The sequence below is a fragment of the Bradyrhizobium sp. Kon10 genome (genome assembly GCF_055807395.1).
Genome location: NZ_JBVVOZ010000003.1, coordinates 225586 through 455476 on the forward strand (window position 1 = coordinate 225586; position 229891 = coordinate 455476).

198 protein-coding genes and 2 pseudogenes (1 of these 200 cut by a window edge) are annotated in these 229891 nt (G+C 63.0%); 100 read left to right on the forward strand and 100 right to left on the reverse strand.

Features of this window, described 5'->3' with window-relative positions:
• Positions 1-561 carry the start of a peptide ABC transporter substrate-binding protein gene (locus tag AC0L2O_RS06430; RefSeq protein WP_473369104.1) on the reverse strand. The gene continues 1131 nt to the left of window position 1, outside the view, so the window shows 561 of its 1692 coding nt (coding positions 1-561); the start codon lies at positions 559-561; the stop codon falls past the left edge of the window.
• A gap of 214 nt (positions 562-775) precedes the next feature.
• On the opposite strand from AC0L2O_RS06430, the gene AC0L2O_RS06435 reads away from it, so the two are divergent.
• From AC0L2O_RS06435 to AC0L2O_RS06450, 4 genes are all read left to right on the forward strand, one after another.
• A complete protein-coding gene (locus tag AC0L2O_RS06435; protein ID WP_473369105.1) occupies positions 776-1408 on the forward strand; it encodes a helix-turn-helix domain-containing protein in 633 nt (210 codons plus the stop codon).
• A gap of 36 nt (positions 1409-1444) precedes the next feature.
• On the forward strand, positions 1445-1642 hold the full coding sequence (locus AC0L2O_RS06440; RefSeq protein WP_473369106.1) for a hypothetical protein: 198 nt from the start codon (positions 1445-1447) through the stop codon (positions 1640-1642).
• Between the two features lie 142 nt (positions 1643-1784).
• Positions 1785-2234: a cupin domain-containing protein gene (locus AC0L2O_RS06445; RefSeq protein WP_369721637.1), complete on the forward strand. Its 450-nt coding sequence runs from the start codon at positions 1785-1787 to the stop codon at positions 2232-2234.
• A 41-nt stretch (positions 2235-2275) separates the two neighbouring features.
• Positions 2276-3340 carry a hypothetical protein gene (locus AC0L2O_RS06450; RefSeq protein ID WP_369721636.1) on the forward strand — a complete coding sequence of 355 codons (1065 nt, stop codon included), beginning with the start codon at positions 2276-2278 and terminating at the stop codon, positions 3338-3340.
• 23 nt (positions 3341-3363) lie between these two features.
• Here the strand turns inward: AC0L2O_RS06450 and AC0L2O_RS06455 are convergent, their stop codons facing one another.
• From AC0L2O_RS06455 to AC0L2O_RS06465, 3 genes are all read right to left on the reverse strand, one after another.
• Positions 3364-4710, reverse strand: coding sequence for a cytochrome-c peroxidase (locus AC0L2O_RS06455; protein WP_473369107.1), 1347 nt, complete (start codon positions 4708-4710; stop codon positions 3364-3366).
• A gap of 16 nt (positions 4711-4726) precedes the next feature.
• The gene (locus AC0L2O_RS06460) at positions 4727-6436 is read right to left on the reverse strand and encodes a phospholipase C (protein ID WP_473369108.1); all 1710 of its coding nucleotides are present in this window, start codon (positions 6434-6436) and stop codon (positions 4727-4729) included.
• A 170-nt stretch (positions 6437-6606) separates the two neighbouring features.
• Positions 6607-7125, reverse strand: a complete 519-nt coding sequence (locus AC0L2O_RS06465) for a GNAT family N-acetyltransferase (protein WP_473369109.1) — start codon at positions 7123-7125, stop codon at positions 6607-6609.
• A 198-nt stretch (positions 7126-7323) separates the two neighbouring features.
• Between AC0L2O_RS06465 and AC0L2O_RS06470 the strand changes: the two genes are divergently transcribed.
• Both AC0L2O_RS06470 and AC0L2O_RS06475 read left to right on the forward strand, forming a co-directional pair.
• Positions 7324-8514 (forward strand): efflux RND transporter periplasmic adaptor subunit, encoded by a 1191-nt coding sequence (locus AC0L2O_RS06470; RefSeq protein WP_473369110.1) that lies wholly within the window; start codon positions 7324-7326, stop codon positions 8512-8514.
• A 37-nt stretch (positions 8515-8551) separates the two neighbouring features.
• A complete protein-coding gene (locus AC0L2O_RS06475; RefSeq protein WP_473369111.1) occupies positions 8552-11710 on the forward strand; it encodes an efflux RND transporter permease subunit in 3159 nt (1052 codons plus the stop codon).
• Between the two features lie 314 nt (positions 11711-12024).
• Here AC0L2O_RS06475 and AC0L2O_RS06480 read toward each other — a convergent pair whose 3' ends face one another.
• Complete coding sequence (locus AC0L2O_RS06480; RefSeq protein ID WP_473369112.1) at positions 12025-13197, reverse strand: MFS transporter; 1173 nt, start codon at positions 13195-13197, stop codon at positions 12025-12027.
• Positions 13198-13248: 51 nt separating this feature from the next.
• On the opposite strand from AC0L2O_RS06480, the gene AC0L2O_RS06485 reads away from it, so the two are divergent.
• A complete protein-coding gene (locus AC0L2O_RS06485; protein WP_473369113.1) occupies positions 13249-14058 on the forward strand; it encodes an AraC family transcriptional regulator in 810 nt (269 codons plus the stop codon).
• Positions 14059-14341: 283 nt separating this feature from the next.
• Positions 14342-15691: a malonyl-CoA decarboxylase gene (locus AC0L2O_RS06490; RefSeq protein ID WP_369721627.1), complete on the forward strand. Its 1350-nt coding sequence runs from the start codon at positions 14342-14344 to the stop codon at positions 15689-15691.
• A gap of 181 nt (positions 15692-15872) precedes the next feature.
• Here the strand turns inward: AC0L2O_RS06490 and tarD are convergent, their stop codons facing one another.
• From tarD to AC0L2O_RS06515, 5 genes are all read right to left on the reverse strand, one after another.
• Positions 15873-17042 carry a D(-)-tartrate dehydratase gene (gene tarD, locus AC0L2O_RS06495; RefSeq protein WP_409192233.1) on the reverse strand — a complete coding sequence of 390 codons (1170 nt, stop codon included), beginning with the start codon at positions 17040-17042 and terminating at the stop codon, positions 15873-15875.
• Positions 17043-17191: 149 nt separating this feature from the next.
• Entirely contained in the window at positions 17192-17449 is a 258-nt protein-coding gene (locus tag AC0L2O_RS06500; RefSeq protein WP_018318553.1) for a DUF3297 family protein, read from the reverse strand.
• Complete coding sequence (locus AC0L2O_RS06505; RefSeq protein ID WP_409192232.1) at positions 17446-17922, reverse strand: glutathione peroxidase; 477 nt, start codon at positions 17920-17922, stop codon at positions 17446-17448. The genes AC0L2O_RS06500 and AC0L2O_RS06505 overlap by 4 nt, the downstream gene beginning before the upstream one ends.
• Before the next feature lie 2 nt (positions 17923-17924).
• On the reverse strand, positions 17925-19325 hold the full coding sequence (locus AC0L2O_RS06510; RefSeq protein ID WP_369721625.1) for an amidase family protein: 1401 nt from the start codon (positions 19323-19325) through the stop codon (positions 17925-17927).
• Between the two features lie 186 nt (positions 19326-19511).
• Positions 19512-19769, reverse strand: a complete 258-nt coding sequence (locus tag AC0L2O_RS06515; protein WP_369721624.1) for a DUF6894 family protein — start codon at positions 19767-19769, stop codon at positions 19512-19514.
• 269 nt (positions 19770-20038) lie between these two features.
• On the opposite strand from AC0L2O_RS06515, the gene pqqA reads away from it, so the two are divergent.
• From pqqA to AC0L2O_RS06560, 9 genes are all read left to right on the forward strand, one after another.
• Positions 20039-20119, forward strand: a complete 81-nt coding sequence (gene pqqA / locus AC0L2O_RS06520; protein WP_129268256.1) for a pyrroloquinoline quinone precursor peptide PqqA — start codon at positions 20039-20041, stop codon at positions 20117-20119.
• Positions 20120-20255: 136 nt separating this feature from the next.
• Positions 20256-21185, forward strand: a complete 930-nt coding sequence (pqqB, locus tag AC0L2O_RS06525; RefSeq protein ID WP_473369114.1) for a pyrroloquinoline quinone biosynthesis protein PqqB — start codon at positions 20256-20258, stop codon at positions 21183-21185.
• Positions 21186-21205: 20 nt separating this feature from the next.
• Positions 21206-21961 (forward strand): pyrroloquinoline-quinone synthase PqqC, encoded by a 756-nt coding sequence (gene pqqC, locus AC0L2O_RS06530; RefSeq protein ID WP_409192797.1) that lies wholly within the window; start codon positions 21206-21208, stop codon positions 21959-21961.
• Positions 21962-21973: 12 nt separating this feature from the next.
• A complete protein-coding gene (gene pqqD, locus AC0L2O_RS06535) occupies positions 21974-22285 on the forward strand; it encodes a pyrroloquinoline quinone biosynthesis peptide chaperone PqqD (RefSeq protein ID WP_369721621.1) in 312 nt (103 codons plus the stop codon).
• Positions 22282-23481: a pyrroloquinoline quinone biosynthesis protein PqqE gene (gene pqqE, locus AC0L2O_RS06540; protein WP_473369115.1), complete on the forward strand. Its 1200-nt coding sequence runs from the start codon at positions 22282-22284 to the stop codon at positions 23479-23481. Before pqqD ends, pqqE begins: the two co-directional genes overlap by 4 nt.
• Positions 23471-24457 carry a prolyl aminopeptidase gene (gene pip / locus AC0L2O_RS06545; protein ID WP_473369116.1) on the forward strand — a complete coding sequence of 329 codons (987 nt, stop codon included), beginning with the start codon at positions 23471-23473 and terminating at the stop codon, positions 24455-24457. The genes pqqE and pip overlap by 11 nt, the downstream gene beginning before the upstream one ends.
• 238 nt (positions 24458-24695) lie before the next feature.
• A complete protein-coding gene (locus AC0L2O_RS06550) occupies positions 24696-26495 on the forward strand; it encodes an FAD-dependent oxidoreductase (RefSeq protein WP_473369117.1) in 1800 nt (599 codons plus the stop codon).
• On the forward strand, positions 26465-28312 hold the full coding sequence (locus AC0L2O_RS06555; protein WP_473369118.1) for a 2-oxoacid:acceptor oxidoreductase subunit alpha: 1848 nt from the start codon (positions 26465-26467) through the stop codon (positions 28310-28312). The genes AC0L2O_RS06550 and AC0L2O_RS06555 overlap by 31 nt, the downstream gene beginning before the upstream one ends.
• Positions 28309-29364 (forward strand): 2-oxoacid:ferredoxin oxidoreductase subunit beta, encoded by a 1056-nt coding sequence (locus AC0L2O_RS06560; protein WP_473369119.1) that lies wholly within the window; start codon positions 28309-28311, stop codon positions 29362-29364. Before AC0L2O_RS06555 ends, AC0L2O_RS06560 begins: the two co-directional genes overlap by 4 nt.
• Here AC0L2O_RS06560 and AC0L2O_RS06565 read toward each other — a convergent pair whose 3' ends face one another.
• Both AC0L2O_RS06565 and AC0L2O_RS06570 read right to left on the reverse strand, forming a co-directional pair.
• On the reverse strand, positions 29365-29805 hold the full coding sequence (locus AC0L2O_RS06565; protein WP_473369120.1) for a DUF4399 domain-containing protein: 441 nt from the start codon (positions 29803-29805) through the stop codon (positions 29365-29367). It abuts the gene before it with no gap.
• Between the two features lie 16 nt (positions 29806-29821).
• A complete protein-coding gene (locus tag AC0L2O_RS06570; RefSeq protein ID WP_473369121.1) occupies positions 29822-31375 on the reverse strand; it encodes an SUMF1/EgtB/PvdO family nonheme iron enzyme in 1554 nt (517 codons plus the stop codon).
• 393 nt (positions 31376-31768) lie between these two features.
• Between AC0L2O_RS06570 and AC0L2O_RS06575 the strand changes: the two genes are divergently transcribed.
• From AC0L2O_RS06575 to AC0L2O_RS06610, 8 genes are all read left to right on the forward strand, one after another.
• Positions 31769-32572, forward strand: a complete 804-nt coding sequence (locus tag AC0L2O_RS06575) for an alpha/beta fold hydrolase (protein ID WP_473369122.1) — start codon at positions 31769-31771, stop codon at positions 32570-32572.
• Between the two features lie 32 nt (positions 32573-32604).
• Positions 32605-33087 (forward strand): adenylate/guanylate cyclase domain-containing protein, encoded by a 483-nt coding sequence (locus tag AC0L2O_RS06580; protein ID WP_473369123.1) that lies wholly within the window; start codon positions 32605-32607, stop codon positions 33085-33087.
• Positions 33088-33191: 104 nt separating this feature from the next.
• Positions 33192-33812, forward strand: coding sequence for a hypothetical protein (locus AC0L2O_RS06585; protein WP_473369124.1), 621 nt, complete (start codon positions 33192-33194; stop codon positions 33810-33812).
• A 94-nt stretch (positions 33813-33906) separates the two neighbouring features.
• Positions 33907-34356, forward strand: coding sequence for a DsrE family protein (locus AC0L2O_RS06590; protein WP_369721613.1), 450 nt, complete (start codon positions 33907-33909; stop codon positions 34354-34356).
• Between the two features lie 272 nt (positions 34357-34628).
• Complete coding sequence (locus AC0L2O_RS06595; protein WP_369721612.1) at positions 34629-34952, forward strand: ArsR/SmtB family transcription factor; 324 nt, start codon at positions 34629-34631, stop codon at positions 34950-34952.
• Positions 34949-35380, forward strand: coding sequence for an SRPBCC family protein (locus AC0L2O_RS06600; RefSeq protein WP_473369125.1), 432 nt, complete (start codon positions 34949-34951; stop codon positions 35378-35380). The genes AC0L2O_RS06595 and AC0L2O_RS06600 overlap by 4 nt, the downstream gene beginning before the upstream one ends.
• 44 nt (positions 35381-35424) lie before the next feature.
• A complete protein-coding gene (locus AC0L2O_RS06605) occupies positions 35425-35643 on the forward strand; it encodes a hypothetical protein (protein ID WP_027570573.1) in 219 nt (72 codons plus the stop codon).
• Between the two features lie 2 nt (positions 35644-35645).
• The gene (locus tag AC0L2O_RS06610) at positions 35646-36089 is read left to right on the forward strand and encodes a DUF1801 domain-containing protein (protein WP_473369126.1); all 444 of its coding nucleotides are present in this window, start codon (positions 35646-35648) and stop codon (positions 36087-36089) included.
• Between the two features lie 218 nt (positions 36090-36307).
• Here AC0L2O_RS06610 and AC0L2O_RS06615 read toward each other — a convergent pair whose 3' ends face one another.
• The 4 genes from AC0L2O_RS06615 to AC0L2O_RS06630 all read right to left on the reverse strand — a co-directional run bounded on the left by AC0L2O_RS06615 (position 36308) and on the right by AC0L2O_RS06630 (position 42046).
• Positions 36308-37843 (reverse strand): SpoVR family protein, encoded by a 1536-nt coding sequence (locus tag AC0L2O_RS06615; RefSeq protein WP_473369127.1) that lies wholly within the window; start codon positions 37841-37843, stop codon positions 36308-36310.
• Positions 37840-39114 carry a YeaH/YhbH family protein gene (locus tag AC0L2O_RS06620; RefSeq protein ID WP_473369262.1) on the reverse strand — a complete coding sequence of 425 codons (1275 nt, stop codon included), beginning with the start codon at positions 39112-39114 and terminating at the stop codon, positions 37840-37842. The genes AC0L2O_RS06615 and AC0L2O_RS06620 overlap by 4 nt, the downstream gene beginning before the upstream one ends.
• 19 nt (positions 39115-39133) lie before the next feature.
• Entirely contained in the window at positions 39134-41077 is a 1944-nt protein-coding gene (locus AC0L2O_RS06625) for a PrkA family serine protein kinase (RefSeq protein WP_369721608.1), read from the reverse strand.
• A gap of 300 nt (positions 41078-41377) precedes the next feature.
• Positions 41378-42046 carry an STM3941 family protein gene (locus AC0L2O_RS06630; RefSeq protein ID WP_473369263.1) on the reverse strand — a complete coding sequence of 223 codons (669 nt, stop codon included), beginning with the start codon at positions 42044-42046 and terminating at the stop codon, positions 41378-41380.
• A 303-nt stretch (positions 42047-42349) separates the two neighbouring features.
• On the opposite strand from AC0L2O_RS06630, the gene AC0L2O_RS06635 reads away from it, so the two are divergent.
• Genes AC0L2O_RS06635 through AC0L2O_RS06660 form a run of 6 tightly spaced genes read left to right on the forward strand, consistent with a single transcriptional unit; the run spans position 42350 to position 49852 of the window.
• A complete protein-coding gene (locus AC0L2O_RS06635) occupies positions 42350-45199 on the forward strand; it encodes a bifunctional transaldolase/phosoglucose isomerase (protein ID WP_473369128.1) in 2850 nt (949 codons plus the stop codon).
• 13 nt (positions 45200-45212) lie between these two features.
• Complete coding sequence (gnd, locus tag AC0L2O_RS06640) at positions 45213-46211, forward strand: phosphogluconate dehydrogenase (NAD(+)-dependent, decarboxylating) (RefSeq protein ID WP_473369129.1); 999 nt, start codon at positions 45213-45215, stop codon at positions 46209-46211.
• A 27-nt stretch (positions 46212-46238) separates the two neighbouring features.
• Positions 46239-47750 carry a glucose-6-phosphate dehydrogenase gene (gene zwf, locus AC0L2O_RS06645; RefSeq protein ID WP_473369130.1) on the forward strand — a complete coding sequence of 504 codons (1512 nt, stop codon included), beginning with the start codon at positions 46239-46241 and terminating at the stop codon, positions 47748-47750.
• Complete coding sequence (gene pgl, locus AC0L2O_RS06650) at positions 47750-48499, forward strand: 6-phosphogluconolactonase (protein ID WP_473369264.1); 750 nt, start codon at positions 47750-47752, stop codon at positions 48497-48499. The genes zwf and pgl overlap by 1 nt, the downstream gene beginning before the upstream one ends.
• Positions 48486-49043: a gluconokinase gene (locus AC0L2O_RS06655; protein ID WP_473369131.1), complete on the forward strand. Its 558-nt coding sequence runs from the start codon at positions 48486-48488 to the stop codon at positions 49041-49043. Before pgl ends, AC0L2O_RS06655 begins: the two co-directional genes overlap by 14 nt.
• Entirely contained in the window at positions 49040-49852 is an 813-nt protein-coding gene (locus tag AC0L2O_RS06660; protein WP_473369132.1) for an HAD family hydrolase, read from the forward strand. Before AC0L2O_RS06655 ends, AC0L2O_RS06660 begins: the two co-directional genes overlap by 4 nt.
• A 99-nt stretch (positions 49853-49951) precedes the next feature.
• On the opposite strand, the gene AC0L2O_RS06665 is transcribed toward AC0L2O_RS06660, so the two are convergent.
• Positions 49952-51754: a glycoside hydrolase family 15 protein gene (locus tag AC0L2O_RS06665; protein WP_473369133.1), complete on the reverse strand. Its 1803-nt coding sequence runs from the start codon at positions 51752-51754 to the stop codon at positions 49952-49954.
• A 30-nt stretch (positions 51755-51784) separates the two neighbouring features.
• Positions 51785-53746: a 4-alpha-glucanotransferase gene (gene malQ / locus AC0L2O_RS06670; RefSeq protein WP_473369134.1), complete on the reverse strand. Its 1962-nt coding sequence runs from the start codon at positions 53744-53746 to the stop codon at positions 51785-51787.
• 205 nt (positions 53747-53951) lie between these two features.
• Here malQ and AC0L2O_RS06675 point away from each other — a divergent pair, with 205 nt between their 5' ends.
• The 6 genes from AC0L2O_RS06675 to treY are packed head-to-tail and all read left to right on the forward strand — an operon-like array spanning position 53952 to position 67961.
• Entirely contained in the window at positions 53952-55898 is a 1947-nt protein-coding gene (locus AC0L2O_RS06675) for a maltotransferase domain-containing protein (RefSeq protein ID WP_473369135.1), read from the forward strand.
• An 11-nt stretch (positions 55899-55909) separates the two neighbouring features.
• On the forward strand, positions 55910-59203 hold the full coding sequence (gene treS / locus AC0L2O_RS06680) for a maltose alpha-D-glucosyltransferase (protein WP_473369136.1): 3294 nt from the start codon (positions 55910-55912) through the stop codon (positions 59201-59203).
• Positions 59196-61343, forward strand: coding sequence for a 1,4-alpha-glucan branching protein GlgB (gene glgB, locus AC0L2O_RS06685; RefSeq protein ID WP_473369137.1), 2148 nt, complete (start codon positions 59196-59198; stop codon positions 61341-61343). The genes treS and glgB overlap by 8 nt, the downstream gene beginning before the upstream one ends.
• Positions 61344-61346: 3 nt before the next feature.
• Positions 61347-63425 (forward strand): glycogen debranching protein GlgX, encoded by a 2079-nt coding sequence (gene glgX, locus AC0L2O_RS06690; protein WP_473369138.1) that lies wholly within the window; start codon positions 61347-61349, stop codon positions 63423-63425.
• On the forward strand, positions 63422-65176 hold the full coding sequence (gene treZ, locus AC0L2O_RS06695) for a malto-oligosyltrehalose trehalohydrolase (RefSeq protein ID WP_473369139.1): 1755 nt from the start codon (positions 63422-63424) through the stop codon (positions 65174-65176). Before glgX ends, treZ begins: the two co-directional genes overlap by 4 nt.
• Position 65177: 1 nt before the next feature.
• The gene (gene treY, locus AC0L2O_RS06700; RefSeq protein WP_473369140.1) at positions 65178-67961 is read left to right on the forward strand and encodes a malto-oligosyltrehalose synthase; all 2784 of its coding nucleotides are present in this window, start codon (positions 65178-65180) and stop codon (positions 67959-67961) included.
• 3 nt (positions 67962-67964) lie between these two features.
• Here the strand turns inward: treY and AC0L2O_RS06705 are convergent, their stop codons facing one another.
• Positions 67965-68282, reverse strand: coding sequence for a polyhydroxyalkanoic acid system family protein (locus AC0L2O_RS06705; protein ID WP_369721595.1), 318 nt, complete (start codon positions 68280-68282; stop codon positions 67965-67967).
• 175 nt (positions 68283-68457) lie between these two features.
• Here AC0L2O_RS06705 and AC0L2O_RS06710 point away from each other — a divergent pair, with 175 nt between their 5' ends.
• The gene (locus tag AC0L2O_RS06710; protein WP_084298933.1) at positions 68458-68622 is read left to right on the forward strand and encodes a DUF3309 family protein; all 165 of its coding nucleotides are present in this window, start codon (positions 68458-68460) and stop codon (positions 68620-68622) included.
• Between the two features lie 110 nt (positions 68623-68732).
• Here the strand turns inward: AC0L2O_RS06710 and ligD (AC0L2O_RS06715) are convergent, their stop codons facing one another.
• A complete protein-coding gene (gene ligD, locus AC0L2O_RS06715) occupies positions 68733-71429 on the reverse strand; it encodes a DNA ligase D (protein ID WP_473369141.1) in 2697 nt (898 codons plus the stop codon).
• Positions 71430-71549: 120 nt separating this feature from the next.
• Here ligD (AC0L2O_RS06715) and ku point away from each other — a divergent pair, with 120 nt between their 5' ends.
• Positions 71550-72428, forward strand: a complete 879-nt coding sequence (ku, locus tag AC0L2O_RS06720) for a non-homologous end joining protein Ku (RefSeq protein WP_473369142.1) — start codon at positions 71550-71552, stop codon at positions 72426-72428.
• Positions 72429-72484: 56 nt separating this feature from the next.
• On the opposite strand, the gene AC0L2O_RS06725 is transcribed toward ku, so the two are convergent.
• From AC0L2O_RS06725 to AC0L2O_RS06750, 6 genes are all read right to left on the reverse strand, one after another.
• The gene (locus tag AC0L2O_RS06725) at positions 72485-73174 is read right to left on the reverse strand and encodes a response regulator (protein WP_473369143.1); all 690 of its coding nucleotides are present in this window, start codon (positions 73172-73174) and stop codon (positions 72485-72487) included.
• On the reverse strand, positions 73171-75894 hold the full coding sequence (locus AC0L2O_RS06730) for a DUF4118 domain-containing protein (RefSeq protein WP_473369144.1): 2724 nt from the start codon (positions 75892-75894) through the stop codon (positions 73171-73173). The genes AC0L2O_RS06725 and AC0L2O_RS06730 overlap by 4 nt, the downstream gene beginning before the upstream one ends.
• A gap of 40 nt (positions 75895-75934) precedes the next feature.
• Complete coding sequence (locus AC0L2O_RS06735; protein ID WP_473369145.1) at positions 75935-76540, reverse strand: K(+)-transporting ATPase subunit C; 606 nt, start codon at positions 76538-76540, stop codon at positions 75935-75937.
• 154 nt (positions 76541-76694) lie between these two features.
• Positions 76695-78809 (reverse strand): potassium-transporting ATPase subunit KdpB, encoded by a 2115-nt coding sequence (gene kdpB, locus AC0L2O_RS06740; protein WP_473369146.1) that lies wholly within the window; start codon positions 78807-78809, stop codon positions 76695-76697.
• A gap of 18 nt (positions 78810-78827) precedes the next feature.
• Positions 78828-80531: a potassium-transporting ATPase subunit KdpA gene (gene kdpA, locus AC0L2O_RS06745; protein ID WP_473369147.1), complete on the reverse strand. Its 1704-nt coding sequence runs from the start codon at positions 80529-80531 to the stop codon at positions 78828-78830.
• Between the two features lie 103 nt (positions 80532-80634).
• Entirely contained in the window at positions 80635-80724 is a 90-nt protein-coding gene (locus AC0L2O_RS06750; protein ID WP_038965694.1) for a K(+)-transporting ATPase subunit F, read from the reverse strand.
• A 630-nt stretch (positions 80725-81354) separates the two neighbouring features.
• Between AC0L2O_RS06750 and AC0L2O_RS06755 the strand changes: the two genes are divergently transcribed.
• The 6 genes from AC0L2O_RS06755 to AC0L2O_RS06780 all read left to right on the forward strand — a co-directional run bounded on the left by AC0L2O_RS06755 (position 81355) and on the right by AC0L2O_RS06780 (position 84966).
• Positions 81355-81822 (forward strand): hypothetical protein, encoded by a 468-nt coding sequence (locus AC0L2O_RS06755; protein ID WP_473369148.1) that lies wholly within the window; start codon positions 81355-81357, stop codon positions 81820-81822.
• Positions 81823-81958: 136 nt separating this feature from the next.
• Entirely contained in the window at positions 81959-82150 is a 192-nt protein-coding gene (locus AC0L2O_RS06760) for a hypothetical protein (RefSeq protein WP_473369149.1), read from the forward strand.
• 46 nt (positions 82151-82196) lie between these two features.
• Positions 82197-82448, forward strand: coding sequence for a hypothetical protein (locus tag AC0L2O_RS06765; protein WP_473369150.1), 252 nt, complete (start codon positions 82197-82199; stop codon positions 82446-82448).
• On the forward strand, positions 82436-82564 hold the full coding sequence (locus AC0L2O_RS06770; RefSeq protein ID WP_369721584.1) for a hypothetical protein: 129 nt from the start codon (positions 82436-82438) through the stop codon (positions 82562-82564). The genes AC0L2O_RS06765 and AC0L2O_RS06770 overlap by 13 nt, the downstream gene beginning before the upstream one ends.
• 146 nt (positions 82565-82710) lie before the next feature.
• Entirely contained in the window at positions 82711-83346 is a 636-nt protein-coding gene (gene upp, locus AC0L2O_RS06775) for a uracil phosphoribosyltransferase (RefSeq protein ID WP_473369151.1), read from the forward strand.
• A gap of 33 nt (positions 83347-83379) precedes the next feature.
• Positions 83380-84966, forward strand: coding sequence for an AMP-binding protein (locus tag AC0L2O_RS06780; RefSeq protein ID WP_473369152.1), 1587 nt, complete (start codon positions 83380-83382; stop codon positions 84964-84966).
• Between the two features lie 59 nt (positions 84967-85025).
• Here AC0L2O_RS06780 and AC0L2O_RS06785 read toward each other — a convergent pair whose 3' ends face one another.
• A complete protein-coding gene (locus tag AC0L2O_RS06785) occupies positions 85026-86192 on the reverse strand; it encodes an acyl-CoA dehydrogenase family protein (protein ID WP_473369153.1) in 1167 nt (388 codons plus the stop codon).
• Between the two features lie 235 nt (positions 86193-86427).
• On the opposite strand from AC0L2O_RS06785, the gene AC0L2O_RS06790 reads away from it, so the two are divergent.
• Positions 86428-87327 carry a LysR substrate-binding domain-containing protein gene (locus AC0L2O_RS06790; protein ID WP_409192203.1) on the forward strand — a complete coding sequence of 300 codons (900 nt, stop codon included), beginning with the start codon at positions 86428-86430 and terminating at the stop codon, positions 87325-87327.
• Positions 87328-87490: 163 nt separating this feature from the next.
• Here AC0L2O_RS06790 and AC0L2O_RS06795 read toward each other — a convergent pair whose 3' ends face one another.
• The 12 genes from AC0L2O_RS06795 to AC0L2O_RS06850 all read right to left on the reverse strand — a co-directional run bounded on the left by AC0L2O_RS06795 (position 87491) and on the right by AC0L2O_RS06850 (position 100034).
• Complete coding sequence (locus AC0L2O_RS06795; RefSeq protein ID WP_473369154.1) at positions 87491-88603, reverse strand: trypsin-like peptidase domain-containing protein; 1113 nt, start codon at positions 88601-88603, stop codon at positions 87491-87493.
• 153 nt (positions 88604-88756) lie between these two features.
• Positions 88757-89089 (reverse strand): hypothetical protein, encoded by a 333-nt coding sequence (locus tag AC0L2O_RS06800; protein WP_473369155.1) that lies wholly within the window; start codon positions 89087-89089, stop codon positions 88757-88759.
• 83 nt (positions 89090-89172) lie between these two features.
• A complete protein-coding gene (locus AC0L2O_RS06805; protein WP_473369156.1) occupies positions 89173-89664 on the reverse strand; it encodes an Hsp20/alpha crystallin family protein in 492 nt (163 codons plus the stop codon).
• A 78-nt stretch (positions 89665-89742) separates the two neighbouring features.
• Complete coding sequence (locus AC0L2O_RS06810) at positions 89743-90204, reverse strand: Hsp20 family protein (RefSeq protein ID WP_369721575.1); 462 nt, start codon at positions 90202-90204, stop codon at positions 89743-89745.
• Between the two features lie 242 nt (positions 90205-90446).
• Entirely contained in the window at positions 90447-91937 is a 1491-nt protein-coding gene (locus AC0L2O_RS06815) for an amidase (protein WP_473369157.1), read from the reverse strand.
• A 16-nt stretch (positions 91938-91953) separates the two neighbouring features.
• A complete protein-coding gene (locus AC0L2O_RS06820; RefSeq protein ID WP_473369158.1) occupies positions 91954-92751 on the reverse strand; it encodes an FAD binding domain-containing protein in 798 nt (265 codons plus the stop codon).
• A gap of 12 nt (positions 92752-92763) precedes the next feature.
• Complete coding sequence (locus AC0L2O_RS06825) at positions 92764-95151, reverse strand: xanthine dehydrogenase family protein molybdopterin-binding subunit (RefSeq protein ID WP_473369159.1); 2388 nt, start codon at positions 95149-95151, stop codon at positions 92764-92766.
• A gap of 2 nt (positions 95152-95153) precedes the next feature.
• Positions 95154-95645, reverse strand: coding sequence for a (2Fe-2S)-binding protein (locus tag AC0L2O_RS06830; RefSeq protein WP_369721571.1), 492 nt, complete (start codon positions 95643-95645; stop codon positions 95154-95156).
• 21 nt (positions 95646-95666) lie between these two features.
• Positions 95667-96773 (reverse strand): ABC transporter ATP-binding protein, encoded by a 1107-nt coding sequence (locus AC0L2O_RS06835; RefSeq protein WP_473369160.1) that lies wholly within the window; start codon positions 96771-96773, stop codon positions 95667-95669.
• A gap of 7 nt (positions 96774-96780) precedes the next feature.
• Positions 96781-97716 (reverse strand): ABC transporter permease, encoded by a 936-nt coding sequence (locus AC0L2O_RS06840; protein WP_369721569.1) that lies wholly within the window; start codon positions 97714-97716, stop codon positions 96781-96783.
• Positions 97713-98591 (reverse strand): ABC transporter permease, encoded by an 879-nt coding sequence (locus tag AC0L2O_RS06845; RefSeq protein WP_473369161.1) that lies wholly within the window; start codon positions 98589-98591, stop codon positions 97713-97715. The genes AC0L2O_RS06840 and AC0L2O_RS06845 overlap by 4 nt, the downstream gene beginning before the upstream one ends.
• Before the next feature lie 81 nt (positions 98592-98672).
• The gene (locus tag AC0L2O_RS06850; protein ID WP_473369162.1) at positions 98673-100034 is read right to left on the reverse strand and encodes an ABC transporter substrate-binding protein; all 1362 of its coding nucleotides are present in this window, start codon (positions 100032-100034) and stop codon (positions 98673-98675) included.
• A 248-nt stretch (positions 100035-100282) separates the two neighbouring features.
• Between AC0L2O_RS06850 and AC0L2O_RS06855 the strand changes: the two genes are divergently transcribed.
• Complete coding sequence (locus AC0L2O_RS06855) at positions 100283-101773, forward strand: glycosyl hydrolase family 79 N-terminal domain-containing protein (RefSeq protein ID WP_473369163.1); 1491 nt, start codon at positions 100283-100285, stop codon at positions 101771-101773.
• 6 nt (positions 101774-101779) lie between these two features.
• Here the strand turns inward: AC0L2O_RS06855 and AC0L2O_RS06860 are convergent, their stop codons facing one another.
• The 9 genes from AC0L2O_RS06860 to AC0L2O_RS06900 all read right to left on the reverse strand — a co-directional run bounded on the left by AC0L2O_RS06860 (position 101780) and on the right by AC0L2O_RS06900 (position 113512).
• Positions 101780-103081 (reverse strand): MFS transporter, encoded by a 1302-nt coding sequence (locus AC0L2O_RS06860; RefSeq protein ID WP_473369164.1) that lies wholly within the window; start codon positions 103079-103081, stop codon positions 101780-101782.
• Positions 103082-103339: 258 nt separating this feature from the next.
• Positions 103340-104113, reverse strand: coding sequence for an SDR family NAD(P)-dependent oxidoreductase (locus AC0L2O_RS06865; RefSeq protein WP_409192188.1), 774 nt, complete (start codon positions 104111-104113; stop codon positions 103340-103342).
• 42 nt (positions 104114-104155) lie between these two features.
• A complete protein-coding gene (locus AC0L2O_RS06870; RefSeq protein ID WP_473369165.1) occupies positions 104156-104857 on the reverse strand; it encodes a GntR family transcriptional regulator in 702 nt (233 codons plus the stop codon).
• Between the two features lie 16 nt (positions 104858-104873).
• Entirely contained in the window at positions 104874-105617 is a 744-nt protein-coding gene (locus AC0L2O_RS06875; RefSeq protein WP_473369166.1) for an aspartate/glutamate racemase family protein, read from the reverse strand.
• Between the two features lie 9 nt (positions 105618-105626).
• A complete protein-coding gene (locus tag AC0L2O_RS06880) occupies positions 105627-106892 on the reverse strand; it encodes an NAD(P)/FAD-dependent oxidoreductase (protein ID WP_473369167.1) in 1266 nt (421 codons plus the stop codon).
• The gene (locus AC0L2O_RS06885; protein WP_473369168.1) at positions 106892-108556 is read right to left on the reverse strand and encodes a thiamine pyrophosphate-binding protein; all 1665 of its coding nucleotides are present in this window, start codon (positions 108554-108556) and stop codon (positions 106892-106894) included. Before AC0L2O_RS06885 ends, AC0L2O_RS06880 begins: the two co-directional genes overlap by 1 nt.
• A gap of 436 nt (positions 108557-108992) precedes the next feature.
• Positions 108993-110654, reverse strand: a complete 1662-nt coding sequence (locus tag AC0L2O_RS06890) for a carboxylesterase/lipase family protein (protein ID WP_473369169.1) — start codon at positions 110652-110654, stop codon at positions 108993-108995.
• On the reverse strand, positions 110651-112150 hold the full coding sequence (locus AC0L2O_RS06895) for a carboxylesterase family protein (protein ID WP_473369170.1): 1500 nt from the start codon (positions 112148-112150) through the stop codon (positions 110651-110653). The genes AC0L2O_RS06890 and AC0L2O_RS06895 overlap by 4 nt, the downstream gene beginning before the upstream one ends.
• 21 nt (positions 112151-112171) lie before the next feature.
• Positions 112172-113512: an MFS transporter gene (locus AC0L2O_RS06900; protein ID WP_473369171.1), complete on the reverse strand. Its 1341-nt coding sequence runs from the start codon at positions 113510-113512 to the stop codon at positions 112172-112174.
• A gap of 212 nt (positions 113513-113724) precedes the next feature.
• Between AC0L2O_RS06900 and AC0L2O_RS06905 the strand changes: the two genes are divergently transcribed.
• Positions 113725-114372, forward strand: a complete 648-nt coding sequence (locus AC0L2O_RS06905) for a TetR family transcriptional regulator (RefSeq protein WP_473369172.1) — start codon at positions 113725-113727, stop codon at positions 114370-114372.
• 208 nt (positions 114373-114580) lie between these two features.
• On the opposite strand, the gene AC0L2O_RS06910 is transcribed toward AC0L2O_RS06905, so the two are convergent.
• Complete coding sequence (locus AC0L2O_RS06910) at positions 114581-115297, reverse strand: HAD family hydrolase (protein WP_369721555.1); 717 nt, start codon at positions 115295-115297, stop codon at positions 114581-114583.
• 249 nt (positions 115298-115546) lie between these two features.
• On the opposite strand from AC0L2O_RS06910, the gene AC0L2O_RS06915 reads away from it, so the two are divergent.
• Entirely contained in the window at positions 115547-116485 is a 939-nt protein-coding gene (locus tag AC0L2O_RS06915; RefSeq protein ID WP_473369173.1) for a LysR family transcriptional regulator, read from the forward strand.
• On the opposite strand, the gene uxuA is transcribed toward AC0L2O_RS06915, so the two are convergent.
• From uxuA to AC0L2O_RS06945, 6 genes are all read right to left on the reverse strand, one after another.
• Positions 116479-117666: a mannonate dehydratase gene (uxuA, locus tag AC0L2O_RS06920; RefSeq protein WP_473369174.1), complete on the reverse strand. Its 1188-nt coding sequence runs from the start codon at positions 117664-117666 to the stop codon at positions 116479-116481. The genes AC0L2O_RS06915 and uxuA overlap by 7 nt on opposite strands.
• A gap of 115 nt (positions 117667-117781) precedes the next feature.
• Positions 117782-118831 (reverse strand): L-idonate 5-dehydrogenase, encoded by a 1050-nt coding sequence (locus AC0L2O_RS06925; protein WP_473369175.1) that lies wholly within the window; start codon positions 118829-118831, stop codon positions 117782-117784.
• Positions 118828-120234 (reverse strand): TRAP transporter large permease, encoded by a 1407-nt coding sequence (locus tag AC0L2O_RS06930; RefSeq protein WP_473369176.1) that lies wholly within the window; start codon positions 120232-120234, stop codon positions 118828-118830. Before AC0L2O_RS06930 ends, AC0L2O_RS06925 begins: the two co-directional genes overlap by 4 nt.
• Before the next feature lie 4 nt (positions 120235-120238).
• Entirely contained in the window at positions 120239-120817 is a 579-nt protein-coding gene (locus AC0L2O_RS06935; RefSeq protein ID WP_473369177.1) for a TRAP transporter small permease, read from the reverse strand.
• Between the two features lie 109 nt (positions 120818-120926).
• Positions 120927-121892: a sialic acid TRAP transporter substrate-binding protein SiaP gene (locus AC0L2O_RS06940; protein ID WP_473369265.1), complete on the reverse strand. Its 966-nt coding sequence runs from the start codon at positions 121890-121892 to the stop codon at positions 120927-120929.
• Positions 121893-121971: 79 nt separating this feature from the next.
• Positions 121972-122784, reverse strand: coding sequence for a FadR/GntR family transcriptional regulator (locus tag AC0L2O_RS06945; protein WP_473369178.1), 813 nt, complete (start codon positions 122782-122784; stop codon positions 121972-121974).
• Positions 122785-122922: 138 nt separating this feature from the next.
• Here AC0L2O_RS06945 and AC0L2O_RS06950 point away from each other — a divergent pair, with 138 nt between their 5' ends.
• The 5 genes from AC0L2O_RS06950 (at position 122923) to AC0L2O_RS06970 (ending at position 128717) form a co-directional block, all read left to right on the forward strand.
• Entirely contained in the window at positions 122923-124392 is a 1470-nt protein-coding gene (locus AC0L2O_RS06950) for a mannitol dehydrogenase family protein (protein ID WP_473369179.1), read from the forward strand.
• Positions 124393-124482: 90 nt separating this feature from the next.
• Positions 124483-124896: a nuclear transport factor 2 family protein gene (locus tag AC0L2O_RS06955; protein ID WP_473369180.1), complete on the forward strand. Its 414-nt coding sequence runs from the start codon at positions 124483-124485 to the stop codon at positions 124894-124896.
• A 38-nt stretch (positions 124897-124934) separates the two neighbouring features.
• On the forward strand, positions 124935-125792 hold the full coding sequence (locus tag AC0L2O_RS06960) for an SDR family oxidoreductase (RefSeq protein ID WP_473369181.1): 858 nt from the start codon (positions 124935-124937) through the stop codon (positions 125790-125792).
• A 161-nt stretch (positions 125793-125953) separates the two neighbouring features.
• A complete protein-coding gene (locus AC0L2O_RS06965) occupies positions 125954-127018 on the forward strand; it encodes a ketopantoate reductase family protein (protein ID WP_473369182.1) in 1065 nt (354 codons plus the stop codon).
• Between the two features lie 187 nt (positions 127019-127205).
• Positions 127206-128717, forward strand: coding sequence for a helicase HerA domain-containing protein (locus AC0L2O_RS06970; RefSeq protein WP_473369183.1), 1512 nt, complete (start codon positions 127206-127208; stop codon positions 128715-128717).
• A gap of 24 nt (positions 128718-128741) precedes the next feature.
• On the opposite strand, the gene AC0L2O_RS06975 is transcribed toward AC0L2O_RS06970, so the two are convergent.
• The 10 genes from AC0L2O_RS06975 to AC0L2O_RS07020 all read right to left on the reverse strand — a co-directional run bounded on the left by AC0L2O_RS06975 (position 128742) and on the right by AC0L2O_RS07020 (position 139639).
• Positions 128742-129809 (reverse strand): HoxN/HupN/NixA family nickel/cobalt transporter, encoded by a 1068-nt coding sequence (locus AC0L2O_RS06975; RefSeq protein ID WP_473369184.1) that lies wholly within the window; start codon positions 129807-129809, stop codon positions 128742-128744.
• A gap of 105 nt (positions 129810-129914) precedes the next feature.
• On the reverse strand, positions 129915-130655 hold the full coding sequence (locus AC0L2O_RS06980; RefSeq protein ID WP_473369185.1) for an ABC transporter ATP-binding protein: 741 nt from the start codon (positions 130653-130655) through the stop codon (positions 129915-129917).
• Positions 130652-131503, reverse strand: coding sequence for an ABC transporter ATP-binding protein (locus tag AC0L2O_RS06985; protein WP_369721543.1), 852 nt, complete (start codon positions 131501-131503; stop codon positions 130652-130654). The genes AC0L2O_RS06980 and AC0L2O_RS06985 overlap by 4 nt, the downstream gene beginning before the upstream one ends.
• Positions 131503-133326: an ABC transporter permease gene (locus AC0L2O_RS06990; RefSeq protein WP_473369186.1), complete on the reverse strand. Its 1824-nt coding sequence runs from the start codon at positions 133324-133326 to the stop codon at positions 131503-131505. Before AC0L2O_RS06990 ends, AC0L2O_RS06985 begins: the two co-directional genes overlap by 1 nt.
• 51 nt (positions 133327-133377) lie before the next feature.
• The gene (locus AC0L2O_RS06995) at positions 133378-134535 is read right to left on the reverse strand and encodes an ABC transporter substrate-binding protein (protein WP_369721541.1); all 1158 of its coding nucleotides are present in this window, start codon (positions 134533-134535) and stop codon (positions 133378-133380) included.
• A 61-nt stretch (positions 134536-134596) separates the two neighbouring features.
• Positions 134597-135172 carry an alkylhydroperoxidase domain protein gene (locus AC0L2O_RS07000; protein WP_369721540.1) on the reverse strand — a complete coding sequence of 192 codons (576 nt, stop codon included), beginning with the start codon at positions 135170-135172 and terminating at the stop codon, positions 134597-134599.
• Complete coding sequence (locus AC0L2O_RS07005) at positions 135169-135786, reverse strand: CMD domain protein (RefSeq protein ID WP_369721539.1); 618 nt, start codon at positions 135784-135786, stop codon at positions 135169-135171. The genes AC0L2O_RS07000 and AC0L2O_RS07005 overlap by 4 nt, the downstream gene beginning before the upstream one ends.
• A 33-nt stretch (positions 135787-135819) precedes the next feature.
• Positions 135820-136854 carry a putative FMN-dependent luciferase-like monooxygenase gene (locus AC0L2O_RS07010; protein ID WP_473369187.1) on the reverse strand — a complete coding sequence of 345 codons (1035 nt, stop codon included), beginning with the start codon at positions 136852-136854 and terminating at the stop codon, positions 135820-135822.
• Positions 136855-137246: 392 nt separating this feature from the next.
• Complete coding sequence (locus AC0L2O_RS07015) at positions 137247-138029, reverse strand: MetQ/NlpA family ABC transporter substrate-binding protein (RefSeq protein ID WP_369721537.1); 783 nt, start codon at positions 138027-138029, stop codon at positions 137247-137249.
• Positions 138030-138172: 143 nt separating this feature from the next.
• Positions 138173-139639, reverse strand: a complete 1467-nt coding sequence (locus AC0L2O_RS07020; RefSeq protein ID WP_473369188.1) for an MATE family efflux transporter — start codon at positions 139637-139639, stop codon at positions 138173-138175.
• Positions 139640-139794: 155 nt separating this feature from the next.
• Here AC0L2O_RS07020 and AC0L2O_RS07025 point away from each other — a divergent pair, with 155 nt between their 5' ends.
• Complete coding sequence (locus tag AC0L2O_RS07025; RefSeq protein WP_369721535.1) at positions 139795-140373, forward strand: TetR family transcriptional regulator; 579 nt, start codon at positions 139795-139797, stop codon at positions 140371-140373.
• 91 nt (positions 140374-140464) lie between these two features.
• Here the strand turns inward: AC0L2O_RS07025 and AC0L2O_RS07030 are convergent, their stop codons facing one another.
• On the reverse strand, positions 140465-142786 hold the full coding sequence (locus AC0L2O_RS07030) for a molybdopterin guanine dinucleotide-containing S/N-oxide reductase (protein ID WP_473369189.1): 2322 nt from the start codon (positions 142784-142786) through the stop codon (positions 140465-140467).
• Between the two features lie 307 nt (positions 142787-143093).
• Here AC0L2O_RS07030 and AC0L2O_RS07035 point away from each other — a divergent pair.
• A pseudogene (locus tag AC0L2O_RS07035) lies at positions 143094-143853 on the forward strand (ABC transporter substrate-binding protein); the annotation flags it as partial.
• 152 nt (positions 143854-144005) lie between these two features.
• A complete protein-coding gene (locus tag AC0L2O_RS07040) occupies positions 144006-144314 on the forward strand; it encodes a hypothetical protein (RefSeq protein ID WP_473369190.1) in 309 nt (102 codons plus the stop codon).
• Positions 144315-144942: 628 nt separating this feature from the next.
• On the opposite strand, the gene AC0L2O_RS07045 is transcribed toward AC0L2O_RS07040, so the two are convergent.
• The 3 genes from AC0L2O_RS07045 to AC0L2O_RS07055 form a co-directional block, all read right to left on the reverse strand.
• Positions 144943-145104 (reverse strand): DUF2934 domain-containing protein, encoded by a 162-nt coding sequence (locus AC0L2O_RS07045; RefSeq protein ID WP_473369191.1) that lies wholly within the window; start codon positions 145102-145104, stop codon positions 144943-144945.
• A 393-nt stretch (positions 145105-145497) separates the two neighbouring features.
• Complete coding sequence (locus tag AC0L2O_RS07050) at positions 145498-146388, reverse strand: sigma-70 family RNA polymerase sigma factor (protein ID WP_473369192.1); 891 nt, start codon at positions 146386-146388, stop codon at positions 145498-145500.
• Between the two features lie 19 nt (positions 146389-146407).
• Positions 146408-146716, reverse strand: coding sequence for a hypothetical protein (locus AC0L2O_RS07055; RefSeq protein ID WP_473369193.1), 309 nt, complete (start codon positions 146714-146716; stop codon positions 146408-146410).
• A gap of 197 nt (positions 146717-146913) precedes the next feature.
• Here AC0L2O_RS07055 and AC0L2O_RS07060 point away from each other — a divergent pair, with 197 nt between their 5' ends.
• Together AC0L2O_RS07060 and AC0L2O_RS07065 are read left to right on the forward strand one after the other, a co-directional pair.
• Positions 146914-148320: a DHA2 family efflux MFS transporter permease subunit gene (locus AC0L2O_RS07060; RefSeq protein ID WP_473369194.1), complete on the forward strand. Its 1407-nt coding sequence runs from the start codon at positions 146914-146916 to the stop codon at positions 148318-148320.
• A gap of 1347 nt (positions 148321-149667) precedes the next feature.
• Positions 149668-151164 carry a hypothetical protein gene (locus AC0L2O_RS07065; protein WP_473369195.1) on the forward strand — a complete coding sequence of 499 codons (1497 nt, stop codon included), beginning with the start codon at positions 149668-149670 and terminating at the stop codon, positions 151162-151164.
• 205 nt (positions 151165-151369) lie between these two features.
• Here the strand turns inward: AC0L2O_RS07065 and AC0L2O_RS07070 are convergent, their stop codons facing one another.
• Both AC0L2O_RS07070 and AC0L2O_RS07075 read right to left on the reverse strand, forming a co-directional pair.
• On the reverse strand, positions 151370-152245 hold the full coding sequence (locus AC0L2O_RS07070; RefSeq protein ID WP_473369196.1) for an RpnC/YadD family protein: 876 nt from the start codon (positions 152243-152245) through the stop codon (positions 151370-151372).
• 14 nt (positions 152246-152259) lie between these two features.
• Positions 152260-153132 carry a hypothetical protein gene (locus AC0L2O_RS07075; protein WP_473369197.1) on the reverse strand — a complete coding sequence of 291 codons (873 nt, stop codon included), beginning with the start codon at positions 153130-153132 and terminating at the stop codon, positions 152260-152262.
• A 561-nt stretch (positions 153133-153693) separates the two neighbouring features.
• Here AC0L2O_RS07075 and AC0L2O_RS07080 point away from each other — a divergent pair.
• The 4 genes from AC0L2O_RS07080 (at position 153694) to AC0L2O_RS07095 (ending at position 156785) form a co-directional block, all read left to right on the forward strand.
• Entirely contained in the window at positions 153694-154029 is a 336-nt protein-coding gene (locus AC0L2O_RS07080) for a hypothetical protein (protein WP_473369198.1), read from the forward strand.
• A 766-nt stretch (positions 154030-154795) separates the two neighbouring features.
• Positions 154796-155188, forward strand: a complete 393-nt coding sequence (locus AC0L2O_RS07085) for a hypothetical protein (RefSeq protein ID WP_473369266.1) — start codon at positions 154796-154798, stop codon at positions 155186-155188.
• Between the two features lie 269 nt (positions 155189-155457).
• Positions 155458-156012 (forward strand): lysozyme family protein, encoded by a 555-nt coding sequence (locus tag AC0L2O_RS07090; RefSeq protein ID WP_473369199.1) that lies wholly within the window; start codon positions 155458-155460, stop codon positions 156010-156012.
• 650 nt (positions 156013-156662) lie between these two features.
• Complete coding sequence (locus AC0L2O_RS07095; protein WP_473369200.1) at positions 156663-156785, forward strand: hypothetical protein; 123 nt, start codon at positions 156663-156665, stop codon at positions 156783-156785.
• Between the two features lie 39 nt (positions 156786-156824).
• On the opposite strand, the gene AC0L2O_RS07100 is transcribed toward AC0L2O_RS07095, so the two are convergent.
• Both AC0L2O_RS07100 and AC0L2O_RS07105 read right to left on the reverse strand, forming a co-directional pair.
• Positions 156825-157073 carry a PilZ domain-containing protein gene (locus tag AC0L2O_RS07100; RefSeq protein WP_473369201.1) on the reverse strand — a complete coding sequence of 83 codons (249 nt, stop codon included), beginning with the start codon at positions 157071-157073 and terminating at the stop codon, positions 156825-156827.
• A 10-nt stretch (positions 157074-157083) separates the two neighbouring features.
• Positions 157084-157302: a hypothetical protein gene (locus AC0L2O_RS07105; RefSeq protein WP_473369202.1), complete on the reverse strand. Its 219-nt coding sequence runs from the start codon at positions 157300-157302 to the stop codon at positions 157084-157086.
• Positions 157303-157680: 378 nt separating this feature from the next.
• Here AC0L2O_RS07105 and AC0L2O_RS07110 point away from each other — a divergent pair, with 378 nt between their 5' ends.
• The gene (locus AC0L2O_RS07110; protein WP_473369203.1) at positions 157681-157857 is read left to right on the forward strand and encodes a hypothetical protein; all 177 of its coding nucleotides are present in this window, start codon (positions 157681-157683) and stop codon (positions 157855-157857) included.
• A 619-nt stretch (positions 157858-158476) separates the two neighbouring features.
• Positions 158477-158668: a hypothetical protein gene (locus AC0L2O_RS07115; protein WP_473369204.1), complete on the forward strand. Its 192-nt coding sequence runs from the start codon at positions 158477-158479 to the stop codon at positions 158666-158668.
• A gap of 2 nt (positions 158669-158670) precedes the next feature.
• On the opposite strand, the gene AC0L2O_RS07120 is transcribed toward AC0L2O_RS07115, so the two are convergent.
• The 3 genes from AC0L2O_RS07120 to ligD (AC0L2O_RS07130) form a co-directional block, all read right to left on the reverse strand.
• Positions 158671-158856, reverse strand: coding sequence for a hypothetical protein (locus AC0L2O_RS07120; protein ID WP_473369205.1), 186 nt, complete (start codon positions 158854-158856; stop codon positions 158671-158673).
• A gap of 999 nt (positions 158857-159855) precedes the next feature.
• Positions 159856-160143: a hypothetical protein gene (locus AC0L2O_RS07125; RefSeq protein WP_473369206.1), complete on the reverse strand. Its 288-nt coding sequence runs from the start codon at positions 160141-160143 to the stop codon at positions 159856-159858.
• A gap of 5 nt (positions 160144-160148) precedes the next feature.
• On the reverse strand, positions 160149-161966 hold the full coding sequence (gene ligD / locus AC0L2O_RS07130; RefSeq protein ID WP_473369207.1) for a DNA ligase D: 1818 nt from the start codon (positions 161964-161966) through the stop codon (positions 160149-160151).
• A 152-nt stretch (positions 161967-162118) separates the two neighbouring features.
• Here ligD (AC0L2O_RS07130) and AC0L2O_RS07135 point away from each other — a divergent pair, with 152 nt between their 5' ends.
• Positions 162119-162304, forward strand: a complete 186-nt coding sequence (locus AC0L2O_RS07135; RefSeq protein ID WP_473369267.1) for a DUF3606 domain-containing protein — start codon at positions 162119-162121, stop codon at positions 162302-162304.
• Positions 162305-162713: 409 nt separating this feature from the next.
• Here the strand turns inward: AC0L2O_RS07135 and AC0L2O_RS07140 are convergent, their stop codons facing one another.
• Together AC0L2O_RS07140 and AC0L2O_RS07145 are read right to left on the reverse strand one after the other, a co-directional pair.
• Positions 162714-163487 (reverse strand): SDR family NAD(P)-dependent oxidoreductase, encoded by a 774-nt coding sequence (locus AC0L2O_RS07140; protein ID WP_473369208.1) that lies wholly within the window; start codon positions 163485-163487, stop codon positions 162714-162716.
• A gap of 157 nt (positions 163488-163644) precedes the next feature.
• Positions 163645-164754 (reverse strand): SMP-30/gluconolactonase/LRE family protein, encoded by a 1110-nt coding sequence (locus tag AC0L2O_RS07145; RefSeq protein ID WP_473369209.1) that lies wholly within the window; start codon positions 164752-164754, stop codon positions 163645-163647.
• A gap of 1333 nt (positions 164755-166087) precedes the next feature.
• On the opposite strand from AC0L2O_RS07145, the gene AC0L2O_RS07150 reads away from it, so the two are divergent.
• Positions 166088-166420, forward strand: a complete 333-nt coding sequence (locus AC0L2O_RS07150) for a hypothetical protein (protein WP_473369210.1) — start codon at positions 166088-166090, stop codon at positions 166418-166420.
• A 68-nt stretch (positions 166421-166488) separates the two neighbouring features.
• On the opposite strand, the gene AC0L2O_RS07155 is transcribed toward AC0L2O_RS07150, so the two are convergent.
• Positions 166489-166932, reverse strand: coding sequence for a peptidoglycan-binding domain-containing protein (locus AC0L2O_RS07155; protein ID WP_473369211.1), 444 nt, complete (start codon positions 166930-166932; stop codon positions 166489-166491).
• Positions 166933-167134: 202 nt separating this feature from the next.
• Entirely contained in the window at positions 167135-168400 is a 1266-nt protein-coding gene (locus tag AC0L2O_RS07160) for an ABC transporter substrate-binding protein (RefSeq protein WP_473369268.1), read from the reverse strand.
• A gap of 1027 nt (positions 168401-169427) precedes the next feature.
• On the opposite strand from AC0L2O_RS07160, the gene AC0L2O_RS07165 reads away from it, so the two are divergent.
• The 9 genes from AC0L2O_RS07165 (at position 169428) to hpnN (ending at position 180784) form a co-directional block, all read left to right on the forward strand.
• Entirely contained in the window at positions 169428-171167 is a 1740-nt protein-coding gene (locus tag AC0L2O_RS07165; protein ID WP_473369212.1) for a molybdopterin-dependent oxidoreductase, read from the forward strand.
• 102 nt (positions 171168-171269) lie between these two features.
• The gene (locus AC0L2O_RS07170) at positions 171270-171623 is read left to right on the forward strand and encodes a hypothetical protein (RefSeq protein WP_085355045.1); all 354 of its coding nucleotides are present in this window, start codon (positions 171270-171272) and stop codon (positions 171621-171623) included.
• Between the two features lie 242 nt (positions 171624-171865).
• Positions 171866-173698, forward strand: coding sequence for a pyrroloquinoline quinone-dependent dehydrogenase (locus AC0L2O_RS07175; RefSeq protein ID WP_473369213.1), 1833 nt, complete (start codon positions 171866-171868; stop codon positions 173696-173698).
• 312 nt (positions 173699-174010) lie between these two features.
• Positions 174011-174232, forward strand: a complete 222-nt coding sequence (locus tag AC0L2O_RS07180) for a hypothetical protein (RefSeq protein ID WP_085350427.1) — start codon at positions 174011-174013, stop codon at positions 174230-174232.
• 12 nt (positions 174233-174244) lie between these two features.
• Positions 174245-174667, forward strand: a complete 423-nt coding sequence (locus AC0L2O_RS07185) for a hypothetical protein (protein WP_473282678.1) — start codon at positions 174245-174247, stop codon at positions 174665-174667.
• 337 nt (positions 174668-175004) lie between these two features.
• On the forward strand, positions 175005-175475 hold the full coding sequence (locus AC0L2O_RS07190; RefSeq protein WP_085350425.1) for a low affinity iron permease family protein: 471 nt from the start codon (positions 175005-175007) through the stop codon (positions 175473-175475).
• A 255-nt stretch (positions 175476-175730) separates the two neighbouring features.
• Positions 175731-176144, forward strand: a complete 414-nt coding sequence (locus AC0L2O_RS07195) for a hypothetical protein (protein WP_473369214.1) — start codon at positions 175731-175733, stop codon at positions 176142-176144.
• A gap of 215 nt (positions 176145-176359) precedes the next feature.
• Entirely contained in the window at positions 176360-177691 is a 1332-nt protein-coding gene (locus AC0L2O_RS07200) for a S41 family peptidase (RefSeq protein WP_473369215.1), read from the forward strand.
• A 474-nt stretch (positions 177692-178165) separates the two neighbouring features.
• On the forward strand, positions 178166-180784 hold the full coding sequence (gene hpnN, locus AC0L2O_RS07205) for a hopanoid transporter HpnN (RefSeq protein WP_473369216.1): 2619 nt from the start codon (positions 178166-178168) through the stop codon (positions 180782-180784).
• Between the two features lie 663 nt (positions 180785-181447).
• Here hpnN and AC0L2O_RS07210 read toward each other — a convergent pair.
• On the reverse strand, positions 181448-184531 hold the full coding sequence (locus tag AC0L2O_RS07210) for an efflux RND transporter permease subunit (RefSeq protein WP_473369217.1): 3084 nt from the start codon (positions 184529-184531) through the stop codon (positions 181448-181450).
• Between the two features lie 7 nt (positions 184532-184538).
• Positions 184539-185648 (reverse strand): efflux RND transporter periplasmic adaptor subunit, encoded by a 1110-nt coding sequence (locus tag AC0L2O_RS07215; protein ID WP_473282687.1) that lies wholly within the window; start codon positions 185646-185648, stop codon positions 184539-184541.
• A 390-nt stretch (positions 185649-186038) separates the two neighbouring features.
• On the opposite strand from AC0L2O_RS07215, the gene AC0L2O_RS07220 reads away from it, so the two are divergent.
• The gene (locus AC0L2O_RS07220; RefSeq protein ID WP_473369269.1) at positions 186039-187238 is read left to right on the forward strand and encodes an ABC transporter substrate-binding protein; all 1200 of its coding nucleotides are present in this window, start codon (positions 186039-186041) and stop codon (positions 187236-187238) included.
• A 96-nt stretch (positions 187239-187334) separates the two neighbouring features.
• Here the strand turns inward: AC0L2O_RS07220 and AC0L2O_RS07225 are convergent, their stop codons facing one another.
• Complete coding sequence (locus AC0L2O_RS07225; protein WP_085350419.1) at positions 187335-187637, reverse strand: hypothetical protein; 303 nt, start codon at positions 187635-187637, stop codon at positions 187335-187337.
• Positions 187638-188130: 493 nt separating this feature from the next.
• On the opposite strand from AC0L2O_RS07225, the gene AC0L2O_RS07230 reads away from it, so the two are divergent.
• From AC0L2O_RS07230 to AC0L2O_RS07245, 4 genes are all read left to right on the forward strand, one after another.
• The gene (locus tag AC0L2O_RS07230) at positions 188131-189465 is read left to right on the forward strand and encodes an extracellular solute-binding protein (protein WP_473369218.1); all 1335 of its coding nucleotides are present in this window, start codon (positions 188131-188133) and stop codon (positions 189463-189465) included.
• A gap of 110 nt (positions 189466-189575) precedes the next feature.
• The gene (locus tag AC0L2O_RS07235) at positions 189576-190607 is read left to right on the forward strand and encodes an ABC transporter ATP-binding protein (RefSeq protein ID WP_473282689.1); all 1032 of its coding nucleotides are present in this window, start codon (positions 189576-189578) and stop codon (positions 190605-190607) included.
• Between the two features lie 14 nt (positions 190608-190621).
• Entirely contained in the window at positions 190622-191551 is a 930-nt protein-coding gene (locus AC0L2O_RS07240) for a carbohydrate ABC transporter permease (protein ID WP_473282691.1), read from the forward strand.
• Position 191552: 1 nt separating this feature from the next.
• Positions 191553-192398 carry a carbohydrate ABC transporter permease gene (locus AC0L2O_RS07245; protein WP_085350414.1) on the forward strand — a complete coding sequence of 282 codons (846 nt, stop codon included), beginning with the start codon at positions 191553-191555 and terminating at the stop codon, positions 192396-192398.
• Between the two features lie 64 nt (positions 192399-192462).
• On the opposite strand, the pseudogene AC0L2O_RS07250 reads toward AC0L2O_RS07245, so the two are convergent.
• The 11 genes and pseudogenes from AC0L2O_RS07250 to AC0L2O_RS07300 all read right to left on the reverse strand — a co-directional run.
• Positions 192463-192674: pseudogene (locus tag AC0L2O_RS07250) on the reverse strand (low affinity iron permease family protein); the annotation flags it as partial.
• A 93-nt stretch (positions 192675-192767) separates the two neighbouring features.
• Positions 192768-193637 carry an SDR family oxidoreductase gene (locus AC0L2O_RS07255; protein ID WP_085350412.1) on the reverse strand — a complete coding sequence of 290 codons (870 nt, stop codon included), beginning with the start codon at positions 193635-193637 and terminating at the stop codon, positions 192768-192770.
• On the reverse strand, positions 193630-195471 hold the full coding sequence (locus AC0L2O_RS07260; RefSeq protein WP_473369219.1) for a glycoside hydrolase family 15 protein: 1842 nt from the start codon (positions 195469-195471) through the stop codon (positions 193630-193632). Before AC0L2O_RS07260 ends, AC0L2O_RS07255 begins: the two co-directional genes overlap by 8 nt.
• Before the next feature lie 336 nt (positions 195472-195807).
• The gene (locus AC0L2O_RS07265) at positions 195808-196818 is read right to left on the reverse strand and encodes an SDR family oxidoreductase (RefSeq protein WP_085350483.1); all 1011 of its coding nucleotides are present in this window, start codon (positions 196816-196818) and stop codon (positions 195808-195810) included.
• Between the two features lie 54 nt (positions 196819-196872).
• Positions 196873-197247 carry a sensory rhodopsin transducer gene (locus AC0L2O_RS07270; protein ID WP_369725696.1) on the reverse strand — a complete coding sequence of 125 codons (375 nt, stop codon included), beginning with the start codon at positions 197245-197247 and terminating at the stop codon, positions 196873-196875.
• A gap of 1 nt (position 197248) precedes the next feature.
• Entirely contained in the window at positions 197249-197692 is a 444-nt protein-coding gene (locus AC0L2O_RS07275; protein WP_473369220.1) for a PPC domain-containing DNA-binding protein, read from the reverse strand.
• Positions 197693-197711: 19 nt separating this feature from the next.
• Complete coding sequence (locus AC0L2O_RS07280; RefSeq protein ID WP_473369221.1) at positions 197712-199382, reverse strand: GMC family oxidoreductase; 1671 nt, start codon at positions 199380-199382, stop codon at positions 197712-197714.
• The gene (locus tag AC0L2O_RS07285) at positions 199372-200040 is read right to left on the reverse strand and encodes a gluconate 2-dehydrogenase subunit 3 family protein (RefSeq protein WP_473282702.1); all 669 of its coding nucleotides are present in this window, start codon (positions 200038-200040) and stop codon (positions 199372-199374) included. Before AC0L2O_RS07285 ends, AC0L2O_RS07280 begins: the two co-directional genes overlap by 11 nt.
• Positions 200033-200737 carry a hypothetical protein gene (locus AC0L2O_RS07290; RefSeq protein WP_473369222.1) on the reverse strand — a complete coding sequence of 235 codons (705 nt, stop codon included), beginning with the start codon at positions 200735-200737 and terminating at the stop codon, positions 200033-200035. Before AC0L2O_RS07290 ends, AC0L2O_RS07285 begins: the two co-directional genes overlap by 8 nt.
• 243 nt (positions 200738-200980) lie before the next feature.
• On the reverse strand, positions 200981-202078 hold the full coding sequence (locus tag AC0L2O_RS07295; RefSeq protein WP_473369223.1) for an enolase C-terminal domain-like protein: 1098 nt from the start codon (positions 202076-202078) through the stop codon (positions 200981-200983).
• Positions 202079-203854: a thiamine pyrophosphate-requiring protein gene (locus AC0L2O_RS07300; protein WP_473369224.1), complete on the reverse strand. Its 1776-nt coding sequence runs from the start codon at positions 203852-203854 to the stop codon at positions 202079-202081. It abuts the gene before it with no gap.
• Here AC0L2O_RS07300 and AC0L2O_RS07305 point away from each other — a divergent pair.
• The 6 genes from AC0L2O_RS07305 (at position 203828) to cax (ending at position 210814) form a co-directional block, all read left to right on the forward strand.
• Entirely contained in the window at positions 203828-204232 is a 405-nt protein-coding gene (locus AC0L2O_RS07305; protein ID WP_473369225.1) for an SIR2 family protein, read from the forward strand. The genes AC0L2O_RS07300 and AC0L2O_RS07305 overlap by 27 nt on opposite strands.
• A gap of 224 nt (positions 204233-204456) precedes the next feature.
• Complete coding sequence (locus AC0L2O_RS07310; RefSeq protein WP_473369226.1) at positions 204457-205764, forward strand: MFS transporter; 1308 nt, start codon at positions 204457-204459, stop codon at positions 205762-205764.
• Entirely contained in the window at positions 205764-207923 is a 2160-nt protein-coding gene (locus AC0L2O_RS07315) for an amylo-alpha-1,6-glucosidase (RefSeq protein ID WP_473369227.1), read from the forward strand. The genes AC0L2O_RS07310 and AC0L2O_RS07315 overlap by 1 nt, the downstream gene beginning before the upstream one ends.
• 293 nt (positions 207924-208216) lie before the next feature.
• Positions 208217-208582, forward strand: coding sequence for a BA14K family protein (locus AC0L2O_RS07320; protein WP_473282716.1), 366 nt, complete (start codon positions 208217-208219; stop codon positions 208580-208582).
• A gap of 80 nt (positions 208583-208662) precedes the next feature.
• Positions 208663-209712 carry an AI-2E family transporter gene (locus tag AC0L2O_RS07325; RefSeq protein WP_473369228.1) on the forward strand — a complete coding sequence of 350 codons (1050 nt, stop codon included), beginning with the start codon at positions 208663-208665 and terminating at the stop codon, positions 209710-209712.
• A 7-nt stretch (positions 209713-209719) separates the two neighbouring features.
• Complete coding sequence (gene cax / locus AC0L2O_RS07330) at positions 209720-210814, forward strand: calcium/proton exchanger (protein WP_473369229.1); 1095 nt, start codon at positions 209720-209722, stop codon at positions 210812-210814.
• 103 nt (positions 210815-210917) lie between these two features.
• Here the strand turns inward: cax and AC0L2O_RS07335 are convergent, their stop codons facing one another.
• From AC0L2O_RS07335 to AC0L2O_RS07355, 5 genes are all read right to left on the reverse strand, one after another.
• A complete protein-coding gene (locus tag AC0L2O_RS07335; protein ID WP_473369230.1) occupies positions 210918-211166 on the reverse strand; it encodes a hypothetical protein in 249 nt (82 codons plus the stop codon).
• A complete protein-coding gene (locus AC0L2O_RS07340; RefSeq protein ID WP_473369231.1) occupies positions 211163-212416 on the reverse strand; it encodes a c-type cytochrome in 1254 nt (417 codons plus the stop codon). Before AC0L2O_RS07340 ends, AC0L2O_RS07335 begins: the two co-directional genes overlap by 4 nt.
• Before the next feature lie 12 nt (positions 212417-212428).
• Positions 212429-214195, reverse strand: a complete 1767-nt coding sequence (locus AC0L2O_RS07345) for a GMC family oxidoreductase (RefSeq protein WP_473369232.1) — start codon at positions 214193-214195, stop codon at positions 212429-212431.
• Between the two features lie 10 nt (positions 214196-214205).
• Positions 214206-214973: a gluconate 2-dehydrogenase subunit 3 family protein gene (locus AC0L2O_RS07350; RefSeq protein ID WP_473369233.1), complete on the reverse strand. Its 768-nt coding sequence runs from the start codon at positions 214971-214973 to the stop codon at positions 214206-214208.
• A 413-nt stretch (positions 214974-215386) separates the two neighbouring features.
• Positions 215387-215788, reverse strand: coding sequence for a hypothetical protein (locus AC0L2O_RS07355; RefSeq protein ID WP_085409199.1), 402 nt, complete (start codon positions 215786-215788; stop codon positions 215387-215389).
• Between the two features lie 440 nt (positions 215789-216228).
• Here AC0L2O_RS07355 and AC0L2O_RS07360 point away from each other — a divergent pair, with 440 nt between their 5' ends.
• The 13 genes from AC0L2O_RS07360 (at position 216229) to AC0L2O_RS07420 (ending at position 228288) form a co-directional block, all read left to right on the forward strand.
• Complete coding sequence (locus AC0L2O_RS07360; protein ID WP_473369234.1) at positions 216229-216882, forward strand: cytochrome c3 family protein; 654 nt, start codon at positions 216229-216231, stop codon at positions 216880-216882.
• On the forward strand, positions 216870-219728 hold the full coding sequence (locus AC0L2O_RS07365; RefSeq protein ID WP_473369235.1) for a 4Fe-4S dicluster domain-containing protein: 2859 nt from the start codon (positions 216870-216872) through the stop codon (positions 219726-219728). Before AC0L2O_RS07360 ends, AC0L2O_RS07365 begins: the two co-directional genes overlap by 13 nt.
• On the forward strand, positions 219725-221092 hold the full coding sequence (nrfD, locus tag AC0L2O_RS07370; protein WP_473369236.1) for an NrfD/PsrC family molybdoenzyme membrane anchor subunit: 1368 nt from the start codon (positions 219725-219727) through the stop codon (positions 221090-221092). The genes AC0L2O_RS07365 and nrfD overlap by 4 nt, the downstream gene beginning before the upstream one ends.
• On the forward strand, positions 221089-221616 hold the full coding sequence (locus tag AC0L2O_RS07375) for a DUF3341 domain-containing protein (protein ID WP_473369237.1): 528 nt from the start codon (positions 221089-221091) through the stop codon (positions 221614-221616). The genes nrfD and AC0L2O_RS07375 overlap by 4 nt, the downstream gene beginning before the upstream one ends.
• Entirely contained in the window at positions 221613-222140 is a 528-nt protein-coding gene (locus AC0L2O_RS07380) for a c-type cytochrome (protein WP_473369238.1), read from the forward strand. The genes AC0L2O_RS07375 and AC0L2O_RS07380 overlap by 4 nt, the downstream gene beginning before the upstream one ends.
• Positions 222137-223198 carry a hypothetical protein gene (locus AC0L2O_RS07385; RefSeq protein ID WP_473369239.1) on the forward strand — a complete coding sequence of 354 codons (1062 nt, stop codon included), beginning with the start codon at positions 222137-222139 and terminating at the stop codon, positions 223196-223198. Before AC0L2O_RS07380 ends, AC0L2O_RS07385 begins: the two co-directional genes overlap by 4 nt.
• Positions 223188-223595: a hypothetical protein gene (locus AC0L2O_RS07390; protein WP_473369240.1), complete on the forward strand. Its 408-nt coding sequence runs from the start codon at positions 223188-223190 to the stop codon at positions 223593-223595. Before AC0L2O_RS07385 ends, AC0L2O_RS07390 begins: the two co-directional genes overlap by 11 nt.
• Positions 223592-224365 carry an SCO family protein gene (locus AC0L2O_RS07395; protein WP_473282743.1) on the forward strand — a complete coding sequence of 258 codons (774 nt, stop codon included), beginning with the start codon at positions 223592-223594 and terminating at the stop codon, positions 224363-224365. The genes AC0L2O_RS07390 and AC0L2O_RS07395 overlap by 4 nt, the downstream gene beginning before the upstream one ends.
• Positions 224362-225303 carry a cytochrome c oxidase subunit II gene (gene coxB, locus AC0L2O_RS07400; RefSeq protein ID WP_473282745.1) on the forward strand — a complete coding sequence of 314 codons (942 nt, stop codon included), beginning with the start codon at positions 224362-224364 and terminating at the stop codon, positions 225301-225303. Before AC0L2O_RS07395 ends, coxB begins: the two co-directional genes overlap by 4 nt.
• Positions 225296-226969, forward strand: coding sequence for a cytochrome c oxidase subunit I (locus AC0L2O_RS07405; protein ID WP_473282747.1), 1674 nt, complete (start codon positions 225296-225298; stop codon positions 226967-226969). Before coxB ends, AC0L2O_RS07405 begins: the two co-directional genes overlap by 8 nt.
• Positions 226966-227610, forward strand: a complete 645-nt coding sequence (locus tag AC0L2O_RS07410) for a cytochrome c oxidase subunit 3 family protein (protein ID WP_473369241.1) — start codon at positions 226966-226968, stop codon at positions 227608-227610. The genes AC0L2O_RS07405 and AC0L2O_RS07410 overlap by 4 nt, the downstream gene beginning before the upstream one ends.
• A complete protein-coding gene (locus AC0L2O_RS07415; RefSeq protein WP_473369242.1) occupies positions 227607-227915 on the forward strand; it encodes a cytochrome C oxidase subunit IV family protein in 309 nt (102 codons plus the stop codon). Before AC0L2O_RS07410 ends, AC0L2O_RS07415 begins: the two co-directional genes overlap by 4 nt.
• Before the next feature lie 103 nt (positions 227916-228018).
• Complete coding sequence (locus AC0L2O_RS07420) at positions 228019-228288, forward strand: DUF6894 family protein (RefSeq protein WP_473369243.1); 270 nt, start codon at positions 228019-228021, stop codon at positions 228286-228288.
• A 452-nt stretch (positions 228289-228740) separates the two neighbouring features.
• Here the strand turns inward: AC0L2O_RS07420 and AC0L2O_RS07425 are convergent, their stop codons facing one another.
• Positions 228741-229490, reverse strand: a complete 750-nt coding sequence (locus AC0L2O_RS07425) for a Crp/Fnr family transcriptional regulator (RefSeq protein WP_473369244.1) — start codon at positions 229488-229490, stop codon at positions 228741-228743.
• Between the last annotated feature and the right edge of the window lie 401 nt (positions 229491-229891).

The window sequence follows — 229891 nt, forward strand, 5'->3', positions numbered from 1 at the left end:
GGGCGAATAAGCCGTCTCCATCCGCCAATGGATCTCGTCCGGCGCGACGATGTCGACGTCCTTCACCAGATGATGCCCGACGCGGCTGCGCGCGCGGAAATCCGGACTGTTGATCAAGTTGAGCGAGAACTTCACGTCGTCCGCCGTGAACGGTGTGCCGTCGTGCCATTTTACGTCGCTGCGCAGCTTGATCTTCCAGGTCAGGCCGTCGGCCGACAGCCCGCCGTTCTCGATTGTAGGGACTTCGCGGGCGAGATCGGGAATGAAGTTGCCGTCGGGGTCGATGAACCAGAGCGGCGAGAACACCTGCCACCAGATGCCCTGATCGACTTCGATGCCGGGCATCAGCGGATGAAACACCGTCGGCTCCTGCGACAGTGCCGCGATCACCTGCCCGCGCGGCTTGTCCGGTGGATTGGTGGGGCGCTCGGTCTGGGCAAAGGCATTGCCTGCAAATGTCCATCCCGCCGCCGCGCCTGCACCGAGCTGGACAAACTGACGCCGATTCGGAATGCCCAGATGCAGTGCCCCAACGCCGAACCTACCGGTGTCGTCTGCCATGACCACTCTCCGTTGTCGCACACGGCACCGTCTCCCGCGCCCCCAACCCCGGCAAAGGGACAGGAGTGGGCTTTAGTGCTTCTAAATTTTTCTCCCAAAAGTTCATCATGACTAAATACAGCTGTCAATCGCATTGCTAGGATGCGCGACGTTTTCACCTCGACTGAACGCCGCCGGCGCATTCCGGCGGCGAGGCGATGCATGGGAGAGCGACATGGATGGTCGCGGCGACACGAGCGGTCCGAAGGACGCTCCAGCGATGGACGGCGATGAGGCCAGCGACCAGCGCCTCGGCGAAACCGTGCGGCTGCTGCGTCAGCGCGCCGGCCTCTCGATCCAGGACGTTGCCAACAAGACCGGTCTGTCCAACGGCATGATCAGCCAGCTCGAACGCGCGCGCGCCATGCCGTCCATCCGCACGCTGCGGCTGCTCAGCATCGCGCTCGACGTTCCGATCTCGTATTTCTTCGAGACGCCCGATGCCGCCGACGTGCAGCGCTACATCGTGCGCAAGAGCAGCCGGCGCCTGCTGCGGCTCACTGCGAGCGGCGTCGTCAAGGAGGCGCTGACACCGTCAGACAAGGGCCAGCTCGAGCTGTACGAACTCACGCTCAATCCCGGCGCGTCCTCCGGCACCGACTTCCTGCAGCACACCGGTGAGAAGGCCGGCTATATCATCTCCGGCAGCCTGCGGCTGTGGCTCGACAACCAGGCGCATTTGCTGGAGGCCGGCGACAGTTTCCGCTTTCCGAGCACCGTGCCGCACATGTTCGACAACCCAACGCAGCAGGCGGCGCGTGTGATCTGGGTCACGACACTGCACCAGACCGATTCGCCGGCAGGTTGAAGCGCGGCAAAACTTCAAGACGAGTTCAGTAGGCAGATGGATCGACAGACCAGGGCAACGCTGTGGATCGCCTTTATCGTCATCGTCTCCTATTTCGTGTGGTTCTATGTCGACTGCGCCATGGACGATGCGTGCCGGATCATCTGCGCCGGTGACGGCCGCCGCGGCTGCCATACGCAATGGACCACGGGGCCGAGGCAGCCTGATGATAGCCGCCTCGGCCCCGGAAGATGAGGCATGTCGCGGTGCCGTGAGCGAGCGGCCGACCTCCGAGCGTGCGGCAAGCCGCTGGTCGGCTCGGGATGCGTTTCGCGATAGACAAGCACCCGCCCACAGCCGATGCTGCCGCCCATCGGGATCCATTTGGAGGCGAGCCATGACCGCACTTGAAAAAGGCATTACTGCAAACGGCACTGGCTATGGCGGCAAGAGCTGGAACATCCTGGGCCAGGTCTATTTCCCCAAGGCCGTCACCGAGTCCACCTTCGCATTCGAGACCAACAGCGAGCCGGGTCAATTCGTGCCGGTGCACATCCATCCGACCCAGGACGAATTCATCCTGGTGCAGGAAGGCACGCTTGACCTCAAGCTGGACGGCCAGTGGGTCAAGGCCCATGCCGGCGACCTCGTGCGCCTGCCGCGCGGTATCCCGCACGGCTATTTCAACAAGTCCGACAAGCCGGCCCGCGCGCTGTTCTGGGTCTCGCCGATGCAGAAGCTCGAGGCGCTGTTCAACCAGCTTCACAATCTGACCGACCCCGCCGAGGTCGTCCGCATCTCGGCCCTGCACGAGGTCGACTTCCTGCCGCCGGAAGCCAACGACTAGGCTATGATGCCCTGACGGACGAATCGTTGGGGAAACCGGCCATGCGTGCAGGAGGTCGCGCCATCGCGGCGCTCGCGCTGCTCTTCGCGACATTTGCCGCGAGCCAGGCGCAAGCGCTGACGCCAACGCAATCGGAGGCGCAAGCCGCCTACGATCGCGCGCTGGCCGATTTCAAATCGGTCCTTGCCGAGCGGCGCCGCCAGATCGAGACGAAGCAAGTGCTGCCGAACCTGCCGGGCCAGGCACTTTATCTCGCGCGCGTCGCGGTGATCAGCACGTACAAGGATCTCACCGACGCCATGCCGTCGCGGATCGGAAGGCCGAACAAGTTCGAGATTCCCCCGGCCTATTTCGATGCCGAGATCGAACCGCTGGTCGACGAATATGCCGATCTGTTCGAGATCATGGAGGCGCCGCCCGCAAACGCACAAAACTCGGCGACGCCGTTCAGGGACGTGGTCGATCTCGCCACAGCGATCGCGCGCGCCAAGGGGCTTGCGCCGGCCCACGCTGAAGCTGCAGGCCGCATCAGTCTGGGCCTGTTCTTTGCCGAGACCAACGGCAAGCAGAACGTCCGCAACGGGCGCTCGAACACCTATATGGGCAGCCTCCAGACCGGCCCGTCCGAGGACCGCAACGGCCAGCGCAAATGGGAAGCCATCAAGGGCGCGATCGCGGCCGCCGATCCCGCGTTGAACGCGCGCGACGACAAGGAAGAGGCGCGGTCCCGCGGCACCGATCGCCGTTTCAATCACTGGACCAATGTGCGCGACGGCCTCATGAACGCGCATGCGGAGCTGTTTGCCGAGATCCCCGCGATCGTCAAGACGTTACCCGATCCGATCGAGCAGATGAAGCTGTTCGAGCTGATCCAGATCATCCCGACGCCGACGCGCTCCGCACTGAAGTCGGGCGACTTCTTGAACTACAGGGTGTCAGATCCCACCATCATGAAGCACCTGCGCAACAACAGCATCTTCGCCTTCGGCAAGGCAGACCGCGCGCGAAGCTCGGCCAGCTTCCGCGAGATTCTCGGCGCGATGTGGCTGTTCAAGCGGAAGTTCGAGAAGGCGATGGCGAAATACGCGGAGATCAAGCCACGATAGGGCCGTACCCTGCGGGAGACGAGCTAGTTTTCCGCCTTGTAGCCGTCGGTCAGCGTCTTCAGGAACGCGATAATGTCGGCCTCGTCCTGCTCGGTCATTGCCGCCTTCTCGCCGGCATGACGATTGAACGGCGGATCGGTGACGTCGACATTGGCGTGATATTTTCGCGGCAGGTCGTCGTGCTTCTGCACCGTGCCGTCGGCGGCGCGCGGAAAAAATTTTCCCGGGTTGGTGTCACGGAAATTATAGAAATCGAGTACCTGCTCGAGAGTGCTGAAGACGCCATTATGGAAGAAGGCGTGGCGCGTTGCGGCGTTGCGCAATGTCGGGGTCAGGAACATGCCGCAATATTGCGTCTGCTCGGAGATGTCGGTGCGATGCGGCCCGCAGACGCCGAGATCGAAATAGTTCGGATCGCGATTATTCGCGAGCGCTGCGTTGCGCGGCGCGCCGAGCGCCTCGTATTGATGGTCGGTGAACAACGGTGGCAGGCCATCGCGGGTCGGCGCCGAGGGATGGCAGCCGGCGCAGTTGGCCCTGTCGGGATCGTTGAACAATTGCAGGCCGCGCAGTTCGCTCTCGCTGAGCTGCGCCTTGCCCTCGAGCCAGTGATCGTACTTGCTGCTGTAGGAATGGAAGCTCGGCTCTTCGACCTGATAGCGCGCCGCCGCAAACATCGCCTCCGCGATCAGGAGCCGCTGATTGTCGAGCACGCGGGCGCCGAACAGCTCGACGAAACGCTGGGCGTAAGACGCATGGCGCAGCTTGTCCGCGACGATCTCGAGGCTGCCGCCGTCCATCTCGTTGGGATCGAGCAGCGGGAACAGCGCCTGGTCCTGCAGCGTGTCGGCGCGGCCGTCCCAGAACAGCCCGCCTTGCGGCACGATGTTCGCCGCCGACGCGGCATTCCCGCCAGCGGTTTTCGTGGTGCGTGCGGACTGCCGGCCGAGCGCGGCCATCTGCGCGAGGTCCATGACGTGGTCGTCGTCGCCCTTGTCCGGGCCGATGCTGAAATTCGGCTGGCGCTCCAGATAGGTCAGCGACGGAACGGCACGCGCACCCTGCCGCGACAAATCGGCGCCGCCAAGCATGACCGGGGCGTCATTGGGCGGGCCGTAAGCGTGATCCGGACTGTGACAGGATGCGCATGACAGCGCACCGGACGAAGACAACGATGCGTCGAAGAAGATCGCCTTGCCGAGCTGCGCCATCGCCGAGAGCGGTTCGGAGGGCGGGCGGTAGAGATGAACCGGGTTCGGATTGAGGCCCGACGGAATCGCTTCGGCCGGTGCTTGCGTCACGGCCGCAAAAACAGCGCCGGCCAGCGAGAGCAGGCCGGCGCCGAGGAGCCACAAAGTGCGGCTGTGCATATGACGTCCTGTCGGACTAGTGGTGATGGTGCTCGTCCGGCGGGCTGACCATGACCGTGCCGGCGGTCGGATCGAGGAACAGCGCGTCGGTGCGGAAGTCGTGGCGGTGGTCCTGATCGAAGTCGAACAGGTCCATGATCGAGCCGGTCGTGGCATCGAACGAGCCACCGCCCAGACGTTTGCCGTGCAGCCAATTGTCCTCGATGAACCGCACCACCGACGCCTGCGAGATATAGCTGTGGCTGACGAAGTTCGCCCTCGCGTAGGGCGAGACCACGATGAAGGGCACGCGGGTGCCGGGCCCGCAGCGGCCGTTCACCGGTTTGCCGTTGAGGCCGTTCGGCGCCGGTTGCTTCTGCGGACCGAGGCCGCACAAGCCCGGACCGTTGACCTGATCGGCGGCCGGATCATAGGACGCGCTCTTCGGCGCGACGTACTGGTGGTCGTACCAGCCGTCGGAGTCGTCATAGGTGATGATCACCGCGGTTTCGCGCCACTCCGGCTGCTTCTGGAGGAAGTTGATCAGCTCGACACTCCCGATCTGCTCATCGAGCGGATCAGAATAGCCGGCATGACCGTCCTGGTAAGCCGGCAACTTGATGTAGGAAACCGCCGGAAAATTGCCGGCCTTCACCGCAGCGTAGAAGTCTTCGAGATCATAGCCGTGATTGGCTGGGTCGATCTTGCCATTGAGGTCGTGGGTATGGCCGATCGCGTGCACCGAGCTCGGCCGCGCATGGGTCGGGTTGGCCGTCGACTTGTAGTACTGGAACCAGGCGTGGTGCGGAATGTAGTCCGCAGTGGCGGCGCCCACGACGGTCGAGAAGGTGCTGCGTGCGCACCCGGTCGTGCCGTTGGCATTCTTGAGCGTGAGATCAAAGCCGCCCATGAAGCTGCCCCAGCTGATGTGCTCGTCGTTGAGAAGATCACCGATATTCTTGCCGTCCATCAGGACCGTGCTGGTCGTGCTCGAGCAGGGGTCAATGCCCGGATCAGTGTCGCCGATCAGCGTCAGTCCGCCCTGGCCGTCGGGAACGGTCTGTGTCGACGTGCCGACGATATTCACGGAGCCGTTGGTCTGGCCCGAGATCACCTCGAGCGCGCCCGGCGTCGACGGACCAAAGGTATCGGTCCAAGCATTGTCGCTCATGGCAAAGTGCTGGGCGTAGTTCCAGAACGCTGTGACGGTGTTGCCGTCGAAATAGCCCATCACCTGCCCGTTGGTGCCGAACGCGCCGGCGCCGCCGGCGGTGCCGCGGCCGGTGAATTTCGGGAACAGGTCGTCCTTGCCGTTGTCGACCGCCTGCTGCTCGGGCGTGTAAGCGTGGTTCTGCGAACGCGTGTTGGCCTGGGTACGATCGAGCCGGAACGGATCGGTCGCGCCGGTGCCGTTGGCGGGATTGTTGTTCGGATTGTTCACCAGCAAATTGGCGTTGGCGAGATTGTTGACCTTCGGCGTATGCGGCTTCGGCACGAAGGGAATCGCGCCGGACGGATTGGCCGCGTTGGGATAGGTCGCGAAGTAATGATCGAACGAGCGGTTCTCGTTGAAGATGACCACGAGATGCTTGATCGGCGTCTCGGTGTGGATCTCGTGCGGATGGCGACCATGATCGCGATCGTGATCCCGATCCCGGCCGAAATCGTCTGCGAGAACCGGCATGGCGCACGTAACTGCCGTCGCGGCCGCGAAAATCGCAGCCGTCGTCAAAAATCTGGATTTCATCTTTGTTTGCCCCGAAGAAGTGACGCGGCAAACCCTAGCGATCGCATTTGACAGAGCTGTGTCAGTTTGACGCGAGAGACACTTCGCGCAGCTGTTCGGACAGAATTTCATACCCCGCTTTGCCAGGGATCCGCCGTTCCTGATCTCAAGCCGGCCTATGCCGGCAGGACTCAGAGCCTCTTGCTGAAGTGGTAGCGACGAATGCCACCGCCTACGGTCTTGTTGCTGGCCGCGTCGGCAATCTCTTCGCGTACGCTCTCGTATCCTGCGCTTCGATACAGGGCCAGTGCATCTTTCTGAAGTTCCGACGTGCTCAGCTCAAGTCGCCATCGATTGCGTCGGCGGCACTCATTCTCCGCGAACGCCAGCATCTTTCGCGCAATTCCCCGGCGCCGCGCGTCGGGCGCCACATACATGCGCCGCAACTCCATCGCATGCTCGCCTGCGGCCTCCAGACCGAACATGCCGACGATCTCGTCGCCATCGAGAGCGACCCAGAAGCCGCCGTTCCGGCTGGAGTAATAGTCGGCGAGCCGATCGATCTCCTCGACGAGGGAGCGAGCGATGTAGCTTTCAAACGCCTCCACCAAGTGGGCTGGCGCCAACAGCCGGTTTACCCGGATGAACAGCTCGTGGACGGGGGCTGCATCGGGCGGCGCGAAGGCGCGAATGTCTATCTCATGTGTCATGCAGCCAGGACCCGCCCCAGTCGCGCGGCGTTTGAAACAATTCTGGTCGACCACGTTCGTGATGAAAAGCGAAAACTGCCAAAGGCCACGCCGCTGTTTGCGGTGCAAGGCCTGCGACTGCCATGGCTATGGTGGTTCCACGACCGGTCATTTGTTGCTAACCTGTCGCACCGACAGACAGCCATCGGGGGCCACCGAATGACGCGCTCGAATCTCACTTCTCCTGTTCGACGCGAGAGGCAGTGGCGGCAGATCGGCCGGCTAGCTGCTGTCGCGGCGATAGTCGCGCTCGCGGGCTGCGAGGACAAGAACAGCTTCGTGGCGCCGCCGCCGCCTAAGGTGGACGTCGCCATACCCGTGCAGCGCCCGGTCACGCGCTACGTCGAGGCCACCGGCAATACCGCGCCGATCAAGAGCGTCGATCTGGTGGCACGGGTGCAGGGCTTTCTGCAATCGATCGACTATCAGGACGGCACCTTCGTCAAGCAGGGCACCCAGCTGTTCACGATCGAGCCGGAGACCTACAAGCTCAAGCTCGATCAGGCGCAGGCGGCCGAAGCCGGCGCACAGGCCTCGCTGCGGCAGGCGGAAGCCGACTTCAAGCGACAGAGCGAACTGGTGCAGCGGCAGGCCGTATCGCAGGCCACCCTCGACACCTCGACGTCGACCCGCGACAACGCCCAGGCCAATCTCCAGCAGGCCCAGGCCAATACCAGGCTCGCCGAGGTGAACTACGGCTATACCAAGGTGGTCGCGCCGTTCGACGGCATCGTCAGTGCGCACATGGTCTCGATCGGCGAGCTTGTCGGCGTCGCCTCGCCAACCCAGCTCGCGACCATCGTGGCGATGGAGCCGATCTATGTGAACTTCACCGTCAACGAGCAGGACGTGCTGCGGATTCGTGCCGAGGCGCAGCGCCGCGGGCTGACCCCCGCCGATCTCAAGCAGTTTCCGATCGAGGTCGGCCTCCAGACCGAGACCGGCTATCCCCATGAAGGCCACCTCGATTATGTCGCGCCGACCCTCAACCAGTCGACCGGAACGCTCGCGGTGCGCGGCCTCGTCCCCAACGACAATCGGGTGCTGCTGCCCGGCTATTTCGCCCGCGTCCGCGTGCCCTTCGACCGGGACAAGAACGCTCTGCTCGTTCCCGACACCGCGCTCGGCAGCGACCAGGGCGGCCGCTATCTCCTGGTGGTCAACAAGGACGACCTGGTCGAGCAGCGCAAGGTGCAGATCGGCGCCGTGGACAACGGCCTGCGCGTGATCGAAAGCGGCCTGAAGCCGGACGACCGCATCGTCATCGCGGGGCTGCTCAGGGTGATTCCAGGCCAGAAGATCGATCCGCAGCTGACCAAGATCGAACAACCGCAAGCGTCTGCCAAGTGAACTGCGAAGTGATCAGTCAAGTGAGGGGTCGCCGGCCATGATCTCAAAATTCTTCATCGAGCGGCCGGTCCTCTCGAACGTCATCGCGCTCCTCATGATCCTGATCGGTGGCGTGGCGCTGTTCAATCTCGCGATCTCGCAATACCCGGACGTGGTGCCGCCGACAGTGCAGGTCACCACGCGCTATCCCGGCGCCAGCGCCAAGACCGTGATCGACACCGTTGCGCTCCCGATCGAGCAACAGGTCAACGGCGTCGAGGACATGCTCTATATGCAGTCCTACAGCGCGTCCGACGGCACCTATACCCTGACCGTAACCTTCAAGATCGGCACCGACCTCAACTTCGCGCAAGTGCTGGTGCAGAACCGCGTCTCCAGCGCGCTCTCCCAATTGCCTACGTCCGTGCAGAACCAGGGCGTCACCGTCCAGAAGAAGTCGACCTCGATCCTGCTGTTCGTGACGCTGACCTCGCCCGACTCGACGTTCGACAGCTTGTATCTGAGCAACTACGCGACCATCAATTTGCGCGACGAGCTGTCCCGCCTGCCCGGCGTCGGCAACGTCACGGTGTTCGGCGCCGGCCAGTATTCGATGCGGATCTGGCTCGATCCGAACAAGCTCCAGGCCCGCGGTTTGGTGCCGCAGGACGTCATCCAGGCGATCCAGCAGCAGAGCCAGCAGGTGTCGGCGGGCCAGGTCGGCGCGCCGCCGACACCGCCGGGTCAGGCGTTCCAGTACACGCTCAACGTCAATGGCCGGCTCGACGATACCAGCCAGTTCGAGAACATCATCGTCAAGTCTGGCACCAGCGGCGATGTCACGCGGGTGCGCGATGTCGGCTGGGTCGAGCTCGGCGCGCAGACCTATAGCCAGATCTTCTCGCTGAACAAGCAGCCCGCGGTCGGCATCGGCGTGTTCCAGTCACCCGGTGCCAACGCGCTCCAGGTCGAGCAGGCCGTCGAGAAGAAAATGGCGGAGCTCGCCAAGGCCTTCCCCCAAGGCATGAAGTACGACACCCCGTTCGACACCACGAAATTCGTGCAGGCCTCGGTGCATGAGGTCTACACGACGCTGATCGAAGCCGGCCTGCTCGTGCTGGTGGTGATCCTGGTGTTCCTGCAAGACTGGCGCGCGATGCTGGTGCCGGCGACGACCGTCCCGGTGACCATCATCGGCGCGTTCGCCGCGATGGCGGCGCTCGGCTTCACCATCAACATGTCGACGTTGTTTGCGATCGTGCTGGCGATCGGCATCGTGGTTGACGATGCCATCGTCGTGGTCGAAGGCGCCGCCCACAATATCGAGCAGGGCATGAACGGCCACGACGCCGCGATCAAGGCGATGGACCAGCTGTTCGCGCCGATCGTCGGCATCACCCTGGTGCTGATCTCGGTGTTCCTGCCGGCCTCGTTCCTGGCCGGCCTCACCGGGCGGATCTACTCGCAATTCGCGCTGGTGATCGCCGCAACCGCGCTGCTGTCCGCCATCAACGCGGCGACCCTGAAGCCGACGCAATGCGCGCTCTGGCTGCGGCCGACGGTACCGCCGGAGCAGCGCAACTTCTTTTACCGGGGCTTCAACGCGATCTACAACCGGGTCGAGCGGGGCTACATCCGGCTGATCGGGGTCCTGGTCAGGCACGCCACGGTGTCGGTCGCGGTTGCGCTTGTCCTGATCGCGATCGGCGGCTACGGCCTGTCGCGGGTGCCGACCGGCTTCCTTCCGATCGAGGACCAGGGCTATCTGATCGCCGCGGTGCAGCTGCCCGACGGCGCCTCGCTGGAGCGAACGCAAAAGGTGCTCGACCGGGCCAGCGAACTCATCAAGGACACGGCGGGCGTCCAGCAGGTCATCACCATCGCCGGTATCTCCGCGCTCGACAGCAGCGCGAGCCTTGCCAATGCCGGCGTCGCCTACATCATCCTGAAGGACTGGGGCGCGCGCAAAGGCCCCGGCGAGGACCTGCGCTCACTGGTGTTCGGGCTGAACGACAAGCTCGCGACCATCATGGAGGCGCGCACGCTGGTGCTGCCGCCGCCGCCGATCCAGGGTATCGGCAACGCCGCCGGCTTCTCGATGCAGGTCGAGCTGCGCGACGGCAACAGCGATTTCGCAAAGCTCCAGGCGATCACCGGTGCGATGGTCTCCAACGCGCAGAGCCAGAGCGCGCTGCAGCGCGTGTCGTCCTCGTTCCGCTCTTCGGTGCCGCAGTTCAACGTCGAGATCGACCGCATCAAGACCCAGACCCTGCACGTGACGACGGACCAGGTGTTCTCGGCGCTGTCGACCTATCTCGGCTCGTCCTACGTCAACCAGTTCAACAAGTTCGGCCGCGTATTCCAGGTCTATACCCAGGCTGATCCGGCGTTCCGCGTCACCGAGCGCGACATCGCCAACATGATGGTGCGCAACCAGAACGGCGACATGATCCCGATCGGCACCGTCGCTACGATCACGCCGGTCACCGGCCCGTCGCTGATCAGCCTCTACAATCTCTATCCGTCGTCGACCATCGTCGGCCTGCCGGCGCAAGGCTATTCGTCGGGGCAGTCGCTGCAGCTGATGGAGGAGATCGCGGACAAGACGCTACCGCCGGGCACGGGCTTCGAATGGACCGCGATGTCGTATCAGGAGAAGGCGGTCTCGAGCCAGATCTACTGGGTGTTCGGGCTCGCGATGCTGCTGGTCTATTTCGTGCTCGCCGGCCAGTACGAGAGCTGGTATGCGCCGATCTCGGTGATCCTCGCGGTGCCGCTGTCGCTGATCGGGCCGATGCTGATCCTCAACGGCTTGAAGATCGACAACAATTTGTATTGCCAGATCGGCCTGATCCTGCTGATCGCGCTGTCGGCCAAGAACGCGATCCTGATCGTCGAGGTCGGGCTCGAGCTGCACGGCCGCGACGGCAAGCCGGTCGCGGAATCCGCGATCGAGGCGGCGCGCGCCCGCTTCCGTCCGATCCTGATGACGTCGTTCGCCTTCATCCTCGGCGTGGTGCCGCTGGTGATCGCGACCGGCGCCGGCGCCAGCGCTCGCAAGTCGATCGGCATCACGGTGTTTTCCGGCATGCTGGCCTCGACCTGCCTTGCGGTGCTGTTCGTGCCGGCCTTCTTCGTGGTGGTGCAGCGGTTTGAGAACTGGCGCGCGTCGCGGAAGACACCGGAGGCGCAGCCGATCGCCGAGGTGAAGACCTAAAAGCGCGAAAACAACCCCATGCACAGTAGAGATGGGATTGACAAGGCTGAGCTTTTGATTCAGCCGCGCTGAGGCGTTTGACTCGTCGGGCAAAACACCGGCAGAATGACATCATCGGCAGAGAGTGGGTGAAGCGACATCCCCCTGCGATCACCGGCTTCTTCGTCATTGCGAGCGCAGCGAAGCAATCCAGAGTCCCTCCGCGGAAAGATTCTGGATTGCTTCGCTACGCTCGCAACGACGATCTGGAAGCAGCCCCGCGCCTTCGCAGCGCTCGCCATGACGATGCGGAGGCAGCCACGCGCCTCATGGCATCACGCCGCGTGCGGCGTCCTGACCTCGCGCGGAAGGATGATGGCGGCTGCGATCGCCAGCAGGCACAGGCCGGCGAAGGCGTGCAGCATGGTGACGAAGCCGCCCTGCTCGTACAGCCAGGCGACCAGGCCGACGGACGCGCCGGCGGCGGTGAAGCCGACGAAATAGCGCACCGCGTAGGCGCGCGAGCGCCATTCTTCGCTGGTGTATTTACCGACCATGGCGTCATTGACCGTGACCTGCCCGAATGCGCCCATCACGATGCCGATCGACACCAAGATCAGCGGCAAATTGGACAGGCTCGCAGCGAGATAGAGGAACGGCGCCAGCATGAAGGACAACGGCAGCGCCACCGTCTTCAGCGAATAGCGGTCGAGCAGCCGGCCGATCGTGTACTGCGTCATCGCGCCGAACACGTAGACGCAGGCCGCGATGACGCCGAGCAATGCCGGGCTTTTGGTGAGATCGGCGAGCCGCTCCGCGAACAGCTTTGGCAGCGCGACGGTGACGGCATTGAACGTGGTGGAGATCGCGATCACGACGATCAGCAACGACAGGATCACGCGCCACATATCCTGCTTGGCCACTCGCGCTTGCGCCGCCGCCTGCTTCGAGCCCTTGCGGTCCTCGTGCACGACACTAACCGCAAAGGCGATGCCGATCAGGATGGTGACGATGCCGGGCACGATGAAGGCAAAGCGCCAGCCGAAATATTGCCCGATGACGCCGGTGACCAGCGCGGACGAGGCGACGCCGAGATTGCCCCAGACGCCGTTCAGCCCCATCTCGCGGCCAAGCTTCTCGGCATAGGACACGATCATGGCGGTGCCGACGGGATGGTAGATCGAGGCGAAGATGCCGATCGCGAACAAAGCAATACCGAGCTGCGGCGGCGTCTGCACCAAGCCGACCGAGATCATCGCAAGTCCGATGCCGATGAAGAAGATCAGCATCATGTGGCGGCGGCTCCAGCGATCGCCAAGCCAGCCGGTCAAAAGCGAGCCCGCGCCGAAGGCGACGAAGCCCGGCGTCGCGTAAGGCAGCAGTTCCGAATAGGCCATGCCGAGCGCCGGGCCCATGATGATCACGGCGGCGGCAAAGATCAGCATCGCATAATGGTCGATGAAATGGCCTGCGTTGACGAAGCCGATCACCCGGCCGGGGCTGTTCATTGCGAATCCTCTCCTGCTCCGAAATGAGTTATATGTCGTGCCAATGACGGGATGCTGCCAATGACTGTCGTCGAAACGCCAATCCTCCGCGAGGTCCGGAGCAACCACCGCTCCCCGACGGGCGTGCATTTGGTCGCGCGCGACTATCCCAGGGGGCTGCGGCTCGATCCGCACATGCACCGCGAGGCGCAGCTGGTCTATGCTGCGAAGGGCACCATGCAGGTGACGACGCCGAAGGGGCGCTGGCTGGTACCGCCGGACCGCGCGGTCTGGGTGCCGGCCGGACTCCAGCACGCCATCGACGTGCTCGCCGACATCGAGATGCGCACGCTGTATTTCGACCTGCCCTGGCTGGAGCGCGAGCAGCGCTATGACGGCCTCGCCAAGGAGTTCGTGGTGCGGGTGTCGCCGTTGCTGCACCAGGCGATCCTCGCGCTGTTCGATTCACGTAGCACGGAAGCGCGCACCGAGCTGCTGGTGCGCCTGGTGATGCTGGAATTGCACCAGGCCGAGGATTCCGCGACCTTCGTGCCGCTGCCGCAGGAGTCGCGCTGCCGGCGCGCCGCGATGATCGTGCTCGACGATCCGACCGGGGCGCACGACATCGATGGCTTGGCGCGCGAGATCGGAACGTCGGCGCGCACGCTGTCGCGGCTGTTTTCGACCGAGACGCAATTGAGCTTCAAGAGCTGGTGCCAACGCGCAAGGGTTGCGGCCGCCATCCAACTGATATCGACGGATGCCAATGTCTCGGTGAAGCAGCTCGCTGCCCAGCTCGGCTATGCCAGCGTGCCGGCTTTCTCGGCCGCATTCCGCCAGGTGACCGGGCGGACGCCGAGGGAGTTTGCCGGGAAGGGGTGAGGCAGCCGCCCTTCGGTCCGTTGCCGCCTCACACTCGGTGTCGTCGCCCGGCTTGACCGGGCGATCCAGTACTCCGAGACAGTAGTGATTGAACGGAGACGCCGCGGCGTACTGGATGCCCCGGTCAAGCCGGGGCATGACGGCGCGTTGCTGCGCATGACAGCATTCTCGAAACGCGCGGCCTAACTCAACTTGCCAATTCCCCCAGCTTGAATGTGATCGGCTTCCGCCTAAATCCCGTGTAAGCTTCCGCATCGCACAAACCCGGATTCGAAAAGCCCAGATGGCCAACGCCTTCTTCTCCGATCTGCTTGCCACCATCTCCGAACGTGGCCGCACGCTGCTGCGCCGCGATTCCGCGGACACAAAACAGGACGCCGACGGGCTGATCGAGCTCTGCGGCGCGCTGCTGTCGGGCCGGGGCGAAGCCTCCGGCACGGCCATGGCACGCGAGGTGCTCGACCTCTACCAGGATCTCGATGCGGCCGGACGCCGCGCCTTCTTCGAAGCGCTGGTGCGCGATTTCGGCCCGGACCGGGAGCGTCTGGCCAAGGCGATCGAAACATGGCGCGCCCAGCCCGGCGACGAAGACGCGAGCGCGCTGCATTTCGCCTCGGAGCCGCGGCGGCAGGAACTGATCCGCCGCCTCAATCGCGCGCCCGGCGGCACCGGCGATCTCGTCAAGATGCGCGCCGATCTGCTCGGCATGATGAACGGGCACGCCGATCTCGCCGCGCTCGATCGCGACGTGTCGCATCTGCTCTCTTCGTGGTTCAACAGGGGGTTTCTCGTGCTGCGCAGGATCGACTGGTCGACCCCGGCCAACATCCTCGAAAAGATCATCCGCTACGAGGCCGTGCACGAGATCAGCGACTGGGACGATCTGCGCCGCCGCATCGATCCGGTCGACCGCCGCTGCTACGCCTTCTTTCATCCGGCGATGGTCGACGAACCCTTGATCTTCGTCGAGGTGGCACTGACCGAGACCATCCCCGGCGCGATCGCACCGCTGCTCGCGGTCGACCGCCAGCTGGTCCCGATCGAGCGCGCGCGCACCGCCGTGTTCTATTCGATCTCCAACACCCAGCGCGGCCTTGGCGGCATCTCCTTCGGCAGCTTCCTGATCAAGCAGGTGGTCGAGGAGCTGCGCCGCGAATTGCCAAGACTCGACAATTTCGTGACGCTGTCGCCGGTGCCCGGCTTCATGCCGTGGATCAAGCAGGACAAGGACCTGCCGCTGACGGACGAGGACCGTGAACTGCTGAAGCGCCTGGACGAGCCGAAATGGTTCGAAGATGCGGAGGCCGCCGCGCTGTTGCGCAGCGTCGTCGAACCGCTCGCCGCCTACTATTTCCTGAAGGCGCGCACGCCGAAGGGGCGCCTGATCGACTCGGTCGCGCGCTTCCATCTCGGCAACGGCGCACGGCTGGAGCGCATCAACTGGCTCGGCGATGTCTCGCCCAAGGGCCTCCGGGAGTCGGCGGGCATCATGGTCAACTACCTCTACCGCCTCGAAGACATCGAGAAGAACCACGAAGCCTATGCCAATGACGGCGAGGTCGTGGCCTCGAGCGCGGTGAAGAAGCTGCTGAAGGGCGACGGGCGACGACTGCTGGATATGCGGTTGTCGTAGGCGCCGAGATGTCGCTCCAGTGACGATGTCATCGTCCGCGAAGGCGGACGATCCAGTATTCCAGAGGCCGGCGTTAAAGAGCTCGCCGTAACCACATCCGCCGCAGCGTACTGGATGCCCCGGTCAAGCCGGGGCATGACAGCGGAGTGTTTGGCGGGGCCGTCGTCCCCCAAGCGCCCGGCTACTCCGCCAGCGCCTTCATTTCCCTGTACAGATCCGACTTGCCTTCGAAGCCGATGCCGGGGAGGTCGGGCATGGTGATGTGGCCGTTCTCGACACGGACGCCGTCGGGGAAGCCGCCGTAGGGCTGGAACAGGTCCGGATAGCTCTCGTTGCCGCCGAGGCCTAAGCCGGCCGCGATGTTGAGTGACATCTGGTGGCCGCCATGCGGGATGCAGCGGCTCGGGGACCAGCCGTGGGTTTTCAACACTTGCAGCGTGCGCTGGTATTCACAGAGGCCGTAGGACAGCGCGCAGTCGAATTGCAGCCAATCGCGATCCGGGCGCATGCCGCCGTAACGGATGAGGTTGCGGGCGTCCTGGTGGCTGAACAGGTTTTCGCCGGTGGCCATCGGTCCCGGATAGAACTCGGCGAGCGCGGCCTGCAGCGCGTAGTCGAGGGGATCGCCGACCTCCTCGTACCAGAACAGCGGATAGTCGCGCAGCATCTTGGCGTAGGCGATGCCGGTTTCGAGATCGAAGCGGCCGTTGGCATCGACGGCGAGCTGCGCGTCGTTGCCGATCTCCTTCAGCACCGCCTCGATGCGGGTGCGATCGTCCTCGATGTCAGCGCCGCCGATCTTCATCTTGACCACGTTGTAGCCGCGGTCGAGATAGCCGCGCATCTCGCCGCGTAGCGCCGAGAGGTCCTTGCCGGGATAATAATAGCCGCCGGCGGCGTAGACGAACACGCGCGGATTGGCGCTGCGGCCGTGACGTTCGGCCAGCAGGCGGAACAGCGGCTGGCCCGCAATCTTCGCCACCGCGTCCCACACCGCCATGTCGATGGTGCCGACCGCGACCGAGCGCTCGCCATGGCCGCCCGGCTTCTCATTGGTCATCATCGCGGCCCAGACCTTGTCGGGATCGAGATTGTCGCCGGCCGCATTCAACAGCGAGTTCGGGTCGGCTTCGAGGATGCGCGAGGCAAAGCGCTCGCGGATCAGGCCGCCCTGCCCGTAGCGGCCGTTGGAGTTGAAGCCGTAGCCGACCACGCGCTTGCCGTCGCGGACGACGTCAGTGACCACGGCGACAAGGCTCGTCGTCATCTTGCTGAAGTCGATATAGGCGTTGCGGATCGGCGAGGAGATCGGCTTGGTGATCTCGCGCACGTCGACGATACGGACGGACATGGGGTTTGCCTTTTTGCTTTCGTCATTGCGAGCGAAGCGAAGCAATCCAGAAATGCATCCGCGGAGACAGTCTGGATTGCTTCGTCGCAAGGGCTCCTCGCAATGACGAGGAGAGAGGGTGCGCCACGTCGCAATGACGGCGGTTGGACTTACTTCTTGTCCCTGAAATACGGCTCCACGGGACCATGCACCTTGATGGTCAGCGGATTGCCGTGACGATCCTTGGCGTTGCCGGCGGTGACGCGGACCCAGCCTTCACTGATGCAGTATTCCTCGACATTGGTCTTCTCGACGCCCTTGAAGCGGATGCCGACATCGCGCGCCAGAATGTCCGCGTTGTAATAGGGACTGTTCGGATCGACCGACAGGCGGTCGGGGAATTCGTCGCTCATGATTGTCTCGCTCATAACAGGGTCTCGATTTGCTGCCGCAATCCTTCGGGCCGTGCGGTCGGCGCATAGCGCGCGATGACCTTGCCGGCGCGGTCCACCAGGAATTTCGTGAAATTCCATTTGATGGAGGCCCCTAACAGGCCGGATTGCTGGCGTTTCAGATACTCATACAGCGGATGCGCCTTGGCGCCGTTGACGTCGATCTTCTCGAACAGCGGGAAGGTGACCTCGTAATTGGTCGAGCAGAACGTCTGGATCTCGCCCGCCTGCCCCGGCTCCTGCGCGCCGAACTGGTTGCAGGGAAAGCCGAGCACCGAAAAGCCGCGCGGCGACAGATCGCGATAGAGATCCTCCAGGCCACGATATTGCGGCGTGAAGCCGCATTTGCTCGCGGTGTTGACGATCAACAGCACCTGGCCTTCGAAGCGCCGCAGGGCGATCTCCTCGCCGGCGAGCGAATTGGCCTTGAAGTCGTAAATGGCAGACATCGCTAGCCCACCGGGTCGATCGGCGACGGCGGCACGCCGCCCGCCTCGATCGCTTCGCCGGCAAGAAGACAGAGGTCCTCGCGATAGCGGCCGGACACGATCTGAACGCCGACCGGCGCCTTGCCGACGAGCCCGGTCGAGACCACGAGGCCCGGCAATCCCATGAAGGGAATGGCGATCTGCGGCAGCTGCGCCTCCCAGACCCGCTTGAACGAGTCGTCGTCCTTGCGGTCGAGATGATCCGGGAACGGCAGCTCGCCGGACACCGGCGTCAGCACCACCGCATATTGCTCGAAGAACAGCATCCAGTCGCGGGTCAGCGTGGCGCGGCGGGTCAGCGCCTTGGCATAATTCGCCTGGTCGAGCGGCGTGACCTTGGCGCGGTTGCCGCGCAGGCAGGCCAGCGCTCCGGGATCGCCCTCGCGCTCGGCCATCTCGAGCTGGGCCTCGTAGCCATCGCCAAGCCACAGCTTGACCTGCCACTCGACCGCTTCGCGCATCGGCGGCGTGTTCTCGATGGTATCGACGGTCCACCCGGCACGCTCGAGGCGCTTGCCGGCATCCGTCACGGCCGCCTTCACGTCGGGCGTGGTCGCAAGGCCATCCGGGTTGAGGCAGAGCGCGGCGCGCTTCGGCCGCACTTCACCTTCCAGCGGCACCGGTGCAAACCAGGGATCGCGCATGTCGGGCGCCGACATCGCGGCGAGCGAGATGCGCAAATCGTTGACGGTACGGGCCAGCGGACCCGACACCGCCATGATCTGCGGCCCGATCGGACGCTCCGGCAGCGCCGGATTGAACGCCGGAATGCGGCCCAGCGTCGGGCGCAGGCCGTGCACGCCGCAGGCATAGGCAGGGTAGCGGATCGAGCCGGCAATGTCGGTGCCATGGGCGATGTGGCCGATGCCGGCCGCGACCGCCGAGCCGGCGCCGCCCGACGAGCCGCCCGGGGTCAGCGAGGTGTCGCGCGGGTTCTTGGTGTCGCCATGGACCAGATTGGTGGTGAACCAGCGGTAGGAGAAGGCCGGGCAATTGGTGCGGCCAAGGAGAATGGCGCCGGATTTGCGGAAATTGGCGACCACCGGATTGTCTTCCCGGGCGATCAGGTCGCGCTGGAGCTTCAGGCCGTTGGTGGTGGCAAAGCCTTGCTGGTCGACATTGGCCTTGATGGTGACGGGCACGCCGGCCAGGACACCGGGGTCCTCGCCACGGGCGATGACGGCATCGACCGCGTCGGCCTGCTTGAGCACGTCTTCCGGCCGGTGATCGATCACGGCATTGAGCCTGGGATTGACCGCATCGAGCCGGGCGAGGCCGGCCTGCGCGGCTTCCCTGGCGGACACCTTTTTGGCTTTGACGAGGGTGGCGAGGTCGGCGGCCGACAGGCGCCAGAGGTCTTGCATGGCTTGCTCCGTATAACCGGCGTCTTTTAGCGCCGGAAACGCGGCAAAGCCATGCGGATTTCGCAGGGGTACCGCCGCCATTGCGAGCGAAGCGGCGAAGCGAAGCAATCCAGAATCCCTCCGCGGAAGCCGTCTGGATTGCTTCGTCGCAAGGGCTCCTCGCAATGACGGTGGACGGAGCGAGCCCTAATGCCGCGTGGCGGATTGATCCGGTACGTCCAGCAAGGCCTCGGTGAACGGGAACTCCAGCACGATGTCGCCTTCGCGGTCGGTGACCTCGATCACCGCCTGCATGAGCGCCGGCTGGGTTCCCTCGGATTTCAGCACCTCCAGGATCATCTGGCGCGCGACCTCCCAGGCGCGATCAGGATTGCGCAGATCCTCGCCTTCGGGATCCACGATCAATTCCTGGCCGATCCGGGTGTTGAAGAAATATCTTGGCATCACGAATTCCAATTGGGGCGCATGTCGCCGATTGAAAGCTGTCCCACACTCACAACTGGTTTATCCCGGCAGGCATCACGACACATCGGCAGTTTTGCATGACTTGTCCGCGGTCTTTGCGGCGCCACTACGCTATCGCGGTCTTTGCACCGCAGCAATTCCGCCGGCACTACTACCTAGGTCCCGCAAGATTTAACTGGCGAACTTTTCCCCCCGCATTACTTTAACCGTGGGCGGACACGTCCGAATTCTGAAAATGGAGAGCCAAAATGGCCTGGAAAACCCCGAAGATCATCGAAGTGCCCTGCGGCATGGAAATCAACATGTATGTGAGCGCCACCCGCAAGTAAGCGGTTGGTCAGTTCGCGTTCAGCGCAGGTGGGTCTTTCGATCGCGCTCTTTCTTCCGGTCACGATACGTTTCCGGAAGACAGATTTTGTGTCGACGTGAGATCCACCGCGCGACGTTGCCGCCAGGAGACGGATCATGCTTCGCGTCGTCGTCCTGGGCGCCGCAGCCGGCGGCGGAGTGCCGCAGTGGAATTGCGGCTGCGAGGGGTGCCGGGCGGCCCGCATCAACGGCCATGAACTGCAACGGACCCAAGCCTCGGTCGCCTTCAGCGGCGACGGCGAGCACTGGTTCCTGATCAACGCCTCGCCCGACCTGCGCCAGCAATTGAATGCCACGCCACAGCTGCATCCCAAGGCGGGCGCGCTACGTCACACGCCGATCGCCGGCGTGATCCTGACCAATGGCGAGGTGGATGCGGTGGCTGGACTGTTGTCGATGCGCGAGAGCTCGCCGTTCACGGTCTACGCGCATGAGAAGGTGCTGGCGATCTTGAACGCCAACAGCATCTTCAATGTGCTGAACGACAAGTACGTGCTGCGGCAGCCGATCGCGATCAACGAGCCGTTCGAGCCGCGGCTGCCGGACGGCGCGCGCTCGGGGCTGCAAGTGCTGCCGTTCGCCGTCTCCGGCAAGTCGGCCTGGTATCTCGAAGGCAAAGCACATCCCGGCGGCGAAACCGGCGACGGCGATACGGTGGGCCTGAAGATCACCGACAAGGCGACCGGCAAGTGCTTCTACTTCATTGCCGCCTGCGCCGAGGTGACCGATGCGCTCAAGGCCGAGATCGACGGCGCGGCGCTGGTGTTCTTTGACGGCACGGTCTGGCGCGACGACGAGATGATCAGGGCCGGGCTCGGCCACAAGACCGGCAAGAGCATGGGCCATGTCGCGATGTCGGGCGACGACGGCGCGATCGCGCGGCTTGCGGATCTCGCACTCGACAGGAAGCTATTTCTGCATATCAATAACTCGAACCCGGCGCTGCTGCCCGCTTCACCCGAGCGCAAGGCCGCTGAGCAGGCGGGCTGGCAGATACCCGCCGACGGAACGGAGATCGTGCTGTGAATGCCGCGTCACTGACAGGAATGACCGCGCTCTCGGTCGGCAAGGACATCCGGCTGAACTCGGCCGAGGAGCTGGAGGAGACGCTGCGCCATATCGGTGCGACGCGCTATCACAGCCTGCATCCGTTCCATAAGCTCTTGCACGGCGGCAAGCTCAACAAAGGCCAGGTGCAGGCCTGGGCGCTGAACCGCTATTATTACCAGAGCACGATCCCGATCAAGGACGCGGTGGTGATCTCGCGCTTCCGCGACCGCGCCACGCGCGTGGAATGGCGCCACCGCATCGAGGATCATGATGGCGACGTCGGCAGCGAAGGCGGCATCGAGCGCTGGCTCAAGCTGACCGAAGGGCTCGGGCTCGACACATCTTACGTGGAATCGACTGAGGGGATTTTGCCGGCGACGCGCTTCGCAGTGGAAGCCTATGTGCACTATTGCCGGGAGAAGTCACCGCTGGAGGCGATCGCCTCCTCACTCACGGAACTGTTCGCGCCGAACCTGCATGAAGAGCGCATCTCCGGCATGCTGGAGCACTACGATTTCGTCAATCCGGACATCATGAGCTACTTCAAGCGCCGGCTGACACAGGCCCCGCGCGATGCCAATTTCGCGCTCGACTATGTCAAGGCGCACGCCACGACGCCGGAGCAGCGCGCCGCCGTCTGTAATGCGCTGATCTTCAAGACCAACGTGCTGTGGGTGCAGCTCGACGCGCTCCAGCACGCCTATGTCGAGGGCCACATTCCGCCGGGCGCGTTCGTGCCCAAAGCGAGCTAGGGAACAGGAGCCATGGCCGGGCCGCGTCATATCAGCGTCAGCGAAGCAAGCCGCCCGGTGCTGCCGCGGCACGCCAAGTTGAAATACGACGAAACGCGAAAGGTCTGGGTGATCCTGGCGCCGGAGCGCGTGCTGGCGCCGGACGAGATCGCGGTCGAGGTCTTGCAACTCTGCGATGGCGAGCGCAGCGTGGGCGACGTGTCCGATCAGCTCGCCGCGAAATATGCCGCACCGCGCGAGGCGATCCTGACCGACGTGATCGCGATGCTCCAGGACCTCGCCGACAAGGGCTTTCTCACCGAAGCCCGGGAGAAGACGCCATGAGCGATGTGCTTGGCAATCCGGCTATTCCAGCTGACGCCAGCGACAGCCTCGCGGTGCTGGAGAAAAGCCGCTCGACCGCGGAGACCTTTGGCATTCCGCTCGCCGTCTTGCTCGAGATCACGCATCGTTGCCCGCTGCAATGCCCCTATTGCTCCAATCCGGTCGAGCTCGACCGTTCCGGCAAGGAGCTGACCACCGAGGAATGGAAGAAGGTGTTGAGCGAGCTTGCCGAGATCGGCGTGCTCCAGGTGCACTTCTCCGGCGGCGAGCCGACGGCGCGGAAGGATCTCGTCGAGCTGGTGAAGCATGCCACCGACGTCGGCCTCTACACCAATCTGATCACCTCGGCGGTGCTGCTGACGCGCGAGAAATTGAGCGAGCTTGCCAATGCCGGTCTCTGTCATGTGCAGATCAGCTTCCAGGGTGTCGAAGAAGGTCTCGCCGACCGCGTCGCCGGCTACCGGAACGGTCACCGCAAGAAGCTCGAAGTCGCCAAATGGACTCGCGAACTCGACCTGCCGCTCACCGTGAACGCGGTGATGCACCGGCAGAACCTGCATCAGCTCCCCGACATCATCCAGATGTCTGTTGATCTCGACGCCGACCGGCTAGAGGTCGCCAATGTGCAATATTACGGCTGGGCGCTGAAGAACCGCGCCGCCTTGATGCCGACGGTGGAGCAGCTCGACGAATGCACCCGCATCGTGGAGGACGCGCGCGAGCGGCTCAAGGGTACGCTTGCGATCGACTATGTCGTGCCGGACTATTACGCGCTGCGGCCGAAGAAATGCATGGGCGGCTGGGGCCGGCAGTTCTTCAACATCTCGCCGGCTGGCAAGGTGCTGCCCTGCCACGCCGCCGAGAGCATCACCGGGCTCGAGTTCGAATCGGTGCGCTCCAATCATTCGATCGCCTGGATCTGGCAGAACTCCGAGGCCTTCAACCGCTATCGCGGCACCGGCTGGATGAAGGAGCCGTGCAAGTCTTGCGAATTCCGCGAGATCGATTTTGGCGGCTGCCGCTGCCAGGCCTTTGCGCTGACCGGTGACGCCGCCAATACCGACCCGGCCTGCGCGCTGTCGCCGCTGCACGAGACCATCTTCAAGCAGGCCGAGCGCGAGGCCGAGGGCGAGACCAACCGCTTCGTCTACCGCAACTTCGCCGGCGGCACTTTGGAATCCGGGAATGACGCCTGACGCCGATGCGTCCAACTCGGTCAAACGCGCCGATCCGTTTGCACCGCTGACCTCCGGCATGCTGGACGTCGGCGACGGCCACGAACTCTACGTCGAGAGCGTCGGCCGCGCTGATGGCATTCCTGCGGTCTATTTGCATGGCGGGCCGGGCTCCGGCTGCCAGCCCGATCATCGCCGCCTGTTCGATCCCGAACGATTTTGCGCGGTACTGTTCGACCAGCGCGGCTGCGGCCGCAGCCGTCCCAAGGGCTCGCGCGCGCACAATACGACGGCTCATCTGATCGCGGACCTGGAGAAGATCCGCGAAAAATTCGGCTTCACGCGCTGGATGCTGGTTGGCGGCTCCTGGGGCGCGACGCTGGCGCTGGCCTATGCAGAAGCGCATCCCGATCGCGTGTCCGGCATCGCGCTGCGCGCGACGTTTTTGGGCACGCGGGCGGAAGTCGAGACGGCTTTCACCTCGCGGCTTCAGCAGTTCTATCCGGCGCTGCACGCGGACTTTCTGAGCGTGCTTCCGCCAGACGAGCAGGAGCGGCCGGTGGACGCCTATTGGCGCCGCATCCTCGACGCCGATCCGGCCGTCCATGGGCCGGCCTCGCGGGCCTGGCACGACACCGAGCGCGCCTTGTCGGAACACAAGCCGGCAAAGACGCGACTGGACCTGGCGTCATTGAACGTGTGGCGCACATTGCCCGCGACGCCGTTCATGGAGGCGCATTATTTCCTCAACGACAGCTTCATGACCGAGAACCAGCTGCTGCAGAACGCCGGCCGGGTCGCGGGCATCCCCGGCATCATCGTCCAGGGCCGCTATGATCTGTTGTGCCCGCCTGAAACATCCGAGCGGCTGGCGAAGCTGTGGCCTGGTTCAGAGATTCGGATCGTGGAAGAGGCCGGGCACTCGCTCTATGATACCGGCGTGCGGGACGCGGTCATGAAGTCGATCGCCGATCTTGCGTCGAAGGCGCCGCGCTAACGCAGCCATCTGCACCGCAACATATTGCAGCGCCGCATTTGCCGCGCGCGGCCGTTAATGCTGTCTACGCGCAGCTCCCATGAAAGCGGGTGATCGCGGAAATTTGCCGTTGTACTTCGGAGCGGTTCTAATAAGCTAACCCAATGACGTCATTCATAAACCAGATCGCCGCGCGTTAGCGTTCGACAAGCTCAAGAAAAGGCCGCCGGGTCTTTGAGCCCGTGCGGACAGGGTAGGAATGAAACCGACCGATATCGCGGCCCCCGACTACTTTCACAAAGTGGTCGATTGCCAATGGGCCTGTCCTGCGCACACTCCGGTTCCCGAATACATCCGACTGATCGCGCAAGGCCGCTACAGCGACGCCTATATGGTCAATTGGAAATCGAACGTGTTTCCCGGAATCCTGGGACGCACCTGCGATCGTCCGTGCGAGCCGGCGTGCCGCCGCGGACGCGTCGAGGAGACGCCGGTGGCGATCTGCCGCCTCAAGCGCGTCGCCGCTGACTTCAAGGACGACATCACGCAACGCCTGCCGCGGCCCGCGGCGAAAAACGGCAAGCGCGTCGCCTTCGTCGGCGGCGGCCCCGCTTCGCTGACGGTGGCGCGCGATCTCGCACCGCTCGGCTATCACTGCACGGTTTTCGATGCCGATCCGCAAGCCGGCGGCATGATGCGCTCGCAGATTCCGAAATTCCGCCTGCCCGATTCGGTGATCGACGAGGAGACCGGCTACATCCTCAACCTCGGCGTCGAGTTCAAGGGCGGTCACCGCGTCGAGAGCATGAAGGCGCTGCTCGCGGAGAAATACGACGCGATCTTCGTCGGCTCCGGCGCGCCGCGCGGACGTGAGCTCGACATTCCCGGCCGCAAGGAAGCAGCAAGCCACGTTCATATCGGCATCGACTGGCTGTCCTCGGTGTCGTTCGGCCACACCGACAAGATCGGCAAGCGCGTCATCGTGCTCGGCGGCGGCAACACCGCGATGGATTGCTGCCGCACCGCGCGCCGGCTCGGCGGCGAAGACGTCAAGGTGATCGTGCGCTCCGGCTTCGAGGAGATGAAGGCCTCCCCCTGGGAGAAGGAAGACGCGCTTCACGAGGACATCCCGATCCTCAATTTCCTGGTCCCGGTTGCCTTCATCCATGACAACGGCAAGCTCACCGGCGTCACTTTCCAGAAGGTGAAGGCCGAATACGACGCCAAGGGCCGCCGCAATCTCGTTCCGTCAGGAGAGCCCGACCAGACCTTCGAATGCGACGACGTGCTGGTCGCGGTCGGCCAGGAGAACGCCTTCCCCTGGATCGAGCAGGACTGCGGCATCGAGTTCGACAAATGGCACATGCCGAAGGTCGATCCGAAGACCTTCGTCTCGACCAACCCAAAAGTGTTCTTCGGCGGCGATGCTGCGTTCGGCCCCAAGAACATCATCTGGGCGGTGGCGCAGGGCCACGATGCCGCGCTGTCGATCCACAAGCTGCTCTCGGGCGAGGACATCACCGAGCGGCCGCTGCCGGAGGTGCATGTCTCCTCGCAGAAGATGGGCATTCACGAATGGAGCTATGACAACGACATCTCCATCGACAAGCGCTACAAGGTGCCGCATCGCGACAAGGTGATCGCGCTGAAGGACATCCGCACCGAGGTCGAGCTCGGCTACGACGTCAAGCTCGCGCTCGGCGAAGCGCACCGCTGCCTGAACTGCGACGTCCAGACCGTGTTCTCGACCTCGCTCTGCATCGAATGCGACGCCTGCGTCGACATCTGCCCAATGGATTGCATCACCTTCACGGAGAATGGCGAGGAAACCGATCTGCGCGCCCGCCTCAAGGCGCCCTCGCCGCATCCGGACCAGGACCTCTACGTGTCGTCCGATCTCAAGACCGGGCGCGTGATGGTGAAGGACGAGGATGTCTGCCTGCATTGCGGGCTGTGCGCCGAGCGTTGTCCCACCGGCGCCTGGGACATGCAAAAATATCTTATCGAGATGACTCACGCAGGTTCAGCATGTCCGACAAAAAGCCGATCAGCAGCGTAAACGACTTCGTCGTCCGCTTCGCCAACGTCAACGGCTCGGGCTCGGCGAGCGCCAACGAAATGTTCGCGCGCGCGATCCTGCGCCATGGCGTGCCGGTGTCACCACGCAACATCTTCCCCTCCAATATCCAGGGCCTGCCGACCTGGTACGAGGTGCGGGTGACGGAGGAAGGCCATCTCGGCGCCCGCGGCGGCGTCGACATGATGGTGGCGATGAACCCGCAGACCTGGGACAAGGACGTCGCCGGCATCGAGCCCGGCGGCTATCTGTTCTACGATTCCACCAAGCCGATGCCGTCGACCAAATTCCGCGACGACATCAGCGTGATCGGCGTGCCCTTAACGGCGATCACCAACTCGACCTACACCGATCCGCGCCAGCGCCAGCTGTTCAAGAACATCATCTATCTCGGCGCGCTCTCGGCGCTGCTCGACATGGACCCGAAGCTGATCGAGCAGCTGATCGGCGAGCAGTACAAGGGCAAGGAGAAGCTCCTCTCCTCCAACGTCCACGCGCTGCATCTCGGCCGCGACTGGGCGCTGCAAAACCTGAAATGCCCGATCGGGCTGCGCGTCAAGAAGTCCGACAAGGTCGGTGACCGCATCTTCATCGAGGGCAACAGCGCCGCCGCGCTCGGCGCGGTCTATGGCGGCGCCACCGTGTGCGCCTGGTATCCGATCACGCCGTCCTCGTCGGTGGCCGAGGCTTTCACCGCCCACTGCAAGAAGTACCGGCACGATCCGGAGACCGGCAAGGCGAAATACGCCATCGTGCAGGGCGAAGACGAGCTGGCCTCGATCGGGATCGTCATCGGCGCGTCCTGGAACGGCGCGCGCGCGTTCACCGCGACATCCGGCCCCGGCATCTCCTTGATGACCGAGTTCATCGGCCTTTCGTATTTTGCCGAGATCCCGGCCGTGATCATGAACATCCAGCGCGCCGGCCCCTCGACGGGCATGCCGACCCGCACCCAGCAATGCGACATCATCGCCTGCGCCTACGCTTCGCATGGCGACACCAAGCATGTGTTGCTGTTCCCCGAAGATCCCGCGGAAGCTTTTGAGTTCGCAGCCGCCGCGTTCGACCTCGCCGAGCGGCTCCAGACCACGATCTTCCTGATGCTCGATCTCGACATCGGCATGAACCACCGGCTCTGCCGTCCGCTGAAGTGGGACGACTCCAAGCAGTATGACCGCGGCAAGGTCATGACCGCGGAGATGCTGGAGGAAGGCCGCGACTTCGGCCGTTATCTCGACGTCGATGGCGACGGCATCCCCTATCGCACCTATCCCGGCACCCATCCGACCAAGGGCTCCTTTTTCACCCGCGGCACCTCGCGTGACCGCTATGCGCGCTATTCCGAGGAAGGTTCGGTCTACGCCGACAACATGCAGCGTTTGGTGCGCAAGTTCGAGACCGCGCAGGATCTCGTGCCGCGGCCGTTGCAGGCCAATGCGGAACGGTCGACCAAATACGGCGTGATCTATTTCGGCTCGACCTCGCCGGCGATGGACGAGGCGATCGGATTGCTGGAGGCACGCGGGCACCAGCTCGACCGGCTGCGCATCCGCGCCTTCCCGTTCCACTCCAGCGTGGCGAGCTTCCTCGCCGAGCACGACTTCGTCTACGTGGTCGAGCAGAACCGCGACAGCCAGCTCCGCTCTCTGATTGTCAACGAGAACGGCATCGACCCGGTGCGCCTCATTCCTATCGTGCACTACGACGGCACCCCGATCACCGCCCGTTACATCGCAAAAGCCATTGGCGACCACCAGGATCACCTCAAGGTGACCCCGCTCCGCAAGGCCGTGTCATGACCTACATCGCAAAGCCGAAATTCCATCACCCGGGCCTGAAGAAGAACGAACTCGGCTACACCCATCGCGACTACGAGGGCAAGATCTCGACGCTGTGCGCCGGCTGCGGCCATGACTCGATCACGGCCTCGATCATCGAGGCCTGCTACGAGCTCTCGATCGAGCCGCATCGGGTGGCCAAGATCTCCGGCATCGGCTGCTCGTCGAAGACGCCGGATTATTTCCTCGGCAATTCGCACGGCTTTAACTCCGTGCACGGGCGCATGCCCTCGGTGCTCACCGGCGCCAACCTCGCCAATCGCGATTTGATCTATCTCGGCGTCTCCGGCGACGGCGATTCCGCCTCGATCGGCTTCGGCCAGTTCGCGCATTCGATCCGGCGCGGCGTCAACATGACCTACATCGTCGAGAACAACGGCGTCTACGGCCTGACCAAGGGCCAGTTCTCCGCGACCGCCGACCGCGGCTCGAAATCCAAGAAGGGCGTCACCAACACCGACAACGCCATCGACCTCGTCGCGATCGCGCTTCAGCTGGGCGCAACCTTCGTGGCGCGCAGCTTCTCCGGCGACAAGAGCCAGCTGGTGCCGCTGATCGCGGCCGCGATCGGCCACAAGGGGGCGTCCTTCATCGACGTCATCAGCCCCTGCATCGCCTTCAACAACCATGCCGGCTCGACCAAGAGCTTCGACTATGTCCGCGAGCACAATGACGCGGTGAACAGGCTCGACGTGCTGGTCGGCCGCGACCCGATCGCGGTCGATTACGCGCCGGGCACGGTGCAGGTGGTCGAGCAGCATGACGGCAGCAAGGTCGCGCTGCGCAAGATCGACGCCGATTACGATCCGCATGACCGGCTCGGTGCGCAAACGTTCCTGCAGAAGCACGCCGCCAAGGGCCAGATCGTCACCGGGCTCCTGTACGTCGATCCCGACGCGGAAGACCTGCACGCCCATCTCAACACGGTCGACACGCCGCTGAATACGCTGGAAGCCGACGCGCTGTGCCCGGGATCGGCGGCGCTGGACAAGTTCAACGCCAGCCTGCGCTGACTATTTGCCGCGCTGAGACCTGACGCGCACGGTGATCTTCTCCGACACGACAGGCGGGTCGAACGGGTAGTGCTTCGCATCGCCCAGCACCAGTTGCAAGGTGTGGGTCCCGGGCGGAAGCTCGAGGAATGTTTCAGTCTGCCCTGCCCCGAAATGCAGATGCGACTTGTCCTGCGGGATCGGTTCCTTCGGATCGATGGGCTCGTTGACGTCGATCAGCAAATGATGATGGCCGGCGTTCTGGTAGTCGTCGCCGGCATGCGTCACGCCCATATTGCGCAAGCCGAACCGGACCAGGAATCCGCCGCGTATCTTTTGCCCATCATACGGCGTGATAAAATAAACCTTTGCGTCCTTTGGAGCCGCCTTGCCCTGCGGATAGGCGACGCCCGGAAGCAATGCGAGCATCGCCGACAGCGCCACGCAACGAAGGATTTGCATCAATCTACTCCGGCAGTTAGGGGCTGAGCGCGACGCGGAATCCATGGGTGGGATAGCGAACATTGGTGTCGTAACCGTCGCGGTTGGACGGCCGTACGTATCTCGAGTCGTTCTTCCAGGAGCCCGAGCGCAGGACGTGCGAGTTGCAGTCTCCACCGCTCCATGCCGAACCGTCATTGGGCGCGCCCTGATAGGTCCTGTGCCAGCAGTCTTCGACCCATTGGTCAACGCCGCCGCCCATGTCATAGAGTCCGAATGGATTCGGCTTGAAGCTTCCGACCTTCGCCGGCTGCTCGGCTCCGACGTCACCGCAATCTTTGCACTCGGCCATGCCCGGCTGGAGCTTGTCTCCCCACCAATATTTGCTCTGCGTTCCGCCCCGCGCCGCATATTCCCATTCGGCTTCGCTTGGAAGCCGGTACGACTTCTTCGTCGCCTGCGCGAGCCAGCCCGCATATTGCTGTGCGTCGGCCCAGCTCACATTCGTGATAGGGACATCGTCCTTCCCGGTCGCTGTAAAACCGCATGCCTTCGCTGCCGCGCATTCGTTCCATTCACGAACGGTCACGGGATATTTTCCGATCGCGAACGGCTTGATCGCGACCTGATGGACGGGCCTTTCCGTCGGATCATCGTTGCTGCCCATTGCGAAACTGCCCCCGCGGATCGCAACCATGTCCGGTTCCACGATCGATACCGTGGATTGCGACGGGGCCGGCGAGGGCGCGCTTGCCGCCGCTGCTGTCGGCGAGGGAGAAGCCGCGGGTGCTGTCCGCGGCGCCTGCGTCGACGAACCGGGTTCGGCTTGAACGGATTGCGACGTCGGCGATGCTGCCGGAGCCGGCAACAGGGGAGCCCCCGCCTGTTCGCCGGGGCGACCGTACGGCTGCATGAGCAGATACCACAGCACGTCGGTCGCGATCACAATCAGTGTCAGGGCCAGAAGGAACAGCAGCGTATTCTCGCGCCGGCCGCGCGTTCTTCGCACGGCGTCTGCGTCCGGCAGCACGCGATAGATGCGCACGGGATCGGTGATGTTCTTGACCCTGCGGTCACCAAGCGACTCGTAGCCGCACACCACCTTGTGCTTGATCTGTTCGTAGATCGCGCCTGAGATATAGACTTGGCCGGGCTCGGCAATCCCCTCGATACGCGTGGCGATGTTGACGCCGTCACCGTAGACATCGTCCGGCTCCACGATGACGTCGCCGAGATTGACGCCGATCCGATATTCGATCCGGGAATCCTTTGGAAGCGAGGCGTTGCGGCCTACGAGATTCTGCTGGATCACAATGCTGCACCGGACGGCCTCGACAGGACTATCGAAAATCGCGATGAAGCCATCGCCCGTCGTCTTCACCAGCGATCCATGGTGCTCGACGATGCTGGGCTGAATGAGATCCCGCTCGATCCGCTTGACGCGGACATGCGTGCCCTCCTCGTCCGCCTGCATCAGGCGGCTGTAGGAAGCGATGTCACCGACGATGATAGCCGCGAGGCGACGCGGTATTGGACCGTGTGGAGGCGGACCATCCTGATTTCCGGATCTGAAGTTGCGAATTTCGCCCATGGCGGCGGGACTCCACAAGCTTACCAGACGCCGCCCCAGCCTACGACTTGGAGAAACCTTCGTCTGTGAAGGGTATCACATTGACGAACTCGGACAATATCGAAGCAATCGTCGATATCGAGTTCCAGAAGCTGGGCGCGACATTGGCCTGAACCTTCCCGGTGCAACTGCGACTAAGGCACCGCGCGGAGTATCCAGACAGCTCGGTGGGAGCCGTCGCGCTCTGCCCGGGTTCGGCGGTGCTGGACAAGTTCAAGCCAGGCGGCGATCGCCAATTTGCGCGCGATTTAGAGGCGCTCATCGTACGAGCGCGCCTTCGCCTTTTTGGCGAAGTGGCGGCTATCCGCCCGTAACGCTTGTTTGCTATGGTCTTCCGGCAGGAAAGGACGATGTATGCAGCCCGCTACGCAATACGCGAGGAGTGGAGACGTCCATATCGCCTACCATGCCTTCGGTGACGGTCCGATCAACCTGGTTCTGGTGCCCGGCTTCGTATCCAATGTCGAGAACTATTGGGAGCAACCCGACTTCGCTCGGTTCCTGACGCGCCTCGCGAGCTACGCCCGGGTCGTCACCTTCGACAAACGCGGTACCGGCGGCTCCGATCGTGTCGCAGAGCTTCCGGGACTCGACGTGCGTATGGACGATCTGCGTGCGGTGATGGACGCGGCCGGCATGGAGCAGGCGGCCCTGCTCGGCATCTCGGAAGGAGCGCCGCTTTCGATCATGTATGCGGCCACTTATCCGCATCGATGCCGGGCGATCGTGCTCTACGGAAGCTTTTCACGCTTTTCCTACTGGTTTCCCACCGAGAAGGCGCTAGAGACGTTCTTCGGTTATGTCGAGAAGGCTTGGGGCACGGGCGGCAGTATCCAGAGATTTGCGCCGTCGCGGGCGAATGACGCCGCGTTTCAGCGCTGGTGGGGACGAAACGAGCGGCTGGGTGCGAGTCCCTCCGCAGTGATGGCCCTGATGCGCATGAACAGCCAGATCGAATTGGCGGCGTATTGCCGGCGGTTCGCGTTCCTGCGCTCGTCATCCACCGGACTGACGATCAGGTCGTGCGCGTCGAAGGCGGCCGCGATGTCGCCGCGAAGATTCCCGGAGCGCGCCTGGCCGAGTTTCCCGGCACCGACCACCTGTTCTATGTCGGTGAGAATGCCGACGACATTTCCGACGCGATCGAGGAATTTCTGACGGGGACACGTGGCTCTCCAGCGGTTGATCGCGTGCTTGCCACGGTGCTGTTCACCGACATCGTCGGCTCGACCGAAAAGGCTGCGTCGCTGGGCGATCGCCGCTGGCGCGCATTCCTGGATGAGCATCACGCCGTGATCCGCCGCAACATCGCGCGCTTCAGGGGCCGTGAGGTCAAGACCACGGGCGACGGATTTCTGGCGACATTCGACGGACCAGCGCGTGGCGTCCGCTGCGCTTGCGCGATCTCGGATGAGATCAAGTTGCTCGGCATCGAGATCCGTGCGGGCCTGCACACCGGCGAATGCGAGATGATCGACGACGACGTCGGCGGCATCGCCGTCCACATCGGAGCACGTGTCGCAGCGCTGGCTGGCGCAGGCGAGGTATTGGTTTCTGGGACGGTGAAGGATCTCGTCGCCGGCTCAGGCCTGCGCTTCGCAAGCCGCGGCACGACCGCGCTGAAGGGCATTCCCGGCGAATGGCAAATCTTTGCCGCCGAGGGTTTGGCCTGACCTGCACGCGTGAACTTGAACGCAGCGCACCTCGCCTGCGACTAACGGCAGACCGGCCTGCGCCGTCCAACGTGGCAGGCCCAATTGCTGTTCACGGTGCGAACATGAAGCTTGCGCTCGTCCCTCCGCTTGCCTTTGCCGCGTTCATCGGCGTCGCCCGCGCCGAGGAGGCCGATCATGTCCGCGAGGCCAGCAAGGCCGAGGCCGAGAGCTTCAACGCGCGGATCTATGCAGGCACGCCCGGCGACAAGGCCTATGCGTGCTTCGTGCGCCGCTACGATGCCGAGCATCTGGCGAAACATCCGAAGCAGAAGGCGGCCTCCATGAAGCTGCTGGTCTCGGCGGAAGTCGACGGCGAAGACAAGCAGCTCCACAATTCGTTCCGGCTCGGCTTCAGATATCGCCACCGTTCGGGCGATTTCGACTCCAGCGGTTCCTGTCACCACACGGTGTTCACCATGGAAGGCAACGAGGTACGCCTGGGCTGCGGTGTCGATTGCGAGGGCGGCGGTATCGACGTGGCGCTGTCGAAGGACGACAAGTCGGCCATCGTGCGGCTCGAACGGGTCAGGGTCTGGCAGCACAACAAGCCGGATGAAGATGCCGAACGATCTTTGGTCGCAGGCGCCGACGACGGGATCTTCCGCCTCGACCGCACCGACGCCAGCGAGTGCGCCGCGCTGGTGACCGACCGCAAGGAACTCGCCGCGCTGCGCCACAAATGATATGTGTCCGGCGGAGTCAGGCTCAGTTGTCGTTGAGGCATGAGCTTTCCGGAAAACCGCTTCGCGCTGTTCCGGATCATGCAGGGAGATCGCCATGAATCGCCGGAACATCTTGTGGAGCATCATCTCGGCCCTGGGCACGGCCTTTGCCGCATCGCGTGCGCAGGCCGCGACCGAGGCTGCGCCGTCGGACAAGCTCAAGGTCGTTTATCATCTCAGCGACGCCGAGAAGGTCAATTTCGTGCTCGGCAACATCCAGAACCACATCGACGGCGTCGGCGGTCCCGACCATGTCACCATCGCGCTGGTGATCCACGGGCCGGCGCTGAAGGCGTTTCATTGGGCGCAGGCCAATCCCGACATCAGCAAGCGGATCGGCGATTTCTCCAAGGACGGCGTCGAGCTCGCCGCCTGCGGCAACACGATGAAGGCGCAGAACATCACGCTAACGGATCTGCTGCCCGGCTTCGTCAGCGCGGAAAAAGGCGGCGTGGTCCGCCTGGCCGAGCTTCAGTCGCAGGGCTATCTTTATTTGCGGCCGTAGGGGCGGCGTGAAGTTCGGTGTGCTCCCTCCCCCGCTTGCGGGGCAGGGTCGGGGCGAGGGTGTCTCCGCAATCGAGAACCCCCAAGAGGATAGAACCCTCACCCGACGCGCGGGACGATGCTTCGCATCGCCCGGACGCGTCGACCTCTCCCGCAAGCGGGAGAGGTTCGGGAGTCCGTGGGGCCCACTTCCCGACATATCCGCACCGTGCTTGACACATCTATAACTCCATGGTTATGAATAATCCATAACTAACCGGTTATGGATACCGCATGTCCGCCGCACCCGACCTTCTGTTCAGGACGCTCGCCGACCCGACCCGGCGGGCGATCTTCGAGCGGCTTTGCCGCGAAGGCGAGCAGACGGTCGGGGCACTAACGGCGCGATCCGGCGTCTCCCAGCCCGCGGTCTCGAAACATCTCGGCGCGCTGAAACAGGCTGGCCTCGTGCGCGATCGCCACGAGGGACGGCAAACGCATTACAGCGCACAACCCGGTGCGCTCGATCCGCTGGTCGACTGGACCAGCCAGATGGCCGGGTTCTGGCAGAACCGGCTCGATGCGCTCGACGATCTCCTGAAGAGGATGGACCAATGAGAGATGCTGCGACCGAAACCCGTTCCGTGGTCATCGAGCGCGAATTCGCTTTTCCGGCGGAGCGGCTCTGGCGCGCGCTGACCCAACCGCATCTGATCGAGGAATGGCTGATGAAGAACGACTTTAAGCCCAGCGTCGGCCACCGCTTCAATCTTCGCGGCGAGTGGGGCGGCGTGCTGGACTGCGAGGTCCTGGCCATCGAGCCGCAGCGATCCCTCGCCTACACCTGGAATTTCACGCATGAGGATGCGGCGTACGATCTCAAGAGCGTGGTGACGTTCACGCTGACGCCGACCGACGCAGGCACGCATCTGCGTGTCGAGCAGGCGGGCTTCCGTCCGAGCCAGAAGCAGGCCTATGGCGGCGCGCATGCCGGCTGGAAGCAGTTCTTCGCAAAGCTCGACGAGTTGCTGGCAAGGGCAGAGTAGATCGACCACCTGCCTTCATTCGATCATCTCAAGAGGAGGTTTCATTGACTGGAAATATGTGGATTCGGCAGATCCATCGTTGGCTGTCGATCGCTTTCACGCTTGCCGTCATCGCCAACATCGTCGCCCTGACGCTGCAAGTCCAGGCGACGTGGATCGGCTTGCTCGCCTTCGTCCCATTGATCCCATTGCTTGCGACCGGGCTCTACATGTTCGCGCTGCCATATCTCGGCCGCCGCCGCGGCGCCCGACAAGAGGCGTGAACATGAAGAAGGCCGTGACCGCGAAAAGCAGCAGCACGACGAAGACGGATGGGCCTTCGCCCTCAAAACTGATCGATGGCCGAATCAAGGAGCTCGGCGACTGGCGCGGCGAGATGCTCGCGCGGATCCGCGGCCTGATCAGGGAGGCCGACCCAGATGTGGTCGAGGAATGGAAGTGGCGCGGCGTTCCCGTCTGGGAGCACGACGGCATCATCTGCACCGGCGAGACCTACAAGTCCGTCGTGAAGTTGACGTTTGCCAAGGGCGCGGCGCTGCAAGATCCCGCCGGCCTGTTCAATTCCAGCCTCGAGGGAAATGTGCGGCGCGCGATCGATTTTCAGGAGGGCGCGAAGATCAACGAGAAGGCGCTGAAAGCGCTGATCCATGCGGCCGTGGAGTTGAATACGTCAAAGGCGAAGAAGAAGGCGACCAAACGTTCCGCATAGACCAGCTCTGTGGTGCAGCACGAACGCCTTCCCTTCTCCCCTTGTGGGAGAAGGTGGCGCGAAGCGCCGGATGAGGGGTCTCTATCAACACATGAAAGTGCGGAGAGATACCCCTCACCCCAGTGAGCTTGCGTCTACCGGCGTCGCTGCCCTCTCCCACAAGGGGCGAGGGCACATCGACACGCATCTCGCCGTATCGCTCCGCATGATCAGCGGCGTTACGCCGCCGCGGTGATCGGGCGCGGGCTCACGACGTATTCGCGCAGCACCTTGTCGTTGGCGTCGACCTCGATCAGCGCGACGTCGTAGGTCCAGAGATCGGCGAGATGCTGCAGCACCCGCTTGGCGTCGGTCTCGTTGAGCTGCGAGCCCTTGATGACGCGGTGGTGCAGGATCAGCCGGCGGTCGCCGGAGAGGTCGACATCGACCACCTCGATGTTGGCATCGATGTAGCCGACGTCATGCTGTCGCGCCAATTCGCGCCGGACGCGGCGAAAACCGCGGTCGTCGTGAATGGCATCGACCCGGATGCCGGCGCGCTCCTCGGGATCGTCGTGCAGATGGAACATGCGGAAGTGCCGCATCAGCTTCGGGCTCAGGAACTGCGCGATGAAGCTTTCGTCGCGATAGTTGGCCCAGACGTCGCGCAGCACGCCCATCACGTCGTTCTTCCCGGCGATATCCGGGAACCATTCACGATCCTCATCGGCAGGATTGGTGACGATGCGCTCGATGTCCTGCATCATGGCAAAGCCGAGCGCATAGGGGTTGAAGCCGGAAAAGCGCTGGTCGTCGAATTCGGGCTGGAACACCACATTGGTGTGCGATTGCAGGAATTCGAGGAAGTTGCCGTCGGTGATGCGGCCCTGCTGATGCAGCTTGCTCATGATGCGATAGTGGACGTAGGTCGCCGTCCCCTCATTCATCACCTTGGTCTGGCTCTGCGGATAGAAATATTGCGCGATGTGGCGGACGATGCGCAGCAATTCGCGCTGCCACGGTGCGAGCCTGGGCGCGCTTTTCTCCAGGAAATAGAGCAGGTTTTCCTGCGGCAGGCCGAGCAGCTTGCGGCGGCGCTCAAGGGAGATTGCGGTCCGGGTCTTCGAGGCACCCTTTGGCACGGTGCGCCAGAGATCGTTGAAGACCTCCTCTTCGTGCTGGCGACGGCGGCCGGCCCGCTTCTCTTCCTCGCGTAAATCCAGCTTCTTCTTGCCGGGATAGCGGTCGATGCCGTGCGACATCAGCGCATGCGCGGCATCGAGCGTACGCTCGACCTCGACGCGGCCGTAGCGCTCCTCGCAGCTCATCACGTAGTTCTTGGCGAAGTCGAGATAGTCGAGGATGCCGTCGGCGTCGGTCCACTGCTTGAACAGATAATTGTTCTTGAAGAAATGATTGTGGCCGAAGGCGGCGTGCGCGATCACCAGCGTCTGCATCGTCGCCGTGTTCTCCTCCATCAAATAGGAGATGCAGGGCGAGGAGTTGATCACGATCTCATAGGCGAGGCCCATCAGGCCCTTGCGGTAGGACGCCTCATGATAGGCAAAGTGCTTGCCGAAGGACCAGTGCTTGTAGAACAGCGGCATGCCGACCGACGAATAGGCGTCCAGCATCTGCTCGGCGGTGATGACCTCGATCTGGTTCGGATAGACGTCGAGGCCGAGATCGTTGGTCGCCACCTCCTCGCAGGCATCGGTGATGCGCTGCAAGGTGTGAAAATCCCAATCCGCGCCTTCGAACAAGCGTTCCGTCATGGAGCGGCTTTCTCCTGGGTTTCGCGGCGCTGGAACAGGTCGTGGAACACCGGAAAGATCTCGCTGCGCTCACTGACCTTGCGCATCGAGAGCGGTGCGCCGCTGTTGCGCAGGCGTTCGTAGAGGGTCCAGAGCGAGGAGTCGGAAAGATCGAACGCGCTGCCGCCGGCCTCGCCGACCTCGAGATAGGCAAAGAACTGGCAGACCGGCAGGATCTTGTCGGTCAGCAGCATGCCCGCGAGCTCGCCATCGGAATAGGAATTGTCGCCGTCGGAGGCCTGGGCCGCATAGATGTTCCAGTCCGACGGATTGAAGCGCTCGCGCACGATCTCGTGCATCGCCTGCAGCGCGCTGGAGACCAGCGTGCCGCCCGAGGCCGGACCATAGAAGAAGGTCTGCTCGTCGACCTCCTCGGCGCGATCGGTGTGACGGATGAAGACGATCTCGACGTGCTTGTAGCGCCGCTTCAGGAACACGTAGAGCAGCATGTAGAAGCGCTTTGCCAAATCCTTCATGTGCTCGGACATCGAGCCGGAGACGTCCATCAGGCAGAACATCACGGCCTGCGCGACCGGCTTGGGGACCGTCTCGAAGCGGCGATAGCGGATGTCGAGCGGATCGATGAAGGGAATGCGCTTGGTCTTGGCCTTCAGCTTTTCGAGCTGGGCGAGCAGCTCAATGCGCTCGTCCTCGTCCGTACAGGCCGCGATGGCGGCCTCCAGGTCTTCGATCTCATCCTTGCGGGGACGCTTGAGCGCGATGCGGCGCGCCAGCGCGAGCCGGACCGTCCGGCTGACCGAGATGTTGGCGGGCGAGCCGGAGGTGGTGTAGCCGGCGCGCTGCAGACCCTCGCTCTCGGTCTGCGCGATCTTGCGCTTGGCGAGATCCGGCAACTCGAGATCGTCGAGGAAGAGATCGACGAATTCGTCGCGGCTCAGCACGAAGCGGAAGGCGTCCTCGCTGTCGCCTTCGCCGGGACCGGAATCCTTGGCGCTGCCCTGGCCGGAGCGCTGCAGGTAGTCGCCCTCGATAAACTTCTTGTTGCCGGGCAGCACCATGTCGCGCGTCCCGCCTTCACGGCGGAACCGCGGCTCGTGCATGCCGTCCAGCGGGATCGTGACCTCACCACCCTCCAGGACGTCCTTGATGTCGCGTTCCTGCGAGGTCTTCTTGACGGCGCCCTGCACCAGGGACTTGGCCCGACGCAAGAACCGCTGGCGGTTCTCAAGACTCTTGCCGCCTGGATTCAGGCGCCTGTCAATGATGTGAATGGCCACTTTCTCATCCGCCTCAACCGGCTTGCTTCACGCGCATGTACCATTCGACCAGCCGGCGAACCTGACGCTCGGTGTAGCCGCGCTCCACCATGCGTGCGACAAACTCGCCGTGCTTCTTCTCCGTCTCGCCGTCCTTCTTCGACCCGAACGAGATGACCGGAAGCAGGTCCTCGACCTGGGAGAATATCCGCTTTTCGATCACATCGCGAATCTTCTCGTAGGAGATCCAGGTCGGATTCTTGCCGCCGTTCTGGGCGCGCGACCGTAACGAGAATTTGACCACCTCGTTGCGGAAATCCTTCGGGTTGGCGATGCCCGCCGGCTTCTCGATCTTGGTCAGCTCCTGGTTCAAAAGCTCGCGATCAAGCAGCTGGCCGGTGTCGGCATCCTTGAAGTCCTGGTCCTCGATCCAGGCATCGGCGTAGTCGACGTAACGGTCGAACAGGTTCTGGCCGTAGTCCGAGTAGGATTCGAGATAAGCCTTCTGGATCTCGTTGCCGATGAACTCGGCATAGCGCGGCGCGAGGTCCGCCTTGATGAATTCGAGGTAGCGCTTCTCGACTTCCTCGGGCAGCTGCTCGCGCTTGATCGACTGCTCCAGCGCGTACATCAGGTGCACGGCATCGGCGGCGACTTCCTGCGGATCGTGGTTGAAGGTCGCAGCCAGGATCTTGAAGGCAAAGCGGGTGGACACGCCGTCCATGCCCTCGTCGACGCCGGCGGCGTCGCGGTATTCCTGCACGCTGCGCGCCTTCGGATCGGATTCCTTCAGGCTCTCGCCGTCGTAAACCCGCATCTTGGCGAACACGGTGGAGTTCTCGTGCTTGCGCAGGCGCGACATCACCGAGAACCGCGCCAGCGTCTCCAGCGTCGAGGGCGCGCACGGCGCGGCCGCGAGCTCGGAGCCCTGGATCAGCTTCTCGTAGATCTTCTGCTCCTCCGTGACCCGCAGGCAGTACGGCACCTTGATCACGCAGATGCGGTCGATGAAGGCCTCGTTGTTCTTGTTGGCCTTGAAGCTCGACCACTCCGCCTCGTTGGAGTGGGCGAGGATGACGCCGGTGAACGGGATCGCGCCGATATTCTCGGTGCCGATATAGTTGCCTTCCTGCGTTGCGGTGAGCAGCGGGTGCAGCATCTTGATCGGCGCCTTGAACATCTCGACGAACTCGAGCACGCCCTGGTTGGCGCGATTGAGGCCGCCGGAATAGCTGTAGGCGTCGGGATCGTTCTGGGCGTAGGTCTCGAGCTTGCGGATGTCGACCTTGCCGACCAGCGAGGAGATGTCCTGGTTGTTCTCGTCACCAGGCTCGGTCTTGGCGATGGCGATCTGACGCAGCCGCGACGGCTGGATCTTTGCGACACGAAACTGGGAAATGTCGCCGCCGAAAGCCTCGAGGCGCTTGTAGCACCACGGACTCATCAGGCCGGTGAGACGACGGCGCGGAATGCCGTATTTCTCTTCCAGCATCGGGCCGAGCTGCTCGGGATCGAACAGGCTGAGCGGGCTTTCGAACACCGGGCTGAGTTCGTCACCGGCTTTGAGCACGTAGATCGGATGCACTTCCATCAGCGATTTCAGCCGCTCGGCGAGCGAGGATTTGCCGCCGCCGACCGGGCCGAGCAGATAGAGGATCTGCTTGCGCTCTTCGAGCCCCTGTGCGGCGTGTCGGAAGAAACCGACGATGCGCTCGATGGTTTCTTCCATGCCGTAGAAGCCGGCGAAGGCCGGATAGGTGCGGATGGTGCGATTCAAAAAGATACGGCCAAGGCGTGGGTCCTTGGCCGTGTCAATCGTCTGGGGCTCACCTATCGCCGCTAGTAGTCGTTCGGCCGCGTTCGCGTATTTCATGGGATCGCTTCGACACGATTCCAGGTATTCCGCCATCGACATGTCGTGCTGGCTTCTCGCCTCGAACGACTTTGCGAAAGCGTTGAATAGAGAATCGTTGTACATGATCCCTCTCCGCGTGAGTTCCGCTACACAACTGAAACTAAAGCAGCGACCGGACCGTTCCCTAGCGCCACTCTCGAATCAGCGTGAGCACATGACGATCATTCGACACCCGCAGGCCTTCACCACGCAACGCACAACGTAGGCATCGGGTGAGTTACGAACAGGCACCTGCCTGTTATTTATGCGAATCTATATCCGCAATTGCTAATTTCCAGCAAATGTCGCCTCGCCGCAACATCCGGGCGTTACCGGGTACAGGCCCATCCGGCAGCGCAGCATAGAAGCCGACCGGCGGCAGCTTTATGACGTTTGTGCGGCCAGGCTTTGCACGCCGTGATCGCGGTCTCGCCGCAATGCGGTGCGTGGATCACTGGCAGCATGACAGTCGCGGCAGGCGCGCAGCAAAGTGTCGAAATCCGTCGCCAGCCCCTCTGAGCGAATGACGATGCGGTCTGCCTGCGTCCTGCGCGAGGCGGCGCGGATCCAGCGGAGCTGCCGCTGTAAGGCCGGCGTCGGCGTCAGCACAATCGCCTTGTGGCCGCGGCATTCCTCAGCCGAAACATCCGCAATTGAATCCCACAGCAGAAATTCATTACCGATCCGGAGATCACGGATGCCGTCGGAGGTGACGATCACGACCGGTCCCCGCTCGGCCGGCAGCATCCAGATCAGCCAGCAGGTGATCGGACCCAACACCGCGACGCCGGCATAGCCGATCGCCCTGTCGTAGTCGCCGATGCCTCCCCACCAATCCAGGGCGAGGCTTGAATTCAAGACAAGGCTTGCGCAGAGCAGCGTCATCGCAAAGCTGGCCGCGACCAGCAGCCGCAGGCGCGTGGCGCATTGACCGATTTCGAGATCGTGAAATGCATCGATGCCCATCGCCGCAGCGGCCGAATGCGAATTGTCGGCGACGGCGAGCGCCGCACCATCAGGAATTGCGTGCATGCTTTCCCCCAGCATGGCCATTCGCGACCGAGCCAATGTTGCCTCAAGCGGGACCGGACTCCCCTGGCGACACTCCGCGACGCGACAGCTAAAACGACGCAAGACTATGCAACAGCACCTGGGCCGAACCGTCATGGACAATAAGTTTAATAATGCCAATCCACCGCCGCCGCCTGGATCGTCATGATCGCGACGGAGTTAGACTGAGACTATGACGCCAATGCCCTTGATTGGTTCCCTCCCGGGAGCATGTAAGCTACAGGATAGCGCGTCAGGACCGGCGCGGAAACCCCTCGCCCGCAGGCTTGGAGATAAATAAACCTCATGAATCCCGTCAAAGAACTGGAAAAGCACGGACAAGCCGTCTGGCTGGACTTCCTGGCCCGCGGCTTCATCGCCAAGGGCGATTTGAAGCGGCTGATCGACACCGACGGCGTCAAGGGCGTCACCTCGAACCCGTCGATTTTCGAGAAGGCGATCGGCAACTCGGACGAATACGACGCCCCGATCGGCAAGGCGCTGAAGCGCGGCGACCGCACCGTCGCCGACCTGTTCGAAGCCGTCGCCGTCGAGGACATCCAGCACGCCGCCGACGTGCTCCGCCCGGTCTATGACAGACTCAGGGGAGGCGACGGCTATGTCAGCCTGGAGGTCTCGCCCTATCTGGCGATGGACACCGCCGGCTCGATCGCGGAGGCGCGCCGGCTCTGGAAGGACGTCAACCGCAAGAACCTGATGGTGAAGGTGCCGGCGACGCCGGAGGGCCTGCCGGCGATCGAAACGCTGATCGGCGACGGCATCAGCATCAACATCACGCTGCTGTTCTCGAAGGCGGTCTATCTCGAGGTCGCCGAAGCCTATCTCGCCGGGCTGGAAAAACATGTCGCCGGTGGCGGCGATCCCTCGCATGTCGCGAGCGTGGCGAGCTTCTTCGTCAGCCGCATCGACTCCGTGGTGGACAAGCAGCTCGACGAGAAGATCGCGCGCGCCAACGATCCGAGCGAAAAGGACCGCCTTGCTGCGCTCAAAGGCAAGGTTGCGATCGCCAATGCCAAGGTCGCCTATCAGGACTACAAGCGCCTGTTCTCGGGCCCGCGCTGGGACAAGCTCGCGGCCAAAGGCGCCAAGCCGCAGCGCATGCTGTGGGCCTCGACCGGCACCAAGAACAAGGATTACAGCGACGTCCTCTATGTCGAGGAATTGATCGGCCCCGACACCATCAACACGATGCCACCGGCGACGCTGGACGCGTTCCGCGACCACGGCAAGCCGCGCGACAGTCTGGAGGAGAACGTCGACGACGCCCGCCGCGTGCTGGACGAGCTGGAGCGTTCCGGCGTCTCGCTCGACGCGATCACCGAGGAGCTCGTCAAGGACGGCGTCAAGCAGTTCGCCGATGCCGCCGACAAGCTCTACGGCGCGGTCGCCCACAAGCGCGCCACCGTGCTGGGGCCCGCGATCGACCGCCAGCAGCTCTCGCTCGGCGACGGGCTCGGCAAAGCTGTGGCCAAGAGCACCGAGGAATGGCGCGCGTCGGCGAAAATCCGCCGGCTGTGGCAACGCGACAAGTCGGTCTGGACCGGGACGGACGAGGACAAATGGCTGGGCTGGCTCGACAGCGCGGCCAAGGCCGACCTCGCCGATTACGAAGATTACGCCAACCGCGTGAAGGGCCAGAAATTCTCCGACGCGGTCGTGCTCGGGATGGGCGGATCGAGCCTCGGACCCGAGGTGCTGGCCGAGACCTTCGCGCGCAAGTCCGGCTTCCCGAAGCTGCACGTGCTGGATTCCACCGATCCGGCGCAGGTACGGGCGATGGAGGCCAAGATCGACATCGCCAACACCGTATTTATCGTCTCCAGCAAGTCCGGCGGCACCACCGAGCCGAACGCCATGAAGGATTATTTCCATGAGCGCGTCGCGCAGGCGGTCGGCCCGAAGGTCGAGACCGGCTATCGCTTCATCGCGGTGACCGATCCCGGCTCGTCGCTGGAGAAAGCCGCGAAGAAGCTGAACTATGCCCGCATCTTCCACGGCAAGCCCTCGATCGGCGGACGCTATTCGGTGCTGTCGCCGTTCGGCCTGGTGCCGGCGGCAACGGCCGGCATCGACGTCAAGACCCTGATCAGGCACGCGCTCTCGATGGCCCGCTCCTGCGGGCCGGACGTGCCGCCGTCGGAAAATCCGGGCGTGCAGCTCGGGCTTGCCATGGGGCTCGCCGGCCTTGAGGGCCGCGACAAGGTGACGATCCTGTCGTCGAAGAAGATCGCCGATTTCGGCGCATGGGCCGAGCAGCTCATCGCGGAATCGACCGGCAAGGAGGGCAAGGGCCTGATTCCGATTGCCGGCGAGCCGCTGGGCGCCCCCTCGCTCTACGGCAACGACCGCTTCTTCATCGACATCCGCACCGAGGGCGAGGCGGACGCCGCCCATGACTCGGCGCTCGCCGCCATCGAGGCAGCCGGCCATCCCGTCGTGCGCATCGTGATGAAGTCGATCGACCATCTCGGCCAGGAGTTCTTCCGCTTCGAGATGGCAACGGCTGTCGCAGGCTCGATCCTCGGCATCAACCCGTTCGACCAGCCCGACGTCGAAGCCGCCAAGATCAAGACCCGCGAACTGACGACCGCGTATGAGAAGACCGGCGCGCTCCCGGACGAGCAGCCGGTGGTCAGCACCGCGGAGGCCGATCTCTACACCGACAAGGCCAACGCCGCGGCGTTGCGTGCCGCCGGCGCCAATGGCGATCTCACCTCCTGGCTGAAGGCGCATCTCTCGCGCTCCAGCAGCGGCGATTATGTCGCCCTGCTCGGCTATATCGCGCGCGACAAGGCCACCATCGACGCACTCCAGACCATGCGGCTGGAAGTGCGCGAGAAGCGTCACGTCGCCACCTGCGCCGAGTTCGGCCCGCGATTCCTGCACTCCACCGGCCAGGCCTACAAGGGCGGACCCGACAGCGGCGTGTTCCTCCAGATCACCGCCGATGATGCCAAGGATCTTCCGGTGCCGGGCCAGAAGGCGAGCTTTGGCGTGATCAAGGCGGCGCAGGCGCGCGGCGATTTCGACGTGCTCACCGAGCGCGGCCGGCGCGCGCTTCGGGTGCACCTGAAGGGCGGGCTCAAGAAAGGTCTCGCGGCGCTCAACGCCGCACTCACGAACGCGCTGAACTAAGGGAATATCTCAAATGCAACTCGGCATGATCGGCCTCGGCCGGATGGGCGGCAACATCGTTCGCCGGCTGATGCGCCACGGCCATACGACCGTGGTCTATGACAAGGACGCCAAGGCAGTTGCCGGCCTAGCGGCAGAGGGCGCGCAGGGCTCGGCGACGCTGGAAGAGTTCATCGCCAAACTGGAACGGCCGCGCACGGCCTGGGTGATGCTGCCTGCGGGACGCATCACCGAGACGACGATCGACACCATCGCGGGCGTGATGCAGGACGGCGATGTCATCATCGACGGCGGCAACACCTTCTGGCAGGACGACGTCCGCCGCGGCAAGGCGCTGAAGGAGCGCGGCATCCACTATGTCGACGTCGGCACCTCCGGCGGCGTGTGGGGGCTCGAGCGCGGCTATTGCATGATGATCGGCGGCGAGAAGCCGGTGGTCGACCGGCTCGATCCGATCTTCGCCGCGCTCGCCCCCGGCGCCGGCGACATTCCGCGCACCGAGGGACGCGACGGGCGCGATCCCCGGATCGAGCAGGGCTACATCCATGCAGGTCCCGTGGGCGCCGGGCATTTCGTCAAGATGATCCACAACGGCATCGAATACGGCCTGATGCAGGCCTATGCCGAAGGTTTCGACATCCTCAAGAACGCCAGCATCGAGGCCTTGCCCGCGGATCACCGCTACGATTTCGACCTCGCCGACATCGCCGAAGTCTGGCGGCGCGGCAGCGTGATCCCGTCCTGGCTGCTCGATCTCACCTCGACCGCGCTCGCCGACAGCCCGGCGCTGGCGGAATATTCCGGGTTTGTCGAGGATTCCGGCGAGGGACGCTGGACCGTGAATGCAGCGATTGACGAAGCCGTGCCGGCCGAAGTTCTGACCGCGGCACTCTACGCACGTTTCCGTTCCCGCAAGGAACACACCTTCGCCGAAAAAATTCTCTCCGCGATGCGCGCGGGTTTTGGCGGCCACAAGGAGCCGAAGCAGCCGGACGCCGCGAAGCCAAAGTAGAAACAACAAAGCGAAGGCCGAACATTCGTGACAAAAGACCCGCAGCCCAAGCGCAAGCCGGAAAATTGCGCCTTCGTCATCTTTGGCGTGACCGGAGACCTGACCCATCGGCTGGTGATGCCCTCGCTCTACAATCTGGCGGCCGAGAACATGCTGCCGGAGAAGTTCTGCGTTGTCGGCGTCGCTCGTAAGCGCCAGTCCGATGACGAACTGCGCGACAGCCTGATGCAGGGCCTGCGCGAGTTCGCCACCCGCCCGGTCGACGATGTCGTCGCAAAGCAGCTGCTGCAATGCGTGACCTTCGTCGAGGCGGATGCGAAGGATCCGCCGTCCTTCGACCGCCTGCGCGCACATCTGGATACGCTCGAATGCGCGGAAGGTACCGGCGGCAACCGGCTGTTCTATCTGGCGACGCCGCCGGTCGCGTTCGCGCCGACGGCGCGCGAGCTCGGTCGCACGGGCATGATGAAGGAGAATGGCGCCTGGCGACGGCTGGTGATCGAAAAGCCGTTCGGTACCGATCTTGTCTCGGCGCGCGCGCTGAACGCCGAACTCTTGAAGATCATGGACGAGCACCAGATCTACCGGATCGATCATTATCTCGGCAAGGAGACGGTGCAGAACATCCTGGTGCTGCGCTTTGCCAACGGCATGTTCGAGCCGATCTGGAATCGCAACCATATCGACCACATCCAGATCACGGTCGAGGAGAAGCTCGGCGTCGGCCATCGCGGCGGCTTCTACGATGCCACCGGGGCATTGCGCGACATGGTGCCGAACCATCTGTTCCAGCTGATGTCGCTGGTGGCGATGGAGCCCCCCGCCCGCTTTGACGCCCATTCGGTGCGCTCCGAGAAGGCCGAGGTTCTGACCGCAATCCAACAGCCGAATGCGGAGGAAGCGCTCAAGAGCTCGGTTCGCGCGCAATATCTCGCCGGCCGGATCGGCGACGACGAGATCCCGGACTATCGCAAGACCGAGGACGTGAAACCGGGCAGCACCACCGAGACCTTTGTCGCGCTCAAACTGATGATCGACAATTGGCGCTGGGCCGGCGTGCCGTTCTATCTGCGCACCGGCAAGGCGCTGGCTCACAAGCGCACGGAGGTCGCGATCAAGTTCAAGCAGGCGCCGCTGTCGATGTTCACGGGCACGGCGGTCGATCGCCTCTCGCAGAACTTCCTCACCATCGGCATTGCGCCGACCGAGACCATCGAGCTGCAGTTCAACGCCAAGATCCCGGGGCCGAGCATCACCATCGACGGCGTCGAGATGAAATTCCGCTACGGCGATTATTTCCGCGCCGATCCGTCGACCGGCTACGAGACGCTGATCTACGACTGCATGATCGGCGACAACATCCTGTTCCAGCGCGCCGACGGCATCGAGGCCGGGTGGCAGGCGGTGCAGCCGTTCCTGGACGCCTGGAAGCAGGCCGGCACCAATGGCATCGAGACCTATCCGGCCGGCAGCGAGGGCCCGACCTGCGCCGACGAGTTGCTTCGGCGCGACGGCCGAAGCTGGCGGAAATTCACGTGATGGATACGACCGGCCAGCCCAAGCTGATCGTCGTGGCCGACGCCGAGGCCCTCGCCTGTGCAGCCGCCGCACGGGTGATGGCGCGGACTTCCGGCAATCCCGGCCGCATCGCGATCTGTCTCACCGGTGGCTCCAGCCCCAGGAAGCTCTATCAGTTGCTCGGCAGCGATGAGTATCGCGGCCAGATCCCATGGGATCGGGTGCACTGGTTCATCGGCGACGAGCGCTTCGTGCCTTCGAGCGATCCCCTCAACAACATGGCGATCGCGCGCGCGACCTTTCTCGATCGCAGCGCGCCCTCCAGCCATATCCACCCGATCCCGACCACTGCCGAAAATCCCGATCGCAGCGCCGAGGCCTATGCGCGCGAATTGCAGGCCTTCTACGGCTCGGACCAACTCGATCCGGCGCGGCCGCTGTTCGACATGGTTTTGATGGGCGTAGGTCCCGACGGCCACACCGCTTCACTTTTCCCGGGCTATCCCGCGGTGGAGGAGACCGAGCGCTGGGTCGTCGGCGTGCCCAAGGCCAATGTCGCGCCCTTCGTGCCACGGGTCTCGCTCACCTTGCCCGCGCTGGCGTCCTGCCGCGAAATGCTGTTCGAGATTGCCGGGCATGACAAGCAGCCGATCTTGACGCGCCTCCTCAATGGCGAGACTCTGCCGGCCGTACGCGCGCGCTCGAATGGTGAGACCGTCTGGCTGGTCGACCAGGCCGCGCTTCCGGAGGGAATTCGTGGCGGGCGCTAAAGCACCTTGTGCGTTGATTGTGATGGGCGTGTCGGGCTCGGGCAAGAGCACCATTGCAGAATTGCTCGGCAAACGTCTCGGTTGGCGCTTCGAGGACGGCGACAGCTTTCATCCAGCCAGCAATGTCGAGAAGATGAGGGCCGGCCATCCGCTCACCGACGAGGACCGCTGGCCATGGCTCAATGCCATCGCCGACGAGATCGCGCGGGTGTGCGACAAAGGCGAGCACGTCATCATCGCCTGCTCGGCGCTGAAGCACGCTTATCGCGACGTGCTGCTGCGCGGTCGCAACGACGTCCGCTTCATCTTCCTGAAAGGCACGCAGGAGCTGATCGCCGACCGGCTCGCGCACCGCAAGGGCCATTTCATGCCGCCCGGGCTGCTGACCAGCCAGTTCAACACGCTGGAGCCGCCGGAGGCGAGCGAGCACGTCATCACGGCATCGATCGACGAATCCGTCGAGGCGATCGTGGACGGCATCGTGCGACAGTTGAAATTGGCCGGCACGACCGCTGAGGCCACAAAACCCAAGGTCTTGCCATGACGCAAATCTCACTCGTGGTGTCCGACGTCGACGGCACGCTGTTGACCAAGGACAAGACGCTGACCGACCGCGCAAAAAGCGCGGTCCAGCGGCTGCACAAGGCCGGCATCGGCTTCACCATCACCTCCAGTCGCCCCGCCATCGGCATGCGTTTCCTGATCGAGCCGCTCGCGCTGTGGCTGCCGGTCGGCCCGTTCAACGGGTCCTCGATCATCGATCCCGAGATGAACCCGGTGGAGCAGCACCTGATCCCGCAGGCCTCCGCCGAGCGCTCATTGAAGATCCTCAGGGAATACGGCGCCGATGTCTGGGTATTTACCGCCGATCAATGGCTGATCGACAATCCCAACGGCAGCTACGTCGCCCACGAGCAGCACACGATAAGGGCCGATCCAACCACCGTCACGAATTTTTCGCCCTACCTCGCGACGGCCTGCAAGATCGTCGGCGCGAGTGCGGATGCGCCAGGCCTGGAGCGTTGCGAGAAAGTCATGCAGGAGGCGCTCGGCAGGCAGGCGACCGCGGTCCGGTCGCAGACCTACTATCTCGACATCACACCGCCGGGCTTCGACAAGGGCACCTTCGTCCAAGCAATGGCCAAGCGCCTGGGCATCGCCACCGACGCCGTCGCCACCATCGGGGACATGCAGAATGACCTCGCCATGTTCCGCGTCAGCGGCATGTCGGTCGCGATGGGTAATGCCGCCGACAACGTCAAGGAGCAAGCCACCAACGTCACTGCGACGAATGAACAGGACGGTTTTGCCGAGGCAATCGAGATGATCCTGAAGCGAAACGGGGTGGGTTGAGCTTGATGGTATCAAAGTACGCCGCTGGTACTTCACCTCTCCCCGATGGGGAGAGGTGACAGGCGCACCTCGCTGCATTTGATCGAAATCAATTGCGCTCTACTTCGATCGCTGCATCGCCGGCTTCTCGCTGCCGTGCCGGGCCGCCGAGAGATTATGGGCCGTATTAACCAGCGCGATATGGGTCAGTGCTTGCGGGAAATTGCCGGTCTGGCGACGCGCCACGGAATCGTATTCCTCGGCCAGTAGCCCGACATCGTTCGCGAGCCCCGCGACCCGGTCGAACAACACCTGCGCCTTCTCGAGATCACCTGACAGCACATGGGCATCGGCCAGCCACAGGCTGCAGGCCAGGAATGCGCCCTCGACCGGCTGCGTCTCCCCCGATACCTCGCGTGGATCGTGCCGGAGGACGAAGCCGTTGCGGATCAGGTGCTTTTCGACGGCCGCGATGGTGCCACGAATGCGCGGATCGGATGGGGGCAGAAAGCCGACCGCCGGGAGCAGCAGCAAACTGGCATCGAGCAGCTTCGAGCCGTAGGACTCGACGAAGGCATTCTCTGCCGCGTCAAACCCCTTGTTGCAGACCTCGCGATGGATCGCGTCGCGCAAGGTACGCCAGTGCAGCAACGGCGCCTTGAAGCCAAACGTCTCGGCGCTCTTGATGCCGCGGTCGAAGGCGACCCAGGTCATCACCTTGGAAAAGACATAGTGCCTCGGCTGTCCGCGCCGCTCCCAGATGCCGTGGTCGGGATGGTCCCAGACCTCCGCCAGATGGTTGAGCACGGCGCATTCCAGCGCCCAGCTTTCATGGTCAAGCTTCAGCTTTGCCATCCGCGACTGGTGGAACGCGTCGATCAATTCGCCGTAAACGTCGAGCTGGAGCTGCGCATGCGCGGCATTGCCGACGCGTACCGGCTGCGCACCCTCATAGCCGTCGAGCCAGCCCGCTTCCCATTCCAGCAGCCGGCGCTGTCCCCAGATGCCGTACATGATCTGCATGTTCGCCGGCGCGCCGGCCACCGCGCGCAACAGCCAATTGTGCCAGGCCAAGGCTTCCTCGGTGTAGCCCGAGTTCATCAACGCCAGCAGCGTGAAAGTGGCGTCGCGCAGCCAGCAGAAGCGATAATCCCAGTTTCTGGCGCCCCCGAGCTTTTCCGGCAACGACGTGGTCGGCGCGGCCACGATGCCGCCGGTCGGGGCAAAGGTCAGCGCTTTCAGCGTGATCAGAGAGCGCAGGATGAGATCGCGATAGGCGCCGTCGCGGGTGCAGCGACTGCACCAGTCGTCCCAGAATTTCTCGGTTTCCCGGAGCGCAATCTCCGGATCGATCGGCTCAGGCGGATCGAGGTGCGAAGGGCCATAGGTCAGAACGAACGGTACGGTCTCCCCGGCCGCGACCTCGAATTCGGCGACCGTTGTGAAATCCTCGCCGCGGGTCTTGGCCGGCGTCCGCAGCACCGTCATGTCCTGGCCGGCGATCGCCAGCAGCGCCCCATGCTCGCCGCGGCGCACCCAGGGAATGTCGGCGCCGAAACCGAAGCGGATGATGAGCTGCATCCGCATCTTGACCTTGCCGCTGACGCCCCGGACCAGCCGCACGATATCGGACGCCTTGCCGCGCGGCGGCATGAAGTCGACCAGTGCGACGGTGCCGCTCTTGGTCTCGAAGCGCGTTTCGAGAATGAGGGTGTTGCCGAGATAACGGCGCGAGGTGCCCGTGATGTCCCCGGTCGGCGTAATCCGCCAGCAACCGTTCCTGGACCCGCCGAGGATTGCCGCGAAGCAGGCGTCGGAATCGAAGGCCGGCCAGCACAGCCAGTCGATCGAGCCGTTGCGCCCGACCAGCGCTGCGGTCTCGCAGTCTCCGATCAGCGCATAGTCCTCGATCCTCTGAGACAATGTTCGCGAACCCAAGAAATCCCCGCCCAATCAACTCCCGCCGGGCAAGGAACGTTCCCGCGTCGCGGCCTTCAAAGCCGCGAGATCGATCTTGGCGGCGATCTTGTCGAGCGCAACCGGCAGGCGCTGGCGCCAGTTCGGGTGCTCGTCGATGGTGCCGGGGATGTTGGGCTGGTCGATCACGCCGAGCAGATCCTCCAGCGAGACCGCCAACAGCCGCGACGGCGTGCGCGACAGGAAGGCGAGCACCGAATAGACGTCGTTGGCATGAATGCCGTTCTGGCCCAGGATCTCGTCGAGCATCCCGAGCGCATCCCAGCGTGCCTGCTCGTTCTCGCCGGGGTCGAGCCCGAGCGAGCGCTTCATCTTGAGATCGCTGAACGAGCGCCAGCCGGCATAGGTCGACAAATCGTGCGTGTTCAGCGTCACCAGCGCGTTCGGCCGGTAATAGTCGCTGTTGCGGAAACGGCCGGCATTGTCGCGCTCGAACATCATGACAAGATATGACCAGATGCCGAAGTCCTGCATGGTCTCGCGAAATCCCTCCGGCACGGTGCCGAGATCCTCGCCGATGACGATGCATTTGTGCGCTGCGCTCTCCCGCGCCACCGCGCCAAGCAGCGCCTCGAACGGCATCTCCACATAGGCGCCGTTGTCCGGCTTGAAGCCGCGCGGCACCAGGTAAAGCCGTTTCAGCCCCAGCACGTGATCGAGACGGATCGCGCCGGCGTGCCGCATCGAGGCGGCCAGCATGTCGGCGAACGGCACAAACGACTGGGCTTCGAGGCCACCCGCATTGAAGCCGGCGAGCCCCCAATCCTGGCCGACGGTGTTGAGCACGTCGGGCGGCGCGCCGACGGCGAGATGGCGCGAGATCGCCATCTGCTCGTTCCAGGCGTCGAAGCCGTTGGACTGCACGCCAACGGCGACATCGAGATAGAGCCCGACCCGCATGCCGAGCTCAACGGCGAGCTCCTTTGCCGCTTGCAACTGCGCATCAGCGGTCCATTGCACGAATTCGACGAATTCGACGTCGCGCTTGGCGCGACCGCTACGCAGCTCGGCGCATTTGGTCTCGTCCGGCTGCTGCCATTCCGGCGGCCATTCCCACCACGGAGCATTGAAACGATGCCGCAACACTTCGAAGCAGGCGAAACGCGACAACAGCGGCGCGCGGGCAGCGCGGAAGGCGTCAAACTGATTGCGACGGACACCGCTTGCCTTTGTCACGAAGCTGTCAAAGGCGGCGCGCAGGCCCAGCCATTTCAATGCCGCCATGTCGGCATAGGGGACACGATCGCCCTCACGCAGCCGCGCGGCGGTCGTGGCCGCATCGGGGATGAGATCTGCCGAAAATTCCGGGATCGCCTCGACGTCGATATAGAGCGGATTGAGAAACAGCCGGCTGTTCGGCGAATAGGGGCTGCAATCGCTGGGCTGGTCGTCGAACAGCACATGCAGCGGGTTGAGCCCGACGCCATCCGCGCCGAGCTGCTTTGCGAGCCGGACGAGACCGGCGAGATCAGTGAAATCGCCGATGCCCCAATTGCGATTGGAGCGGACGCTGTAGAGCTGGACCGCGAGCAGCCAGCCACGGTCGAAATCGCCGCCAAAGGCGCGCTCGGGCGCCACGATCATCGGCACCTCTTCGGTCACGCCGGCAGCATCTGTCAGCGTCAACCGGTGGTAACCGAGCGGCAGCGCGGCCGGCCAGGCCAGCACCGGCTCGCGGGTCTCGCCTTGCGCAATCAAATTGCCGTTGCCGGTCACTTTCCATCGCAGCGGCGCAGTGCCGGTGGTGACCAGCTCGGTGCGCGGATTTGCCAGCGCCCGGACCACGACCGGCCCGCTGACGAAGCGGTAGACCCGCTTCTCCGGCAGGGCATCCAGGATGGTTTTGAGGGCCACGGGATCGGTGACCCTCAGCTTTCCGAGGGCATCGACGAATTCAGACTGAACGCCCTTGATCCGGGCTTGAGCTAAAAGATCCATTCGGCACGCGGTTTGCAGGCCATCAATCGGCCGGGGGCATCGATTTTGACGAGGTTGCGGAAGACGTTAGTCAGGGTTAACTCGCAAACCGCACCTGCCGTTCCCAGCGGGAACTAATGACACACAAGCGGCTTTCTATATAGGTACCAAGCGTAGGCTCCCGCCAAGGGAAACGGGCCCCTGCTTTCTTGTCAATGGCATCACCGTGAACAAGACAATTCAAACTGTCGAGAGTGCCGCGTCAGGCAGCGCTTTCCTCATTGAAGACATCTATCCGCTGATTGACGGCGGCCGCTTCGCCGTGAAACGGATCGCGGCCGAACCGGTCGAGGTCTGGGCCGACATCTATCGCGACGGCGATGCCGTGATCGGCGCCGCGCTGATCTGGCGTGCCGAGCAGGACCGTGAATGGCGGAGCGAGCCGATGATCCATCACGGCAATGACCGCTGGTCGGGCGCATTCACGCCGACCGAGCCCGGGCCATATGTTTATGCCATTGAGGCCTGGACCGACGAATTCGCCACCTGGCGGCACCATCTCGCGCGCAAGCAGCGCTCCGGCGCCGATCTCAGCCTCGATGCGATCGAAGGCGCGGGCCTGCTGACCAAAGCGCACGGCGCACGGCAGGACGCCGCTGATCTCATCCTCAGGCAATGCGAGGACTATCTCAGGAACGGCGACGTCGCGCCGCTGCTTGCGGCCGAGCTGAGCGAGGCCATGTCCGAGAGCCAGTCGCGGCCTGACCTGACCCGTTCCCCCCTCTTCCCGCTGATCGTCGACCGCGACAAGACGCGCTTTGGCGCCTGGTATCAGATGATGCCGCGCAGCCAGAGCGAACTAGCCGGCCGGCACGGCACGCTGAGGGATTGCATCGCGCGCGTGCCCGACATTGCCGGGATGGGTTTTGACGTGCTCTATTTCACGCCGATCCACCCGATCGGCCGCACCCGCCGCAAGGGCCGCAACAATGCGCCGGTGGCAACCGAAGCCGAGCCCGGCTCGCCCTATGCGATCGGCGCCGCCGAGGGCGGCCACGATGCGCTGCATCACGAGCTCGGCACCATCGAGGATTTCCGCGCACTGGTGGCAACCTGCCTCGAATACGGGCTGGAGCTCGCGCTCGACTTCGCCGTGCAGTGCTCGCCTGATCATCCGTGGCTGACGCAGCATCCGGAATGGTTCAAATGGCGGCCGGACCGCTCGGTGCGGACGGAGGACGGGCCGTATTCGGATATCGTCATCCCCGATTTCAACTCGGTCGATAGGATCGGATTATGGAACGCGTTCCGCGACGCAATGTTGTTCTGGATCGACCATGGCGTGACCATCTTCGCCATCGACAATCACGACACGGCGCCGTTCCAGTTCTGGGAATGGCTTATCCGCGACATCCGCCGCCGGCATCCCGAGGTGATCCTGTTCTCCAAGACATACGCGCGCCCGAAATTGATGAAGGGCCTGGCCAAGCTCGGCTTCGCGCAATCGTTCAGTTATTTTCCGTGGCGGACCGGGAAATGGGAGCTGGAGCAATATTTCAGCGAGCTCACAAATTATCCGGAACGCGACTTCTACCGTGCGAACCTGTTCGTCAACACGCCTGATCTCCTGCCCTATCATCTCCAGAGCGGCGAAGCCTGGGCGTTCAAGTCGCGCGTTGCGCTGGCGGCGACGCTGGCGGGCAGTTACGGCATTTACAGCGGGTTCGAGCTGCTCGAGCACGAGGCTATCCCCGGCCGCGAGGAATATCTCGATTCCGAGAAATACCAGATCAGGCAGCGCGACTGGGACAAACCGGGCAACATCAAGCCCTACATCACGGAGCTGAACCGCATTCGCGCCGAAAACGCGGCGCTTCAGCAGACGGCGAGCCTCCGCTTCCTCGGCATCGAGGACGGCGAGACGATCGCCTTCGTGAAGGAGGCGGCGGATCCGGCCAATGTCGTCGTCACCGTCATCGCACTCTCGCGGCATGCGCGCGAGTTCTGGTTGCCGCTCGGCGGCCTCACCGTCGACGCCGGCGGCGAGCGTCGCCACGTCACCGCACTCGAAAATCTCCTCACCGGCGAACAGTCCCGCATCGAATGGGGCGGGATCAAATTGCGCATCGATCCCGACCGCGATCCGGCGCTGCTGTTCCGCTGCCTGGCGTAAAGGGGCACGCCATGAACGTATTGTCTTCCGTCGACACCAAGAAGGCCGAGGCTGCCGAGACCGTGGATGAGCTCTGGTACAAGGACGCCATCATCTACCAGCTCCACGTCAAGGCGTTTGCCGACAGCAACAATGACGGCATCGGCGATTTCGCCGGCCTGACCGAGAAGCTGCCCTATCTCCAGGATCTCGGCGTCACCGCGCTGTGGCTGCTGCCGTTCTATCCCTCGCCCGGCCGCGACGACGGCTACGACATTGCCGACTACGGCTCGGTCAATCCCGATTTCGGGACGATGAAGGATTTCAAGCGCTTCATCCAGGAGGCGAAACGGCGCGGTCTGCGGGTCATCACCGAACTCGTGGTCAACCACACCTCCGACCAGCACAATTGGTTCAAGCGCGCGCGCCGCAGCCCGGCAGGCTCGAGCGCCCGCAACTGGTACGTCTGGAGCGACACCGACCAGAAATACCAGGGCACGCGCATCATCTTCACGGACACGGAAAAATCAAACTGGACCTGGGATTCGGAAGCCGGCGCGTTTTACTGGCACCGCTTCTTCTCGCACCAGCCCGATCTCAATTTCGACAATCCGCGCGTCGTCAGCGCGCTGATCCAGGTGATGAAGCGCTGGCTCGATGCCGGCGTGGATGGTTTCCGGCTGGACGCGATTCCCTATCTCTGCGAGCGCGAGGGCACATCGAACGAGAACCTCCCCGAGACGCATGCGATCATCAAACGCCTGCGACAGGAGCTCGACGCCTACGCCAAGGGCAAGCTGCTGCTGGCCGAGGCCAATCAATGGCCCGAGGACGTGCAGGAATATTTCGGCCGCGGCGACGAGTGCCACATGGCCTATCATTTCCCGCTGATGCCGCGCATCTACATGGCGATCGCGCAGGAGGACCGCTTCCCGATCACCGACATCCTGCGCCAGACGCCGGACATTCCGGCGAGCTGCCAATGGGCGCTGTTCCTGCGCAACCACGACGAGCTGACGCTGGAAATGGTCACCGACGTCGAGCGCGACTATCTCTGGACCACCTACGCCAACGATCCGCGCGCGCGCATCAATGTCGGCATCCGGCGGCGGCTTGCGCCGTTGATGGACAACGACCGGCGCAAGATCGAGCTGATGAACTCGCTGCTGCTGTCGTTCCCCGGCACGCCGATCATCTATTACGGCGACGAGATCGGGATGGGCGACAACATCTATCTCGGCGACCGCAACGGCGTGCGCACGCCGATGCAATGGAGCCCGGACCGCAACGGCGGTTTCTCGCGCGCCGATCCAGCCCGCCTCTACGCGCCGCCGATCATGGACCCCGTCTACGGCTACGAATCGGTCAACGTCGAGGCGCAGTCGCGCAGCCTGTCCTCGCAGCTCAGCGCGACCAAGCGGCTGATCTCGGTGCGCAAGTCGACGCTTGCCTTCGGCCGCGGCAGCATGACGTTCATCCGCCCGACCAACCGCGCCGTGCTCGCCTATGTCCGGCAGTATCGCGACGAGGTGATCCTCTGCGTCGCCAACCTTTCGCGCGCAGCACAGGCGACCGAGCTCGACCTGTCGCCGTGGAAGGACCGCATCCCGCAGGAAATGCTCGGCCGCACCCGCTTTCCCGCCATCGGCGAACTGCCCTACATGATCACGCTGGGACCGTACGGCTTCTACTGGTTCCAGCTGTTGGAGCGCGACAAGTCCGAACCGGTGAAGCCGAGCGCAGTGCCCGAGTTCGAGACGCTGGTGGTGCCGGTCAATTCGACCTGGGTGTCACTCGCCCGCGAGCGCGGCGTGTTCGAGCGTGACGTGCTGCCGGGATTTTTGTCGCGCACGCGGTGGTATCCCGAGCACAACCCCAAGCACATCAAGCCGACGCTGACCTCGGCGGTGCCGTTCTGCGACATCGGCGACAACCGGCCCTGGATCGGGTTCTTCGAAGCGACACAACATGGCGTCGCCACGCGTTACGTGGTGCCGATGCAGATCGAGTGGGTGCGTTTCGACCGCGAGCGCTTCAATCCCAAGGCGCTCGCCGCCGTACGCCAGGGCGCGCGCGAAGGCACGCTGCTCGACGTCGCAACCGACCAGATCTTCATCGGCCTGTTCCTGCGCAATTTGTCGCAGCACCTGATGGTGGAGGAGAACAATCTGCGGCTGGAGTTCAAGCCGACCAGCCTGTTCGCCGATTACACCGTCAAGGAACCCGAGCGCATCCGCGCGATCGAGCAGTCGAACAGCACCGCCCTGGTTGACAATCAATACGTCGCCAAGATCTATCGCCGGCTCGAAAGCGGCATCAATCCCGAGACCGAGATCGGGCGCTATCTGACCGAGATCGCGCGCTTCCCCAACACGCCGGAGCTGCTCGGCACCGCTGAACTGGTCGAGGGCGATAGCCGCAGCACGATCGGCGTGCTGCATGCCTATGTCGAGAACCAGGGCGACGGCTGGGCCGTGACCGCGGCCTATCTCGATCGCTACGTGGATGAACAGCGGCTGCTGCCGGCGGATGAGGCCTCCCGCACCACCCCGGACCAGGCGCCCTACCTGCACCATCTGGCGCAGACCGGCCGGCGGCTCGCCCAGCTGCATATGACGCTTGCTGCCGCAAAGCCGGCCGATCTTGCCGCCGAGCCAATCAGCCCGGCACACGTCAACCGCTGGACGTCGGACCTCAAGGCGCGCGCCGAGCACGTGTTCGAGCGGCTGATCGAAAGCCGCGAGGGCCTGCGGGAAGCCGACCGGCCGCTGGTCGACCAACTCACGGCGACGCGCCCGAGCCTGCCCGACCGCTTGAGTGCGCTCTTGCCATCCGACACCGGCGGGTTGAACATCCGTCATCATGGCGACTTCCGCCTCGGGCAAACTCTGATCGTGAAGGACGACATCTTCATCATCGACTTCGACGGCGATCCGCGCGTGCCGTTGGCTGAAAAGCGGCGCAAGGCACCGGCCGCGTGCGACGTCGCCGGCCTGATCCGCTCGATCGAGCTCGCGGCAACCGCGGCGTTGAATCAAGCGCTCAACGGCGCCTCTGACGAGCAGGGCCGGCTCGCGGCCGCGCTCGGTGAATGGCGCGAACGTGCCACGACCACCTTCCTCACCGCCTATCGCGAGGCCATGACCGACCGGCGGTTGTGGCCCAATGACCCGCATTTGGCGGATGGCCTGTTAAGCTTTTTCCTGCTTGATCACGCGTTCGACGAAGTAGAGTACGCGCTGTCCCACCGGCCAGAGGGGCTCAGCGCGGCACTGACCGGGCTGCTTCGCATGATGTCCAATGCCGAGAGCGAAGCCCATGCCTAAACTGCCTGCCGAAGCCTACGCCATCATCGAGGGCCGCCACTCCGACCCGTTCCACTATCTCGGGCTGCATCCCGAGGGCGGCAAGAGCGTGGTGCGCGCCTTCCTGCCCGAGGCCTCCAATGTCGAGGCGGTCGGCGAGCACGGCGAGGTGGCGCGGCTCGACCGCGTCCACGATTCTGGCCTGTTCATCGGGGCCCTGCCCAACGGCTCCAGGCGCTATCAGTTGCGCGCGAAATTCGGCGACCATGTCGTCGAGTTCGAGGACGCCTACCGCTTTCCGCCGATCCTGACCGACTTCGACCTCTATCTGCTCGGCGAAGGCACCCATCAGCGTCTCTACGACAAGCTTGGCGCGCATCCGATGACGCTCGAAGGCGTCGATGGCATCGGCTTCGTGGTGCTGGCGCCGAACGCGCGGCGCGTGGCCGTGGTCGGCGACTTCAACTTCTGGGACGGCCGACGCCATCCGATGCGGGTGCGTGGCTCCGGCTACTGGGAGTTGTTCATTCCGCACGCCAAGGCCGGCGACCATTACAAGTTCGAGATCGTAGGGCCGCACGGTCATCTGCTGCCGCTGAAATCCGACCCCATGGCGTTCGCGACCGAGCTGCGTCCCAAGACGGCCTCGATCGTCTTCGACGAAGCGCATCTGCCGCGGCCCCGCCCGGCGACGGACGGCATCAACGCGCTGTCGGCGCCGATGTCGATCTACGAGGTCCATCTCGGCTCGTGGCGGCGCAAGAACGGCAATGAATGGCTCACCTACCGCGAGCTCGCCGAGCAGTTGCCGGCTTACGTCCGCGACATGGGCTTCAGCCATGTCGAATTCCTGCCCGTCAGCGAGCATCCGTTCGACGGCTCATGGGGCTATCAGCCGACCGGCCTCTATGCGCCGACGAGCCGCTTCGGCACGCCGGAGGATTTCGCGGCGCTGGTCGACGCCTGCCACCGCGAAGGCGTCGGCGTGCTGCTCGACTGGGTGCCCGGCCACTTCCCGGACGATCCGCACGGGCTCGGCAGCTTTGACGGCACCGCGCTCTACGAGCACGCCAACCCGCTCCAGGGCCGCCATCTCGACTGGGGCACGCTGATCTACAATTACGGCCGCACCGAAGTGACGAACTTCCTGGTGTCGAACGCGCTGTTCTGGCTGGAGCGCTACGCCATCGACGGGCTGCGCGTCGATGCGGTCGCCTCGATGCTGTATCTCGACTACAGCCGCCCGCCGGGCGCGTGGATTCCGAACCAGTATGGCGGTCGCGAGAACATCGAGGCGATCGCGTTCCTGCGCCGCTTCAACACCGAGCTGTTTGCCCGATTCCCGCAGGCGACCACCGCTGCCGAAGAATCCACCGCGTGGCCGCAAGTGTCCCGTCCCGTCGAATTCGGTGGGCTCGGCTTCGGCTACAAGTGGAACATGGGCTGGATGCATGACACGCTGAACTACATCAGCAAGGATCCGATCCACCGCAAGCATCATCACGGCGACATCCTGTTCGGGCTGCACTACGCCTTCTCGGAGAATTTCATCCTGCCGCTGTCGCATGACGAGGTGGTGCACGGCAAGCGCTCGATCCTCGGCCGGATGCCCGGCGACGAGTGGCAGCGCTTTGCGAATTTGCGCGCCTATTACAGCTTCATGTTCGCCCATCCCGGCAAGAAGCTGCTGTTCATGGGCGCCGAAATCGCGCAGAGCCGCGAGTGGAATCACGACCAGTCGCTCGACTGGCACCTGCTCGAATACAAGAGCCACGCCGGCGTTCAGTCGCTGATCCGGGATCTCAACAGGGTCTATCGCGCGGTGCCGGCGCTGCATCAGATGGATTGCGACCAGGCCGGCTTCGAATGGCTGATCACGGACGATGCCAACCGCAACGTCTTCGCCTGGATGCGCAAGGGGACCGCCGAGCACGCGCGGTGCCTGGTGATCGTCAACTTCTCACCCAATGTCTATCGCAATTATCGCGTTCGCGTACCCTTTGCCGGCAAGTGGAAAGAGGTGTTCAACTCGGACTCCGCTCATTACGGCGGCACCAATGTCGGGAACATCGGAGAGGTTCAGGCCGTTGACGGCAAGTCGCCCGAGCTACGCCTCACGGTTCCGCCTCTCGCGGCCATCTTCCTCGTTCCGGAAAGCTGACACATGCGCCTGACTGCTGGATCGCCCGCACGCCTCGGTGCAAGCTGGGACGGGCGCGGCACCAATTTCGCGCTGTTTTCCGCCAATGCGCAAAAGGTCGAGCTGTGCCTGTTCGACAGTCAGGGCCGCCGTGAGCTCGAACGCATCGAACTGCCCGAGCGCACCGAGGATGTCTGGCACGGCTATCTCAACGACGTCTCGCCTGGTCAGCTCTACGGCTATCGCGTGCACGGCCCCTATGAGCCCGAGCACGGCCACCGCTTCAACGCCAACAAGCTGCTGCTCGATCCCTATGCCAAGCGGCTCGCCGGACGCTTGGTCTGGAGTGACGCACATTTCGCCTACCGCACCGGCAGCGCGCGCGAGGACCTGTCGTTCGACCGGCGCGACAACGCCCGCGGCATGCCCAAGGGCGTCGTCCTCGACGAGACCTTCAACTGGGGCCGGCGCGAGATCAGGCCCAACATCCCCTGGGAGGACACCATCATCTACGAGGCCCACGTCAAGGGCCTGACGCAGAAGCGCGACGACGTGCCGCCGAACCTGCGCGGCACCTATGGCGGCCTGTCGTCGCCCGCGATGATCGAGCATCTGAAGAAGCTCGGTGTCACCACGGTCGAGCTCCTGCCGATTCACGCCTTCGTCGACGACCGCGTGCTGGTGGAGAAGAAGCTCGCCAATTATTGGGGCTACAATACGCTGTCGTTTTTCGCGCCGGAGCCGCGCTACGCCCAGGACAATGCGCTCGATTCTTTCCGCACCACTGTCGCGCGGCTGCACGATGCCGGCATCGAGGTGATGCTCGACGTCGTCTACAACCACACCGCTGAAGGCAATCATCTCGGCCCGACTCTATGCTACCGTGGCATCGACAATGCCTCCTATTACTGGCTGAACCGAGAGAACCCGCGCTACTACGACGACTTCACCGGTTGCGGTTCGTCGGTGAACCTGACCCATCCGCGCGTGCTCCAGATGGTGATGGATTCGCTGCGCTACTGGGTCGAGGTCTGCCACGTCGACGGCTTCCGCTTCGACCTCGCCACCACGCTCGCGCGTGGGCCGAACGGTTTCGATCGCGGCATCTCGTTCCTGACGGCAATCCGGCAGGATCCGGTGCTGGCGACCGTCAAGCTCGTCGCCGAGCCCTGGGACCTCGGCCTCGGCGGCTATCAGGTCGGCGCATTCCCTTCGCAATGGTCGGAGTGGAACGATCGCTATCGCAGCGCCATGCGCCGCTACTGGAGCGGCGAAGGCAGCCTGATCGGCGACATCTCCAGCCGCATGACGGCGTCCTCGGACCTGTTCAACCACGATGGACGGCGGCCGCGCGCCAGCATCAACCACATCACGGTGCATGACGGTTTTACGCTGGCCGATCTGTTCAGCTACAACGAGAAGCACAACGAGGCCAATGGCGAGGACAATCGCGACGGCTCCAACGACAACCACAGCAACAATTGCGGGGTCGAGGGACCAACCGACGATCCGGAAATCCTCAGCCTGCGCCGGCAGCTTCGCAAGAACGTGCTCGCCTGCCTGATGCTGGCCCAGGGCGTTCCCCTGCTTCTGGCCGGCGACGAGGTCGGCAACTCGCAGTCCGGCAACAACAACGCCTATTGCCAAGACAATGAGATCGGGTGGATCGGCTGGGACAATCTAGGCAAGGACGGCGACGACATGGTCGATTTCGTCGCGCAGCTCGCCGAGATCCGCCGCCGCTTCTCGCAGCTTCGCAGCCACCGCTGGCTCGACGGCCGTCCCGCGGACGGCGTCTCCTACGGTGCGCTCTGGCTGACCCCTGCCGGCGACGAGATGACGGAGAGTGACTGGAAATTCCCGGAAGGGAGGTTCCTCTCCTATGTGATGGGGCCGGTGGAACCCGGCGGGGCTGCGATCTTTATCGTTCTGAACGCCGCCCCCGAAGAGATCGCATTCAGATTGCCCAAGATGAGCGAATACAAGAGTTGGCTGCAGGTCCTGAACACGACAGACGCCAAGCTGAACACGACTGACTTCCTGCCCGGAAGCGACAGCAAGGCGCCGCCGCGCTCGGTGCTTGCGTTCGCGGGCGCGCGATGAGGCCGTCCTTCGGCGCCAGGCCGACGAATGAGGGCGTGTCGTTCCGCCTGTGGGCTCCGGCTGCACGACGCGTCGACCTCCTGCTCGAACGGCGTCATGCCATGCGGCGGCGCGAGGATGGCTGGTATGTGGCCGACATCGCCGGCCTGAGCGCCGGGAGCCAATACAAATTCAGGATCGACGACGAGATCGACGTGCCCGATCCGGCCTCGGCATTCCAACCCGAGGACGTATCCGGCCCGAGCGAGGTGATCGATCAGGCGGCGTTCGAATGGCGCGCCAGGGACTGGCGCGGCCGCCCCTGGGAAGAGACGGTGCTGATCGAGACCCATGTCGGTACGTTCACGCCGCAAGGCACTTACCGCGCCATGATCGACAAGCTCGATCATCTGGTTGCGAGCGGCATCACCGCACTCGAATTGATGCCGCTGGCCGATTTCGCCGGCCGCCGCGGCTGGGGCTATGACGGCGTGCTGTGGTACGCGCCCGACAGCGTCTATGGCCGGCCCGAAGACTTGAAGACGTTGATCGACGAGGCGCATCTGCGCGGGCTGATGGTGTTTCTCGACGTGGTCTACAATCACTTCGGCCCCGAGGGAAATTACCTCGGCCGCTACGCGCCGACCTTCTTCACCGATGCCCACACACCTTGGGGCAGCACGATCGACTATCGGGTGCCGCAGGTACGGGCCTTTGCGGTCGAGAATGCGCTGTCCTGGCTCGCCGACTACCGCTTCGACGGTCTGCGCCTGGATGCCGCCAATCACATCATGACGATCCCCGGCGAGCAGTCGATGTTGCAGGAGCTGAGCGTTGCCGCCGGCGAGCTCGCCAAGGCCACGGGACGACACATCCATCTCGTGCTGGAGAACGGCGACAACCAGGCGAGCCTGCTCGATGCCGCGCAGGAGCCGCCGAACGGAAAATATCGCGGACAGTGGAACGACGACTATCATCACGTCTGGCATGTGATGCTGACCGGCGAACTCGCCGGCTATTACGCAGATTACCAGACGCCGCGCATGGACCTTGCGCGCGCGCTCGCGTCGGGCTTCGTCTATCAGGGCGAAATCTCGGAATTCTGGGGCAAGAAGCCACGCGGCGAGCCAAGCGGCGAGCTGCCGCCGGCAACCTTCGTCAACTTTCTCCAGAACCACGACCAGATCGGCAATCGGCCGCTGGGCGATCGGCTCGAGAGCCTGGCACCGCCGCGCCAGATCGAGGCCGCTCTCGCAGTGACGCTGCTTGCGCCGATGGTGCCGATGCTGTTTCAGGGCGAGGAATGGGGCTCGACAGCGCCCTTCCCGTTCTTCTGCGATTTCCAGGGCGGACTGGCTGACGCGGTGCGCAAGGGGCGCAAGCGGGAATATGCCTGGGCCTACGAAAAATATGGCGACGAGGTACCCGATCCGCTCGATCCAGCCACGCTGCAATCGGCCGTGCTCGACTGGGACAGCCGTACGCCGGAACAGAACAAGCGGCTGGCTTTGGTGCGCGAGCTGCTCTCGCTTCGCCGCAAGCAGATCGCGCCGCGGCTGAAGGGGGCGAGTTTCGGCGACGCCCGGGCCGGCGACAATGGTTTGCTGACCGCACATTGGCGTATGGGCGATGGCGCGACACTGCGGCTCGCCGCCAATCTGTCGGACAAGGACATCGCGCATTCGGACAACAACGCAGGCACGCCGATCTGGGGCGGCGCGGCCAGCGACCGGCTCTTGCCGTGGTCAGTAGTCTGGCGCCTCGGAGGTTAGCATGCCTCCGGCCATTCCTCTCGCGACCTATCGCCTCCAGCTCACGGCGGATTTCGACTTCGACAAGGCCGCCGCCGTGGTGCCGTACTTGAAGGCGCTGGGGATCACGCATCTCTACGCGTCGCCGGTGATGAAGGCCCGCAAGGGCTCGACCCACGGCTACGACACAGTCGATCACAGCCAGTTCAATCCCGAACTGGGCGATGAGCCCGGCTTCGCGCGGCTGAGCGACGCGCTCAAGCAGCACGATCTCGGACTCATCATCGATTTCGTGCCCAATCATGTCGGCGTGCATTTTGCCGACAATCCGTGGTGGCTGGACGTTCTGGAGTGGGGCCAGGCCTCGCCGCACGCGGTTTCCTTCGACATCGATTGGGATCAATTGGCCTACCGTGCCCGCGGCGGCGTGCTGCTGCCGATCCTCGGCGCGTCCTATGGCGAAGCGCTCGAGCGCGGCGAGATCGAGCTGCGCTACGACCCCGACGAGGGCAGCTTTTCGGCCTGGTATTTCGAGCATCGCCTGCCGATCGCACCGGAGCGCTATGGCGAAATGCTGCGGGCGATGGTGAAAGAGGCGGATGCCGCAGAGACGGAGGCCGGCAAGCGCCTGCTTTCGCTCGCGACCCGCTACACGGGATTGCGCCGGCCGAATCGCAAGGAAGCGCCCGGCTTCAAGGCCGAGCTGAAGCAGATCGCGGGCGCCGCCGACATCATCGCGAATGGCCTTGGCGCCTATCGCGCGGCCAAGGATCGTCCGGCGCAGACACTGGCGCTGCATCATCTTCTGGAGCGCCAGCACTACAAGCTCGGTCATTGGCGGCTCGCGTCCAGCGACATCAACTACCGCCGCTTCTTCGACGTCAACGGGCTCGCCGGCCTCCGCGTCGAGGATCCCGGCACGTTTGCCGCCACCCATCGGCTGGTGAAGCAGCTCGTCGCCGAGGGCAAATTGCAGGGCATCCGCCTCGATCACATCGACGGCCTGCGCGACCCCGCGCAATATTGCCAGCGGCTGCGCCGGCTGGTGCGCGACGCGCAAGGCACGACGAAGCCGTTCTTTACCGTCATCGAGAAGATCCTGTGCGAGCACGAGCGCCTGCCGCACTTCGCCGGCGTTCAAGGCACCACCGGCTATGAATGGTTGAACGTCATCACCCATGTGCTGGTCGATCCCAAGGGATTGAAAGCACTTGACGAGACCTGGCGGCAAATCAGCAACCGGCCGCCGCGGCTTGCGCCTTACGTCAAGGATGCCAAGCGGCGCGTGCTGCAGACCTTGCTCACCAGCGAATTCATCGTGCTGACGCGCCTGCTCGCACGCATCGCCAACGGGCATTATTCGAGCCGGGACTTTTCCGCCGACAGCCTGCGGCAGGCGCTCGAACTCTACGTGCTGCACTTCCCGGTGTACCGCACCTATCTCACGACCGGCGCGCCCGCCGCGCACGACCGCAAATTGATCGACCATACCATCGAACGCGCCCGCGCTGAATGGTTCGCCGCGGACGAGGGCATTTTCGACTTCCTGCGCGATGCGCTCACCATGGACCTGCTCAAGCCCGACCGCCCCCCGCATAGCGCCCCAAGAGTGCGCCGCTTTGCACTCAAGGTGCAGCAGTTCACCGGACCGATGATGGCGAAGTCGCTGGAGGACACCGCCTTCTATCAATTCCACCGGCTGCTCGCCCTGAACGAGGTCGGCGGCGATCCCGCAAGCAACGGGCTCACCGTTCCCGCTTTCCACCACGCCATGCAAGCCCGCGCCAAGGAATGGCCGTACGGCATGACGGCAACCGCCACGCATGACACCAAACGCGGCGAGGACGCTCGCGCGCGGATCGCAGCCCTGAGTGAAATTCCCGGCGAATGGACCAGCATGGTTTCGCGCTGGAAAGTCCTGAACGCGCCGCATCTCGCGTTGGATGGTAATTTGCGCGCGCCGTCGGCCACATTCGAATATATGCTCTACCAGACCCTGCTCGGCGCCTGGCCGCTCGACGGGCTCGGCGGCGATTTCGTGGAGCGCATCCAGGCCTACGCGCTCAAGGCCGCACGCGAGGGCAAGGAAGAGACGAGCTGGCTCAATCCGCATGAGGCGTACGAAGCGGGCGTGCGGAGCTTCATCGCGACAATCCTCGATCCCGCGCAGTCCGCCGAATTTCTGGAGTCGCTGCAAACCCTGGCGCGCCGCGTCGCGCTGCTGGGCGCGTTGAACTCGCTGAGCCAGCTCACGCTGAAGGCAACGTTGCCCGGCATTCCCGATTTCTACCAGGGCACCGAATTCTGGGACCTATCGCTGGTCGATCCCGATAACCGCCGCCCGGTGGATTTTGCCGCGCGGCACGCAGCCCTGAGATCGCCGGACAACCGGGATTGGAGCGGCCTGATCAAGAGCTGGCCGGACGGCCAGATCAAACTCGCCTGGACGCGGCGGCTGCTCATGCTGCGCAACGCACTCCCCGACGTCTTCGCCCATGGCGACTACCAACCGCTGGAGGTGCGGGGCGCGCACGCGGAGCATGTCATCGCCTTCGCCCGGCGACATGGCCGTGACGCGGCGATCGTCGTGGTCGGACGGCAGTTCGCGCCATTTACGCAAACGGGCCGCGAATGGCCCGTGCTGGAAGGCTTCGACGCGACCATCAATATCGCCGGCTATTCCGCGCCGGGCTTGACGAGAAACGCGCTGCAAGTTGCACAGTCTTTTCGTGAACTTCCCGCGGCCGTGGTCGAGGCACGCACCGCAGGCGCGGTCAAGCCCGCGCGGCAGCGCCTCCGCGCCTGAAGCTTACTTTCCGTCGTCCTTTGTCAGCAGCAACTGCCCGCGCTTGCGGATCGTCGCCTGCGCCATTTCGGCAAAGCGCTGCAACAACCACGGCAGCACCACCTGAACGTTGACGTGGTCGTCGGTGACATCGACCTGGCCGCTCGCGATCTGGCCGAGCGCACGGATGCGAAAATTCATGCTGTCGCCGCTCCAGCGCTCCTCCTCCACCTGCATGACGGGAATGCTGGCCGCCGCACGGCCAAGGCCGCTCTTGAGCCGGCGTATCGCCTCTTCGCGGCCGAGACGATGGGGAATTGAAACGACGAGCGGTGCCGACATGATCCTGCCCCGTGCTGTTCGATCCTCAACTCATTATGTCGGCCGCACGGGCAAAGGTTCCATGCGCTTGCCGCCTGCCATCCTGTTTCATACGCGGAACTTTCAAACCTGCGGCAAGTTGCCGTGGCACAACGTACAAACACAACCCTCTGACAAAGGGCTGGAGGAGATTCGCATGTCTATCGGTACGATCATTCTGATCATCCTGGTCATCGCCCTGCTCGGCGGCTTCAGCGGCATCGGCGGTGGCCCGTTCTACGGCACCGGTTATTACGGCGGCGGCGGGCTCGGGCTCGTGATCATCATCCTGCTGATCCTGCTGCTGATGGGGCGAATCTAGTTCTCGTAGGGTGGGCAAAGGCGCTGTTGCGCCGTGCCCACCTTTTTCGCCGCAACCAGTACGACGGTGGGCACGCTCCGCTTTGCCCGCCCTGCTTTATTTTGCCCACCCTACTTCACTTTCGCCGCAAGCTTCTTCATCGCGGCCTTGATCGGCGCCGCCGCATCGTCATAGCCCTCCCAGGCCTTTGAGCGCGCCAGCAATCCGGGCACGGTCCGCAGCGTGTATCGCTTCGGATCAAGCTCGCTTTTCACCTGCGACCACGTGACCGGCATCGACACGGTCGCGCCATCGCGCGCACGCGGCGAGAGCGGCGCCACCGCGGTCGACATGCGATCATTGCGCAAATAGTCGAGGAATATCTTTCCCTTGCGCAGCTTCTTAGACATGTTGAGCAGATAGCGCTCGGGATCGTCATCGGCCATCCATTGGCAGACGCCTTGCGCGAACGCCTTGGCTTCCTTCCAACTCACCTTGTCGCGCGCGCCGTAGAGCAAGGGCACCACGACATGCAGGCCCTTGCCGCCGGTGGTCTTGCAGAAGCTGTCCATCCCGAGAGCGGTCAGCCGTTGCCGCAAATCCTTTGCCGCTTCGACGACATTGGCAAATTCCACGTCCGGCGCCGGATCGAGGTCGAACACCAGCCGGCCCGGCGTGTCGTAAGCATAGGGCGCGCAATTCCAGGGGTGCAACTCCACGCCGCCGATCTGCGCCACGGCCGCGAGCCCCTCGACCCGATCGATCTGCAGATACGGCTTGCGATCGCCGGAGACCCTTGCGAGTTCCAGAAGATTCGACGTCCCCTGCATGGCGTGGCGCTGGAAGAAGCACTCGCCCTTGATGCCATCGGGCGCGCGGATCAGCGAGCAGGGCCGTCCTTTGAGATGGACGATCATCCAGTCGCCGACGGCTTCGAGATAGCGCGCGAGATCCAGCTTGGTGACCGGCTCGCCCTCACGATCCTCGGGCCAGAGCTCCTTGTCTGGCTTGGAGATGACGACGCCCATGACCTCGGCGCTTTGGCCGTTCTGTTTCGGGGCGCTTGCGGGCTTCGCCTTCGCGCGCGACTTGGTCCGCGTGTCGGCCGAGGGCTTGGCAAGTTTAACATCGACGGGCGTTTCGGCCTCGACCTCCGCGGCCGGCTTGTCCTGCCGCAGGCCCTTGAAAGCGGCCTGACGGATGTTGCCGTCGGCGGTGAAGCCGGCGAACTCGATCTCCGCGACAAGCTCCGGCTTGAGCCAGTGCACCTCGCGGGCTTTCTTCGGCGCATTCTTGCCGCCGAATGGGCTTTGCTTCGCTTCCGCCGCCTTCAACAGCGGCATGATACGCTTCACCTTGTCGGCGCCGAAACCGGTACCGACCATGCCGACAAAGGCGAGGTGATCGCCGCGATGCACGCCGGCCATCAGTGAGCGGAATTTGCCGTTGGTGGTCTTGTAGCCGCCAATCACGACCTCATGGCCGGCCCTGCATTTCGCCTTGGTCCAGCTTTCGGTGCGGCCGGAGCGGTAGGGCGCGTCGAGCTTCTTGGACACGACTCCTTCGAGCTCGAGCTTGCAGGCGGATTGCAGCACGGCATCGCCGCCGCTCTCGAAATGCTCGACATAGCGGATTTGGGTCGATTTCCGCTTGCGCGCATCCAACAGCTCCTTGAGACGGGACTTGCGCTCGCCGAGCGGCAGGCTGCGATAGTCGAGGCTCTCGGCGAACAGGAGGTCGAAAGCAAAGAAGATGAGATCTTCGGACTGGCCGTCCGACAGCGCGGCCTGAAGCGCGGAGAAATTCGGCGCGCCGTTGTGGTCGAGCGCCACGATCTCGCCGTCGATCATCATATCCGGTAGCGCGGCCGCTTCCTTGGCAATCGCGGCGAACCTGTCGGTCCAGTCGAGGCCCTTGCGGGTCTTCAGCGCCGCCTTGCCGTCCTCGACCCGAAGCTGCACGCGATAGCCGTCGAACTTGATCTCGTGGCACCAGCCTTCGCCAGCAGGTGGGCGTTCGACCGAAGTGCAGAGCTGCGGCGCCACGAAATCCGGCATCTCCGAAACTTTTTTGGCGTTGGTAGCGGGCGCGGCTTGCTTCGCTTTCTTTGCTGTCTTGGCACCCTTTAGCGCAGCGCGCGGGGCCGGCTTGACCGTGCGGCCTTTCGGCTCCTCGGTGCGATTGGACTGCCACACCGCATCGGCCTTGGCCTTGGCGCCGTTCGCGCGCATGAAAGGCTTCGGCGCGCGGCCCTTGCCCTCGGCGATCTGCTCCATCGCACGTCCGGAGGCGACCGACTTGTCTTCATCGAGAATGGTGTTGTCCTTGGCCTCTCGCGCATATTCGTCCCGGTGCTTGATCAGGAGCCAATTGGTGCGCTTGCCGCCGCTGCGGTCGTTGCGCATGCGCACCAGCACCCAGCTGCCGTGCAGCTTGTCGCCGTGCAGCGTGAACTTCAGGTCGCCCTTCTTGAAGCCGCGGTCCGGATCCTCCGCCTCCCAATAACCGCGGTCCCACAGCATCACCGTGCCGCCGCCATACTGGCCTTCCGGAATGGTGCCCTCGAAATCGCCGTAATCGAGCGGATGGTCCTCGACCTCGACGGCCAGCCGCTTGTCGTGCGGGTCGAGCGAGGGTCCTTTCGTCACGGCCCAGGACTTGAAGACGCCGTCGAACTCCAGACGAAGGTCATAATGGAGCCGCGTCGCATCGTGCTTTTGAATCACGAACCGCCGCTGGGTCGACGGCGCGACTGCCGTGGCCCCGGACGGCTCGGGCGTGATCTCGAAATCCCGCTTCTTGCGATAGGTGGAGAGGTTTCTCAGCACGGTTGATCCTGCATTCTTCCACGCTTGCCCGAGCCTATCATGGCCGGACTTGCCCCCGGAACCAAAACCCCGGAGCCCGGTTGGAGTTCCTGAAAGGCCTTGAAAACGCTGGAGAATGGAATGGCTCCCCGCGCCTATTGGAAAGGGACGCTGAAGCTCTCGCTGGTGAGCTGCCCCGTCGTGCTCTACCCCGCCACCACCGCGGCCGAGAAGACCCGGTTTCACCTGATCAACCGCGAGACCGGGAACCGGTTGAAGCAGCAGATGGTCGATTCCGAGACCGGCGACATCGTCGAGAGCGAGCAGAAGGGGCGCGGCTACGAGCTGCGCAAGGGCAAATATGTCGAGATCGAGCCCGAGGAGCTCGAGGCGGTCCAGATCGAGAGCAACCACACCATCGATATCGAGAGCTTTGTGCCGAGCGAGGAGATCGATCAGCGCTATCTCAACCATCCGTATTACATCGCGCCGGACGGCAAGGCCGCGGTTGACGCCTTTGCCGTGATCCGCGACGCGATGAAGGATCAGGACCGCGTCGCGCTCGCCAAGATCGTGCTCACCAACCGCGAGCATGTCATGGCGATCGAACCGCTCGGCAAGGGCCTGCTCGGCACCACGCTGCGCTATCCCTACGAGCTGCGCGACGAGGACCAGTTCTTCGACGACATCAAGAGCCCGAAGATCACCAGGGACATGGTCGATCTCGCCGGCCACATTCTCCACACCAAGGCCGCGCATTTCGACCCCCGTAAATTCAAGGACGAGTATGAAGATGCACTGAAGGCGCTGGTGAAGCGCAAGGCGAGCGGCAAGAAGATCGAACTTCCCGAGCCCGAGGAGCGGCCGAGCAACGTCGTCAGCCTGATGGATGCGTTGAAGCAGAGTCTGAAGGGACGCGGCGGGAAGTCCGCCAAGTCCCACGCACGCCGGGCGACCGGCCGGCAGCGAACTGCGAAGAAGACGCACCGTTCGACGGCGCGGCACCGCAAGGCGGGTTGATGGACCCTCGTCATTCCGGGCTCGCGCTGACGCGCGCCCCGGAATGACGGCGCGGATCAATCCCCCGCCTTCAGCCGATACCCGATCCCCGTCTCGGTCAGCACATATTGCGGACGCTCCGGATCGGCTTCGATCTTCTGGCGCAGCTGGCGGACATAAACGCGCAGATATTGCGCGTCGGTCAGCTCGTCCCAGAGCTCCTTGAGCAAGAAACGATGGGTCAGCACCTTGCCGGCGTGCTGCACCAGCACGCGCAGAAGATCGTATTCCTTGGGCGACAATTTCACATCGCGCTCGCCGACCTTGACGATCCGGCGCACGAGATCGACGGAGAGATCGCCGCTGCGGAACACCGGGCGCTCGCCCTGGACCTGGAGCTGGTGGCGCAGCGCAGCGCGCAGTCGCGCCAGCAGCTCGTCCATGCCGAACGGCTTTGTCAGATAATCGTCGGCGCCGAGATCGAGCGCCTGCACCTTGCCAGCCTCGTCGCCGCGGCTCGACAGCACCACGATCGGCACGCTTTCGTTGCGCGCGCGTATCGTGCGCAGCAGCTCATGGCCCTGAATGTCGGGCAGGCCGAGATCGAGAATGATCAGCGCCGGCCCTTCAGCGAGCTTTTCCAGCGCCATCTTGCCGTTTGACGCCTCCAGGATGTCATACCCCTGCGTGGTCAGCCCCATCCGGAGCAGTTTTCGGATCGGCGGCTCGTCATCGATGACCAGAACCTTGATCGGAGCAGCGCTCATGCGGCGGTATCCAATGCCTGGGTCGGGGCCGGAATGGGCAGACGGATCGTCAGAACCGCGCCGCTGCGGTCGCCGCGGTTGGCGGCTGAGATCGTGCCCTGCATCGCCTCGACGAATCCCCGCGAGATGGCGAGCCCGAGCCCGGTGCCGGGCCGGACATGGTCCCCCTTCTGCGCGCGATAAAATTTGTCGAACACGATCTCGAGCTCGTCGGGCGGAATGCCGTCGCCCTCGTCGGAGATCTGGAGCAGCACCTGATCTCGCTCGCGCCGGCCCTTGATCGAGATCGTGGTGTCAGGCAACGAGTATTTCGCGGCGTTGTCGAGCAAATTGAACAACACCTGCTCGAACAGTACGGCATCTAACTGCAGCATCGGCATATCAGCCGCCAAGACCAGCTCGACCTTGTGCGCGGTCAGGATCTTGCTGGCACGCCGCAGCGCGCTGCCGACGATCTCGCCGAGATCGTGCAGCGCCGTGTTGGGCACGATGGCGCCGGATTCGAGCTTGGTCATGTCGAGCAGATTGGCGATGAAACGGTTGAGCCGCTCGGATTCGTCGATCACGGTCGCGAGCAAGTCGCGCTTCTCGCTGTCGGACAGCGCGGCGGCGAGATCGCGCATGGTGGAAGCAGCGCCCAGCACGGAGGCCAGCGGCGTCTTGAGATCATGCGAGATCGAGGTCAGCAGCGCCGAGCGCAGCCGCTCGGATTCGACGGTGCGCTTGACGCGGTCCATGTCCTCGACCAGTTGCACGCGCTCGATCGCGAGCGCGCCCTGGTCGACCAGCGCGTCGAGCAGCCGGCGCTGCTCCGGCGTCAGCAGCGGACCGGTGCGGTCATTGTCGATGCCGATCACGCCGATCGGGCCGCGCCCGGTCCGCATCGGCAGGAACAGCCGCTTGGCGCCTGGCAAAGTATCCGCGCCGCGGCCGGCGGAACGATCATTGCTCCAGGCCCAGTTGGCGGCGGCAAGGTCGGCCTGGTCGAGCTGGTCCTCGGGCGGATAGCCGGACTTCACCGTGAGCAGGTCGTCCTCCGGCAGCAGCAGCACCACGCGGACTTTCAGCATCAGCGCGATCTGATAGGCGGTCGCCCACAGCACGTCGTCGAGCGTGGCGGTGCCGGCGAGCTTGCGGCTGAACGCATAGAGTTGTTCGGTCGTCCTGATGCGGCCGATAGCGGAATCGGCCTGCGTCCGCACCCGCGCCGCGACATTGGAGACGATCATCGCAACCACCATGAACAGGACGAAGGCGGCGACATTGGTCGGATCGGTGATCGTGAAGGTGTAGATCGGCGGCAGGAAAAAGAAATTGTAGCACAGCGAGGCCGCGACAGTCGCGAGCAGCGACGGCCACAATCCATAACGGACCGCAACCGCCACCACCGCCGTCAGCAGCACCAGATCCACGTTCTCGATGCCGAATCGTGGCTGGATCAGCTCGGCTGCGCCGAGGCCGAGCAGCACGATGCCGAGCGCCTTGACATAGGGCAGCGGATTGAACGGCTCCGAACGGGCCGCGGTCTGCACCGCAGCCTTGGGCGCGGACTCGCCGGGCAGATCGTCGCCCGGAATGACGTGAACGCTGATATTCCCGGCGCTGCGCACCAGATCGTGCACGACGGAGCCGCGCGTCATCTCGAACCAGCGCGAGCGGCTCGACTTGCCGATCACGATCTGGGTGACGTTGTTGCCTTGCGCGAAATTGACGACATCATCGGCGATGCGGCGGCCGGCGGCAGGAATGGTCAGCGCCTCGCCACCGAGCGATTCGGCAAGCCGCAGCGTATCGGCGAGCCGGTCGCGCTCTGCGTCGGAGAGCTGGAGCGAGCGCCGCGTCTCGATCGAGACAGCGGTGAACGGCGCGTGCAGCCGGTCCGCGAGTCGCTTGGTGTAGCGCACCAGCCCGGCCGCGCGCGGGTCCTCGCTGACGCAGACGAGAATGCGCTCGCCCGCGGCCCAGGGGCCGGCGATGGCGTTCGCCTGCATGTGGGTCAGAAGCTGCTCGTCGACCCGCTCGGCCGTCCGCCGCAGCGCGAGCTCGCGCAAGGCGGTCAGGTTGCCGGGCGAGAAGTAATGCTCGAGCGCCCGCTCCGCCTGCTTGGGCACGTAGACCTTGCCCTCCTTCAGCCGCTGGATCAGATCGTCGGGCGTGAGGTCGATCAGCTCGATCCCGTCGGCGCGGTCGAACACCGAATCCGGCACGGTTTCGCGCACCCGCACATGAGTAATCTGCGCGACGACGTCGTTCAGGCTTTCGATGTGCTGGATGTTGACCGCGGTGTAGACGTCGATGCCGTTGGACAGCAACTCCTCGACATCGAGGTAACGTTTGGGATGGCGGCAGCCGGCGGCGTTGGTGTGGGCGAGCTCGTCGACCAGCGCGATTTTCGGCCGCCGCGCGATCACGGCGTCCAGGTCCATCTCCTCGACGATCTGGCCGCGATAGTCGAGCGTCTTACGCGGGATCACTTCCAGCCCGCGCACCAGCGCCTCGGTCTCGGCGCGGCCATGGGTCTCGACAAAGCCGACCACGACGTCGATGCCGGCCTTGCGCTTGGCGTGGGCGCTTTGCAGCATCTCGTAGGTCTTGCCGACGCCGGGAGCGGCGCCGACGAAGATCTTGAGCTTGCCGCTCGCGCTCTCCTCCCGGCGTGCTGTTTCCAGCAGCGCCTCAGGAGACGGACGTTGTTCGGGATCGCGGCGCTCTCGGACCATCAGGCCAATATAATCATTCGGTCGCCGCGGGCCTAGACCGCTATTTCGCGGTGGCGCGGTCGAGCGCAAGGTTCAGCGCCAATACGTTGACACGCGGTTCGCCAAGCAGGCCGAACAGACGGCCCTGGGTGCCGGCCGCCACGAGTTGGCTGACCTGAGCGTCCGGCATATTCCGCGCCTTGGCCACGCGCGGCACCTGGAATTGCGCCGCCTCCGGCGAAATGTCCGGGTCGAGGCCGCTGGCCGAGGTCGTGACCAGGTCAACCGGGACGGCGGCATTCGGGTTCTCGGCCTTCAGCCTGTCAACATCTTCCTTCAGCCGGTCGGCCAGCGCCTTGCTGGTCGGGCCGAGGTTGGACCCGCCCGAGTTGGCGGCATTGTAAGGCGCTGCCACCGTCTTGGTCGCATCATCCGGGTCCGGCGCCAGCGTCGCCGACGGCCGGCCGTGGAAATATTTGTCGTCCTTGAACTCCTGCCCGATCAGTGCCGAGCCGACGACCTTGCCGTCCTTCTCGATCAAGCTGCCTTGCGCCTGGGCGGGAAACAGCATGCCGGCAATTCCGGTCATGGCGAGCGGATAGGCCAGGCCCGTGATGGCGGTGAGCACCAGCAACAGGACGATGGCGGGGCGAATTTCTCTGAGCATGTTAGGTCTCCAGTTATTTCGTCATCTCGAGCGGAGCATCCCTGCCGTCGTTCGGGGGCGATGCGAAGCATCGAACCCGGAACCTCGAGATTCCGGGTTCGCCTCTTCGAGGCGCCCCGGAATGACAGAGAGATTCGCTCCTCGCAATGACGCGTTAAGCCAAATGCAAAGCGGTCACCGCGAGGTCGATCGCCTTGATACCGATGAAGGGAATGGCGATACCGCCCAGCCCGTAGATCAGCAGGTTGCGGCGGAGCAGCGCGCCGGCGCCGACCGCACGATAGGCGACGCCTTTCAGCGCGAGCGGAATCAGCCCGATGATGATCAGCGCGTTGAAGATGATCGCCGACAGGATGGCGCTTTGCGGGCTCGACAGGTTCATGACATTGAGCACGTTGAGCTGCGGGTAGAAGGCCAGAAACATCGCCGGGATGATCGCGAAGTATTTCGCGACGTCATTGGCGATCGAAAACGTCGTCAGCGCACCGCGCGTCATCAGGAGCTGCTTGCCGATCTCGACCACCTCGATCAGCTTGGTCGGGTTGGAGTCGAGGTCGACCATGTTGCCGGCCTCGCGCGCCGCTTGCGTGCCCGTGTTCATGGCGACGCCGACATCTGCCTGCGCGAGCGCCGGCGCGTCGTTGGTGCCGTCGCCGCACATCGCGACCAGCTTGCCCTTGGCCTGTTCGTCGCGGATCAGCTTGAGCTTGTCCTCGGGCGTTGCCTGCGCCAGGAAGTCGTCGACGCCGGCTTCCGCCGCGATCGCGGCGGCCGTCATCGGGTTGTCGCCGGTAATCATGATGGTGCGGATGCCCATGCGGCGCAGCTCGGCAAAACGCTCGCGGATGCCGCCCTTGACGATGTCCTTGAGCTGGATGACGCCGAGCAGCTTGCCGTCCCTGGCGACCGCAAGCGGGGTGCCGCCGGCCTTGGCGATGTCGTCCGCAATGGTCTGGATTTCGCGACCGATATCCGAGAGCGCCGCGGGCTGGATGGCGCGGGCCGCGTTGCCGGAGGCAACGGCCAGCGGTGCGCCGCCCCCGACATAATTGAGCATCGCATCGACGGCGCCCTTGCGCACCGAAGAGCCGCCGGCATCGACGCCGCTCATGCGGGTCTGCGCCGTGAACGGAATGAAGGTCGCGCCCAACTCGGCCATGTCGCGGCCGCGGATGCCGTACTTCTCCTTGGCCAGAACGACGATGGAGCGGCCTTCCGGCGTCTCGTCGGCGAGCGAAGCGAGTTGTGCCGCGTCGGCAAGCTCCTGCTCGGTGACGCCGCGCACCGGACGGAACGAGGTTGCCTGGCGGTTGCCGAGCGTGATCGTCCCGGTCTTGTCGAGCAGCAGCGTGTCGACGTCGCCGGCGGCCTCGACGGCGCGACCGGACATCGCCAGCACGTTGAAGCGGACCAGCCGGTCCATGCCGGCAATGCCGATAGCCGAGAGCAGCGCGCCGATGGTGGTCGGGATCAGCGTCACGAACAGCGCGACCAGCACGACCACGGAGATCGAGCCGCCGGCATAAGTCGCATAGCTCGGAATCGTGACGGTGGCGAACACGAAGATGATGGTGAGGCCGGCCAGGAGGATGTTGAGCGCGATCTCGTTCGGCGTCTTCTGCCGCTCGGCGCCCTCGACCAGCTTGATCATGCGGTCGATGAAGGTCGAGCCCTGCGCCGCGGTGATGCGGACGCGGATCCAGTCGGACAGCACCTGCGTGCCGCCGGTTACCGCCGAGCGGTCGCCGCCGGATTCGCGGATTACAGGCGCGGATTCGCCGGTGATGGCGGCTTCGTTGACGGAAGCCACGCCTTCGATCACTTCGCCGTCCGAGGGAATGGTGTCGCCGGCCTCGACCATGACGACGTCGCCGACCTTGAGGCTCGTGCCCGGTACCAGTGTGAAAGCCTGACCGGTACCGGTCAGAAGCTTGGCCTGGCTTTCGGTGCGGGTCTTGCGCAATGAATCGGCCTGGGCCTTGCCGCGGCCTTCGGCGACCGCTTCGGCGAAATTGGCGAACAGCACCGTGAACCAGAGCCAGAGGATGATTTGGAAGGTGAAGCCAAGATTCGCCCCGCCGGTGACGAGGTCGCGCAGGAAGATCACGGTGGTGAGCGCGGCCACGATCTCGACCACGAACATCACGGGGTTCTTGATCATCAGCCGCGGGTCGAGCTTGGCGAAGGACGCGCGGATCGCCGGCACGACGATCCTGGGGTCGAGCATCGCCGAGCCGGAGGCGCGTTTTTGCAGTTTCATGGTGTCCATGGAGGTCACTCCAATCAATCAGAAGATTTGGCCGGCGTTCATCGCGAGGTGCTCGACGATCGGGCCGAGCGCGAGAGCCGGGAAGAACGTGAGTCCGCCGATGATCAGGATCACGCCGACGACGAGGCCGACGAACAGTCCACCGGTCGTCGGGAACGTGCCCGCCGACGGCGGGATGGATTTCTTGGCGGCGAGCGAGCCGGCGATTGCCATCGCCGGGATGATCATGAAGAAGCGGCCGACGAACATCGCGCTGGCGAGCGTCAAATTGTAGAAGAAGGTGTTGCCGGTCAGCCCTGCGAAGGCCGAACCGTTGTTGCCCGTCGCCGAGGTGTAGGCGTAGAGCACCTCGGTGAAGCCGTGCGGCCCGGCATTGGCCATCGAGGCGACCGCGGCCGGATAGACCACGCCGACCGCCGTCCAGCCCAGGATCATCAGCGGCAGCACGAGAATAGCCAGCATCGCCATCTTGACCTCGCGCGCCTCGATCTTCTTGCCGACATATTCCGGCGTACGGCCGACCATCAGCCCTGCGACGAAGATCGCGAGAATGACGAACAGCAGCATGCCGTACATGCCGGCACCGACACCGCCGACGACGATCTCGCCGAGCTCGATGTTGATCAGCGGAATCATGCCGCCGAGCGCGGTGAAGCTGTCATGCATGGCATTGACCGCGCCGCACGAGGCGGCCGTGGTGATTACCGCGAACAGCGAGGACGCGACGATGCCGAAGCGGACCTCCTTGCCTTCCATGTTGCCGCCGGTCAGGCCGAGCGCATGCATCATCGAGGTCCCGTTGGCTTCCGCCCAATAGGTGACGGCGACACCGGCGACGAACAGCGCGCCCATGACCGAAAGGATCGCCCAGCCCTGGCGTTGGTCGCCGACCATGCGGCCGAACACATTGGTCAGCGCCGCGCCGAGCGCGAAGATCGAGATCATCTGCACGAAGTTCGACAGCGCGGTCGGGTTCTCGAACGGGTGCGCGGCGTTGGCATTGAAGAAGCCGCCGCCATTGGTGCCGAGCATCTTGATCGCAACTTGCGAGGCGACGGGGCCGACCGCGATGGTCTGCTTGGCGCCTTCGAGCGTCGTGGCCTCGACATAGTCGCCGAGCGTTTGCGGCATGCCCTGCGAGACCAGGAACAGCGTGTAGACGACGCAGATCGGCAGCAGCACGTAGAGCGTACAACGGGTGACGTCGACCCAGAAGTTGCCGACCGTGCGCATCGAGGCGCGCGAGAAGCCGCGGATCAGGGCTACAGCAAGCGCGATGCCGGTTGCCGCCGACAGGAAGTTCTGATGCGTCAGGCCCACCATCTGCACGAGATACGAGATCGTGCTCTCGCCGCCGTAGTTCTGCCAGTTGGTGTTGGTGATGAAGGAGATCGCGGTATTGAACGAGAGATCCTCAGCGACCGCGCCCTGGCCCGCCGGATTGAAGGGCAGCACGGCCTGGAGCCGCATCGCGCCGTAGATGATCAGGAAGCCCCCGACATGGAACAGCAGCATCGCAACCGTGTAGGTCACCCAGTGCTGCTCGCGCTTCTCGTCGACGCTGGAGATCCAGTAGATGCCGGCCTCGATCGGACGCAGCACCGGCGACAGCAACGTCCGCTCGCCGTTGAAGACACGCGTCATGTACCAGCCCAGCGGCTTGGTCAGCGCGACAACGATCGCGCAGAAAAGAATGATCTGGAGCCAACCGATCACTGTCATGGCATGAACCCTTGAGGCTTGGTGTCCGGCGCAATAGCGGCATCAGCACCGCACGCAGACGGCGTCGCGGCACCCGCCAGCCGCAATTGGAGAAGCAGCACCGTCAGAATCGCTCGGGCCGCAGCAGCGCGTAGGTGAGGTAGAATAGAAGGCCGAACGAGACGGCACCGGCGAGCGCATAATCGAAGATCATGGTCCGCTCCCTCACAGCCGTTCGCAGGCGTAGGTGTAGCCGATCGCGAGCGCGAAGAAGCCGAAGCCCAGCGCCAGCATCACAATGTCCATCATGGGGATACTCCTCGTTGCGCCTCTCATGCCTGGCGCAACCGTCTCTCGGGCGTCCGGCGGGCCTATGCGGAAACGGAAACGTGCTTCCACAGCAGCAGCCGAACTATTGACCGTGCTGAAGTGCCATCACCCACATAGGTTTTCGAGACGAGGGCTATGGCGAAGTTATAGGAATGTCATAAGGACCGAGCCCGGAGGCGCGGTCAGACGACGCGCGCGAGGCAATTCGCCCGACGTCCCGGACTAGCGCAGCGAAGCGAAGCGCAGATCCGGGACCCGTAACCACAGGATCGGGTTTGGCGAAGGCTCACGGTTGAGAGCTTCGCGCAGCGACTTCTCCCTGGGGGTATGGGTCCCGGCCTTCGCCGGGACGAAAGTGAGGTGTCGGCAGCACATTGCGTCCCTCGCCGCCCCATCCCCAATACTTATGAAATCCCTATATCTTCCGCCCCTTCCCCGTCTCGTTTTCAAATGCCCTTCCCGCCATCCTGGAGAGGCCGGCCGACTGACCGACGCCCAATCCGGGAAGCCTGACATGATAGCCGCTCTCCGCCTCTGCGATCCCCCCTCGCTCAATGATCGCTTGCGCAACGCGCAGGCGATGACGCGGCCGTTGATGCTCGAGATCATCGACAAGGCCTGTCGGCGCCTCCCCTCGCTCACACAGAGCGAACGCACGGCGCGCCTCGCGCGCCTGATCGATGCCGAGGCTTGGGCCGATGCCGCGCTGGCGCTGATGGAGCTCGAACTGCCGCTGTGGCAGGTCCGCCGTCTCGCCTATGACGAGGGCGAATGGTACTGCGCGCTGTCGCGCGAACGCGAATTGCCGGATTGGCTCGACGCCGCCGTCGAGGCCCGGCACGCCGATCTTGCGCTCGCATTGCTGTCGGCTTTCATCGAAGTGCAGGCATTGGCCGTGGACATGCCGCGGCCGAGCGTTCCCTCCGTACGCCCGGCGCTGGACCCGCTCTACGAGCCGGTCGCCTGCGACAATTTCGGCTAGATCAGGCGGGCACTTATGACGCTCCTATATGACAGAACCGCCGCTCGTCTCGCATTCCTATGCCGCAGCGCTCATCATACGGGACAGACTAACGGCGGCCGAAACGGCCGCTGGAGAGACGAAGGACACTCCCAAAATGTCGATGCTTACACATGGTTTTGAACGGCCCTTTAACTGGGCGGAACGGCCGGCGTGGATCTCGAACGCGCGTCAGGCCCAACTCAAGCGCATCGCGCTGCGCGTGCTGGCCGTGCTCTCGATGGGAAGCGTACTCGCCGGGCTCATCGCGCTGAAAACCGCGATCTACGTCTGGCATCTCCCCGCCTGAGGGCACCCGTGACCGTCATGACCTGCAGATGTGTGAGGACGCCGCCATGGCCGCGATTGCTGTTCAAGCTGTCCGTCGCCGGCCTGAGGTCCCGCAGGCGCAGGCCGCAATGCTCGAGCCGCTCGATCCCGATGTCGTCAGCGCCTCCATTCCCGCGTTCTTCATTGGCCGCGACAAGGCCGGCCTCTGGGTCGCGCGCGAGGCGAACGGACGCATCGATCGCGCTGATCGGCTTGCTGCTCCTCGGCATGCGTATCACCGCAGAGCCCGCCTCGGACACCTAAAATGCAACTCCTGAAGGAAAATCTCGAGCACGCGGTCACCACGACCATCCTGACCATGACGTTGAGCCTGGTCTGGGGCTCGATCCTGACGATCGTCATCACCCTCGTGGCGCGCGGGCTCGGGGTCTAGCAAGGGCGGTCGACCGCGAATTGAGCATCGCCTGCCCGCAGGGCGAGCAACAGGGCGCGAACCGCAGGCCTCGCCAAGGCCGCATATCCCGCGGAAAAACCTCGGCCGATCTGGCGCAGTTTCGCGGAACCGTGTAGAGCGGTTTCATGAGCAGCAACAACGTCAACGTCGTCGCCCACCCCCTGGTCCAGCACAAGCTTTCGCTGATGCGGGAGAAGGATCGCTCGACCAAAAGCTTTCGCGAGATGCTGAACGAGGTCGGGATGCTGCTGGGCTACGAGGTGACGCGCGATCTGCCGCTGGAGCTGGTCGACATCGAGACGCCAATCTCGCCGATGCAGGCGCCGAAGATCGCCGGCAAGAAGCTGACGCTGGCGCCGATCCTGCGCGCCGGCGTGGGCTTTCTCGATGGCATGCTGGCACTGATGCCGTCGGCGCGCATCGCCCATATCGGGCTGTACCGCGACCCCGAAACATTGCAGGCCGTGGAATATTACTTCAAGGCGCCGCAGGATTTGTCCGACCGCACCGTGATCCTGATGGATCCGATGCTGGCAACCGGCAATTCGGCCTGCGCCGGCGCCTCCCTTCTCAAGGACCGCGGCGCCCGCGACATCCGCTTCGTTTGCCTTCTCGCCGCCCCCGAAGGCATCGCGAAGTTCCAGAGCGAGCATGCCGACGTGCCGATCTGGACCGCTGCAATCGACGAGCGGCTCAACGATCACGGCTACATCGTGCCGGGTCTCGGCGATGCCGGCGACCGGATGTTCGGCACCAAGTAGACAGGTTCGCGCGATCGGGTTACTCCGGTTGCCATGCGCGCCGACGATTTTTCACTGCAATCGCTGATCGGGCTGGAGGCCGCCGCCGACCCCGTTGTCGTGTTCGACGGCAAGCCCATCTCGCGCGCGGAATTTTCCCTGAAGATCGAGCAGACCGCGGCCTGGCTTGCTGCACTCGGCATCGGCAAGGGCGACGTTGTCGCGGTCTGGCTGATCAACCGGGCCGAATGGATCGCCCTGCTGTTTGCCGCCGCTCGTCTCGGTGCAGTCATCGCCGCCGTCAACACGCGCTATCGCAGCGCCGAAGTCGTTCATCTCCTGAAGCTGTCCGGTGCAAAGCTGCTGGTGCTGGAGCCAGCCTTTCGCACGATCGATTTCGCCGCCATTCTCGCCGACATCGCCACGACCGACGTGCCTGCGCTGCAACAGCTCGCGGTGATCGGCGCGGTTGCGATTCCCGCGCGCTGGCCTTGCGTGCGCTTCGACGCATTTGAGAAATCCTCTCCCGTTGTCCTGCCAGCTCAGGAGGACGTCGACCTCCCGGTGCTGCTCTACACGACGTCAGGCACCACCAAGGGACCAAAACTCGTCGCGCATTCGCAGAGGATGCTGACCACGCATGCCGCGTCGGTGGCCAAGGCGCTCAAGCTTGATCCACGAAAACATTCGCTGCTCGCCATGCTGCCGTTCTGCGGCACTTTCGGCATGACCGGCCTGCTCGCATGCCTGGCCGCCGGCATCACCGTCCACGTGCTCGACGCCTTCGAGGCGGCTTCGGCGCTGGCTATCCTGAGCAAGCACAAGATCACGCACAGCTTCGGCTCCGACGAGATGTTCCGCCGCACCCTTGCCCTCACCGATGCGCCACGCCCGTTTCCGCATCTCGAACTGTTCGGCTTCGCTGCGTTTCAGCCAGGCTGGCGCGAGCTTGCCGCTGCGGCTGAGGCGCGCGGCGTGCCACTGTACGGCCTCTACGGCTCGAGCGAGGTGCAGGCGCTGTTCTCGATCGGCCGCGCAAGCGACGGCTTTGCCGATCGCATCGAGGGCGGCGGCTGGCCGATGTCACCGCGGGCCAGGGTGCGCGTGCGCGACACCGAAACCGGCGCGCTTGCAGCCGACGGCGTCTCCGGCGAAATCGAGATCAGCGCGCCGTCGTGCTTCCTGGGCTATTTCAACAACCCGGAGGCAACGCGCGACGCGATCACGACGGATGGCTTCTTCCGCACCGGCGATATCGGCCGTCTCCGTGGCGACGGCTCCTTCGTCTATGAGACCCGCGCGGGCGACGCCATGCGGCTCGGCGGTTTTCTGGTTGCGCCGGGCGAGATCGAGGATGAGCTCAAATCCTGCACCGGCGTTGCCGATGCCCAGGTCGTCGCGGTCGATCTGAAGGGACGGGCCCGCTGCGTCGCTTTCGTGATCCCGGCCCAGGAGCCACAACAAGCACCGCCGCAGCAGGACGCGCTCACCGCGCAATTGCGCGAACGGCTCGCGGGCTACAAGATCCCGGCGCGGATCTATGTTGTCGACGCTTTCCCCGTTACCGACAGCGCCAATGGCGTCAAAATCCAGCGCGCCCGGCTCCGCGCCATGGCGCTGGAATGGATCGCCGCCGAATAAGCACAGCCAACTCCGGATAGCTCGCGAGGCTCGTCGCGACCAAACGGTCGCGCGTTAGCCTAATACGACTTGGCGAGGCCCAGCACCTTCTCTGCGATGAAGCTGAGCGCGAGTTGCGGGCTGACCGGTGCGATGCGCGGGATCAAGACTTCGCGCAAATAGCGCTCGACGTGAAACTCCTTGGCGTAACCGAAACCGCCATGGGTCATGACGGCCTGCTCGCAGGCATGGTATCCGGCTTCGCCCGCGAGATATTTCGCGGCGTTCGCGCCGGCGCCACAGGGCAAGCCGTTGTCATATTGCCAGGCGGCCTGCATCACCATCAGCCAGGCGGCCTCGAGCTCGACCCAGTTCACCGCGAGCGGATGCTGGATGCCCTGATTCTTGCCGATCGGGCGATTGAACACCACGCGGGTCTTGGCGTATTCGGTCGCACGCGACAGCGCGAGCTTGCCGAGGCCGACCGCTTCCGCCGCGATCAGGATGCGCTCGGGGTTCATGCCTTCGAGGATGTACTGGAAACCCTTGCCCTCTTCGCCGATGCGATCCTTCATCGGGATCTCGAAATCCTCGAAGAACAGCTCGTTGGAATCGACGGCCTTGCGACCCATCTTCTCGATCTCGTGGACCTTGATCTTGTTGCGGTCGAAATCCGTATAGAACAGGCTTAAGCCGTGCGTCGGCGAGCGCACCTCCTCCAGCGGCGTGGTGCGCGCCAGCAGCAGGATCTTGTGCGCGACCTGAGCGGTGGAGATCCAGACCTTCTGGCCGTTGACAATGTAACGGTCATTCTTGGCGACCGCACGGGTCTTGAGCTGCGTGGTGTTGAGGCCGGTGTTGGGTTCGGTGACGGCGAAGCAGGCCTTCTCGCGGCCCTCGACCATCGGCGGCAGCATGCGCTTGCGCTGCTCCTCAGTGCCGAACACGACGACGGGGTTGAGCCCGAACACGTTGATGTGCACCGCGGACGCACCCGACATGCCCGCGCCGGATTCCGCGATCGTGCGCATCATGATCGCCGCTTCGGTGATGCCGAGGCCCGAGCCGCCATAGGCTTCCGGCACGCAGATGCCGAGCCAGCCCGCATCGGCCAGCGCCTTGTGGAAATCATGCGGGAAGCCGCCGTCGTGATCCCTCTTCAGCCAATAGGCATCGTCAAAGCCCTCGCAGATCTTGGCGATGGCGTCGCGAATGGCTTCCTGCTGATCGGTGAGCGCGAAATCCATGCTTTTGATCTCCTTGATCGGAGCCGCGACGGCCGAAGGCGGCGGCATATATGCCTTGGGCAGCTTTGTGCACGCCGCCCGGCTGATAATCGATATTCCGTATGCCAGCAACGCAGAACTGGCGGGACGCGGGGCAGGCCTGTCGGTGAGACCAGCGCATCGCAGGGCCGTATCTCCCGGCGCCGGCCCGCCCTAGCATGGAACTTGCATAAATTCTGGGCGACATGGACGCCGCATGAACCTCATCAGTCTCGATATCCGCATGCTGCGGTCGCTGATCTCCGTGGTCGAGACCGGCAGCATCACCGAGACCGCGCGACGGCTGGGCCGCACCCAGCCGGCGATCACGTTGCAATTGCAGCGGCTGGAGGAGCTCACCGGCAAGCTGTTGTTCGAGCATGTCGGCCGACGGCTGATGCTGACCGACGACGGCACCACGGTTCTCACCTACGCCAAATCCATCCTGCGGTTGCATGACGAGCTGATTTCGCAGCTGGCCTCGCAGGAGATCGAGGGTCAGGTCGTGCTCGGCACGCCGGACCTCTATGCGGCCTTCATGCTGCCCTCGATCCTGAGCGTATTCCGAAAGTCCTTTCCGCGCGTCCAGGTCGAGCTCAACTGCGCGCTGTCGACGCCGCTGGTCGGCCTGGTCAAGCGCGGCGACGTCGACATCGCGCTCGTCACCCGCATGAACGATTTCACCGGCGGCCAGGTGGTGCGGCGGGAGCAGCTGGTCTGGATGACCGGTGAGCAGTCCGCCGCGCACCAGGAACGCCCGATTCCGCTGGCGCTGCTGCCGCCGGGCAACATCTATCGCGACTATGCGATCGATACGCTGGAGCGCGCCAATTTGCGCTGGCGTATCGCCTGCGTCAGCGAAAGCGTTGGCGGGCTGCAGGCCGCCGCATTTGCCGGCATGGCCGTCACGGTGCTCGGGCGCAGCGCGCTGGTGCCGGCGATGCGCGAGATCGGCCCGAACGAGGGCCTGCCACCGCTGCCGAAGATCGAGCTCCTGCTCTACAAGTCGAGCGGCGCCACCTCAAAAGCCGCGACCGCGCTCCATGACTATCTCGCCCACTATCTGCGGCTGGACGAAGAGCTCAGCGGCATGGGCGTGCCGATCGAGCTGTCGTGAGCGGCAACCTTAAGCTCGCGAACATCTTGACAGCGACGAGTGGCGGTTGATCAGGGATATCCAGGGCGGGTTCGATCACCGGGCGACATGAGCTGTCCGGTGGTTGGGGGTCGCAGGGCGTCGAGCCCCGACCGTTGCTGAGATCAGCTCTGCTGCGATCGCGTTAGCGCACCACGCGATTGCGTCCTGCGAATGCATGGCCCGGCTCGAGCGCCGGAGCTACTCGCACCACGACGCTGAGGGGCGCGCCATTGCGCAGCAGCGCAAGCTTCACATCCTCGCCAACCCGGGCCAGGCCGATCGTGTTGCGGAGCTGCGCGGCGGTTCGGATCGGGTGGCCGTCCGCCGCGGTGACGATGTCACCCTTGCGCAGGCCTGCCTTATCCGCCGGCGAATCCGCGGCAATTTCGGCGATGGCGGCGCCTTCGTTGCGTCCGTTGTTCGCTGACGGATGCACCTCCTTCAGCGAAACGCCGATGCGGCCGCGCTCGACCCGGCCGTTGGCGATGATCTGTTCCATCACTTTGCGTGCCATGTTGACGGGAATGGCAAAGCCGATGCCGACATTGCCGCCGGCGGGCGAGATGATCGCCGAATTGATTCCGATCAGTTCGCCGCGCAGGCTGACCAAAGCTCCGCCGGAATTTCCGGGATTGATCGCCGCGTCGGTCTGGATGAAATCTTCATACCCCTGCTTGCCGAGGCCGGTGCGGCCAAGGGCACTGACGAGCCCTGACGTCACGGTCTGGCCGAGACCGAAGGGATTGCCGATCGCGAGCACGAAATCGCCGACTTCGAGGGCGTCGCTGTCGCCGAGCGGGAGCGCCTTGAGGCTCGTCGGGTTCTGGATCTGGAGCACGGCGACGTCGGTGGGCGGATCGCGGCCGACAACCTTCGCGGAAAACTGCCGGCCGTCCTTGGTCGTGATCTGGACGGCGGAGGTACCCTCGACCACGTGGTTGTTGGTCAGCACGTAGCCGCTCCGGGCATCGACGATCACGCCGGAGCCCGTCGCACTGACTTCCTTCTCGATCTGTTTTGGGACGTCGAAGAACTCGCGGAACAGCGGGTCGCGATAGAGCGGATTGTCCTCGCGTACGCGGCCGTGCACGGAGATGTTGACCACCGCCGGCGTCACCTGGCGAACCAGCGGCGCCAGGGTCGGCACCGAGCCGCCCGTCTTCATATCCGGGATCTGGCCTGCGGCAGGATGCGACGCCGTGAGCGTCAGCACCAGCAAGGCAAGTGAAAGCCAACGCACAGCATACGTCTTCATGACCTGTCGCATCGCCTGAGGTTGAAATTCGAGAGCCGCTTCACGCGTGGCCGCGCGGCGTGTCCATCCAGCCTTGCAAGGCCAGGAACGGGACGGCGAAGGCCGCAGAGACTTGCCCGAGCAGCACCAGAGCCAGAACGGTCTGCGTGAGCATCATGCGCCTCGCCGGTCCGCGGCGGCCCAGGGCCGCCGCAGGCGCATCGGGACACCGCCGCCGCGCGGCGGGTCGTCGTCATTGTCGCCGTCGAGCCGGCGCAGCGCCGCGAGAATATCGGCGAGCCAGACGGTATGGCTCATGCCGGGAATGTCGCGCAACGCGGGACAGGACTCGACCGCGTACATATCGGACGCCCAGGACGACAGGATGATCCGCTTCTCCGGCGCAGACAGCTCTTCTGCGTTCAGGACATCGGCGGGCGAGTCGTAATGGGCCGCTGGGTGAAACAGTGGATTGAGGTTGCCGGAATTCGTGTTCACGTTTGTCATCGCATGTGCCTCCCCTAACGCTCCTTTCGAAGGGACGGTTGATGGTTGGATGGCGGCGAGCACCGCCGCCATCCCTGTTCGTGCTAGTGCGTGTTGATCGCGATACGCTTGACGCTTTCCCGCGCCTTGTCGGATTTCGGCAGCGACACGGTCAGGACGCCGTTCTTGAACGACGCCTCGGCCTTGTCTTCCTCGACGTCTTGCAGCGGGATTTGCCGCTCGAAGGCGCCGTAGTAGCGCTCGGTGAAAGACCTGCCTTCACCGTTGCGCTCGGCTTTCTTCTCGCCGCGCAGAGTGAGGACGCCGTTGGCGACTTCGACGTCGACGTCCTTCTCCGTCAGTCCCGGAAGCTCGGCCGTGACGGTCAGCACCTTGTCGGTCTCGCTGAGTTCGACCTTGGGCCAGCCGAAACGGCCCTCCATCATCGGCGACAAATTGCTTCCGGCAAAGCCGCGAAACACGTCGTCGAACAGACGGTTCATCTCGCGATGAAGCGTCAGGAACGGATCGAAGCTGTCGCGGACCGGCGCAAGCTCCTGGCCCCTCGACCAGGGAATGAGATCACGAAAAGCCATGGTTCTCTCTCCTTCACGCATCCGGAGCGCGGCGCGGACATCCGAGCGCCGCGCTCCGCCAATCCCTCGATCGGCCGCTTAGGCCGCTTTCTTCTGCTCGATCTGGGATGCAGGAGAGGTCGCGCCCGCGATCTGGATCCGGCGCGGCTTCATGGCTTCGGGGACCTCACGGACCAGGTCGACGATCAGGAGGCCGTCCTGGAAGGAGGCCTGCTTCACCTGGACATAGTCGGCGAGGTTGAACACGCGCCGGAACGGACGCGCAGCGATGCCGTGGTAGAGATATTCGCGCGCTGCGTCATCGGGCTTGCGACCCTCGATCGTCAGCGCGTTCTGTTCGGCGGTCACGGTAATGTCGTTGACGCCGAAACCGGCCACGGCGAGGCTGATCCGGTAGTGGTCTTCGCCGGAGCGCTCGATGTTGTAGGGCGGGTAATTGTCCTCGGTCGTCTGGCGCAGCGTGCTGTCGACGAGGTCGGCCAGATGATCGAAGCCGATGGTGGAGCGCCACAGCGGCGCGAAGTCGAATGTGGTCCTCATAACCAAGTCCTCCAAAGAGCAAGATGGATACGAAGGAACGCAGGACAGAGGTCTCAGACAGTCTCCGAAGACGCCGGTCCAGCGCCCGTGCCAAGCCCTCTCGGGCGCTCGGCACACCGCTCTCGCGGCGAAGAAAGAATTAGAAGAACGGAAACTGGTTTCAAGAGGGGGTTGGAGAAAATTTTCGGATGCCGGGGCGGGCCGGCAAGCCGGCGGTCGATCAGTTCCGGGCCGGTTTGGGATCACGCCTTCGCGCGCGCCAGATCCGGTTCACGCGAGGCCAGCGGAGGCCAGACTTTCGACCAGGGCTGCGCCGCTTCGAATGCGGCGGCGATGCGGAAGATCGTCGGCTCGTCGAGCCAGGGCGCCACGATCTGCAGGCCGATCGGCAGTCCGTCGCGATCAAAGCCGCAGGGCAGCGTCGCGGCCGGAAGGCCGACGAGATTGATCGGCCAGGTGAACGGCGACCAGCCGAGATGCGGATCGACAATGCTGCCGTCGATCCGGTCGACGCCGATCCGGCCGGCCTCGAACGCGGTCACCGCGACCGTCGGCGTCACCAGCGCATCGACGCGCTCGAATAGTTTCAGGAACGCGTTGCGCGCCCAGCCGCGCCGGTAGCCCGCCTCGACATAGTCCGTGCCGCTATAGCGACGGCCCGCGCTGACGACGTCGCGATAGTCCACTTCCGAACTCGCGAGATCGACCGTCGTCTTGCCGGCGACGGCCGCCGCTTGCTCGGTGAAGGCGATCGGCTTCAGCGTGTGCTCGAGAATGCCGGGATCGAGCCCCGGCCCATCGATGGTGACCTGCGCGCCGCAGGAATCGAGAATGGCGAGCGCCTTGCTGAACGCCGCGCGCACGTCGGCGCTGATCGGGGCGTAGCCGAGATCGGCGCTCGCGCCGATGCGAAGGTCATTCAATGGGCCCGCCTTCGTATCGAAGCGGCGCGGCGGCACCGGCAGGCTCGCCGGATCGCGCAGATCGTAAGCAGCGATGATCTCCAGCGCCAGCGCGGCATCCGCGACCGTGCGCGTGATCGGCCCGGTATGCGCGAGCGAGGCCCAGGACGGCGGCGAGAATCCGGGCGAGCGCGGCACCAGGCCGAAGGTCGGCTTCAACCCGAACACGCCGCAGAACGACGAAGGCACGCGGATCGAACCGACCCCGTCGGTGCCGATCGCGATCGGGCCGCAGCCCGCGGCGACGCCCGCCGCCGCTCCGCCGCTCGACCCGCCGCTGGTGCGAGCGGGATTCCAGGGGTTTCGCGTCGTGCCGGTGACGGGACTATCGGCGGTCAACTTGTAGCCGGACTCGCAGGTCGTGGTCTTGCAGGTGACGATTGCGCCGGAGGCCTTCAGCGCCGACACCACGGCGGCATCGACCTCGGGCACGAACGCATTGTTCATGGGCGAGCCGCCATAGGCCGGCACGCCTGCCACGAACACCAGGTCCTTGATTGTGACGGGCACACCCGCGAGCGGCCCCTTGGCCTCGCCCGCTCGCATCTCCCGGGTGACACGATCGGCCTCCGCCCTCGCCTGCTCGTACATCGGCGTCACCACCGCATTGCAGGCCTCATTCGTCGCCTCGAGCGCGGCGATGGTGTCGTCGATGACATCGCGCGGAGTGAACGCCTTGCGCCGGTAACCGGCGATGATCTCGGTTGCCGAGAGCGCACCAAGGCCAGTCGGCGCCGGCGGGAAGGCCGTTCGGCCGGAACCATTCGTCATCATGAACCCTAAAGAGCTAGCTGAGCGCTGCGTCGACGGCGCGCTTGGCCATCACCGTGACGAGATGGGCACGGTAGTCGGCTTCGGCGTGGATGTCGGAGGTGAGGCCGTCGGTGTCGATCTTGATCGCCGCGATCGCGGAGGGATCGAAGTTTCGCGACAGCACCTCCTCCATCGGCGGCACCCGGAACACGCCAGAGCCCGCGCCGGTGACGGCGACGCGGACCCCGCCGGCGAACTTCGCGACGAATACGCCCACCAGCGCATAGCGCGAGGCCGGCGCCTTGAACTTGGCGTAGCCCGCCTTGAGCGGCACCGGGAAGCGGATCGCCGTGATGATCTCGCCGGTCACAAGCGCTGTCTCGAACAGGCCGAGGAAGAACTTGTCGGCCGCGATCTCGCGCGTGCTGGTGACGATGGTCGCGCCCAGGCCGAGCACCCCGGCCGGATAATCCGCCGCCGGGTCGTTATTCGCGACCGAGCCGCCGATCGTGCCGCGGCTGCGCACCGCCGGATCGCCGATCATCGAGGCCAGCGCGGCAAGCCCGGGGATTTTTGCCTGCACCAGCTTTGACGCGGCCACCACCGCATGCGGCGTCATCGCGCCGATGGTGATGGTGGCACCGTCATCGGTGATACCCTTCAGGCTGCCGAGCTTGGAAAGATCGACCAGTGCCGTTGGACTGGCGAGCCGCTGCTTCAGCGTCGGGATCAGCGTCATGCCGCCGGCGACGAGCTTGCTGTCCTCGATCGCGATCAGCAACTTTGCGGCGTCGGGAATCTGATCCGGCTGGTGATAGGCAAACGGTTTCATTTGTGGACCTCCCTATTCCGCGGCGACTGGCAGCGATGCGTTCTGAAGCAGGCGCCAAATCCGGTTCGGCGTCGCCGGCATGTCGACATGGGTGACGCCGAGATGCGATAGCGCATCGACCACCGCGTTGATCACAGCGGCCGGTGAGCCGATGGTCCCGACCTCGCCGCAGCCCTTCACGCCCATCGGGGTATGCGTGCAAAGGGTGGAGTGAGTTGCGACCTTCATCATCGGCATGTGGTCGGCTCGCGGCATGCAGTAGTCCATCAGCGAGCCCGACAGCAGCTGGCCGGAGCCTTCGTCATAGACCGCGTTCTCGAACAGCGCCTGGCCGACCCCCTGCACGATGCCGCCGTGCAGCTGGCCCTCGACGATCATCGGGTTGATGACGGTGCCGACGTCGTCCACCGCCGTGTAGTTGACCAGCGTCACCGTGCCCGTCTCCGGATCGACCTCGACCTCGGCGATATGGCACCCGCCGGGATAGGTGAAGTTGACGGGGTCGTAATAGGCCTGCTCTTCGAGCCCGGGCTCCAGCACTTCGAGCGGATAATTGTGCGGCACATAGGCGGCGCCCGCGATCTCCTCGAACGTCTTCATGCGATCCGTGCCGGCGACCGAGAATTGTCCGGCCTCGAACTGGATGTCGACTTCGGCCGCCTCGAGCAGATGGGCTGCGATCTTCTTGCCCTTGGCGACGACCTTGTCGGTCGCCTTCGACAGCGCCGCGCCACCAACCACCAGCGAGCGCGAGCCGTAGGTGCCCATGCCGAACTGCACGCGATCGGTATCGCCGAACACGATGTCGACATTCTCAAACGACACGCCGAGCTTTTCCGAGACGATTTGCGCAAAAGTCGTCTCGTGGCCCTGGCCGTGGTTGTGCGTGCCGATCATGACCGTCACCTGCCCGGTCGGATGCACGCGCACCGTGGCGCTCTCATAGAGGCCGCCGCGCGCGCCCAGCCTGCCCGCGAAGCGCGACGGCGCGAGGCCGCAGGCCTCGACATAGGTCGAGTAGCCGAGCCCGCGGAACTTGCCCCTGCGCGCCGATTCCGCCTTGCGGATGCCGAAATCCTTGACGTCGGCGGCGACCAGCGCGCCGTCGAGGCAGCCAACCGGATCGCCGGAATCGTACTGCACCAGCACCGGGGTCTGATACGGATAGGCCTCCTTCGGGATCATGTTGCGGCGGCGGATCTCGACGCGGTCGATGCCCATCTCGCTGGCGGCGACATCGACGATGCGCTCCAGCACGAAGGTCGCCTCGGGCCGACCGGCGCCGCGATAGGCGTCGACCGGAACGGTGTTGGTGAAGACGACCTTCACGTTGCAGTAGATCGCCGGCGTGGTGTAGACGCCGCCGAGCAGCGGGCCGTAGAGATTGGTCGGGATGTTCGGCCCGAAGGTCGAGAGATAGCCGCCCATATTGGCGAGCGTGTTGACGCGGAAGGCGAGAAATTTTCCGGTCTCGTCGAGCGCCAGCTCGGCCTCGGTGACATGATCCCGGCCGTGACGGTCGGACACGTAGCCCTCCGAGCGGCTTGCAACCCATTTGATCGGTCGCATCACGCGCTTGGCGGCCCAGGTGATCACGGCCTCTTCGCCGTAGTGGAACTGCTTGACGCCAAAACCGCCGCCGACATCGGGCGCGACCACGCGCAGCTTGTGCTGGGGGATGTTCAAGACCAGCGCGCCCATCAGGAAGCGCACGACATGCGGGAACTGGCTGGTGGTCCACAGCGTGAAGCGGTCGGTGCCGGGCTCGTATTCGGCGATCGCCGCGCGCGGCTCCATCGGATTGCCGATCAGGCGGTTGTTGACGAGGCTCAGCTTTGCGACATGCGCCGCCTTGCGGAATGCGGTCTCAACCGCGGCCTTGTCGCCCAGCTCCCAGTCGCAGCAGATGTTGTTCGGCACGTCGTCGAACAATTGCGGTGCCCCCGGCCGGACCGCTTCGAGCACGCCGACCACGGAAGGCAGCACCTCGTAGTCGACTGTCAGCAGCTCGGCCGCCGCGTTGGCCTGCGCCGGCGTCTCCGCGACGACGAACGCCACCATGTCGCCGACGAAGCGCACCTTGTCCTGCGCCAGCGTTGGAAACGGCGGCTCCTTCATCGGCACGCCCTTGGCATCCGAAATGCCCCAGCCGCAGGGCAGCGAGCCCAGCTTGTCGGCCTTGACGTCGTGGCCGGTCAGGACGGCGATGACGCCGGGGGCCGCGAGAGCGGCGCTCTTGTCGATGCCGCGTAGCACCGCGTGGCCGTGCGGCGAGCGCACGAACACGCCGGCGGTCATGCCGGGGCGCTTGATGTCGGAGACGTAATTGCCGCGTCCGGTGAGGAAACGCTGGTCTTCCTTGCGTTTCGGTGACGCACCGATCCCGATCACATTGCCCATGGTCACTCTCCCTTGGCGGCGTTCATGGCGGCTGCGCCGGCCATGACCGAGACGACGATGTTCTGGTAGCCGGTGCAGCGGCAGATATTGCCTTCGAGGCCGTGGCGGACGTCGGCTTCCGTCAGCACCGGCTTTTCGGTGGCAAGCGCCACCGCGGTCATCAGCATGCCGGGCGTGCAGAAACCGCACTGGAGGCCGTGGTGCTCGCGAAACGCTTCCTGCATGGGATGCAATTGGTTCGAGCCAGGCGCGCCTTGCAGGCCTTCGATGGTCAGCAGCGTCGCGCCGTCGAGCGCGGGGGCGAGCAGCGTGCAGCTCTTCACCGGAAGCCCATTGAGGTGCACCACGCAGGCGCCGCACTGGCTGGTGTCGCAACCGATATGGGTGCCGGTCAGGCTGAGCGTCTCGCGCAGGAGCTCGGTCACGAGCGTTGCCGGCTCGACATCGATCGTGGTTGGCCGGCCGTTGAGTGTGAAGGATATCTGCACGGTCATACTCCTGTGCGCGACGGGGCTTTAGGCGAGTGGAAGGGCGCTGCCGGTGGCCCATGTGGCCGTCACGACATCGCCGACGGTGAAGGGATCCGCGAAGAAGATCTTTTCCGGCACGTAGGCCACGAACGCGTCGTCCGGCACCGTGTCGAGCATGACCTTGACGAAATAGCCCTGGTATTCGATCGCGAGCACGCGGCTCGGCAGTGACGTCGTGCAGCCGGGCGGCAAGTCCTTGCCGGACCTGACCAGCACGACATCGTCACGGCGCACGGCGATGTCGACCTGGTCGCCGACGCTAACTGTCGAGCGCGCCTGAAGCGGCACCTCGATGCCGGAAGGAGCGGCCTGCGCGAGCGTGAAGCTCGCGCCGTTGACCTTTTCCACCCGCCCCGACAGCACGTTCTGGCCGCCCATGAACTCGGCCACGTAGCGGTCGTGCGGATGCGCGTAGACATCGCGCGCGGCGCCCGCCTGCTTGATCTTGCCCTGCTCCATCACCACCACGAGATCAGCCAGCGCGATCGCCTCGAGCTGGGTATGCGTGACGTGGATGAAGGTGATGCCGAGCTCCTGCTGCATCCGTCGCAGCTCCTGGCGCATCTGCACCCGGAGCTGCTCGTCCAGCGCGGACAGCGGCTCGTCGAGCAGCAGCACCCGCGGCTCGGTGATTGCCGCGCGCGCCAGCGCCACACGCTGCTGCTGGCCGCCGGAGAGCTGCGCCGGCAGCCGGTCGGCGAACTGCGTCAGACGTACCTTTTCGATCATGGCATCGGCCGCACGCAGGCGATCGGCTTTCGACATGCCGCGCACGCGCAGCGCAAAGGCGATGTTCTCGCGCACCGTCAAATGCGGAAACAGCGCGTAGGACTGGAACATCATCGCGGTGCGCCGCTGCACCGGCGCGAGCCCGACGACGTTCTGGCCCCCGATCACGATCTCGCCCGCGGTCGGATCTTCGTGGCCCGCGATCATGCGCAGGATCGTGGTCTTGCCGCAGCCGGACGGCCCGATGAAACAGCAATAGGCGCCGTCCGCGATCTTGAGATTGACGCCGTCGACCACGTAGGTCGCGCCGTCAAAGCTCTTGCAGACGCCCGCCAGTTCGATATCGCCGCGATCCTTGTTCATTCCCAGCCTAGCCCTTTGCCCCGCTGCCGCGCTTCTTCTGGATCAGCACGATGCTGCCGAGGCTCGCACCGATGACGATGAAGGAGACGATAGTCGTCACCGTGCCCAGCGCGTAGAGCGACGGCGAAGTGACGTTCAGCGTCATGCTCCAGATCTCCAGCGGCAAGGTGTTGAGCGAGCCCGCCGTCTGCAGGCTGCGCGCGAATTCGTCATAGGACAGCGTGAAGCCGAACAGCGCGACCGCGACCAGGCCAGGCGCCAGCACCGGGATCATCACCAGCCGGATCGACTGCCAGCGGCTGGCGCCGAGATCGTAGGCCGCCTCCTCCCAGACATGGTTGAAACGCGACATCACCGCGAACATCACCAGCACGCCGAACGGCAAGGTCCAGGACAGCTGCGCGCCGAGCGCGGAACTGTACCAGCTCGCATTGAGCCCGAGCGCCTGGAACAGCAGACCGGTGCCGAGGCCGAGCACGAGGCCCGGCGCAACCAGGCTGCCGATCATCAGGTAGAACACCACGGTGTCGCCGCGGAAGCGCTTGCGGAAACCGAGGCCGGCGAGGAACGAGACCACCACCGTGATGATGGTGACGATGACCGCGAGCTTGATCGAGCGGTCGAAAGAGCCCTTGACGTCGCCGGTACGCACCTGGGTGAAGAGATCGACGAACCAGTGCAGCGACTGCCCCTTCATCGGGAACACGAGGCCGCCCCGGATATCCTGGAACGACAGGATGTAGATGCAGAACATCGGGCCGTAGAGCGCCAGCACGTAGAGTGCAAACAACGCCGCGAGCACGTAGAACGTCCAGGGCCGTCCGCCCTTGCTTGGCGCGATTGCCTTGGTGCTCACGGGCGCGACCGTCTTTGGCGTGTCGGTCTTGGACATGTCAGGCTTGGGCAGGTCAGCTTTGGGCATCTCTGCGAGAACAGCGCTCATCGCGTGATCTCCTGCCTGATGTCGACGGTGCGCAGGATCAGCGAGACGATCGCGACCAGCACCAGCGTCAGCAGCACCGCACTTGCCGCCGCGGTCGGATATTGCAGCACGCCGACGTCCTCGTAGAAGGCGCTGACCACCGAGGCCGAACCGCCGCCGGACATCACCTTGACCACGAAGAAGTCGCCCATCACGATCGACACCACGAAGATGGTGCCGAGCGCGATGCCGCTCTTGGACATCGGCACCACGATCAGGCGCATGATGTCGAAACGGCTGGCACCCGCATCGATCGCGGCCTCGATCAGTTTCTTGTCGATCCGCGCCATGGAGTTGAAGATCGGCACGATCATGAAGATGGTGAGCTGATGGACATAGGCGATGACCACCGCCAGGTCAGAAAACAGCAGCACCTCCAGCGGCTGGCGGATCACGCCGAGGGCGAGCAGCGTCTGGTTGATCAAGCCTTCCTTGCCGAGCAGCGGGATCCAGGAAATCATCCGGATGATGTTCGAGGTCCAGAACGGCACCGTGCAGAGCAGGAACAGGCCGATCGCGAAAAGCTGGTTGCGAACGTGGAAGACCAGGAAATAGGCGACGAAGAAGCCGATGATGAGCGTGAAGATCCAGGTCAGCACCGTGAACTTGATGGTCGCAAGATACAGCTTCAGCGTCAGCGCCGAGTGCAGCACCTCGACATAGCTTGCGAGGGTGAAGCCCGGCGTCAGCCCGCCAAAGCCGTCGGTGGCAAAGAAGCTTGCCGCCAGCACGACCAGGATCGGCGCCACGAAGAACGGCACGAGCACCAGCACGAGCGGCGACACGTAGAGCCAGCCGGCAAGATTGGCGCGTTGTGGAATTGAACTGGACTGCATGTCGGCGAACGCCTCGAAGTCGGTCTCTTCCGCCGGCACGTCGCCGTGCCGGCGGTCTCGTCAGGTCAGGGAAAGCAGGTTCTAGGCCACCTTGAAGTCGTTCCAGCGCTTGTTCATGTAGGCGGCCTCGTCCATCAGCGTGTTCCAGCACGAGATATTCTTGACGCGGTCGAGGAACGAGCCGCCGTCGCGCTTGGTGCCGGCCTTCTCCATCGGCACGCCGTAGGGATCGTTGACCACCTCCGGTGCCGGCTGGCCCTCGTACCAGAACGCCCATTCGGCCGGGGTGAGGAATTTCTTCGCGGTCGATGGCACCGGGCTGTAATAGCCGTAGCGCGCGACGAAGCCGCCCTGCCAGCCCGACAGGTACCAGTTGAGATATTCGTAGGCCGCGTCGAGCTTCTTGCCGGAGAGATGTTTCATCAGGCCCATGCCGTTGCACCAGCCGCGATAGCCTTCCTTGCCGTTCTTGACATTCACCGGCGCGTAGACGCAGGGAATCTCCTTCACGCGCACGGCGGCAACCGCCGGCGACCACATCGACTGGATCACCACTTCGCCGGCAGCCATCAGCTGCACCGACTGGTCGAAGGTGGTCCAGGTCGCGCGGAACTGCCCCTCCTTCTTCAGCTCGATCAGCTTGTTGCAGGTGAAGTCGATCTCCTCCTTGGTCATGTTGCCCTTGTTGCCGTACTTGATCAGTCCGGCGCTTTCGAAGCAGAGCGCGGCATCCATGATGCCGATGGCGGGCACGTCGAGGATGGCGGCCTTGCCCTTGAACTTGGGGTCGATCAGATCCTTCCATTCCGTGACTTGATGGCCGACGAGGTCGGGCCGATAGCCGATCGAGTCGGCGTTGTAGACCTGCGGCAGGAAGGTCGCCCATTCGGTGACGCCGTCGTTCAGATCGGTCGAATCCGGCTTCGCGATATACATCGCCTCGTAAGGCGAGATGCCCTGGCGCGGGATCTTGTGGCCGTCGATCTCGCCCTTGGTGAAGATCGGCAGGATGCTGTCGAACTCCTTGATCTTCTTGACCTCGATACCCTGGATGACGCTGCGCTTGGCGGCAAGCTTGGCCTGCCATCCCTCGAGATCGGCGATATCGACCGTATTAGGCTGGCTAATGAAGCGGTTGATGGCAGCGGAGGTGTCGAGGTTCTGCATCGTCACCTTGAAGCCGAGATCCTTGGCCGCCTGATCGCCGATCGCCTTCACCACCGAATAGGACACGCCGACATGGCGCAGCTCGATGTCCTTGATCTCCTGCGCCCAGATGGTCGGGAATCCGCGGATCGCATCCGAGCCAGCGGCCGCGCCGGCAACGGCAGCGGCCCCCTTCAACAGCGTGCGCCGGCTCAGCTTTTTTGTCGACTTGGCGTCCGTTTTGACCTCCGTTCCAGCCGGATTGGAAGTGGATGTCCGCTTATCCTTGTCAAGCATGGCAACCCTCGTTGGCTACAATAGACGCGTCGCACCGATCGGCATTGAGCGGCTGCGATGAGATCAATTGCCCGTGAGGGTATTGGCGGGATTTCGCGAAGTAAAATTGGAAGTAAAAATTCGGCATATAAACGCGGCTAATGGATATGGCGGCTGCATTTGCTTTTGGCAGCGCGCGCATAAGAAGGCGTCAGGGCGTGCACACAAGACGGCGCAATCAACGACGGGGGCGGCTTCGCGCTTTGCGTGTGACAGGGGTTGCACTGCTCGTTGCCGCAACCTCATGCGCCGCGCAGGCCGGCGAGCTGGCGATCGCGGCTGCGGAATTGAAAGCGATCGGCACGATCGATCCGCGCTTTCAATCATACAACATTGAGATGGCCGAGGTGATGGGCGGCCGATTCTGGAAGCCGTATCCGCGCACGACACGGCCATTCGATCAGCATGATCGTTACAGCGACAGATCTCCGATCGATCTTGCCAACGCCCGTCTGCGCAGGCTCGCTGCGGCTTTATCGCCGGCGTATCTGCGCGTCAGCGGGACCTGGGCCAATGCCGCGTTCTTCGCCGACGGCGAACAGGCGCCGGCGACACCGCCACCGGGATTCAACGCGGTGCTAGGCCGCTCGCAGTGGCGCGGCATGATCGACTTTGCGCGCGCGGTCGATGCCGAGATCGTCACCTCTTTTGCGGTCAGTGCCGGCAGCCGCGATGCGGACGGCGCGTGGAGGCCGGACCAGGCGCAGCGCCTTGTCGATGAGACGCGATCGCAAGGCAGCCGGATCGCCGCTGCCGAATTCATGAACGAGCCGACGCTGGCAGCGACGAATGGCGCGCCGCCCGGATATGATGCAAAAGCCTACGGCCGCGATTTCGGGATCTTTCGCGCGTGGCTACAACGCGCCGCGCCGGAGACGCTGATCGTCGGCCCCGGTTCGGTCGGCGACTCCGCCGCGCCGTCCGTACCCGGCATACGCACGCGCGATCTGCTCGCGGCGTCAGGCGAAGGAATCGATCGCTTCTCCTACCATCATTACAACGCGGTCTCGGCGCGCTGTGGCGGAAACGACGAGCCGGCGCAGGCGCTCTCGGAACAATGGCTCGCCCGCACCGATGCGACGCTCGCGGTTTATCGCGGCTTGCGCGATCAGTTCGCGCCGGGCAAGCCGATCTGGCTGACCGAAACCGCCGATGCCGCCTGTGGCGGCAACCGCTGGGACAAGACCTTTCTCGACACATTCCGCTATCTCGACCAGCTGGGACGGCTGGCGAAGGCCGGCGTTCAGGTGGTGTTTCACAATACGCTGGCGGCAAGCGATTACGGCCTGCTCGACGAAATCACGTTCCGTCCGCGCCCCGATTATTGGGGCGCGCTGCTCTGGCATCAGCTGATGGGAACGACCGTGCTCGATGCAAGCGCGGCGACGGCGTCGAACCTTCACGTCTACGCACACTGTCATCCCTCAACGCCGGGCGCCGTGACGGTGCTCGCGCTCAATATCTCGCGGAATGCATTCCGCACGATCGTGCTGCCGCTTCCGTCCGAGCGCTACACGTTGCAGGCGGCAAGACTGCAAAGCGCCATGGTGAGATTGAATGGCGCCACGCTCGCACTCGCCGACGCGAATGAACTGCCGCGCCTTTCCGGGCAGGCGACGGCGGCCGGCGCGATCCGGCTCGCGCCGGCAACCATCACTTTCCTCACCTTTCCGGGCGCCGCGAACTCCGCGTGCCGATGACGGCGCTCAGGATCTGAGCGAATCCCGCGCCGTCTCCGGCGCCATCAGCGTTGCGACGAGCGTGATGATCGAGAGCGCGATGATGTAGAGCGACACCGGCCAGTACGAGCCGGCCCACGCCAGCAGCGCCGCGGCGATCAGCGGCGAGAAGCCCCCGCTGATCGCGGCCGCGACGTTGGCCCCCAACGAAGCGCCGCTGTAGCGCACCTGGGTGCGGAACAGTTCCGGCATGAACGCCGCCTTTGGTCCGAACAGCAGTGCATGGGTCAGCGTCATCGTCACGACGAGCGCCATCGTGATCAGCGCCGGCTCCCTGGTGTCGAGGAACCAGAACAGCGGAAACGCCAGCGCCACCGAGAACACGCCGCCGGCGAGATACAGCGCCTTGCGGCCAAGGATGTCGGACAGCCAGCCGGCGAGCGGCAGCGTCGCGAACTCGACGATCGCGGCATAGACCACCGCATTGAGGATCACCTGGCGCGGCAGGCCGAGCTTCGTCGTGGCATAGACCACCGTGAAGACGGTGAGGAGATAAGCGAGCCCGACTTCCGATACCGTGATGCCGATCGCCAGCAGAAAACTGCGCCAGTCGCGGCGGATCACCTCCCACACCGGCTGCGCCAGCACCTCCTTGCGCTCCACCACCTCCTTGAAATGCGGCGTCTCCGCGAGCTTGAGCCGCACGATGAGGCCGACGCCAACGAGCAGAATGCTGATCAGGAACGGCACGCGCCAGCCCCAGCTCAGGAAATCCGATTCGGGCAGTTGCGTCATCAAGCCGAAGATGCCGGTCGAGGCGGCAACACCGACCGGAAAACCGATCTGCACCAGGCTGCCGTAAAAGCCGCGGCGGTCGCCCGCATGTTCGGCCACCATCACCACCGCGCCGCTCCATTCGCCACCAAGCCCGATGCCCTGAATGAAGCGCAGGCACACGAGCAGAATCGGCGCCCAGACGCCGATCTGGCTATAGGTCGGCAGGCAGCCGATCAGGAACGTGCCAAGCCCCATCGCGATCATGGTCGCGACCAGCATGGTCTTGCGCCCGAGCCGGTCGCCATAATGCCCGATGATGGCGCCGCCGATCGGCCTTGCGACGAAGCCGACCGCATAGGTCGAGAACGCCGCCAAGGTCCCGACGACAGGATCGAAACTCGGAAAGAACAGCTTGTTCAGCACGAGCGCAGCCGCCGTGCCGTAGATCAGGAAATCGTACCACTCGATCGCGGTGCCAAGCGCGCTCGCCCACACCACATGCGCCGTCGTCGCTTTCTCCGCCGCCGCAGAGACCGTCATTGCTGCCGTCATGTGATGCCCCCAACATTCCGGAGAGCATCATGGCCAATCGCGGTCGCGGTTGCAACCTCCGGCGGTGTTGAACGTACCGTATCACACCACCAGAGATTCGCGCCCGCCTGCATCAACCCCCGTCATTGCGAGCGAAGCGAAGCAATCCAGAATCTTGCCGCGGAGACAGTCTGGATTTGTTTCGTCGCAAGGGCTCCTCGCAATGACGGGTGTTGAAGCAATTCCGACCCGTCTCCCCGAAGTCCCCTGCAATCGCCCCTACTTCACGGGCACCGTATAGTTCAGGATCAGCCGGCCGCCATCGGGATAGATGGTCTGGCCGGTGATGTAGGAGGCATCGTCGCTGGCGAGGAACGCCACCACGGACGCGACCTCGCTCGGCTCGCCGCCTCGGCCGATCGGGGTGCGCGACAACACGTTCCTGCGTGCATCCTCCGAGGTGTAGATCGCCGATGCCACCATGTCGGTCAAAATCGTACCCGGCCCGACCGCGACGACGCGAATGTTGTGGGGAGCAAGCGCCACAGCCGCCACCGAGGTCAGCTGCTTCATGCCGCCCTTGGAGATGGCGTAGGTCGCAAGCGTGGGAATTGCCAGCAGCGCATTCACCGAGGACATGTTGATGATGACCCCGCCGCGGCCTTGCGCGATCATTTGCCTCGCCGCCGCCTGCACCCCAAAGAACGCGCCCTTCAGATTGATGGCGATAACGTCGTCGAAATCCTGCTCGGAAATGTCCAGGATGTCCTGGTTGCGCGCGACGCCGGCATTGTTGACCATGATGTCGAGCCGGCCGAACTCCTTGGCGGCTGTCGCAACGATCTGATCGACGTCAGCCCGCCTGGCAACATTGCCGGGGACGACGCGCAAGGCATCCGGCCGTCCCAGCTCGGCGGCCGTCGCGGCAAGGCCTTCGGCATCGACATCGGAGATGACGACCTTGACACCGTCGTCGAGGAATCGCTTCGCGCAGGCCTTGCCGATGCCGCGTGCCGCGCCGGTGATGGCGGCGACCTTGCCGGATAGTTTCATGGGTCTCACTCCAGAATAGTTGCTTGCGAACGAGCGCGCCGATCAATTCGCAGACCGCGCCATGGCCGGCATATAAATCTGCGCGTAGCCTTCCTTGATTGCCGACGTAATGCGATCCAGCCGGCGGTCGATGTGCTTTTCCAGCACCGAGACGCAAGCGGCCTCGTCACGCGCCTTCAACCCTTCGAGGACGGCGCGGTGCTCGGCTTGCGTGTTGGAGCGGTTGCTGCGGTCCATGTCGATCCAACGCACGAAACGAATCCGGGCGTTGACGTTGCGCAGCACGCGCAGCATCTCGGCATTGTCAGACATCGCCATCAGCCGTTCGTGAAACGTCTCGTCCAGCTCGACCAGCTCGACCGATGAGCGCTCGCCGGGATCGGGGCCGGTGGCCTCGAGGAATCTCAACAGCGCGTCGATGTGCTCGTCCCTGGCGCGCTTGATGGCGAGGCGGATCGAGGCGACCTCGATCGACTTGCGCAGCTCGTAGAGGTCGAAGATCTCGTGGGCGTCGAGCTCGCGGCAGAAAAAGCCCTTGCCGGGCGTGAAGCGCAGAAAGCCCTCGGTGTTGAGCCGATTGAGCGCTTCGCGCAGCGGCGTGCGGCTGACGCCGAGACGCTTTGCCAGCTCACCTTCGTTGAGTCGCTCGCCCGGCTTGAACTCGTAGCTCACGGCCATGGCCTTGAGCTGTTCATAGACGCGGTCGACGATGCTGTCGGAAGGGAGTTCCAGGTGCTTGTTCATAGGCAGTTCTCGACCCCTAGCCGAACCGGCGCGGCCGCAGTCCGGCATGAAACCACGTGATCATCGAATAGATATCATAAACCGGCAGCCCGACCTCGGCCTGCAAGGCGGCGGCATAAGGCGGCATGTTGGTGCATTCCAGCACGATCGCGCCGACGTCCGGATTTTTGCCGACGAGTTGCTTGCCGGCTTCGACGACGTCGCGCTCGGCCTGCGCGATGTCCATGTCGTCCTTCTCGGCCTTGATCAGGACGCGGAAGAATTCCTTGCCGTTCTCGGTGCCGGCCAGCGGCGTGTCGAGCGGCACGCCGGCGCCTTCGAGATGGGCCGGGGTCAGGGTCGCGCCCGACACCGTGACCAGACCGACGCGCTTGCCCGGCGGCAAGGTCGCCTGCACCCACGGCACCTGCATTAGCGACGAGGTCGCAACCGGCACGCCGACCACAGCCGCGATCTCCTTCTGGAACAGCGAGAGGAAGCCGCAATTGGTGGTAATGGCCTCGGCACCCAGGCGCACCAGATCCTTCGCCGCATCGATGAAATCAGGCAGCAGACCGGCCGCGCCCTTCAGCACCACCTTCTCCGGCGAAGCGCCGCTCACGACGCGATAAAGCACGGGGAACGGCCAGGTGGTGCCGTTGCCCATGTCGCCGGGAATGCGGGGGAAGCGCGCCTCCAGCATCAAGATGCCGAGCGGCGCGCCGTAGATGGCCTTGCCGCCACGGGCGATGCGGGAGGGTGCGTTGGCTGGAGTGGTCATGGTGCGATCTCAGAGGAAGCGGGTCGGTGCGAACGGCGCGAGCGAAATTTCCGGCTGCTTGCCGCTCAGGAGTTGCGCGACCAGACGGCCGGTGCGGGCCGAGCCGACCAGGCCGACATGGCCATGGCCGAAGGCATAGACGATGTCGCGCGAGGCGCGCGCGTAGCCGATGCAGGGCCGGCCGTCGGGCATGCTCGGGCGATGACCGAACCAGGTTTTCATGCGGGAAGCCGGGATGTCCTTCGGCAGCTTCGGGAACATGCCCAGGAGATTGTCGCGCAAAATCTCTGCGCGCTTCCAGTTCGGTGCGGCTTCGAGGCCGGCGATCTCGACGGTGCCGGCGGCGCGCAGCCCCTTGTCGGTCCAGTTCACCACCATCTTCGCATCCGACGCCATCATCGAGCTGCGCGGACCGGACTCCGGATGCTCGATCATGACGTGATAGCCGCGCTCGGTTTCCAGCGGCAGCGGATCGCCGAGCGATGCGGTGAGCCGGTTCGAATGGGCGCCGGCCGCGACCACGGCGGCATCGCAACGAATCTCGCCGCTCTCGGTGACGACGGCGACGAGCTGGTCGCCATCGAGCCTGAACCCTGTTGCCTTGGCGCGGATGAGCTGCGCACCGCTCGCCAGCGCATGCTGGGCGAGCGCGGCAACATAAGCGCCGGGATCGCGGCAGCGGCCTGCCTCCTCCACTACCACGGCAAAGGTGTAGCGCGGGTGCAGCTCGGGCTCGCGCTGACGGATTTCGTCGGCATTGAGCTCGAGCCATTCGACGCCGACCTTCCTGCGCAACCGCCAGCCGAGATCATGGTCGAAATTGCCGCGCGAGGGGAACACGTGCATCACGCCGTTGCGCTCGATCAGCTCGGGCACGCCCGCTTCTTGCGCGAGTGTCCTGTGCAGCAGAGGCGCGTCCTTCAGGAGACCGCGCAGCGCGAACGCAGTCTTCTCGACCCGCGCCTCGGTCCAGCCCGAGAGCAGGTACTTGATCAGCCAGGGCAACGCCGTCGGCAGATAGGACCAGCGGATCGCGAGCGGGCCGAGCGGGTCCATCAGATAACCCGGCACCTTCTTCCAGATGCCGGGTTCGGCCGGCGGGATCACCGAATGCGACGACAGCCAGCCGGCATTGCCGTAGCTCGCCGCCTGCTCGCCGCCGGGCTCGCCCGCGTCGATCAGCGTGACGCGATGGCCCTCGCGCAGCGCCTCGATCGCGCTGATCACGCCGACGGCGCCGGCTCCGATGATGGCGACGTGGCGGCCGGTCGGCATCAGCCTGCTTTCACCGCGGGCGCAAAGTCCTTGCTGACCGAGATCGCGCGCGGATCGATGATGCAATGCAGGATCGACGGCTTGCCCGAGGCCAGCGCACGCTCGAACGCCGGCGCGAATTGTTCGGTGCGCTCGACGCGCTCGCCATGGCCGCCGAATGCTTTTGCGTACATCGCGAAATCCGGGTTCTTGAGCTGGGTGCCGACGACGCGGCCGGGATAGTCGCGCTCCTGGTGCATGCGGATGGTGCCGTATTGCGAATTGTCGACGATGATGACGACCAGCGGCGCGTCGTACTGAACGGCGGTCGCGAATTCCTGGCCGTTCATCAGGAAGCAGCCGTCACCGGCAAACGCGACAACGGTGCGATCCGGATATTGCCGTTTCGCCAGCACCGCCGCCGGCACGCCATAGCCCATCGAGCCCGAGGTCGGCGCGAGCTGCGCCGCAAAGCTGTGAAAGCGGTGATGCCGATGGATCCAGCCGGCATAATTGCCAGCGCCGTTGCAGACGATCGCATCCTTCGGCAGGCGGTCGCGCAGCCAGGTCATGATCTGCCCGTACTGGAATGCGCCCGGCAACTCGCGCGCTTTCTCGGTCCAGGCCAGGTAGTCAGCATGCGCCCTGGCCGCCTCGCCCTTCCACGCGATCGCGCCGGCGGGCTTCAGCGTCTCCACGGCGGCGACGAACGCAGCCGGCGTTGCCTGGATCGCAAGCTCCGGCTGGTAGATGCGGCCGAGCTCTTCCGAGCCCGGATGCACGTGAATCAACTTCTGCCGCGGCGTCGGAATATCGAGCAGCGTGTAGGACGACGACGGCATCTCCGACATGCGGCCGCCGATCAGAACAATGAGGTCGGCGCCGTCGACGCGCGCCTTCAGCCCAGGGCTCGGCCCGATGCCGAGATCGCCGGCATAGTGCGAGTGATCGGCATCGATCAGCGACGCCCGACGGAACGAGGTCGCGACCGGCAGGTCGAACCGCTCGGCGAACCGGGCGATGCTCTTCGTCGCCTCATCGGTCCAGCGCGAGCCGCCGAGAATCACCAGCGGCGCCTTCGCGCTCGCAAGCATGGCGCCAACACGCTCGATGTCGGCAGGCGCGGGCCAGCTCACCGCCGGCTCGATGCGCATGGCGTCGGCCACGGCTGCGGTCTCGGTCAGCATGTTCTCGGGCAGCGCGATCACCACGGGACCGGGACGGCCCTGCATCGCGACGCGGAACGCGCGCGCGACCAGCTCGGGAATGCGATCGGGGCGATCGATCTCGACCGCCCATTTCGCCATGGGGCCGAACACCGCCTTATAGTCGAGCTCCTGGAATGCCTCGCGCTCGCGCATGCCGGTATCGACCTGGCCGACGAACAGGATCATCGGCGTCGAATCCTGCATCGCGATGTGGACGCCGTGGCTGGCATTGGTCGCGCCGGGGCCACGGGTGACGAAGCAGATTCCGGGCCGCCCCGTGAGCTTGCCATAGGCCTCCGCCATCATCGCGGCACCACCTTCGGCGCGGCAGATCATGACGTCGATCGGGCTGTCATGCAGCGCATCGAGTGCTGCGAGATAGCTCTCGCCGGGCACGCAGGTGACGCGCTCGACACCTTGCGCGACCAGCTGGTCGATCAGGATCTGGCCCCCGGTGCGGGTGTTGCGACTAGTCATGACAATTCCTCACACAAGTTTTGTTCGAGGTGGCGTAGGACAGGCGAACAGCTTTTCAGTGAAGGCGGCAAGCGCCATCATTGCGTCGACGAAAAGGGCGCGCACCACTTTCTTTCATCTTTCAGCTGAAGAAAATACTGTCCTGCATTTTATCCTGAATACAAGAATAGTCCAGACGCCGGGCTGAATCTCTTCAGGAGCAAGTGGGTGGAGATTCAGTTCTGGCCGACGGCAAAGCGTCGCGGTGAGACGGGCGGCCCGCGCGCGAGAGCATGGCGAAATCAGATTTGACTGCTTGCCACAGCGGAGGTGCTCTCCCTCCCCCGCTTGCGGCTAGGTGTGGTCTCTCAGGAGTTTGTCCGCGTTGGGTCAAGCGGCCACATCCCGACTTGCTTGCGCAAGTCTGCCTTACCCGTGAAACTCGAGATCCCGCGCCCTAGTCCCGCGACACGCGCGGCGTCGAGGGCGTGGCGTTGGCCGGCGTGTGGAAGTCCAGCCGCGCGCGGTTCTCTTCGCGCACGCCGGATTGGTCACCGAACTCGACATAGTTTTGCGCGTCCTGTTTCCATTGCGGCCATGGCGTCGCCGGCGTGGCGGGATTACCGGTGCGCGCGAACGCGACCAGCGCATCCATCATGCGGTCGGACAGCGCGCGGTCGAACTCGGTCCAGACCCGCGTTGTGCGGAACTTGTTGAAGGCGTCCTGGGTGCCGAACCAGTAGGGCACATCGGATGTGTGATAAGCGCCAATCTTCTGCGGACTGTCGAAGAACGCGACACCGGGCGCGAACGGATGCACGCGCGAGAACATGTACATGTAGAACGGCGCCTTGCCGGTCTTGGCTTGCGCGACGGCCCAGTTGCGCGTGCCGATCTCGACCAGCCCTTCGCGCGCGGCGAGCACGCCCATGGCTTTGGCCTCGCCGTCGGTCCTGGCGGGATAGAGCGAGAGGAAGCGATCGGCCTGCTCGCCATAGAGTTTTCGCGCAGCCGCGACATAGGCGTCGCGCGTCCCTGCCGTGCGCAAATCATTCGAGCTTTCGTCACTGGTAAAGCCAGCCACGGTGGCGACGTCGTTCTGCTTCCCGGCAGCAAAGATGTTCGGCACGGTATCCGGCAGCACGTAACCGTCGATATCGGGCGTGACCGCGATGGTCCCGGCGCAGCCGAGCTGGCAGTCCTTCTGGATCGCCAGAATCTTGTCGGCCTGGATCAGCCGCATCTCGGCGAGCGAGGCCGCGCCGAGCGCCGACTGCACGTCGAGCCCGATCTTCTCGGCCGCCGGCAACGCCGGGAACTTGAAGCGGTTGTCGAACAGGCTGAGACTCATCGCAAAGCCGCGATTGAAAAGGCCCTTCGCCAGCGGGCTCGCCTCGAGCGCCGACACCGACATGGCGCCGGCCGATTGCCCGGTGATGGTGACGTTGTCGGGATCGCCGCCGAATTGCGCGACGTTGCGTTTGACCCATTGCAGGGCCGCGACCTGGTCCATCAGGCCGTAATTGCCGGAAGCGTGGTTCGGGGATTCCGCGCTCAGCTCGGGATGGGCGAGATTGCCCAGGATGCCGACGCGATAGTTGAAGCTGACGAAGATCGTGCCCTTCTTCGCAACATTCTCGCCGTCATACATCGCCATGCCGCTGGAGCCGAGCGTGAAGCCGCCGCCATAAATCCAGACCACGACCGGCAGCTTCGCTCCCGCCTTGGCGTCGGCGCTCGCCCAGATGTTCAGATACAGGCAGTCCTCGCTGATCGCCTCCTCGCCGAAATAATGATTGAGGTTGTGCCGGCGCAACACCTGGATGCATTCCGGCGCCAGCCGGTCGGCGTGATAGACGCCTTTCCACGGCTCGACATTTTGCGGCGCGCGCCAGCGCAGATCACCAACCGGCGGCGCGGCAAAGGGAAGGCCGAAATAGGCTTTCACGCCCGACGATAAAACCTTGCCGGAAACGGCGCCGGAATCGATGCTGACGGGATCTCCGGGAACGGGCGTCGCGACGATCTGCGCCGCGGCGGGCGAATGCGTCAGCAGCGCGACTACAACAAGGAGCGAGACGATCGAACCGCGTGCGCCGTTGGTGTTCAGGATGCTCATCCGGCCTCCCTCATCTTGTTCTTGTCGTTGCTGCTCAGGCTGAGTTCCGCCCACAGGCGGAAGCGCGGCCCCTGATTCAGAGGAATAACATGAAACGGCTGACCGAAAATTGCGAGCGGCTCCTCGCCCGTTTCGAACCGCGGCCAGACTTCCGCAGCATCCGGTCTGCCGGTCGTCACGAAACGCAACAGCGTTGATTGGAACCGTGCCGCGACGTCGATGTCGGCCGGCGTCATCGGCCCGCCCTTGCGTTTCAGGATCGGACGATCGATGAACGCGAGCAGATGCGCCCAGAGGCAGGCATTGTCGGCGCCGTGAGTTGGTCCCTGCGACTGAAACGGCTGCAGCGCGGGGCGATGATCGAACCGGCTCAGCCACACTGCGCCGCCGGCGGCTGCATGATGCCGCGCGAGATCGGCCATCGGGCGGTGCCAGAACGCATCCGACAGCAGCGCTTCGTACGGGTCCTCGTCGGGCCGCGCCGTCGCGCGATAACAATCCAGCAGCCGTTCCCAGCCGGCATCGCCGAATGCGGCGCGCACGTTGCGCTCGGTGGTGCGGATCATCGCGGCCGGCGGAGTGCTCTTCAAGAACATCACCATCTCGTCGCGGCAGGAGCCGAGCCAGAGCGGAATGTCGCGCAAGCTGCCATCGGCAATGACATCGCGTGGCTCGCGCGGGATCACGGCGCCATCGAGCACCGGGCCGAACACGCTGCCTGAGGCGGTCTCGTCGGCGAGCCTGCGGCCGACTTTCTCGACCGCCGCGAACAGCTGCGGCAACGGCATGGACGCGATCGCGGCGCTGTCGTGCTCAAGCCCGAGCTCGGCCAGCACACGGCGCGCGACGTCATCGGCATGATCGGCGCTCATGATGTTTCGTCCGGGCGCACTCAGCGCGAGGGCGCGGATGAACTTGCCGCGGGCCTGCTTCAGGGTTGCCAGCGCAATCAGCATGGAGGCGCCGGCTGATTGGCCCGACAGCGTCACCGCGCCCGGATCGCCGCCGAAATTCGCGATGTTGGCGTGCACCCAGTCGAGCGCAGCGAGCGCATCCGAGATGGCGAGGTTGTTGGCCTGGTCCAGCCCGTGGCGATGCAGTTGCAGGAAGCCGAGCGGGCCGAGCCGGTAGTTGATGGTGACGATCACGGCTGGGCCATGCGTGGCGAGGAAGCCGCCGTCATAATCGGCGCCGCCGCCAGTGACGAAAGCGCCGCCATGGATGAAGAACAGCACCGGCAGCGGGCAATCGACCCCCGCCGGCGTCCAGATGTTCAGGCTAAGGCAGGACTCCTCGAGCGCATGATCGAGATGCCCTGGCTGCGGCGCAAAAGCGCCGTAGTCCGTGCAGTGGCGCGGCTCCGTCCATGCGGGCGGCGGTGTTGCTTTGGCAAACCGCCGGGCGGTCGCGAACGGAATGCCCTTGAAGGCGCGGACCGCCCCCTGCTCGACGCCGAGAATCGGCCCGTTTGTGGTCGGAACTGCGTTGGTCAGCATGCGAACGGTCCTGTGTTTCGCTCAAGCGCGCCGCTTGCCGAGATCGCCGATGTCGACCTTGTGAGTTTCGCGCGCGGTTGCCGCGGCCGCGGCCGAGATGACGCAGCAGCAGGCCACGAAGATCGCAACCGGGATCCAGCCATTGGGGCCCTCGCGGACCAGGCTCGCGCTCACCAGCGGCGTGAAGCCGGCGGCGAGGAAGCCAAGCTGGGTGCCGATCGCGGTGCCGGAATAGCGCACCCGCGCCTCGAACATCTCGGCATAGAACGACGGCCAGATCGCGTTCGGCGCGGCATAGACGACGCCGGACAGGATCATCGCCGCGGCAAAGATCGCGATGGTGTTGCCCGAGGTGATCAGCATGAAGTACGGGAACAGCAGCACGGCGCAGCCGAGCACGCCGCCGATGAACACCGGCTTGCGGCCGATCTTGTCGGCGAGCAGCGCCCACAAGGGCTGGGTGATCAGCGCCGTGACGTTACCGAGCACGCCGGCCCACAGCATGGTCGGACGCGCGACCCCAAACTTGCTGGTGGCGTAACCGAGCGCAAACACGGCGGTCATGGTGCTGACGGTTGCGATCAGCGCGCAGGTGATCACGCGCAGCACATCCGGCCAGTAGTTGCGCAGCAGCATCACGACGGGGAAGCGCGCGACTTGCGCCTTGTCCTTGATGTCTTCGAACACCGGCGTTTCCGGCATCGTCCGCCGCACCAGATAGGCGACCAGCAGCACCAGAGCAGAGAGCAGGAACGGAATGCGCCAGCCCCAGCTCAGCAATTGATCTTCCGGCATGCTGGCGATGGGAATGAACACCAGCGTCGCCAGGATCGCGCCGGCCTGCGTGCCGCTCAAGGTCCAGCTCGTGAAGAAGGCGCGGTTGGAGTTGGCGGAATGCTCCAGCGTCAGCGAGTTCGCCCCGCTCTGCTCGCCGGCGGCCGAGAGGCCCTGCAACAGGCGCAGCAGGGTCAGGACGACAGGCGCGGCGTTGCCGATCGTCTTGGCATCCGGCAGCAGCCCGATCGCAAGCGTGGAGCAACCCATCACCACCAGCGTGAACAGGAGCACTGTCTTGCGGCCGATGCGGTCGCCGAAATGGCCGAGGATGACGGCGCCGACGGGACGCGCGATGTAGCCGATGCCGAAGGAGAGCAGCGCGAGCAGCGTCCCGGTCGACGGATCGACATTGGCAAAGAACACTTTTGGAAAGATCAGCGCGGCCGCGGTGCCGTAGATGAAGAAGTCGTAGTATTCAAGCATGCTGCCGACGAAGCTGACGAGCGCCGCGCGCTTCGGCAGCATGCCAGGTGTAGCTTCCGCAGTGGACGGCGCGTGCAGCGATGCGATTGAGGTCGAGCTCATGACATTCCTCCCCGTGTGCAATGTCGGCGGCGGCTCGCTGCTGGTCGTCCGGCCGTGCGCGAGTTTTTTGCTTTTGGTTGCCGCAACCTTGGTTTCCATCCATAATGTACGAACTAGTACGTTTATGCAAGCCGCGCTTGGAGGACGTCGGATTGAACGAAATTTGCCTTCACCTTCAGGGTGATCCATAGAAACCGGCGGGAGAAATTGTGATGCTCAAGCGCATGCCGCCCCGATCGAAGCGCACCAACGACCCCGAGCGCACCCGGCGCGACATCCTCGAAGTGGCGATGGCCGAATTCGCCTCGGAAGGCTATTCCGGCGCCCGCGTCGACGCGATCGCGGCACGGACGCGCACTTCGAAGCGGATGATCTATTATTATTTCGGCGGCAAGGAGCAGCTCTATCTTGCGGTGCTGGAGGAGGCCTATCGCAGCATCCGCGCGCTCGAGGAGCAGCTCGACATCGCCAGCTGCGACGCGCGCGAGGGCCTGCGCCGGCTGATCGAGGCGACCTTCGACCATGACGAGCGCAATCCCAACTTCATCCGCCTCGTCAGCATCGAGAATATCCACCACGGCAAGCACCTGAAGCAGAATTTGCAGCTGCGCCAGCTCAACGCCAGCGTCATCGCGACGCTCGACGGCATCCTCAAACGCGGCCGCAGCGAAGGCGCCTTCCGCGACGACGTCGACGCCATCGATCTGCATCTGGCCATCTCCTCCTACTGCTTCTTCCGTGTCGCCAACCGCCACACCTTCGGCGCCCTGTTCGACCGCGATCTCAGCGAGCCCAGGGTGCTGGCGAGAAGCAGGACGCAGATCGTGGAGATGATCTTGGCGTGGCTGACGAAGGTGTGAGGAAGCGGTGCGCACCAAACACTCGCTGTCGTCCTGGCGAAAGCCAGGACCCATACCGCGAGGTGTATCCCGCGGAAATCGATCCTAGTACCGAACGATGATTCTTCGCCAAATTCCTCCCTGTGGTTATGGGTCCCGGCCTTCGCCGGGACGACAGCGGGGAGACATTTGCGCGCAACTACCTCAACATCGTCATTGCGAGCTTGCGCTACGCCGCCGGCCCGATTGCGGCATCAGCGAGTGCCTTCAAGGTCGCGAAATGGAAGTCCGGCTTGGTCAGCGTCTCGACGGCCGGCGTACCGCCGAAGCCGGCCATGCCCTGGCGCCGTTCGATCCAGCACACCTTGTAGCCGAGCTTGCGCGCGATCCCGATGTCGTGGTGCTGGCTCTGCGCGACATGCAGGATGTCGGACTGCTTGTAGCCGAACGCCGACTGGCGGCCCTTGTTGTAGGCGAAGAACTCCGGGTTTGGTTTTGCAACGCCGGTCTCGTCGGCGCACACCGTGTCGTCAAAGGGATCGCCGAGCGCGTGCGCATAGCAGGACAACGCGACACGATCGGCATTGGTCATCGCGACCAGACGGAATTTCGAGCGCAGGCGCTTCAGGGCCTCGATCGAATCCGGGAAGGGACCCCAGCGCAACACCGAAAGCTGGAACACGTCGCATGACGCGTCGTCCGCAGGCAGCCCGAGCTCCTTGGCGAGATGACGGTAGACGTGGAACATCACCTCGCTCGAACGCTCATGGTGCTTGTCGCGGCCGCGCTTGTAGGCTTCGAAAATCTTGTCGTCGCCGAGCTCGGCCGGTGACCGCCCGGAAATCTTCCGCACCGCGGCGAGCACACCGCTCTCGAAATCGATCAAGGTGCCGACGACGTCAAAGGTGAGAACCTTGAAATTGCTGAACGAGGCTGGGGAGGACATTTTGGTTTCTTCTCTCGGTTGGAAAGGCTGCACGTTAGTCGCCCGCCCTTGGATCCCTTGAGCTGGCATGCCTCACTGCACGCCATAAGCTTGCTTAATAGACAGCGTTTTGGCGCACTCACACTTCGCCGCGTGCACTGCAGCCAGCCTTCTGCCAAAGACCCTGTGTTTAAGCTTTCGAGCGGATGACACCAGACTTGGCAAAACTCGGCAATTGCCAAATTCTCACCCGGCTCATAACATGGCGTTATGCCCGAGCTTCGCCGAATGCTGCCCTCCAGCAATGCCCTGTTCGTCTTCGACGCGGCGGCGCGCAACGGCAGCTTCACGGCAGCGGCGGCCGAATTGAACGTCACGCAGCCCGCGGTGAGTCGGATGCTCGGACAGCTCGAGGAGCATCTCGGCGTGCGCCTGTTCGACCGCGCCGCAGGCCGCGCGGTGCTGACCGAGGACGGCGAGTTCCTGTATCGCCGCGTGCTCGACGGCTTCCGCAGCATCGAGAGCGGGCTCCTCGAGATCGAGCGGCGCCGAAAGGGCACCGAGACGGTGACACTATCGGTCTCCTCCGCCTTCACCACGCATTGGCTGATGCCGCGTATCGACAAGCTGCAGCGGCAGTTTCCGCAAGTCGATTTGCGTTTCCAACTGATCTCCGGCGCGCTGCGCGGACCGGTCGAGAATGTCGATCTCGGCATGCGCTTCCGCGACCGCGAAGAGCCGTCGTCCGGCGGCACGCTGGTCATGAAGGAAGTCATGCTGCCAATGTGCAGCCCTGCCTATCTCGGCGAGACCGATTCAGCCGAGGGCAACACTATCATTCGTCTCGCCGAGGCGCCTGGCGATTGGGCCGCGGACTACGGATCGCTTCTCACGGGGCGCCGCGGTGCGGCCAAGGCGCTGAGCTTCACAGATTACGCCGTCGTTATGCAGGCCGCCCTACTCGGCCAGGGCATCGCGCTCGGCTGGCTGACGGTGGCATCGCACTGGCTGCTGACCGGCGCGCTGGTGCCGGCGTCCGAGACGCTCACAACCACGCAGCGCATCTGCGAATTCCTGCCGCCGCGCAACCGGCCGATGCGGCCGATCGCCGCCGAGATCCGCGACTGGATCCTCGCGCAGATGCGAAGCGAGATCGCGGCGATCGACCGGCTCTATCCGAAACTCGGCGCGATGGCCGCGTGCTATTGATGCCCGATCGCGCGGATGGCGCCGCGCAGCTCGGCGAGACCGCGCAGGCGGCCGATCGCGGTGTAGCCGGGATTGATGCGCTTGGTCGCGGCAAGATCGTCGAGCATGCGGTGGCCGTGATCGGGCCGGAAGACGATCTGCCGGTCGGGCGCGCGCCGCGCGTTCTCTTTCAGCAGCGCCCCCAGCACGGCGATCATGTCGACGTCGCCATCGAGATGATCGGACTCGTAGAAGGACAGGCCATCCACCTCGCGCTTGGTGGCGCGCAGATGCGCAAACGCGATGCGCGGGCCGAAGCGTTCGGCCATCTCAGGCAGATTGTTGCTGGCGCGGACTCCGAGCGAGCCTGTGCACAGGCAGATGCCGTTGGCTTTTGACGGCACGGCGTCGAACAGCGCCTGATAGTCGTCGGCGCTGGAGGCGACACGCGGCAGGCCAAACAGCGACCGCGGCGGATCGTCCGGATGCAGCGTCAAGAACACGCCAAGCTGCTCGGCGACCGGCGCGACACGGCCGAGGAATTCGGCGAGATGCTTCCGCAGGATCGTTGGCGTGATGTCGCGATACTGCTCCAGCCGGTTCCGGAATTGAGGAATGGTCATCGGTTCGGTGGTCGATCCCGGCAGCGCGCTGGCGATGGCCATGACGAGGTAGTCGATATCGGCCTCGCTCATCTGATCGAACAGCTTTTTGGCACGCGCCTGCTGTTCGGTCGAATATTCCTGCATTGCGGCCGGGCGCTTCAGGATGTGCAATTCGAAGGCGGCGAAGCGGTCCTGGTCGAAGCGCATGGCGCGAGCGCCGTTCGGCAATTCCCATTCGAGATCGGTGCGGCACCAGTCGACCACCGGCATGAAATTGTAGCAGATGATCTTGATGCCGGAAGCGGCCACCGCCTCCAAGCTTGCGATCCAGGCGTCGATCGACTGCGTCGCTTTACGCCCCAATCGCTTGACGTCGTCGGGGATCGGAATCGATTCCACCACCGACCAGGTCAGCCGCGAGCGGCCGGGGGGACCGTTCTCGATGAAGTTCTTGCGTTCTTCAACGGCCTTGCGTGTCCAGGCTTCGCCGATCGGCACCTGATGCAGCGCCGAGACGATATCCGTTGCGCCGGCCTGCCTGACGTCATCCAAGGACACCGGATCATCCGGCCCATACCAGCGCCATCCCTCTAGCATAATGCGCGTTCTCCTGGAGCGTTCTCGAGCGAAGTGGATACCGGTTCGCGTAAAGAAAACGGGTCAAAACAAAAATCGCGAGTCCCGTTCCGATTCATCGGAACGGACTCGAGGATCAGTTCGCCGTCAGGACGACCTTGACGCTCTGGGAGCGGTCGAGCGCCAGCCGCAGGGCATCGGGCGCTGTCGACAACGGCCGCTCGGCGGTCACCAGCGACAATACGTCGACGCTCCCGGCTGAGATCAGCTCCACTGCGGTCATGAATTCGAGCCCGAAGCGGAACGAGCCGCGCAGGTCGATCTCCTTGGCCATGACCGCATTGGCGGGCACCGGAATCTGGCCGCCCGGCAGGTTACCGATCTGCACGACAATGCCGCCACGCCTGACAATACCGATGGCGCTGGCGAGGCCCGCGGCGGTGCCCGAGACTTCCCACGCGACGTCATACGGACGCGTAGCGGCCTGCGCCTTCAGCCCTTCTTCGCCATTCGCAACGTTCTCGACATGAGAGGCGCCCAGTCGGGTTGCGAAGGCGAGCGGCGCCGGCGCGATGTCGGCCACCGTGATGTCGGTCATGCCGGCGCGGCGCGCGGCGAGCATGGTCAGAAGCCCGATCGGCCCGGCGCCGAAGATGATACCGCGCTTGCCTTCGATCTTGCCGGCCCGCGCGACGGCGTGCAGGCAGACCGCGAGCGGTTCAGCGAGCGCCGCGGCCTGGTATGAGACGTGCTCCGGAATCTTCACGCATTGCGCGGGGATCGCGTCGAAATAATTGGCAAAGCCACCCTGCATGTGCGGCGTCTTCGAAGCCGAGCCCATGAAATAGATATTTTCACACAGGTTTTGCCGGCCCTCGCGGCAGGCCACGCAATGGCCGCACCAGCGCGACGGATTCACCGCAACGCGGTCACCGACCTTCAAATTGGCGGCGGAGCCTGCGATCTCCACGACCTCACCCGAGATCTCGTGCCCCAACACCAGTGGCGATTTCACCACGAAATCGCCGGTGCGGGCATGGCGAAAATAGTGCATGTCCGAGCCGCAGATGCCACCGGCACCGAAGCGGATGCGCACCATGCCGGGTGCCAGCTTGTCCAGCGGATGCTCGACCATGCGCAGATCTTCGGGGCCGAACAGGGTTGCGGCGAGAGTTGTGGAGGTCATTTGGAAAGTCCCATGTGTTTTGGCAGCCAGAGGGTCAATTCGGGAATGTAGGTGATCGCGAGCAGCGCGAGCATCAGAGGCACCAGCCAGGGCAGGATTGCGATCGTCGTGCGCTCGACCGAGAGCTTTGCCACCCGGGCGAGCACGAACAGCACCATGCCAAGCGGCGGATGCAACAGGCCGATCATCAGGTTCAGCGTCATGATCAGGCCGAAATGGATCGGATCAATTCCGAGATTGAGCACGATCGGCAGCAGGATCGGCACCAGGATCGTGATCGCCGCCGTGGTGTCGATGAAGCAGCCGACGAACAGGATCAGGATGTTGGCGAGCGCCAGGAACACCCATTTGTTATGGGTGATGCTGAGCATCCAATCCGAAAGCAACTGCGCCGCCTGCGATACCGTGAGCAGCCAGGCGAAGATCGAGGCGGCGGTGACGATGAACAGCACCGAGGCCGTGGTCTCAATGGTGTCGAAGGTCGCTTTCGCCACCGTCTTCAGCGTCATGGTGCGATAGCGCACAAGGCCCAGGAACAGCGACCAGATCACGGCGGCGACCGCGGCCTCCGTCGGCGTGAACCAGCCGAGAGTCATGCCGCCGATGAGGATCACCGGCGCCATCAGCGCCATCACCGCGGAAAAATCGAAGTACCAGTCGATCGCGAGCAGCGCGCAGAGACCGATGGCAACCGCCATGTTGGTCGACATGCCGGCCAGCGTCATCAGCCAGATCGCGAGCGGGAAAGCGAGCACGACGACGATCTCGAGGCCGGCAGTGCCGAGCTGTGGCCACGAGAACGGCGTGTCGCTGCCCCATTTGTTCCTGTGCGCGAAGTAGGTGACGGTGGCCATCATCAGCAGGGTCAGAACGACGCCCGGAACAACGCCGCCGAGGAACAGCGCGCCGATCGAGACGTTCGCCATCATGCCGTAGATCACGAAAGGCAGCGACGGCGGGACGATCGGGCCAAGGGTCGCGGAAGCCGCAGTGACGCCAACCGAGAACTCGGTGGTGTAGCCGTGGTCCCTCATCGCCTTGATCTCGATGGTGCCCAGACCGGCGGCATCCGCGATCGCGGTACCGGACATGCCAGAGAAGATCACCGAGCCGATGATGTTGACGTGGCCGAGGCCACCGCGCATCCAGCCAACCAGCGCGACCGCGAATTTGTAGATACGGCCCGTCACACCGGCGATGTTCATGAGATTGCCGGCGAGGATGAAGAACGGCACGGCGAGCAGCGGAAAGCTCTCGACACCGGCGATCATCCGCTGCGCCAGCGTCACGTCGGGCGTCACGCCGCTGACCAGGATGTAGAGCAGCGACGAGGACGCCATGGCAATCGCCACGGGAACCCCGAGCAGCATCAGGACGAGAAAGCCTCCAAGCAACAACAGCATGACCTTACCCTTCAAAACCGTCGTAGGCGCCGGGACATTCGAGGATCGAATAACCCTGCCGCAGATGTTGCAACGCCACCTGCACCGAGCGCACGAACATCAGCACGAAGCCGAGCAGCACGGCGTAATAGACGTAGTTCTTGGGAAAATTGATCGTGGTCATCGTCTCGTCGCCGATAATCTGGATGTAGACCCAGACCAGCTTGACGGCGTAGCCGAAGAAGGCGATCCGGATCAGGTCGATCATCGTGGACAACGTGCGCGCCACCAGATGCGGCAGGTAGCGGTAGATCAAGTCGACCTGGATGTGCCGCGACAGCCGGACACACATTGACGCGCCGATGAAGACCACGCCGATCAGGCAGTAGGTCGCGATCTCCTCGGTCCAGGCGTAGCTGTCGTTGAGGACATAGCGGGTGAAGAACTGGAGGAAGACGGCAAGCGCCATCACCCAGAATATCGCCAGCGCCACCCAATCCTCGAAAGCGTAAACGCCGAGATCGACCTTCGGCGTGGCCTCCTCCTCGAAGGTATGGGCGATCTCGTCCGCGGTGATCTGCCGGTGCAATTCGGCGGTGGACATGGGGTTGCTCCTCGAACTCATTTACGTCGTTCCGGGATGGCGCGTAGCACCAGACCCGGAACCTCGAGATTCCGGGTGCTCGCTTCGCGAGCCCCGGAATGACCTTCGGTCATTTCACCGCCTGAATCCGGTCCCAGTCGGCCTTGCGGTAGCCGAAGGTCTCGAACGCGACGTTCTTCAGCACGGTGTCGCGGAACTCGTTCTTGTCGACCTCGGTCACCGTCAGACCCTTGTCCTTGAAGAAGGCGACCAGCTTGGCCTCGTTCTGCTTGATCTCCTCGGTCGCCTTGGCGGCAGCTTCCTGCGCGACATCGGTGAAGATCTTCTTGTCCTCGTCGCTGAGCTTCTTCCACAGCGCGCCTGCCACCACCGTGTTGAGGTGGTCGACGATGTGGCCGGTCAGCACGATGTGCTTCTGCACCTCGTAGAACTTCTTGGCCTCGATCGTGGTCAGCGGATTCTCCTGCGCCTCGACCGTACCGTTCTGGAGCGCGAGATAGACTTCAGCGAATGCGATCGGCGCGGTATTGGCGCCGCAGGCGCGCGGCATGGCGAGATACGCCGGCACATCAGGCACGCGCATCTTGAGGCCCTTCAAATCGGCGCAGGTCTTGATCGGCTTGTTCGACGAGGTCTGGCGCACGCCGTAATAGGTCACTGCGATGATATGGTGGCCACTCTTGTCCTCGTAGCCCTTGGCGAGCTCCTTGAAAATGTCGCTCTTGGTGTAGGCGAGCAGATGATCGGCGTCGCGGAAGGTGTAGGGATAATAGGTCACGCCGATCGGCGGGAAGCTCTTTGCCGCAAAGCTCGAGCCGGAAATGATGATGTCGACCGAGCCCAGTGAGAGGCCCTGGTTGATGTCGGCTTCCTTGCCGAGCTGGGACGCGGGATAGACGTCGATCTGATAGCGCCCGTTGGTGCGCTTGCCGATCTCCTGCGCGGCCCAGACCGAGGCGGTGTGGAACGGCTCTGAGGTCTCATAGACATGCGCCCATTTCAGCTTGGTTTGCGCCATGCCGGCATTGGTCGCCCCCAACAGCGCGGCAGCGGACAGGGCCGCGGCAATCATCATCTTCTTCAACACTTGTTTTCCTCCATTTTCTAAGTCTGCTTCTTATTCGCCCGCCCCAAGCGTTGCGGGCCGCCCAATGTCATCGTCGCCGCGCGGCCCCGCTCTTGGCCTGTTTCTTCCGCGGTCCTTTTTGCCCTGATCGTTTTGCCGGGGACCGGGCTGGTCGCTTCCGCACTAAGGATGATGCTGCCGCGTTTTCGGCACCAAAGTTCTGCGCGAAGCGCTCCTGCGAATGTGCGAGATGATCGCGCATGGCGTCGCGGGCCGCCTTGGGTTGGCGCGCCGCAATTGCGTTCCGCACCGCACGATGCTCGTGGAGTGCGGTGCGCCACGTGCCGGGGTTTTCGAAGTAATGTGCAAGCTGTGCGAAATAAGGATTGAGGCGCTGGTCGAACAACTCGCCGACCACCCGCACCAGCACGGCATTGCCGAGACATCCGGCGATCGCAACATGGAACGCGCGATCATGGACCATCGAGGCTTCGCCGGGATGCTCGACATTTTCCATGGCGACGAGGGCGGCATCGATACGCGCAACGTCGTCCTTCGTCGCCACGCGCGCGGCCTGCTCGGCGATCGCGCCTTCGAGGAATTCGCGGGCGCGCAACAGCTCGAACGGGCCTTCGATGACGGCCGCTGCCGGCACCAGCGCAGCGCCCGCGGGTTCGATCACATAGATGCCGGAACCAACGCGGATGCGGACGCGTCCCTCGACTTCGAGCGCGATCAGGGCTTCGCGCACCGTCGGCCGCGAGACCTTGAGCTGGTCGGCGAGATCGCGCTCGGTCGGCAGACGGCTGCCGACCGCGTACTCGCCGCTGTCGATCAGCCCTCGCAATTGATCGGCGATTTGGCGATAGAGCCGTCTCGCCTCCACAGCTTCCAGCGGCACGGCTGGCCTCCCTGAATCGGCCGCGCCGGGTTACCCCGGGGGCCGCCAATTTTGGATAATTGGCCTTACCAATTGGCCGAAGCATTGACCGGGGACGGGCGTCATGTCAAGCAGCGGCCAAACCAAGGGAGAGACGCCATGCGGCTTGGCCGCGCTAATCTCGACCGGCTGCCGCCGTCCATCCGCCGTCCGGCCTATGACCGTTCACGCGTCAGGGCCGGCATCGTGCATCTCGGTCTCGGCGCCTTTCATCGTGCCCATCAGGCCGTGGTCATCGACGATTGCCTTGCGGCCGGTGCGACCAACTGGGGCATCGTCGGTGCAAGCCTGCGCAGTCGGGAGACGCGCGACGCCCTCGCGCCGCAGGACCATCTCTACACCGTCGCCGTTCGCGCGGCCGAAGGCACCGAGCATCGCGTCATCGGCGCGCTGCTCGACAGCGTGGTCGCGCGCGAAAATCCGGCAGGACTGGTCGATAGGATGGCGGATCCCGCGATCCGCATCGTCTCGCTCACCGTCACCGAAAAAGGCTATTGCCACACGCCGCAGACCGGCGACCTTGACGAGCGGCATCCGGATGTCGTGCACGATTTGAGCAATCTTGACGTACCGCGCTCGGCGCCCGGTTTCATCGTTGCTGCGCTGGCGCGGCGGCGGGCGCAGGGCCTTCCCCCCTTCACCGTGCTCTGCTGCGACAATCTCGCCGCCAACGGTCACACCGTGCAGCGGATCGTGACGCAGTTCGCGGCGCTGCGCTCGAAGGATCTCGGCAAATGGATCGCGGATACAACCGCTTTCCCTTGCACGATGGTCGACCGCATCGTGCCGGAGACGACCGATGCCGATCGCGACGCCATTGCCTCAGCGCTCGGCCTGCGCGATGCGTGGCCCGTGACGACCGAGCCGTTCACGCAATGGGTGGTCGAGGATCGCTTTGCCGCCGGACGGCCCGATCTCGCTGCCGCGGGCGTCGAGCTCGTCGCTGACGTCAAGCCGTTCGAGCTGATGAAGCTGCGGCTGCTCAACGCCAGTCATTCGGCGCTGGCCTATCTCGGCTATCTCGCCGGTTACGAGACCATTGCCGACACCATGACAGATCCGCATTTCGCGCGTCTTGCCGCGCAGGTGATGGAAGAGGCGGCGGTGACGCTGACAATGCCGGCCGGCACGGACCTTGCGGCCTATCGCGCCTCGCTGCTCAAGCGCTTTTCCAATCCGGCACTGCATCACCGCACCTGGCAGATCGCGATGGACGGCTCGCAAAAACTGCCGCAGCGCCTGCTCGGCGCGATGCAGGATCGCCTGGGCAAAGGCCTGCCGATCACGACGCATGCGCTCGCGGTGGCCGGCTGGATGCGCTACGTCACTGCGATCGACGAGCAAGGCCGCGCCATCGACGTTCGCGACCCCCTCGCCGGCGAGCTCGCAGCGCTGGCGCGGCAGGCCGGCCCCGTCGCTGAACGGCTCGCGCCCGCACTGCTCGGAATCGAGAAGGTGTTCGGACCGCTGGGTGCTGAGCCGCGCCTGCGCGAGGCCGCGACCGCGGCGCTCGCCCAACTCTATGCAAAGGGCGCGCGGCAGGCTGTGGAGAGGCTCGTCTGGGCGTGACCACAAACCGGGCGGCAGAATGTTGCACGGCGGGCAATTTCGACGGAAGTCGCGCTTGATTTTTGCCTGTCATTGCCCCACCCGAGAGCCATGGCAAAGGACAGCAAGGTCATCGCCGCCAATGCGGCCTTCTACACTGCTTTCTCAACCGGCGACTTTGCCGGCATGGAACGGATGTGGGCGGATGACGACGCGATTTCCTGCATCCATCCCGGCTGGCCGGCCATCATCGGGCGCGCCACCGTGATCGGAAGCTGGCGCGACATCCTGCAAAATCCGGAGCGGCCGCAGATCGTCTGTGCCGAGCCGCAGGTGATCGTCGACGGCGACAGTGCGCGCGTGCTCTGCATCGAGATCGTCGACGGGACGGCGCTTGCCGCCGCCAACCATTTCAGACGCGTTGGCGACGGCTGGCGCCTCGTTCATCACCAGTCGAGTCCGATCGCGCAGATCATTGAGCAAACCCACGAGGACCCGCCCGGCCCAAGCCGGCGGTTTCACTAAAGCGGGGGCGCCTGAACTTCGACCAGCACGGAAGACGAATGCGGCTCTTCATTCTCGGCCTTGGCTATAGCGCCCGGCATTTCGTCTCCAGATTCGGCGGCGCCTTTACGCAGATCGCCGGTACGGTGCGCGATCCCGCGAACCGAAACACGATCGCCGGCGTCGAGACGCACGTGTTTCACGGGAGCGACCCTGATGGCGAGACGGTCGAGCAGGTTCGTAAGGCCGACGTCCTTCTGGTGTCGATCCCGCCTGGAAACCACGGCGATCCCGCGATTGGCGCATTCGCCGACGCGCTGGCTGCGAAGCGCAGCCAAAAGATCATCTATTTGTCCACCATCGGCGTGTATGGCGATCACGGTGGTGCATGGGTCGACGAGACCACGCCGCCGCAGGCCATTCTCGAACGGACGCGCAGCCGGCTCGCTGCAGAGCAGGCCTGGGTCGAGCTAACGGGCGGCGACGTCGCGATCCTGCGGCTTGCGGGCATCTACGGCCCCGGCCGCAATGCTCTCGCGGCGCTACGCGCGGGCTCGGCCCGCCGTATCGTCAAGCCGGGGCAGGTCTTCAACCGCATCCACGTCGCGGACATCGCAACCGCGATCATGGCCGCGGTTCGCCATCAGGGCGGCGGCATATGGAACATCTGCGACGACGAGCCCGCGCCGCCGCAGGATGTGATCGCTTATGCGGGGAAGCTGATGGGCGTTGCCGCCCCGGCCGAGGAAGCATTCGCCTCGGCCGAAATGTCGGCGATGGCGCGGAGCTTCTATGGCGGCAATGCGCGGGTCTCCAACGCAAAGGCGAAGCGCGAGCTCGGTGTGACGCTCGCCTTCCCGGACTATCGCCAGGGCCTGGATGCGTTGTGGGACGCGGGCGAAGGCGGAGCGCGGTGATCCCGGATTGAGCCTCGGGCCGTCCGTGCCACGGAATACCGGCGCCCTTGTATGCATTATCCCAGTTGCCAGCGCGGGGGACTTCGCTTTACATGCCGCGCAAATCCGCCCCGGGGCTGCGGTGCGGGCCAAATACGACGAGATTTCTCGGAAGGAAGGCCATGGCACGCAATATCCTGATCCTTGGGGCTTCCTACGGCTCGCTGCTGGGCACGAAGCTGTTGATGGCGGGGCACAACGTCACCCTGGTCTGCCGCGCCAAGACCGCGGAGCTGATCAACCGCGACGGTACCGAGGTGCGCATCAAGCTGCGTGACGAAGCAGTGCACCGGGCGATCTTCTCGCGCGACCTGCCTGGCAAACTGGACGCGGTGACGCCGGCCGAGGTCGATCTGTCCCGCTACGACATGGTCGGCCTTGCCATGCAGGAGCCGCAATACACCAACCATACGGTCCGCGTTCTCATGGTCAGGATCGCCGCGGCGAAGCTGCCCTGCCTGTCCATCATGAACATGCCACCGCTGCCTTACCTCAAGCGTATCCCGGCGCTGGCGGACATGGATCTGGAGGAGGCCTACACCAATGCACAGGTGTGGGAGCGCTTCGAGCCGGGCCTGGTGACGCTGTGCTCGCCCGATCCGCAGGCGTTCCGTCCGCCGGAGGAAGCTGCCAACGTGCTTCATGTCGGCCTGCCCACGAATTTCAAGGCCTCGGCGTTTGCCGACGACAAGCACAACAAGCTGTTGCGCGAGCTCGAGACGGACATCGACGCGGTGACGCTCGACGGCCACGACGTGCCGGTGAAGCTGAAGGTGTTCTCGTCGCTGTTCGTGCCGCTGGCGAAATGGTCGATGCTCCTGACCGGCAACTACCGCTGCATCACGCCGCACGAGCCGCAGTCGATCCGCGATGCCGTGCATGGCGATCTCGCTCGCTCGCAGACGATCTACGACCATGTCGACGCCATTGCCCGCAAGCTCGGCGCCGATCCGCAGGACCAGGTGCCTTTCGCGAAATATGCCAAGGCCGCCGAAAGCCTGCTCAAGCCGTCATCGGCCGCGCGCGCGGTCGCCAGCGGTGCGCCCTTCATCGAGCGCGTCGACCTGCTGGTCAAGCTGATCTCGCATCAGCTCGGCCTGCCGAACGGCGAGATCGACCGCACGGTCGAGACTGTGGACCAGAAGCTGAATGAAAAGATCGTGCTGGGCGGATCGGGCGCGCAGTAAAAGGAACTGTGCGTGAGACCGATGCACGTCGCCGAGATCGAGCGGACCAGGCAAGAATTCGAGGGCTGTCGCATCACGCCTGAACTCCACCGTGGGCAACAGGGGTTAATTCGTCCCGTTTCGCTCGACGCATCCCGATCTGATTGTTAAAGCCCCTGTCCGCGAAGGATGGGGTTTGAGTCGGGTCATGACGGTTGCGATCGAGATGGGGCAGACCCTTGCGGGCGCCGCGGCGTCCATGGATCTCGAGGAACTGCTGGCAACCCGCCTCCTGGTGCAGGGCAATTCGGGCTCCGGCAAATCGCATCTGCTGCGGCGGCTGCTGGAACAGAGCGCGCCCTGGGTGCAGCAGGCCATCATCGACCCCGAAGGCGATTTCGTCACGCTGGCCGAGCATTTCGGCAATCTCGTGATCGAGGCCGAGGATCATACCGAGCGCGGCCTTCAGGTCGCGGGCGAGCGCGCGCGGCTGCATCGCGTTTCCACCGTGCTCAATCTCGAAGGGCTGGACGCCGAGAATCAGATGCGGCGCGCGGCGGCTTTCCTCGGCGGTCTCTTCGACGTGGCACGCGACCATTGGTACCCGATGCTGGTCGTCGTCGACGAGGCGCAGCTCTTTGCGCCGGCGGTTGCCGGCGAGGTGTCGGACGAGGCGCGAAAACTCTCGCTCGGCGCCATGACCAATCTGATGTGCCGCGGCCGCAAGCGCGGGCTTGCCGGCATTATCGCGACCCAGCGGCTGGCAAAACTCGCCAAGAACGTCGCGGCGGAAGCCTCAAACTTCCTGATGGGCCGGACCTTCCTCGACATCGACATGGCGCGCGCCGCCGATCTGCTCGGCATGGAGCGGCGCCAGGCGGAGACATTTCGCGATCTCGAGCGCGGACAATTCATGGCGCTCGGCCCGGCGCTGTCGCGCCGTCCGCTGCGCCTGCATATCGGCGCGACGGATACCAAGCCGCGGAATGCCACGCCGCGACTGATGCCGCTGCCGGAGGCGATGCTGGAAGACGCGCGCGCGGTGATCCTTGCCGCGCCGCCGCCGGATACCAGCCGGCCGCAGCGCCGGCCGGCACCGGACCTGCTCGAGCAACTCCGCGCCGCGAAAGCCGCCGCGCCGGAAGCCCGTCCTGAACCGATCGAGCTGCCAGTCAGCGCCGAAGCGTTGGCAGAGCGGCGCGAGCGCGTCGACCGGACCTTGCGCGCGGTGCTGGCCGAACCCGATGCCGGCTTCCGCGCCATCGGTGTGCTCTATCAGGAATTCGTGGTTCGCTGCCGCATCGAGGGCCTTGGCGCGGCCGTGCCTGACCTCAACGAATTTCGCCGCATGATCACGCATGCGCGTGCCGGTCTCGGTGCCGAGCTCGCCGGGGATGACGCCTGGCAGGAGGTGTCGCTGCGCGCCTCGATCCTGCCCGACGACATGCAGGGCGTGTTCATGATGGTCGCGCGCGCCGCCAAAGAAGGTTGGCCGTGCCCCGGCGATGCCGCCATCGCGCGCGCTTACGGTTCGCATTCACTTCGCCGGGCGCAGCGCCTGCTCAGCTACATGGAAGAACAGGGCCTGATCGTCTGCCAGCTCGACGGCGGCGGCCGCAGGTTCGTGACGCTGGTGGAGTTGGCCTGGGCAACGGCACCCGGTGATCCCAATGCCGATGATCTCCCGGTAGAGCCGGCTCCGAGCGCCGCTTCTGCCTGAAGCGAGGCATCGATCGGCGACCTATCAAGCCGCCTCGGTCACATCGACGCATTCCAGCACTTCAGGCGCGCCACGGCCGCTATCCGCAACCATGCGGCGGTAGAGCACGACCGAAACGAGCCATGCGGTCGCAAACAGCGCGATCACCGCGAAGCCGACATTCGCGAGCGAGTCGTTGAGGCCGTCGACCAGCGTCCACACGCCGCCGGACAGGCCGAGACGGTCGCCGATCAAGCCAAGCGCCTCGATGCCGCCGATGAACAGCGCGACCGCGACGGAGGCACCGGTCATGGTGAGGTTGTACCAGAGCTTTCTCAAGGGATCGACGAACGCCCAGCGATAGGCGCTGACCATCAGCACCGAGTCGGCGGTGTCGACCAGCGCCATGCCGGCCGCGAACAAAGCAGGGAAGACCAGGACATCGGCGAGCGAGGCGCCGTGGGCGGCCTCAGTGGCGGAAATGCCGAGCAGACCGATCTCGGTCGCGGTGTCGAAGCCGAGCCCGAACAGAAGTCCGAGCGGAAACATGTGCCAGGGTTTTGTCACCAGGCGGAACATCGGGCCGAGCAAGCGGGCCAGGAAACCGCGGCCGGCGAGCAGCGCATCGAGCTGGGCCGAGTCACGAACGCCCTGCTCCCGCGCGAGACGAAAGATCCGCCACAGTCCAACAAAGATGACGAGATTGATCGCCGCGATCGCCAGCAGGAACAGCGCAGAGACCGACGTGCCGACCAGGGCACCGACATCCCTGAGCAGGCTGTCACCACCCAGGCTCACCACGCCGAGCGCCAGCAGCATGGTCGCGAGCACGACGACAGTGGAATGGCCGAGCGCGAAGTAGAGACCGACGCTTCGCGGCGCATTGCCCGCATGCATCAGCTTGCGCACGACATTGTCGATGGCCGCGATGTGGTCGGCATCGACAGCGTGGCGCAGGCCGAACACCCAGGCGAGCAGCGCCGTCGCCATCACCGCGGGTCGATCGGCGAACAGCGCGAACGCCCAGGCCCATGCGGCGACATTAGCGGCTATGAGCCCACCAAACAGCAGCACCGTTCCGGGATTGACCACCCGCCAAGACAACTTCGTCACACGCCCCATTCTTGCCGACACCACATTGGCATGATCCTTCCATAGAATGATCACACTAGCTACTGCAATCCCGGACCGCCGGGACGGGGTTGCGCAGAGCTCCCGCTAGGCGGCTTCGGACCCGCCAAGATAGGCGTCGCGCACGCGCGGATCGTCCTTCAGCGCCCGTGCCGAGCCGGACAGCACGATCTTGCCGGTCTGAAGCACGTAGGCCTCATGCGCGATCTCGAGCGCGAGACTGGCGTTCTGCTCGACCATGAACACCGACACGCCCTCCTGGTTGATGGTCCTGATCAGCTCCAGCACGCGATCGACATAGAGCGGCGATAGGCCCATGGTCGGCTCGTCCATCACGATCATCCGCGGCCGGCTCATCAGCGCGCGCGCCATGGCGACCATCTGCTGCTCGCCACCCGACAGGGAGCCGGCGCGCTGCGACAGCCGCTGGCCGAGCTTCGGGAAAAGCGCGAGCATCCGCTCGAGATCCTGCGCGACGGCTTCGCGGTCGTTGCGCACGAAGGCGCCCATCAGGATGTTTTCGCGCACACTCATGTCCGCGAACAGCCGCCGCGCCTCCGGCACCGAGGCAATGCCGCAGCGAACGATCTGCGGCGTGGAGAGGCCAATCAGCGAGGCGCCATCGAAGCTGACCTCGCCCGAGCGTGGCTTCACCAGTCCGAGGATGATCTTCATGGTTGTCGACTTGCCGCTGGCATTGCCGCCAAGCAGACAGACGATATGGCCACGCGCAACATTGACCGTGAGGTCGAAATGCACCTGGGCCTGGCCGTAGAACGTGTTGACGTTCGACAGCACCAGCAGCGGATCGGCAGATGAGCTCGTCATGCCGCGCTCTCCTGCTCGGCTGCGCCCGACAGGCCATGGCCGAGATAGGCCTCGATCACCTTGGGATCGTTACGCACCGCTTCACCGGCGCCTTCCGCGATCTTCTTGCCCTCGTCCATGACGATGACGCGGTCGGAGAGGCGCATCACCATCTCCAGCTTGTGCTCGATCAGGAGAATGGTCAGCCCTTCCGCTTTCAGCTCGGCGACGAGGCCCTGCATCTCCGCGGTCTCGCTCGGGTTCATGCCGGCGGTCGGCTCGTCGAGCAGCAACAGCCGCGGTTTCAGGGCGAGCGCGCGCGCGATCTCAACGCGGCGGCGGTTGGCGTAGGACAGGCTGTAGGCCGGCTGGTCAATGCGCGGCAGCAGCCGCTCGCCGAAGCGCGAGAGGATGGTTTTCACCTCTTCCCGCAGCCGCTCCTCTTCCGCCTTGACACTGGCGGGGCGTAGCAGCGCCAGGCCCAACTCCAGCAGCGGGCCGATGATCGGCACCGCCGGCTTGACCGCGCGCAACCGCGTGTGGGCGCCGATCAGGACGTTGTCCATGACGCTGAGATTGCCGAAGACGCGGCCGAGCTGGAATGTGCGCGCGATCCCCCGCGCCGCCAGCCGTTCCGGCGAAAGGCCGGTGATATCCTGGCCTTCGAAGCCGACATCGCCGGCATCGGGCCGGTCGAGCCCGGTGACGAGATTGAACAGGGTGGTCTTGCCGGCGCCGTTCGGGCCGATGATGCTGATCAGCTCGCCCTTGGCGAGATCAAGGTCGATGCCGTCGACAGCGGTGAGGCCGCCGAAGCGGCGCGTCAACCCGCGGAGAGACAACAGCGGTACAGCGCACGTGTCCGCCATCAGATCGTCCCCAACAGGCCCTGCGGCCTGAACCGCACCAGCAGCAACAGCACGATGCCGTAGATCAGGATGCGATACTCGGCCGCGATCCGGAACACTTCCGGCAAGCCGACCAGCGCGACCGATCCGACCACGGCGCCGACGACATTGCCGAGGCCGCCGAGGATCACGACCGTCAGCGCCAGGATGGATTGCTGCGTGTTGAAGGTCTCGTGGTTGATGTAGGAATACAGATGCGCCGCGATACCGCCGCTGACGCCGGCGGCGAATCCGCCGAAGATGAAGGCCAGCGATTTGTAGCGGTTCAGGCTGAGGCCATAGGCGCGCGCGGCGATGTCGTCGTCGCGAATGGCGCGAAAGCTGCGGCCGAGATGCGAGCCGAGCAAACGCGCCTGCAGCAACGCCAGCACGACCATGACAGCAAAGCTGAACCAGTAGACCGACGTGGCGCTGATCAGGTCATAGCCGAACAGCGACAGCGGCGGGATGCCGGAAATGCCGATCGGACCGCGCGTGACGCTTTCCCAATTCAGGATCACCAGCGAGACGATCTCGCCGATCGCGAGCGTCGCGATCGAGACGTAATGCCCGCGCAGGCGAAACGACGGCGAGATCAGGGCCGTACCGAGTGCGGCGCTCATCAGGCCGCCGGCGATGATGGCGAGACCGACGGGAACGGACAAGGTCAGTGACAGCAGCGCGGACGTGTAAGCGCCGATCGCGAGCAGCGCGGCGTGTCCGAGCGAGACCTGACCAATCGTTCCGGCGACGAGCGTGAGGCTGAGCGCGAGCATGCCGAGCAGCCAGGCATTGATCAGGGTCTGGAGCACGTAGAAGGACACCGGGAAAAACGGCAGAATCGCGAAGCCACCGACCGCGACCAGCAACGCCCAGCGCGGAACGCGCACGGGACGGCTCGGCGCGATGAAGGTGCCGGTGAGCGGCTCCGGCGGCGCCTGCCGCGCGCTCGCGAACAGGCCGTTCGGTCGCAGTACGAGCACGAGCACCAGCAGCAGGAACGCGAACAGATTGCGGTAACTGGTGCCGAACACGGCGACGCCGTAGCTCTCGACCAAGCCGAGCAGCAGGCTGCCGACCACGGCGCCGGGCACATTGCCGGCGCCACCGACCACTTCCGCAACGACGCCCTTGAGCGTCGCCTGAAGACTCATCGCGGTGTCGATCTGGTTGTAGTACATGCCGACCAGCAGGCCGGAGACGCCGCCGAGCGCGGCGGCGATGCCGAACACGGCCTGATTGACGCGGTTGACGTCGACGCCCATCTGCATCGCGGCGTCGCGGTCTTGCGCCGTGGCGCGTATCGCCCAGCCAAGCTTGCTGTAGCGCAGGAAAACGAACAGCAGCACTGCGCTGGTGATGCCGACACCCGCGATCAGCAGATCAAGCGGCCCGATCGTGCCACCACCGACCTGGAAGCGGACATCGGGCAACTGGCTCGGCAGCGCCCGCGGATTGGGCGAGAACGTCAGCATGACGAGCTGATCCAGCACGAAGCTGATGCCGATCGTGGCCAGCAGCGGCGCGATCCGCACCGAATTCTGGAGCGGACGCAGGCCGAACCGCTCGATGATCAGCCCGACCAGTGCGGCCGCCACTGCGACCAGGATGATGGTGAGCGGCAGCGGCGTGTGCAGCTGCACCACCGCCACCCAGCCGATATAGGCGCCGACGAGATAGATCGACCCCTGCGCAAAATTGATCAGCCGGCTGACGCCGAAGATCAGCGCGAGCCCGACCGCAACGAGGGCGTACACATTACCGACGATCAGCCCGTTGATCGTGTAGTCGAGCCAGGAAGACACGCGATGGTCCTAATAAGAGAGCGCGGCCGGAGTGCCACTCCGGCCATCATGTCAAGTCGGCTTGCCGTCCCAAAGCGCGAACTGCCCTTTGCGCACGACGAGCTCAGCATTCATCGCGCCCTTGACGCGGCGGCTCTCGACGTCGAACGTCGCGGTGCCGAAGATGACGCTAGAGACGTCCTTGACCTTGGCGAAGGCGTCACGGATGGCGCGGCGGTCAGTGCCGCCGATCTTCACCACGGCAGCCGCCATGTTCATCGCGTCATAGGCATAGGCATTGAAGGCGTCGGGCTCGAGCCCGTTGTACTTCTTCTTGAAGCCCGCGATGAATTTCTGCACCTCGGGCCGCGGATCTTCCGGGAAATAGCGCGTGCCGACATGGACGTCTTCGACGGCGTCGCCGCCGAGCTCCAGAAACTTCGGCGAGTAGACCGAACTCGCCGCACACATCGTCTGCTTCAGCCCGACCTGGCGGGCCTGCCGCGCGATCAGCGCGCCGTCGGAATAATAGGAGATCAGGATGAGCCCGTCCGGGTTGGCGTCGCGGACTCGGACCAGCGTGGAGCGGAAGTCCCGCTCCTCCGCAATGTAGCCTTCGGTGACGGCGATCTCGGCCCCGTATTCCTTGGCCGCCTTGACGAAATAGTCGCGGCTGGTGCGGCCCCAATCCGTATTGAGGTGCAGCACCGCGAGCTTCGTGAGGCCGAGGCCCTTCACGGCATATTTCGCCAGCAGCGGCTGCTCGTCGGCCTGGCTGACCGAGGTGCTCCACATGTAGTCGCCGCCCTTGGTGAAATCGGGATGCGAATTGGTGAACCCGAACTGCACCAGACCCGCCCGTTGATAGATCGGTGACGCCGCCATGGATGCCGGGCTGGAGAAGTCGCCAAGCTCCATGACGATCCTGGGATCGGAGACGAATTTCTGGGCGATCGCCACCGACTGCCGCGGATCGCTCTGGCTATCCTCGAAGCTGTAGGCGAGCTTGCGGCCGTTGATGCCGCCGGCCGCGAGGATCTCGTCGAGCGCGAGGTCGAAGCCCTGCTTCCACTGCGTGCCATATTGCGCATTCGGCCCGGTCAGCGGACCGCTGACGCCGAGCAGGATCGGCTCGGAGCTATCTGCGACAGCGGCGCGCGACAGTGCTGTTCCCGCCAGCACGGCGGCAAGCGAGCTCTTGATCAGGGTTCGGCGATTGATGTTGCTCATGCACGGCTCCATCTACTTTGGTGGTGAAAACAAGCGACAATTTCTGTGCCAGCGAAGATGCCTATTTTGTCGGCTCACCGAGCGACAGCATCAATCTGTTCGCCCAGTTGAAGAACGACGCGCTGTTGATGACGTCGACGATCTCGGCATCGTCGAGGCCAATGCGGCGCAATTCCTCGATGTTGTCGGGGCCGAACGCGATCGGCGTCGAGGCCAGCGCAACCGAGGCCTTGACGACGGCGTTCCAGCGTTCGCCGAGATCGGCACCAACGCCTTCGTCGAGCAAGCGTTGCACGTCGTCGCGGCGCTTGGAATAGGTACTGGCAAATCGCGCATGCACCGAGGCGCAGTAGATGCAGCCATTGTAGCGCGAGGTCGCGGCCGCCGCGAGCTCGCGCTCGGCGCGCGGCAGGCCGTCGGCGACGTTGTAGAAGATGTCCTTGTCGGTCTTGGTGCGGGCTTCCAGCACCTCGGGATCACGCACGAGCAGCCGGAAATATTCCGATTTGGCACGGGATCGATCGACCAGGCCGGCGAAATGCCGCTCAGTCAGCTCAGCCTCAGGCAGCGGGTCGATCCAGGACACCCAGCCAAGTTCGTCCTGGGTGAAGACGACGGGCGGATTGATGGTGCTCATGATGCAGCCTTCTCATACGCATTGGCCGCGGCAAGCGTGCGCAAACCGCTGACGACCCGCACCTGAAACGACAGGAACGCGACGAGCTGGGACAGTGTGACGATGCCGCTGTTCGACCAGCCGGCGGCAAGCAGCGCCTTCATATCCGCCGATGCCGCGTCGCGCGGCCGGAACACCAGGAGATGCGCATGTTCGAGCGCCGCGACGAGCCTTGCGCCAAGCAACGGCCTGCGCTCTGCCCTCACGCGATAGTTCAAGCCGGTCGTGTCCTCCGCCGACAAAGGTCCGGCCGGATAGGCGCCGTATGGTCCAGACGTCTTGCCATGCGCGATCTCGGCCTCGATCGCCTCGACCAGAGCCGCGCCATTCGCGCTCGCCGCAAGCTTCGCCCGATAGAAGGCGGTCACCGGCGATTCGCCATGAAGACCCGCGACGAAGAGCGCAACCACCGCGCGTTCCGCGTGCGAGAAGTCGCCGGCGTCAATCGGCTCGAACAGAGCGAGATAGCTCTTCTGCGCATTGTCGCGCGCCTGCACGCGTTTCGCCCGGATGGCATCCAGGCTCGAGCCCGGTTCGATCCCGGCGAGCGTGTCGATGATATCCTTGGTACTCATATTTCAGCCTCAACCAATTCCGTGGAATCCCGACTAGCCCGCGAGCGCCACATCGGACGCCGTCCTGGTCCAGCCCAGCGCCGGCGCGACCTTGTCCGCGACCAATTCGATCGAGCGCAGGATATAGGGATGCGGCGGATCGACCGAGTGGGCCTGGAAGACCAGATCGGTCACCCGCTCCAAGGTCGCGTCGGCACGCAGTGAGGCGATGACCTCATCGGCCGCTCCGACATGGGTGTCGAAGGCCGTGATCATCTCCTCCAGCGTCTCGCCCGGAGCAAGGTGACCGCTCTTCATGAACTGCGGCAGCGCACGCCGCAATCCAAGGTCCGCGAGCCGCATCGCCTCGCGGCGGTCGTCGGCAACAAAGATGGTGCGCGAGGCCATGATGCGGGGCTCGCGGCCCGGCGGCAGCGCTGCCAGATAAGCATCGATGACCGGGTTTTGGATGTCGGCGAGCGTGGCATTCGGCGCATCCTTGGTCCGCGGCTGGGTGCGCGACAGCAGCAGGCCGTCGCCGGCCTTGCCGGCACGCGCACCGCCCGCCACCGAGAACGTCGCCTGCCAGATCCGGCCGTCCAGTTGCGGCCGCTGCGGATAGAGCGTGTCGCCGCCGGTGAGCGGCTTACCGGCAAGCGCGGTCCGCACGACCTCCAGATTGCGCGCAAAGATCTCGTTGCGCTGGGCGCTGTCGAGGCCGAAGGCCGCGAAAGCGGACGGGTTGCCGCCGGTGCCGACGCCGAGCTCGAACCGGCCATCACAAAGCAGATCGAGGACCGCGGCGTCTTCCGCCACACGCACCGCACTTTCCAACGGCAGGGTAACGATGCCGGTGCCGAGGCGGATGCGCGAGGTTTGCGCGGCGACATAGCCGAGGAACGTGAAGGGCGACGGCAGTCCGCCTTCGCGCTCGTGAAAATGATGCTGGGCGATCCACGCCGAATCCAGGCCCGCCTTCTCGGCACGCACGATCTGCTCGGCCGCAAAGCGATAGCGCTCGGCCGGCGGCGCCTCGTCGAGCAGCCGCGTGAAGAACCCCAGTCTTTTCAATTTTGCAAAGCGTTTCATACGACCCCTGCCGGGCGGATATTGCCACGGCCCCGATGATGTCGGTTGCCGCAGCCCGAGACAAGCGGCCAATGCGCAAGGCTGCCACGTCCCCGAGCTCGTTGCATCGGAGGACGGCAGGCCATCTGCCTACCAACGGGGCGCGATCGCGCGTTGAAGCTGGCCAGAGCGAACTTCCTCATCTTGCGCGTGTCATAACCTTCGATCACAATCTAACACCGATCTTGCTGCTCGCGGCCGCGGCCGAACGGGACGGTCTTCTCCTGCCCGGCGGACGAAATCAATGAAATGAACGTTCAAATTTGTAGCCCTGGGCAGACAACGTTTCTACGCCCACGGTCAAGCGGCATCCGATCTCGTGCAACCCGCCCCGCCGACGCGCGTGTCCCGCCCTACCAGCTTGGCAGCACCGCGCCCTTGAACTTGGTCAGGACGAACTCCTTCACCTCGGGCGTGTGATAGCTGTCGACCAGGATCTTGACCCAGGGCTTGTCCTTGTCCGCGGTGCGCACCGCGATCAAATTGACATAGGGGCCCTTCGGATCCTCGCGCAGGATCGGGTCCTTCACGGGATCGAGTCCGGCCTGCGTCGCATAGTTGGTATTGATCGCGGCGGCATCGACGTCATCGAGCGCGCGCGGCGCCTGCGCGGCGTCGACCTCGATGAACTTCAGCTTCTTGGGATTCTCGCTGATGTCCAGCACCGTCGGCTTGAAGCCGACACCGTCCTTCAGCTTGATCACGCCCTTGTCGCGCAGGAGCAGCAGCACGCGGCCACCATTGGTCGGGTCGTTGGGGATCGAGACCTTGCCGCCGTCGGGAATGTCGGCGAAAGCTTTGTGCTTCTTCGAGTAGACGCCGATCGGAAAATTCACCGTCAGGCCGACGGACTCGATCTTGTAGCCGCGGTCAGCCTTCTGGTTGTCGAGATAGGGCTGGTTCTGGAATGAATTGGCCTGGATATCGCCGGCATCGAGTGCCGCGTTCGGCACCACATAGTCGGAAAACTCGATGAGCTGGATATCGAGACCCTGCTTGGCGGCGACCGGCTTCACAGCCTCCAGGATCTGCGCATGCGGCCCCGGTGTCACGCCGATCTTGATGGTCTCGGCTGAAGCCACAGCCGACCATGCGGCGAGCACGGTTGAGAGGATCAGGGCGGAACGAAACGACATCTTGGGTCTCCGTGGCAGCTGTAACAACGACTGGGACCGTCTTCCTCCGCCCGGAGTGCGAAATCAATGAAAAGAAAGTTCCTATTTGTCGCCCGCGGCGGGCGACCTTTCTCCTTTAGCGATCAAATGGGAAACGACCAAGATCAGGCCCCGCGCGAGGCGCGTTGCTCGGCGCGCCAGGTCGACGGCGACAGCATCATCAGCACGCAGATCGCGGCGTAGGCGGCGAATGACAGCGTGACCGTGGTGGCGAGGCCGGTCATTCCCGCGCCAAAGCCCGCGACCACAATCCAGCCGCCGCCGGCCGCAATCAGGACCCGCGCGAACGCGCCAACCAGCGGACCCATTGCGCGGCCGGTGCCCTGCGCGGCGAAGGACGTGACGAAACCAAAGCCGAGCGCGGCATAGGCCGGTGCCACGATGCGCAGGTACGTCATGCCCTCGTTCACGACCTCGGCGTCGTGGGTGAACAGATTGAGCCAGGCGGTCGGGAAGATCGCGACCAGGAGGCCGATCGTGCCCGTCATGATCATGCCGGCGACGCCGCTGACCCAACCGATCTTTTGCGCACGCGCCATTTGGCCTGCGCCCATGTTGACGCCGACCATGGTCAACGTCGCCGTGCTGATGCCGAACAGCAGCGGGATCATGATATAGTCGAGCCGCGAGGCGATGCCGTAACCTGCAAGCGCTGAGGTCCCAAACAGGCCGACCGCGCCGGTGACGAGAATGACGGTGAGATTGCTCAGCACCGCGTTGAGCGCGGTGGGGATGCCGACCTTCAGCATGTCGGCGAAAACTCTCGCACGCAACCGCACGATGCGCAGCGTCAGGCCGGACGCTCCCGTGGACATGTAGCGCAGCAGGAACAGCATCGCCGCGCCGTAATAGAGGCCGAAGGCGATGCCGGCGCCGCCGATGCCGAGGCTTGGGACCGGCCCATAGCCGAAAATCAAAAGCGGCGAGACCGGGATGGTCACAATCGCCCCGATCAGGGTCACCAGCGCGGGCACCTTGACGTTGCCGGAGCCCCGCAATGCGGCCGCCTGGAGATTGACGATCCAGACCGGAATCGCACCGGCGAACAGATAGTTGGAATAGGTGATGGCGGCGCTGAGCGCCCCGCCACGGCCGCCGAGGGTGCGGAAAAGCGCCGGGCCACCGAGCACTGCCCCCAGCGTAAAGAGCCCGCCCGCGATGATCGCCAGCACGACGGCGTGGAACAGTGCCGCCTCCGCATCCTCGCGGCGGCCGGCGCCGATCGCGCGCGCCACCGACGAGGCGACGCCACTGCCGAACCCGCCATTCGACATCATCGCCATCAGCATGAAGATCGGGAACACCAGTGCGGCACCGGCCAGCGCATCCGTGCCGAGATAGCCGACATAATAGGCTTCCGCGATGTTGACCGCGGTCTGCGCCACCAGGACGGTCACTGTCGGCAGCGCCAGCTTGAGCAGCGTCGGCAGGATCGGCGCCGTCAGCAGCGCGGCGCGCGTCCGGTCGCTTGGGCCTTGAGCCGCCGGCGTGGCGGACCGAACCGGAGCTGCCGCGCGCGCGAGGGGCTGCGCGACGGACAATGGCGATGCAGCGACGTCCTCGACTGACATGCGTTACGATCCTGTTATTCCCGAAAGCTGCCGCCCCTCAGGGCGCTATTGCATTACGATCATAATTCATTATTATGACCGTAATGCAATAGACAAGTCGCTCACGATCCCGTGGCCGCGGGCTCAACCCGTGCCGCAGGAGGGAGTCCGGACGGATGCGCTACGACAAGGGACGCAAGGACGACACGCGCCGGCACATTCTCGATGTCGCCTCCGCGCAGTTCCGCGAGAGCGGCATCGCCGCGGTCGGCCTCGCGGGCATCATGTCGGCGGCAGGGCTGACCAATGGCGCCTTCTACACGCACTTCGCCTCCAAGGAGGATCTGGTGCGCGAGGTGCTGACCGAAGCGCTCACCCGGCGCGAAGAGCGGCATAAGGCCAATCTCGAAGACGGTGTCGCGATCGAAACCACCATCCGTGAGTACCTCTCGACGCGACACCGCGACAACGCGGGAACCGGTTGCCCAACCGCTGCGCTCGCCGCCGAAATCGCGCGACATCCGAAGGCGACGCGTAACGCCTTCACCACGAAGATGTCCGACGTCATCGCGCTGATGGCAGAGCAGATTCCATCGGGTTCGGCCCGTGACCGACGGCGCAAGGCGATCACGATCTACGCGACGATGGTCGGCGCGCTGCAACTGGCACGTGCGGTCGACGACAGACAATTATCCGACGAGATTTTGGAGAATGCAGTGGAGGCCGCGGTCGCCCTCGCCGGCGCGCAGCGATAGCATCACGCAACGATTTGTCGGGCTTCGTTCGCTGGTCTTGCGCAGCTATCGATTGCGGCGGCAGCAAGCGCCGATCGTATCATTCGTTCCCCTACACCGGATCGAAAGCCCGGATCGGCGGCAGATTGCCGGTGAACTTCTCCACCTCCACGGTCGTGAGCTGGCCGGTGCAGCCTTGCGCGAAGGACGATGTGCCGATGTCGCGGGTGAGCACGTTGGGATTGCCGTGAACGCAGAGCGGCGCCTCGTCCTCGGGATCCATCGGATCGTACCAGGCACCGGTGGGAAGCTGCACCACGCCTGGCGCAATGGCGTCGGTGACGTTCACCGCGGCAAGGCAGGCGCCGCGTTGGTTGAACAGGCGGATAATGTCGCCATGCTTGATGCCGCGAACCTCGGCATCGCGCGGGTTCATGCGCGCGACCTCGCGGCCGCGGTGCTTTGCCGCGAGCGAATGCCCGCCGAAATCGAGCTGGCTGTGCAGGCGCGTCACCGGCTGGTTGGCGACGAGGAAGCACGGCGCGTCCGGCTTCGGCACATCGCTCTTGTCGAGCCAGACCGGATGGCCCGGACAATCGGCATCGTTATGCGCCGCGATCTTCGTCGAAAAGATCTCGATGCGTCCGCTCGGCGTCGGCAGCGGATGGGCGCTGGGATCATCGCGGAAAGAGCGCAGCCGCCCGCCGTCGTCAGGCTGTTGCGGCACCACGAGGCTGCCGCGTTGCCAGAATTCATCGAAGCTCGGAGCCTCAAGGCCGCGCCCCGCGAGCGAAGCGCGGGTCGGCTCATAGAGATGTTGCAGCCATTCTCTCGACGTGCGGCCTTCGGTGAGGGGCTCGCGGGCGCCGAGACGATCGGCGAGATCGGCAAAGATATCGTAATCATCGCGCGCCAGCCCAAACGGCTCGGCGATGCGGTGCATCGCGACCATTAGCGGATCGTTGCTGGAATAGCCGATGTCCTCGCGCTCGAGCGTCATGGTCGAGGGCAGCACGATGTCGGCGTGCCGCGCCGTCGCGGTCCAGGCCAGCTCGTGCACGACCAGCGTGTCCACCTTCGCGAACGCCTTGCGCAGGCGGTTGATGTCCTGGTGGTGATGGAACGGATTGCCGCCGGCCCAATAGACCAGGCGAATGTCCGGATAGGTGCGCGTCTCGCCATTGTAGCGATAGGTGCTACCGGGATTGAGCAGCATGTCGGCGATGCGCGCCACCGGAATGAAATCGCGGACGGCGTTGCGGCCCTGCCCGAGCGTCGGCCCGGGGACGTCGTTGACGCGGCGGCCGTAATAGCCGATCGCCCCCAACGAATAGGCGTAGCCGCCGCCGGGAAGGCCAATCTGGCCGAGCGCTGCCGCCAGCACCATGCCCATCCAGACCGGCTGCTCGCCATGCTCGGCGCGCTGCAGCGAATGCGAGACGGTGATGAGCGCGCGCTTGCCGGCAAGCCGGCGCGCGAGCGTGCGGATCGCGTCCGCATTGATGCCGCAGATCGCGGCGGCCCATGCGGCGTCCTTGGCCTGGCCATCGCCCTCACCGGTGAGATAGCGCAAAAACACCGGCCAGCCTTCGGTGTAGCGATCGAGGAAGGCCTGGTCGTGGAGGGCCTCAGTGACAAGCGTGTGGACGATGCCGAGCATCAGCGCCGTGTCGGTGCCGGGAATGCATGTCATCCATTCGGCGCCGGCTTCCGCCGGAAGATCGTCTCGCAGCGGGCTCACCAGGATGAACTCGCAGCCGCGTTTGCGCGCCGCTGCCATCGCGCCACGCTCGACATGCTTGCTGATCGAGCCGCCGGCGACCATCGAATTCTTCAGCGCCATGCCGCCGAACGCGAGCACGATTTCGGTCTCGGTCGCGATCTGCTCCCAGGTGACGTTGCGCTTGGTGATGTCTTCGTAGCCCGCCAGGATCTGCGGCAGCAGCACCGAGGACGCGCCCGAGGAATAGGAGTTCACCGACCGCACATAACCGCCCATCGCGATGTTGAGAAAGCGATGCACCTGGCTCTGCGCGTGATGGAAGCGTCCTGCGCTCGACCAGCCGTAGGAGCCGCCGAACACAGCGCCGGGGCCGCGCGTATCGCGGATGCGCGCCAGCTCGTCGCCAAGCAGATCGAGCGCCTTCTCCCAGCTCACGGAGACGTATTCGTCGCGGCCGCGGCGATCGTCAGGACCGGGGCCGCGCCCGAGCCAGCCGCGGCGGATCGCGGGCTGAGCGATGCGCGCCTGGTGGCGCAAGGCGCCGGGAAAATTGTCGATGATGCCGTTCGGATCGGGATCGCCCGCATAAGCCCGGACCTCGAGCCCGGCCGCGCTGTTGCGGGCCGAGAACACGCCCCAATGCGAGGTATGCGGCTTGAAGCCGTCCGACAGATCGAGGCCAGGGTCGGGAAAGCCAATCGTATCATCCATCGCGTGGTCCTCATCGCAGGAAGCGCCGCGTAGGCCGCTCCGGCCGCAAACAACGCGACAATATAATGAGCGGGGCTGCCGAAGGGCAACGCATTACCGGCGTTCAAGACCGAGAGCATAGCGGCATCGCGCACATCGCAGCCCTTGAAGGCGCACGGGCTCAACATCGTCATTGCGAGCGCAGCGAAGCAATCCCGAATCGCTCCGCGGAACGACTCTGGATTGCTTCGTCGCGCTCGCAATGACGGAGCACGATGAACCGTCGACCAAGGATCAGGTCGCCTCGCGGCGAGGCAGGGGATGAGGCGCCGAGGTTCCGAGCAGGCAGCACGGCGGCCTTGCTGCGGACGGCACGAGCGTGACCTGGAAGCTGAAGCAGGGCGTGACATGGCATGACGGCAAGCCCTTCACCGCCGATGACGTCGTCTTTACCTGGGCCTACGCAGCGGATCTCACGAACGCCGCGTACACCACGGGACCCTACAAGGACATCATCGTCGAGAAGATCGACGACCACACCGTCAAGGTGATCTTCAAGGACCCGACGCCGTTCTGGGCCGACCCCTTCGTCGGCTCGGTCGGCCAGATCCCGCCAAAGCATCATTTTGGCGACTATGCCGGCGCGAAGTCGCGCGATGCGCCGGGCAATCTGAAGCCGGTCGGCACCGGTCCCTACAAGTTCGTCGAGTTCAGGCCGGGCGACATGCTCCGAGCCGAACGCAACCCCGACTATCACGTCAGCAACCAGCCGCATTTCGATACACTTGAACTCAAGGGTGGCGGCGACGCGGTCTCCGCGGCGCGCACCGTGCAAATGGCTCCGGCGCAACGTCTCGCGCTGGTCCGATCCCGAGGCCGACAAGGCCTACAAGGCCGCGCAGAAGGAACTCGATCCGGTCAAGCGCGCCGCACTGCTGATCAAGGTCAACGAGATCTTCTGCGAGGCCAACGTGCTGGTGCCGCTGCTCTCGCGCAACATCGTCGGCGGCGCGGTCAACGACCTGATGGCGGATATCTCGGGATGGGACGTGACGACGTGGAATTTGGGGAGTTGGTATCGGAGTTGAGGGAGAGAAGCGCAGAGTGACGAAAGCGGCTCCGAGTGTTCCGAACCCCGCTGAAACCCTTGTTGCTCCCGAAATTGCGATTGTCTCCTTGGGAACGGCTCGCCGTCGCCGGGATTGGGTCGCTGTCAACTCAAACAACAACGGAGACAACAATGACGCGCTTGAAACTCGTGGGCGCGGCCGCCCTGACGGCCCTCGTTTTGCCGCTCGCGACCTCAAGTCCTACGCTTGCCGCAGGGCGCGGGCCGGGCTGGTGCACCCCGTCTAGCGAAAACGCCGTTGGTGTGGCCGGTCCCGCGATGAACGGCGGCCAGCTGATGGCAGGCGTCGGCCAATGCAATCGCCTCGGAAGCTGGCACCACACCAGCGGCTATGGCTACAGCGGCCAGGGTTATGGCGCCTATGGATATGACGAGCCTGGCTGGGGCGCGCCGGCCTACGCGCCACAATACGAGTATTGATGCAGCCAATGCTGCAAGGCGGAAGCGGCGCGGTCGGTTTTGGCCGCGCCGCTTTCACGTCCTCCCGGACAAGACGCGAGGTCAATTGGCGGATCTCAGTTCTCACGCAGCTCAGAGCATGGTCTTTGATTGTGTGCTTCAGGTCACAGCAGAATCAGGTGCCTTCGCCTAGAAGGATTGCGCATGGCCGCGAACAAGGTAACGGCGGTACGCACCAGGCTGGGAAGGCGATCAACAGCTACGGACTTGTGAAGCCGCCAGGGTGAAGAACTCGGCGGCTTTTTCTCTGCCGGGAAACGGGACGGCTGAAGCCGCTCGCCTCCGCCTCGGTTCCACAGACCGCATGGAGAAGGCGACTGGTTTGCCGGCATGGCGGCACCAGTCCGTTCCGCGGGCAGCAGCGACCTTGAATCACTCGGGGTGCTGGCGCGGTTCCGACGCCGATGCTGTCAATGCCAAGTGGTATCGGCTTCCACAATCACCGCCCTGATCTCGGGATCTTCGGTCGTGTTGCAGGTGCAAGGCATCCCGGCACCGCAGCGGCAGCCACCTAGTTTTTCGCTCCAGGGTCGGAGCGGATGGTTTTCGCAGACCCATCCCAGACCGTAGCAGAATGGGCACTTCTTGGTCACAGCGTATCCGGCGTCCGCATGGGATTCGAATTATCCTCATTGCGCAGCTCCTGCTCGGCCGCCTGCCAAAACTCGTCCTCGCGGCCTTCCGGCCTGCCGGCTTGCTCCCACAGCCGGTGCGCGCGTTCTCTGATGGCCTGTTCGGTCGGCTCGGGCATTGCATCACCTGCTGTGAAGCACGGCCCCACCCTGGGGGGTATGGGGGGCTTGGGGGCGGGACCGTGCAGGCCAGCCATCGGCGGCGACGCTGGCCCGGGGATTCAAGCCTTGATCTGGCGCGAGAGTTCCAAGCGATCGGGAAAAGTGCGAAGCCGTTTTCCGAACAGGCCGTTGCTCAAATCAACGCGCCCGTGCGCGCGTGAGCCCACCATTTGGGGTGGCGGGCGCGTGACCTCGGTTGAGCGTTGCTTGAGATACCAGTCGGCCGGTGGACTTCGGAGAGCCAGTGGATTTGCGGGCAAGCGCCTGAAGAGATGGTAGCGGGAGACCGCTCAACCCAGCCACGGCGTTCTTCTGGTCAAGCGACGTCTGCTCCGATGTGAAAGGCGAGCTCACCCTGGATCCACCACGCACTCCGCACCGTCGACAACATAAGTTGCGTGACGAAAATCCCTGATGGTGGCGAGCTTGTCGGCGGACCAGTCGAGCAGCATGAAATATTTCGGCCGCCCGCCCGGCTCATTCGGATCGAACACCAGGATCGCGGGACGTCCCTCGACCTGCCCCGCCACCAGGTGCCAGTCGCTGACCTTCGAATAATTGCCAAAATAGTTCGACACCTCGGCCTTGCCTTTCAGCCTGGTGCGGTTGACGAGCTCGAGCCTGACGTCGTCGGCGATCATGCCGCGGATCGCGTCGAAGTCGCGGGCATTGAAAGAGCTGACATAGGCGTTGAGCCGCGTCCGATCGGCGTCCGACAGGCCCGGCTGCTGCACATCGTCGGGTTCTCCGGCGAACTCACGCAGTTGCGTGCGTCCGCGATGCAGCGCGGCCTTCACCGCCGTAAGGCTGAAATCCATGATGTCGCAGACCTCGGCCAGCGAGCAGCCGAGCACGTCCATCAGGATCACGCTAGACCGCTGCGCCACCGGCAGCCGCATGAACGTGCGCAGGCTGGTCGCAGCGATCTGGCGGCTTTCCACATCATCGAGCTGGTCGGCAATCATCTCCACCTCCTCAGCCGAATGCAGCGCCTCCTGCCGGTTGCGGCGACGCAGGAAATCCAGCGCGGTGTTGTGCGCGATGCGGAACAGCCAGCCCTCCGTATTGACGACGGGCGTCACCGATCGCAGCGCTTCCATCGCCTTGATCAGCGCATCCTGCAGCACATCCTCACCGTCGATGACCGAGCCGACCATGCGCGCGCAGTAGCGATGCAGCTTCGGCCGCATCCGCGCCAGCAGGGCCTCGATATCGACGGTGGCCAGCGGGTCTGGCGCCATTGCTCCTCCGTCTCGCCTGTCAGGACTCGTCCAGCATACGGTAGTTGCCGACAATCCTCACGTCACGAACCAGCGGCGGCTCCGCGCAGCGATCGCGGATGCCGTCCTGGAACGTCTGAAACGCCTTGAGCTTCGGGATCGGGCTCGAGCCGTCCTCGGCTGCGGCCTCGACAAAATGGATGAAGGTGTCGTCCTCCAGCCGCAGCGTCAGATAGCGCACGCCGTCGGGCCCGGCCGCCTTCAATTCCGCAAATACAGCCGAAACCAGCTCGGCATTCCGATCGGCCAGCTCCGGCTTGGCCTTGTACCTGATCAACGTCCTTCTCATCGCGCGCTCCTTGCTCATGTCGCGACCTGGTTCGCTCAAAATCGCGCAAATGGCCGCATCACCCCTAGGACGTTTGCCGGTCGGCGAAGGATGCGGCCCGGAACAAATTATTTTTGGGCGCATCCTTTGCCGCTCCGCCCTCGTCTAGCCCGCAGAACGCGCCGCGACAGGGCGGCGCGACCCACGGAGACAGGGCGATGCAGACCCCGACCAATCGCGCCGCGCAGAACTGGGTGCTTGGCGTCACCGCGCTGGCGTCCTTCATGATGGCGCTGGATGCCATGATCATCACGACGGCATTCGCGACCATCCGCGCCGAATTCAGCAGCCCGGTCGAGACGCTGCAATGGACCGTCAACGCCTTCAACCTGACCTTTGCCGTGCTGCTCCTGACCGGGGCCGCGCTCGGCGACCGCTTCGGTCGCCGCCGCATGTTCGCGTCCGGCATCGCCCTGTTCGTCGTTGCATCGGCGGCCTGTGCGCTCGCAGGCAGCGCCACCGCGCTGATCGCCGCCCGCGCACTGCAGGGCGCCGGCGCCGCGCTGGTGATGCCGCTCGCAATGGCGATCCTGAGCGGCACGTTCGGCCGCGAGGAGCGCGCCCGCGCGCTTGGCATTTTCAGCAGCATCACCGGCTGCGCGCTGATCATCGGGCCCGCCATCGGCGGCTTCATCACCGAACATTTCGGCTGGCGCTGGGTGTTCTGGATCAACCTGCCGATCGGCCTGATCGCGATCGCCCTGGTGCTGGCACGGTTGCGCGAAAGCTTCGGCCCGGCGGCCGCATTGGACATCCCCGGACTGGCGCTCGTCGCGCTTGCGGCGCTGGCGTGGGTGTGGAGCCTGTTGCGCGGCAACGCCGTGGGATGGGCGAGCTCCGAGGTCGCGGCCACGCTGATGGCAGGTGTGGTGTTCACAGCCGCCTTCGTACTCCGGGAATTGCGCGCGACCGCGCCAATGGTGCCGATGCGGCTGTTCGCATCGCGGGCGCTTGCCTCCGGCATGTCCGCAAGCGTCCTGTTCTACGCCGCGATGTATGGAGTCTTGTTCCTGCTGCCGCAGTTCCTCCAGACCACCCTGGGCTTCGACGCCTTCGGCGCCGGACTTCGCCTGCTGCCCTGGACGGCGACACTGTTCGTCACCGCCCCGATCGCCGGCGCGGTCGTCAACAGGTTCGGCGAGCGGCCGCTGGTGGTGACGGGGTTGCTGATGCAGGCGATCGGCCTTGGCTGGATCGCCGAGATCGTCAGCCCCACGATTGCCTACTCCGCCCTGGTCGCGCCGCTGGTGCTGGCCGGTGTCGGCGTCTCGATGGCGATGCCGGCAGCACAGAACGCGATCCTGAGCTCGGTCGCGGTGGCCGAAATGGGCAAGGCGTCCGGCATCTTCAACATGGGCCGGTTCCTCGGCGGCATGTTCGGCATCGCCGCGCTGGTGGCGAGCTTCTCGGCCAACGGTGGGGTCGATTCCGCCGTGCATTTCGAGCGCGGATTTGCTGCGGCGATGAGCCTTGCAGCAACGCTGTCGCTGGCCGGCGCGATTGCGGGGTGTTTCCTGCCGGCACGGCGACGGACGGTCGGCGCAGCCGCGCCGCAAGATGCGTGAGGCTCGCGACGATAGAGTTTCGTGATCGGCGCAGCGCCTTGTGGTGCCATCCTTCTTTCCGATCATGAAACGTCATTCTAAAATGAAAACGACCTCTGGTGGAAGGGATCGCAGTCCTCTGACACGCATTGCAAGCCGCGGGACACGCTTTCGCATTCTCGCGGCGCGTTTCGCCCGAGCTTTGCCTGGTCACTTCACCCTCAAATCCAAGAGGGCGCAGGGAAGGCCGGGTGCTGACCTCGCACCCGCGGTCCGCTGCGCGAAAAGCACACGCAGGAAAACCGCACAGCAGCATACAGGTGGTGCCAATCACTCGGCCTTCCCTGCGCGATGGTTGGACGGCTTATGCCGTGCTCTCCCGGGAGCCGAACTTTCCTTTTGGCCTCCCTCGCCTCGCGAATTTGGATGATGCTGTCCGCCCGGTTGAGCTCGCACACACCTCCGCGACAGCTTGACCGTAGCAACGACGGCCAGGACCACACGGTTTTGCCGTACGCACGGCCCGCCATTTCGCCGCAGTTTTCCCGGCCGTGTCGACGAAGCCGGAAACTTACGGGCGAGACGAAGCCTAGCAGCGCCGCTCGTCCGCACGCGGTTGCGGGCTCACAGGGACTACCCGCCCTGCCCGCACCATCTCGTGCCGACGCTGCCGCGTCCATCGCAAGCCCGACTCGCAATCAAGACGACAACGAGATCGCCCCTCAAGGATGAGCCGGGATGACCGACACATACGCCGTTTCCGAATTTCGGTAAAGTGGAATATTTTTGCGGGGAGGTGTTGACGGGCCGGTGACTGTTTCGCCCGACGGGCAATGCGGGGCCCATCATCCCGATCGAGCGCGGTGCTGTGGAGCTTTTTCTTTGTGACGAAGAACAAATTGCTCTACTTTAACGAGCTTTCGGGGAGTGTCGTATATGTCCGAGCAGATGATTTTGAAGTTAGATGGCGTAGAGATCACGACCAAAATTGCAAAGTTTGGGAACACGTCATTCCAAGTTTCAAACATCGGCAGTGTGTCAGTTTACCGGGCCACGGTGACCGTTGGGAGATACCCAGCACCGAAGCTCCGCGCGCGGAAATGCCCGCATAGATTGCAGATTAGCTAGGAAACTCGAAATTGGTAGTGGGGAATTGGTAGCGGGAGAGGGACTCGAACCCCCGACCCCAGGATTATGATGACCCGCCTCTTATGGGCAGGGAGCCTCGTACAGCACTTTCGCCGCAAAAAATCGCGAAAAAACCCCGACACCCCCTTCCTGGAGGCCCCCAGCCGGTCGGAATTCTGGCTTTCGCTGGTACGGCCGTGGTACTGAAGGCCAATCCTTGGTCGGGATAAGGAAACGGAATTGGCATCCGAACGGTTGGACCTCACCCCCGAGGTCGTCAAGACGGCCCTCAAGCGCGCGCTGGACGGGCAAGAGGGAATCCATGACTTCTGCGACAAGCTGCAGCCGTACCTGGTGCTGCGGGTGCGCGGGCACTCCGCGTCATGGCTGGTCAAGACGCGCGAACGGACGCTGAAGATCGGCGACGCCATGCCGGTCGCGACTGCGGGCAAGGTGCCGCAGCGCCGCAAACGGGGCAGCGCCGCAGGCGAACGAATCCTTGGGTTGCGCGAGGCGCGCGAAGCCGCCAAGCGCGAATGGGCCAGGATGGGCAATCCGACGGACGCGGCCGAGACGCCGGCGGGCTGGACCTGGGGGAGACTGGCCGATGAATACAAGGCCCACATCGCCGGGATGCGCGAGGATTCCTCCGGCCGCCCGATCTACCCGTCGGCGGAAACCCAGAGCGACGTCCGGCAGATCTTCGGCCGCAAGGAGGTCGAAAAGCACGAGACGCGCCTGCTCGCTTCCCTCGACGAGAACTGGTTCGAGGAGGTCCAGCAGGCGCTGCACGAGGAATACGGCTACGACGCTTACCGCAAGTTCCGCGCCTACGGCCAAGCGGCTCTGAATTGGGCGGCGGCCTTCAGGCGAAAGGAGAGCGGCCTTGCCGGGCGCAAATGGTGGCTGCTCGCGGAGCGGCGCCGGCGGACCAAGGACGAGATCGAAAAGAAGGTCGTGCGCGACAAGGCGCGGGCGAAGAAAAAGGACGACTTCAAGGTTGAGCATCTCGGCATGTTGCTGGCCGAGCACGAACGGTTCTGCGCCTCGCGCAGCGGCAACGAGCGCATCTCGCCAGGTGTGCGTTGGGGCCTATGGTGGGACGCCTTGACCGGCCACCGGCGGGGCTCCGGCACGTGGATCGCCCAGGAGGATCTCGACTACTCCGACCCGCGCGGCGAGCCCGGCTGGGGCCTCGCGACATGGCAGCCCGAAGTCATGAAGGCGCAAAATCCCTTCACGCTACCCATTCCGCAGCTCGGGCTGCACGTCGCCGATTGCTGCAAGCGCGATTGGACGCGGGCGGCCGAGCGCGCCGGCATCTGGAATCGGAAGAGCAAGTGGGTGTTCGCCTCGCGCGTGATGCAGTCAGAGGCCGGCGACATCGCCGTCTCCGGATCCGCGCTGGCCAACCATCTGCGCAACATGCGCGGCCTGCGCGAGGGCAATCATCGCGACGTGCTGCGTGGAATCCCGCCGTTCTCCATGCACATCATCCGCTCTACGATGGGGGACTTCATCCTCGACGAGACCACACTTCCCCCCGGGACCGCCTCGCTGATGATCGGCCACGAGATCGCCGGCGACCGCAGGAACGAGCTCGACCGCGTGGGACAGACCGGCAAGCGCTGGTACTTCCAGGCCCAGCGTATTCCGGAAAAGACGGCGGCGATGGCCTCATGGTGCGATGCCCTGCTCAAAGCGTTCAAGGCAGCCGGCGGCGTCTATCCCGACTAGGTCGGATCCAGCGACGCAGTCGCCGGCACCGGGCGCGGTCCAGCTCTCACGGAAGAAAGTCCGGGACCGGAGCGAAAAGCTCCGCATTGGGGGCGTCTTTTTCGAGTGCGGCGCGAGCTTCATTCGAAAACGCGCCCGCGAACACGTGAACGAAAATCCGAAAACCCTGCGCCGCCATCGGACGACACGCGATTTGGGGCGGTGGTCAGATCCTTCCGGGAGCGGTGCAAGGCGCCGGGATCGCGAGGGCTTCTTCGAGCGAACCGGCCTGGATGATGCGTTCACCGATGGCTTCGAGTTCGTCGGCGTTGAGATCTGCGAGCCGTCGGCTGATCTCGGCGGCATCCGCGTCAGCGAACTTCTGCTGGAGCTGCTTGGCGATCAGCTTGCCGAAGCTTTCGGCACGCGCACGATCGAGCCCTTCCTTGATGAGCGGGCTTTCGCTGACATCGATAGAAACGTTCATCTTCTTCCACTCCTCTGCGACGGTCCGACCGGCTTCGCGCAACTCGGAGAAAACGGTGAGCAGGGCTCCGGCATCCCTCGTTTCGCGATCGGTCGTGGCGACTTCCGAAATGCGCCGCACGATCTTCTGGATCATATATCGTTCGTGGCCGTCTTGGAACAGCACAGCCATGGCGGCGTCGTCGGCATTTTCGCTGGTGAAGAGAACGTCGGAATCGAGCGTTTTGACGTCCCGGTAGGCGAAATTGTATCTCAGCTGTCGTTCCCGCAGCCGCAGTCTCGGCTCCCATGATCCCGGACCGATGTAGACGAGGGTCTGAACGACGTGCAGGTCCCTGCATTCCTCGTCGCCCGTGATCTTCTGCCAGGCCCGGATGTCTGAACGGTACCCGAGCATCCGGCTTAACATGTCCGGATGTCGATCCGACTGGACTTCGAGGTGGGCAAGGTAGGGTCTGCGACGACCGTGTTTAACCAGAGCCAGAAAGTCGCCGCCGTGTTCGCGCCCGGGTAAGTTGGTCGGCAGATCGCGGCTTTCGCCCCGGATGCCGAAGGCGGCGCGCAGCTTGGATCGGTTGTTTTTCAGGATGGTCTTGATTGGAACGTCGTATTTCATCGCGGTTCTCGGGTTTAGCTTCTCATACGGCCGCAGGCAGCAAGAGTGAAATCAGGTCCCTCGGATAGAACCGCGCGCCGATCTTCATTGAATCGAAGGCGACCTTTGCGCCGGTGCGATCCAGGCACTTCTTGAGCGTGGCGATGTAGATCCCGCGCTCCTTGGCCAGGGGCGCCCTTGAACCTGGCGATCTCGGTGTTCGGCACCAGGGTCTGCGGGCACCGGTTGACCGGGTTGATCGCGCTAACGGCCCGGATGTGCCCGTGTCCGATGAGCGCTTCCATGACGCGGTCGGAGGTGCCGATCCCGCGGGCTGCCAGGCGCAACGACAGCCCATCGGCCTGCGGACCCCGCAGAGCGTTCTTGACTGCGTTTACGTCGACGAGGACGCCCATGTGGGGTGAGCTTGCCGGGCGCGGTGCGGGTGGGGACCTTGTCGTCGAGGATGAGGCGCACGATTTCGGCGGCCGACCGGCAGGCCTGGCGGGCCGCGACGGGGATGGTGCGGAAACCCTTGTCGGCCTTCTTGAGCAGGGCGGCGTGCTCGGCGAGGCGGCCGAGGAAGGCATCCAGGTCGGTGTTGGCGTAGCCGTCGCGGCCGCCGAACTGGCGAGCTGCCAGGGGAGCGTGAGGAGGCCGGAGGCGATGAGGACGTCCAACTGGGCGCGGGGTGCGCCGATGTGCTTCATGGCGGCTGCGCGCGAGAGCAGGCCGGCGGCCTCCTGGACGACCTTCTCGGCCGCCTGCGCGTCCGTCCGGACGCTGTGTTCCGAATTCACCGTCTGCGCCTCGGCTTCGGCCATGGCCTCGCTTTCGACGGAGACGTCCTCGATCACGGCTGCGCCGCGCCCGGATGCGGACGAACTCGACAGCACGATCGACGACATCGCATCGTCGAGGCGTCGTTTCTGTTCAACGAGGCGGACCGTCGCTCACGGGTTGGCAAGCCGTCCACAAAGGCGATGTTCGGACAGGTGTTCGACTGGGCCGGCGACTTCCGGACCATCCACATCCGCAAACGTGACGAGAACGGCGACCCGTCGGGCTATTTCACCTCGCCCGAGCGGATCGCGGCGGAGGGCAGAGGGGTCATCCGGCACCTTGAAGCCACGCTACGGCGTGGGATGACGGACGATCTCGCGTCGCCGACAAGCTCGCCTGGCTCCTCCAATACCTTCAGGAGAGCATTCGCAGCATTCGGGTTGAGTTCGCCGACGGTGTCGACGACCGGGAGATGCGGGAAGTGATGCTCCGTCCAATTGTGGCCCGATTGCCTCAGGGGCACAGGAAGACACGGAGATCGGGCCGAGGAAGAGACGAAGAAAACGGTCGTGCCCCCGCAAGCGGGGTGTTGCAGAAGCAAAAACGCCGCCCGCTTAAATCCGTCGCGGACGGCGGCGTTCCAGCCCCGGGTGGAATGGCAAAGATCCCGGTCTGGATTAGTCTGAATGGACGAGGCAAGGTTCAAACGCCCACCGATAAAAGGACGGCATACGACCATGGCGGAGGAGCTTTCCATCTCTGTCTTCACGATCGAGGTCGATCGAAACCCGGTCGTTGCTTTCGCCGCGCGGAAATATTCCGAAGCTGAGGCCATTTGTGCCGACCAAAGAGTACGGGCGAAACTCAGTTCGGCGCGATCGGGCGGCAAGCCTCTTTGCGACGAACTGGCAACGTTGCGCGTTCGATTGGCCAATCGAGACGAAAAGAACCGCTACCGGGAACAGACCTCCGCGCGATCTGCGGATGCCGGTCAGCCGGTATACTTGGTCGAACTTGATTGAGAGTCGCTTGATAGCCTACCTGGCGACGAACGATTCTTGGACAGGGCCGCTGTTCGTGCGCATGCTGTCGAAACCGTTCCGGTCGGCAATCCGACAGGGGTAGCGCTGGCCCGATTCATCCTGGTTTGGTGGCGTGAGAACAAGTCGTGACGAGCAGCAAGGTTCGGCTGCATTGCCACTCCTGTCCCAAGGTCGGCTCAAACACTCCGCGAGGAGTGCCGATCGCCATAGTAGCACCGACGGCAAACAGAACGACGGCTGTCAGCGCGAACAATCGAGAGGTCGTCCAATCAACGTTCATGGCGCTTCCCTCTACTTGAAGCGCGCACACTACGCTTGGGCGTGCCTGCCGCTTGTGAACTAACTCACAAGATCCGCATCACACCCGCGTGCAGGATGTCCGCCGGCGCGAACCGGCTTGCCGTAGATCGGCGCGGCGTCTCGCCGCCGATCGGCGACTTCAGCTATCGATCCAGCAAAGGTGCGGGGGCCACGTGAGAAGCGGTGACGCCACGTCGTCGGCGGATTGGCTCCGCTTCAGTCGAGCGGGTTCGCATGAGCCGCGTTAACCCTGTCGTTGATCTTCTCCCGTAGCCGTTCTCCCCGGTTCACCTCCGCCGCGAAGCGGCCTTATTGGACCGCTGCAATCGTTCTCCGGTTTCTGGAGCTCACTTCCAAGAGGATTTGAGCGAGGTTTCTCGTTCGGAGAGCGTGAAATCAGATGAGAGTGGCTCTCTTACTCGTTGGCCTCGGTACACTCGCCGTGATGGAGCTCGAGGCGCCACCGCGCATGACAAAGCCCGTGAACGAGCCGCCTGCTCAGGCAACCACCGGATTGCGCCCCTCGCACGATACACTGACCAAGGCAGACCGGCTCGAAATTCCCGCGGTCGACGCGCCCCCGCAGCCGCTTTCCTCGAGCGAACTGATGCATCCGCCGGATCACACCGTGATCGTTGCGCAACCACCTCCGAAGATCATTGAGCAGCAGAACGGCAACGCAAGCGGAAAATCCGCGATCATGCTGCCCAGACCTCGTCCCCGGCAAGGCGCTGGCGCCAGTTCGGCCAAACCAGTCATTGAGGCCAGGCCGTGCCCGTCAGGTGCCTTCGATGGACTTCTTAAGGCATTGAACCTGCAGACGCGATGTCAGACCTAGCACAAGGACTCCTCTGTGTCGGGCCGAGAGCCGACGGCAACCCGCGGCTCGCCGCGGATGTGTCGGAGCAAACAAGCCGTGCCCAGGAAGTCCGACCGCCTCGCCCCGACGACCGTGGATCCGTCATCGCCGCGCGGAATTGGCTGTCGGCGGAATCCACGACGCTCGTTCTTGGAGTAGCAATCGGCCTGGCTTTGGTCGCAAGTTTCGTCCTGTTTCGCGATGCTCATTTAAACGGGAGCTCGATCGACAGAGCGGCTGCCAGGGCGATGGTCGAGCGCATTATCGTAGTCGAATCCAACGGTGAACCGAATGCAACGAACAAGCGATCGAGCGCCATTGGCGCCGCCCAGTTTCTCGACGATACGTGGCTCGAAGCCGTTCGAAGGCACCGACGCGATCTGATCCGGGGCCGCAGCGACAAGGAAGTCTTGGGCTTGCGGCGAGATGCCGAGCTTTCGCGCGACATTGCCGCACGCCTGGTCGAAGAACATGCCGCGATGCTGACCAAGCGCGGTCTGCCGGTGACGCCCGGTTCTCTCTACCTGGCCCATTTCGCGGGACCGGCGGGCGCCGTGGCGCTATTTTCCAGCGCAGATACTGCCGACGCTGCTTTAGTTATGGCCGCCGCCGACGTGACGGGTCTGACCACGCGCGAAAAGCTGGTCAACGCCAACACGTTTCTCAAGGCGATGACGGTCCGCGATATCAAGAGCTGGGCCGATCGCAAAATGGCCCTAGGCACCTGGCGGGGTGCTCGTGACGGTCACGTCTGGAGCATTCCATACGTTCCCGTTAAGGGGCAACGGGCGCCTGAACCGTGAGCCCGCTTTGGCATCGTGTTGAAAGTCGGAACGCCCATGGAGGGCCAGCGAATGACTCTTGGCTGTCCCCATAAGGGTGAACGCTTGCGCGCGATGCGTGAATTCCTGGGGCGTTCGGCCCCGGGTGGGATGGCAGAGATCCCGGGTGCCTGCCGAATAGAAGTTGCTGCCAATTCGGTCCGCGGGTTTGCTTGGTACCCCGCTTTAATAACGCGAGCCGGTCATGTCACGTTCGCGTGCGGGGAGGCGCGAAATTGGTGAGGAGTTCTCTCAACCTTGCGTGCTCCGATGTGATCACCCCCGCCACGCTGGCCGCGCCTGTTGAGAGACTGAGGAACCGCGTAACTCGGGAGTCGGATCAGAGCCTCGGCGTTAAGTTCGCGTATAGGCTCCTGGCTATAAGGGAAGGTAACCTTCGGTCTCAGGCGTCGCGTCCTGAAGCCGCTTTTTGCCGGCGTCATGCTGTCGGCTTAGCGCGGCAGACAAAGCTCCGCGAGGCCTGCTGCGGTCAGTCGATAATCAGTGCCAGCCGGAGTATCTCGCCGTTCAATCCACCCCCTGAGAAGGAGCGTGTGTTTCGCTTTGGGCGTGTCCGGAACTTGAGAGGAGTGGACCCACTCTCCGCGCCGAAGGGGGTCAAGAAATTGGCGATGAAACTGATTAAAGGTCGCGCGTGGCAATGTCTCGGCGCGCTGTTTGCGGCGCAGCTCCTGAAGCACGCTTTCAAGGTTAGGCTCACCTGTCATGGCGGCATCTTCGCACCGCAACCTTGAAAATTCGTTAACCGGAGATGAACCGAGCGGCAAAGGAGGTTAATCGGTGAACTCAACACCAATCCGATTTGCGCTTTTCCAGACCAACCGGCAATCCCGGACGGTCCGGTCTTTTTCCATGATGAGTTTGAAGCGGTCGCGGACGAAGCCTGCATCAGGAAGCTCGATGGCTGCGCCGTGCTCGGAGATATTGATGACGCAGCATCTGATGCTGGATCCATCGCCGAAGATGTAGGCGGTCTCAATGACCGCGTTGCGCTCTACTCGCCGCCGTTCGTCGGTCATCATGCTGCGCGAGCTATGCCGCCCTCTTCACCACAAGCGGGCTCTCGCCCTGTACAATGTCGATGAAGGAGGGCGCGTCGCAGTCGAGCTCAGACAGGCGAGCGAGCAGGTCCTGCAGCCGAGCAGGCAGGCCTGCTTCGGTGCGCAGCATTTGGCCGAGCCGCTCGCCGATCTCCTTGCAGACTGCTTGGATGTGATCCTGTCCCGCTGTTATACGCCTACCCGTGCGCATCCGCTGTCCCTGTTTCTGCTTTCCCGCAGTAAACATCCAGACGGCGTGCGAGACGTTAACGCGATGGGCTAAGTCGGTGAGCTGGTGAACGGGCTGTGAAGCAGACGCTGAGGAAACGGTTTATTCACCTTTCCAGCGCGTTGACACTGCGTAAGCTCCAGCACGCGGCGGGTGGTCGCTTGGTTTGCTTCTGAACACCCCGATCCGCTCCTTCGCCTCGCCCTCGACCACGAAATAATGCTCGCGTTTTCAGTGTCGCGGCCACGGTCCAAGAGAAGCGGCGGGTCCAATTGCCGCTATCCGTACCTAGTCGTTCCGAAACGGATCTCTCGGGAACGAGCTCCCTCTGTCCTTCATTGTCTACCGAAGGAGGTCGCAGTGACTTCTCAGGTTGATGCTGATCGGTTTAAGAGCAACGCTGACGAATGTCGGCAGATGGCGCAAGACGCCGACAATGAAGACGCCCGCGAAGGCTGGCTGCGCTTGGCTGCCGAGTGGGAAAAGCTCGCAGAGCACGCGCGGCACCGCCGCGGAATTTTTGATCGCTACGAGTAGCAGACCCCGAGCTGGCAACGGCAAGCGAAGGTGCCGCGTTGCCCCGCGTGCTCCAACCTGCCTAGTCGTATGTGCGTTTTCTAGACACTCAAACCGGAAGGACTATCCGCCTGTTCACCTGCGAGTGCGGCGAACACCTTTGGACGATTGAGTCCGGCTCTTGGAGAGGATCATCAGCCAAGACCGCGTGGCGATCAGAACTTTAACCCGGTGAGCGCGTCACCGCGAAAGCCTGCTCAACCCTATCCAGCCGCCCGCCCGCATACGCACCATCAAATGGTGCCTCATGCTGGGACGCCGGAACAACACCTTGTGAATCAGCGGGCGAAAAAAGGCCCCAGCTCCTGGGGGTCGATGGGGATCGCGGAGCTGGGGCTTGGACACCCTCGGAACAGGGCAGCGGGAAAACGTGGCAAGAACAACAATGTTCCGAAGTTAAGGGCCGCTGTCCTGCAACAGCGGCCCACCCAGGTTTCAAACTCTTCGAAAAGAAATGCACCGCCTCCCCGGGGTGCTTAGTTTTCCCGTTCGCGTCTGTTCCCGCCAGAACATACGTTAATGGATAGCGGTCTGAATCGATCTATGAGTGCTACCGGTCGCGCGCTGATCGAGAACCACGATGAAGCTACTGAACGAATACCTAGATCACGCGCTGAGCTTCGAGCACATGGCGGCTGAGGAAACGAACCCCGAGCTCAAGGCGCAGTTCGAGCAGCAGGCGAAGGCGTACCGTAAGCTCGCAGCGCAGCGCGCAGAGCAGTACGGACTTCCGGCACCAAGCGTCCCTCAGCCAGCAGAAGAGGAACGGTAAGTCTAGTTCAGCGAACGCCCAGGCGGACGCTGCTGCAAGGGCCGGCTGGCATCCTCCGCCAGAGTGACGGATGCCTTCAGGCAAATCTGGATTATCCCGTCGAGTACCAGCAGGCGCTGCTTGTCGGGGAGCAGATGCGCGTCCTTCGTGATCGTATGGATGTGTTTCATGGCTTCCGCTGTGGTCATGCCTGTTCCCCCGCGCGCACTCAGGCGTTAATCATACGGCGCGCGGAGTTCGGATGCCAGCCCTCACAGAATGGTCCGGCTCAGTCGCTCGCACGATCAACGTAGAGCGTCGCCCCACCCTGACCCCCTGCCTCAAAACGCTATAAAACGCAGCGCCGGACTCTGACGCCACCCACCCAAACCCAGTGGCATGCGGCTAAAGGTGGTCTATGGACCACCACGGCACCGCGGTATCCCGGGCAACCAGCACGGTAGACGCTGCGCGCGCATACGACGGCATGCGCATGGGAAGTCTGGAAGGTCATAGTCTCCGCTGGCAAGGAGTTGTCGGCTTCGCTGTTTCCCGGTGCGTGCAGCGCACCTATCGGCGCGACCACACTTCCCTGTGGATTGTGCGGGTAAGCCTCTAGATTTGCATCTTTTGGGCGTACCGACTCAATCGACGATGCTTCTCTTGAGAACAGTCCATCGGGATGGAGACAGAGTGGTGACCCAGCTCGGTTCTGTTTTGGCCGCGATAGCCTTGGCACTCACCGCGTACTTTGCCCTAGCCGCTTGGCATGCGACTGCGGAGGATTCGCCGCGATGCCACGCCCGTTACCCTGTGGGAACCACCTGCGGCGCTGACGCAACACTAGATGACTAACTCGCGTCGCCGGACATTTATGAACGGCCGGGCTCCCTCATTACCGGTACGATCGGTCCCATTGCGAGATACGCGATGGATAGACCGAGACCAATTATACCTGTCGATTTGTTGCTGATCGTAGCCGTCAACGTGCTCGTCGCGGTGGGCGCCTACTACCTGATCGTGCTCTGGGGTCTGTTGGAGGGCTGACCCCACCAACTCGTGTCGTCGTATTGACCAACAACACCAGGCCCGTCGTGAGGTGCTGGTCGATGCTCCGGAGGATCGACTTGGCGCGCTCATTCCGAGCATCCCGCTTGGCGGCCGCAGCGAACCAGACGGAGGTGTCAACCAACGCACACTCATGCGCGTCACTCCTGAACTGCGTATTCCCAAAACTTGCCTGTTGGATCGTTCTCCTCAAGCCATTTTTCGGCGGCTTTGATCGACCCAAAGAGCTTGGCCCAAGCGGGTCTCCGATCGTCCCGGACCCCGGATCGTTCAACATGGCTGCGGACCACCTCGTTCACCCTCTGCCGGTCGGAGCGATCGGTTTCTGGGAGCGACATCACGGCGGCGTAGAGTTCGGCGGGAATGCTGCGCCTGTCTCCGGCAGGTTTGTAGCGCCATTCCAGCCATTGATCGAATGCATCCGACATGTGGCTCACCCCCTCGGCTTGGCGCGGAATGGACTGTCCATGGTGAAGGCGTCCGGCGCGATCCCGCTATCGATGCGCTTCCAGGTCACGGGCGCTGCGATGGGAAATCCCTCGCGCGCTCGCGGGGAATAGGTGCCGATCGCCGTCGTGCCGCGGCCGTTGCGCAAATAATCGAGGAAGATGCGGCCGCGACGTTTGGCCTGGGCGGACAGAATGTACCGATCGGGGTCACGCGCGGCAAAGCCCGAGACCAGCTGCTGCGCGATCCGGTGCGCCTTGTCGTGCAGCACGGGGCGATCCAGTGACGCCATCAGATGGATCCCCTTGCCGCCGGTGAGCTTGGGCCAGGTCTCGAAGCCCTCGCGCTTCATCAGCGTGCGCAGATCGAGCGCGGTCTCGGCGACCGCATCCCAGTCGACGCCCTCTCCGGGATCGAGATCGATCACGATGCGGTCGGCATGTTCGAAGTCCTCGACGGTCGCATTCCACGGGTGCAGCTCGACGGCCCCGATCTGGACGAGCCCAAGGAAACCGTCCAGGCTGTCGATCCACAGCCGCGTTCCTTGGCCGCCCTCGCGCTTCTGAATGCGAAGCTGGTGCACGGCCGCCGGAATGTCCTTCGGCAGCGGCCCCTTGTGATAGAACGTCGTGCCGTGCACGTGACGCACCAGCTTGAGCGGACGATGCCCGAGGTGCGGCAGCGCCTTCTTCCAGACCCGGCCCCAATAGTCGGCGAGCTCCTCCTTCGATGGCACGACCGCATCCGGCAGAAGCTGGAGGATGTTCTCTCGGGGGACGCCCAGCTTCGGGCGGCCGGCTACGGACGGGACCAGCCGCGGCGCCTTGACCTTGCGCACCGCCAGATCATCGCGAAAGCCCTTGAACACGGCTTCCCGAAGCAGACCATCATCGGTCAGCGCGCCATACTGGACCTCGACCTCGAGGGTGGGCTCGACCCAGGTCGCCTTCGGCTTTTTGACCGCCACATCGAGCGGAGAACTCTTGCGGATCAACCGATCAACCCGCTCGCGCAACTCGCGCGCGGTCGTCTTGGTGTAGCCGGTGCGGACCTTTCCGGCATAGAGCAGCTTGCCGTTCTCGCGCCGCCCGACATAGAGCGAGGCCACCTTGCGCGGGTGCGCCCCGAGCTTCTCCACGAACGCGACGATCGGAAAGGTCTCGCTCTTCTTGCACTTGAGCTTGATCCAGCTCTCCTGCCGCCCCGAGCGGTACGGTTCGCCGAGCCGTTTGGCGACGAGACCTTCGAGGCCCATCCTGCAGCCGTTTTCGAGAATCTGCTTGCCGTTCGCCTGAATCCCTTCGACATAGATGAAGGTTTCGGGTGCGCCCTTCAGAAGCCGCTGCAGCAAGCGCTTCCGTTCCTCATAGACAACGCGACGCAGGTCGTAGCCGTCGAGGTAGAGGAGATCGAACGCGTGGAAGCGCACACGCTTGCTTTGCTTCGGCCCGAGCTCGCGCCTCAGCTGCTGGAAGTCCGGCAGCCCGCCACTGCCGTACACCACGGCCTCGCCGTCGATGATGGCGCTGCTTGCTTTGAGCTTGCCCGCGTTCGCGGCGATGGACGAGAACTGTTCGCTCCAATCGAGGCCCGTGCGCGAATAGACTTTGGTGTCGCTGTCGTGCAAATGGAGTTGCGCGCGATAGCCATCGGCCTTGATTTCGTAGACCCAGTCGTCGCCCTGCGGCGGATGGATCCGGAGCGTGGGGTCGCAGGGCTCGATGAATCCTGGAATCGGAGCTTCGCGGGCGCCGGCCACGCGCGATACTCCCGAACGAGACTGACGCAACGCCACGGCACACATGACGATTCAACGCGGTCGGCCCGATTCGTTCCGCGCAGAGCCGGACAGGGCCACCGCCTTCGGTCTAAGGCGACGGCGATGCTGCAGCTGCTCGCGCGAGCGCCGGAAGTGCAAGCTTTCTTCCCGCGTTGCCGAAGCTAGGAGGACCAATGATGGCCAAGGCAAAGAAACAGACAAGTCGTGGACGCAAGCAGGATCGCGCCCGGGTCGCGGGCGGACAAGACTACGAAGTGCGCTACGAAGCTGCCAAAACCGGGCGATCGAAGGCGGCATTGAACAAAGCCGTCAAAAGGGGCGGCAGCAGCCGCAAGAAGGTCGAGCGGCGGCTCGGGCGTTAACCCGCCGGCCAGTTCCAAAACAAAACCGGCCCGGCGGCAACGGCCGCTAAGCCGGGTCTGTCCTTCCAGGGCTGTACTGTTCGACCCGCAATGTCACGAGCCGCTCTCCGAGCCAGCTCCCCGCTCCGCGCTCATCGTTTGGCGCAGGCGCTCGGCGGCGAAGGCGTCCTACGGCCGCGGCCAAGCACCGCGGGCGAGCGACTTCGAGCCGTGCCAGCCCGGCAGTGATCGATTTCTGCCGCTCGCAGCCACCGGGTTCGGCGGCAAGCTTCATCGCCGCGACTGCCTCAGGCTCGGGCGGTCCGACTCAATACTCCATGTCCATGCGGCGGAAAGATCCGCGATCGTAGCAATCACGCGTGATGCGACCGAAAGAATCCGGAGTCCGGACACCCAGGCTGTTCACTCCTTAGGCCGATGGAAGGGAAACGGCCGTCATCGCGCTCAGCCTTGCGAGGAGCTGATCCTGGAATTCGGGATCGACGGCCTCGCTCGCCGGCTGCTCGTGCCACATGTGATGCCAGTAGCGGCCGCTGACCTTTGCTGCCGGCTCGTCGCTTACGGCCAGCCATGCCTGGGTCCGTTGGCCGGTGTCGAGATCGACCGGTGCACCCGCGCCGCCCATTCGCGTGCGCACCCAGCCGGGATCGACCGCATTGCTGAACACCTGTGGCCAGCGTCGCGCCACTGCGAATGCCAGCGCCACCACCTGCAGCTTGCTTTCGGCATAGGCCTTTGCCGGATCCCAACTCCGCCTTGTCCAGTCGATGTCGTTGAGCGAGCCCTCCCCGCCGCGATGCAGGCCGCTGCTGAGGTACACCAGCCGCCCGGGCCGTTCTATCAGGGCCGTGAGGATGTACGGCGCAAGCGTGTTGACCGCGAGGACGCCGGCGTGACCCTCGGGCGTCGCGCCGCGGCTGGCTTCAGTGTAGACGCCCGCATTGTGAATGATCGCATCCATGCACCCGATCGCGTTGACCTGGTCCGCGACGCTCCTTGTCTCAACGGCGCTGCGGAAGTCGCCAACCACGATCTCTGCGGCCCGCGATGCGAGCTCGCCGATGGTCGCTGCGCGATCCGCCGATCGAGCGTGCAGCACGACGCGATGGCCGGCCTCGATGAGCGACTGAGCCGCCGCGCGGCCGAGCCCCTCCGTGCTTCCGGTGATGAAGACTATCGCCATCGCTGCTCCTTCGGACGCTTAGCTTTGACGACGCAGCCGCGCCTTCGGCGGCCCCCTCCTCCGCGGCACCTGCTCCCAACGCCGCCGCGGCCATGGGCGGTCATGTCGTGGTGCGTGCCGCTAAGGCGGCGCGCGCCACAGGATCCTCGCGGCAAACTCACGGTTGCGCTGCCAGCCGCACGCCGTCTGGCCCAATCAGACCGGGGTATGGCGCTTTGAATTTGTAGATGGTTCCGCTCACGGCACCTTCCATGTAGATGTACTGGTTGTTTTCGCCGCCGAAGGCAAAGTTCGTGGCCGACGAATCACCATTTGGGAGTGGGACATAGCCGATGATGAAGCCCCGCGGATCATACTCGATGAGTCCGCCGATGCCGCACGCGGCCCACAGGTTGCCATGTACGTCGTAGTGGATGCCGTCGGGTCCACCGTTGCCCGGATTGTAGCTCCCGGCCGTCGCGAAGAAGAAGGTGGTGTGCGACGGGTCCTTGGCGCACTGGGAGCACGCCGGATTCGGCCCTCCCAAGAATGAATAGTATAGCATCCGGTTGCTGGCGTAGTCGGCAACGGCCAGCGTGCCGTCGTCCGGCGAAACCGCTATGCCATTGGGAAAACTACCGGTGGAGATGATGCGCCGGAGAATGCCGTCTTTTGAGTATTGATAGACTGCACCGGTCCGATCGGCCGCATCGGGTCCGGGTCCCGTTCCCCAGGGATCGGTGAAATACAGGTTGCCCTCGGCGTCGAAATCGAGATCGTTCGGACCCTTGAACAGTTCGTTGTGGAACGTCGAAACGAGTGAACTCAGTTGCTTCGTGTCCGGATCATAGACCAGGACGCCGAGGTGACGGGTCGTGACGTAAAGCTTGCCGTCGTGCCAACGCGTGCCCTGCGGTTCACAGGCGGGACCGAGGTCGCCTTTCGGATTGCAGTTGAACACCGGGACCAGCTTCGCGTCGGGAGTGAGATAGGACACCCAGCCGCTGCCGATCGCGACGAACCAGAAATTTCCTGCCTTGTCGAAGGCCCCGCCCTCAAGAAACTTGCCCTGCGGCTGATCATGGATATCCGCGAACAAGGTGACCGGCCCGATGCCAGGGGGCGGGGGCGGCACACCCCAGGGCTGCACCTGCTCGGGAGATGGTGGACCGGCCAGCGGGGGTGCGGGGACCGACTGGGCCTGCGCCCATGCGGTACGGACGGGCGCGGCCGCGCCACAGAACACAAGCGAAAACGCACAGACGGCACTTGCCAACTTCCTCGTCATGACGGTTTCCTCCGACCTCGTTTTTGCCCAGCCCTTCCGTTGGAGTACCGCGGAAGCATCAGTTCAAAACGTGGCGCGAACATGAGCGCAACGGCGACTGCATCTCTATGAATGCAGACCAGCCGGGCCCGTGACGCATCATCGGTGGTCCGCATTTTGCTGTGGCACTGCAATAGTGACTTAGGCAAGCATGGCCGCACCGGTGCTCGCAAGTTCGCGTCGAACGAATTATCTAAGTTGACGCGAGGGTTAGAACGTATAGGAAAGCGACAACACGATCCCGCAGGTTGGCGCAGCAAGTACCGACTGAAAGCCCATCGCAATGCTGGTCTCCGAGATCCGGACAGCGATGACAAAGGGGAGGAAAAACGAAGGCGTCGGAAGCGAACGGGCCGCAGGGAGAGCCAGGCGCCGACCCGATCACCACAAGGTCCATCACCCCAGCAACACCTACATGGATCAGCACGGCAGCAAGCGCTGGCCTGCGATCGAGCCGGCGCGTGGTCAGTCGGCCCGACGCCACGTTGGGAGAGCCGCGCGGACGTGAAGCATGGACATGAAAGAAGCCTCGGGAATGACGGAAGGGTCCGGTCTCACCGACGAGCAGGACGGCGCCGAGCAGGGCTCCGATGCGCGAGCGTCCGCTCAAGTCGGCTTTCAAACGGGTTGGCGATCCGCTGCGCCGAGCGGCTACGCACCGCGACGGTGAACGCTGCTTTACAGTCTCTGTTCGCGACATCTACTCGGAGCCTGGGTTGCGCGGCGGCCGCAACGCAAGCTTCTTCGAAGGTCGGCAGCGCCGCCACCGACGTCCAGGGGCGCAATGTTCACGAACCCCGAGTTGGACGTGTCGGAGCGAGAGGAGCGGCGGCGGGGTCAGTAACGTCCACCCTACTGCCGGCCTGCCCTTGGTCGATGGCGATCCGGAGCTGCGACGTGGTCTCAATGGGCACGTCCGGGTCGAGCCTGTAGCCGGGTTCCGGGGAGGACTCTGATGGGCGGCTGTTTTGAACGGGGTCACTCATTCCCGACAACGGCCAGATAATAGATATGTTTCTCTTGCTAGATCGTACAAAAACGCTCTCTTCGCGGGCCTGACGCGCCAACGCCTCGGCGTCATCAGTCGGCCAATCGCGTCACCTCGCGTGTCCACGTCCGAGAGCCGCTTAGCAGCGACCGCTGGCTGATCTGTTCGCAGACGAAAGTCAGCCCGAAGGCGTACAGGCGGAAGCATTTCCGTGTGCGCCTTCTTGGAAAAAACCTAAGCTGTCACATCCTCTATTTCCGCGGAGCGGCGTCAATGCATATTGCGCGACTTGTTGGAGTACCGAGCTTGATGCTCACGCTCTGCACCTCAGGGGTCGCCAACGCCCTGGAGTGCCCAGTATATCACCGAACAGGCAATTCGAGCGCCATTCAGGAGACCAAGGCGCGCACCAGAAGCTTCGCGGCGCTGCTCGCTGCTCGCGGCGAGTTAGCCGTTCCCAGCATCATAGAGAGCGTTCGGACCGCCCACCCCGGGGCGTCCGCCGCCGAGGTGACGAACTTCCTAACTACGATCTATTGTCCTCTGATACTGAAAGACGCGACGTTGTCCGACGCAGAGAAGCGAGCCCATCTCAAGTCCTTCTCCGCTGACGTCTTCAAGAAGGTCCCGCCCACGTAGCGCCATCCGAAGCGGACTGCCTAAAGCGAGGGCGCTAGGCGGCCTTGAGCCGCCTAGCAAAGCAAGGGTCAGCGAGAGTTCGCTCGATTTGCGTCGTGCCCTGCTACTTGCACATTATTCACCCCGAGATCCTTCAGCGTCTGTTGATCAAGGCGGCCATTGGCTTGCAGATGTTTCATCTGCTGCATATGCTGGATCGCCTCCCGGGTTTTGTGGCCCCAATGTCCGTCAACCGCACCGGCATCGAACCCCTCTTTGTTGAGAGCCATCTGTATATTCTTTATCTGAGCTTTGGACAGACTGCGCGGGCCAATCGTTCCATTGGTCTTCGCCTGCTGTGAAGCGGCGTCGACCTGCCGCGAGTTATTGGTTTGCTGCGCCGTCTTGTTTTGTTGATTGGCTGGTGCGTTCTGCTGAGCCGGTACTTGCTGCTGAGGTGGCGGGTTCGAGGCAGCAAAAGCGGGCACTGCCATCGCAGCGCTGCCGAGAAGAACTAGGGCGAACTTAGTCATGAGAGACTTTCCTTTTTGGCTGGAGAAGACTGGCACTCTCCAGAACCAATGCGCTTCCACACGGGATGTTTCCGCCGTGCGGCTGATCCGCGGATTAATTCATCGCTACAAATGGTTCGCTGGTCGCGCTTGCGCACCGCGCTCTGAAGGCTCTGGACGCGCGGCGCTTAGACCCGGTCAGGCGCTCGTGGTGCGCCTCGGATCAACCTTCCAATTGGCCGCTCATGACATCACCGAACAGCTGCCAGCTTTGGCCCTCGAACTTCATCAGCTGGAGCTGTTCGATCGGCGCGAAGTCTATCGGCGAAGTGTTGATGGCGATACCGGGAAGCAAGAGCCCTGGCTCATAGTTTGTTAGATGGGCTGCCTGCGCCATGATGTTTTCACGCGTAAGATCGTCACCGCATTGCTGGAGGACCTGTATCATAGTGCGTGCGACGCTGTAGCCGTAAACGAAATTTGCGTCGGTCTTGTCGCTTCCCGGCATGTGCTTGTCCATAAAGGAGTTCCAGGCAACCATGTCTGGCGCGCTCTTCCATTGAGCATCGGTCGGGTCTTTCATGTAGGCTGCAGAAACGATCCCCTGTGCGTGGTCGAAGCCGGCGGGTTTAAGCACACTGCCGATGGATGCCGAGACATTGTTCAGGATATGGAGGGGTTTCCACCCGATGTCGGACACCTTTACGATCGCTTGCGCTGCGAATTTCGGCGTCGCGACGTTGAAGAAGACGTCTGCTCCGGTAGCTTGCAGCCGAACGACCTCTGAATCGACTACCGGCTCGGTGGTTTGATAGGCCTGCTCTCCCACGACCATCGCGCCGGCCTTCGAGCCCAGGCCGTCCTTTAGGCCTTTGACGTAGTCCTTTCCGTAGTCATCGTCCTGATAAAGGATCGCAATCTTGCCGTTCGGCTTCTCCTTCAGTATGTACTTGGCGTAAATTCGACCCTCGGCCTGGTAACTTGGTTGCCAACCCATCGTCCATGGAAAGTGTTTTGGATCATTCCATTTGGTCGCGCCGGTTGCGACGAACAATTGCGGCACCTTCTTCTGGTTCATGTAGCTGTGAATAGCGCTATTGGTCGGCGTTCCCAGAGAGTTGAAGACGAGTAGAACGTTGTCGTCCTCCACCAATTTACGTGCCTGCTCGAATGTCTTTGGTGGACTATACGCGTCGTCATACGAAATAAACGAGATCTTTCTGCCATTTACCCCGCCTTGATCGTTGATCATCTTGAAGTAGGCGTCTTCAATCTTGCCGATCGCTGCGTAAGCGGAGACCGGACCACTATAAGGCATGATGTTGCCGATCTTGATCTCAGTATCGGAGGCTCCTGGACCGTATTGTTTCTTCGACGAACTGGCTGCTCTTGCTCGGATTGGCGCGGCGAGGGATAGCAGTCCAAGCGCGCCAACGAACTCCAGGACTTCGCGTCGTTCGAACTCTTTCCTAGTACGATCTCCAGACATTAGCATTTCTCCTTCGAAAGCTAAAACATGGAGCCATGGCGCCCCGCTGACCGGCATGTTCGGCTTCATGCATGCAGCGCGCCAAGGCAGTTCGCTCGAGGAGTATGTACCTTCGCAATAACTGACGGAACGCTATCGCTTTCGGCCATTCTCAAACACAGTCCGGCACCGTACGCACTGTTTCAAGGATCGAGCGGTATCGCGAGACTAGCTCGCTCGGCCGGGCGACCTGGGGAGCACGGAATGGACCTCAATCACTTTAATGCTGAGGCTAGTGCATGCGCTGGCACCCCACTTCGGCGTAAACTCAGAGAGACGCTCAAAATTGGCGGCGAATGGATCGTGAGCATGCGGACATATCCTTTGGTCGCAGATGTCCATTCGCCGTATCCATCCAAGCTAGGCCGGCGGACAGGGCTCACCGATTCCGCCCCTTGAGTAGTTCGGGGTCTTCCTTGTGGATCCTGATGAGCTCCGTCAGCTTTCGATGCCGAAGGTCGGTGAACGCCATGAACTGGTCGTCACCTACGCATAACGCCAGATGACGTCATCCTCTGTGTCCATTCCGATGGCTGGATCCCAGAGCCAGTCGTGGTCTTCGCCCAAGTCTCTTGCGACGCGATCGATGGTGAAGACGGCGTGAACTTTGTTGACGTGCATGGCTACGCCGCCTCGGCAGCACGAAATGCTTGCCGTGGACTTTGAGGAGATGGTCAGCGATCTCGGCCAGTGTCATGTCCAGGCGTAGCCTTGACCAGCGAGAGTATCTCCGCAGCATGAGCCCCGATCCGAGCTGAACGCCGGTTTCCGCCCCGGGGCTCCCGGCTCCCAGGCACCGGTGCTTCGCGGCGCGCGATGTTGGTCCGTTACCGCACAAGGTGCCCAGTGCGAGGTAGGGAACGCGATTCCTGCACTCAGGTTGAGTAGTACCCGCCCACGAACGTCAGGCGCACCTTAGACACAGCTGCCTTGGACGTCGCATTCGAACAATTCGCTGAGCGAGGGGTCAGAACACTGAGAGGCCGGAATGCAGGACTCTGTCGAAATCAAACTTGCGCAAGACGGAGCAACTACTGCAACGTTAAGCTCGGCCGACGATCGGATCGTGCTTTCGACATGGACCCCGCCCCGCGAAGGGATCGTTCCTCACATCCGGCTCGGGAAAAGGTGGTTCAACGTTTTGTGGGTCGTCCCGCTCGGCGGTGCGGCATTGGTCCTCCTGATAGCCTTGGCGCAAAATCTACGAGAGCTCTCAGCCATCCAAGAGTTTATCAAACGCTATCCCGGGATCGCGCAGAACGCGCCTTCGGTGGACACTGGTTTTCCATGGTGGCTCCAGCTCCAGCACTTTTTGAACATGCTCTTCATGATGTTGATCATGAGGGCAGGCATCCAGATTCTGGCAGATCATCCACGGCTGTATTGGAACAGGGATTGTACGCCAGGCACGGAGTGGTTCCGATTTCAGCACCCCGTACCCAAGGATCGCATCTGGACGGCCAAGGACGATGCGGTGAGCCTGCCGGGCTGGCTTGGTATTCCCGGGCAGCGCCACACCATCGGCCTTGCCAGATGGTGGCATTTCTCAGTTGATCTTCTTTGGGTACTGAACGGTGCCGTCTTCTACATCATGCTGTTCTCCACGGATCAGTGGTTGAGACTTGTGCCCTTGACGTGGGACGTCTTCCCGAATGCCCTCTCGACCGCCATCCAGTACGCGTCACTGAACTTTCCGACCGAATCCAGCTGGACCCGATACAATGGTCTGCAGCAACTCAGCTACTTCGTGACGGTCTTCATCGCCGCACCGGTTTCGATTGCGACAGGGCTCTTGCAGGCTCCTGCGATTTCCAACCGTCTAGGTTTGCTCGGCACTGTGCTTAATCGGCAGGTCGCCCGCTCCATTCATTTCATCTCATTCACTTGGTTCGTCTTCTTCATCCTCGCGCACGGGATCATGGTTTTTATTACCGGGTTGCGGGAAAACACGAACCACATGTTCGCGGGAGTGAAGAGCCAGCACTGGGTCGGATTTCCGCTGTTCGTGCTCGCGCTCATGTTGGTGGGCTTGGCTTGGTGGGCCGCTTCGCCGTTCACAGTCAAGCACGCCCGTCTGGTGCAAAAGACAGGCCGCCTGATGGTTGGCTGGATAAAGGGCGTCTCCGAATGGTGGGCGCCGACTGCGGAGTTGAGTAAATCTGACATATCGCCGCATTTCTGGCCGAACGGCACCATGCCCAACTCCGCCGAATACGAACGTCTGCTCGCAGGCAACTTCCGCGACTATCGCTTGCGAGTCCGTGGGCTGGTGGAGACCGCTCGGGAGTTCTCGCTGGCCGAGCTCAAGCGCATGCCGAAGCAGAAACAGATCACCACGCATTTCTGCATCCAGGGATGGTCGGGCGTGGCCGAGTGGGGCGGCGTGCGCATGAGCGATATCCTTGATGCAGTGAAACCCCTTCCGGAGGCTCGGTATGCCGTCTTCTACTCGCTCGCGGACGGCTCTGACGGAGGCCGCTACTACGACGTCCACGAGATGTTCAACATGCGTCACCGCCTCACAATCCTGGCCTACGAAATGAACGGTCAAGCGCTGAGTGTGCTGCACGGCGCGCCGCTGCGGCTCCGGTGTGAGAACGAACTCGGCTTCAAGATGGTCAAATGGATCGTAGCCATCGAGTTCGTGCACGAGTTTAGCGACCTCGGCGCGGGACAGGGCGGTTACAACGAGGACCACGAATTCTACGGCTATCGGATGCCGATTTGAAAGCCGGCCGCCTCGTGCTCGGCGGGGTGCAACGACGGAGCAGAAACGTGAGGAAATGGCATGGTTAGAATATCGGCACGGCCCGCGAATTATGGGCTTTGGGTGCTGCTCGCGGGTTCTCTAGCTGGCTGCATCGCGGCAGTGACCGCCACTTTTGACGAGGGCAATGGGATCGCCCGTTCGGGCGGGGCTTATCTCGTGCTGGTCACCACGCTCCTTCTCACCGCGGCGGCTCTGGTTCTCGTGCTTTATCATCGCAAGCGCAAATGGCTGACTATCGTTCTTGCGATACTTGTCTTGCTCGATCTCCTCGGCACCGCATTTGCGGCCTACTTCCTGGAGACGCCAATCCTTGTCGCATTCATGGCACTCGGGCTCGTCGGATGGATAGTCTACGTTCTGTCGCATCCGGCAGAGGACAACTTTTCGCTCGCCTCTTCAAGGAGCACCAGATGAATACAACCCACAGGATTTCGTGCGCTTTCACAGCGTGGCTCCTGCTCCTGGCGGCCCCCCCGCTCGCATTCGGACAATTCAGCGCCGCGGCGGGAGCTGCAAGCGAGCCATCTTTTCGCCACCAGGATAGGGAGGCCGCTGTCGCAACAGATAACTCCGCCAACCAAGTGCCGAGAGGAGAGGAAGGCCCATCCGATGCGACTGCTCAGGGCGAGCCCTCCAACAGGCAACCTGACAAGTGGATGAGTGCGCCGAATACGTGGGCGACATTCAACGGCGACCTCAAGTCCCAGAAGTTTTCCGCCGCCGACCAGATCACGCCCGAGAACGTAAAAGGCTTGCGGAAGGCCTGGGAATACCACACCGGTGACGTCTCTGACGGTAGCGGCCAAAGACCAATGAGCGTGTGGTCCGCGACGCCGCTCTTTGTCAACAATACCCTCTACGTCGGGACCCCGTTCTACCGGATCATCGCGCTCGATCCGGGCAGCGGAAAAGAGAAATGGAAGTTCGACCCCCACGCTGTGCTTAAGGCGCTCACCCAACCGGATCTGAAGAACCGAGGAGTAGCTTATTGGCAGGCCGAGAATGTGCAAACAGGAACCGAGTGCCAGAAGATCGTCTACATCGGCACGATGGATGCCAAGCTCTACGCGGTCGACGCCGATACCGGCAACCCTTGCCGCGATTTCGGTCAGCACGGCATGGTCGATGTCAACCAATGGAACACCGTGAATGCGAAGTGGCCGCTATCGCTCCTGCAGCCGCCGACCGTTTATCACGACACACTCTATCTCGGCTGGGCCGGCAAGGATTGGGCTGACGAGCAGGCCCCCCCGGGTACCGTGTTCGCGCTCGACGCGCGCACCGGAAAATTGAAATGGACATTTCACCCGCTCGACCCCGCCGTTGCACAGCACAGCGGGACCGCAAACGTCTGGGCATCAATGTCGATCGACGCCGAAAGGGGGCTTCTCTACGTGCCAGTGAGCTCCCCCAGCCCCAACTTCTACGGCGGGGATCGGAAGGAGAAGATCCCGCTTGCGACTTCCGTAACGGCGCTCGATGCGGAGACGGGCAAGGTGGTCTGGAGCCGACAGCTCGTGCACCACGACATCTGGGACCTTGATACCAACGCTGCTCCCACCCTGGTCGACCTCGAGAAGGACGGAAAGAAGGTGCCGGCGCTAGTGCAGACGACCAAGCAAGGCTTCCTGTTCGTCCTGAATCGCGAGACCGGTGAGCCGATTTATCCCATCGAAGAACGACCAGCGCCGAAATCCGACGTGCCGGGCGAAGAGGCTGCGGCAACACAGCCGTATGTGGCAACGCCAGCCCCCACGATACCGGACAAGTGGCCGGGCGTCTTTCCTCTCGCGGACTGGATCGGCTTCGGCAGTTGCAGCCGGGAAGCCAAGAAGCTGCGCTACGACGGTCGCTTTACGCCACCGAGTCTGCAGGGCAGCATCACATATCCTCCGACAACCGGCGGGACCGAATGGGGCGGCGGCGCCGTCGATCCGCGCACCGGTGTCTTCGTCGTGAACTCCAGCAGCGTCGTGCAGATTTATCGGCTGATCAAGCGGGAAGATTTCAAGCAACAGGCACAAAATGGTGAAAGTTCAGGCTACTACGCTCAAGAGGGCGCTCCATATGGCTTCAAACTGGAGACCTTCCTCAACTGGGCGGGTATGCCGTGCTGGAATCCTCCTTATGGCACGATCGCTGCCTATGACCTGAAAACGGGTAAGCGTCTTTGGAACGAGCCTTTCGGTGAAGTGCAGAAATACGGCTTCTACATGCCAAAATCCTGGGGCTCGGTGACCATCGGAGCACCCGCGATTACTCAATCAGGTTTGATCTTCATAGGCGCTTCGATGGACTCGCGGGTTCGCGCACTTGACCTCAAATCGGGTACGGAATTGTGGAGCAAGGTCGTCGATGCTCCAGCGGTCGCCATGCCAGCCATCTATGACTACAAAGGAAAGGAATACGTCACCTTCGTGGTGGGCGGCAATTCGATCCTTTTGCCCAAGGTGAGTGACCAAGTGGTCTCTTTTGCTTTGCCGGGCTGAGAAAAACAAAGAACTGCCAATCAGCGCGGCGGATTCATGAGCTCCGTGCCCGATGCATCACAGTCCCTGGGTGCACCTAGTTCTATGCCGGCGCTGGCGAGTTCGTGAAAGATCCACGCCAGAACGCTGGTCGAATTCTTGACCTCGCCGAAAGCCCGGCGCTGCGAGGGAGCGTAAATTAAGCACCGGAACTCAACTTAAGGCCAGCAGCGCTAAGGCGCAATTCTGCAAGCCTCTTCGCTCTTGAAAGTCGGCGCTTTCAGCCAGATACTCTGGTGGCGTCCCTTGGCCACAGCATCCCGAGGAGGCATCATGGCTATTCAAATCGTAATGGACCATACAGGTGACAGCCGTCATTCTTTCGACTCGAGCGACGCGCGAGCAGTGAAAGACGCGGAGCAGCGATTCCGTAAGCTGACTAATCGCGGCTTCACGGCCGCCGCCAGGACCGGTCCAGGGCAGATCTCGCAGCTGCGATCCTTCGATCCGACTGCGGAAGAAACGGTGTTCTTTCCCCGGCTGGTCGGCGGCTAGTCGGTTGCGCTCGTGTTCGCGCTTTTCGCTATAACGGCCGGTGACCGCCCACGATGGAGGGCCGCAAAGGCTCTCTACGTCAGGCACGGCGCCGAGAAGACGCCGGAGGGGCGCTCTCTGCAGCTCCTGCGCCGTTGGCTTTCGCCTGCGCAGCGGGCGCAGTACGCTCACATGGGTTATTTCGAAGTGGTCGGTGGCGAAACCGGCAACCGATACAGGATCTATACCGGAGCGTCGACAAACGTCTGCGAAATCGACGAAAATGGTCGTCCAAAGGTTGGGCTCTGTTTCCTGCCACGTGGCGATCTGCCGATCGGAGACGTCATGTTGGCCCAGAAGATCGCTCTCGAAAGCTGTGAGGGCAGCGCTCTTGCAGTAGCGCGAAAATTCACCCCGAGTGGCTTCTTCTTCAGCCGCTCACGGCCGCTGCGGTAAGCTTGGAAAGCAGCCGACTTCCGAGAAACAGCTGCCTAGAGGATTGCAGTCTGCGGGCATGAGCGTCATTCAACGTTCTTGCGGGCACGACCTGGACAACGGATCACGAAAAACGGGGCCGCTCCGCCTATTGAACCGAAAGTCGGCAGTCCCTGGACCGTATTGTTTCCGGATCAGAAGGCTCTGGACCGAGCCCCTGGTGCGGTGCTTGGCCAGCTCACGCCGCCAATGCCGTCGTGCGGGCACGCTTTCGCTGTCAAGCGCTAGGCTAAAGGCTAGTTGCACAAAGCGGAACTGGGAAGCGTTGGTCAGGTTGTTAGCCGCCGGAGAACTCAGGATGACCGAACGCAAATTGCTGGACAAACCAGACGAGCCGTCCAGGGCAGCGAAGCTATTCGCCCACTTGGCTAATCGCACCTCTCAGGCAGCAGGCCGAGCATCCACGTTTATTCTCGCGCTCGCCGTGGTCATTATATGGGCCCTCATCGGCCCGCTGTTTGGCTTCTCCGACACTTGGCAACTCGTCATCAATACCGGCACGACGATCGTCACGTTCCTGATGGTGTTCTTGATCCAGAATTCCCAGAACCGGGACAGCGCAGCGATCCAAGTAAAGCTGGACGAGCTGATTCGCGCGGGTGCCGCCCGGAATTCATTTGTCGGGATCGAGCATCTCACAGACGAAGAATTGGCCGAGCTGCGCGAAAAATGCGAAGCGAGAGCCAAGGCTGAGAAAGCGGGCGAGAGATCCGTGCGCAAAGCCGGAACGAAAGCCAAGAGGGCTGCCGAACGAGCCGTCACGAAGTAAGCTTCGTAGGTAAGATTCGGTCGGACCGCCTAAAGGCGACGTATCGGGCCGCCCTCTCGACCATGGTTTGTGTGCGGTCCCGTACCGCTTGCTGATCGTTCTGCAGATGAGGGCCGGAACATCAGGTCGAGACGGTCATTTACATAGGCACCGACATCGGAAACGGAAATCAAACGCCTGGGCCTGGCGCTATCTCGCTCCGAACCTTCTGGAATTGCGTGGCGCTCGTTTGATAACCTCGTCGAGCAGCAAGTCATGGAACAACAGTGCCCGACTGATCGTCCGCCAGCTCGCCCCGTGACAGTTCGCGTGCCGCAGTGGCTGTACCGGCTCCTTATCGGGCTTGCCGCGTGGTTCGCTCTAGCAGCTTGGCTCTTCTCCGCAAGCGGCCCCACTGACTACCTTCTCTCCATTGTAAGTGGATTCATTTTCGTCGTCGTTCTGCTGCAGCTAATCCTGTCGCGCGTCCGCGGCAGAGACACCACCGCCGGGACAGCCGACGCCTCGCCCCGTTTTACGGAACGAGGAGAATGGGACCTCGATACCCGGCAGGGTCACATCAGGTTCAACGAGGCCGCGGTCCAAATACTGCTGCCGCTTGCGGCGGCGGCGCTCGGCATGACGGCCATTGGTATCGCGCTGCACATCGCCGAACACATTAGCGCCTAGCATCCGAGATGGCTCTCTCCTCACCCCCGTGGGCCAGGCATTGCTCGAACTGAGAGTTTGACTATCCCCCGCTAGGCGATCTCCTGGTGCTCTTGAGCGTGGTGGCCATAGCCCTTGAGTCTCTTGCGGAACCTACGGCGTCCCTGACATTTGTTTTGTTGTGCGCGCAGACGATTTTTGCCCTTGGCCCTCAGTTGCTCAGAAGAGATTGAACCATGATCAAATCTCGCGTGCTTCTCGTGAGCCTTCTCACTGCCGCAGGCATTGCCATCCTGCCGCTCATGGCCGTGGCGATGCAGAGCGCCAGATCTGCAGGACCAGATATCACGTTGCTCACTGGCGTGATCCAGCTCGTAAACCGCGCCTATGTACATCCAATAGACTCGGACGAACTGACCAAGGACGCCTTGAAGGGAATGCTTACGCGGCTTGACCCACATTCCGACTACATGGATGAGCAGGAGTTCAGGCGATCGCAGGCGGACCTGGCCGGCAGCTTTGGTGGACTCGGTATGGAAATATCCGAACAGAATGAAATTCCCACGATCGTTTCGCCCGTCGATGCAACGCCGGCGGCCCGTGCCGGGCTCCAGCCAGGTGACGAAATTGTCCTTATCAACCACTCGAGCACACACGGCGTAAGTCTTTCGGAGGTGGTGAGCCTCTTGAGGGGTGCGCCCGGGACGAGCGTCACGATCACTGTCCTACGGGGCAAGCAGCCAGCGTTTGATGTCACGCTCACGCGAGAGATCATCAAGGTCAAATCCGTGAAATCGAAGATGGAGTCCGACCGGATCGGATACATCCGCATCAGCCAGTTCGGCGACGACACGGCAGACGGATTCAAGAAGGCCATTACCGATCTCAAACAGGGTGAAAACGGACGCATCAAGGGCCTCGTACTTGATTTGCGCGATGATCCAGGAGGGCTTCTTACCGGTGCCGTCGATGTGGCCGGGGATTTGCTTGACAGCGGTCCAGTAGTCAGCATCCGCGGAAGGGATGCCAGCGACGAAAAGGTATTCAAGGCTCCCGCACACGGCGACATGTTGTCGGGCATCCCGATCGTAGTACTGATCAACGGAGCCTCCGCGTCGGCTTCGGAGATCGTCGCGGGCGCACTGCAGGATCGCCGCCGGGCCACAGTCATGGGAACTCAAAGCTTTGGCAAAGGATCGGTGCAAACGGTTATTCCCCTGCAAGGCCATGGCGCCGTCCGGCTGACGACTGCGCTCTACTATACCCCCTCGGGAAACTCTATTCAGGACAAAGGCATTTCGCCCGACATTGTCGTCGAAGCGCCCAAAGAGCAACAGATTGCGAGCGGCGCCTTGCTCAGGGAAAGCTCACTGCATGGCGCGTTCGCAAACCCGGGGCCGCTCAACCGAGAAGCCGGCACGGGGCGCGAGCAACCGACAGGGCAAATCAAGGCTGTGTATTCTGCGCCGATCAGGGCGGACCTTATCGGTAAGCCCGAGGACGCGCAGCTCAAGGCCGCACTCGACCATCTCGTGCAGATCGCCGGCAAGGAAACAGGAGCACGCTGATCTGCACGAACTGTGTGGGATCTTCGACGAGACCTGCTCCGCACGAGTCGCTGTCGTCCGCAATCATCGGTCGAGCAGCCCGACCAGAGCGCATCTGAAGGAGACCCGGCTCGCCTCGCAGGTCGGCACGGGCGCCGGATTGGACCGGCAATCATTGGCGAGGACCTGCCATATCTCACCGGCGACGTGGCGATTCCGATCGGGAGCAACGCCTGTGAATACTCGCGGAGCGCCGCCGTCATCGGTAGCGCCCGTAGATGGTGAGTAGATGCCGAAGACGTATTGTTCGAAGCGCCTCTAGCAACCCACCCGCCTCTCCGACGTTAATTCACGGTTCTGAGCTCGGCGCCCGCACAAAGCTCTCGTCGCGCAGGTGGCGTTGCGGTTACTAGCCGATCAGGCCGCGGTCCGGACCTCGTCGCAGCTTCCTGTTGGCGCAGCTCGGGCACGATGCCGCCAGACGAGCCCACGCCGATGACCCAAGCGATTGTCAACATCGTCGATCTTTGCGTGCGCCGGTGGCGAATTGTCATCCTCGTGGGAACACTGGTGCTGGTTGGATCTGCCGTCTACGCACTGACGCAGTTTTCCATCAACACCGATATCGAAACGCTAGTCTCCCAGAAGGTCCCCTGGCATCGACGTGAGGTGGAGCTCTCGCGGAGCTTTCCGGAGAAGGGGACTTCGGTCGTGGTAACGGCCTCGACACCCGAAAACGCCGAGGTTGCGACCGACGAGCTTGCGCACAAACTGAAGGAAAATCCGGAGCTGTTTCGCCAGGTCGTGCAGCCCGACAGCGGAGACTTCTTCGAGCGTAACGGATTGCTGTTCGGCTCAACCGCGGAGGTGGAAAGGACGGTCGACGGCCTCGCCCGCGCCCGGCCATTGCTCCAGGCGCTGGCGGCGGATCCGACCTTACGTGGCGCAGCGCGCGCGCTTGGCTCGGCGGCGGAAGGGGTTCGGGCTGGCAGGCTCACGCTCGAGCAACTCGGCTGGACTCTTTCGCTGACGCGGAAGCTGCTCGGGGACGTCCTCACCGGCAAACGAGTGTTCTTCTCCTGGCAGGAGCTTCTGGAGGGGCATCAGATTCCCAAGAACCAGTCCCGGCACTTCATTGAGGTCGCGCCGAAACTGGATTTCAATGCGCTTCAACCGGGACGGACCGCGACAGAAGGAATCCGGAGGGTTGCCTCGGATCTCAAGTTGAGAGAGCGCCTCGGCGCGGCCGTCAGCATCACGGGTGAGATCCCGATGAATGACGACCAGTTCCACGTCATCCGGTCCAGCGTGGTGCGCGACACCCTCACCGCTTTGTTCGGCGTGCTGCTCATTTTGTGGATCGCGCTGCGGTCATTCAAGCTCATTGCCGCTGTATTGTTCAGCTTGGTGGTCGGGCTCGCCGCAACTGCCGCTCTGGGGCTCCTGATGGTCGGCTCCTTTAGCCTTATCTCGATCGCTTTCTTCGTGTTATTCGTTGGACTGGGCGTTGATTTCGGCATCCAGTTCAGTGTCCGCTATCGGGCAGAGCGGCACGAAGTTGACAACTTGCGCCACGCGCTACGGTGCGCGGCGCACAAGTCCGGAGCGCCGCTCGCGCTTGCGGCAGCAGCCACGGCGATTGGCTTTTTCGCTTTCCTGCCCACTGACTATCGCGGGCTCTCCGAACTCGGGCTGATTGCAGGGTCCGGCATGCTGATTGCCTTTACCTGCAGCATCACGCTGGTGCCCGCCATGCTGACCGCCCTCAATCCACCCGGAGAACCCGCCGGGGTGGGCTTCAAATCGCTCGCGCCGGTGGACGCATTTCTGCAGGGCCACCGCTTCCTGGTGATCGCCGGGACCATTCTTGTGGTCGCGGCGGGAACTCCGCTGCTCTTTCATCTGCCGTTCGACTTCAATCCGGTCGACCTCCAAAACCCCGCCTCTCCATCGGTGGTTGCCTATCGCAAGCTGCAGTCGGAACCGGAAACCAACGGCAATGACGCCGAGGTGCTCGCCCCGTCACAGCAGCAGGCCGACGGGATTGCAAAGCGACTCTCCTCGCTGCCGGAGGTGGCGCGCGTAGTAACCCTCACCAGCTTCGTTCCCGCCCATCAGGAGGACAAAATTGCCGCCCTTCGCGCCGCCGACCGCGCGGTTGGACGCGTAATCAGCCCCCATAGCACGAGACCCGCTCCTACCGACGAGGACACGGTCGCTGCGCTTCGCAGCACGGCAGAAGCGGTTTCAGAAGCGGCAGCCGGCGCGAATGGCAACGTCGCGGAGGACGCACGTGCGGTTGCGTCGCAACTCGAGCAACTGGCACATGCGCCGCCTGAAGTTCGTCGCCAGGCAGATGCAGCTGTCACACCGTCTCTGAAGTACGATGTGGACCGTCTGCGCAAAAGCCTTTCGGTCCAACCGATCGCCGTGGGAAGTCTGCCGCGCGATCTCGTTCGCGACTGGCAACTGCCGGATGGACGTGCCCGCGTGCAGGCACTTGCCAAAGGCGATGCCAACGATGTGAAGGTGCTGCGGAAATTCGCTGCCGCCGTGCTGGCCGTCGAACCAACCGCGGCGGGAGCGGCCGTCAGCTATTACGAGTCGGCCAGGACTGTACTCCGGGCCTTTGTGGAAGCCGGAATCCTGGCGCTGGTTGCGATCGCCATTCTTCTTGCGATCGCTTTGCGGCGCATCACCGACGTCCTGCTCACGCTAATCCCACTGCTCGTCGCTGGCGCACTCACACTGGAGCTGTCGGTGCTGGTGGGTCCGCAGCTCAACTTCGCCAATATCGTCGCGCTGCCGCTGCTGCTCGGGGTCGGAGTCGCCTTCAAGATCTACTACATCATGGCCTGGCGCGCCGGCAAAACCGGGCTGCTGCAATCGACGCTGACCCGCGCCGTGGTGTTCAGTGCCATGACCAATGCGGCCGCTTTCGGCAGCATGTGGGCCTCCAGCTATCCTGGAATGTCGAGCATGGGAAAGATGATGGCGCTGGCTCTCAGCTGCACCATGGCTGCAGCCGTGCTGTTTCAGCCGGTGTTGATGGGACCGCCGCGTCAGATCAAGCCGCATGCGGAGGTGCCTCCATTGCGCGAGGCGGCCGAATAGCAGCAAACGCTGAGCGGAAGAGCCAGACCTCAGATCCGCCTCAGCTTCATCGCTGGCGCAGCTGAGAGCCGTCAGAGATGGTCAACTTGACGATGCGCGTTTGTCCGGCACGGTCAATGGTCAACTCGATCTCCTTTGCCGATGCCAAAAACACAGATGCTGCGCGCGCTGCGAGCGAACACACGAACCAGCGACGGTAATGATTCTTGAAGAGACGAACGGTTGCTTATTCGTTCGAAGCAAGATCGGCCCGCGCGCTAACCATGCGGCGCGGGAGGCAGAGAAGCATATCGCCGAGACGTAAGGCTGCAGCATCCACGCGGTTGCCAAACAAAGCAGCCAGACGACCAAGCGCAGGAAACGAACGGGCACCCTGGTGCCTCCTTCCAGTCACTCCTAGTTTCAAAGGGGTCCGATGCTTCCTCGCGAGATTCCAAGAGCAGGACGAACACGGGACCACTTCTCTCCTACTCGCAAACTAGTCGTTTTCACACCGCCTGAGAAATCGCAGAGATGCGATCGCCTTGCCAAAACTGGCGGAACATGCCGCCAAGGCCGGAGCAAGCGAGCGCACACTGGAACGGTCCGACCCAGCCCTTTTTGACAAGATTGCGATATACCGGCGAACTGCACTGCGGCTACCAAAGCAGGAGCACGGCCCGACTAGCCCAAGGCATCGCCGGCCACGGAGAAGGGCGCACTTCCATCGGCCTGTCGGGAGTGAACGGCCCCGATTAGCATGTAAGCCGCCGGGACCACGAACAGCGTGAACAGCGTCCCGATGCCAAGCCCGGTAGCGATCACAAGCCCCATATTGAAGCGCGAAGCCGCGCCAGCCCCGCTGGCGACGATCAACGGTATGACCCCCAGCACCATAGCCCCTGTAGTCATCAGGATTGGCCGCAACCGAATAGCCGCCGCCTGCTCGATTGCCTCCCGCTTCGATGCGCCATTGCGCTGCAGATCGTTTGCGAACTCCACGATGAGGATCGCATGCTTGCTAATCAGGCCCATCAACGTGACAAGACCCACGTCGGTGTAAATGTTCAGCGACTCCCCGCCGAGGCCGAGACTGACGAAGACGAGCGCACCAGCAATCGACATCGGAACGGAGACGAGGATGATGCACGGATCCCGGAAGCTTTCGAACAAGGCGGCCAGTGAAAGGAAAATAATCAGAAGTGCAAAGCCGAACGTCTCGATGAAGCCGGTCGATTCCTGGACGTATTGACGGGACAGACCGCCGTAATCGATGGTGTAGCCCGCCGGCAGTGTCCTGTCGGCGAGTCCAGTCAGGAACTCAAGCGCGTCGGCCTGCGCCACGCCAGGAGCCGCTACGCCCTGAATCGTGGCGCTGTTGACCTGCTGAAAATGATTGAGCGTCTCCGGAACCGTCTTGTTCGTAATCGTCGCAATTGCCGCGAGCGGGACCGGAATGCCAGCGACGGTGGCAACATAATAATTGAGCAGCTGATCGGTATTGAGCCGGAAACGCCTCTGCACCTGCGGGATCACCTTGTAAGACCGCTGATCGAGGCTGAAATAGTTCACATAAGCGCCACTGAGCATTGTCGTCATCGCGCTACCAACATCGCTCATCTTGAGCCCGAGCTGCGCGGCCTTATCGCGGTCGATCTCGACGATCGACTGGGGATTGTCGACCTTCAGATCCGTGTCGAGGAAGATGAACATGCCGCTGTCGATTGCGGCCTTGAGAAACTTCTCGGTCGCGCCGTTGAGCCTGTCGAATGAGTCCGTAGTTTTGATTACGAATTGCACCGGCAAACCCTGGCTGCCCGGCAACGGAGGCAATTGAAACGCCGCGATCCGGGCCCCCGCAACCTCGTTCAGGCGCTGTTGAACGATCGGCTGAAGCTGGTTGCTGGTTCGGCTACGTTCATCCCATGGCTTAAGCACCATTCCGGCGACCACTCTGCCTGGTGCATTGATCTGGAATACGTGATCGGTCTCCGGATATTCCTTCATGATTTGATAGACCTGCTTTGCGTACAGCACCTTCTGCTGCAAGGTGGCATCGGGGGCCAGCGTCGATGAAGCGATCACGACTCCCTGATCCTCCTGTGGTGCAAGCTCGCTCTTGGCACTGGTGTAGAGGAAATAGATGCTGGACAAGACCAGCAGTGCGAACACCGCGGTCACAGGTAGATAGTCCAGGCTATTGTGCAGCCGTCGCAAATAGAAATTGCGCATGTCCTCAAAGCGGCGATCGATGATATTTCCGAACCACTGCTGCCACCCACGCGCCGCGCCTGGCCGGGTGAGAAGCCGCGAGCTCATCATCGGAGAGAGCGTCAGCGCGACAACAGCCGAAATAGTGACAGTTCCGACGAGCGTGAATGCAAATTCTGTGAACAACGCGCCAGTCAAGCCGCCCTGAAACGCGATCGGGACGTAGACTGAGATGAGAACCACGGTCATGGCAATGATCGGTCGGCCGAGCTCGCCCGCCGCAGCAATCGCCGCAGCGAACGAAGTCTTGCCTTGCTCCAGATGACGATTGACATTCTCGACCACGATGATGGCGTCGTCGACCACGAGCCCGATTGCGAGTACCAACGCCAGCAGAGTCAGCAGGTTAATGGAAAAGCCAAGGGCCAGCATCAGGGTAAACGCGCCGATCAGCGACAGCGGGATCGCGACCATGGGGATGACCACCGACCGCATCGAGCCAAGAAACAGGAATACGACAACATTGACGATCACGAGGGCTTCAACCAGCGTCCGCACGACGTCGCGGATCGCTGCGTGCACAAAATTGGTCGAGTCATAGACGATCTGTCCCTTGAGGCCGTTCGGAAGCGCCGCACGAATGGCCGGGAAGATTTTGTGAACCCCAGCTATGACGTCGAGCAGGTTGGCCGTTGGCGCCACCTGGATCCCGACATAGACCGCGGGCTTGCCATCGAATGCGACTTGGGTCTCGTAACTGTCGGCGCCAAGCGAAACGTCGGCGACATCCTTGAGACGCACGACTGCGCCGCTGGCCTGCTTCACGATCAGGTTGGCGAATTCGCTTTCGGTATGGAGACCCGTAGACGCCGTCAGATTGACCTCCACCATCTGACCCTTGGTAGTCCCCAAGCCCGAAATATAGTTGTTCTGAGCCAGGGCAGCCGAAACATCGGCCGATGTGAGCCCGTACGAAGCAAGCTTTCGCGGATCGAGCCACGCGCGCAAGGCGAAATTCTGCGCCCCAAGGACTTCTGCAGTCTGCACGCCCGGCACTGCCTGCAGTTTGGGCTGCACCACGCGGATGAGGTAGTCTGTGATCTGATTGCGCGCCAGAACGTTGCTGTCGAACCCGAGGTACATTGCGTCGATGGTCTGCCCCACCTGCACCGTCAGCACTGGCTGTTGCGATCCGGAAGGAAGCTGGTTGAGCACTGAACTTACCTTCGTGTTGATTTCCGTCAGCGCTTTGTCGGCGTCGTAGTTCAAGCGCAGATAGACGGTGATCGTGCTCACGCTGCTCGCACTTTGTGAGCTCATGTAGTCGATACCATTTGCCTGCGCGATTGCGTTCTCCAGGGGAGTTGTAATGAACCCGGCAATCACGTCCGGATCGGCGCCGTAGTAAGTTGTTGTGATCGTCACGACGGCGTTCTGGGTGCGCGGATATTGCAGGACCGGCAGCGAGGTCATCGCGCGCAGTCCAAGCGCAAGGATCATCAGGTTGACCACAGTGGCAAGAACCGGCCGACGAATGAAGACATCGGTAAATCTCATCGCGGCTTCACTCTTCGGACACTTGCGGGTTTGGATTGAACGGAACAGGCACCTTGTTATCGATTTTGATACGTGAACCGTTGTGGAGCTTATTCTGTCCCGCGGTCACGATGACGTCGCCAGGCTCAACTCCATCGAGCACCGCAACCTGGTCACCGCGAGTCTGCCCTGTTTTCACGAAGACCTGTCGGGCGACATATTGCCTGTTCCCCTCCCCCGTGTCCTGCCCCTTCGTCGCGACATAGACGATGTCGCCGTACGAATTGTAGTAGATCGCCGTGTTTGGCAGTGTCACGTAATGCTGAGGCGCGCCCACGTCGATTTCCACCGTCGCAAACATGCCTGGCAGCAGCTTCTCGTCGGGATTAGCGAAGATCGCTCTGACCTCGACGTTCCGGCTGGCCGTATTGACGAGCGAGTTGATCGCCAGAATCTTGCCGGTGAATTGCACGTCGGGATATGTATCGATCCCGGCTCTGACGTCTTGCCCGACCTTGATCTGCGCGAGTGCCTGTTGGGGCAGATAGAAGTCGACAAAAATGGGATCTAGCTGCTGTAGCGTCACGATCGGCGTGCCGGGCGCGATATACTGGCCGAGATCGACCTGACGTATGCCTAGTCGGCCCGAAAATGGTGCCTTAATCGATTTGTATCCGACCAACGCTTGCTGCTGCGCAACCTGTGCCTCTGCGCTTTTTAGCGTCGCAAAGTCGGTGTCGGCCGTTTGCCGACTGACGGCATCAGACTTCAAGAGGTGGCTGTCGCGGTCGTAGTTGAGCTGCGCGAGTGCTTCGGTCGCCTTGAGCGATTCCAGATGCGCGATGTCGTCGGCAGCCTCGAGCTCAACCAGCAACGCTCCCTTCTCGACTTTTGCACCGGACTGAAATCGGATCGCTTTGACGATACCAGCAACCTGCGCACTGAGATCGGCTCCCCTTTCCGCCCTCACGCTGCCAACAGCGTCCAGCCGCGTCTGCCAGGCTTGCGTGGCGGCGGTGATGGTCGAGACCGTTTGCGGCGGGTCGCGCAAGCCGGCAATCGCCTTCTGGATCATTCGAGCCTTAAATGCCTGAAAACCGACCACCGCCGCGAAAGCCGCGCCAACTAGCACAAGCATTATGGCCATTCGTCGAAACATCTGCGCACTCGGGAGAACACGAGGAATTTCGATAACGCAGGTGCGACGCTCCAGGTCGCAACGCTCTCGCAGATTTGTCTCGCAGCGCCCAGCTCTAGGCCAGACATGGCGCACGCCTTGCGCATTGCCGGTTCGCCTCACTTCCGCCGACACAGCAGTGCTGGTGCCTCGAAGCCCGTGAACTGGTTCTCCCGATCCGCGCGGGTGCGCTCCGGTCTGACGGAGCGGCCCTCCTTGGTTAGTTTCGGAGCGCTTGGTACGTTGCCGTACCATCTTCTGCACAGTTGGCCAAGCGTCCCATGGTCGGGCCACTTCGAACAACTAGATTGTCTGCGGGAGGTAGGCACGGACCAAGGGAGACGCACCATGATGCGCGCTCGCATGATCATACTGCTCTCAAGTCTTTCGCTGTTGGTACCGCAGATGGCCGTTGCGGCGTCCGACAAGGTGGTCATTGGTGACATAGACGACATGTCAGGCGTCTATGCTGATGTGATCGGACCTGGCGGCGAGACCGCCGCCAGAATGGCGATCGACGATTTTGGAGGCAACATACTCGGCAAGAAAATCGAGCTGCTTGTCTCTGATCATCAAAACAAACCAGACCTTGGTTCGCAAAGCTTTCGTGAATTTGTGGACCGGGACGGTGTGACGATGGTTCTCGGCGGCTCAAACACGGGGGTTAACCTTGCGATGGCTACCATCGCAAAGGAAAGGAAAACCCCCTTCTTCTCTATCGGCGCGGCTGGTGCCTCCCTTACCGGAAAAGACTGCACGCCATATACGGTACACTACGCATACGATACGACAGCGCTCGCGAACGGGACTGCGAGCACGGTTGTCAAGGACGGCGGCAAGTCCTGGTTCTTTGTAACAGCCGATTATGCCTTTGGCACCCAGCTACAGCAGGCAGCGTCGAAGGTTGTCGAAGCCAACGGAGGAAAGGTGGTCGGTTCAGTCCGGGTGCCGCTGGGGACCTCCGATTTTTCAAGTTATCTACTTCAGGCCCAGAGCTCCGGCGCGCATGTGCTGGGGCTTGCAAACGCCGGCGAGGATTTTACGAACTCAATCAAGGCCGCCAACGAATTTGGAATCGCCCGGACCATGAAGCCGGCGGCGCTGCTGGCTTTCATTACCGATATCCACGCCCTCGGGCTAAGCACCGCTCAAGGTCTCTACCTCACGACTGGCTGGTACTGGGACCTTAACGACAAAACCCGTGCATTTTCCAAGCGCTTTTTTGAACGCACCGGACGCGAGCCGACGATGACGCAAGCCGCGTATTATTCGGCGACGCTCACCTACTTGAACGCTGTAAAGGCTGTCGGATCAACTGATCCGGACAAGGTCATGGCACAGCTCCGAAGAACAAAGATCAACGACATGTTCACGTCCGGTGGAGTGATCCGTCCAGATGGGCTTATGGAGCATGAAATGTACATCATGCAGGTCAAAACACCGGTACAATCGAAGTACCCGTGGGACTACTACCGTCTGGTTCGTGCGATTCCCGGAGATCAGGCCTTTGGGGCGCTTCCTGACAGTGCCTGTCCGCTGCTGAGCCACTAGCTCAACTTTTACAGTTCGCCGGAGTTCTCCTGAACTCAAAGGGGTCTCGTTCGAGTCGAAATATCGGTAAGCTTGGCCGGGCCTGAATTTGACAGTTCACACCACCGAGAAAAAGAGGAGGCAGATCGCGAGCGACTCCAGTATGCGGCTCGCCCGATAAGTCAGCAACATTTGGGTGTTGAGATCACCAACGGGCCACCGCAGATCGCGCTGGTTTCCGATTGAACTTTGTTCTGCGATTTGGATCAATCCCAGCTCTCTCGGCCACTCACACTCCAGCACATAAATTCTCGCGTCGGCTGCATGAGCCGCCGGCGTCCAGCTGGCGCTGTATCCTACGCGAGTTGGTGATTCCGAATCTGCACCATCGATGATGTGATCCAGACCTGACCACTCCATCTAAGGTCTACTAACCTTAATCGAAACCTTCGATCGGCCAACGCATTCATATGACAGGGCCCATTTCTTGACAGGGGGTTGGTGCGCAGGTGCCGCTCATGGCAACACTCGACGTCGACATCCCCTCTCTCGAACGCTCCGCATATCGAGTTCGACTTCGCAGCGAGATCAGCTCTTGCGCTCTAGGGAGTGCGATCGAACGGCACGTAGTTCACGGATTTCTTGCCTACATCGACGCCCTCACCGCCCGCGGAATCGACTTCGTCGTCCGTCCGTCCGGCGCGACCATTTTTGATAGTTGCAAGGATCGCATCGGCTGTAAGTCGGCTTCAGTATCGATGCTCTTGCTACTGGGATGGGCCACCTTCGCGGTGACACTGCACGTGAGGCATGAGACCATCGGCGTCTGGTGCGCCGTAATCCTCACGTTGGTGCCGTTCGTTCGAGATCGGTCACCTCACCGAACTGAAAGCGAAAACAGGAGGCACCGAAGATGAGCACAAGAAACATCTCGCGTGTCACGAGACGTAGGTTCGTGAAGCAAGCGGGGCTTGCACTGGCTGCTGCCCCATTGATTTCCGCGCCATTCGTGACACAAGCGTTAGCGGATACCAAGGCGCTGTCCATCGTGCAATGGAGCCATTTCGTCCCCGAATACGACAAGTGGTTCGACGCATTCGCTAAGGACTGGGGCGACAAGAACAAACTTTCAGTCACCGTCGACCACATTCCGGTCGGGAATATTGCTGCACGTGCGGCTGCCGAAGCCTCCGCCGGAGCGGGTCACGACATCTTCGGATGGAACGGCTCCGGCGGCGCACATCTCTATCGCAAATTCCTGGTCGATCTGACTAGTCTGGTCGATGCGACCGAGAAGAAGTACGGCGAGATTTCCACCATCGGCCGCCAGATAGGCTATAACCAGGACGACAAGACCTGGTCGGCTTTCCCTGATTTCTACATCAGCTTCCCATCCATGTATCGCAAGAGCATGTGGGACGAGATCGGAGTAGCGCCGGATACCTGGGACAACGTGCGCAAAGGCGGCGCCAAGCTGAAGACCAAAGGTCATCCGGTGGGCATTTCGCTCGGCCATAGCAATGACCCGAACACAACCTGGCGCGGCCTATTGTGGGCGTTCGGTGGCGCGCTGCAAGACGAGTCTGGCAAGAAGGTCGTGCTCGGCAGCAAGGAGACCCTTGAAGCCGTCAAGTTCGTGGCGGCGCTGTACAACGAGGCTATGACGTCAGAAGTGCTGTCATGGGACGATTCCAGCAACAACCGCTATCTTGCTTCCGGCGTCGGCTCGATGATCATCAACCCGATCTCGGCCTACCGGACGTTTCAGAAAAGTAATCCGAAAGGAGCGGACGACACTTTCGTGATGGTGCCGCCGAAGGGACCGGCGCGCCAGATCATGGGCGGCTCGGCGGAGTACTACGGTATCTGGAAGTTCGCCAAGAATCAGGAAGGCGCGATCGAGTTCCTCAAGTACTACGCCGACCATTGGCCCGAGGCCTTCAAGGCAAGCGAAGGCTATAACAACCCGTGCTTCGCCAACCTCGTACCGAAGCCGATGCCGATCCTGTCAAATGACCCCACCTCGACACCCAGCGACAAGTTGGCGATGCTCCAAGGCTCGGACGCGTGGTCGGCCGCTCCTGGTTATCCCGGGCCGTCGTGGCCCGCCGTCGACGAGGTCTATAACGACTTTGTCATCTGCGACATGATGGCGAAGGCGGCGGTGGGCCAGCTGTCCGCAGAGGAAGCGGTCAAATGGGCCGCACAGCAAAGTGAAGCTGTCTTCAAAAAATGGCAGGGCAGCTAGGGCTACTGCGGATCGCGCACGCGCGCGGCCGAGATGGGGCGAACAAGATGACGGGAGGCTCTCCGATCGGCGGGGAGCGCACCGCTATCCAGCGGAGATCCGAAAGATCAATGGCCGAAGTTCTTGCCAAAGACATCGTCAAGTCGTTCGGGGGCGAAGCGCCAGCCGTCAACGGAATCACCTTGGCGGTACCTGACGGGGAGTTCATGGTGCTGCTCGGGCCCTCAGGTTGCGGTAAAACGACGCTGCTGCGGATCATCTGTGGCCTCGAAAAGCAGACCAGCGGCGACCTTCTGATCGACGGCCGCATCGTAAACGAGATACCCCCACGCGCTCGCGGCGTGGCGATGATGTTCCAGAGCTATGGCCTCTATCCGCATTACACGGTGCGGAACAACATCTCTTTCCCGCTGCGTACGCAGCGAGTTCCAACAGTCGCAATCGACAAGAAAGTCGAGTGGGCCTCGCAGCTGCTAGGCATCGGGCATCTGCTCGAGCGACGGCCGCGCCAACTGTCTGGCGGGGAGCGTCAGCGCGTTGCTTTGGCGCGCGCTCTCGTCCGAGAACCGACCGCGCTGCTGCTCGACGAACCGCTTTCCAACCTGGATGCCAAGTTGCGCACATCGGCCCGCCAGGAGATCAGACAATTTCAGCAACGCGTCGGGCTCACCACAATCTATGTGACACATGACCAGGTCGAGGCAATGGGGATGGGCGACCGCATCGCCGTCATTGATAAGGGGAAGATTCGCCAAGTGGGAACACCGGTAGAGATCTATAACGATCCCGCCGATCTCTTCGTCGCGACCTTTGTCGGCGCGCCGCCCATGAACATCGTGACTCGTAAGGGCGGCGGGTATCTAGGTTTCCGTCCTGAAAACTTCCTGCCGAGGGCGATGGTCGAAGATGAAAGTGCGGCCGAATTTTCGTTCCGGGTGGATCGCTCAGAATATCTCGGCTCGGAGCGGATCGTCTACGGGGTGATGGAAGGCTTCGATTCGGGGCAGCCGATCACCGCCAAGCTGCCCGGCGCCCACGTCGCCGAGGCAAGTATCCGCACCGGCGAGTGGCACGCATTCGCAGTGAACAGGAACTCGCTTCGGTACTTCAATGGCAACGGCAACCGAATCACTCCCCATTGAACGGACTTTCCTCCATGGCCGTCATCACTGAAACAATCCCCAGACCAGCCTCCCGGCTTCGATTCCTGCTGGACCGACGCGATCTGCTCGAAGTGGTCCTGATCGCACCGGCGATCCTCTATGTTCTTTTGCTGGTTGGATTGCCGCTGCTGCTGGCAATCTATTACTCGGTCAGCGCTTACACCATCTACAATCCGACCTGGCGCTTTGTCGGGCTGGCGAACTTTGAGCAGATCATCCAAGACCCTACCTTCACCCATACATTGGTCAATACGTTCATCTTCACCTTCGGATCCCAACTGCTCGGGTTGGTGCTCGGAAAGTTCGGCGCCTTCCTGTTGCTGCGGCCATTCCCCGGACGAAAACTTGTGCGGGCGCTGATCATCCTGCCCTTCGCGGTGCCGGTTGCGCTCGCGACCATCGCCTGGCGTTGGATGTTCGATTCGCTCTACAGCGTCATCACCTGGACGTTGATTGCTATGGGGCTCGTCGACCGCGCAAACGCGCCGAACTGGCTTGGCGATCCTCATCTGGCGATGTTATGCGTGATCATCATTAATGCTTGGCGTTTTTTTCCATTTGCCATCGTGATCTTCCTCGCCGGCATCACCGCGGTTCCGCAGGATGTGCTCGATGCCGCGACGATCGACGGCGCCGGCTTTTGGCGCCGTAACTACCAGATTATCCTGCCGATGATTCTGCCTATCGTCGCGATTGGCCTGATTTTCGGCATCGTGTTCACGTTTACCGACCTGTCGATCGTTTTTCTACTGACCCAAGGCGGCCCAGTCGGAGCGACTTCGGTGCTGGGTTTTGCGGGCTTCCAGACGGGCATCGTCTCAGGCGACATTTCGCATGGCGCGGCCATCTCTCTGTTTATGTTGCCGGTGCTCCTGATCGTTGTCGTTTTTATGCTTCGCTTCATTCGTCGCCGGGAGATCTGAAATGCGCCCCGCGATTTCCCGCTCGCTAGGTCAGGTCGCGTTCTTTACCGCATTGGCATTTTTCGTAATCCTTGCAGCGTTCCCGTTCTACTGGATGCTGATCACCGCATTCAAACCGAACAGTGACCTCTACAACCTCAGCAATAACCCGTTCTGGTTCAATCAACGACCGACGCTCGATCATGTGATGTACCTCTTCAAGGAGACGTTGTTCGCACGTTGGTTGTTAAACTCGCTGCTCATCGGCGTCTGTGTCGTCATGATCACTCTCGTCACTGCGGTGCCCGCGGGTTATGCCCTCGCCCGCATGACGAGTCGAAGGGGAGAGACGTTCGGCATCGCGATCTTCCTGACGTATCTCGTACCGCCAACCTTGCTGTTTCTGCCGCTATCCCGAATCATCGCCGAACTCGGCCTGCAAAATTCGATGTGGTCATTGGTGCTGGTCTATCCGACGTTCACGATCCCGTTCTGCTCATGGCTACTGATGGGATTCTTCAAGGCACTGCCGGTCGAGATCGAGGAAGCAGCGATCGTCGACGGCTGCAGCGTGTTCGGCGCGTTCATCAAGATGGCCGTTCCGCTGTCTGTGCCGGCTATCCTGACCGTGGTGATCTTCACTTTCACCCTGACCCTGCAGGAGTTCGTCTATGCATTGACCTTCATCTCATCGTCCGACCAGAAGCCGATCACCCTAGGCGTATCGACCGATCTGATCCGTGGCGATGTGTTTTTCTGGGGCGAGATTATGGCTGGCGCCTTGATCGCCGCTGCCCCGGTGGCTATCGCATACAATCTGTTCCTGGATCGCTTCATTTCCGGCATCACCGGGGGGGCCGTCAAATAACCATGGCTGCGGCGAACATCTCAACGCCGGAGGCTGAATCCCAACCTTCCTGTCCCACACCGGTTTGGCGCACCGCGCTGTCCCGGTTCTGCCACTTCTGGATCAGGAAGGCCATCGACAACGTCACGATGGTCGTGCCGGTGTTGATGACGAGCTGCCAAGTGTCGGAGAAGTGGAACAGAGGTCGGGCACGGTGAGGACCACCGCGCAAGCCAGGAAAAAGGTGGAAGCGCGCCCGGCCCGCTGCGATGCCTTGTTTGCAACGGATGCGAGCAGTCCGGTTGGCGTGCCGCTCGCTTTCCGGACGGTTTTGCTGCATGCCGCCCTCCCTAGCCGCCTAAAGGCTCCCCCGACTGCACTCGGCACGTATCAGCCGCCGCTCGCGAATCCCGGGTAGAGGCTCATTCCTCCGTCTACGAAGAGCGTGGTGCCGGTCACGTAGTCGGCTGCATCCGAAGCGAGCCAGGCCACCGCCTGTGCGATGTCCTCCGGCTCTCCGATGCGCTTGTACGGCACCAAGGACATCAGCCGTTCGTAGGCCTCCGGGGTCTCCCATGCGGGACGATTGATGGGCGTGCGAATGGCGCCCGGCGCTACGCCGTTGGCGCGGATCGCCAAGGGGGCGACTTCCTGGGCGATGCTTCGCATCAACTGCATCACGCCGCCCTTGGAAGAAGCGTAGTTGACGTGACCCGCCCAGGGGATCTCCTGGTGGACCGAGCTCATGAAGACGAGCTTGCCGGCGGCGGCCGAGATCTCGCCGACTACCCCGCGCCTCATGAATTCCCGGATAGCGTCGCGGGCGCAGAGGAATTGCCCTGTGAGGTTCACGCCGATCACCTTGTTCCACTGAGCGAGCGTCAGGCGATCAAAAGCAGCGTCGCGCTGCAGTCCAGCATTGTTCACCAGGATGTGCAACGTTCCGAAATGGTCGATGGCCTGTGCGAACATCGACTTAACTTGCTCCTCGTCGCTCACGTCCGCCTTGATCGAGATCGCCCGCCGACCGGAGGCCTCGATCGTGTGGGCGACCTCTTCCGCTGCTGCGGGATCGACGATGTAGTTGACCACCACGTCGGCACCGCTTGCCGCTAGTCCGAGCGCGACCGCCTTTCCGATTCCGGAGTTAGCTCCGGTGACCAGCGCCGGCTGGCCTTCGAGCACGACGGGGAAGCGGCTGGCCGGATGCTCGGGAGCGATCGCTGTTGGCGTGGAAGTCGGGGCTGCTGCCTCACTCATGTGTTCCTCCCACGCGGTCATTCAACTTTGTCGACAGTCGGCGAGTGGTGCTGCCGCCGCGTTGTTCGAATGGTTTCTCGGCGTGCGTCAGATTGTGCGCTGTGTTCACCAGGGCGATATGCGAGAACGCCTGCGGCAAATTTCCCACCAATCGACGACGTGACGCGTCGTATTCCTCGGAAAGCAGGCCGACGTCGTTGCAAAGACCCAAGAGGCGCTCAAACAGCTTGACGGCGTCGGCATGTCGGCCGACCATCTGATAGGCGTCGGCGAGCCAGAAGCTGCAAGCGAGAAACATGCCCTCGCCTGGAGGCAGCCCGTCATCGGCCGAGCCCGTGTCGTAGCGGCGGACGAAGCCGTCAGTCAGAAGGTCCTGCTCGATGGCCGAGATTGTGGAGGTCACGCGGGGATCTTCCGGCGGAAGAAAGCCGACGGCCGGGATCAGCAGCAGGCTGGCGTCCAGTAGGGACTCGCCGTAGACTTGGACAAAGGACTGCCGTTTAGGATCGTAGCCGCGCCTGCAGACATCATCGTGGATCTCGGCGCGGAGTTCCTTCCATTCATCGACAGGCCCTGCCATTCCGAACTCGTCGGCGCTCTTGATCGCGCGGTCGAAGGCGACCCAGGCCATCACCTTGGAATATGTGAAATGCCGGCGCCCGCCCCGAACCTCCCAGATCCCTTCGTCCGGTTCGGTCCAAATCGATTTGAGATGGTGCAGCAGTGCACATTGAATGTCCCAGGCTCGCTCGTTCTCGGGTAGTCCCCCGCAACGGGCCTGGTGAAGCGCGTCCATCAACTCGCCATAGACGTCAAGCTGAAGCTGCGCATGCGCCGCGTTGCCGATGCGGACGGGCTTCGATCCCTCATATCCGGCGAGCCATGGCACCTCCCATTCGGTGAGGCGGCGCTCGCCCGTCACTCCGTACATGATCTGAAGCTGCGTCGGGTCGCCCGCGACCGCGCGCAACAGCCAGTCCCGCCAACGGCGCGCCTCGTCGTAGTAGCCGGCGCCCATAAGAGCCAGGAGCGTCAGGGTGGCATCGCGAACCCAGCAGAAGCGGTAGTCCCAATTTCTCGATCCACCGATCTGCTCCGGAAGCGAGGTCGTGGGCGCCGCTACGATCCCGCCCGACGGCCTGAACGTCAGGGCCTTCAGCGTGACGAGCGATCGGACAACGGCATCGGAATAGGGGCCTTCCTGATTGCAGCGACCGGACCAATCACGCCAGAAGCGGTCGGTCTCTCGGAGGGCTTCTTCTGGATCAATCGGCGCCTCCACCGGGAGGTACGATGGCTGGTACGACAGCACGAATGTCAGCTGCTGGCCCGGCTCGACAGAAAAGGAGCCCACGATTTTCTCGGATCCGCCGCGCAAAGCAGCGCCGGTCCTGAGCACCAGCATGTGAGCACCGGCTACGGCGCTCAGCGCGCCGTCATCGAGACGGCTTGTCCAGGGCACCGTCACCCCGTAGTCGAAGCGCACGACCAGTTCCGTGCACATCCGGATTTTCCCTGCGAGCCCTTCCACGATCCGGACGATTTTCGAACCGTTCACCTTCGGCGGCATGAAATCGGTCAGCCGCACGCAACCGTTATCGGTCTTGAACGTGGTCTCGAGGATCAACGTTCCGGGCCGGTAGTGGCGAGAGGCCGAATGCTGTTCATCTGGTCGGATCAGCCAACAGCCGTTGTTGTCGCCCCCGAGGAGCTTGGCGAATACGCTGTCCGAATCGAAGCGCGGCAGGCACAGCCAGTCGATCGAACCGTCCAGCCCGACCAGGGCGGCCGTCTCGCAATCGCCGATGAGCGCGTAATCCTCAATTCGAGACATGGAAGCTACCACATTATCCAAGTGTGGAGACTGACCTCGGTTCCCTTACGGGATGGAAATCAGGCCTGCCGGAATTCGCGGCGCGCGCTGCGGGAATCGCCTCACAGATTGGATCGGACGTACGGCCAGCAATCTTGGCGCGAGTTGTGCCTCTCGCGCTTTCGCAATCTTCTGCCTGCCCGGTAAGGGCTCACTGAGCCCTTGCGGTGGGCCGGAACGGGTGGATGACCGTCGGCGAGAACGGTAATCCGGGCGCTTTCGCGGAGATACCGACAGACTACGGTCGAGGGGCAAGTGGCCAGACCATCGGCCCGGTCGGCCGCGATGCAGCTGCTCTCACTGGCGCCGTGGCCGCTTGAATACGAACAGCACTCCGAGCGCGCCTGCCGCGATCAGGGTGGCAGCATAAGGAACCAACCGGGCGACAGTGCCGCGAGCTACGACTGCTGCATTTCTTGATTCCGCGCTGAAGCTGCCTCGCGTTCGGTGCAGAGAATGTGCTGGCTTGTAAAGATTGTCTATGCGATCGGGTCCGATCGGGTTGTTTGTCTGCTGGCCTCCAATGCAGACCTTCGCGAGATACCAGTCCATGAAGCTCGGTAAGACCATATTGGCAAGGATGACCTTGAGCGTGCTCAATCCGATCCAATATTCCCGCGCCGGCTTGTTCGCCGCGTGGAAGACAACGTCCGCTATCACTTCTGGCTCGACGACCGGCGCAACCGGTCGCGGCCCACGGCGCATATGGGCCCTTGCCCAGTCAAATTGAGGGGTGTTTACGGCCGGCAACTGCAGCATGGTCAAGTTGATCCCGCTTCGCTCGCTGATGAGTTCGGCACGCAGCGAATCGGTGAAGCCCCTGATGGCGTGCTTGGCTCCGCAATAGGCCGACTGCAGAGGAATGCCGCGATACGCCAGTGCCGAGCCGATCTGGATGATCGATCCTCGATTTGCCGCCCGCATATGGCGGAGTGCGGCCATGGTGCCGTGTACGAATCCGAGATAGGTAACCTCGGTGACGCGACGGAATTCATCTGGTGTCATTCTCCACACCGGCGAAAACACCGTCACCATAGCGTCGTTCACCCACACATCGATGTGTCCGAAGGTTGCTGCGATGCGGTCAGCGGCCGCAAATACGGCGTCGGCATCCGCGACGTCGAGAGGAAGAACGATGGCTCGACCTCCCAGCTTTTCCACCTCGTCACGAACTTCCTGGAGAGCTGTGCCGTCCCGCGCAATGAGCCCGATCGAGAAACCCGCCTGCGCGAACCGATGGGCCGCCGCACGACCGACGCCTGCAGACGCACCGGTGATGACGACCACCTGACTTGGCTTGACCGGCAGATGATTCACGGCTGGCTCCTGATGTTGATAGCGACTGAGCGGATGCACGCCTTGCTAGTTCGCCGGAAAGGCAATGGTGGTCAGCAACGCCATTGCCGGCTGTCGCGAATCGAGCCTTGTATGCTGAACCACGATCGGTGCATTCGCCTCGATGAGCGAGGCGTAGCTGGTGTCACGTGGCACCGGCGCGGGGTCGGCAAGGTCATTGAAGCGCATGTGCAGCGTTCGCCTGGCAGGTACGGTGACGAGAAAGGGACCGACAGGGTCGCGGTTTTCGAAGAACAACGTGATCTTGATCTCGACGTCCCGGTCTCCCGTGTTCAGGAAGCAAGCTGCTTCGTGCGAGACGAGATCATGGGCGTCGCTGACGCTACCACTGGGAATATACCCTTCCGGAATCGCCCAAACGGTGCAGCCGAGCTCTCGCATGTCAATCCTCCAACCTGATCAGCGCCAACCCGCTTTGAGGATCCCTTCTCTTGCGCAAATGGGCCGGGCTTTCCGTAATGATGACCTCTAGCGTTGGACGCACCACACCGGATCCCAAGTGCCCGGCCAGCGCCACCCCGTCGCGCTTGCCGACCACCAAATGAACGTGGATCGACGGCTCGCCTGAGGGTCCCAGAGCGACGTCACCCATCAGAGACGCCACCTCGACCTGTTCGTGGACGGCATTATTCAAATACTCCCTCTTTTCCCAATCGAAGTATTTCAGAACAACCTCGCTGAAGGCGCCGATCCCCGTCATTTGTGCCGCTGAGATCCGTTGCTCCTTGGCCAGTGAAGCCAAGCAATCCATTGCTTCTTCACCCGTCTCAAGCACCACTGCAAAGGTTCGCTGGCCTGCGCTCTTGTTGAGAATCTTGTGCTGCATCGAATTCACCTATTTCTCGTTAGACATTCTCGCTTGACCACATCGTGATCTCTCCTTGACGGGCGAGGGCGCGAATACGATCGGCGGTACGGCACGCGATCGCTTGGATGGTTAGGGACGGATTGGCTCCCCCGACGGTCGGAAAAACAGAGCCGTCGCAGATCCACAAATTTGGGATATCCCAGCTGCGGCAATCCGCGTTCACGACACTGCTTGCGGGATCGGGGCCCATGCGAGCAGTGCCATTGAGATGGCAGGTATCATCCGTCTGGAACCAGATGTCCTTGGCATCGACAGCTCGAAGGGCCTGGCTCATGAACTTGAGCGAATGATCGATCAAGCGCTTGTCGTTTTCGCACCATGAATAGGTCACGCGCGGAATTCGCAACCCGTATTGATCGACCTCCTCGGTCAAGCTGACGCAGTTTCTTTCCTGGGGCAGCATTTCACCGACGATCTTCAGACCAACGACGTGATTGTAGTTCTTCATTTCCTCCACGAGCCTGGCCCCCCACAGGCCGTGCGCGCTCGCCTGCGTATTCGCCCAGAGTTGCGGCAGTGGCCCTTGGCTCATGTAGGCGTAACCGCCAAAGAAATCCTTGCCCGCATCCTCATAATTCCAGTGCTCGGTGATCGCGAGCGAAGGCGGCCCCTTGTACGATCGGATTTCGTCATCCATTACGCCCCACACGGCCTGATTGGACTGCGCCATCAGGTTCTTGCCGAGCAGACCCGAGCTGTTGGCAAGCCCCTCCGGGAATCTGTCCGTCGCGGAATTGAACAAGAGCCTTGGCGTTTCGATCGCATACCCGGCGACAACGACGTTGTGCGCACGCTGAAAATGCCAGGCGCCGTCGCGATGGTAGTGCAGGCCCGAGGCGAGACCGGTCCGGCTCACCTCGACACGGCCGACCATGGCAAGGTCCCTGATTTCGGCGCCTGCAGCGAGCGCCCGTGGAATCCACGTCACGAGCGCGCTCTGCTTCGCGTTCGTCGAACATCCTGTGACGCAGAAGCCGCGATAGACGCAAGGGTGCGCCAGACCTCGGGGAGCGGAAAGAGTGGCAAGCGGTGTTTCGGTCCACTTGATCCCCATCGCGTCGCAACCCTTGGCGAGTGCACGCGCAGCCGCGTTGAGCGGATGGGCTCGATAGGGGTACCGCGGTCGCGGCGGGCCCCAGGGATAGTTGATCGGACCGGATATTTTCAGTGCCTGCTCGACCTCGGTGTAATAGTCCCACATCTCGCGCCAATCCAACGGCCAGTCGGCCCCATAGCCAAGCAGCGTGCGCGCCTTGAACCACTCGGGGCGGAAGCGAAGCGACACCATGGCAAAATGCACGGTCGAGCCTCCGACCGCCTTGCCACAGTTATTGCTGCCCAGCTGCAGCGGATTTTCCCCGTCCACGATGCGATCGTCCGTCCAGTAGAGTTTGGTTTGCTCGGATTCATCGGAAGCAAAGTCTTCGAGCGGCCGAAAATATGGCCCGGCATCGAACGCAACGACTGAGAAGCCATATTCGGCAAGCTTGCACGCGAGCGTGCCGCCGCCCGCCCCGGTTCCCACGATGGCGAAGTCTACAACCTCGTCCTCGCGGTACTGCTTCATCGGCACCCAACCGCCGGGTCGGAAAACATCCGGCGCGTGGCCGTCCCGGGCGCGCGGACTTTGCAGGGGGTCATCGGACATGGCGATTGATCCTCGCTGCCTTGTCCTCAGCGCCCGGCTTTGCTTCAGCTGCCTCCCAGGGATCGCGCTCGTTGAAATCAAGACGCACATAGCCGCGGGGACTTGCCGGTCCACCCCAGCCGATCTCGCTCCACGCAGTGGGGTGGGCGTAATACGCAAGCACGATGTCGCGCAATAATCTGCGTTTGAAAAAGTCCGCAGAGCGCATTGTGCCCCACTCCGAAGCGGTGAGCGCACCAGCTTCAGCCTGACGGAGCAGTTCATCCTGCTCCGCTTCGGTGATCTCGGCGAAGCGTCGCTGGTAGGCCAGTTGCGCTTCCGCGTCGATGGCCTTTAGCCCCTGCCGCCATGCCTCTCCGTCTCGCGGCATTCCGGCAACGCGATAGCCGTCGCGAGTACCTTGATGCAGTTTGCTGTCGAGGAGCGCCGCAACCGGAACTTTCGACCGATTGGCCGGCTGCGGGAGGATACGGGCGGCGATTGCCGAAACGGTCTCGAACTCGGGGACTGTGAAGAACCGCGGCTCCGGTGCGATCGCCAAACGGCGCGCCACGACCGCCCGGGTCTTGTCATTCCACGACGGTCCGCTCCACTTCTTCAGAACGTCATAGTCGGGATAAGGCTCGCTTGAGCTAACAGGGCGCGTCCTGTCATGCATCAGGGTACTCCCTCATCAGCTCGAGCGCTGCAAGACCTGCAAGAGCGAGCCCGGCAAAGCTCGGCGGCGCCGGCAGCGGCGGCCCGCTGAGAAGATTTTGGCTCCAATTGCGCCAGCCACCCATATTGCGGGATACGCCGTAGGCGTGAAAACCGACCCCTGCCAAGCCCATCCCTACAAGCAGTCGCATCCACCAGCGCGCGAGCCGATGCGGGCGCCGTGCCCCGGCTGACGCCGCCAGAAGCAACCCGGCTCCGATCGGCGGCAGGGTGACTGGAATGGCCATGACCGGATTGTGGAATGCCCCGCGGAAATGCAGCAATCCCACTTCCCCCGTGGTCCCCAGCAACCCAGCCGCGGTCACCGCCGCGATGGTCCGACCGGCTGGAAGCGAGAGGACTTCGGGCCCTGTTTGTGACTTGCTCTCGCGCACGCGCTCCGAGCAATATCCCAAAAGGCCAGAGAGCAGGATCGCCATAGGAGCGCCGACAGGCGCGCCATAAAACAGGTTCTGCCAGCTGAAGCCACCGACCTTCTTCGTCACGTTGTACAAATGAAAGCCGGTCCCAATCAGACCGGTCGCGGCGGCCAACAGATAAGTTGTATCCCGCGCTCCGTGAGCGACCGGACGCGCGTCCGCAGTCCCGTGGGCACTCATCGCAAGCGTCACCGCCGATACAACGAGCGGCGCGAACATGGCCTTGTTCTTGAAGGAGCCGCGGTAGTGCTCGACCGCGCTATCCGCAAGCACCGAGGCTGCCAAGCCGCCGGCCGCGCGGTTCAATCGACGCGCCGCGACTACGGACTTCTTCTGCGTCGACTTCTTTGGTCGCCAGAGAACGAGTGAACCTGTCGGGCTGGCCGACCGATCGGCCAGCGAACGGGAAGCATCGGCGGCATACTGGAAAGGAGACTGCGTTGTTCGTGTCATGCGGCGTACTCAAATGGCATAGGGCGCGGCATCCGGCTCTTTGAAGGCCAGCCCGTTTCCCGGTTGCGACAGATCGGGATAGATGACGCCGTTCTTCGGGACAGGAGCGCCTTCGAACAGCATGTGCTCGATCCGGACATGATCATGAAACCATTCCAGGTGACGCAGGCGCGGCGCTGCACAGCCGGCGTGCAGATGCAGCGAAGGCGCACAATGGGCGGACAAATCGACGTGAAATGCGTCACACAGGGCAGCGATCTGGAGGAAACCGGTGATCCCGCCACAGCGCGTCATATCCGCTTGCTGCACGTCGACCGCGCCCGCGGCGAGCATTCTCCGCACGTAATCCGCCGTGTAGGCGTATTCACCTGCCGCGACATCCATTCCGGGCGGGACGCGCGCGCGAACCGCTTGCAAACCGGCGAGATCATCTGAGGAGACGGGCTCCTCGAACCAGCTCACGCTTTCCTGGACAAAGGCGTTCGCAAGCTCGAGCGCTTGCTTGGGTGTATACGCGCCATTTGCATCGACAAAGAGGCTCGCGCGTTCACCGATGGCCTGCTTGGCGAGCCTCACACGCTCCGGGTCGCGTTTTGGCTGCGAGCCGACCTTCATTTTGACGTAGGCGCACCCCTGTTCGGCAACCCACGCTCCAAGCTGCTCTTGAAGTTCATCATCGGAGTAAGAGGTGAAGCCTCCGCTCCCGTAGATCGGGACGCCAAGCCGGTAGCTGCCCAGCACGCCGACCAACGGCATGTCCAGGAGCCGGGCCTTGAGGTCATAAAGCGCGGCGTCAACCGCCGAAATAGCGGTCGCTGCGAGTCCTTCTCGACCCAGGTTGCGCACGGCGCGCTGCATGGATGCCCACGAGCTCTGCGGAGACATGGCATCCTGACTTTTGATGGATGGATACAATTCGGCTTCGATCAGGCGGGCAATGGATGCGCTCGAATAGGTGTAGCCGAGGCCTTTCTTGTTGCCGGCCCACGCCTCGACGACGACAAGAGTCGTCGAATCCCAGCTGAACGTCCCATCCGCTTCCGGCCGATCGGTCGGAATGGCAAACGCTCGCGCGCGCAGGCGGTCGATGGAAGGGTCAGGCTTCATCTAGTCCTTCCCGGGCACGAGACTGGTCAGCAGCTCCTTTGCGCTGTTCTTGAGCACGCTCCCGAGCTCAGGTTCGGACGGAATCATGCTGATGAAGTTCTTCGCGTCCTTGAGCGTGATGTGCGGTGGCAAGGGCGGCACGTTCGGGTCGGTGTAGGCCTCCAGCACCACGGGCCGGTCGGCCGCGAGGGCCTGATCCCAGGCGGCTCCGACCATGTCCGGATTGTCGACGAAAATTCCCTTCAAACCCAGCAGCTCGGCGTAGCGATGATATGGAAAATCCGGGATACTCTGCGTGGATTCCGTCTTGCCGGAGCCGAGCTGGATGCGCTCTTCCCACGTGACTTGGTTGAGATCGCGATTGTTCAGGACGAGAACGATGACGCGAGGATTCGACCATTGCTTCCAGTATTTGGAGATGGTGATCAGCACGTTGAGCCCGTTCATCTGCATGGCACCATCTCCCATGCACGCGATGACGGTCCGCTCCGGATAGGCCATCTTGGCCGCGAGCGCGTAAGGAGTGCCCGCACCCAGTGAAGCCAACCCGCCCGAGAGTGAGGCTTTCATGCCGCGGCGGATCTTCAGATCCCGGGCATACCAGTTCGCGACGGATCCGGAGTCGGCCGTGATGATCGCATTATCCGGAAGTCGCGGTGACAACTCCCAGAACACGCGCTGTGGGTTGAGCGGATCGGCAGTGTCCATAGCACGTCGTTCCAGCGTGCCCCACCATTCGCGCACGCCGCTTTCGATGTCCCGGCGCCAGGCCGAGTCCTGCTTTTGCTGAAGAAGTGGGAGCAGCGCGTTCAATGTTGCCGCGCTGTCGCCAACAATATTGACCTCCATTGGATACCGCAGGCTGAGCCGCGACCCGTCGATGTCGATTTGCACCCCACGCGCGTCTCCCGGCTCTGGCAAGAACTCGCTGTATGGGAATGCGGAACCCACCATGAGGAACGTGTCGCAGTTCTTCATCAGATCCCAGCTCGGCTTGGTTCCGAGCAACCCGATAGAACCGGTCACGAATGGCAAATCGTCCGGCAACGCAGCCTTTCCGAGCAGCGCCTTCGCAACACCCGCCTGAAGGCGCTCCGCGACGGCGATGACTTCATCCGTAGCTTCGAGTGCGCCTGCGCCGACCAGGATGGCGACCTTGTCCCCGCTGTTGAGCACGTCCGCGGCGGAACGCAGCAAGGCCTGGTTCGGCAGCGTGGCCGGGCCGGCATAGCCGACCCCGGTGTGGGTCGCGCCATGCGCGAGCGGCGGATCGACGTATTCGAGCTCCTGCACGTCCTTCGGCAAGATTACGCACGCAACGGCGCGTCTAAAGTGCGCGATCCGAACCGCCCGATCGATCAGGTGGCGCACCTGCTCGGGGACACTCGCTTGCGCGACGTACTCCGTGACGTCCTGGAATAGTGTTTGGAGATCGACCTCCTGCTGATAGCTCGCGCCGATCGCGCTTCGCGCCTGCTGTCCCACCAAAGCGACCACCGGGACATGATCCATTTTCGCATCATACAGACCATTCAACAGGTGGATCGCCCCCGGTCCCGACGTGGCGTAGCAGAGCCCCACTTGACCCGTGAACTTCGCGTGCGCCGAGGCCATAAACGCGGCCATCTCCTCGTGTCGGACCTGAACGTACTCCATCGAGTCCTTGGCCCGATCGAGCGCCACGTCCAGCCCGCCGACGCCGTCCCCGGGATAGCCATAGACGCGCTTCAAGCCCCATTCGGAAAGCCGATGCCAAACGAATTCGCTGATGTTCATTGGATTGATCTCGGTGATGGCGCCGCGAACGGCTCAGACGAATCCAACGTGGAATGTTCGCGAACGTTGCAGCGTTACAGGTTATTTAGCTTCGGCGGCCACGCAATCCGGCCTGAGGCTAACCTGTTTTTGTACGGTAGCGGACCGAGATCGCGTCTGGCATTCCTGGCGCGACCCGGCGACCAACAGCGCCACTTCATACGCAAACTCGTGCGTCACCGCGAACTACGCCGAGACTCGATTGCCGCATCAACACTTCTGATTGCGGGTTACAGCAGCTACCGCGACAAGAATGCCAACATTGAAGTACTACAAGAAGCCGAACGGAAGACGAGCTACAGATTGAAGCGTCATTACCTCCTTCAACCATCGCCCTGATCTTTCCTGTTCGAAGGGACGGCGATCCCGCTTCTGTGACCGCCGTACCGGCGTCATTAAAAAGCGGCAGCTCGCGTTGCGCTTCCAACGACCTGGAGGGATCGTTTAGCCCCGCGATGCGGGTAGTGCGGTTTCGGCAAAAAGATCCCGACCCGAGCCTCAAGGAACCTCATCGGTCAGATCGGCTTGAATGTGCAGTAGCACATTGCCTGAGCCGCTTCCCAATGAGCGCCCGAACCAACCTTCGAGAGGCAGTCGCCGGCTATCGCGCGGCCAGCAACTCGCTTCATGAGGCATCCTCCCGTCAAAGTCGGTGGGGTCTCGACTGGATGAACTTCTTTATTGCCGACGTACAGACCGGCTTCGGTACCTACGTCGCCTTCTATCTCGCGCGGAACGGCTGGTCCGAAGGAAGCACCGGGTTGGCGCTCACCGTCGGCGGACTTGCAGGGGTATTGAGCCAGATCCCGGGGGGCGCCCTGTGCGACGTTCTGACATGGAAACGTGGACTGGTCGCGATTGGGATAATTGCGATCGGCGCGGCAGCGCTGATCCTTGCCCTGTCGCACTCGTTCGCGCCGATCCTCTGCGCCGAGGTGTTGCACGGGGTTACTGCCGGAATGATCACGCCCGCCATTGGAGCAATCAGTCTCGGTTTGGTGGGCCGCCGAGCGATGTCGCTGCGCACCGGCCGAAATTATCGATTCGCTGCGGGAGGGCACGCCGTCACTGCCGTTTTGATGGGACTGGCGGGCGCCTATTATTGGCCAGGCGCGATGTTCCTGGCCGCGGCAACGCTATGCGTTCCCGCGCTGATCTCGCTCAGTTTCATACGGCCAAATGAAATCGACTACGCGCGGGCCCGCAATGCAGCGATAAATCAGCAAGCTAAGAACGTCGGTCGCGTACTGGACCTTGCCAAAAATCGGCCGCTCGTCCTCTTCGCGGCCGCAATAACGCTATTCCAGCTGGCGGACGCCTCAACACTGCCGCTCATCGGCGAAAATATCGCGAGAGCCGGACAAGGATCCGTATCGATTTCCCTTCTCGTTATCGTTCCGCAGATTGTGGTGGCGACCATCTCTCCCTGGATAGGGTATCACTCCGAAAAGAGAGGGCGCCGGCAGCTTCTGCTCATCGGTTTTGCACTTGAACCCGTTCGTGCTGGCCTGCTTGCGTCTACGACGGCGTTGCCGTTCCTCATTATTGCCCAAGTGCTGAGTGGCGTCACTGGCGCCGTCATCGGCGTTCTCATGATCGTCGTCATAGCCGATCTCACGGTGGCAAGCGGACGGTTCAACCTCGCTCAGGGTATCATCGGAGCAATGAGCGGATTGGCCGCATCGGCCAGTACTGTGTCAACTGGTTATTTCTTCCAGGGATTTGGCTCCTGGACCGGGTTCCTTGTGATCGCCGTGATTGCGACTGCGGCGACAGCGCTCATCTGGGTATTCCTTTCCGAGACCAAGCCCCCTGGGCCCGATGAGATCGTCGACGAAACGCCGCATGCAGTAGCGGAGCGAAACATCTGATGCATGAGATCAAGGTAGGGCCACCTCAAATTGCTATTAATCAGGGACACAGTGTTCTGCTTACTGATCCCGACGGACAAATCCCATTCCCATCCAACAAGGGGCTTTATTTCTTCGATACGCGGCTGATCAGCAGTTGGACAATCTGCGCAAACGGGACGCCGTGGCGGCTACTTAACAGCGGCAATCTTTTCTATTACGCGTCGCGCATATTTTTGACCAATTCAGCCATTGCCACAGAGCAAGGGACGATCACACCAAACACGCTCCAACTGGGGGTCAGCCGGTCGATCGATGGCGGGGTGCACGAGGACATTGACGTCGTGAACCACGGATCGGAGCCGGTCCGTTTCAACCTGGAAATCAAGATTGAGAGCGACTTCGCCGACCTGTTCGAAGTCAAATCCGGAAATATCGTTCGACGGGGCCGCATAACGACTGAATGGTCGAAGAGCCCATCAGCACTGAGGAGCATCTATCGCGAGAAAGATTTCTGTCGCGAACTTCGGGTGGTGATTGGGCGAAGTAATTCTGAACCTGTCTATGCGAACGGGTGGATTAGCTTCGAGTTGCGAATGGAGCCTCGCCAAGAATGGCATGCTTGTCTCCTTTACGAGTTGGGGGACGGTAAGGCCCGCGCGAAGGCACCCGATCAATGCATCGCGGATATCCGGCAATCGAAGGTCGGCCAGCGGCTTGAGAACTGGGAAAAAACCGTTTTAAAGGTCCAAACCAGCAACGAGGAATTCCGCCGGCTATTCGACCAGGCGATCAAAGACGTGGCGTCGCTTCGGCTGCCAATTGAAAGAACGAACCACCTCGACTTTATTCCGGCTGCCGGGGTGCCTTGGTTCGTCGCCTTGTTCGGCCGAGACAGCCTTATTGCGTCACTGCAGAATGCTCTCGTCTACCCGGATTTTGCGCGAGGAGCGCTTGAAATTTTGGGTGCGCGCCAGGCCACAACACGCGATGATTTTCGTGACGCAGAGCCGGGCAAGATTCTACACGAATTGCGCTTCGGCGAACTGGCACACTTTAACGTCGTGCCGCATGCCCCGTACTATGGCAGCGCGGACGCTACCGTGCTTTACCTGATCGTATTGCATAGCGCTTGGCGCTGCACCGGGGACAGGGGTCTGCTCGAGCGCCATCTTCCGACCGCTCGACGTTGTCTCGATTGGATCGACGACTATGGAGATCGTGACGGGGATGGCTTCCAAGAGTATCAGACGCGCTCTCCGGCAGGCTACGAAAACCAGGGATGGAAGGACGCCGGGGACGCCGTTGTCGACGCGGACGGCTCCCTCGTCAAGGGGCCAAAGGCGCTTTGTGAGCTGCAAGGCTACGTCTATGACGCCTGGCAGAAGATGGCCGAGATATTCGACGAACTCGGAAGCAAGGAGGACGCGCAGTGTTTGCGCGTCAAGGCACGGGCGCTGTTCGATCGCTTTAACGAGGCCTTTTGGGATGAAGCCTCCGGATTTTACGCCTACGCGCTGGATGGCGATAAGCGTAAGGTTCTCAGCGTGGCGTCGAACCCGGGGCATTGCCTTTGGTCGGGCATTGTTCCTGTCGATCGTGCACAAAGCGTGGTCCGGCGGCTCATGGCGCCGGACATGTGGAGCGGATGGGGCATAAGGACACTCTCAGCCGAGCACCCGGCGTTTAATCCCCTGTCCTACCAAAACGGGTCTGTTTGGCCGCACGACAACAGCCTCATCGCTATCGGATTCCGACGTTACGGATTCGCGGCGGAAGCCGCGAGCGTGGCCTTTGATGTGACCCGCGCGGGCAGCTACTTCGCCCAGCATCAAATGCCGGAGCTCTACGCGGGGCTGCAGCGCGACGAGATCAGTTTCCCCGTGCAATATTTAGGCGCGAACGTTCCGCAGGCGTGGGCGGCCGGATCGACGTTCTTGTTCCTCCAAGCAATGCTGGGAATCCAGCCGAATGCCCCCGAGCAAAGGCTCCACGTTGACCCGGTACTGCCCGAATGGCTGCCGGACGTTACTGTCACGGATCTCCGGCTGGGAGAGTTGCAGTTCGACGTCCGTTTTCGGCGCGAGGGCGGCACTACGCAGTGGGAGGTTCTTAGTGGCGGCGCATTCAACGTCGTAGGCCGGAGCTTTTCGACGGGCAGGTATCTGCATCCCCATTAAGCTGTCGACCGTCGGAGTTCTGCGGACAGTTCATTGTCTCGTCCTTAGCGCCCCCTGAGGTCGTGCGCCCGACTATACGTCTGACGAGGCTTCACCCTGATCCCTCCATGATGTCGGTTCGAGAGCCCGTCTGCTCGGAAGCGGACCGAGACTGCTCCTCTCGCGGCATGTTGGCGCGACCGCGAGCAACAGCGCACCTGCGACCCTCTGACGCTTGATCCCGCAAAGCATCATCGGAACGCAAGCTGAAGAAAGACCGTTGCACCCGTACTCAACGCACCATGGAGGCATGCATGAGCTTGCGAACTCCCTTTCTCTTCGTCACTACTGCTGCCGCGATTACCCTTGCCTCAACCTCAACCTTACTCGCCGCACCGATTGCGCCGGTGTCGATCGCGCCAGCGGCTGCATCGATTCAGCAGGTGCAGTACCGGCATTGGCATCATCATGGCTGGGATCGGCCGTACTGGCACCGACAATACGGGCCCGGTGCCGCCGTTATCGGCGGTCTCGCCGCCGGTGCTCTCATCGGGGGCGCGATTGCGAACAGCGAAGCAAGAGCCGATGCCAGTGCTTACTGCGCGCAGCGGTATAAATCCTATGACCCTGCATCCGGCACCTATCTCGGCTACGATGGGGTCCGACATCCGTGCCCATGACTGATCTGGCGGGCCGCTGCGGCGACGCTTCCGTCCTCAAGCACGCTGGCTGGACCGCCGCGATGCCGAGGACCTGCTGAATGGACACGGGCGAGTTCACCAAACGCGTTGCGATCGCGGTGGCGATCGCAACCATTCCGTTCCTGCTATGGTACCTTCGCTCGGTGCTGCTGGTGGCGGTCGGCGCGATCCTCCTCTCGGTCGTCCTGGACCTCCTGTGCCGTCCGCTGCGCTGGTGCAGAGTGCCAAGACCGGCGTCGGTCGGCCTGACGGTTCTCCTTGTATTCGGATCGTTCGGCGTAATCGCGTACCTGTTCGGCACGACGCTGTCGAGCGAGATGCAAGACGTGCTGAAGCGCGCCGATGTCGCGGCCAAGACGATCGCGAATGCATTGCAGCATTCCGGGTGGGGGGCAGCGCTCCTGGAGCACATGGACGCAAGCCAGCTCTCACTCACAAGTTGGGTCGGCAACATCGTCAGCGTGAGCAGTAGCGTGCTCGCCTCGTTGGTGCTCATGATCGCAATGGGCGCGTATATGGCGGCTCAGCCAGCGGTATATCGAACCGAGGTCCGCAAGCTGCTTCCGCTGAGATGGGCAAACCCGCTCGAAGCCGCAGCCAAGCACATCATTCAGTCGCTTCAGATGTGGAGCATCGGTCAAGCCATCCAGATGCTGCTCGTAGGCGTGCTCACGACGGCGGCAGTCTGGTTGATCGGCTTGCCGTCTCCGCTGGCTTTGGGTGTCATCGCCGCCCTCGCGGAATTCGTCCCGTACGCAGGCCCCTTCATTGCGGCGGTCCCTGCGCTGCTCGTCGCCACGGCGCAAGGCTGGTCGCCACTGCTTTGGACCGCGCTGTCCTACGTTGCCATACAGCAAATTGAGGGAAACGTGCTGCTCCCGATCATCCAACGGCGGCTCATCGCCATTCCGCCGGCCCTGATCCTGTTTAGCATCTTGGCGGTCAGCAGCTTTTTCGGAGTGGCGGGCGTGATTTTCGCGGCACCGATCAGCGTGATGATCTATGCGGCTTTGGAGACAAGCGCCCTGAAGGCGCGCAATGCGCATGTTGGTCCAGACCAGGGACTTGGTGCAGAAATTTCACGTGAGAAGCCGCGGCATGACTTCTAGTGCGGGAATGAACACCGGAAACAGGGGGGGTGAAGCACCAACGGTGCTCCTGCTCCTACTGGCTTTGACGCCCCTCTCGTTCGGCCTCGCCTACATGAACGCGCCGCCAGTGCTGCGATTCGTCACCAGCGCCGCGGCGATTGCTGTCCTGGCGGAGTGGATCCGCCGCGGCACGGAGCAACTCGCGAGGTACGCAGGACCTACCATCGGCGGCCTCACCATGGTGACGTTCGGTAGCGTCGCGGAGCTCGTGTTGGCCTTGTTCATACTTTCGAGCGGTGAAACGGCCGTCGTTCAGGCCCAGATTACCGGCTCGATCATCGGCACCAGCCTTTTGGGCTTGGGAATCGCGATCCTGATAGGCGGTCTCTCGCGGCAGCGGCAGACATTTAATCCAGCCAAGGCCGGACTGCTATCGACGCTCCTGATCTTGTCAGTCATCGCACTGCTGCTGCCGGCAGTGTTCGACTATACGGGTCGGCAGGATCAGTTGCACAACATCCGCCTCACCGATGAGGAGCTGAGCCTGGGCGCATCGATCGTATTGCTTCTACTCTACGCAGGAAACATCGGTTACACGCTGATCACTCATCGTGATGTCTTCGCCGATGAGGAAACCCAGGGCAGTCCTGCCTGGGGGCTGGCAATCTCGATCGGGATCATCGTTGGTGGTACTGCCATTATCGCGGTCGAAGCGGAGATCGTCTCCGAGGTGCTGACCCAGACGGCGACAGCGCTGAGGATTTCGCCGACTTTTCTTGGAGTGATCGTACTGGCTCTCGTTGGGACAAGTGCCGATATTTTCGCGGCGAGTTGGTTCGCTCACCGCGACAACATGACGGCTGCTTTGAATATCTGCATTGGCTCCGCGATCCAGCTTGTGCTGGTGGTCGCGCCGATTTTGGTCCTTCTGTCGGCGTTCATGGAAAAGCCGATGAGCCTGGTGTTCAGGAATCCTCTCTATCTTTTTGCAATCGCGAGCACGGCATTCATCGTCAACGCCATCGCCCGCGACGGCGAGACGACCTGGTTCGAGGGCCTGCTTTTGCTCGGCGTGTACATTCTGTTTGGACTGGGCTTCTTCTTGATTGGTCCGGCCTGACGATAAGCGTTGAGGATGGCCGATGTGCGCGGCTTGAGGTCCGCCAGATCGGACTGCTTGATCTCAGGGTCGCGTACTGAACCGAGAGGCAGATCCTGAGCTGCTACCGGGAATAAGTTGTGTGGCGGTCTTCGCGCGCATGCTTTTGCCGCTCGGTGCGGAGAATGTGCCTCGTAATCTTTCGGTCACGCTTGAACGCGCCTTGCGTGGCGTGATATGCGGCGATTCCTGGCGTTTCCTTCGATTTGTCTGGCGCGGCGTAAGCCGCCGTTGTCAGCAGAAGCGCGGCAGTGCAGATGCCGAAACAATTCATAGACTTCATGCCGATTCTCCTTGCAAGCAGAACATTCATCGGCCGCTGAGCTCCTGGGGAGTCGAGCGACGCAGATCTCCGACCTTCGACGCGGATACTTGAGGCGCCGAATTGCCCCAGGCGTTTCTCACGTAAGTAGCGAGGTCCGCAATCTGCTGGTCCGAAAGCTTCCAATCGAAGGCCGGCATCGACACCTGCGTGGGCCGGGCGTCAGTGGTCGCCGCGTGCGCACCATACAGGATCAACCGGACGATCGTGGTCGGATCTCGGTCCTGTACGTTGCTGCTTCCCTGAAGACGCGGAAACATCGCCGGCACGCCCTGACCATCAGCCTGGTGGCATCCCGCACAATTGTCGACGTAGAGTGCTTTGCCGGCGGCCATATCCTTCGGATCTGGTTCAGCAGCTTTGTTGTCTTCGGCAGCTGCTGGAACATCCTTGAGATAAGTCGCGATCGCCTTGAGATCATCATCGTTCAGCTTCGAGGTCGAGAAGGTGATCACCTCGGACATTGGGCCGTACGCAACCGTTCGGTCGTTCCGACCTGTCTTGAGGAACGTAACGATCTCGTCGATGCTCCAGTTGCCCAACCCTGACCGCAGGTCGGCCGTCAAGTTCGGGGCGAACCAGTCCTGCAGTTTGCCGCCCCGCAAGGCGGACTGCTTCTCTGCTGCGCCCAAAACATTCGTCGGGGTGTGACAGGCGCCGCAATGTCCAAAGCCCTCAACGAGATAGGCACCGCGATTCCACTCGCGGGATTTCTGGTCATTTGACTGGAATGTTCCTTCCCTGAAGAACAGTTCGTTCCAGCCCTTCATGACGACGCGGTCATTCAGTGGCCATGCAAGCTCGTTAGGCGGCGGCGACTTTGCTACCGGCTCAAGCGAGCTCAGGAAGGCTTTGAGCGCGTCAGAATCCTCGCGTGTGACTTTGGTGTACCAGGGATATGGGAAGGCAGGGTAGAGATAGCTTCCGTCAGCGGCAATTCCCTGATGCAGCGCGCGATAGAACTGATCATCGGACCAGCTGCCGATCCCGGTTTTTCGATCCGGCGTGATGTTGGCCGAGTAGATCGTGCCGAACGGCGTCGGAATGGCACGGCCGCCTGCAAATGGCTTACTCCCAGGCGCAGTATGGCAGGCCTCGCAATCCCCAGCCGCGGCCAAATAGCGTCCTCTCTCGACTTGGCCGAACGACAACTGTTCGCAGTGAGCGGGCGAAACGAAGAGACTTGCAGTAAACGCGTAGCACGAAGCAAGCAGTGCCAATCTCAGAGCTGTAAATGACATTTCCCGATCTCCTCATGCCTGAACCAACGGGCCGGGATTCCTCAGGTATTGCGTTTTGATCGCCTGCGCGGACCAGAGCGCCAGAGCAGCAACCGTACCAGTTGGGTTGTAGCCCGGGTTCTGCGGGAAGGCCGACGACCCCATCACAAACAGATTCGAAACGTCCCAATGCTGGAGGTAGCGGTTGAGGACGCTCTCACGCGGGTTAGAGCCCATGATCGCGCCCCCCGTATTGTGGGTCGTTTGATAGGGAGTGATGTCGTAATGGCCCTTTCGGGGATTACTCCTGATCTCCCGGGGCTTCATGGCCCGGGCAATCTGCTCAGCCTTCCCGGTCAGGAAATCCGACATTTTGTGTTCGTTGTCGGTGTAGTCGAACGTCATCCGCATCAGCGGTCTGCCGAGAACATCGCGATAGGTGGGATCGAGGTCGAGGTAATTCCCTCGATGGCTCATGACCGAGCCATGCGTGGCCACCGACATCGATTTGAGGTAGTCGTGGACCACCGCCCTCTTCCATTTAGGCCCCCATTTCGGCGTGCCATCAGGCACCAGATGGGTCTCGATCGGGCGACCGTTGGTATTCCAGCAGGCGATATAGCCGCCTCCTATGAATCCGAGATTGGTGTGGTCGAAGTTGTCTCCGTTGAATTCGTCAACGACCATTCCTAGTGCGCCGGCACCGATGAACGGGTTCAGGAGCTTGTCATCATAGAAAACGTCGACACTGGAGACGATCTGGTAGGCGTAGTTCTTGCCGAGCGTACCTGCTCCAGTGCTCGCGCTATAAGGGGTGCCGATCCCCGAGAGCAGCAGCAGATGCACGTTGTGCAGAACGAAGGCACTGAGAATAATCAGATCGGCTGGCTGCTCGTACTCGTCACCCTGGGTGTCAACGTAGGTGACGCTGACCGCCCGTTTCCTGTCACTGTCCATGTTGATTTTGGTAACTTCGCACTCGGTCCTGAGCGCAAAGTTCTTCTTGCGAAGCAACACCGGCAGAATGGTCGTTTGAGGACTTGCCTTGGAATAATTCCCGCAGCCGAACTTTTCGCAGAAGCCGCAATAAGTGCATGGACCGAGCTGCACCCCAAGAGGGTTGGTATAAGCACGAGACATGTTGGCCGATGGGGCCGGGAAAGGCTTTAGTCCGATGTCTTTGGCGCCCTCTGCAAACAGCGTGGGACCGTACGTCATCTCCATGGGTGGGTTCGGATAATCTCTGACCCGCGGACCTTCGAACGGGTTTCCACCGGGCTGGATCTGACCTTTGATATTCCCAGCCTTGCCCGAGATGCCGCAGAGGTACTCCCATTTGTCGTAGTAGGGTTCCAGGTCGTCATAGGTGACGCCCCAGTCCTGGACAGTCATGTCCTGCGGTAGTGCTGCCGCGCCATAGCGGTCCGTGTTGTGGCTCCGGGCGAGGAAATCACTCGGCAGGAAACGCCAGTTCTGTCCATTCCAATGAATTCCCGCCCCGCCCACGCCCGTCCCTGGGAGAAAGGAGCCGAGTTGGCGCATCGGTAGGGCAGTCTCGCTCGTCGAGTTTCGAAAGCTCAAGGTCTCGCGCGCGGGCTCCTGGAACAGCGCATGGCGATAATAGTAGCGGAGCTCGTCTTGAACGAACGTGGTGGCAAAGTCGGTCGTGGTATCCCGCCAACCACCGCGCTCGAGCGCCAACACGTTCAGCCCGGCATCGGTCAGTTCCTGGCCGAGCAGTGCGCCCGTCCAGCCGAACCCCACGAGAAGCGCATCCACCGGAGGGAGCTTGGTGGCCATGTCGGGTCCCCTATCCTTTTGGAGTCCAATCGGGACGGCCGTAAAGTGAGACTGGCGGTAATGGGTAGCGCTGGCCGTGCTTACTGACGAAGTCGCGGTAGTCGTATCGCGCGCCCGGAAAGCCGATCATCTTCCACGCCGCCATATCCTTGTTTCCGCCATACAAGGGATCGGCGAAGTATCCCTCTTGGGTGTTGAGCAGGAGCTGCTTGAAGAATGTCTTCGCGTCGACCTGCTCGAGCTTTGCTTTTCCCTCCTCGAGTTCGCCGAGCACCTTGTCCTGCTGCTCTGCGCTAAGCTCTACGAAGGGCTTGCCGCCGAACTTGGTTCGGCAGTAGCCATCGATCGCTTTGATCGCCGCTCGATACAGCTGAGCCGGCGTCATTCTTGATTGGTATCCTTGGCTCTCCGTGCCCTTCGCCCAAGGCCCCCCCATGTACCACCGCTCGGCCCGCCCGTAGGCCCCGGCGAGCTGCCGATCGAGGAAGACGGTAACGCCCACCTCCTGCGCGCCCGGTCCAAGTTCGTCGTTCGGAATGAGTCGAGACACCGCGGCATCCACCCAGGCAACTTCACCCGGGGAGAAAAACTGATAGCCGCTCTTGGAAACAGGCACCGGGTTGCTGGCTTCGCCCGGCGCCCACGGGACCCCTTGCGAGATTGTGTCGGCTTCTGCCGTGCCGGAAGAAATGGCCAGCGACGACCCGGCGACAATTCCGGCGGCGAGCAGCTCCCGCCGGCTGACCCCCGAACTCGCCCTTCGTTCTGTCTTCGCCATCGCCGGCCCCCTTTTGTTTGTGGACGCAACAACAACTCACGAGGACTGCGGGTTCGCGCCGGAGGAGGGGGCACTTATCGAAAGTTCGTACGGTTGCGGACCATCTAACCAGATAAGGTCAAAGGGTCCCCGTCAGCAAACGCACGAACTCCAAGACGTTTTCTGCTTGAGGTGCTTTGATTCGACAGCTCTCCCGCTCTTCGCCAGGAGGGAGTTCGTCAGCCGCCCTCCTGGCCCGATCCGCGAGTTGCTTCAATCGTTGGGGCAGCGGCGCGAGTTGTTCACCCCGGCCCCGACGCCGGCGTTTTTTTCCTGGACGCTTCTCCGCAGCTCGCCACGCCAATCGCTTCATGTCGCTTCTCATCCGACGCCGTTAGTCCGAGGACTCCGGCCCTTCGCCTCTATTTGCGTCTCTATTTGGAAGTGCCCTGCCGCTGGGAGTTCGAGCCGGTGGTGCTTTGAGATCCAGTAGTGCCTTGAGATGAGGAGGCCGAATTCGAGCCGGAAGGATTCACGTTCATGGCTTCGAACACGGACATTCCATGCGGACCGATCGTCATCACCACCGGATTTCCGTCCTTACTCTTGGCTTGCACGACGAAGGATTCAGCTACGACCTTGACGTCCGTGAAGCCGGCCTTTTGCAGATCTTGTTGGATCTTTTGCGCCGCGGCAAGATTCTGGTTCGTGTTGCTCGCGGAATTGCCCGACGGCTGCGATGAGGCCTGAGATCCGGTCGTGGCGTTCTGTGCGACGGCGGGTGCTGCCAACGCCATCAGGGCAACGGCAGAAGCTGTAATGAGCATCCTGTTCATGTGAGACCTTTCCAGGTGGAGGATTCCATACCGATATAGCGAACGGACAGCCACGACGTTCCGACCATTGGGCTCTCGGTTGATTTAACGTCGGTACGTCAGCGAACAGAGCGGAACCCGCGGCTGTGAAATCCGTTTGTACGCTACCGCGCAAAGAATCCGAGCACCTTGCATTCACCGAAGGCACAGAGCTGCAGTCCAATCGTTGAGCAGTCGCTCAGCCGAGGGACCGCCGCAGGCTGAAGCGTATTGGGGGCCGGCTCATGCTGGAAGATAGATCCATCCGACTTTACCTTCGGCTACGCTGCGTGCCGACGGTAAGCGCGCTCACGACTGCACATGCCGGCGTAAGCACGCCGAGAAGAGAGTTCGGCAGCCGTAAACCGAGAATGACGAATGAGCGGGATTGGCGATGAGATACCGCCAGCCGAGCCAAGCGCATGCAGATTTTCCGCCCAGGCGCTGACACGGTCGCAAAGGTGCTTCTGGCCGCGTGCGGCGCCGCCCCGATCCTTCTGGTCGGGTTAGCCTACAGTATCATGAGCTCGCCTTACGCAACTGGACAAGATGTGACGCGCAACCAGCCCATTCCGTTCAGCCATGAGCATCATGTCGGCGGTTTAGGACTTGATTGCCGCTACTGCCACACCTCGGTCGAAAAGGCACGCTTTGCCGGCCTGCCACCGACCGAGACATGCATGACCTGCCACTCCCAGCTTTGGACAAACGCAAGCATGCTCGCCCCGGTGCGTTCGAGCCTGGCCAGGAATAAGCCGATCGCCTGGCAGCGGGTCAACAAACTGCCCGACTACGTCTACTTCGACCACTCAGTTCATGTCACGAACGGCGTTGGATGCACAACGTGCCATGGCGCCGTCGATCAGATGCCCCTGATGCGCCAAGCGGCGCCCTTGACCATGCAGTGGTGCATCGATTGCCACCGTGCACCCGAAAAAGCGCTGCGTCCCCGCGAGGAGGTGTTCGACACGAAATGGACAGCACCAAAGAACCAGGAGGAGCTCGGCCGCGAGTTGGTGGCAAAATACCATATCCACGTTGATCATCTGACGGACTGCTCGGTATGCCACAGATAGATCAGTTGCCTGTCAAAGTGGTCCCGCGCGTAGCCGGCCCCAAACTGGACCGCCGCCAGGCATTGAGCCTCCTCGCGGCTGGCGTCGCAAGCGGACTGGCGTCTTGCAGCCGCCCCGACGAACAGATCATCCCTTATGTAAGGATGCCGGACCGCCTTGTGCCGGGCGAGCCGATGAAATTTGCGACGACTCTGGCGCTCTCCGGTTACGGGCGCGGAGTGCTCGTAAGTTCCGTCGATGGGCGCCCGATCAAGATCGAAGGCAACCCCAGGCATCCGGCGAGCCTCGGTGCGACTGACGTCTTCATGGAGGCCGCCGTATTGTCGCTCTACGATCCGGACCGCTCACGGACAACGCTTCACGAAGGCGCCCTTGCCCCCGCCGAGGCATTCGGCGCGGCTCTGCTTGGCCAAAACCGACTGCTCAAGCAACGCAGTCGCAAGGGGCTACGACTTCTCACGGGTCGGGTGAGTTCGCCCACGCTGCTGCGACAGATCGACGATCTGCTGGGCCAATTTCCGAACGCTGCGTGGCACGCCTATGACCCCGCCGATGATGTCAGCGCTCGCGCCGGCGCAATGTTGGCCTACGGCCGACACCTCGAGACAGTGCCACACCTCGCGCGCGCGCGCGTGGTGGTGGCGCTTGGTGCCGACCCGCTGGGCCATGGTCCGGACCAACTCCGAAACGCAAAGGGATTTGCCGAGCGCCGTCAGCCGCAGCACGACGGCTTCTCGCGTTTGTACTGCCTTGAGGCGGCCCCAACGCTAACCGGGGCGAAAGCTGATCATCGGCTCGCTCTGCGGCCGGCGATCATCGGGGAAGTGGCGCTCGCGATTGCCAAGTCGCTTGGCGCAGCTGTCCGGGATCCCGCAGTGCCCGACGATTTGAAAGAGCTCGTAGGGAAAATTGCCTCCGATCTTAACTCCAGTCCCGCCAGCTCTATCGTTCTCGCCGGTCCAACCCTTTCTGCCGAAACCCACGCGCTTGTGCATTGGATCAACGCTCGCCTCAATGCGCCGTTGGACCTCATCGATCAAGTAGATCACACGCCTGCCGGGCGCCGGCCGGGAACGCTCGATGAACTGGTTCGCGATTTGGAGGGGGGCGGCGTCGATCAGCTCGTCACGCTCGGCGTCAACCCTGCGTACGACGCTCCTGCCGATCTCAATTTCACCAACGCTTCCGGAAAAGCGGCGTTTCGACTGCACGTTGGCTGCTATGCCGATGAGACCGCAGCGCTTTCGAACTGGCACGTTCCCCTGAGCCATCCACTGGAGGCCTGGTCTGACCTGCGTAGCATCGACGGGACAGCCAGTCTGGTCCAGCCGCTGATCCGGCCGCTATATCGCACCCATACGGAGCACGAGCTCGTTGCGCTTCTCACGAGCGGCGATATGGACTCGCCGCGCGATCTCGTTCGACAGACCTGGCAGGCCCAAGGCGGAGCCGACTTTGAGGCCTGGTGGACACGCGCGCTTCATGATGGTGTCATCGCTGGCAGTGCCGCGGCGCCGGTGCGACCTGCACAGCCCAAGCTACCGCAGATTCCAGAACCTGGTGCCGCGTCCGGATTCCAGGTGGTGTTGCAGGCCGATCCAGGTATTTGGGATGGATCGTTCGCCAACAATGCCTGGCTCCAAGAATGTCCGAAGCCGCTGACGAAACAGGTCTGGGGTAACGCTCTCGCCCTCAACCCCGAAGACGCTCGCCAGCTCGGTGTCTCTGACGGCGAGGTCGTCTCGATCCGATCAGGAGAGGCCACGATCGACGCGCCGGTGCTCATTGAGCCGAGTGCTGCGGTCGGCGTCGGCGCTCTGGCGCTTGGGTATGGCCGCAATCGCGCCGGTGCGATCGGAAACGGCGTTGGAAGCGACGCCAATCGGCTGCGGACCACAAAAGATCCCTGGACCATCACGCAAGCTGTCATCGCAAGGACCGGCCGAAATCAAGAACCGCTCACAACGCAGAACATCGTACGCGCGGCGGACTATGTTTCCGAACTCTACCCGGTGCGGAAACTCGCGGAGGCTGCAAGGACGCTCTCTTCTCCGGAAAAGGAGCACGCTCCGAGTCTGCTGCCGGAGGAAGCGCCTCGCAGCGGGGATGGATACGCTTGGGCCATGGTCATCGACACCTCGCTGTGCATCGGCTGCAATGCATGCGTGGTCGCGTGTCAAGCCGAGAACAATGTGCCCGTGGTCGGTCCGGAGGAGGTCGCTCGTGGTCGGGACATGCACTGGCTGCGGGTGGACGCCTACGATCATGGAACAGTGGCCGATCCGGCGCTCGGTTTCCAGCCGGTCCCGTGCATGCATTGCGAGCACGCCCCGTGCGAGCCCGTGTGCCCTGTCGCCGCTTCGGTTCACGATAGCGAAGGGCTCAACGCACAGGTCTATAACAGGTGCATCGGCACGCGGTTCTGCGAAGCCAACTGCCCCTACAAGGTACGTCGCTTCAATTTCAGGGGGTACGCCGACGGCCAGGAATACGCCAATCTCGGCTTTGAATCCTATCTGGCTCAAAAGAATCCAGAGGTAACCGTACGCGCTCGTGGCGTGATGGAGAAGTGTACTTACTGCGTCCAGCGGATCAGTTCGGCGCGGCGAGCGGCAGAGCGCGAGGATCGGGTAATCGGGACCGACGAAGTGCGTACGGCCTGCCAGAACGCATGTCCGACCAGCGCGATCGTCTTTGGCGATGTCAATCAGAATGGATCGAGCGTTAGTCGGCGCAAATCGGATCCTCGACACTACGCGCTCCTTGGCCACTTGGACACGCGTCCTCGGACCACCTACCTGGCCGACGTTCGCAATCCTCCATCTCTTGATGGTGATGGCAAATGAACGCCGTGCTTGAACCAAATGCGGCCGCGCCCGCCCCATGGGTTTCTTCGTACCGGGCCAGCGATGTCGAGATCACGCAGGCTGTGACGGCGCCTCTGTTTGCAAGGCCGGGAAAATTCTGGTGGATTGCTCTCCTGGTCAGCGCGCCCTTTGTCGCCTGGCTCGTGGCAGCACTCGTCTGGGTGTTTTACGAGGGCATCGGCGTCTGGGGGGTCAATTCCACCGTCGTGTGGGGCGTTGCGATTGCCGACTACGTGTGGTGGATCGGCATCGGCAATGCAGGCACGCTGATCTCGGCAATGCTGCTGCTCACACGGCAGCGATGGCGCGCCTCAATCAACCGGTTCGCCGAGGCCATGACGCTATTTGCGGTCGCCATCGCGGGGCTCATGCCTATCGTGCATCTCGGACGTCCGATCTACGCCTACTGGCTGGCTCCCTACCCCAACACGATGTCGCTGTGGCCGCAGTGGCGAAGCGCGCTCGTTTGGGATTTTTGGGCGATCATCAGCTATTTGCTGTTCTCGATCCTGTTTTGGTACGTCAGCCTTATTCCGGATCTCGCAACCATGCGAGATCGAACCACGTCGCGCACGGGTCAGTTGCTCTACGGCGCATTTGCGCTCGGGTGGAGCGGCTCGGTGCGGCACTGGCGTGCCCTGAGGATCCTTCATACGACCATGGCCGCGCTCGGTGTGCCGCTGGTGTGCTCCGTGCATTCCATCGTCGGGCTCGATTTCGCGGCGAGCTTGATGCCCGGTTGGCAGGAAAGCATATTTCCGCCGTACTTCGTTGTTGGCGCGATGTACTCGGGGTTCGCCATGGTCGTCGTGCTTGCCTTGGCGATCCGCTGGGGCTTCGGACTTCAGGCCATCATTACGCGCAAGCACTTCGACGTCATCGGTCGTGTCTTGCTGATGTCCTCGATCGTGATGGGCTATTCCTACGCAACGGAATGGTTCATGGGATGGTACGGCGGCGCGCGCAGCGACCGCAGTCTCGTGGCCTTCGAGTTTACCGGCGTCTATGCACCCCTGTTCTGGGCTTTACTGAGCTGCAATGTCATCCTGCCCCAGGCGCTCTGGTTTCCTCACGTGCGAAGGTCCTTTGCTGCCCTATTTGCGATTGCGATCGCGATCAACGTCGGGATGTGGCTTGAACGCATTTTGATCGTCTGGAACACACTCTCTCATGGATACATGCCGAGCCTTTGGCGGGTCTTTCACTTCACCATCTGGGACTTGGCGTTCGTCATTGCACCGCTGGGCTTCTTTGCCTTTCTGTTCCTGATCTTCGTGCGACTGATCCCTGCGGTTTCGATGTTCGACATGCGCGAACTCGCACACCGGGAGAACGTGGCATGACTGGGCCTCTCCTGGCGGAATTTCCGGATCCCGCGACTCTGATCGCTGCCGCTCGGAGCCTCAAGGTCCGCTCGGAATTCGGCCTCCTGGATGCTTTCACCCCCTTCCCCGTCGAGGAGCTCGAGCAGATCATCCCCGCCACGCGCTCCGGTATTCGGGCGACGATGCTCTTGGCGGGGTTCTCCACCGCAGCGTTTGCCTTTGCCCTGCAATGGTACAGCGCGGTCGTCGACTATCCCATCAACAGCGGTGGACGTCCCCTGAACTCATGGCCGGTTTTCCTCCTCGTGCCCTTTGAAGTCGGCATTTTCGCAGCCGCCCTCGCCGGGTTCATTGCTCTGCTGTGGTCAACGGGGCTGCCGAAGCTGCACAATCCATTGTTCGACGTTGTCGGCTTCGAGCGGGCTTCGCAGGACCACTATTTCCTGCTCGCGTGCGGAGAGAACGACGAGACGACGCGCGAGCTCCGCCACCTGCTTCGGACGACCGGCGCAACGAGAGTTACGGAAGTGCGTGCACCATGATCGGCCGCCTGGCAATCTTCCTGACCCTGGCGTTGCTGCTTTCCGGCTGCAACGACATCTCGATGACGCAGCAGCGGCGATATGGAACGTTTTCGCGCGCGGCCCTGTTCGAAGACCAGACCGAAGCACAGCCACTGCCGGAGGGCAGCGTGGCGCAAGGAGACATCGAACGTCAAAGGCAAACGCAGCGGCGCCCGCCAATCGACGCGAAGCTGCTCGCGCGTGGCCGCCAGCGCTACGAGATCTATTGTTCTCCGTGCCACGGGTTGTCCGGAACGGGCAACGGAATGATCGTGCAGCGCGGCTTTCCGGCGCCGCCCTCCTACCACGACAGCCGGCTTCGGGCCGCTCCCGCCGAGCACTTTTTCGACGTGATCACCAACGGCTACGGGGTGATGTACTCGTACGCCGCCCGGGTCGATCCAATCGACCGGTGGGCGATCGTGGCCTACATACGGGCGCTCCAGGAATCTCAGGGCGCGAACGTAGCGGATGCTCCCGAGCTACGGAGCAGGCTGCCATGAGCTCCGATGCGACAATCGTTCGCTTCCATAATCTTCGCCGGTTTCGAGCAGTCTCCGGAATTCTGCTGCTGACTGTCGCGGTGATCGTGACAGCGGGATTTAGGACACCAGCCCTCTCTCGGGGGTGGCTGCTCGCGTTCGCCATTTTGAGCTGCGTGCCGATCGGCAGCATGATCTTGTTGCTGATACATTCACTAACCGGCGGCCGATGGGGCACTGTAACGGCCGCAATGTTGAGACCGTCGGCCGCGCTCACCGCGGCGGTTGCCATCGCTTTTCTTCCTATACTAGCGACCTCCAGCCAACTCTACCCCTGGGCACAGGACGGCTCGCAGATCGCCCAGGATGTTGGACGCTGGTACTTGAACTGGGGTTCCTATGTTTTGCGCGCTGCCCTTGCCCTCGGCGGATGGAGCGTCCTCGGGATCACGTTTGCTTTGGGCAAGGGCGGTCGTCTGCTCGCGGGGCTGGGGCTTGCCTTCTACGGCGCCACCATCAGCCTCGTTGCGGTGGACTGGTTTCTGTCTGTCGAGCCGCACTACGTCGAGACTGCCTTTCCGGCGATGATTGCGATCCAGCAGCTCGCAGCGACGCTGGCCTTTGTTGCGCTCCTGACCGCACCCGCCCTGGATGAGTCTGCGGCATCCGATGTCGGCGCGCTGCTGCTCGCGGTCTTGCTGGGCGTCGTCTACCTGGAATTCATGACCTATCTTGTCGCGTGGTACGGCGATCTGCCCGACAAGGCCGCATGGTACCTGAAGCGAAGCTCTCCAGGCTGGACCACAACGATCGTGCTTGCGTTTGCCTTGGGCGCTGCTCTGCCATTCTGCATCTTGATCGTACGCAGGTGTCGGCGGAGCCGCTACGGCCTGCAATCGGCTGGGATATTGGTGCTGCTCGGCACCGTTCTCCACTTTTGCTGGCTGATCGTTCCTGCCTTTGATCAGCAAGGCCCGGTGCTCACCTTTGGCATGGGAGCGCTGGTCGCCTTGGGCGTGAGTGCTTTGCTGATCGGAGGTGCCATCAGTCCCGCTTTGGAGGCTCAGCATGGCCAATGAAGAAATGGGGCGCCGGGCGTTGCCGCAATCGCCGGACGTTGCCACGCGCAACATTCTCATTGCGGTCGGGGGCTATCTCGGTTTCGTGGGCGTGGCCATGATAGCCATCTTTTTTTACGTTAAGGCGGATGCGCCTGCCGCTTTCACGCCGCCTGCCCGACGACAATTCCCGCAGCCCGCCCTCCAAACCGCTCCGGACCAGTATCTCGCCGGAGCATTGCAGAATGAGCGAAAGCCTCTCTCTCAGTACAGCTGGATCGACCAAGGCAGGGGTCTCGCCAGGATACCCATCGATAAGGCCATTGAGATCGTGATTGGCAGAGGCGACCGCGGTTACGATCCTGTCGACAAGTCAAATCCCCCGGCGGCCGAGAACGTCAACGGAGTGCGGCAATGAGAATGCTCGCGCTTGCGGTGCTCATGGCCGTCTGGTCCTCCAGCGCCTACGCCGGTTTAACGAAACAGCAGCTCGACAACGTCGCGCTGGCGCCTCCTGAAGGAGCTCGCGTGCCGATGACGCTTGAGTTCCAGGACATGAATGGCAATGAGACCTCCCTCGGTCACGCGATTGACGGGCGGCCCACTGTGCTGCTGCCTGCGAACTTCACGTGTACCGAAATCTGTGGCCCGGCGCTCACGATTGTTGCGAGCGCGCTGCAGCAGACGGGATTGGCGGCTGGACGCGATTACAGCGTCGTGGTGTTCGGGATCGATGCCGGGGACGATCCGGCCGCAGCGCGCAGATTCGTGGGCGGACAAGTCGGCGGCCCCGGGGTATCGGTTCTAATCGGAAGCCAGACAGCAATCGACCATCTTACGACGACCATCGGGTATCGCTTCGAAACTGATGGCCAAAATAGCGCCGTCGCTCACCCGGCGGCGTTCGTTACCCTTACGCCTGACGGTCACGTTTCGCATGCGTTTTCGAGCCTGGGCTTGCAACCATTCGATCTCAAACTTGGGTTGCTGGAAGCTGGACAGGGAGGGATTGGCGGACTGAGGAGCCGCATAGCCCTACTCTGCTACGGATTCGATCCCGTTCATGGCATCTACACCCGGCGAGTCGACTTCGCCCTGAAGCTAGGCTGCGCATTTACCGTCGTACTTCTTGCGATGGCGATAACCATCATGTGCCGGCGGTCGCGGCGCACCGGGATGATCGCATGAACACGATTTTCACCCTGCCGGAGGCAAGCACGCAGGCTGCTCGTGTCGACGGCATATTTGCCATTCTCGTGGTGGTCTCGGCTCTCACGCTTGCGCTCGTGTTCGGTCTGCTCGTCACATTCGCCATTCGTTATCGTCGGGGTTCCAAGGCCAAACGCGGCCGATTGCCTGAAATCGTGAATCGCGAATTTGAGGTGAGCTGGACAGCCGCGACGTTGTTCCTGTTCGCATTTCTATTCTGGTGGGCGGCCTCTGCCGACGTAGGCGCCCTCACAGCTCCGGCAAACGCGCTGGAGGTGCATGTTCTCGCAAAACAATGGATGTGGAAGACGCAGCATTCGAACGGTGCTCGCGAGATAAACGAGCTCCATGTTCCGATTGGAAAGCCGGTGCGTCTTGTCATGAGCTCGCAGGACGTCATTCACTCGTTCTTCGTGCCTGCTTTTCGCATCAAACAGGACGTTCTGCCCGGGCGCAACACAGAGATCTGGTTCAAGGCGACCAAACTCGGGGTTTTTCCGCTGTTTTGTGCCGAGTATTGCGGCACCGATCACTCGGCAATGCGCGGCCGGGTCACGGTAATGGGCGAGGACGAGTACGCGCGATGGTTGAGCCGACAGCCGGAAGGCGATGATCTGGGTCACCTCGGCGCGAAACTGTTCGTGTCCCAAGGCTGCTCGGGGTGCCACGCAGGATCGTCCAGCGTGCATGCCCCCAAGCTCGACGGGCTTTACGGTCGGACAGTCCAGTTGTCGGACGGCCGGCAGGTGAAAGCAGACGATGCCTATATCCGGGATTCAATCCTCCAGCCGAGGCGCGACGTTGTGGCGGGGTTCGAACCGATCATGCCGAGCTTTGCGGGGTTGCTCGACGATGGAGAGGTACAAAGTCTGACCGCATACATTCGCTCTCTCGGACAGGAGCAAGATCATGAGTGACGTCGTGCTCGCCGGCGAACTGCCTTTCCCGCAGCGACCGGACTATCTGGGGGCCGGGAGCACGCTGCGATCCTGGCTCACCACCACCGACCATAAGCGCATCGCCATTCTCTATGCGGTCACGATCACCGTCTTCTTCTTCATGGGCGGGGCCGCGATCACGGCAGTCCGCCTCGAGCTGTTCGTGCCGAACGGATGGTTTCTGACCTCCGACACCTATAATCGGCTATTCTCGTTCCACGGTATCATCATGGTCTGGTTCTTCCTGGTGCCGTCGATCCCGAACACGTTCGGCAATTTCCTGATGCCGCTGATGATCGGAGCGCCTGATGTCGCCTTTCCGCGCCTCAACCTGTTCAGCTGGTACCTGACCCTGGTTGGCGGGGCATTTGCCGTCTACACTCTCATAGCCGGAGGCGTCGATACCGGTTGGACGTTCTACACCCCGTTCTCGACGATGTTCTCCAATACGCACGTTCTCACCGCCGCGGCTGCGGTGTTCGTCGTGGGCTTCGCGAGCATCGCAACGGGTGTGAACTTCATCGCGACGACGCACATGTTGCGCGCTCCCGGTATGACCTGGTTCAGGCTGCCACTGTTCGTGTGGTCGATCTATGCCACCTCGATCGTCATGGTGCTGTCGACTCCTGTGCTCGCGATTTCGCTCATGCTGGTGATAGCAGAGCGTTGGTTGGGGCTGCCCATCTTCGATCCCACACGCGGGGGCGATCCCATTCTCTTCCAGCACCTGTTCTGGTTCTACTCTCACCCGGCGGTCTACATCATGGTGCTCCCGGCTATGGGAGTGGTGTCGGAGATCATTCCCTGCTTCGCCCGACGCCGGCTCTTCGGTTACGACTTCATGGTCTACGCCATCATTGCCATTGCTGGGATCGGCTTCTTCGTCTGGGGACACCATATGTTTGTGTCGGGGCAATCGCCATATGCGAGCCTTATCTTCTCGTTCCTTTCCTTCGTCATTGCGGTGCCTTCGGCGATCAAGGTCTTTAATTGGACGGCCTCGCTCTATCGCGGACAGATCAGCTTCAATTCGCCAATGCTCTATGCACTCGGTTTCGTGGGATTGTTCACGACTGGAGGACTATCAGGGCTGTTTCTGGCTTCGATCCCGGTCGACGTCCACGTAACCGATACTTACTTTGTCGTTGCGCATTTTCATTACATCATGGTCGGCGGTTCGGTGTCCGCGTTCTTCGGTGCCCTGCACTTCTGGTGGCCAAAGATCACCGGGAAAATGTACCCGGAATCCTGGGCACAGTTTGCCGCCATCACGATGTATTTCGGCTTCAATATGACTTTCCTGCCGCAATTTTTCGCCGGGTATCTCGGAATGCCACGGCGCTATCACACCTACCCGGCGGAGTTCCAGCTGTACAACGTTATGTCATCGGCCGGCGCCGCCGTTCTCGCCGCCGCTTATCTGCTTCCGCTGATGTACCTGACCTGGTCCCTTCTTCATGGCAAGCGCGCACCGAGCAATCCCTGGGGCGCCACCGGGCTGGAGTGGACGACGTCCTCGCCGCCGCCGCCGAACAACTTCGATATCCAGCCGCTTGTCGACCGTGGCCCTTATCAATATCACGCCGAACGAGAGTCGGCCGGTACCGACGCCCCAGAAGTTCAGAACGCCAGGTCGCTACGATGACGGACGCAACCGCACTGCTTCGAGAACCCTGGGAGCACTTCGAGCGCCAGCAACGGGCGGGAAAGTTCGGAATCTGGGTCTTCCTCGCAAGCGAGACCCTGTTCTTCGGAGCACTTATGCTCACCTATGCGGTCTGCCGGGTCGAGCACCCGGAGGCGTTTGCCGCAGCGGGGCGCGCCACAAACATCTGGTTTGGCACGATCAACACCGCCATCCTGCTTACGAGCAGTCTCACCATCGCGGTCGCGTCGGAGGCTGCGGCCCAGAGCGAACGCTCCCGCACTCTCGTCCTCACCTGCCTCGGCCTGACTGCGGCGCTCGGACTTTCGTTCATTGTCGTGAAGGGGTTCGAATACAAGGAGGACATCGACAAACATCTGATCCCTGGAGCGGGCTTTGCGCTGTCACAGGCAGCCGCGCAGCTTTTCTATGGTCTGTATTGGCTGGTTACCGGGGTGCATGCGATCCATCTCACGATCGGCATCGTGCTTGTCGTCAGGCTGATTGTGCTTGGAGCAACCAGGCGAATTCGCCTGCGCGAGAATCCCGAAATAGAAGTCACCGCGCTCTATTGGCATCTCGTCGATATCGTCTGGATCTTTCTGTATCCGCTCATCTATTTGCCAGGGAGAGCCTCATGACCGGAAATCGATCGCATCCAAGCCGTTCGTCAGCTCTATGGGTCAAGAACGGGATCATCTGGCTCGCACTTCTCGCTTTGCTCTTACTGAGCATGTTCCTGGCTTACATTCCTATGGGTCCCGTCACCGTCGCGTCGGGAATTATTGTCGCGGTCATTAAATCGAGCTTGGTTGTGGTGTTTTTCATGGAGCTCATCCAAGCTCGCGCACTGGTCAGGCTTGCCGCCGTCTCCGGCTTGATCTTTCTCGCGGCCATGTTCTTGCTTACTTTTGCAGATGTGCTGACCAGAACAGGGAAGATCTAGCCCCGCCAAACAAAGCCGGTGCTCCAGCGTACCATTCTGACGAACGGCTGGCGGGCGGCCACGTTCTAGTCGCCGAGAGCGAACCGTTGGTTTTTGATCCGCCATGCAGCGCTATTTCTTCGACCAATGCGAGGGCCTCAAGGTGAGGCTGGATCACGTGGGCATGGTGCTCCCGAACGAGGCTGCGGCCCGACAGGAAGCCTTGTGTGAGCTGGCCGAGGCTTTTAGCGAGGCCATCCTGACCGACACAGGCGCGCATCCTGTAATTCGGATCAGGAACGAGCAACGCGTCCTCGATACGGTAAGTAGTCTCCGCCCAGAGGGACCGAGCTTCATGACTCGGGGGAGTCGCCTTCCTGCTTCCAGCCGGTAGTCCGGCTCGATCCACGGGCGGCGCCGAATTTTACCCCGTTTGGCCGAAACCCATCGCCAGGCGTTCTTCGCGCGTCCGAGTCGAACATCCGCCGCCTGAATGCTGGCCAGGCAGAGCCGGCTGATGCGGCTGGGGCCATTCAACAGGCGATGTAGATCTTCGAAGGGCCCGCGTTGCGGCTGCAGCGCTCCTTACGCCAAAGACGCTCGTCGGCTTGCCCAACGTGCGCGATTTGAGCGCGCACCGGCTCCAGTCCGTGCGACGTATCCACCACGAAATCGGCACGCTTGCGCTTTTCGGCGTCAGGTGCGCGATCTCGCCGGCCAGACTCATGAGCTCAATTCGGCACTAGCCCCCAGATGAACGCACGAGGCGCGTGCAACTTCTTCTGCTCGCCGGGTGCTCTACCTCCAAATTCGGCCTCGCCTGAAGCATGGCATAGCGGGCATTAGCTACAAGCACCGTCCGACACTCGTGAGCTGACGGACGTACTCGCGGTGAATCAGCTGGAAGCAGGCACATGAGGTCTGCCGAAGGAGGTCGGGGTTCGTGATCTCGATGTGCCCGCGATGCGTGCTGATGACGCCCTGATCCTCGAGCTCGCTCAGGCACTCAGTTACGCTCGCGCGCCTCACACCTAGTAACCTACTGAGGACATCGTGCGTGAGCGGCAAATCGTGAGAGTCCAAACCTTGGCTCGCCACCAGTAGCCACCGTGCGAGCCGCTGCTTAACCGAATGGACTGCGTTGCAAACCCCCGCCTGAGAGGTTTGCACCATAACAACCGCAAGGTAACGATGAAGAACTTGACGGAAAGTCGGAAGCCGATCTGCCAGTTCAAGGAAGTCGGGAGCGGAAAGGCGCAATGCGGAACCGCCCACCTGCACAACACGGCGGTGCGGTGCCGCCTGAGCTCTGCCCGTCAGTAGAAGAATCGCGCCGACGGCGCCTTCACTGCCGATGAGCCACGCTTCCACGTATTCGTTCTCCCCCACGTTCCCGCCGACGGAAACCAGACCGTCTGTCAGGAAGTAGACGTGCTCGAGGGGGGAGCGCCAATGATGAAGGATTTGCCGAGGGCGAAGCCGCACCCGCTCCGCCCTGGACTTGATGGATACGAGTTCCTCTTCGGGAAGCAACGCGAGCAGCCGGTTCTGCTTCACCGAAGCGGTCGCCTTCGTCCACATTGCTCCTTCGTTCAAGGCGTCCCTCCGAGCACAACTATAGGACCTTTCCCGCCGACGATGATTCCTCACATCCGCTCCGAGCGCAAGCCCGGGTGATTTCCGCGGATCGGCTACGTTCCTGTCGGCCAAGTTTCATACAAGATCGCCGCTGTCGCCTGGCAACTGAAGTTCTGTGGGATTGCGGTTTGTTAATAAAGTCCCCTCTGCCCGCGAGACTTGGCGCAAGCGAGGCGGAAGGAGAGCTCCCTGACCTAATGCAGGCGAGTTTTTGGAATCTGTCGGCGGTCTCCGTCGAGCCGAGGGCTGCCGCCAGACTCTAGACGCAATCGATGTTCCTACTAGTCTCGTCAGCTGACGCGCTCGCTCCGAACATCTCCAGTCCATCCACTCTGCCTGGCATCATTGTGCGGCATGCG

Excerpts from the sequence above, each read along its gene's own strand:
- cax (WP_473369229.1), top strand. The coding sequence starts at position 209,720 with ATGAACACCGGAAACAGGGGGGGTGAAGCACCAACGGTGCTCCTGCTC.
- AC0L2O_RS07240 (WP_473282691.1), top strand. The coding sequence starts at position 190,622 with ATGGCCGTCATCACTGAAACAATCCCCAGACCAGCCTCCCGGCTTCGA.
- AC0L2O_RS06625 (WP_369721608.1), bottom strand. The coding sequence starts at position 41,077 with ATGTACAACGATTCTCTATTCAACGCTTTCGCAAAGTCGTTCGAGGCG.
- gnd (WP_473369129.1), top strand. The coding sequence starts at position 45,213 with ATGCAACTCGGCATGATCGGCCTCGGCCGGATGGGCGGCAACATCGTT.
- pip (WP_473369116.1), top strand. The coding sequence starts at position 23,471 with ATGACGCCTGACGCCGATGCGTCCAACTCGGTCAAACGCGCCGATCCG.
- AC0L2O_RS06860 (WP_473369164.1), bottom strand. The coding sequence starts at position 103,081 with ATGACGGCAGCAATGACGGTCTCTGCGGCGGCGGAGAAAGCGACGACG.
- pqqD (WP_369721621.1), top strand. The coding sequence starts at position 21,974 with ATGGCCGGGCCGCGTCATATCAGCGTCAGCGAAGCAAGCCGCCCGGTG.
- AC0L2O_RS06440 (WP_473369106.1), top strand. The coding sequence starts at position 1,445 with ATGGATCGACAGACCAGGGCAACGCTGTGGATCGCCTTTATCGTCATC.
- AC0L2O_RS07350 (WP_473369233.1), bottom strand. The coding sequence starts at position 214,973 with ATGGCGAAGACAGAACGAAGGGCGAGTTCGGGGGTCAGCCGGCGGGAG.
- AC0L2O_RS06500 (WP_018318553.1), bottom strand. The coding sequence starts at position 17,449 with ATGAGCGAGACAATCATGAGCGACGAATTCCCCGACCGCCTGTCGGTC.
- AC0L2O_RS06790 (WP_409192203.1), top strand. The coding sequence starts at position 86,428 with ATGAACCTCATCAGTCTCGATATCCGCATGCTGCGGTCGCTGATCTCC.
- AC0L2O_RS06910 (WP_369721555.1), bottom strand. The coding sequence starts at position 115,297 with ATGTCCTCCCCAGCCTCGTTCAGCAATTTCAAGGTTCTCACCTTTGAC.
- AC0L2O_RS07115 (WP_473369204.1), top strand. The coding sequence starts at position 158,477 with ATGAAGCTACTGAACGAATACCTAGATCACGCGCTGAGCTTCGAGCAC.
- hpnN (WP_473369216.1), top strand. The coding sequence starts at position 178,166 with ATGACCCAAGCGATTGTCAACATCGTCGATCTTTGCGTGCGCCGGTGG.
- AC0L2O_RS06710 (WP_084298933.1), top strand. The coding sequence starts at position 68,458 with ATGTCTATCGGTACGATCATTCTGATCATCCTGGTCATCGCCCTGCTC.
- AC0L2O_RS06510 (WP_369721625.1), bottom strand. The coding sequence starts at position 19,325 with ATGCAAGACCTCTGGCGCCTGTCGGCCGCCGACCTCGCCACCCTCGTC.
- AC0L2O_RS07145 (WP_473369209.1), bottom strand. The coding sequence starts at position 164,754 with ATGACGAGGAAGTTGGCAAGTGCCGTCTGTGCGTTTTCGCTTGTGTTC.
- AC0L2O_RS06935 (WP_473369177.1), bottom strand. The coding sequence starts at position 120,817 with ATGTCCACCGCCGAATTGCACCGGCAGATCACCGCGGACGAGATCGCC.
- pqqE (WP_473369115.1), top strand. The coding sequence starts at position 22,282 with ATGAGCGATGTGCTTGGCAATCCGGCTATTCCAGCTGACGCCAGCGAC.
- AC0L2O_RS06550 (WP_473369117.1), top strand. The coding sequence starts at position 24,696 with ATGAAACCGACCGATATCGCGGCCCCCGACTACTTTCACAAAGTGGTC.
- AC0L2O_RS07275 (WP_473369220.1), bottom strand. The coding sequence starts at position 197,692 with ATGCAGCACAAGATTCTCAACAAGAGCGCAGGCCAGCGAACCTTTGCA.
- AC0L2O_RS07160 (WP_473369268.1), bottom strand. The coding sequence starts at position 168,400 with ATGTCTGGAGATCGTACTAGGAAAGAGTTCGAACGACGCGAAGTCCTG.
- AC0L2O_RS07225 (WP_085350419.1), bottom strand. The coding sequence starts at position 187,637 with ATGGAGTGGTCAGGTCTGGATCACATCATCGATGGTGCAGATTCGGAA.
- pgl (WP_473369264.1), top strand. The coding sequence starts at position 47,750 with ATGGATACGACCGGCCAGCCCAAGCTGATCGTCGTGGCCGACGCCGAG.
- AC0L2O_RS06820 (WP_473369158.1), bottom strand. The coding sequence starts at position 92,751 with ATGAAACCGTTTGCCTATCACCAGCCGGATCAGATTCCCGACGCCGCA.
- AC0L2O_RS06905 (WP_473369172.1), top strand. The coding sequence starts at position 113,725 with ATGCTCAAGCGCATGCCGCCCCGATCGAAGCGCACCAACGACCCCGAG.
- AC0L2O_RS06505 (WP_409192232.1), bottom strand. The coding sequence starts at position 17,922 with ATGTCTGCCATTTACGACTTCAAGGCCAATTCGCTCGCCGGCGAGGAG.
- malQ (WP_473369134.1), bottom strand. The coding sequence starts at position 53,746 with ATGGATCTTTTAGCTCAAGCCCGGATCAAGGGCGTTCAGTCTGAATTC.
- AC0L2O_RS07345 (WP_473369232.1), bottom strand. The coding sequence starts at position 214,195 with ATGGCCACCAAGCTCCCTCCGGTGGATGCGCTTCTCGTGGGGTTCGGC.
- AC0L2O_RS07080 (WP_473369198.1), top strand. The coding sequence starts at position 153,694 with ATGGACGAGGCAAGGTTCAAACGCCCACCGATAAAAGGACGGCATACG.
- AC0L2O_RS07090 (WP_473369199.1), top strand. The coding sequence starts at position 155,458 with ATGGTCGAGCGCATTATCGTAGTCGAATCCAACGGTGAACCGAATGCA.
- AC0L2O_RS06735 (WP_473369145.1), bottom strand. The coding sequence starts at position 76,540 with ATGCTCAGAGAAATTCGCCCCGCCATCGTCCTGTTGCTGGTGCTCACC.
- nrfD (WP_473369236.1), top strand. The coding sequence starts at position 219,725 with ATGAACGCCGTGCTTGAACCAAATGCGGCCGCGCCCGCCCCATGGGTT.
- uxuA (WP_473369174.1), bottom strand. The coding sequence starts at position 117,666 with ATGCTAGAGGGATGGCGCTGGTATGGGCCGGATGATCCGGTGTCCTTG.
- AC0L2O_RS07375 (WP_473369237.1), top strand. The coding sequence starts at position 221,089 with ATGACTGGGCCTCTCCTGGCGGAATTTCCGGATCCCGCGACTCTGATC.
- AC0L2O_RS07410 (WP_473369241.1), top strand. The coding sequence starts at position 226,966 with ATGACGGACGCAACCGCACTGCTTCGAGAACCCTGGGAGCACTTCGAG.
- AC0L2O_RS07060 (WP_473369194.1), top strand. The coding sequence starts at position 146,914 with ATGCAGACCCCGACCAATCGCGCCGCGCAGAACTGGGTGCTTGGCGTC.
- kdpA (WP_473369147.1), bottom strand. The coding sequence starts at position 80,531 with ATGACAGTGATCGGTTGGCTCCAGATCATTCTTTTCTGCGCGATCGTT.
- AC0L2O_RS06940 (WP_473369265.1), bottom strand. The coding sequence starts at position 121,892 with ATGATGATTGCCGCGGCCCTGTCCGCTGCCGCGCTGTTGGGGGCGACC.
- AC0L2O_RS06835 (WP_473369160.1), bottom strand. The coding sequence starts at position 96,773 with ATGAACAAGGATCGCGGCGATATCGAACTGGCGGGCGTCTGCAAGAGC.
- AC0L2O_RS06770 (WP_369721584.1), top strand. The coding sequence starts at position 82,436 with ATGCAACTCCTGAAGGAAAATCTCGAGCACGCGGTCACCACGACCATC.
- AC0L2O_RS06900 (WP_473369171.1), bottom strand. The coding sequence starts at position 113,512 with ATGAGCTCGACCTCAATCGCATCGCTGCACGCGCCGTCCACTGCGGAA.
- AC0L2O_RS07020 (WP_473369188.1), bottom strand. The coding sequence starts at position 139,639 with ATGTCAGTCGAGGACGTCGCTGCATCGCCATTGTCCGTCGCGCAGCCC.
- AC0L2O_RS06660 (WP_473369132.1), top strand. The coding sequence starts at position 49,040 with ATGACGCAAATCTCACTCGTGGTGTCCGACGTCGACGGCACGCTGTTG.
- AC0L2O_RS06490 (WP_369721627.1), top strand. The coding sequence starts at position 14,342 with ATGGCCAACGCCTTCTTCTCCGATCTGCTTGCCACCATCTCCGAACGT.
- AC0L2O_RS07180 (WP_085350427.1), top strand. The coding sequence starts at position 174,011 with ATGGCTATTCAAATCGTAATGGACCATACAGGTGACAGCCGTCATTCT.
- AC0L2O_RS07310 (WP_473369226.1), top strand. The coding sequence starts at position 204,457 with ATGAGCGCCCGAACCAACCTTCGAGAGGCAGTCGCCGGCTATCGCGCG.
- AC0L2O_RS06895 (WP_473369170.1), bottom strand. The coding sequence starts at position 112,150 with ATGCTGACCAACGCAGTTCCGACCACAAACGGGCCGATTCTCGGCGTC.
- AC0L2O_RS06485 (WP_473369113.1), top strand. The coding sequence starts at position 13,249 with ATGCTGCCAATGACTGTCGTCGAAACGCCAATCCTCCGCGAGGTCCGG.
- AC0L2O_RS06585 (WP_473369124.1), top strand. The coding sequence starts at position 33,192 with ATGAAGCTTGCGCTCGTCCCTCCGCTTGCCTTTGCCGCGTTCATCGGC.
- AC0L2O_RS07270 (WP_369725696.1), bottom strand. The coding sequence starts at position 197,247 with ATGCGAGAGCTCGGCTGCACCGTTTGGGCGATTCCGGAAGGGTATATT.
- pqqB (WP_473369114.1), top strand. The coding sequence starts at position 20,256 with ATGCTTCGCGTCGTCGTCCTGGGCGCCGCAGCCGGCGGCGGAGTGCCG.
- AC0L2O_RS06575 (WP_473369122.1), top strand. The coding sequence starts at position 31,769 with ATGCAGCCCGCTACGCAATACGCGAGGAGTGGAGACGTCCATATCGCC.
- AC0L2O_RS07280 (WP_473369221.1), bottom strand. The coding sequence starts at position 199,382 with ATGTCCGATGACCCCCTGCAAAGTCCGCGCGCCCGGGACGGCCACGCG.
- AC0L2O_RS06445 (WP_369721637.1), top strand. The coding sequence starts at position 1,785 with ATGACCGCACTTGAAAAAGGCATTACTGCAAACGGCACTGGCTATGGC.
- treY (WP_473369140.1), top strand. The coding sequence starts at position 65,178 with ATGCCTCCGGCCATTCCTCTCGCGACCTATCGCCTCCAGCTCACGGCG.
- AC0L2O_RS06825 (WP_473369159.1), bottom strand. The coding sequence starts at position 95,151 with ATGGGCAATGTGATCGGGATCGGTGCGTCACCGAAACGCAAGGAAGAC.
- AC0L2O_RS06890 (WP_473369169.1), bottom strand. The coding sequence starts at position 110,654 with ATGAGCATCCTGAACACCAACGGCGCACGCGGTTCGATCGTCTCGCTC.
- AC0L2O_RS07415 (WP_473369242.1), top strand. The coding sequence starts at position 227,607 with ATGACCGGAAATCGATCGCATCCAAGCCGTTCGTCAGCTCTATGGGTC.
- AC0L2O_RS06590 (WP_369721613.1), top strand. The coding sequence starts at position 33,907 with ATGAATCGCCGGAACATCTTGTGGAGCATCATCTCGGCCCTGGGCACG.
- AC0L2O_RS06460 (WP_473369108.1), bottom strand. The coding sequence starts at position 6,436 with ATGAAATCCAGATTTTTGACGACGGCTGCGATTTTCGCGGCCGCGACG.
- AC0L2O_RS07025 (WP_369721535.1), top strand. The coding sequence starts at position 139,795 with ATGCGCTACGACAAGGGACGCAAGGACGACACGCGCCGGCACATTCTC.
- AC0L2O_RS07070 (WP_473369196.1), bottom strand. The coding sequence starts at position 152,245 with ATGAAATACGACGTTCCAATCAAGACCATCCTGAAAAACAACCGATCC.
- AC0L2O_RS06830 (WP_369721571.1), bottom strand. The coding sequence starts at position 95,645 with ATGACCGTGCAGATATCCTTCACACTCAACGGCCGGCCAACCACGATC.
- AC0L2O_RS06750 (WP_038965694.1), bottom strand. The coding sequence starts at position 80,724 with ATGATCTTCGATTATGCGCTCGCCGGTGCCGTCTCGTTCGGCCTTCTA.
- coxB (WP_473282745.1), top strand. The coding sequence starts at position 224,362 with ATGAACACGATTTTCACCCTGCCGGAGGCAAGCACGCAGGCTGCTCGT.
- AC0L2O_RS07290 (WP_473369222.1), bottom strand. The coding sequence starts at position 200,737 with ATGTTCGCGCCGCTCGTTGTATCGGCGGTGACGCTTGCGATGAGTGCC.
- AC0L2O_RS06960 (WP_473369181.1), top strand. The coding sequence starts at position 124,935 with ATGCGGCTCTTCATTCTCGGCCTTGGCTATAGCGCCCGGCATTTCGTC.
- AC0L2O_RS07135 (WP_473369267.1), top strand. The coding sequence starts at position 162,119 with ATGGCCAAGGCAAAGAAACAGACAAGTCGTGGACGCAAGCAGGATCGC.
- AC0L2O_RS06845 (WP_473369161.1), bottom strand. The coding sequence starts at position 98,591 with ATGCAGTCCAGTTCAATTCCACAACGCGCCAATCTTGCCGGCTGGCTC.
- AC0L2O_RS06985 (WP_369721543.1), bottom strand. The coding sequence starts at position 131,503 with ATGGCGGACACGTGCGCTGTACCGCTGTTGTCTCTCCGCGGGTTGACG.
- ligD (WP_473369207.1), bottom strand. The coding sequence starts at position 161,966 with ATGTGTGCCGTGGCGTTGCGTCAGTCTCGTTCGGGAGTATCGCGCGTG.
- AC0L2O_RS07355 (WP_085409199.1), bottom strand. The coding sequence starts at position 215,788 with ATGAACAGGATGCTCATTACAGCTTCTGCCGTTGCCCTGATGGCGTTG.
- AC0L2O_RS06470 (WP_473369110.1), top strand. The coding sequence starts at position 7,324 with ATGACGCGCTCGAATCTCACTTCTCCTGTTCGACGCGAGAGGCAGTGG.
- AC0L2O_RS07245 (WP_085350414.1), top strand. The coding sequence starts at position 191,553 with ATGCGCCCCGCGATTTCCCGCTCGCTAGGTCAGGTCGCGTTCTTTACC.
- AC0L2O_RS06955 (WP_473369180.1), top strand. The coding sequence starts at position 124,483 with ATGGCAAAGGACAGCAAGGTCATCGCCGCCAATGCGGCCTTCTACACT.
- AC0L2O_RS06930 (WP_473369176.1), bottom strand. The coding sequence starts at position 120,234 with ATGCTGTTGTTGCTTGGAGGCTTTCTCGTCCTGATGCTGCTCGGGGTT.
- AC0L2O_RS07315 (WP_473369227.1), top strand. The coding sequence starts at position 205,764 with ATGCATGAGATCAAGGTAGGGCCACCTCAAATTGCTATTAATCAGGGA.
- AC0L2O_RS07045 (WP_473369191.1), bottom strand. The coding sequence starts at position 145,104 with ATGCCCGAGCCGACCGAACAGGCCATCAGAGAACGCGCGCACCGGCTG.
- upp (WP_473369151.1), top strand. The coding sequence starts at position 82,711 with ATGAGCAGCAACAACGTCAACGTCGTCGCCCACCCCCTGGTCCAGCAC.
- AC0L2O_RS06865 (WP_409192188.1), bottom strand. The coding sequence starts at position 104,113 with ATGAAACTATCCGGCAAGGTCGCCGCCATCACCGGCGCGGCACGCGGC.
- AC0L2O_RS07260 (WP_473369219.1), bottom strand. The coding sequence starts at position 195,471 with ATGTCTCGAATTGAGGATTACGCGCTCATCGGCGATTGCGAGACGGCC.
- AC0L2O_RS06610 (WP_473369126.1), top strand. The coding sequence starts at position 35,646 with ATGAAGAAGGCCGTGACCGCGAAAAGCAGCAGCACGACGAAGACGGAT.
- AC0L2O_RS06450 (WP_369721636.1), top strand. The coding sequence starts at position 2,276 with ATGCGTGCAGGAGGTCGCGCCATCGCGGCGCTCGCGCTGCTCTTCGCG.
- AC0L2O_RS06800 (WP_473369155.1), bottom strand. The coding sequence starts at position 89,089 with ATGACAAACGTGAACACGAATTCCGGCAACCTCAATCCACTGTTTCAC.
- AC0L2O_RS07005 (WP_369721539.1), bottom strand. The coding sequence starts at position 135,786 with ATGAGTACCAAGGATATCATCGACACGCTCGCCGGGATCGAACCGGGC.
- AC0L2O_RS07140 (WP_473369208.1), bottom strand. The coding sequence starts at position 163,487 with ATGGCGATAGTCTTCATCACCGGAAGCACGGAGGGGCTCGGCCGCGCG.
- AC0L2O_RS07380 (WP_473369238.1), top strand. The coding sequence starts at position 221,613 with ATGATCGGCCGCCTGGCAATCTTCCTGACCCTGGCGTTGCTGCTTTCC.
- AC0L2O_RS07055 (WP_473369193.1), bottom strand. The coding sequence starts at position 146,716 with ATGAGAAGGACGTTGATCAGGTACAAGGCCAAGCCGGAGCTGGCCGAT.
- AC0L2O_RS07335 (WP_473369230.1), bottom strand. The coding sequence starts at position 211,166 with ATGAATGTTCTGCTTGCAAGGAGAATCGGCATGAAGTCTATGAATTGT.
- AC0L2O_RS06950 (WP_473369179.1), top strand. The coding sequence starts at position 122,923 with ATGCGGCTTGGCCGCGCTAATCTCGACCGGCTGCCGCCGTCCATCCGC.
- AC0L2O_RS06980 (WP_473369185.1), bottom strand. The coding sequence starts at position 130,655 with ATGACGAGCTCATCTGCCGATCCGCTGCTGGTGCTGTCGAACGTCAAC.
- AC0L2O_RS07325 (WP_473369228.1), top strand. The coding sequence starts at position 208,663 with ATGGACACGGGCGAGTTCACCAAACGCGTTGCGATCGCGGTGGCGATC.
- AC0L2O_RS06595 (WP_369721612.1), top strand. The coding sequence starts at position 34,629 with ATGTCCGCCGCACCCGACCTTCTGTTCAGGACGCTCGCCGACCCGACC.
- kdpB (WP_473369146.1), bottom strand. The coding sequence starts at position 78,809 with ATGGACACCATGAAACTGCAAAAACGCGCCTCCGGCTCGGCGATGCTC.
- treZ (WP_473369139.1), top strand. The coding sequence starts at position 63,422 with ATGAGGCCGTCCTTCGGCGCCAGGCCGACGAATGAGGGCGTGTCGTTC.
- AC0L2O_RS06560 (WP_473369119.1), top strand. The coding sequence starts at position 28,309 with ATGACCTACATCGCAAAGCCGAAATTCCATCACCCGGGCCTGAAGAAG.
- AC0L2O_RS06755 (WP_473369148.1), top strand. The coding sequence starts at position 81,355 with ATGATAGCCGCTCTCCGCCTCTGCGATCCCCCCTCGCTCAATGATCGC.
- AC0L2O_RS07395 (WP_473282743.1), top strand. The coding sequence starts at position 223,592 with ATGAGAATGCTCGCGCTTGCGGTGCTCATGGCCGTCTGGTCCTCCAGC.
- AC0L2O_RS06885 (WP_473369168.1), bottom strand. The coding sequence starts at position 108,556 with ATGACTAGTCGCAACACCCGCACCGGGGGCCAGATCCTGATCGACCAG.
- glgX (WP_473369138.1), top strand. The coding sequence starts at position 61,347 with ATGCGCCTGACTGCTGGATCGCCCGCACGCCTCGGTGCAAGCTGGGAC.
- AC0L2O_RS07305 (WP_473369225.1), top strand. The coding sequence starts at position 203,828 with ATGCCAAACGAATTCGCTGATGTTCATTGGATTGATCTCGGTGATGGC.
- AC0L2O_RS06480 (WP_473369112.1), bottom strand. The coding sequence starts at position 13,197 with ATGAACAGCCCCGGCCGGGTGATCGGCTTCGTCAACGCAGGCCATTTC.
- pqqC (WP_409192797.1), top strand. The coding sequence starts at position 21,206 with ATGACCGCGCTCTCGGTCGGCAAGGACATCCGGCTGAACTCGGCCGAG.
- AC0L2O_RS06635 (WP_473369128.1), top strand. The coding sequence starts at position 42,350 with ATGAATCCCGTCAAAGAACTGGAAAAGCACGGACAAGCCGTCTGGCTG.
- AC0L2O_RS06600 (WP_473369125.1), top strand. The coding sequence starts at position 34,949 with ATGAGAGATGCTGCGACCGAAACCCGTTCCGTGGTCATCGAGCGCGAA.
- AC0L2O_RS06810 (WP_369721575.1), bottom strand. The coding sequence starts at position 90,204 with ATGAGGACCACATTCGACTTCGCGCCGCTGTGGCGCTCCACCATCGGC.
- AC0L2O_RS07385 (WP_473369239.1), top strand. The coding sequence starts at position 222,137 with ATGAGCTCCGATGCGACAATCGTTCGCTTCCATAATCTTCGCCGGTTT.
- AC0L2O_RS07015 (WP_369721537.1), bottom strand. The coding sequence starts at position 138,029 with ATGTCGTTTCGTTCCGCCCTGATCCTCTCAACCGTGCTCGCCGCATGG.
- AC0L2O_RS07165 (WP_473369212.1), top strand. The coding sequence starts at position 169,428 with ATGCAGGACTCTGTCGAAATCAAACTTGCGCAAGACGGAGCAACTACT.
- AC0L2O_RS06725 (WP_473369143.1), bottom strand. The coding sequence starts at position 73,174 with ATGAGCGCTGCTCCGATCAAGGTTCTGGTCATCGATGACGAGCCGCCG.
- AC0L2O_RS06850 (WP_473369162.1), bottom strand. The coding sequence starts at position 100,034 with ATGCTTGACAAGGATAAGCGGACATCCACTTCCAATCCGGCTGGAACG.
- AC0L2O_RS06435 (WP_473369105.1), top strand. The coding sequence starts at position 776 with ATGGATGGTCGCGGCGACACGAGCGGTCCGAAGGACGCTCCAGCGATG.
- AC0L2O_RS06705 (WP_369721595.1), bottom strand. The coding sequence starts at position 68,282 with ATGTCGGCACCGCTCGTCGTTTCAATTCCCCATCGTCTCGGCCGCGAA.
- AC0L2O_RS07105 (WP_473369202.1), bottom strand. The coding sequence starts at position 157,302 with ATGCGCACGGGTAGGCGTATAACAGCGGGACAGGATCACATCCAAGCA.
- tarD (WP_409192233.1), bottom strand. The coding sequence starts at position 17,042 with ATGTCCGTCCGTATCGTCGACGTGCGCGAGATCACCAAGCCGATCTCC.
- AC0L2O_RS07420 (WP_473369243.1), top strand. The coding sequence starts at position 228,019 with ATGCAGCGCTATTTCTTCGACCAATGCGAGGGCCTCAAGGTGAGGCTG.
- AC0L2O_RS07190 (WP_085350425.1), top strand. The coding sequence starts at position 175,005 with ATGACCGAACGCAAATTGCTGGACAAACCAGACGAGCCGTCCAGGGCA.
- AC0L2O_RS07300 (WP_473369224.1), bottom strand. The coding sequence starts at position 203,854 with ATGAACATCAGCGAATTCGTTTGGCATCGGCTTTCCGAATGGGGCTTG.
- AC0L2O_RS06730 (WP_473369144.1), bottom strand. The coding sequence starts at position 75,894 with ATGGTCCGAGAGCGCCGCGATCCCGAACAACGTCCGTCTCCTGAGGCG.
- AC0L2O_RS07320 (WP_473282716.1), top strand. The coding sequence starts at position 208,217 with ATGAGCTTGCGAACTCCCTTTCTCTTCGTCACTACTGCTGCCGCGATT.
- treS (WP_473369136.1), top strand. The coding sequence starts at position 55,910 with ATGAACGTATTGTCTTCCGTCGACACCAAGAAGGCCGAGGCTGCCGAG.
- AC0L2O_RS07120 (WP_473369205.1), bottom strand. The coding sequence starts at position 158,856 with ATGACCACAGCGGAAGCCATGAAACACATCCATACGATCACGAAGGAC.
- AC0L2O_RS06925 (WP_473369175.1), bottom strand. The coding sequence starts at position 118,831 with ATGACCTCCACAACTCTCGCCGCAACCCTGTTCGGCCCCGAAGATCTG.
- AC0L2O_RS07010 (WP_473369187.1), bottom strand. The coding sequence starts at position 136,854 with ATGAAACGCTTTGCAAAATTGAAAAGACTGGGGTTCTTCACGCGGCTG.
- AC0L2O_RS06455 (WP_473369107.1), bottom strand. The coding sequence starts at position 4,710 with ATGCACAGCCGCACTTTGTGGCTCCTCGGCGCCGGCCTGCTCTCGCTG.
- AC0L2O_RS07195 (WP_473369214.1), top strand. The coding sequence starts at position 175,731 with ATGGAACAACAGTGCCCGACTGATCGTCCGCCAGCTCGCCCCGTGACA.
- AC0L2O_RS07235 (WP_473282689.1), top strand. The coding sequence starts at position 189,576 with ATGGCCGAAGTTCTTGCCAAAGACATCGTCAAGTCGTTCGGGGGCGAA.
- AC0L2O_RS06780 (WP_473369152.1), top strand. The coding sequence starts at position 83,380 with ATGCGCGCCGACGATTTTTCACTGCAATCGCTGATCGGGCTGGAGGCC.
- AC0L2O_RS07360 (WP_473369234.1), top strand. The coding sequence starts at position 216,229 with ATGCAGATTTTCCGCCCAGGCGCTGACACGGTCGCAAAGGTGCTTCTG.
- AC0L2O_RS06475 (WP_473369111.1), top strand. The coding sequence starts at position 8,552 with ATGATCTCAAAATTCTTCATCGAGCGGCCGGTCCTCTCGAACGTCATC.
- AC0L2O_RS06875 (WP_473369166.1), bottom strand. The coding sequence starts at position 105,617 with ATGACCACTCCAGCCAACGCACCCTCCCGCATCGCCCGTGGCGGCAAG.
- AC0L2O_RS07390 (WP_473369240.1), top strand. The coding sequence starts at position 223,188 with ATGGCCAATGAAGAAATGGGGCGCCGGGCGTTGCCGCAATCGCCGGAC.
- AC0L2O_RS06915 (WP_473369173.1), top strand. The coding sequence starts at position 115,547 with ATGCCCGAGCTTCGCCGAATGCTGCCCTCCAGCAATGCCCTGTTCGTC.
- AC0L2O_RS06630 (WP_473369263.1), bottom strand. The coding sequence starts at position 42,046 with ATGGCCATGCTGGGGGAAAGCATGCACGCAATTCCTGATGGTGCGGCG.
- AC0L2O_RS07050 (WP_473369192.1), bottom strand. The coding sequence starts at position 146,388 with ATGGCGCCAGACCCGCTGGCCACCGTCGATATCGAGGCCCTGCTGGCG.
- AC0L2O_RS07220 (WP_473369269.1), top strand. The coding sequence starts at position 186,039 with ATGCGCGCTCGCATGATCATACTGCTCTCAAGTCTTTCGCTGTTGGTA.
- AC0L2O_RS06880 (WP_473369167.1), bottom strand. The coding sequence starts at position 106,892 with ATGCCGACCGGCCGCCACGTCGCCATCATCGGAGCCGGCGCCGTCGGC.
- AC0L2O_RS07285 (WP_473282702.1), bottom strand. The coding sequence starts at position 200,040 with ATGCATGACAGGACGCGCCCTGTTAGCTCAAGCGAGCCTTATCCCGAC.
- AC0L2O_RS07255 (WP_085350412.1), bottom strand. The coding sequence starts at position 193,637 with ATGAGTGAGGCAGCAGCCCCGACTTCCACGCCAACAGCGATCGCTCCC.
- AC0L2O_RS06570 (WP_473369121.1), bottom strand. The coding sequence starts at position 31,375 with ATGGGCGAAATTCGCAACTTCAGATCCGGAAATCAGGATGGTCCGCCT.
- AC0L2O_RS07295 (WP_473369223.1), bottom strand. The coding sequence starts at position 202,078 with ATGAAGCCTGACCCTTCCATCGACCGCCTGCGCGCGCGAGCGTTTGCC.
- AC0L2O_RS06815 (WP_473369157.1), bottom strand. The coding sequence starts at position 91,937 with ATGACGAATGGTTCCGGCCGAACGGCCTTCCCGCCGGCGCCGACTGGC.
- AC0L2O_RS06565 (WP_473369120.1), bottom strand. The coding sequence starts at position 29,805 with ATGCAAATCCTTCGTTGCGTGGCGCTGTCGGCGATGCTCGCATTGCTT.
- AC0L2O_RS06995 (WP_369721541.1), bottom strand. The coding sequence starts at position 134,535 with ATGAGCAACATCAATCGCCGAACCCTGATCAAGAGCTCGCTTGCCGCC.
- AC0L2O_RS07215 (WP_473282687.1), bottom strand. The coding sequence starts at position 185,648 with ATGCTTGTGCTAGTTGGCGCGGCTTTCGCGGCGGTGGTCGGTTTTCAG.
- AC0L2O_RS07405 (WP_473282747.1), top strand. The coding sequence starts at position 225,296 with ATGAGTGACGTCGTGCTCGCCGGCGAACTGCCTTTCCCGCAGCGACCG.
- ku (WP_473369142.1), top strand. The coding sequence starts at position 71,550 with ATGGCTCCCCGCGCCTATTGGAAAGGGACGCTGAAGCTCTCGCTGGTG.
- AC0L2O_RS07200 (WP_473369215.1), top strand. The coding sequence starts at position 176,360 with ATGATCAAATCTCGCGTGCTTCTCGTGAGCCTTCTCACTGCCGCAGGC.
- AC0L2O_RS06965 (WP_473369182.1), top strand. The coding sequence starts at position 125,954 with ATGGCACGCAATATCCTGATCCTTGGGGCTTCCTACGGCTCGCTGCTG.
- AC0L2O_RS07175 (WP_473369213.1), top strand. The coding sequence starts at position 171,866 with ATGAGTGCGCCGAATACGTGGGCGACATTCAACGGCGACCTCAAGTCC.
- glgB (WP_473369137.1), top strand. The coding sequence starts at position 59,196 with ATGCCTAAACTGCCTGCCGAAGCCTACGCCATCATCGAGGGCCGCCAC.
- AC0L2O_RS07210 (WP_473369217.1), bottom strand. The coding sequence starts at position 184,531 with ATGAGATTTACCGATGTCTTCATTCGTCGGCCGGTTCTTGCCACTGTG.
- AC0L2O_RS07365 (WP_473369235.1), top strand. The coding sequence starts at position 216,870 with ATGCCACAGATAGATCAGTTGCCTGTCAAAGTGGTCCCGCGCGTAGCC.
- AC0L2O_RS07125 (WP_473369206.1), bottom strand. The coding sequence starts at position 160,143 with ATGTCGGATGCATTCGATCAATGGCTGGAATGGCGCTACAAACCTGCC.
- AC0L2O_RS06795 (WP_473369154.1), bottom strand. The coding sequence starts at position 88,603 with ATGAAGACGTATGCTGTGCGTTGGCTTTCACTTGCCTTGCTGGTGCTG.
- AC0L2O_RS07085 (WP_473369266.1), top strand. The coding sequence starts at position 154,796 with ATGGAGCTCGAGGCGCCACCGCGCATGACAAAGCCCGTGAACGAGCCG.
- AC0L2O_RS07095 (WP_473369200.1), top strand. The coding sequence starts at position 156,663 with ATGAAACTGATTAAAGGTCGCGCGTGGCAATGTCTCGGCGCGCTGTTT.
- AC0L2O_RS06970 (WP_473369183.1), top strand. The coding sequence starts at position 127,206 with ATGACGGTTGCGATCGAGATGGGGCAGACCCTTGCGGGCGCCGCGGCG.
- AC0L2O_RS07000 (WP_369721540.1), bottom strand. The coding sequence starts at position 135,172 with ATGAGCACCATCAATCCGCCCGTCGTCTTCACCCAGGACGAACTTGGC.
- AC0L2O_RS06765 (WP_473369150.1), top strand. The coding sequence starts at position 82,197 with ATGGCCGCGATTGCTGTTCAAGCTGTCCGTCGCCGGCCTGAGGTCCCG.
- AC0L2O_RS07075 (WP_473369197.1), bottom strand. The coding sequence starts at position 153,132 with ATGTCGTCGATCGTGCTGTCGAGTTCGTCCGCATCCGGGCGCGGCGCA.
- AC0L2O_RS06805 (WP_473369156.1), bottom strand. The coding sequence starts at position 89,664 with ATGGCTTTTCGTGATCTCATTCCCTGGTCGAGGGGCCAGGAGCTTGCG.
- AC0L2O_RS07100 (WP_473369201.1), bottom strand. The coding sequence starts at position 157,073 with ATGATGACCGACGAACGGCGGCGAGTAGAGCGCAACGCGGTCATTGAG.
- AC0L2O_RS07155 (WP_473369211.1), bottom strand. The coding sequence starts at position 166,932 with ATGACTAAGTTCGCCCTAGTTCTTCTCGGCAGCGCTGCGATGGCAGTG.
- AC0L2O_RS06760 (WP_473369149.1), top strand. The coding sequence starts at position 81,959 with ATGTCGATGCTTACACATGGTTTTGAACGGCCCTTTAACTGGGCGGAA.
- AC0L2O_RS07340 (WP_473369231.1), bottom strand. The coding sequence starts at position 212,416 with ATGTCATTTACAGCTCTGAGATTGGCACTGCTTGCTTCGTGCTACGCG.
- AC0L2O_RS07030 (WP_473369189.1), bottom strand. The coding sequence starts at position 142,786 with ATGGATGATACGATTGGCTTTCCCGACCCTGGCCTCGATCTGTCGGAC.
- pqqA (WP_129268256.1), top strand. The coding sequence starts at position 20,039 with ATGGCCTGGAAAACCCCGAAGATCATCGAAGTGCCCTGCGGCATGGAA.
- AC0L2O_RS07040 (WP_473369190.1), top strand. The coding sequence starts at position 144,006 with ATGACGCGCTTGAAACTCGTGGGCGCGGCCGCCCTGACGGCCCTCGTT.
- AC0L2O_RS06785 (WP_473369153.1), bottom strand. The coding sequence starts at position 86,192 with ATGGATTTCGCGCTCACCGATCAGCAGGAAGCCATTCGCGACGCCATC.
- AC0L2O_RS06840 (WP_369721569.1), bottom strand. The coding sequence starts at position 97,716 with ATGAGCGCTGTTCTCGCAGAGATGCCCAAAGCTGACCTGCCCAAGCCT.
- AC0L2O_RS06555 (WP_473369118.1), top strand. The coding sequence starts at position 26,465 with ATGTCCGACAAAAAGCCGATCAGCAGCGTAAACGACTTCGTCGTCCGC.
- AC0L2O_RS06465 (WP_473369109.1), bottom strand. The coding sequence starts at position 7,125 with ATGACACATGAGATAGACATTCGCGCCTTCGCGCCGCCCGATGCAGCC.
- AC0L2O_RS07230 (WP_473369218.1), top strand. The coding sequence starts at position 188,131 with ATGAGCACAAGAAACATCTCGCGTGTCACGAGACGTAGGTTCGTGAAG.
- AC0L2O_RS06515 (WP_369721624.1), bottom strand. The coding sequence starts at position 19,769 with ATGCCAAGATATTTCTTCAACACCCGGATCGGCCAGGAATTGATCGTG.
- AC0L2O_RS06615 (WP_473369127.1), bottom strand. The coding sequence starts at position 37,843 with ATGACGGAACGCTTGTTCGAAGGCGCGGATTGGGATTTTCACACCTTG.
- AC0L2O_RS06870 (WP_473369165.1), bottom strand. The coding sequence starts at position 104,857 with ATGAACAAGCACCTGGAACTCCCTTCCGACAGCATCGTCGACCGCGTC.